General features: G+C 67.8%; 230 protein-coding genes, 4 tRNA genes and 3 pseudogenes (2 of these 237 running past the window's edge). 108 read left to right on the top strand and 129 right to left on the bottom strand.

Features of this window, described 5'->3' with window-relative positions:
• Nucleotides 1-869: the 3' end of an aminopeptidase P family protein gene (locus tag FHR19_RS02830; RefSeq protein WP_184024037.1), read on the top strand. Its footprint begins 928 nt before the window's first position; the window shows 869 of its 1797 coding nt (coding positions 929-1797); its start codon lies beyond the left edge, outside the window; its stop codon occupies nt 867-869.
• Between the two features lie 42 nt (nt 870-911).
• On the opposite strand, the gene pgi is transcribed toward FHR19_RS02830, so the two are convergent.
• The 9 genes from pgi to FHR19_RS02785 all read right to left on the bottom strand — a co-directional run bounded on the left by pgi (nt 912) and on the right by FHR19_RS02785 (nt 13092).
• Complete coding sequence (gene pgi / locus FHR19_RS02825) at nt 912-2396, bottom strand: glucose-6-phosphate isomerase (protein ID WP_184024035.1); 1485 nt, start codon at nt 2394-2396, stop codon at nt 912-914.
• Nucleotides 2397-2454: 58 nt separating this feature from the next.
• Nucleotides 2455-3501, bottom strand: coding sequence for an alanine racemase (alr, locus tag FHR19_RS02820; RefSeq protein ID WP_184024033.1), 1047 nt, complete (start codon nt 3499-3501; stop codon nt 2455-2457).
• 80 nt (nt 3502-3581) lie between these two features.
• On the bottom strand, nt 3582-5192 hold the full coding sequence (locus tag FHR19_RS02815) for an MFS transporter (protein WP_184024030.1): 1611 nt from the start codon (nt 5190-5192) through the stop codon (nt 3582-3584).
• Between the two features lie 215 nt (nt 5193-5407).
• The gene (locus FHR19_RS02810) at nt 5408-8056 is read right to left on the bottom strand and encodes a valine--tRNA ligase (RefSeq protein WP_184024027.1); all 2649 of its coding nucleotides are present in this window, start codon (nt 8054-8056) and stop codon (nt 5408-5410) included.
• A gap of 35 nt (nt 8057-8091) precedes the next feature.
• Nucleotides 8092-9702 (bottom strand): histidine kinase famiy protein, encoded by a 1611-nt coding sequence (locus FHR19_RS02805; protein ID WP_246359264.1) that lies wholly within the window; start codon nt 9700-9702, stop codon nt 8092-8094.
• Nucleotides 9703-9768: 66 nt separating this feature from the next.
• Nucleotides 9769-10266: a DUF2497 domain-containing protein gene (locus FHR19_RS02800; RefSeq protein WP_184024024.1), complete on the bottom strand. Its 498-nt coding sequence runs from the start codon at nt 10264-10266 to the stop codon at nt 9769-9771.
• Nucleotides 10267-10300: 34 nt separating this feature from the next.
• Nucleotides 10301-11884, bottom strand: a complete 1584-nt coding sequence (locus tag FHR19_RS02795; protein WP_425505946.1) for a TolC family outer membrane protein — start codon at nt 11882-11884, stop codon at nt 10301-10303.
• Nucleotides 11885-11957: 73 nt separating this feature from the next.
• Nucleotides 11958-12647: a protein-L-isoaspartate O-methyltransferase family protein gene (locus FHR19_RS02790; protein ID WP_184024021.1), complete on the bottom strand. Its 690-nt coding sequence runs from the start codon at nt 12645-12647 to the stop codon at nt 11958-11960.
• 151 nt (nt 12648-12798) lie between these two features.
• Nucleotides 12799-13092 carry an Hpt domain-containing protein gene (locus tag FHR19_RS02785; RefSeq protein ID WP_184024018.1) on the bottom strand — a complete coding sequence of 98 codons (294 nt, stop codon included), beginning with the start codon at nt 13090-13092 and terminating at the stop codon, nt 12799-12801.
• A gap of 77 nt (nt 13093-13169) precedes the next feature.
• Between FHR19_RS02785 and FHR19_RS02780 the strand changes: the two genes are divergently transcribed.
• Together FHR19_RS02780 and FHR19_RS02775 are read left to right on the top strand one after the other, a co-directional pair.
• On the top strand, nt 13170-15458 hold the full coding sequence (locus tag FHR19_RS02780; protein WP_184024015.1) for a coiled-coil domain-containing protein: 2289 nt from the start codon (nt 13170-13172) through the stop codon (nt 15456-15458).
• Nucleotides 15455-16219 (top strand): 3-keto-alpha-glucoside-1,2-lyase-like domain-containing protein, encoded by a 765-nt coding sequence (locus FHR19_RS02775; protein ID WP_184024012.1) that lies wholly within the window; start codon nt 15455-15457, stop codon nt 16217-16219. Before FHR19_RS02780 ends, FHR19_RS02775 begins: the two co-directional genes overlap by 4 nt.
• A 4-nt stretch (nt 16220-16223) precedes the next feature.
• Here the strand turns inward: FHR19_RS02775 and FHR19_RS02770 are convergent, their stop codons facing one another.
• From FHR19_RS02770 to FHR19_RS02640, 27 genes are all read right to left on the bottom strand, one after another.
• Nucleotides 16224-16487, bottom strand: coding sequence for a DUF1467 family protein (locus FHR19_RS02770; RefSeq protein ID WP_184024009.1), 264 nt, complete (start codon nt 16485-16487; stop codon nt 16224-16226).
• Between the two features lie 7 nt (nt 16488-16494).
• Nucleotides 16495-18132: a ribonuclease J gene (locus tag FHR19_RS02765; protein ID WP_343053135.1), complete on the bottom strand. Its 1638-nt coding sequence runs from the start codon at nt 18130-18132 to the stop codon at nt 16495-16497.
• Between the two features lie 73 nt (nt 18133-18205).
• Nucleotides 18206-18982: a type III pantothenate kinase gene (locus FHR19_RS02760; protein ID WP_184024006.1), complete on the bottom strand. Its 777-nt coding sequence runs from the start codon at nt 18980-18982 to the stop codon at nt 18206-18208.
• A gap of 11 nt (nt 18983-18993) precedes the next feature.
• Nucleotides 18994-19695: a biotin--[acetyl-CoA-carboxylase] ligase gene (locus tag FHR19_RS02755; protein WP_184025775.1), complete on the bottom strand. Its 702-nt coding sequence runs from the start codon at nt 19693-19695 to the stop codon at nt 18994-18996.
• On the bottom strand, nt 19692-21137 hold the full coding sequence (nuoN, locus tag FHR19_RS02750; protein ID WP_184024003.1) for an NADH-quinone oxidoreductase subunit NuoN: 1446 nt from the start codon (nt 21135-21137) through the stop codon (nt 19692-19694). Before nuoN ends, FHR19_RS02755 begins: the two co-directional genes overlap by 4 nt.
• Nucleotides 21137-22741 (bottom strand): NADH-quinone oxidoreductase subunit M, encoded by a 1605-nt coding sequence (locus FHR19_RS02745; RefSeq protein WP_184024000.1) that lies wholly within the window; start codon nt 22739-22741, stop codon nt 21137-21139. Before FHR19_RS02745 ends, nuoN begins: the two co-directional genes overlap by 1 nt.
• A 4-nt stretch (nt 22742-22745) precedes the next feature.
• Nucleotides 22746-24803, bottom strand: a complete 2058-nt coding sequence (gene nuoL, locus FHR19_RS02740; protein WP_184023997.1) for an NADH-quinone oxidoreductase subunit L — start codon at nt 24801-24803, stop codon at nt 22746-22748.
• A 7-nt stretch (nt 24804-24810) separates the two neighbouring features.
• Nucleotides 24811-25116 carry an NADH-quinone oxidoreductase subunit NuoK gene (gene nuoK / locus FHR19_RS02735; RefSeq protein WP_184023994.1) on the bottom strand — a complete coding sequence of 102 codons (306 nt, stop codon included), beginning with the start codon at nt 25114-25116 and terminating at the stop codon, nt 24811-24813.
• Nucleotides 25113-25724, bottom strand: coding sequence for an NADH-quinone oxidoreductase subunit J (locus FHR19_RS02730; RefSeq protein ID WP_184023991.1), 612 nt, complete (start codon nt 25722-25724; stop codon nt 25113-25115). Before FHR19_RS02730 ends, nuoK begins: the two co-directional genes overlap by 4 nt.
• A 90-nt stretch (nt 25725-25814) precedes the next feature.
• On the bottom strand, nt 25815-26300 hold the full coding sequence (nuoI, locus tag FHR19_RS02725; protein ID WP_184023988.1) for an NADH-quinone oxidoreductase subunit NuoI: 486 nt from the start codon (nt 26298-26300) through the stop codon (nt 25815-25817).
• Nucleotides 26297-27358: an NADH-quinone oxidoreductase subunit NuoH gene (gene nuoH / locus FHR19_RS02720; protein ID WP_184023984.1), complete on the bottom strand. Its 1062-nt coding sequence runs from the start codon at nt 27356-27358 to the stop codon at nt 26297-26299. The genes nuoI and nuoH overlap by 4 nt, the downstream gene beginning before the upstream one ends.
• A complete protein-coding gene (gene nuoG / locus FHR19_RS02715; protein ID WP_184023981.1) occupies nt 27355-29361 on the bottom strand; it encodes an NADH-quinone oxidoreductase subunit NuoG in 2007 nt (668 codons plus the stop codon). Before nuoG ends, nuoH begins: the two co-directional genes overlap by 4 nt.
• The gene (locus tag FHR19_RS02710; RefSeq protein WP_184023979.1) at nt 29361-30035 is read right to left on the bottom strand and encodes a hypothetical protein; all 675 of its coding nucleotides are present in this window, start codon (nt 30033-30035) and stop codon (nt 29361-29363) included. Before FHR19_RS02710 ends, nuoG begins: the two co-directional genes overlap by 1 nt.
• Nucleotides 30036-31337 carry an NADH-quinone oxidoreductase subunit NuoF gene (nuoF, locus tag FHR19_RS02705; RefSeq protein ID WP_184023977.1) on the bottom strand — a complete coding sequence of 434 codons (1302 nt, stop codon included), beginning with the start codon at nt 31335-31337 and terminating at the stop codon, nt 30036-30038.
• A 3-nt stretch (nt 31338-31340) separates the two neighbouring features.
• A complete protein-coding gene (locus tag FHR19_RS02700) occupies nt 31341-31499 on the bottom strand; it encodes a hypothetical protein (RefSeq protein ID WP_184023975.1) in 159 nt (52 codons plus the stop codon).
• A complete protein-coding gene (locus FHR19_RS02695) occupies nt 31496-32164 on the bottom strand; it encodes a complex I 24 kDa subunit family protein (RefSeq protein ID WP_184023973.1) in 669 nt (222 codons plus the stop codon). The genes FHR19_RS02700 and FHR19_RS02695 overlap by 4 nt, the downstream gene beginning before the upstream one ends.
• Complete coding sequence (locus FHR19_RS02690; protein ID WP_184023970.1) at nt 32164-33399, bottom strand: NADH-quinone oxidoreductase subunit D; 1236 nt, start codon at nt 33397-33399, stop codon at nt 32164-32166. Before FHR19_RS02690 ends, FHR19_RS02695 begins: the two co-directional genes overlap by 1 nt.
• Nucleotides 33399-34259 carry an NADH-quinone oxidoreductase subunit C gene (locus FHR19_RS02685; RefSeq protein ID WP_184023967.1) on the bottom strand — a complete coding sequence of 287 codons (861 nt, stop codon included), beginning with the start codon at nt 34257-34259 and terminating at the stop codon, nt 33399-33401. The genes FHR19_RS02690 and FHR19_RS02685 overlap by 1 nt, the downstream gene beginning before the upstream one ends.
• Nucleotides 34259-34471 (bottom strand): hypothetical protein, encoded by a 213-nt coding sequence (locus FHR19_RS02680; protein ID WP_184023963.1) that lies wholly within the window; start codon nt 34469-34471, stop codon nt 34259-34261. The genes FHR19_RS02685 and FHR19_RS02680 overlap by 1 nt, the downstream gene beginning before the upstream one ends.
• Nucleotides 34472-34473: 2 nt before the next feature.
• Nucleotides 34474-35052 carry a NuoB/complex I 20 kDa subunit family protein gene (locus FHR19_RS02675; protein WP_425505925.1) on the bottom strand — a complete coding sequence of 193 codons (579 nt, stop codon included), beginning with the start codon at nt 35050-35052 and terminating at the stop codon, nt 34474-34476.
• On the bottom strand, nt 35043-35417 hold the full coding sequence (gene ndhC, locus FHR19_RS02670; protein WP_184023959.1) for an NADH-quinone oxidoreductase subunit A: 375 nt from the start codon (nt 35415-35417) through the stop codon (nt 35043-35045). The genes FHR19_RS02675 and ndhC overlap by 10 nt, the downstream gene beginning before the upstream one ends.
• A 112-nt stretch (nt 35418-35529) precedes the next feature.
• A complete protein-coding gene (locus tag FHR19_RS02665; protein WP_184023956.1) occupies nt 35530-36330 on the bottom strand; it encodes an inositol monophosphatase family protein in 801 nt (266 codons plus the stop codon).
• A gap of 50 nt (nt 36331-36380) precedes the next feature.
• Nucleotides 36381-36944, bottom strand: a complete 564-nt coding sequence (efp, locus tag FHR19_RS02660; RefSeq protein WP_184023953.1) for an elongation factor P — start codon at nt 36942-36944, stop codon at nt 36381-36383.
• Between the two features lie 37 nt (nt 36945-36981).
• Nucleotides 36982-37620 (bottom strand): peptidoglycan DD-metalloendopeptidase family protein, encoded by a 639-nt coding sequence (locus FHR19_RS02655; RefSeq protein ID WP_184023951.1) that lies wholly within the window; start codon nt 37618-37620, stop codon nt 36982-36984.
• A 4-nt stretch (nt 37621-37624) separates the two neighbouring features.
• Entirely contained in the window at nt 37625-38650 is a 1026-nt protein-coding gene (locus FHR19_RS02650; RefSeq protein WP_343053133.1) for a L,D-transpeptidase family protein, read from the bottom strand.
• A gap of 124 nt (nt 38651-38774) precedes the next feature.
• Entirely contained in the window at nt 38775-39461 is a 687-nt protein-coding gene (gene thiE, locus FHR19_RS02645; protein ID WP_184023947.1) for a thiamine phosphate synthase, read from the bottom strand.
• Nucleotides 39462-39513: 52 nt separating this feature from the next.
• Nucleotides 39514-40419 carry a fructose bisphosphate aldolase gene (locus FHR19_RS02640; protein WP_184023945.1) on the bottom strand — a complete coding sequence of 302 codons (906 nt, stop codon included), beginning with the start codon at nt 40417-40419 and terminating at the stop codon, nt 39514-39516.
• Between the two features lie 152 nt (nt 40420-40571).
• Between FHR19_RS02640 and FHR19_RS02635 the strand changes: the two genes are divergently transcribed.
• Nucleotides 40572-41060 (top strand): TlpA family protein disulfide reductase, encoded by a 489-nt coding sequence (locus FHR19_RS02635; RefSeq protein ID WP_425505924.1) that lies wholly within the window; start codon nt 40572-40574, stop codon nt 41058-41060.
• 3 nt (nt 41061-41063) lie between these two features.
• Here FHR19_RS02635 and FHR19_RS02630 read toward each other — a convergent pair whose 3' ends face one another.
• The 3 genes from FHR19_RS02630 to FHR19_RS02620 all read right to left on the bottom strand — a co-directional run bounded on the left by FHR19_RS02630 (nt 41064) and on the right by FHR19_RS02620 (nt 44491).
• The gene (locus FHR19_RS02630) at nt 41064-42728 is read right to left on the bottom strand and encodes an ATP-binding protein (RefSeq protein ID WP_425505923.1); all 1665 of its coding nucleotides are present in this window, start codon (nt 42726-42728) and stop codon (nt 41064-41066) included.
• A 96-nt stretch (nt 42729-42824) separates the two neighbouring features.
• Nucleotides 42825-43541, bottom strand: a complete 717-nt coding sequence (locus FHR19_RS02625) for a TIGR02186 family protein (RefSeq protein WP_184025770.1) — start codon at nt 43539-43541, stop codon at nt 42825-42827.
• Between the two features lie 35 nt (nt 43542-43576).
• Entirely contained in the window at nt 43577-44491 is a 915-nt protein-coding gene (locus tag FHR19_RS02620) for a sulfite exporter TauE/SafE family protein (RefSeq protein WP_184023931.1), read from the bottom strand.
• 143 nt (nt 44492-44634) lie between these two features.
• Between FHR19_RS02620 and FHR19_RS02615 the strand changes: the two genes are divergently transcribed.
• Both FHR19_RS02615 and FHR19_RS17470 read left to right on the top strand, forming a co-directional pair.
• Entirely contained in the window at nt 44635-45297 is a 663-nt protein-coding gene (locus FHR19_RS02615; RefSeq protein ID WP_246359262.1) for a glycosyltransferase, read from the top strand.
• 74 nt (nt 45298-45371) lie between these two features.
• Nucleotides 45372-45815, top strand: coding sequence for a hypothetical protein (locus tag FHR19_RS17470; protein WP_221228343.1), 444 nt, complete (start codon nt 45372-45374; stop codon nt 45813-45815).
• Nucleotides 45816-45897: 82 nt separating this feature from the next.
• Here the strand turns inward: FHR19_RS17470 and FHR19_RS02610 are convergent, their stop codons facing one another.
• Entirely contained in the window at nt 45898-46404 is a 507-nt protein-coding gene (locus tag FHR19_RS02610; RefSeq protein ID WP_184023928.1) for an acyl carrier protein, read from the bottom strand.
• Between the two features lie 94 nt (nt 46405-46498).
• Here FHR19_RS02610 and FHR19_RS02605 point away from each other — a divergent pair, with 94 nt between their 5' ends.
• Entirely contained in the window at nt 46499-46711 is a 213-nt protein-coding gene (locus FHR19_RS02605; protein WP_184023926.1) for a hypothetical protein, read from the top strand.
• A gap of 110 nt (nt 46712-46821) precedes the next feature.
• Nucleotides 46822-47304, top strand: coding sequence for a hypothetical protein (locus FHR19_RS02600; protein ID WP_184023924.1), 483 nt, complete (start codon nt 46822-46824; stop codon nt 47302-47304).
• A gap of 1494 nt (nt 47305-48798) precedes the next feature.
• On the opposite strand, the gene FHR19_RS02590 is transcribed toward FHR19_RS02600, so the two are convergent.
• Together FHR19_RS02590 and FHR19_RS02585 are read right to left on the bottom strand one after the other, a co-directional pair.
• On the bottom strand, nt 48799-50649 hold the full coding sequence (locus tag FHR19_RS02590) for a TadE/TadG family type IV pilus assembly protein (RefSeq protein ID WP_184023901.1): 1851 nt from the start codon (nt 50647-50649) through the stop codon (nt 48799-48801).
• A 1409-nt stretch (nt 50650-52058) separates the two neighbouring features.
• On the bottom strand, nt 52059-52655 hold the full coding sequence (locus FHR19_RS02585) for an SOS response-associated peptidase (protein WP_281375629.1): 597 nt from the start codon (nt 52653-52655) through the stop codon (nt 52059-52061).
• A gap of 199 nt (nt 52656-52854) precedes the next feature.
• Between FHR19_RS02585 and FHR19_RS17590 the strand changes: the two genes are divergently transcribed.
• From FHR19_RS17590 to FHR19_RS02570, 3 genes are all read left to right on the top strand, one after another.
• Entirely contained in the window at nt 52855-53298 is a 444-nt protein-coding gene (locus tag FHR19_RS17590; RefSeq protein ID WP_246359261.1) for a hypothetical protein, read from the top strand.
• Entirely contained in the window at nt 53295-53576 is a 282-nt protein-coding gene (locus FHR19_RS02575; RefSeq protein WP_184023895.1) for a hypothetical protein, read from the top strand. The genes FHR19_RS17590 and FHR19_RS02575 overlap by 4 nt, the downstream gene beginning before the upstream one ends.
• Before the next feature lie 110 nt (nt 53577-53686).
• A complete protein-coding gene (locus FHR19_RS02570) occupies nt 53687-53905 on the top strand; it encodes a hypothetical protein (protein ID WP_184023892.1) in 219 nt (72 codons plus the stop codon).
• A 60-nt stretch (nt 53906-53965) separates the two neighbouring features.
• Here the strand turns inward: FHR19_RS02570 and FHR19_RS02565 are convergent, their stop codons facing one another.
• The 3 genes from FHR19_RS02565 to FHR19_RS02555 form a co-directional block, all read right to left on the bottom strand.
• Entirely contained in the window at nt 53966-54748 is a 783-nt protein-coding gene (locus FHR19_RS02565) for an FkbM family methyltransferase (protein WP_184023889.1), read from the bottom strand.
• 196 nt (nt 54749-54944) lie between these two features.
• Nucleotides 54945-55349, bottom strand: coding sequence for a hypothetical protein (locus tag FHR19_RS02560; protein WP_184023886.1), 405 nt, complete (start codon nt 55347-55349; stop codon nt 54945-54947).
• Nucleotides 55346-56497, bottom strand: coding sequence for an SGNH/GDSL hydrolase family protein (locus tag FHR19_RS02555; RefSeq protein WP_184023884.1), 1152 nt, complete (start codon nt 56495-56497; stop codon nt 55346-55348). The genes FHR19_RS02560 and FHR19_RS02555 overlap by 4 nt, the downstream gene beginning before the upstream one ends.
• Before the next feature lie 203 nt (nt 56498-56700).
• On the opposite strand from FHR19_RS02555, the gene FHR19_RS02550 reads away from it, so the two are divergent.
• From FHR19_RS02550 to FHR19_RS02535, 4 genes are all read left to right on the top strand, one after another.
• A complete protein-coding gene (locus FHR19_RS02550; protein ID WP_184023881.1) occupies nt 56701-56892 on the top strand; it encodes a hypothetical protein in 192 nt (63 codons plus the stop codon).
• Between the two features lie 102 nt (nt 56893-56994).
• On the top strand, nt 56995-58578 hold the full coding sequence (locus FHR19_RS02545) for a recombinase family protein (protein WP_184023878.1): 1584 nt from the start codon (nt 56995-56997) through the stop codon (nt 58576-58578).
• Entirely contained in the window at nt 58526-59341 is an 816-nt protein-coding gene (locus FHR19_RS02540) for a glycosyltransferase family 2 protein (protein ID WP_184023875.1), read from the top strand. The genes FHR19_RS02545 and FHR19_RS02540 overlap by 53 nt, the downstream gene beginning before the upstream one ends.
• Nucleotides 59338-60387, top strand: coding sequence for a hypothetical protein (locus tag FHR19_RS02535; protein ID WP_246359260.1), 1050 nt, complete (start codon nt 59338-59340; stop codon nt 60385-60387). Before FHR19_RS02540 ends, FHR19_RS02535 begins: the two co-directional genes overlap by 4 nt.
• Nucleotides 60388-60598: 211 nt before the next feature.
• Here FHR19_RS02535 and FHR19_RS02530 read toward each other — a convergent pair whose 3' ends face one another.
• Entirely contained in the window at nt 60599-61120 is a 522-nt protein-coding gene (locus FHR19_RS02530) for an RcnB family protein (RefSeq protein ID WP_184023872.1), read from the bottom strand.
• A gap of 135 nt (nt 61121-61255) precedes the next feature.
• Nucleotides 61256-61735 (bottom strand): outer membrane protein assembly factor BamE, encoded by a 480-nt coding sequence (locus tag FHR19_RS02525; protein ID WP_184023870.1) that lies wholly within the window; start codon nt 61733-61735, stop codon nt 61256-61258.
• A gap of 133 nt (nt 61736-61868) precedes the next feature.
• Between FHR19_RS02525 and FHR19_RS02520 the strand changes: the two genes are divergently transcribed.
• Together FHR19_RS02520 and FHR19_RS02515 are read left to right on the top strand one after the other, a co-directional pair.
• Entirely contained in the window at nt 61869-62381 is a 513-nt protein-coding gene (locus tag FHR19_RS02520) for a ubiquinol-cytochrome C chaperone family protein (protein ID WP_184023868.1), read from the top strand.
• Nucleotides 62378-62902, top strand: a complete 525-nt coding sequence (locus FHR19_RS02515; protein ID WP_184023865.1) for a YceD family protein — start codon at nt 62378-62380, stop codon at nt 62900-62902. The genes FHR19_RS02520 and FHR19_RS02515 overlap by 4 nt, the downstream gene beginning before the upstream one ends.
• Before the next feature lie 40 nt (nt 62903-62942).
• Here the strand turns inward: FHR19_RS02515 and FHR19_RS02510 are convergent, their stop codons facing one another.
• The 9 genes from FHR19_RS02510 to FHR19_RS02470 all read right to left on the bottom strand — a co-directional run bounded on the left by FHR19_RS02510 (nt 62943) and on the right by FHR19_RS02470 (nt 72331).
• The gene (locus FHR19_RS02510; RefSeq protein ID WP_184023862.1) at nt 62943-64952 is read right to left on the bottom strand and encodes an acetyl-CoA carboxylase biotin carboxylase subunit; all 2010 of its coding nucleotides are present in this window, start codon (nt 64950-64952) and stop codon (nt 62943-62945) included.
• A 109-nt stretch (nt 64953-65061) separates the two neighbouring features.
• Nucleotides 65062-66150, bottom strand: coding sequence for a biotin synthase BioB (bioB, locus tag FHR19_RS02505; RefSeq protein WP_184025766.1), 1089 nt, complete (start codon nt 66148-66150; stop codon nt 65062-65064).
• Between the two features lie 5 nt (nt 66151-66155).
• Nucleotides 66156-68297, bottom strand: a complete 2142-nt coding sequence (scpA, locus tag FHR19_RS02500) for a methylmalonyl-CoA mutase (RefSeq protein WP_184023859.1) — start codon at nt 68295-68297, stop codon at nt 66156-66158.
• A 13-nt stretch (nt 68298-68310) separates the two neighbouring features.
• Nucleotides 68311-69093: an enoyl-CoA hydratase-related protein gene (locus FHR19_RS02495; protein ID WP_184023857.1), complete on the bottom strand. Its 783-nt coding sequence runs from the start codon at nt 69091-69093 to the stop codon at nt 68311-68313.
• Nucleotides 69093-69512 carry a methylmalonyl-CoA epimerase gene (gene mce / locus FHR19_RS02490; protein WP_184023855.1) on the bottom strand — a complete coding sequence of 140 codons (420 nt, stop codon included), beginning with the start codon at nt 69510-69512 and terminating at the stop codon, nt 69093-69095. Before mce ends, FHR19_RS02495 begins: the two co-directional genes overlap by 1 nt.
• Nucleotides 69509-69721, bottom strand: coding sequence for a hypothetical protein (locus FHR19_RS02485; protein WP_184023853.1), 213 nt, complete (start codon nt 69719-69721; stop codon nt 69509-69511). Before FHR19_RS02485 ends, mce begins: the two co-directional genes overlap by 4 nt.
• Entirely contained in the window at nt 69718-70002 is a 285-nt protein-coding gene (locus FHR19_RS02480) for a hypothetical protein (protein ID WP_184023851.1), read from the bottom strand. Before FHR19_RS02480 ends, FHR19_RS02485 begins: the two co-directional genes overlap by 4 nt.
• Nucleotides 70003-70089: 87 nt before the next feature.
• Nucleotides 70090-70824 (bottom strand): hypothetical protein, encoded by a 735-nt coding sequence (locus FHR19_RS02475; RefSeq protein WP_184023849.1) that lies wholly within the window; start codon nt 70822-70824, stop codon nt 70090-70092.
• A complete protein-coding gene (locus tag FHR19_RS02470; protein ID WP_184023847.1) occupies nt 70805-72331 on the bottom strand; it encodes an acyl-CoA carboxylase subunit beta in 1527 nt (508 codons plus the stop codon). The genes FHR19_RS02475 and FHR19_RS02470 overlap by 20 nt, the downstream gene beginning before the upstream one ends.
• A gap of 99 nt (nt 72332-72430) precedes the next feature.
• On the opposite strand from FHR19_RS02470, the gene FHR19_RS02465 reads away from it, so the two are divergent.
• The 5 genes from FHR19_RS02465 to FHR19_RS02445 all read left to right on the top strand — a co-directional run bounded on the left by FHR19_RS02465 (nt 72431) and on the right by FHR19_RS02445 (nt 78213).
• The gene (locus tag FHR19_RS02465; RefSeq protein ID WP_184023845.1) at nt 72431-73831 is read left to right on the top strand and encodes a helix-turn-helix domain-containing protein; all 1401 of its coding nucleotides are present in this window, start codon (nt 72431-72433) and stop codon (nt 73829-73831) included.
• 169 nt (nt 73832-74000) lie between these two features.
• Nucleotides 74001-74762, top strand: a complete 762-nt coding sequence (locus FHR19_RS02460) for a class II aldolase/adducin family protein (protein ID WP_184023843.1) — start codon at nt 74001-74003, stop codon at nt 74760-74762.
• A gap of 176 nt (nt 74763-74938) precedes the next feature.
• A complete protein-coding gene (locus tag FHR19_RS02455; RefSeq protein WP_184023840.1) occupies nt 74939-76450 on the top strand; it encodes a S10 family peptidase in 1512 nt (503 codons plus the stop codon).
• 58 nt (nt 76451-76508) lie between these two features.
• Nucleotides 76509-77786 (top strand): MFS transporter, encoded by a 1278-nt coding sequence (locus FHR19_RS02450; RefSeq protein ID WP_184023837.1) that lies wholly within the window; start codon nt 76509-76511, stop codon nt 77784-77786.
• A complete protein-coding gene (locus FHR19_RS02445; protein ID WP_184023834.1) occupies nt 77758-78213 on the top strand; it encodes a cupin domain-containing protein in 456 nt (151 codons plus the stop codon). The genes FHR19_RS02450 and FHR19_RS02445 overlap by 29 nt, the downstream gene beginning before the upstream one ends.
• On the opposite strand, the gene FHR19_RS02440 is transcribed toward FHR19_RS02445, so the two are convergent.
• Genes FHR19_RS02440 through FHR19_RS02420 form a run of 5 tightly spaced genes read right to left on the bottom strand, consistent with a single transcriptional unit; the run spans nt 78210 to nt 81153 of the window.
• Nucleotides 78210-78524, bottom strand: coding sequence for a nucleotidyltransferase domain-containing protein (locus tag FHR19_RS02440; protein ID WP_184023831.1), 315 nt, complete (start codon nt 78522-78524; stop codon nt 78210-78212). The genes FHR19_RS02445 and FHR19_RS02440 overlap by 4 nt on opposite strands.
• Nucleotides 78521-78940, bottom strand: a complete 420-nt coding sequence (locus tag FHR19_RS02435) for an HI0074 family nucleotidyltransferase substrate-binding subunit (protein WP_184023828.1) — start codon at nt 78938-78940, stop codon at nt 78521-78523. Before FHR19_RS02435 ends, FHR19_RS02440 begins: the two co-directional genes overlap by 4 nt.
• Nucleotides 78937-79584, bottom strand: coding sequence for a CoA transferase subunit B (locus FHR19_RS02430; RefSeq protein WP_184023825.1), 648 nt, complete (start codon nt 79582-79584; stop codon nt 78937-78939). The genes FHR19_RS02435 and FHR19_RS02430 overlap by 4 nt, the downstream gene beginning before the upstream one ends.
• A 1-nt stretch (nt 79585) precedes the next feature.
• Entirely contained in the window at nt 79586-80449 is an 864-nt protein-coding gene (locus FHR19_RS02425) for an HAD family acid phosphatase (protein WP_184023822.1), read from the bottom strand.
• Nucleotides 80446-81153 (bottom strand): CoA transferase subunit A, encoded by a 708-nt coding sequence (locus FHR19_RS02420; protein WP_184023820.1) that lies wholly within the window; start codon nt 81151-81153, stop codon nt 80446-80448. Before FHR19_RS02420 ends, FHR19_RS02425 begins: the two co-directional genes overlap by 4 nt.
• Nucleotides 81154-81274: 121 nt before the next feature.
• Here FHR19_RS02420 and FHR19_RS02415 point away from each other — a divergent pair, with 121 nt between their 5' ends.
• The 3 genes from FHR19_RS02415 (at nt 81275) to FHR19_RS02405 (ending at nt 84888) form a co-directional block, all read left to right on the top strand.
• The gene (locus FHR19_RS02415; protein WP_246359259.1) at nt 81275-82423 is read left to right on the top strand and encodes an aspartyl/asparaginyl beta-hydroxylase domain-containing protein; all 1149 of its coding nucleotides are present in this window, start codon (nt 81275-81277) and stop codon (nt 82421-82423) included.
• A 54-nt stretch (nt 82424-82477) separates the two neighbouring features.
• Nucleotides 82478-84124 (top strand): thiamine pyrophosphate-dependent enzyme, encoded by a 1647-nt coding sequence (locus FHR19_RS02410; RefSeq protein ID WP_184023817.1) that lies wholly within the window; start codon nt 82478-82480, stop codon nt 84122-84124.
• A gap of 152 nt (nt 84125-84276) precedes the next feature.
• Nucleotides 84277-84888, top strand: a complete 612-nt coding sequence (locus FHR19_RS02405) for a hypothetical protein (RefSeq protein ID WP_184023814.1) — start codon at nt 84277-84279, stop codon at nt 84886-84888.
• 78 nt (nt 84889-84966) lie between these two features.
• Here the strand turns inward: FHR19_RS02405 and FHR19_RS02400 are convergent, their stop codons facing one another.
• Both FHR19_RS02400 and thiS read right to left on the bottom strand, forming a co-directional pair.
• Nucleotides 84967-85137, bottom strand: coding sequence for a CsbD family protein (locus FHR19_RS02400; protein ID WP_184023812.1), 171 nt, complete (start codon nt 85135-85137; stop codon nt 84967-84969).
• 82 nt (nt 85138-85219) lie between these two features.
• The gene (gene thiS, locus FHR19_RS02395) at nt 85220-86224 is read right to left on the bottom strand and encodes a sulfur carrier protein ThiS (protein WP_184023809.1); all 1005 of its coding nucleotides are present in this window, start codon (nt 86222-86224) and stop codon (nt 85220-85222) included.
• Nucleotides 86225-86341: 117 nt separating this feature from the next.
• Between thiS and aroQ the strand changes: the two genes are divergently transcribed.
• The 4 genes from aroQ to FHR19_RS02375 are packed head-to-tail and all read left to right on the top strand — an operon-like array spanning nt 86342 to nt 89195.
• A complete protein-coding gene (gene aroQ, locus FHR19_RS02390; protein WP_184023806.1) occupies nt 86342-86779 on the top strand; it encodes a type II 3-dehydroquinate dehydratase in 438 nt (145 codons plus the stop codon).
• 33 nt (nt 86780-86812) lie between these two features.
• Nucleotides 86813-87310, top strand: coding sequence for an acetyl-CoA carboxylase biotin carboxyl carrier protein (gene accB / locus FHR19_RS02385; RefSeq protein ID WP_184023803.1), 498 nt, complete (start codon nt 86813-86815; stop codon nt 87308-87310).
• Nucleotide 87311: 1 nt separating this feature from the next.
• Complete coding sequence (gene accC / locus FHR19_RS02380; RefSeq protein ID WP_184023800.1) at nt 87312-88661, top strand: acetyl-CoA carboxylase biotin carboxylase subunit; 1350 nt, start codon at nt 87312-87314, stop codon at nt 88659-88661.
• 42 nt (nt 88662-88703) lie between these two features.
• Nucleotides 88704-89195, top strand: coding sequence for a nucleoside deaminase (locus tag FHR19_RS02375; protein WP_184023797.1), 492 nt, complete (start codon nt 88704-88706; stop codon nt 89193-89195).
• On the opposite strand, the gene FHR19_RS02370 is transcribed toward FHR19_RS02375, so the two are convergent.
• Nucleotides 89192-89692: a hypothetical protein gene (locus FHR19_RS02370; protein ID WP_184023794.1), complete on the bottom strand. Its 501-nt coding sequence runs from the start codon at nt 89690-89692 to the stop codon at nt 89192-89194. The genes FHR19_RS02375 and FHR19_RS02370 overlap by 4 nt on opposite strands.
• Before the next feature lie 87 nt (nt 89693-89779).
• Between FHR19_RS02370 and FHR19_RS02365 the strand changes: the two genes are divergently transcribed.
• Together FHR19_RS02365 and FHR19_RS02360 are read left to right on the top strand one after the other, a co-directional pair.
• Nucleotides 89780-89856: transfer RNA gene (locus FHR19_RS02365), tRNA-Arg, on the top strand.
• 147 nt (nt 89857-90003) lie between these two features.
• Complete coding sequence (locus FHR19_RS02360; RefSeq protein ID WP_246359258.1) at nt 90004-92112, top strand: TonB-dependent receptor; 2109 nt, start codon at nt 90004-90006, stop codon at nt 92110-92112.
• Between the two features lie 60 nt (nt 92113-92172).
• On the opposite strand, the gene galE is transcribed toward FHR19_RS02360, so the two are convergent.
• Nucleotides 92173-93168 (bottom strand): UDP-glucose 4-epimerase GalE, encoded by a 996-nt coding sequence (gene galE, locus FHR19_RS02355; protein ID WP_184023791.1) that lies wholly within the window; start codon nt 93166-93168, stop codon nt 92173-92175.
• Between the two features lie 101 nt (nt 93169-93269).
• Between galE and msrA the strand changes: the two genes are divergently transcribed.
• Entirely contained in the window at nt 93270-93818 is a 549-nt protein-coding gene (gene msrA / locus FHR19_RS02350; RefSeq protein ID WP_184023788.1) for a peptide-methionine (S)-S-oxide reductase MsrA, read from the top strand.
• Nucleotides 93819-93889: 71 nt separating this feature from the next.
• Complete coding sequence (locus FHR19_RS02345; protein ID WP_184023784.1) at nt 93890-94159, top strand: hypothetical protein; 270 nt, start codon at nt 93890-93892, stop codon at nt 94157-94159.
• Here FHR19_RS02345 and FHR19_RS02340 read toward each other — a convergent pair.
• Nucleotides 94156-94293: a hypothetical protein gene (locus FHR19_RS02340; protein WP_184023781.1), complete on the bottom strand. Its 138-nt coding sequence runs from the start codon at nt 94291-94293 to the stop codon at nt 94156-94158. The genes FHR19_RS02345 and FHR19_RS02340 overlap by 4 nt on opposite strands.
• A gap of 93 nt (nt 94294-94386) precedes the next feature.
• On the opposite strand from FHR19_RS02340, the gene FHR19_RS02335 reads away from it, so the two are divergent.
• From FHR19_RS02335 to FHR19_RS17465, 4 genes are all read left to right on the top strand, one after another.
• Nucleotides 94387-94461, top strand: a tRNA-Thr gene (locus FHR19_RS02335).
• Nucleotides 94462-95162: 701 nt separating this feature from the next.
• Nucleotides 95163-95996, top strand: coding sequence for a hypothetical protein (locus tag FHR19_RS02330; protein WP_184023778.1), 834 nt, complete (start codon nt 95163-95165; stop codon nt 95994-95996).
• Nucleotides 95918-96103 (top strand): LytTR family DNA-binding domain-containing protein, encoded by a 186-nt coding sequence (locus tag FHR19_RS02325; protein ID WP_184023775.1) that lies wholly within the window; start codon nt 95918-95920, stop codon nt 96101-96103. The genes FHR19_RS02330 and FHR19_RS02325 overlap by 79 nt, the downstream gene beginning before the upstream one ends.
• 308 nt (nt 96104-96411) lie before the next feature.
• Nucleotides 96412-96996, top strand: a complete 585-nt coding sequence (locus tag FHR19_RS17465) for a hypothetical protein (RefSeq protein WP_221228342.1) — start codon at nt 96412-96414, stop codon at nt 96994-96996.
• On the opposite strand, the gene FHR19_RS02315 is transcribed toward FHR19_RS17465, so the two are convergent.
• Genes FHR19_RS02315 through FHR19_RS02305 form a run of 3 tightly spaced genes read right to left on the bottom strand, consistent with a single transcriptional unit; the run spans nt 96926 to nt 101173 of the window.
• A complete protein-coding gene (locus tag FHR19_RS02315; RefSeq protein ID WP_184023773.1) occupies nt 96926-98479 on the bottom strand; it encodes a tryptophan halogenase family protein in 1554 nt (517 codons plus the stop codon). The genes FHR19_RS17465 and FHR19_RS02315 overlap by 71 nt on opposite strands.
• Nucleotides 98476-99684, bottom strand: a complete 1209-nt coding sequence (locus tag FHR19_RS02310) for a tryptophan 7-halogenase (protein ID WP_184023771.1) — start codon at nt 99682-99684, stop codon at nt 98476-98478. Before FHR19_RS02310 ends, FHR19_RS02315 begins: the two co-directional genes overlap by 4 nt.
• 1 nt (nt 99685) lies before the next feature.
• Complete coding sequence (locus FHR19_RS02305; protein ID WP_184023769.1) at nt 99686-101173, bottom strand: tryptophan halogenase family protein; 1488 nt, start codon at nt 101171-101173, stop codon at nt 99686-99688.
• Between the two features lie 163 nt (nt 101174-101336).
• On the opposite strand from FHR19_RS02305, the gene FHR19_RS02300 reads away from it, so the two are divergent.
• From FHR19_RS02300 to epsC, 9 genes and pseudogenes are all read left to right on the top strand, one after another.
• Nucleotides 101337-104723: a TonB-dependent receptor gene (locus tag FHR19_RS02300; protein ID WP_184023767.1), complete on the top strand. Its 3387-nt coding sequence runs from the start codon at nt 101337-101339 to the stop codon at nt 104721-104723.
• A gap of 2 nt (nt 104724-104725) precedes the next feature.
• Nucleotides 104726-105880 (top strand): glycosyl hydrolase, encoded by a 1155-nt coding sequence (locus tag FHR19_RS02295; RefSeq protein WP_221228341.1) that lies wholly within the window; start codon nt 104726-104728, stop codon nt 105878-105880.
• A 36-nt stretch (nt 105881-105916) separates the two neighbouring features.
• Nucleotides 105917-106054: a hypothetical protein gene (locus tag FHR19_RS02290; protein ID WP_184023765.1), complete on the top strand. Its 138-nt coding sequence runs from the start codon at nt 105917-105919 to the stop codon at nt 106052-106054.
• A gap of 148 nt (nt 106055-106202) precedes the next feature.
• A pseudogene (locus FHR19_RS17945) lies at nt 106203-106304 on the top strand (transposase); the annotation flags it as partial.
• Nucleotides 106305-106366: 62 nt separating this feature from the next.
• A pseudogene (locus FHR19_RS18020) lies at nt 106367-106423 on the top strand (hypothetical protein); the annotation flags it as partial.
• A gap of 38 nt (nt 106424-106461) precedes the next feature.
• Nucleotides 106462-106974 (top strand): annotated as a pseudogene (locus tag FHR19_RS02280) (integrase core domain-containing protein); the annotation flags it as partial.
• 90 nt (nt 106975-107064) lie between these two features.
• Nucleotides 107065-107958, top strand: a complete 894-nt coding sequence (locus tag FHR19_RS02275) for a fatty acid desaturase (protein WP_184023761.1) — start codon at nt 107065-107067, stop codon at nt 107956-107958.
• Nucleotides 107955-108722: a PhnD/SsuA/transferrin family substrate-binding protein gene (locus FHR19_RS02270; RefSeq protein WP_246359257.1), complete on the top strand. Its 768-nt coding sequence runs from the start codon at nt 107955-107957 to the stop codon at nt 108720-108722. Before FHR19_RS02275 ends, FHR19_RS02270 begins: the two co-directional genes overlap by 4 nt.
• Nucleotides 108719-109633, top strand: a complete 915-nt coding sequence (gene epsC / locus FHR19_RS02265; RefSeq protein WP_184023758.1) for a serine O-acetyltransferase EpsC — start codon at nt 108719-108721, stop codon at nt 109631-109633. Before FHR19_RS02270 ends, epsC begins: the two co-directional genes overlap by 4 nt.
• Before the next feature lie 112 nt (nt 109634-109745).
• On the opposite strand, the gene FHR19_RS02260 is transcribed toward epsC, so the two are convergent.
• On the bottom strand, nt 109746-111038 hold the full coding sequence (locus FHR19_RS02260; protein WP_184023755.1) for a dicarboxylate/amino acid:cation symporter: 1293 nt from the start codon (nt 111036-111038) through the stop codon (nt 109746-109748).
• 144 nt (nt 111039-111182) lie between these two features.
• On the opposite strand from FHR19_RS02260, the gene FHR19_RS02255 reads away from it, so the two are divergent.
• Genes FHR19_RS02255 through rnc form a run of 4 tightly spaced genes read left to right on the top strand, consistent with a single transcriptional unit; the run spans nt 111183 to nt 114640 of the window.
• Entirely contained in the window at nt 111183-112097 is a 915-nt protein-coding gene (locus FHR19_RS02255) for an ATP-grasp domain-containing protein (protein WP_184023752.1), read from the top strand.
• Nucleotides 112094-113110, top strand: a complete 1017-nt coding sequence (locus tag FHR19_RS02250) for an LLM class flavin-dependent oxidoreductase (RefSeq protein WP_184023749.1) — start codon at nt 112094-112096, stop codon at nt 113108-113110. Before FHR19_RS02255 ends, FHR19_RS02250 begins: the two co-directional genes overlap by 4 nt.
• 56 nt (nt 113111-113166) lie before the next feature.
• On the top strand, nt 113167-113970 hold the full coding sequence (gene lepB / locus FHR19_RS02245; RefSeq protein WP_184023747.1) for a signal peptidase I: 804 nt from the start codon (nt 113167-113169) through the stop codon (nt 113968-113970).
• A 4-nt stretch (nt 113971-113974) separates the two neighbouring features.
• Nucleotides 113975-114640, top strand: a complete 666-nt coding sequence (rnc, locus tag FHR19_RS02240) for a ribonuclease III (protein WP_184023745.1) — start codon at nt 113975-113977, stop codon at nt 114638-114640.
• A gap of 85 nt (nt 114641-114725) precedes the next feature.
• Here the strand turns inward: rnc and FHR19_RS02235 are convergent, their stop codons facing one another.
• The 4 genes from FHR19_RS02235 to tkt are packed head-to-tail and all read right to left on the bottom strand — an operon-like array spanning nt 114726 to nt 119395.
• The gene (locus FHR19_RS02235) at nt 114726-115916 is read right to left on the bottom strand and encodes a phosphoglycerate kinase (protein ID WP_184023743.1); all 1191 of its coding nucleotides are present in this window, start codon (nt 115914-115916) and stop codon (nt 114726-114728) included.
• An 11-nt stretch (nt 115917-115927) separates the two neighbouring features.
• A complete protein-coding gene (locus tag FHR19_RS02230; RefSeq protein WP_343053179.1) occupies nt 115928-116386 on the bottom strand; it encodes an MOSC domain-containing protein in 459 nt (152 codons plus the stop codon).
• Between the two features lie 14 nt (nt 116387-116400).
• Nucleotides 116401-117405 (bottom strand): type I glyceraldehyde-3-phosphate dehydrogenase, encoded by a 1005-nt coding sequence (gene gap / locus FHR19_RS02225; protein ID WP_184023739.1) that lies wholly within the window; start codon nt 117403-117405, stop codon nt 116401-116403.
• Nucleotides 117406-117409: 4 nt separating this feature from the next.
• Nucleotides 117410-119395 (bottom strand): transketolase, encoded by a 1986-nt coding sequence (tkt, locus tag FHR19_RS02220; RefSeq protein WP_184023737.1) that lies wholly within the window; start codon nt 119393-119395, stop codon nt 117410-117412.
• 149 nt (nt 119396-119544) lie between these two features.
• On the opposite strand from tkt, the gene FHR19_RS02215 reads away from it, so the two are divergent.
• The 4 genes from FHR19_RS02215 to FHR19_RS17825 all read left to right on the top strand — a co-directional run bounded on the left by FHR19_RS02215 (nt 119545) and on the right by FHR19_RS17825 (nt 120989).
• Complete coding sequence (locus FHR19_RS02215) at nt 119545-119733, top strand: hypothetical protein (RefSeq protein ID WP_184023736.1); 189 nt, start codon at nt 119545-119547, stop codon at nt 119731-119733.
• On the top strand, nt 119733-120035 hold the full coding sequence (locus FHR19_RS02210) for a cell division protein ZapA (RefSeq protein WP_184023734.1): 303 nt from the start codon (nt 119733-119735) through the stop codon (nt 120033-120035). The genes FHR19_RS02215 and FHR19_RS02210 overlap by 1 nt, the downstream gene beginning before the upstream one ends.
• 223 nt (nt 120036-120258) lie before the next feature.
• Complete coding sequence (locus FHR19_RS02205; protein WP_246359256.1) at nt 120259-120783, top strand: 5-formyltetrahydrofolate cyclo-ligase; 525 nt, start codon at nt 120259-120261, stop codon at nt 120781-120783.
• Nucleotides 120780-120989 (top strand): DUF2842 domain-containing protein, encoded by a 210-nt coding sequence (locus FHR19_RS17825; protein ID WP_184025981.1) that lies wholly within the window; start codon nt 120780-120782, stop codon nt 120987-120989. Before FHR19_RS02205 ends, FHR19_RS17825 begins: the two co-directional genes overlap by 4 nt.
• A gap of 55 nt (nt 120990-121044) precedes the next feature.
• Here the strand turns inward: FHR19_RS17825 and FHR19_RS02195 are convergent.
• Together FHR19_RS02195 and FHR19_RS02190 are read right to left on the bottom strand one after the other, a co-directional pair.
• A tRNA-Asp gene (locus FHR19_RS02195) sits at nt 121045-121121 on the bottom strand.
• A 46-nt stretch (nt 121122-121167) separates the two neighbouring features.
• Nucleotides 121168-122328, bottom strand: a complete 1161-nt coding sequence (locus FHR19_RS02190) for an AI-2E family transporter (RefSeq protein WP_184025745.1) — start codon at nt 122326-122328, stop codon at nt 121168-121170.
• A gap of 113 nt (nt 122329-122441) precedes the next feature.
• On the opposite strand from FHR19_RS02190, the gene FHR19_RS02185 reads away from it, so the two are divergent.
• Nucleotides 122442-123914, top strand: coding sequence for an FGGY family carbohydrate kinase (locus tag FHR19_RS02185; protein ID WP_184023730.1), 1473 nt, complete (start codon nt 122442-122444; stop codon nt 123912-123914).
• 56 nt (nt 123915-123970) lie between these two features.
• Nucleotides 123971-124285, top strand: coding sequence for a PilZ domain-containing protein (locus tag FHR19_RS02180; RefSeq protein ID WP_184023728.1), 315 nt, complete (start codon nt 123971-123973; stop codon nt 124283-124285).
• A 4-nt stretch (nt 124286-124289) separates the two neighbouring features.
• On the opposite strand, the gene FHR19_RS02175 is transcribed toward FHR19_RS02180, so the two are convergent.
• Nucleotides 124290-124688 (bottom strand): (deoxy)nucleoside triphosphate pyrophosphohydrolase, encoded by a 399-nt coding sequence (locus FHR19_RS02175; protein WP_246359255.1) that lies wholly within the window; start codon nt 124686-124688, stop codon nt 124290-124292.
• A gap of 71 nt (nt 124689-124759) precedes the next feature.
• Between FHR19_RS02175 and FHR19_RS02170 the strand changes: the two genes are divergently transcribed.
• The 4 genes from FHR19_RS02170 (at nt 124760) to FHR19_RS02155 (ending at nt 127180) form a co-directional block, all read left to right on the top strand.
• A complete protein-coding gene (locus FHR19_RS02170; RefSeq protein ID WP_425505921.1) occupies nt 124760-124945 on the top strand; it encodes a Flp family type IVb pilin in 186 nt (61 codons plus the stop codon).
• Nucleotides 124946-125109: 164 nt separating this feature from the next.
• Nucleotides 125110-125277 (top strand): Flp family type IVb pilin, encoded by a 168-nt coding sequence (locus FHR19_RS02165; RefSeq protein ID WP_184023722.1) that lies wholly within the window; start codon nt 125110-125112, stop codon nt 125275-125277.
• Between the two features lie 84 nt (nt 125278-125361).
• A complete protein-coding gene (locus FHR19_RS02160) occupies nt 125362-125532 on the top strand; it encodes a Flp family type IVb pilin (protein ID WP_184023720.1) in 171 nt (56 codons plus the stop codon).
• Between the two features lie 154 nt (nt 125533-125686).
• Nucleotides 125687-127180, top strand: coding sequence for a M23 family metallopeptidase (locus tag FHR19_RS02155; protein WP_184023718.1), 1494 nt, complete (start codon nt 125687-125689; stop codon nt 127178-127180).
• Nucleotides 127181-127183: 3 nt separating this feature from the next.
• Here FHR19_RS02155 and FHR19_RS02150 read toward each other — a convergent pair whose 3' ends face one another.
• The 9 genes from FHR19_RS02150 to FHR19_RS02110 form a co-directional block, all read right to left on the bottom strand.
• Nucleotides 127184-128185: a glycosyltransferase family 2 protein gene (locus FHR19_RS02150; RefSeq protein ID WP_184023716.1), complete on the bottom strand. Its 1002-nt coding sequence runs from the start codon at nt 128183-128185 to the stop codon at nt 127184-127186.
• 33 nt (nt 128186-128218) lie between these two features.
• Nucleotides 128219-128839, bottom strand: a complete 621-nt coding sequence (locus FHR19_RS02145) for a MarC family protein (protein ID WP_184023714.1) — start codon at nt 128837-128839, stop codon at nt 128219-128221.
• A complete protein-coding gene (gene folD, locus FHR19_RS02140) occupies nt 128839-129714 on the bottom strand; it encodes a bifunctional methylenetetrahydrofolate dehydrogenase/methenyltetrahydrofolate cyclohydrolase FolD (RefSeq protein WP_184023712.1) in 876 nt (291 codons plus the stop codon). Before folD ends, FHR19_RS02145 begins: the two co-directional genes overlap by 1 nt.
• A 44-nt stretch (nt 129715-129758) precedes the next feature.
• A complete protein-coding gene (locus FHR19_RS02135) occupies nt 129759-130124 on the bottom strand; it encodes a YggT family protein (protein ID WP_425505920.1) in 366 nt (121 codons plus the stop codon).
• A 13-nt stretch (nt 130125-130137) separates the two neighbouring features.
• Nucleotides 130138-130899, bottom strand: a complete 762-nt coding sequence (locus FHR19_RS02130; protein WP_184023710.1) for a molybdopterin-dependent oxidoreductase — start codon at nt 130897-130899, stop codon at nt 130138-130140.
• Entirely contained in the window at nt 130896-131609 is a 714-nt protein-coding gene (locus FHR19_RS02125) for a cytochrome b/b6 domain-containing protein (protein ID WP_184023708.1), read from the bottom strand. Before FHR19_RS02125 ends, FHR19_RS02130 begins: the two co-directional genes overlap by 4 nt.
• Before the next feature lie 58 nt (nt 131610-131667).
• The gene (locus FHR19_RS02120; RefSeq protein WP_184023706.1) at nt 131668-132426 is read right to left on the bottom strand and encodes a sulfite exporter TauE/SafE family protein; all 759 of its coding nucleotides are present in this window, start codon (nt 132424-132426) and stop codon (nt 131668-131670) included.
• Between the two features lie 148 nt (nt 132427-132574).
• Nucleotides 132575-132826 (bottom strand): excalibur calcium-binding domain-containing protein, encoded by a 252-nt coding sequence (locus tag FHR19_RS02115; protein WP_246359254.1) that lies wholly within the window; start codon nt 132824-132826, stop codon nt 132575-132577.
• A gap of 105 nt (nt 132827-132931) precedes the next feature.
• Nucleotides 132932-133411: a hypothetical protein gene (locus FHR19_RS02110; RefSeq protein ID WP_246359253.1), complete on the bottom strand. Its 480-nt coding sequence runs from the start codon at nt 133409-133411 to the stop codon at nt 132932-132934.
• 158 nt (nt 133412-133569) lie between these two features.
• Here FHR19_RS02110 and FHR19_RS02105 point away from each other — a divergent pair, with 158 nt between their 5' ends.
• Entirely contained in the window at nt 133570-133764 is a 195-nt protein-coding gene (locus FHR19_RS02105; protein WP_184023702.1) for a hypothetical protein, read from the top strand.
• A 39-nt stretch (nt 133765-133803) separates the two neighbouring features.
• On the opposite strand, the gene rlmN is transcribed toward FHR19_RS02105, so the two are convergent.
• Nucleotides 133804-135012, bottom strand: coding sequence for a dual-specificity RNA methyltransferase RlmN (gene rlmN / locus FHR19_RS02100; RefSeq protein ID WP_184023700.1), 1209 nt, complete (start codon nt 135010-135012; stop codon nt 133804-133806).
• A gap of 147 nt (nt 135013-135159) precedes the next feature.
• On the opposite strand from rlmN, the gene FHR19_RS02095 reads away from it, so the two are divergent.
• Nucleotides 135160-136410 (top strand): SAM-dependent methyltransferase, encoded by a 1251-nt coding sequence (locus FHR19_RS02095; protein WP_184023699.1) that lies wholly within the window; start codon nt 135160-135162, stop codon nt 136408-136410.
• Here the strand turns inward: FHR19_RS02095 and FHR19_RS02090 are convergent.
• The gene (locus tag FHR19_RS02090; RefSeq protein ID WP_184023698.1) at nt 136395-136802 is read right to left on the bottom strand and encodes a DUF1801 domain-containing protein; all 408 of its coding nucleotides are present in this window, start codon (nt 136800-136802) and stop codon (nt 136395-136397) included. The genes FHR19_RS02095 and FHR19_RS02090 overlap by 16 nt on opposite strands.
• Nucleotides 136803-136879: 77 nt before the next feature.
• Between FHR19_RS02090 and FHR19_RS02085 the strand changes: the two genes are divergently transcribed.
• Both FHR19_RS02085 and FHR19_RS02080 read left to right on the top strand, forming a co-directional pair.
• Nucleotides 136880-137359 (top strand): DUF2721 domain-containing protein, encoded by a 480-nt coding sequence (locus tag FHR19_RS02085; protein WP_184023697.1) that lies wholly within the window; start codon nt 136880-136882, stop codon nt 137357-137359.
• The gene (locus FHR19_RS02080) at nt 137356-137757 is read left to right on the top strand and encodes a DUF4345 family protein (RefSeq protein ID WP_184023696.1); all 402 of its coding nucleotides are present in this window, start codon (nt 137356-137358) and stop codon (nt 137755-137757) included. The genes FHR19_RS02085 and FHR19_RS02080 overlap by 4 nt, the downstream gene beginning before the upstream one ends.
• A gap of 85 nt (nt 137758-137842) precedes the next feature.
• Here FHR19_RS02080 and FHR19_RS02075 read toward each other — a convergent pair whose 3' ends face one another.
• The 4 genes from FHR19_RS02075 to FHR19_RS02060 are packed head-to-tail and all read right to left on the bottom strand — an operon-like array spanning nt 137843 to nt 140950.
• Nucleotides 137843-139351, bottom strand: coding sequence for an amidase (locus FHR19_RS02075; RefSeq protein ID WP_184023695.1), 1509 nt, complete (start codon nt 139349-139351; stop codon nt 137843-137845).
• A gap of 5 nt (nt 139352-139356) precedes the next feature.
• Nucleotides 139357-140409 (bottom strand): ribonucleotide-diphosphate reductase subunit beta, encoded by a 1053-nt coding sequence (locus FHR19_RS02070; RefSeq protein ID WP_184023694.1) that lies wholly within the window; start codon nt 140407-140409, stop codon nt 139357-139359.
• 56 nt (nt 140410-140465) lie between these two features.
• Nucleotides 140466-140663, bottom strand: coding sequence for a hypothetical protein (locus FHR19_RS02065; protein ID WP_184023692.1), 198 nt, complete (start codon nt 140661-140663; stop codon nt 140466-140468).
• Entirely contained in the window at nt 140660-140950 is a 291-nt protein-coding gene (locus tag FHR19_RS02060) for a hypothetical protein (RefSeq protein WP_184023690.1), read from the bottom strand. The genes FHR19_RS02065 and FHR19_RS02060 overlap by 4 nt, the downstream gene beginning before the upstream one ends.
• Before the next feature lie 206 nt (nt 140951-141156).
• On the opposite strand from FHR19_RS02060, the gene FHR19_RS02055 reads away from it, so the two are divergent.
• Nucleotides 141157-141435: a DUF2171 domain-containing protein gene (locus tag FHR19_RS02055; RefSeq protein WP_184023688.1), complete on the top strand. Its 279-nt coding sequence runs from the start codon at nt 141157-141159 to the stop codon at nt 141433-141435.
• Nucleotides 141436-141583: 148 nt separating this feature from the next.
• On the opposite strand, the gene FHR19_RS02050 is transcribed toward FHR19_RS02055, so the two are convergent.
• A complete protein-coding gene (locus tag FHR19_RS02050; RefSeq protein ID WP_184023686.1) occupies nt 141584-143491 on the bottom strand; it encodes a ribonucleoside-diphosphate reductase subunit alpha in 1908 nt (635 codons plus the stop codon).
• A 448-nt stretch (nt 143492-143939) separates the two neighbouring features.
• Between FHR19_RS02050 and FHR19_RS02045 the strand changes: the two genes are divergently transcribed.
• On the top strand, nt 143940-145448 hold the full coding sequence (locus tag FHR19_RS02045) for a M20/M25/M40 family metallo-hydrolase (RefSeq protein ID WP_184023684.1): 1509 nt from the start codon (nt 143940-143942) through the stop codon (nt 145446-145448).
• Nucleotides 145449-145558: 110 nt separating this feature from the next.
• Here the strand turns inward: FHR19_RS02045 and FHR19_RS02040 are convergent, their stop codons facing one another.
• On the bottom strand, nt 145559-148525 hold the full coding sequence (locus FHR19_RS02040) for a M16 family metallopeptidase (protein WP_246359252.1): 2967 nt from the start codon (nt 148523-148525) through the stop codon (nt 145559-145561).
• Nucleotides 148526-148710: 185 nt separating this feature from the next.
• Between FHR19_RS02040 and FHR19_RS02035 the strand changes: the two genes are divergently transcribed.
• From FHR19_RS02035 to FHR19_RS01980, 12 genes are all read left to right on the top strand, one after another.
• The gene (locus tag FHR19_RS02035) at nt 148711-149541 is read left to right on the top strand and encodes an aspartyl/asparaginyl beta-hydroxylase domain-containing protein (RefSeq protein WP_343053129.1); all 831 of its coding nucleotides are present in this window, start codon (nt 148711-148713) and stop codon (nt 149539-149541) included.
• Nucleotides 149542-149572: 31 nt separating this feature from the next.
• Nucleotides 149573-150148, top strand: coding sequence for a NifU family protein (locus FHR19_RS02030; protein ID WP_184025735.1), 576 nt, complete (start codon nt 149573-149575; stop codon nt 150146-150148).
• Between the two features lie 44 nt (nt 150149-150192).
• On the top strand, nt 150193-150783 hold the full coding sequence (locus FHR19_RS02025) for a malonic semialdehyde reductase (RefSeq protein ID WP_184023682.1): 591 nt from the start codon (nt 150193-150195) through the stop codon (nt 150781-150783).
• A gap of 4 nt (nt 150784-150787) precedes the next feature.
• Nucleotides 150788-151405, top strand: a complete 618-nt coding sequence (tsaB, locus tag FHR19_RS02020; protein ID WP_184023681.1) for a tRNA (adenosine(37)-N6)-threonylcarbamoyltransferase complex dimerization subunit type 1 TsaB — start codon at nt 150788-150790, stop codon at nt 151403-151405.
• Complete coding sequence (locus FHR19_RS02015) at nt 151402-151878, top strand: GNAT family N-acetyltransferase (protein WP_246359251.1); 477 nt, start codon at nt 151402-151404, stop codon at nt 151876-151878. The genes tsaB and FHR19_RS02015 overlap by 4 nt, the downstream gene beginning before the upstream one ends.
• A 109-nt stretch (nt 151879-151987) precedes the next feature.
• On the top strand, nt 151988-152401 hold the full coding sequence (locus FHR19_RS02010) for a Ros/MucR family transcriptional regulator (RefSeq protein ID WP_184023680.1): 414 nt from the start codon (nt 151988-151990) through the stop codon (nt 152399-152401).
• Between the two features lie 106 nt (nt 152402-152507).
• The gene (locus tag FHR19_RS02005) at nt 152508-152930 is read left to right on the top strand and encodes a Fur family transcriptional regulator (RefSeq protein ID WP_184023679.1); all 423 of its coding nucleotides are present in this window, start codon (nt 152508-152510) and stop codon (nt 152928-152930) included.
• 7 nt (nt 152931-152937) lie between these two features.
• Complete coding sequence (locus tag FHR19_RS02000; protein WP_184023678.1) at nt 152938-153810, top strand: lysophospholipid acyltransferase family protein; 873 nt, start codon at nt 152938-152940, stop codon at nt 153808-153810.
• 19 nt (nt 153811-153829) lie between these two features.
• Entirely contained in the window at nt 153830-155152 is a 1323-nt protein-coding gene (gene miaB, locus FHR19_RS01995) for a tRNA (N6-isopentenyl adenosine(37)-C2)-methylthiotransferase MiaB (protein WP_184023676.1), read from the top strand.
• Nucleotides 155153-155256: 104 nt separating this feature from the next.
• The gene (locus FHR19_RS01990; RefSeq protein WP_184023675.1) at nt 155257-156252 is read left to right on the top strand and encodes a PhoH family protein; all 996 of its coding nucleotides are present in this window, start codon (nt 155257-155259) and stop codon (nt 156250-156252) included.
• A 58-nt stretch (nt 156253-156310) separates the two neighbouring features.
• Nucleotides 156311-156823 carry an rRNA maturation RNase YbeY gene (gene ybeY, locus FHR19_RS01985; RefSeq protein ID WP_184023674.1) on the top strand — a complete coding sequence of 171 codons (513 nt, stop codon included), beginning with the start codon at nt 156311-156313 and terminating at the stop codon, nt 156821-156823.
• A gap of 9 nt (nt 156824-156832) precedes the next feature.
• A complete protein-coding gene (locus FHR19_RS01980; RefSeq protein WP_184023672.1) occupies nt 156833-157750 on the top strand; it encodes a hemolysin family protein in 918 nt (305 codons plus the stop codon).
• A gap of 3 nt (nt 157751-157753) precedes the next feature.
• Here FHR19_RS01980 and FHR19_RS01975 read toward each other — a convergent pair whose 3' ends face one another.
• Nucleotides 157754-158512, bottom strand: a complete 759-nt coding sequence (locus FHR19_RS01975; protein ID WP_184023671.1) for a hypothetical protein — start codon at nt 158510-158512, stop codon at nt 157754-157756.
• Between the two features lie 96 nt (nt 158513-158608).
• Between FHR19_RS01975 and FHR19_RS01970 the strand changes: the two genes are divergently transcribed.
• The 4 genes from FHR19_RS01970 (at nt 158609) to FHR19_RS01955 (ending at nt 163554) form a co-directional block, all read left to right on the top strand.
• Nucleotides 158609-159934 (top strand): PQQ-dependent sugar dehydrogenase, encoded by a 1326-nt coding sequence (locus FHR19_RS01970; RefSeq protein WP_184023670.1) that lies wholly within the window; start codon nt 158609-158611, stop codon nt 159932-159934.
• A gap of 126 nt (nt 159935-160060) precedes the next feature.
• A complete protein-coding gene (locus tag FHR19_RS01965; RefSeq protein WP_184025731.1) occupies nt 160061-162703 on the top strand; it encodes an ATP-dependent DNA helicase in 2643 nt (880 codons plus the stop codon).
• 11 nt (nt 162704-162714) lie between these two features.
• Nucleotides 162715-163251 carry a SixA phosphatase family protein gene (locus tag FHR19_RS01960; protein ID WP_184023669.1) on the top strand — a complete coding sequence of 179 codons (537 nt, stop codon included), beginning with the start codon at nt 162715-162717 and terminating at the stop codon, nt 163249-163251.
• Nucleotides 163252-163254: 3 nt separating this feature from the next.
• Nucleotides 163255-163554 (top strand): YdeI/OmpD-associated family protein, encoded by a 300-nt coding sequence (locus FHR19_RS01955; protein ID WP_184023668.1) that lies wholly within the window; start codon nt 163255-163257, stop codon nt 163552-163554.
• A gap of 39 nt (nt 163555-163593) precedes the next feature.
• On the opposite strand, the gene FHR19_RS01950 is transcribed toward FHR19_RS01955, so the two are convergent.
• Nucleotides 163594-164292 carry a c-type cytochrome gene (locus tag FHR19_RS01950; RefSeq protein ID WP_184023667.1) on the bottom strand — a complete coding sequence of 233 codons (699 nt, stop codon included), beginning with the start codon at nt 164290-164292 and terminating at the stop codon, nt 163594-163596.
• Between the two features lie 111 nt (nt 164293-164403).
• Between FHR19_RS01950 and FHR19_RS01945 the strand changes: the two genes are divergently transcribed.
• Nucleotides 164404-165294 carry a prephenate dehydratase gene (locus FHR19_RS01945; RefSeq protein ID WP_184023666.1) on the top strand — a complete coding sequence of 297 codons (891 nt, stop codon included), beginning with the start codon at nt 164404-164406 and terminating at the stop codon, nt 165292-165294.
• A gap of 77 nt (nt 165295-165371) precedes the next feature.
• On the opposite strand, the gene nudC is transcribed toward FHR19_RS01945, so the two are convergent.
• Genes nudC through mutY form a run of 3 tightly spaced genes read right to left on the bottom strand, consistent with a single transcriptional unit; the run spans nt 165372 to nt 168618 of the window.
• Nucleotides 165372-166301: an NAD(+) diphosphatase gene (gene nudC, locus FHR19_RS01940; protein ID WP_184023664.1), complete on the bottom strand. Its 930-nt coding sequence runs from the start codon at nt 166299-166301 to the stop codon at nt 165372-165374.
• Nucleotides 166247-167545: a serine hydrolase domain-containing protein gene (locus FHR19_RS01935; protein ID WP_184025730.1), complete on the bottom strand. Its 1299-nt coding sequence runs from the start codon at nt 167543-167545 to the stop codon at nt 166247-166249. Before FHR19_RS01935 ends, nudC begins: the two co-directional genes overlap by 55 nt.
• Nucleotides 167542-168618 carry an A/G-specific adenine glycosylase gene (gene mutY / locus FHR19_RS01930; protein ID WP_184023662.1) on the bottom strand — a complete coding sequence of 359 codons (1077 nt, stop codon included), beginning with the start codon at nt 168616-168618 and terminating at the stop codon, nt 167542-167544. The genes FHR19_RS01935 and mutY overlap by 4 nt, the downstream gene beginning before the upstream one ends.
• Before the next feature lie 27 nt (nt 168619-168645).
• Here mutY and FHR19_RS01925 point away from each other — a divergent pair, with 27 nt between their 5' ends.
• The 5 genes from FHR19_RS01925 to chrA all read left to right on the top strand — a co-directional run bounded on the left by FHR19_RS01925 (nt 168646) and on the right by chrA (nt 175313).
• A complete protein-coding gene (locus tag FHR19_RS01925) occupies nt 168646-169173 on the top strand; it encodes a DUF721 domain-containing protein (protein WP_184023660.1) in 528 nt (175 codons plus the stop codon).
• Nucleotides 169173-169832 (top strand): DsbA family protein, encoded by a 660-nt coding sequence (locus FHR19_RS01920; RefSeq protein ID WP_184023659.1) that lies wholly within the window; start codon nt 169173-169175, stop codon nt 169830-169832. The genes FHR19_RS01925 and FHR19_RS01920 overlap by 1 nt, the downstream gene beginning before the upstream one ends.
• 30 nt (nt 169833-169862) lie before the next feature.
• A complete protein-coding gene (locus FHR19_RS01915; RefSeq protein ID WP_184023658.1) occupies nt 169863-170585 on the top strand; it encodes a thioredoxin domain-containing protein in 723 nt (240 codons plus the stop codon).
• Nucleotides 170586-170607: 22 nt separating this feature from the next.
• Nucleotides 170608-174012: a chromosome segregation protein SMC gene (gene smc, locus FHR19_RS01910; RefSeq protein WP_184023657.1), complete on the top strand. Its 3405-nt coding sequence runs from the start codon at nt 170608-170610 to the stop codon at nt 174010-174012.
• A gap of 125 nt (nt 174013-174137) precedes the next feature.
• Nucleotides 174138-175313 (top strand): chromate efflux transporter, encoded by a 1176-nt coding sequence (chrA, locus tag FHR19_RS01905; RefSeq protein ID WP_184023656.1) that lies wholly within the window; start codon nt 174138-174140, stop codon nt 175311-175313.
• Here chrA and FHR19_RS01900 read toward each other — a convergent pair.
• Both FHR19_RS01900 and FHR19_RS01895 read right to left on the bottom strand, forming a co-directional pair.
• Nucleotides 175310-176185 carry an LOG family protein gene (locus FHR19_RS01900; RefSeq protein ID WP_184023655.1) on the bottom strand — a complete coding sequence of 292 codons (876 nt, stop codon included), beginning with the start codon at nt 176183-176185 and terminating at the stop codon, nt 175310-175312. The two genes, chrA and FHR19_RS01900, sit on opposite strands and share 4 nt — an antisense overlap.
• A gap of 53 nt (nt 176186-176238) precedes the next feature.
• The gene (locus FHR19_RS01895; RefSeq protein WP_184023654.1) at nt 176239-176910 is read right to left on the bottom strand and encodes an extensin family protein; all 672 of its coding nucleotides are present in this window, start codon (nt 176908-176910) and stop codon (nt 176239-176241) included.
• A gap of 261 nt (nt 176911-177171) precedes the next feature.
• Between FHR19_RS01895 and FHR19_RS01890 the strand changes: the two genes are divergently transcribed.
• Together FHR19_RS01890 and FHR19_RS01885 are read left to right on the top strand one after the other, a co-directional pair.
• Nucleotides 177172-177600 carry a cupin domain-containing protein gene (locus FHR19_RS01890; protein ID WP_184023653.1) on the top strand — a complete coding sequence of 143 codons (429 nt, stop codon included), beginning with the start codon at nt 177172-177174 and terminating at the stop codon, nt 177598-177600.
• A complete protein-coding gene (locus tag FHR19_RS01885) occupies nt 177597-178451 on the top strand; it encodes a metallophosphoesterase (protein ID WP_343053125.1) in 855 nt (284 codons plus the stop codon). Before FHR19_RS01890 ends, FHR19_RS01885 begins: the two co-directional genes overlap by 4 nt.
• On the opposite strand, the gene FHR19_RS01880 is transcribed toward FHR19_RS01885, so the two are convergent.
• Genes FHR19_RS01880 through FHR19_RS01860 form a run of 5 tightly spaced genes read right to left on the bottom strand, consistent with a single transcriptional unit; the run spans nt 178402 to nt 184349 of the window.
• Nucleotides 178402-179241: an HpcH/HpaI aldolase/citrate lyase family protein gene (locus FHR19_RS01880; RefSeq protein WP_184023652.1), complete on the bottom strand. Its 840-nt coding sequence runs from the start codon at nt 179239-179241 to the stop codon at nt 178402-178404. The two genes, FHR19_RS01885 and FHR19_RS01880, sit on opposite strands and share 50 nt — an antisense overlap.
• Nucleotides 179238-179690: a MaoC family dehydratase gene (locus tag FHR19_RS01875; protein WP_184023651.1), complete on the bottom strand. Its 453-nt coding sequence runs from the start codon at nt 179688-179690 to the stop codon at nt 179238-179240. Before FHR19_RS01875 ends, FHR19_RS01880 begins: the two co-directional genes overlap by 4 nt.
• Complete coding sequence (locus FHR19_RS01870; RefSeq protein ID WP_184023649.1) at nt 179690-181576, bottom strand: acetyl/propionyl/methylcrotonyl-CoA carboxylase subunit alpha; 1887 nt, start codon at nt 181574-181576, stop codon at nt 179690-179692. Before FHR19_RS01870 ends, FHR19_RS01875 begins: the two co-directional genes overlap by 1 nt.
• A gap of 5 nt (nt 181577-181581) precedes the next feature.
• Nucleotides 181582-183183, bottom strand: a complete 1602-nt coding sequence (locus tag FHR19_RS01865; RefSeq protein WP_184023648.1) for a carboxyl transferase domain-containing protein — start codon at nt 183181-183183, stop codon at nt 181582-181584.
• Nucleotides 183180-184349 (bottom strand): acyl-CoA dehydrogenase family protein, encoded by a 1170-nt coding sequence (locus FHR19_RS01860; RefSeq protein ID WP_184023647.1) that lies wholly within the window; start codon nt 184347-184349, stop codon nt 183180-183182. The genes FHR19_RS01865 and FHR19_RS01860 overlap by 4 nt, the downstream gene beginning before the upstream one ends.
• Nucleotides 184350-184442: 93 nt before the next feature.
• Here FHR19_RS01860 and FHR19_RS01855 point away from each other — a divergent pair, with 93 nt between their 5' ends.
• On the top strand, nt 184443-185306 hold the full coding sequence (locus FHR19_RS01855; RefSeq protein ID WP_184023646.1) for a LysR family transcriptional regulator: 864 nt from the start codon (nt 184443-184445) through the stop codon (nt 185304-185306).
• Nucleotides 185307-185331: 25 nt separating this feature from the next.
• Here FHR19_RS01855 and FHR19_RS01850 read toward each other — a convergent pair whose 3' ends face one another.
• The 6 genes from FHR19_RS01850 to FHR19_RS01825 all read right to left on the bottom strand — a co-directional run bounded on the left by FHR19_RS01850 (nt 185332) and on the right by FHR19_RS01825 (nt 194483).
• On the bottom strand, nt 185332-185850 hold the full coding sequence (locus FHR19_RS01850) for a hypothetical protein (RefSeq protein ID WP_184023645.1): 519 nt from the start codon (nt 185848-185850) through the stop codon (nt 185332-185334).
• Nucleotides 185847-188249 (bottom strand): zinc-dependent metalloprotease, encoded by a 2403-nt coding sequence (locus FHR19_RS01845; protein WP_184023644.1) that lies wholly within the window; start codon nt 188247-188249, stop codon nt 185847-185849. The genes FHR19_RS01850 and FHR19_RS01845 overlap by 4 nt, the downstream gene beginning before the upstream one ends.
• Nucleotides 188250-188553: 304 nt before the next feature.
• Nucleotides 188554-189330, bottom strand: a complete 777-nt coding sequence (locus tag FHR19_RS01840) for a class I SAM-dependent methyltransferase (RefSeq protein WP_184025726.1) — start codon at nt 189328-189330, stop codon at nt 188554-188556.
• Between the two features lie 17 nt (nt 189331-189347).
• On the bottom strand, nt 189348-190475 hold the full coding sequence (prfB, locus tag FHR19_RS01835) for a peptide chain release factor 2 (protein WP_184023643.1): 1128 nt from the start codon (nt 190473-190475) through the stop codon (nt 189348-189350).
• Nucleotides 190476-190594: 119 nt separating this feature from the next.
• Nucleotides 190595-193141 carry a penicillin-binding protein 1A gene (locus FHR19_RS01830; protein ID WP_184023642.1) on the bottom strand — a complete coding sequence of 849 codons (2547 nt, stop codon included), beginning with the start codon at nt 193139-193141 and terminating at the stop codon, nt 190595-190597.
• Nucleotides 193142-193211: 70 nt separating this feature from the next.
• Complete coding sequence (locus tag FHR19_RS01825; RefSeq protein WP_184023641.1) at nt 193212-194483, bottom strand: N-acetylmuramoyl-L-alanine amidase; 1272 nt, start codon at nt 194481-194483, stop codon at nt 193212-193214.
• A 467-nt stretch (nt 194484-194950) separates the two neighbouring features.
• Between FHR19_RS01825 and FHR19_RS01820 the strand changes: the two genes are divergently transcribed.
• Entirely contained in the window at nt 194951-197662 is a 2712-nt protein-coding gene (locus FHR19_RS01820) for an Rne/Rng family ribonuclease (RefSeq protein WP_221228340.1), read from the top strand.
• Between the two features lie 92 nt (nt 197663-197754).
• Here FHR19_RS01820 and FHR19_RS01815 read toward each other — a convergent pair whose 3' ends face one another.
• Genes FHR19_RS01815 through FHR19_RS01800 form a run of 4 tightly spaced genes read right to left on the bottom strand, consistent with a single transcriptional unit; the run spans nt 197755 to nt 200761 of the window.
• On the bottom strand, nt 197755-198150 hold the full coding sequence (locus FHR19_RS01815) for an acyl-CoA thioesterase (protein ID WP_184023640.1): 396 nt from the start codon (nt 198148-198150) through the stop codon (nt 197755-197757).
• Nucleotides 198150-199076, bottom strand: a complete 927-nt coding sequence (locus FHR19_RS01810; protein WP_184023639.1) for an MliC family protein — start codon at nt 199074-199076, stop codon at nt 198150-198152. The genes FHR19_RS01815 and FHR19_RS01810 overlap by 1 nt, the downstream gene beginning before the upstream one ends.
• A gap of 47 nt (nt 199077-199123) precedes the next feature.
• A complete protein-coding gene (locus tag FHR19_RS01805) occupies nt 199124-199474 on the bottom strand; it encodes a DNA primase (protein ID WP_184023637.1) in 351 nt (116 codons plus the stop codon).
• A gap of 54 nt (nt 199475-199528) precedes the next feature.
• Nucleotides 199529-200761, bottom strand: a complete 1233-nt coding sequence (locus FHR19_RS01800; protein WP_184023635.1) for a multidrug effflux MFS transporter — start codon at nt 200759-200761, stop codon at nt 199529-199531.
• A 156-nt stretch (nt 200762-200917) separates the two neighbouring features.
• On the opposite strand from FHR19_RS01800, the gene FHR19_RS01795 reads away from it, so the two are divergent.
• The 6 genes from FHR19_RS01795 (at nt 200918) to FHR19_RS01770 (ending at nt 206956) form a co-directional block, all read left to right on the top strand.
• Nucleotides 200918-201871 (top strand): isopenicillin N synthase family dioxygenase, encoded by a 954-nt coding sequence (locus FHR19_RS01795; RefSeq protein ID WP_184023633.1) that lies wholly within the window; start codon nt 200918-200920, stop codon nt 201869-201871.
• Between the two features lie 142 nt (nt 201872-202013).
• Nucleotides 202014-203303, top strand: a complete 1290-nt coding sequence (locus tag FHR19_RS01790) for a homoserine dehydrogenase (protein ID WP_184023632.1) — start codon at nt 202014-202016, stop codon at nt 203301-203303.
• 93 nt (nt 203304-203396) lie between these two features.
• The gene (locus tag FHR19_RS01785) at nt 203397-204869 is read left to right on the top strand and encodes an MFS transporter (protein ID WP_184023631.1); all 1473 of its coding nucleotides are present in this window, start codon (nt 203397-203399) and stop codon (nt 204867-204869) included.
• Nucleotides 204869-205924 carry a serine hydrolase domain-containing protein gene (locus tag FHR19_RS01780; protein WP_184023630.1) on the top strand — a complete coding sequence of 352 codons (1056 nt, stop codon included), beginning with the start codon at nt 204869-204871 and terminating at the stop codon, nt 205922-205924. The genes FHR19_RS01785 and FHR19_RS01780 overlap by 1 nt, the downstream gene beginning before the upstream one ends.
• A gap of 12 nt (nt 205925-205936) precedes the next feature.
• Nucleotides 205937-206013: transfer RNA gene (locus FHR19_RS01775), tRNA-Arg, on the top strand.
• 409 nt (nt 206014-206422) lie between these two features.
• Nucleotides 206423-206956: a DUF2335 domain-containing protein gene (locus tag FHR19_RS01770; RefSeq protein WP_184023629.1), complete on the top strand. Its 534-nt coding sequence runs from the start codon at nt 206423-206425 to the stop codon at nt 206954-206956.
• A 25-nt stretch (nt 206957-206981) separates the two neighbouring features.
• Here the strand turns inward: FHR19_RS01770 and FHR19_RS01765 are convergent, their stop codons facing one another.
• The gene (locus FHR19_RS01765; protein ID WP_246359248.1) at nt 206982-208382 is read right to left on the bottom strand and encodes a hypothetical protein; all 1401 of its coding nucleotides are present in this window, start codon (nt 208380-208382) and stop codon (nt 206982-206984) included.
• Between the two features lie 82 nt (nt 208383-208464).
• Here FHR19_RS01765 and FHR19_RS01760 point away from each other — a divergent pair, with 82 nt between their 5' ends.
• The gene (locus FHR19_RS01760) at nt 208465-208647 is read left to right on the top strand and encodes a hypothetical protein (protein WP_184023627.1); all 183 of its coding nucleotides are present in this window, start codon (nt 208465-208467) and stop codon (nt 208645-208647) included.
• Nucleotides 208648-208676: 29 nt separating this feature from the next.
• Here FHR19_RS01760 and FHR19_RS01755 read toward each other — a convergent pair whose 3' ends face one another.
• The 7 genes from FHR19_RS01755 to FHR19_RS01725 form a co-directional block, all read right to left on the bottom strand.
• Nucleotides 208677-209267 carry a hypothetical protein gene (locus FHR19_RS01755; RefSeq protein WP_184023625.1) on the bottom strand — a complete coding sequence of 197 codons (591 nt, stop codon included), beginning with the start codon at nt 209265-209267 and terminating at the stop codon, nt 208677-208679.
• Nucleotides 209264-209587: a hypothetical protein gene (locus FHR19_RS01750; protein WP_184023623.1), complete on the bottom strand. Its 324-nt coding sequence runs from the start codon at nt 209585-209587 to the stop codon at nt 209264-209266. The genes FHR19_RS01755 and FHR19_RS01750 overlap by 4 nt, the downstream gene beginning before the upstream one ends.
• Complete coding sequence (locus FHR19_RS01745) at nt 209584-209733, bottom strand: hypothetical protein (RefSeq protein WP_184023621.1); 150 nt, start codon at nt 209731-209733, stop codon at nt 209584-209586. The genes FHR19_RS01750 and FHR19_RS01745 overlap by 4 nt, the downstream gene beginning before the upstream one ends.
• A 171-nt stretch (nt 209734-209904) precedes the next feature.
• Nucleotides 209905-210291, bottom strand: a complete 387-nt coding sequence (locus FHR19_RS01740; RefSeq protein ID WP_184023619.1) for a hypothetical protein — start codon at nt 210289-210291, stop codon at nt 209905-209907.
• Complete coding sequence (locus tag FHR19_RS01735; RefSeq protein ID WP_184023617.1) at nt 210291-210470, bottom strand: hypothetical protein; 180 nt, start codon at nt 210468-210470, stop codon at nt 210291-210293. Before FHR19_RS01735 ends, FHR19_RS01740 begins: the two co-directional genes overlap by 1 nt.
• 87 nt (nt 210471-210557) lie before the next feature.
• Nucleotides 210558-210965, bottom strand: a complete 408-nt coding sequence (locus tag FHR19_RS01730) for an HIRAN domain-containing protein (RefSeq protein WP_184023615.1) — start codon at nt 210963-210965, stop codon at nt 210558-210560.
• Between the two features lie 15 nt (nt 210966-210980).
• Nucleotides 210981-211667, bottom strand: a complete 687-nt coding sequence (locus tag FHR19_RS01725; RefSeq protein ID WP_184023613.1) for a S24 family peptidase — start codon at nt 211665-211667, stop codon at nt 210981-210983.
• 88 nt (nt 211668-211755) lie between these two features.
• On the opposite strand from FHR19_RS01725, the gene FHR19_RS01720 reads away from it, so the two are divergent.
• The 7 genes from FHR19_RS01720 (at nt 211756) to nusG (ending at nt 216202) form a co-directional block, all read left to right on the top strand.
• Nucleotides 211756-211992, top strand: coding sequence for a transcriptional regulator (locus tag FHR19_RS01720; RefSeq protein WP_184023611.1), 237 nt, complete (start codon nt 211756-211758; stop codon nt 211990-211992).
• Between the two features lie 136 nt (nt 211993-212128).
• Nucleotides 212129-212599 (top strand): hypothetical protein, encoded by a 471-nt coding sequence (locus FHR19_RS01715; protein WP_184023609.1) that lies wholly within the window; start codon nt 212129-212131, stop codon nt 212597-212599.
• A gap of 39 nt (nt 212600-212638) precedes the next feature.
• Nucleotides 212639-212983, top strand: coding sequence for a P-loop NTPase family protein (locus FHR19_RS01710; protein WP_184023607.1), 345 nt, complete (start codon nt 212639-212641; stop codon nt 212981-212983).
• Complete coding sequence (locus tag FHR19_RS17940; RefSeq protein ID WP_184023605.1) at nt 212980-213960, top strand: PcfJ domain-containing protein; 981 nt, start codon at nt 212980-212982, stop codon at nt 213958-213960. The genes FHR19_RS01710 and FHR19_RS17940 overlap by 4 nt, the downstream gene beginning before the upstream one ends.
• Nucleotides 213957-214388 carry a VRR-NUC domain-containing protein gene (locus FHR19_RS01700; RefSeq protein ID WP_184023603.1) on the top strand — a complete coding sequence of 144 codons (432 nt, stop codon included), beginning with the start codon at nt 213957-213959 and terminating at the stop codon, nt 214386-214388. Before FHR19_RS17940 ends, FHR19_RS01700 begins: the two co-directional genes overlap by 4 nt.
• 540 nt (nt 214389-214928) lie before the next feature.
• Nucleotides 214929-215564, top strand: coding sequence for a hypothetical protein (locus FHR19_RS01695; RefSeq protein WP_184023601.1), 636 nt, complete (start codon nt 214929-214931; stop codon nt 215562-215564).
• Nucleotides 215565-215611: 47 nt separating this feature from the next.
• Complete coding sequence (nusG, locus tag FHR19_RS01690; protein ID WP_184023599.1) at nt 215612-216202, top strand: transcription termination/antitermination protein NusG; 591 nt, start codon at nt 215612-215614, stop codon at nt 216200-216202.
• 144 nt (nt 216203-216346) lie between these two features.
• Here the strand turns inward: nusG and FHR19_RS01685 are convergent, their stop codons facing one another.
• From FHR19_RS01685 to FHR19_RS01665, 5 genes are all read right to left on the bottom strand, one after another.
• Entirely contained in the window at nt 216347-216631 is a 285-nt protein-coding gene (locus FHR19_RS01685) for a BrnA antitoxin family protein (protein ID WP_184023598.1), read from the bottom strand.
• Nucleotides 216621-216872 carry a BrnT family toxin gene (locus FHR19_RS01680; RefSeq protein WP_184023597.1) on the bottom strand — a complete coding sequence of 84 codons (252 nt, stop codon included), beginning with the start codon at nt 216870-216872 and terminating at the stop codon, nt 216621-216623. The genes FHR19_RS01685 and FHR19_RS01680 overlap by 11 nt, the downstream gene beginning before the upstream one ends.
• A gap of 354 nt (nt 216873-217226) precedes the next feature.
• Nucleotides 217227-218657 (bottom strand): YncE family protein, encoded by a 1431-nt coding sequence (locus FHR19_RS01675; RefSeq protein ID WP_343053123.1) that lies wholly within the window; start codon nt 218655-218657, stop codon nt 217227-217229.
• Nucleotides 218654-219109: a CopM family metallochaperone gene (gene copM, locus FHR19_RS01670; RefSeq protein ID WP_343053122.1), complete on the bottom strand. Its 456-nt coding sequence runs from the start codon at nt 219107-219109 to the stop codon at nt 218654-218656. Before copM ends, FHR19_RS01675 begins: the two co-directional genes overlap by 4 nt.
• Before the next feature lie 9 nt (nt 219110-219118).
• Complete coding sequence (locus FHR19_RS01665; RefSeq protein WP_184023596.1) at nt 219119-219436, bottom strand: putative sulfate exporter family transporter; 318 nt, start codon at nt 219434-219436, stop codon at nt 219119-219121.
• 23 nt (nt 219437-219459) lie between these two features.
• Here FHR19_RS01665 and FHR19_RS17820 point away from each other — a divergent pair, with 23 nt between their 5' ends.
• Both FHR19_RS17820 and FHR19_RS01655 read left to right on the top strand, forming a co-directional pair.
• Nucleotides 219460-219582, top strand: a complete 123-nt coding sequence (locus tag FHR19_RS17820; RefSeq protein WP_281375628.1) for a hypothetical protein — start codon at nt 219460-219462, stop codon at nt 219580-219582.
• On the top strand, nt 219582-219852 hold the start of the coding sequence (locus FHR19_RS01655) for a hypothetical protein (protein ID WP_184023594.1). Its footprint extends 362 nt past the window's final position; the window shows 271 of its 633 coding nt (coding positions 1-271); the start codon lies at nt 219582-219584; its stop codon lies beyond the right edge, outside the window. Before FHR19_RS17820 ends, FHR19_RS01655 begins: the two co-directional genes overlap by 1 nt.

Below are 219852 nucleotides of genomic sequence, written 5' to 3'. Positions count from 1 at the left end.
ACGACGCCGCCCAGCTTCGCGATGCGGGCGCGATGGTGCGCTTCCTCAAATGGATCGAGGCGGCGGCGCCGAAGGGTGGGCAGACCGAACTCACCGCCGCCGCCAGGCTGCGAGAATTTCGTGAAGCGACCGGCGCGCTGCGCGACGTGTCCTTCTCGACCATTTCCGCCACCGGCCCGCACGGCGCGATCCCGCATTATCACGTGACCGAGGAATCGAACCTGCCGATCGAGCCGGGCCAGCTCTTCCTCATCGACTCGGGCGGCCAGTATCTCGACGGCACCACCGACATCACGCGCGTCGTGCCCGTGGGCGAACCGACCGCAGAGATGCGCGACCGGTTCACCCGCGTGCTGAGGGGTCACATCGCCATCGCGACCGCGCTGTTCCCCGAGGGAACGGTGGGCGCACAGCTCGACAGCTTCGCGCGCCGGCCGCTTTGGGAAGCGGGGCTCGATTACGCGCACGGCACCGGCCACGGCGTAGGCGCTTACCTGTCGGTGCATGAGGGGCCCCAGCGGATCGCCGCGCCCAACTACCCCGGTGGCGGCCCTGCCGAACCGCTGAAGGCCGGCATGATCCTCTCGAACGAGCCGGGCTACTACAAGGCGGGCGAGTACGGCATCCGCATCGAGAACCTGATCCTGATCGAACCGCGTGACATCGCGGGGGCCGACCGGCCGATGCTCGGCTTCCGCACGCTCACCTTCGTTCCGATCGAGCGCGATCTGATCGACCCGGCGCTGCTATCGACCGACGAATTAGCGTGGCTGAACGCCTACCACGCCGAGGTGATGGCGAAGGTCGGACCGACCCTCGACGACGAGCATCGTGCGTGGCTCGAAGCGAAGTGCGCGCCGATCGGCTGATCGGAACGGCCACCCCGGCAACGCGCCGGGGTGGCCCGTCATTCAACCCAAAGCCCGCTGGATCAGCGCCTCGGTCGAGGCGTCGAGGTCCTGGTCGCCCGCATCCGCCGCGCGCGCCATTTCCTTGCCGAGCTCGACGCCGAACTGGTCGAACGCGTTGATGCCGAGGATCGCGGCATTCACGAACGTGCGGTGCTCGTAGAACGCGATCAGCGCGCCCAGCGTCCGCGGGTCGAGCGTGTCGAGCAGCAGTGTCGAGGACGGCCGGTCGCCCGGATAGGCGCGCGCCTTGTCCGCATGGTCGCGGCCCTTCATCAGCGCCGCGCCTTGCGCGAACGCATTGAGGAGGAGTTGGCGGTGATGCTGCTCGTCGAGCGTATCCGCCGCCTCGATCACCGCGAGAAACTCGACCGGCACGACATGCGTGCCCTGATGCAGCAGCTGGAAAACCGCATGCTGGCCGTCGGTGCCGACGCCGCCCCAGGTGATCGGCGCGGACGGGCGATCGAGCGGCACGCCCTCGGCCGTCACGCCCTTGCCGTTCGATTCCATCTCCAGCTGCTGGAGATAGTCGGGCAGCAGCCGCAGCCGCTCGTCATAGGCGAACACCGCGCGGGTCGAGAGGCGGCGGACCTGCGTGTAATAGAGATCGGCAAATGCGGCGAGCACCGGCGCGTTCTGAGCGGTCTCGGTGAGGCGGAAGTGGCGGTCCATCTCCGCCGCTCCCTCCAGCAGTTCCTCGAACGCGTCCCAGCCGAGCGCCATCGCCGCCGGGAAACCGATCGACGACCAGAGCGAATAGCGCCCGCCGACGCTCTCGCTGAACGGCAGGATGCGCGTCTCGTCCACGCCCCACTCGACCGCCGCCTGCGGATTGGCGGTCAGCGCGATGACGCGGCCATAGGGGTCCTCGACCCCCGCCTCGGTCAGCCAGCCGATCGCGCTTTCGGCGTTCAGCATCGTCTCGGTCGTGGTGAAGGTCTTGGACGCGACCGCGATGATCGTCGCGTGCGGGTCGAAATGCTCAAGCGCGTTTTCCAGCGCGAGGCCGTCGACGTTGGAGACGATCGCGACATCGTAATGCATCCCCTCCTGCCCCAGCGCGCTCACCAGCAGGTCGGGGCCGAGCGCCGATCCGCCGATGCCGATGTGGAGGACGTGCTGGATCGGGCCGAGTGCTTCGCCCTCGATCGCGTCGATCAGCGCGCGCATTCGCGCGTGCTGCGCCTTGGCGCGGGCAACGCTCTCGGGCGCGCCCTCATAGCGCTCCGCGGTATGCTCGACCGCGCGGCCCTCGGTCACGTTGACGACTTCGCCCGCGAACAGCGCGTCGCGCTTGGCGGGCAGCCCCGCCTCGTCCGCCAGCACGGCGAAGTCGGCGATCAGTTCGGGCGTCAGGTGCGTCTTCGACCAGTCGAAATGGATGCCCGCGACGTCGAGCGTAAGGCCGTCCAGCCGGTCGCCCTTCTCGAACAGCTCGGCAAGCGTGGGACGCGGGGCGGCTTCGATCTTCGACCAGTTCGGCATGGGCATCTCCCTTGGATGCGTCGCCCTCTAGCGCGCCCGGCGCCGCCGCAATACCCCTTCAGTCGCGCCAGACGCGCTCGAACCGCTGGCCGAGGCCGGTAAGCAGCTCGTACTGCGACCGCCCCGCCGCCTTGGCCCATGCGGGCAGGTCGATGACGAAGCGCACCGTGTCGCCCTCCGCGATCCCGCTGGCGGCGCGGGCGTCGAGCGCGATCAGGTCCATCGACACGCGGCCGAGGATCGGGAGCGCCGCCCCCTCCCACATCGCGACCGCCGCCGGGCCGAGCGCGCGCGGGAAACCGTCGGCATAGCCGAGGTTGATGACGATAACGGGCGTATCCTTGCTCGCGGTCCAGGTCGCGTTGTAGCCCACCGTCGCGCCCGCGGGGACGAGGCGGCGTTGCAGCACCTCCGCCTCGATCGCCGCGACCGGTCGGATCTGTATCGCCAGCGCGTCGCACGGCACGCCGCCATACAGCGCGATGCCCGGCCGCGTCAGGTCGAACGCATAGTCGGGTCCGAGTGCGATCCCGGCAGAATTGGCGAGGCTCAGCCGCCGCGCGTCGGTCCTGCCGGCGAGCGCGGCGAGTCCGGCACGCTGGCAGCCGTTCATCGCCGACGCTTCCTCGGCACAGGCGAGATGGCTCATCAGCGTTTCGACGCCGACGCCGTCCAGCAGCGCCGTGTCCTGGGCGGCGAGGCCGAGCCGGTTCATGCCCGTATCGATCATCACGTCGCACGCACCCCCGCCCGCCGCGCGCCACCGCGCCACCTGCTCGACCGTATTCAGCACCGGCCGCGCGGGCAGGTCGCGGGCAGCGGCCATGTCGCGCTCGCGTACGCCGTGCAGGACCGACAGCGACAGGTCATGCTTGGCGACGAGGTCGGCGAGCGCCGCCGCCTCACCCCAGGTTGCGACGTAGAAATCGCGGCAGCCCGCGCGGGCCAGCCGCTCGACGACCCCCGCCGCACCGAAGCCGTACCCATTCGCCTTCACCGCCGCACCGCACGCCGCACCGCCACCAAGCCTGCGCAGCGCCTGCCAGTTATGGACGAGCGCCGCGCCGTCGAGCGTCAGGCGCGAAGGGGCATCGTTCGCGAACACCGCGCCCCGCTAGCGCGTTCGTGTTAAAGGGGGAAGCCGTACACCCGCGAAAGCGGAAGCACCGCGCCGTACCCCGCCACTCAATCCCGCGCCTCGGCCCCCAGCGTTTCCTTCAGGCCCACGCCCACCACGACCAGCGCCATCGCCGTCACTGCAAAGGTGTACCAGAGCCCCGCATAGGGATCGCCCGTCCTCGCCACGATATACTGGCTGATGAACGGCAGGAATCCGCCGAAATAGCCCGTGCCGATGTGATAGGGGATCGACATCGACGAATAGCGGATGCTCGGCGGGAACATCTCCGACAGCACCGCCGCAACTGGGCCGTAGGTCGCGCCCGACAGCGCCGACAAGCCGACGATCGCGATCAGGATGACGATGAGGTTCCGGCCGGTCGGCACCACCTTGTCGAGATTATAGCCCCCCGCCGACAGCGCCGCGTCGAGGCCCGCCGGCGACAGGTCGGCGACCGGCACGCCGCCGATCGACACCGCGACATAGGCCGCCTTCGCCTTGGTATAGGCGACGCCCTTTTTCGACAGGTGGTCGAGAACCTGGCCGCACGCGTCCGTCTGCTTGGCGGCGAACACGTCATAGGCGCATTGCGGCCCCGCGACGATGACGGGGGCGCGCCGCGCCGCCTCGGCCAGCCCCGGGTTGGCGGCGCTGCCGATCATCCAGAACAGCGGGAAGAGGAACAGCAGGCTGGCGATCAGGCCGATGACGATCGGCGGCTTGCGCCCCACCCGGTCGGACAGCCGACCGAACAGGATGAACCAGAAAAGCCCCGCCGCCGCGCCCGCACCGGTGATGATCTGCGCGGTCGTCTCCTCGACGCGCATCGGGCCGGTCAGGAAGGAAAGGACGCTGAACATCGCGGTGTACCAGATGACCGTCAGGCCCGCGGCGATGCCGAACAGCGCGACCAGCAGCCGCCGCTTGTTGCCCGGATGCGTGAAGCTCTGGACGAATGGATTGCCCGCCAGTGTGCCGGCCGCCTTCATCGCCTTGAACACCGGGCTTTCGGAGAGCTTGAACCGCATCCACAGCGACACGGCGAGCAGCAGGATCGAGAAGACGAACGGCAGCCGCCAGCCCCATGCCTGCCACGCCTCCGCGCTCATCGAGGCCTTGAAGCCGAGCACGACGACGAGGCTGAGGATGAAGCCGCCCGCGACGCTCGCCTGGATGAAGCTGGTATAGAAGCCGCGCTTGCCCGGCGGCGAATGCTCCGCGACATAGATCGCCGCGCCGCCATATTCGCCGCCCAGCGCCAGACCCTGCGCAATCCGCAGCAGGATGATGAGCGCAGGCGCCGCCAGCCCGATCGACGCGGCCGATGGGATGAAGCCCACCCCCGCGGTCGCCACGCCCATCAGCGTGATCGTGACGAGGAAGGTGTATTTGCGCCCGAGCTTGTCGCCCAGATAGCCGAACAGCACCGCGCCCAGCGGCCGAAACCCGAACCCCACCGCAAAGCCGGCCCAGGCGAGAAGCGCCTGCATGACCTCGCTGCCCGCCGGGAAGAACGTCCGCCCGATGATGCCCGAGGCGGCGAGCGTGCCGTAGATGAAGAAGTCGTACCACTCGAACACGGTGCCGAGCGACGAGGCGGTGATGACGAGCCGGATGTCGGACGCACTCGGCCCGGCGCTCACCGTTTCGCCGTCCACCTGCTCGATCGAAGCCATCTCGTCCCCTGCCCTGTCGTTTCCCCCGGTTTAGCGGAGCGTGCGCGTCGGGCAAGGCGGGGTTTGGCTTGCCCCGGACCCCACCCCTCCCTGACAAGGGAGGGGTGGGGTGGGTCGGCTAGCTTGGGGCGATCCGCCCGCCAATCACAGGCCGACCCACCCCCAGCCCCTCCCTTCCAGGGAGAGGAGTCGGTCGCGCCCGGAGCGGCGTCCCTCTAGCTCAGCCGCGCGAGCGCCGCCAACAGCCGCTCGGCCTCCGCCGCCTTGTCGGTGTGGTCGGCGCGCGCCTTTTCCACCGCCTCGGGCTTCGCCCGCTCGATGAAGCTCGGGTTCGAGAGCCGGCCCGCCAGCGAATCGCGCTCCTTCGCCGCCGCCGCGATCGCCTTGGCGAGCCGCGCGCGCTCGGCGTCGAGGTCGATCACGTCGCCGATCGGCAGCATGTAGGTCGCGCCGTCGACCACGACCTGAAGGGAGCCGCCGGCCGGCGCCTCCCCATCGGCCAGATCGACGCGCGCCAGCCGGGCGATTGCGGCCGCCTGTCGCCCGAGCTGCGCGATCGTCGCTTCGTCGCTGCCGCCCACGTGCATCGGCAGCTTTGCCCCCGGCGGCACGCCCAGCTCCGTCCGCGCCGCGCGCACTTCGCTCACCAGCCGGATCAGCCAGTCAATCTCCGCCCGCGCGGCCGGGTTCAGCGCGCGCGCGTCGGGCATCGGCCACTTGGCGACGATCAGGTCGTGCTCGCGTTCGCCCAGCGCGTGCCACAGCTCCTCGGTAATGAACGGCATGAAGGGGTGCAGCATCACCAGGATCTGATCGAGCACCCAGCCGGCGACCGCCTTCGTCTCCTCGTCGATCGCGCCCTTGATGAGCTCAAGGTACCAGTCGCAGAAACGGCTCCAGACGAACTGGTAGATCGCGTTGGCTGCCGCGTCGAAACGCAGGTCGGCGAGCGCGAGGTCGAGCGCCTGCACCGTCTCCACCGTCCCGGCGATGATCCACTTGTTGACCGCGTGGGTCGCGGCGGGCGGCTCCAGCCCCGTCGACGCGCCGATGCCGTTCGCCATGGCGAAGCGCGTCGCGTTCCACAGTTTGGTCGCGAAATTGCGGTATCCCTCGACCCGGCGCTCATCCATCTTGATGTCGCGGCCCTGGCTTTCCATCGCCGCCATGAAGAAGCGCAGCGCATCCGCGCCGTAGCGGTCGATCAGGCCGAGCGGATCGACGGTATTGCCTTTCGACTTCGACATCTTCGCGCCGTCCGCCGCGCGGACGAGGCCGTGGAGGTAGAGCTTGCGGAACGGCACCTCGCCGAGGAAATGCATCCCCTGCATCATCATCCGCGCATCCCAGAAGAACAGGATGTCGAACCCGGAAATCAGGATATCGTTGGGATAGCGCCCCGCCGCCCGCGGGTCCGCCTCCGGCCAGCCCAGCGTCGCGAACGGCCACAGCGCGGAAGAGAACCAAGTATCGAGGACGTCGGGGTCCTGCGTCAGCGCAACGCCCTCGCCAGCCTCGACCTGCGCGGCTTCCGCCGTTTCAGCGACGAAGATGCGACCGTCGTCGGCGAACCAAGCCGGAATACGGTGCCCCCACCACAGCTGCCGGCTCACGCACCAAGGTTGGATGTTCTCCATCCAGTTGAAGAACGTCTTCTCCCACGTCTTCGGCACGATCTCGATCGCGCCCGAGCGGACCGCCTCGATCGGCCCCTTCGCCAGGGTCGCTGCGTCCACATACCATTGGTCGGTCAGCCACGGTTCGATCACCACGCCCGATCGGTCGCCGAAAGGCGTCTGGATCGTGCGCGGTTCGGCGTCGTGTTCGGCGCCTTCCTTGTCGATGTGCGGGATGAGGAAACCGTCGGCCTTCAGCCGCTCGACCACCGCCTCGCGCGCATCGAAGCGATCAAGGCCCAGCAGATCCTCGGGCACGCCGCCGCACTGGACGATCCGCGCCTTGGCATCGAGCATATTGAGCATGTCGCGCGCCTCGATCCCGGCGCGGCGGCCGACCTCGAAGTCGTTGAAGTCGTGGCCCGGCGTGATCTTCACCGCGCCGGACCCCAATTCGGGATCGGCGTGCTCGTCGGCGACGATCGGGATCAGCCGCCCGGTGATCGGCAGGCGCACCTTCTTGCCTACCAGCGCGGTGTAGCGCGCATCCTCGGGATGCACCGCCACCGCCATGTCGGCGAGCATCGTCTCGGGGCGCGTCGTCGCGACCTCGATATGGCCCGACCCGTCCTCCAGCGGATAGCGGATGCGCCAGAAGCCGCCCTTCACCTCGCGCGTCTCGACTTCGAGGTCCGAAATCGCGGTGCCGAGGCCCGGGTCCCAGTTCACCAGCCTTTTGTCGCGATAGATCAGGCCTTGGCGATGCAGCTCGACGAACACCTTGAGGACGGCCTTCGAAAAGCCCTCGTCCATCGTGAATCGCTCGTTCGCCCAGTCCATCGAGCAGCCAAGCCGGCGAAGCTGGCGGGTGATCGCGCCGCCGCTCTCGCCCTTCCATTCCCAGACCTTCTCGACGAACGCATCGCGGCCGAGGTCGGTGCGCTTCACCCCGTCCCGGGCGAGGTTGCGCTCCACCACCATCTGCGTCGCGATGCCGGCATGGTCGGTGCCGACGACCCAGCGCGCATCCTTGCCCTGCAACCGGGCGTGGCGGACGAGAATGTCCTGCAAAGTGTTGTCGAGCGCGTGGCCGATGTGGAGCGAACCCGTCACGTTCGGCGGCGGGTTGACGATCGTCCACGGCTCGGCGCCGGGGCGCTCGGGGCGGAACAGGCCGCCCTCCTCCCAATGCGCGTACCAGCGCGTTTCGATGGCGGCGGGGTCGAAGGTCTTGGGCAGCTCGGTCATGGCCCCGCTCTATCCGAGCGCGCGCCGATGACAAGTCAGGCGATGCCGTTCGGCCCGTCGAGCAGCGCCTTGATGCGCGCGGACAGGTCGGCGCGGCGATAGGGCTTTCGCACCAGTTCGAACGCGCGGCTGTCCTCGTCCAGCGCGCGGTCCGAGTAACCCGTCGTCAGTAGGACGGGCAGATTGGGGAACTCGCGCCGGATCGTCTGCGCCAGCGCGACGCCCGTCATGCCGGGCATGACGATATCGGTGAAGACCAGCGCGAACTGCCCGCCGCCGCGCAGCACTTCCAGCGCGCGCGCGGCATTGTCGACATGCTCAACGGTGTAGCCCAGGTCCTCCAGCATCGCGCGGCCGAGCTCGGCAACCTGCGGCTGGTCCTCGACCATCAGGATCGTCTCGCCGCCGCCGACATTGCGGAGCACCGGGCCGGGCTTGGCATCGACCATGCCGCGCGCCCGGGGAAAATAGAGCGTGAAGCGCGCGCCACCGCCCGGCAGATTCTCCGCCGCGACGCCGCCGCCCGACTGGCGCATGAAGCCATAGACCATCGACAGGCCCAGGCCCGTGCCCTTGCCCACGCCCTTGGTCGAAAAGAAGGGGTCGAAGATCTTGTCGAGATTCTCTTCCTCGATCCCGCGCCCGCTGTCGGTCACAGAAAGCGAGACATATTCCCCCGCCTCCAGCCCCGGCGCGAGCGCGCCGTCGGTCACGACATTCTCGGTCGCGATCGTGACATGGCCCGCCCCGTCCATCGCGTCATGCGCGTTGGAAACGAGGTTGAGCAGCGCCATCTCCGCCTGCACCGGATCGATGCGGCTGTTCCAGAGGTCGTCGGAAAGCGTCCGCTTCAGCGTCACCTCGCCGCCCAGGTTGCGCTGGATGATCGGGCTGAAATCGGAAACCAGCGTGTTGAGGTTGAGCAGCCGGTCGCGCAGTTCCTGCTTGCGGGCAAAGGCAAGGAGCTGCTGCGTCAGCGTGGCCCCCCGATTCGCCGCCGCGCCGATCGCCTCGATCGCCCGGCGCGCGGGCCGGTCGTTGGCATCGATCCGCCCGTCGAGCAGGTCGACATAGCCGAGCACGACCTGAAGGAGGTTGTTGAAATCATGCGCGATGCCGCCGGTCAGCTTGCCGACCGCCTCCATCTTCTGCGCCTGATGCAACGCCTCCTCGGCCTCCTTGCGACGCGAGATGTCGAGCTGGCTGCCGAAGAAATAGATGAGCTTGCCGCTGGCATCGAACACCGGCGACACGAACAGCGCGTTCCAGAAGGTCGAGCCGTTCTTGCGATAGTTCAGCACCTCGACCGCGACTTCTTCCTGGCGGGCGATCGCGTCGCGCACCTGGTCGATCACGCTCTGATCGGTCTCCGGACCCTGGAGAAAGCGGCAATTGTGGCCGACGATGTCCGCGGGCGTATAGCCCGTCATCTTCACGAACGCTTTGTTGCAGAAGACGATCGGATTATCCGGCCGGTTCGGATCGGTGACGATCATCGGCATCCGCGTCGTCTCGACCGCGGCGAAGAAGATGTCGTGACGCGCGCCTTCCGGCGGCGACGCATCGGTCAGATGCGGCGCCGGGACGTGGAGCACCCCGGGGATCATCGTATCCCCCGGCACCTTGTCCAGGTCGTCGTCACTCATGTCGGGGCGAACCTTTGGCAACGCGCTTGGTTGCGCGCAACCCCGACAACATACTTTAGGGTGACCTTAGCCCGTCTGCCGACCGACGATCCGCTCGATCTCGCGCGCCACCATCGTCTCGACGATTCGCGGCAGGTTGGCGTCGAGCCATTCGCTGAGCATCGGCTTCAGCATCTCGCGGACCATCCCCTCCAGCGTATCGGTGCCGGGGGTTTCGGGCTTGACGATCAGCCGCGACAGCGCCTCGAGCTGTCCGCGCGTCGCCTGTGCGGCGCGGGCGGACAGGATCGCAGGATCGGGCGCGGCGGCGGCGCGCGGCGGTTCCGCGGGCACCGGGTCGGGCCGCGGCGCCTCGACGCGGGGCGGCTCGGGCGGGGTGACGGGTTCGTTAAGTTCGAGCACCGTCTCCGGCGCCTCGTCCTCTTCGGGTTCGGCGACGGTCGGCGGCGCGGGGCGACCGATGCGGCGGCCACGCGGCGACTGCGGGTCGCCCTCTTCGGCGATGATCCGTTTGATCGACGAGAGGATGTCCTCCATCGACGGTTCGTTGCTCAGATCCCCCATGTCTTCCTCGCCGCCCTCAAACCCCCGGCCCCTGTCAGCGCGGTGGTCTGACGCCACCTGACGGATTGGCGGGGTCGGTGTCAACGGGGCGCTGCAACTGCGGCTCCAGCGCGCGGGTCACGATCGGCGTCTGCGCGGGGGCATCGACGGTCCGCGTGCCCACCGGGCGCGGCGTCGGATCGTCGTCGTAATCGAACCACGCCTTAGCCACGCGCTTGTAATCGGTGAGTGGATCATAGAGCGCGCCGCCGTCGAGGCCGAGGTCCTCCGCCTCCGCCCGGCCCATCGCCGCGAGCAGCGCGAAGCCCGCGACATAGGCATCGCGGCGGGCGGACACGAGATTGACCTGGCTGTTGAGCAGCTCCTGCTCGGCGTTCAGCACCTCGATGATCGTGCGGTTGCCGACGCTGTTCTCGGCCCGCACGCCCTCGAGGCTCAGACGGTTTGCGGCGACCGCGGCCTCCGACGCCTCGATCACCCGCTGCGACGACTGCCAGTTGGCGAAGGCGGTGCGCGCCTGCGCGATGACGCCGCGCTCGGTCGCGGTCACCTGTTCGATCGCCTGCCCCTGACGCGCCTGCGCCTGGCGCACCTGCGCGGCCGGACGCCCGCCCTGATAGATCGGCAGCGTCAGGCTTACGCCCGCCTGCGCGGAGGTGCCCGACTGCGGCACGCTGGTCCCCACCACCGACGAGGGCAGCGAGCCCAGATAGTTGAAATAGCTGCCGCCCGCGAACAGATCGGCCTGCGGCAGCCGCGCGCCGCGCGCCGCACGCACGTCGAGTGCGGCGGCGTCGCGGTTGTGCTCGGCCGCCTCCAACGCAGGGTTGTTGTTGAGTGCGGTGCTGACCGCCGCCTGCGGATCGGCGGGCAGGTTGGGAAGCGGCGGCGGCGGCGCGAGCTGCCCTGGTACCGCGCCCACCACCTGCAGATAGCCCTCGCGGCTGGCGATCAGCTGCGCCTCGGCGATGCGAAGCTGGCCGATCGCGCCCGACAGCCGCGCTTCGGACTGGGCGACGTCGGTGCGGGTCAGGTCACCCACTTCGAACCGATCGCGCGTCGCCTGAAGATTGACCTCGAGGCTGCGGACGTTCTGGCGGTTGAGCTCGACCGTCGCCTCGTCGCGGATCACGTCGTTATAGGCGGCGACGACATCGGTGAAGAGATTGGCTTCGGTCGTGCGCAGGTTCGAGCGCCCCGCCAGCACCCGCGTCTTGGCCGCGGCGACCGAATTGCGGATGCGCCCGCCGGCGAACACGGTCTGCGTCACCTGTCCATCGGCGGTCAGCGCCTGATCGGGCTGGAGGAAGGCGTTCTGCCCCTGGACGAGGAAACGGGTGTAATTTCCGCGTACGCCGACCTGCGGCAGCGCATCGGCACGGGCAAGCGGCACCCCTTCGTTGGTGGCGCGCAGATTGGCGCGCTGACCGGCAAGGACGGGGCTGTCGCTATAGGCACGGAGTAGCGCGTCGCGCAGCGTCGTCGGCGTGGCGGCGGTCGCGGGCGCGCCCTCCGGCGCCGGGTCCGCGGGCGGCGGCGTCACCGTCTGCGCGGCGGCCGGTTCAGCGACCGCCGTCAGGCTGCACGCCATCGTTCCGGCCAGAAAGGCCAGTCGCATCCCCCTCATCATCCCCGTCTTTCGTTATGCTCCCGCCGCCGATCCTATCCGATCGCGCGAAAGCGGTGCAATCCTAAAGGTTTCCGAACTTGAACCCGCGCGGCTTCTCGAACCCGGGCAGGATCGGGCAGGCGCAATCGGCGAAATCGACGAGGCCGAAGCCCGACACGCCGCGAGCGCCGGTCGCCAGCCGCGTGACGCCGCGATCGACAAGCCCGGTGGCAAGGCGCGCACCCGGATGCGCCTGCTGGAACAGGCAGGCGGGCAGTTCCTCGATCGCGCCGTCGACGACGATCAGGTCGTAGGGCGCACCCGCTTCCCAGCCGGCGTTGAGCGGCCCTTCGACCACTTCGACATTATGAATGCCGGCCAGCGCCGCGCGCGCATGGGCGGCAAGCTCGGGCTGTTCCTCCAGCGCGACGACGTGCCGCGCCAGCTTGGCGAGCAGCGCCGCGGCATAGCCGCCGGCCGCACCCACCAGCAGCACCTTGTCGCCCGGCTGCACCCGCGCCTCGGTCAGGAGACGGCCGGTCGCCAGCGGATTGTTGTGGCGGCGGCCATGGCCCAGATCGACCATCGTGTCGGCATAGGCGAAGCGCGCGGCGCTGGCGGGCAGGAACCGCTCGCGCTCGACCTGCGCCATCGCGGCGACCACCCGCGGATCGTTGACCGCGCTCGTGCGCAGCTGGCTGGCCACCATGGCATTGCGCAGCGCCTCGCCGTTCTCCAGCACAGATGCTGTATCGAGGGTGGTCGTCATCATGTCCGCCTTTTCGCACAACCGTATTAGGTGTGCAATACACTAGTTGATCCCGCCGCTTCTATCGCGGCGAAACCCTCGCGCCAAGCTGTTGCACCGAAAGCGCAGGCATCGGCGGCAGTGTCCGATTCCGGGCGGCGGCGGGCGCGATCCGCTAGAGCCGCTCGACCGCACGGCGCAGGCGGCGCAGCATCTGGATGTCGCCCGCCGGGGCCGCCGCCGCCTCGCCCGCCAGCGCCATCAGCCGCACCGCGCCGAAGCTAGCGGCAAGCCCCTTCAGGCGCCACGCGCCCTGCCGCCACGACTCGCCGTCCTCGGCGGTCAGCATCACGTGCAGTGCGCGCTTGGCGCTGTCGAGAAAGGCTTCGCGCAACTCGGCGATCAGCGCGGGTTCGTCACCCACCGCCGCCGCCAGGGTCGCATCGATCGCTCCGGGGTCATAGGCCATCGCAAATGAAGGTAAACGCCGGGGGGTTAATTCATGGTTTCGCTCGCCGACCGACCGCTTTGTGATAGAGAGTGGGCATGAACGGGGGTTCGCGCACCATCGACTTCCACGCCGACCGGGCGGCCCAGCCTGCGGACGAGGACAATATCCTGCCCTTGGAGCGGGAGGCGATGGTGCCCGACGCCTATGACCCGCCCCGGCCCGATCCGACCGCGCGACTCGCGATGATCGCCGCGATCGGGGTGACCGTCGTCTGGCTCGGCTGGTGCCTCTGGTCGCTGTTCGCCGCGCCGCTGCCCGTCGCGCTGATGCCCGCCGCCACGATTCAGCTCGCCGCGGCGATCCTGGCCCCGCCGGCGCTCGTTGCGATCCTCTGGCTGGTCGCGCGCCGCGGCGGCGACGCCCGCGCGCGCCGGTTTGCCGGGCTTCAAGCCGCGATGCGCGCCGAGGCCGACCTGTTCGAGGCGCGGATGGGCCAGCTCTCTGAACGGCTCGCCGCCGACCGCGCGCTGCTCGACCAGCATATGCGCGAACTGATGGAGACGGGCGACAGCGCGACTGCGCGGATGCAGGCGGTATCGAACGCGATGACCACCGAAGTTGCCTCGATCCACGGTGCCGCGCGCGTGCTGGGCGAATCGACCGAGGCGGCGGGCAAGCGGCTGGCGATCCTGATGGCGCAACTGCCCAAGGCGCAGGGAGAGGTCGACGCGCTCGCCCACACCTTCGGCGAGATCGGCATGGAGACGGGAGAGCGCGTGTCGGCGCTCGACGCACAGCTTGCCGCGTTGGCCGAGCGCGGGCGCCACGCCGACGAGGTCGCGGGCGGTGCCGCCCAGCGCCTTGCTGCGCATATCGCCCGGATGGAGGCGACCAGCGAGAGCGCGGGCCAGCGGCTGGAGGACGTAGCGGCCAAGACCTCGCTCGAAGTCGATGCCGTGCTCGACCGCGCCGCCGCCGCGATCGACGAGGCGCGCCGCGGCATCGCCGCGCAGGGCGAGGCGACAACCGCGATGCTCGCCGCCAACCAGGCCGCGCTCGACGGCCATGCCCAGGCCGGGCTCGAACGGCTGCGCGAGCGGATTGCACATGTCGAAGCAAGCATCGGCCGTATCGCCGACGCGCTCGACGCCGAGCATGTCCAGGCGGGCGCGCTGTTCGAGACGCTCGACACCAACGTCGCGCGCGCGACCGCGCAGCTCGACCTGCTGCACGAGACCGGCAACGCCCGCGCGCTGTCGCTGGCGCAGCATGTCGCGACCGTCACCGCCGGGCTCGACGCGATGCGCGATGCGATGACCGGCGGCGATGCGGTCGCACAAGCGACGATGCAGACGGCGGAAAGCCTGCTTACCGCGCTCGATGCGGCGACGCGCGAGATCGACGAAACGCTGCCCGAAGCACTCGGCCGGCTCGACGCACGCGTCAGCGACAGCCGCCGGATCGTCGCCGCGGCCAAGCCCGAACTGCTCGCGCTCGTCACCGCCGCCGAAAGCACGCACGGCGCGATCGAGGCGATCAACGACGTCGTCGCGACGCAGCGCGACACGCTGGTCAAGCTGTCCGCCGCGCTGGTGGAGGCACTGGGTACCGGCAGCGACCGGATCGAGGGCATCCAGGCGACGATCGAACAGACGATCGCCGACACCCGCGACTTCGCCGATGGCGCCGCGCCCAAGCTGGTCGAGGCGCTGGTCCGCATCCGCGAAACCGCCGGGGCCGCCGCCGATCACGCGCGCAAGACGCTGGGCGCGGTCATTCCGGAGACGGCGGCGCAGCTCGAACATGCGGCGGTCGAGCGGTTCGCCCACGCCTTCGACGATGCGGTCGCACGCCAGCTCGGCCTGCTCGCGCAAGCCGCCGACGACGCCGTGCGTGTCGCGGCCCGCGCCGCCGACCGGGTGGGCGAAAAAACGCTCGCTATCGCCGAGGCATCGGCCGTCGTCGAGAGCCGCATCGAGGCGGCAGAGGCGGCGCGCGAGGCGGCCGAGCGCGACAGCTTCGCTCGCCGCGTATCGCTGCTGATCGAGGCGCTCAATTCCGCCGCGATCGACATTACCAAGGCGCTGTCCGCCGATGTCGCCGACACTGCCTGGGCCGCGTATCTGAAGGGCGACCGCGGCGTCTTCACCCGGCGCGCGGTCCGCCTGCTCGACCCCGCGGACCTCCGCGAAATCGCGGCGCTGTACGACGCCGACGACGGCTTCCACGATCAGGTCAATCGCTACATCCACGATTTCGAGGCGATGCTGCGGCTCGTGCTGGCGCAGCGCGACGGATCGCCGATGGGCGTGACGCTGCTTTCGAGCGATTCGGGCAAGCTCTACGTTGCGCTGGCGCAGGCGATCGAGCGGCTGCGGACGTGAGGCAACTCGTCCTGCCGCTGTCGCTCCTGTTGATCGGGGCGGCGCCCGTCGAACCGCGGTGGGAGCGGATCTTCGACGGCCGGAGCCTTGCCGGCTGGACGCCCAAGATCACTGGCCAGGCGGCGGGCGAGGATGCGCTCGGCATGTTCGTCGTGCACGGCGGCGCGATCCGCGTGTCGCACGCCAACTATCGCAAGTTCGCCGGCGAGTTCGGGCACCTGTTCTGGAAGACGCCGCTAAAGGCCTATCGCCTGAGGCTCGACTATCGCTTTTTCGGCCAATCGCTGACCGGTATCGCCGACTGGCAGGCGAGCAATTCGGGCGTGATGATTGATGCGCAGGCGCCCACGACGATGGCGCGCGACCAGCAATTTCCCGTCAGCCTCGAAGTCCAGTTGCTTGGCAGTCCCCGCCCGACGCCCGAGCCGACCGGCAATCTCTGCACGCCCGGCACGACGGTCGTTTTCGCCGGCAAGCGCGACCTTCGCCATTGCATCCTGTCATCGGGCCCGATCCTGCCCAATGGTCACTGGGTCCGCGCCGAGGTCGAGGTTCCGCCGGACGGGCGGATCACTCACCGCATCGATGGCAAGGTCGTGCTGACCTACAGCGCCCCGCAACTCGACGCCGCAGATGCCGATGCGAAGCCGCTGATCGAAGCCGCCGGCGGCGCGCTTGCGCTGCGCGGCGGCTATATCGCGCTGCAAAGCGAGGGCCACCCGGTCGAATTCCGCAACATCGAAGTGCAGCGGCTCGACTGAGCGCCTACCGTCCGGTGAAGTCGAGCATGTCGGCCGTTACCCAGCCGAACAAGTAATTGGCATAGAACAGCCCGAACAACGCGCTCCCGACGATCGTCGTCCACAACACGATCCGTCCGAAGGGAAAGCGCACGGGCGCACTGTCGGCCTGCCCCGGCACCTTCGCCACCCCCGCCTCTTCGCTGGTCCGCGCGAAGAAGGGGAGGACGAAGAACAGCGACAGGAACCAGAACAGGAACCAGATCGCGAGGGCGGACTGCCAGCGCATGCCCGCGTCAGCCGATCATCAGCACGTCGACAACGGGCTTCTTGCCCGTCCAGCGGGTCGCGACGCGGCGGGCGGCCAGGCGGATCGCCTCGCGCCTTTTGTCGAAATCACGCTCGCCCTTCTTCAGAACCTCGACCACCGCATCGGCGACCTCGTCGAGGAACGGCTCGCGCTCTTCCTCGACCGGCACGCCCTGCACGCGAACCTGCGGCTCGCCGAGCAGGCGACCGTCGCGATTGAAGGCGACCGCGACCGACATGTGGCCATAGCTGGCGAGGCGTCGGCGCTCGGCCATCGTCGCGCCATCGGCGGGCAGGATGATGTCGCCGTCGAGCGCGAGCCGGCCGACGGTGGCAAAGCCGATCCGCTTCGGCGCGCCGGGCGCGAGGCGGATCACGTCGCCGTCCTTGTTCGACACCGCGGTGGGAATGCCGTTGGCGAGCGCGAAGCGCGCATGCTCGGCCAGATGCCGCACCTCGCCATGGACGGGCACGAGGATCTCGGGCCGGATCCACTTGTACATCGACTGGAGTTCGGGGCGCCCCGGATGGCCCGATACATGGACGAACGCCTGCCGGTCGGTGACGAGGTCGACACCCTGTTCGGCCAGCTGGTTCATGATCCGGCCGATCGCCACCTCGTTGCCGGGAATCTGCTTGGACGAGAAGATGACGCGATCGCCCTCCTCCAGGCGGATCGGGTGGTTCTTGTCGGCGATGCGGGCGAGCGCGGCTCGCGCCTCCCCCTGCCCGCCGGTTGCGACGATCAGCACCTTGCCGCGCGGCAGCTTCATCGCGGTTTCCCAGTCGACCGTCTCGGGGAAATCCTTGAGATACCCCGTCGCGCGCGCGACCTTAACGATGCGGTCGAGCGACCGGCCCGCCAGGCACAGCTTGCGATCGGTATCGCGTGCGCAATCAGCCAGCGTCTGAAGCCGCGCAGCGTTGGAGGCGAAGGTGGTGACGACGACACGCCGCCCGGCGGACTCGCCGATCGCGCGGTTCAGCCCCTCGCGCACGTCCGCTTCCGACCCCGATGCCTCGGCATTGAAGACGTTGGTCGAATCGCAGACGAGCGCGAGCACGCCCTTGTCGCCGATCGCGGTCAGTTCCGCCGCGGTCGAGGGCGTGCCGATTCCCGAGGTCTCGTCGATCTTCCAGTCGCCGGTGTGGAGGACGTTGCCCTGCGCCGTCTCGATCAGCAGCGCATTGCCCTCCGGGATCGAGTGGGCGAGCGGCACGAACGTCACCTTGAAGGGCTTGAGGTTCACGCTGCCGCCGACCTCGACGATCTTGAGCTTGATCTGATCGGAGACGCCCTCTTCGTCGAGCTTGCCGCGGATCAGGCCGGCGGTGAACGGCGTGGCATAGATCGGCACGCCGAGATCGGCGGCGAGATAGGGGAGCGCGCCGATATGGTCCTCATGCCCGTGCGTCACGACGATACCGACGAGATCGTCGATGCGATCCTCGATGAAGGAGAGATCGGGCAGGATCACGTCGATGCCGGGATAGCCCGGATCGGCAAAGGTCACGCCGCAATCGACCATCAGCCATTTGCCGGCGGTGCCATAGAGATTGACGTTCATGCCGATCTCGCCCGATCCGCCGAGCGCGACGAAAAGCAGTTCGTTCTTGGGTGTCACTTCATTCCTGACGTTGGATTGGCTGCCAGTTCATACCGGGCAGCAAGCGCGCGGCCCATCGGCCGCCTTTTGATTAGATATGGCGATGCTGCCACAGGATCGCCAGCCCCTGAATCGTGAGGTCGGGCTCGACCGCGTCGAACGCGTCGGTGTGCCCGTCGAACAGGATCGCGAGGCCACCGGTGGCGATGATTCGCGCCGGCCGCCCGATCTCGGCGCGAAGGCGCGCGACCAACCCCTCGATCATCGCGACATAGCCCCAGAAGATGCCGATCTGCATCTGGCTGACGGTCGTGCGGCCGACAACGCTCGGATCCTCGGGCGCCTCGATCGCGATGCGTGGCAGCTTGGCGGCGGCGGCGACCAACGCGTCGAGCGACAGGTTGATGCCGGGCGCGATGATCCCGCCCTTGTACGCCCCCGAATAGTCGGCGACGTCGAACGTGGTGGCGGTGCCGAAGTCGATGATGACGAGGTCGCCGTCATATTTCTCGTGCGCGGCAATGACGTTGAGCGCGCGGTCGGCGCCGACATTGCCCGGTTCGTCCACGTCGAGCGCGATGCCCCAGGGAATGTCGCGCCCGGCGACCAGCGCGGGGCTGCCGAAATACTTCTCCGCCAGCACCTCCAGATTGTGGAGCGCCCGGGGCACGACGGTGCCGATCATGACGCCCTCGACATCCTCGCGCGCGAACCCTTCCAACGCCAGCAACTGGTTTAGCCAAACGACGTATTCGTCGGCCGTCCGGCGCGGGTCGGTGGCGATGCGCCAGCGCGCGCGGATCGCGCGGCCCTCGTCGACCAGCGCGAAGACGACATTGGTGTTGCCGGCGTCGATCGCGAGCAGCATGGCGGAACCCTTCAGATCAGGAAGACGTCGCCGGCGTGGATGACACGCCCGCGCCCGTCCGCCAAGCGGAGCCGAAGCGCGCCGTCCTCAGCCAAACCGTCGAACAGCCCCTCGATCGCTTCGCCGTCCGGCGCGTGGAGGCGAAGCGCGGTGCCAACGCCGTGCGCGCGGGCCAGCCATGCGTCACGGATTGCCGTCAGCCCCTCGCCCCGCCAGCGGCCGAGCCAGCGCGCGAACGCGGCAGCGAGCGTCTGGGCAAAGTCGGACGGCGACACCGCACTGGCAAGCGTCGCGGTCGGGCGATCGGGCAGGTCGGGCGCGTTGGCAAGGTTGACGCCGATCCCGACGATCACCGCCTGCTCGACCCGCTCGAGCAGGATGCCCGCGAGCTTCGCACCGGCCAGCAGCAGGTCGTTGGGCCATTTGAGCGAGAGCGCCGCCGGGTCGGCGAGATACGCCCCCGCCGCCTCGTGCAGCGCGACGCCCGCAACCAGCGACAGGCTGGCTGGCGCCGGGTCGCTGGGGCGCAGGCGGACGAGCGTGCTGCCGTAGAAATTGCCGGTCGGCGAGGTCCAGGCGCGACCCTGACGCCCCCGCCCCGCGGTCTGGCGATCGGCGCGCAGCCAGAGGCCCTCTTCCGCGCCGCCCGCCGCCAGCGCGCCGAGGTCGGCGTTGGTCGACCCCGTCTCCGCAACCTCGACGAACCGCGTCAGAACAGAGCCCGTGCCGCCGTCAGGCTCGCGGCGCTGAGCGCGGGGATCAGCAGGTAGCCGGCGGGCGAGATGAACACCGCGCTCGCCGCGATCAGGCCCTTTTCGACGACGCTGTTCGAGGGCGCAAAGGCCGGTGCCGGTTCGCCGAAAAACATCGTGCGGATGATGCTAAGATAATAATAGGCGCCGATCACCGAGCTGGCGATGCCGATCACCGCCAGCGGATAGAGGCCGGCACGCGTTGCCGCCTCGAACACCGCGAACTTGGCATAGAAGCCGAACAGCGGCGGGATACCGGCGAGGCTGAACATGAACATGCCGAGCGCCAGCGCCAACGCTGGGCGCGTGCGCGACATGCCCGACAGGCTGGCGATGCTCTCGACCGGCTGGCCGTCGGTGCCGCGCATCTGCAGCACGACGAGGAAGCTGCCAAGCGTCATCGCGACGTAGATCGTCATGTAGACGAGCACCGCGGCGATGCCGTCCTCGGTCCCGGCGGCAAGGCCGATCAGCGCGAAGCCGATATTGTTGATCGACGAATAGGCGAGCAGCCGCTTGATGTTCGTCTGGTTGATCGCCGCGACCGCGCCGAGGATGATCGAAGCGAGCGAAGCGAAGATGACGATCTGGCGCCAGTCCGCAGTTGCCGGGCCCATCGCCTCGACCGCGATACGAAGGGCGAGCGCGACGGCGGCGACCTTCTGCGCGCTGGCGAAGCTCAGCGTCACCGGGGTCGGCGCGCCTTCATATACGTCGGGCGTCCACATGTGGAACGGCACCGCCGCGATCTTGAAGGCAAGCCCCGCGAACACGAAGACGAGGCCGAAGAGCAGGCCGAGCGACTTCGAGCCCGCATAGGCCGCCGAAATGCCCGAATACAGCGTCGTGCCCGAGAAGCCGTAGACTAGGCTGATGCCGTAAAGGAGGATACCGCTCGCAAGCGCACCGAGGATGAAATACTTCAACCCCGCTTCGGCCGACCGCTGGTCGCGGCGCATGAAGCTGGCGAGCACGTATGCCGCGAGGCTCTGGAGCTCGAGCCCGACATAGAGCGTCAGCAGGTCGGCGGCCGACACCATCATGCCCATGCCGACCGCCGCCAGCAGCATCAGCACCGGATATTCAGGGCGCAGGTCGTCGCCCGAACTTTCGGCGAAGAAGCGCGGGGCGATCAGGATCGCGACGCCGCTGGCGATATAGATCAGGATCTTTGCGAACGTCCCGAACGCGTCGGCGCGCCACAGCCCGTCGAACGCCTCACCCCCGGTCGAGGCGGGACCGGCGAGCGCGATGCCCGCGCCGATCAGCAGCGCGACCGCGGCATAGGAGATCGCCCGCGTCGATGCTTGCCCGCCCCAGGCGGCCGCCAGCATCAGGACGAGGCTGCCGAGCGTCAGGACGAGCTCGGGCAGGATGAAGAGCATCTGCGTACCGTAGGACATCAATGGCCTCCGCCATGCGCGGCGGCGGGTGCGGCCTCACCGCCCTCGCCTGCTTCGCCATGGCCACTCACTTCTTCGACGCGGGCCTCGTACGCGGCGATCGCGGCGGGCTTGCCCGCGGTCGGCTTCGAATCGCTGCCCGGATTGCCGCGATTGACGCGCTCCAGCAGCGTCGCAACGTCGGCGCGCATGGGCGCGAGGAAGCTTTCGGGATAGACGCCCATCCAAAGGACGACCGCCGCGATCGGCGCGAGCAGCGCGATCTCGCGGACGCTGAGGTCGGGCATCACGCGAACGTCGTCCCACTTGATTTCGCCCCACACCACGCGGCGGTAGAGATAGAGCATGTAGGCGGCGCCGAGGATGATGCCCGTGGTGCAGACCAGCGCGATCCAGGTCGACACCTGATAGGTGCCGGCGAGGCTCAAGAATTCGCCCACGAAGCCCGACGTGCCCGGCAGGCCGATCGACGCCATTGTGAAGAGGAGGAACAGGATCGCATAGCGCGGCATATTGTTCGCCAGCCCACCATAGCGCGCGATCTCACGCGTATGCAGCCGGTCGTAGATGACGCCGACGCACAGGAACAGCGCGCCCGAGACGAGGCCATGGCTGAGCATGACGATCATCGCGCCTTCGATTCCCTGCTGGTTGAAGGCGAACAGGCCGATCGTCACGATCGCCATGTGCGCGACCGACGAATAGGCGATCAGCTTCTTCATGTCCGACTGAACGAGCGCGATCAGGCTGGTGTAGACGACCGCCACCGCCGACAGCGCGAAGATCAGCCAGGTAAGCTGGCCCGACGCCTCCGGGAACATCGGCAGGCTGAAGCGCAGGAAGCCGTAGCCGCCGAGCTTCAGCAGCACGCCCGCCAGGATCACCGAGCCGGCGGTCGGCGCCTGCACGTGCGCGTCGGGCAGCCAGGTGTGGACCGGCCACATCGGCATCTTGACCGCGAACGAGGCGAAGAAGCCGAGCCACAGCCAGGTTTGCACATGTGCCGGGAAGTCGTACGCCATCAGGTCGGGGATGTACGTCGTGCCCGCCGTCACACTCATATAGAGCATGGCGATGAACATCAGCACCGAGCCGAGCAGCGTATAGAGGAAGAACTTGTACGACGCGTAGATGCGGTTCGCCCCGCCCCAGATGCCGATGATGAGGTACATCGGAATGAGGCCGGCTTCGAAAAACATGTAGAACAGGAACAGGTCCTGCGCCGCGAACGTGCCGATCATCAGCACTTCGACGAGCAGGAACAGCGCCATATATTCCGGCACGCGCTTCTCGATCGCGTCCCAGCTGGCGCCGATGCAGATCGGCATCAGGAAGACGCTGAGCATGATGAGCATCAGCGCAAAGCCGTCGATGCCGAGCGCCCAGGCGAAGCGGCCGAAGACCGGCGCATATTCGGTGAACTGCCACTGCGGCGCCGACGGGCTCTGGTCGAAATTAGCCCAGAGCAGGCAGCCGAGCACGAAATCGACCAAAGTCGCGGCGAGCGCGATCCAGCGGGCGGTGCGCGCATCGACGAACAGGCAGGCGACCGCCGCGATGGCGGGCACGGCGAGCATCAGCGAGAGAATGGGGAAACCGTCCATGATCTCAGCGCCCCGCAATGGCCCAGGTGACCGCGGCGGTAAGCCCGATCAGCATGACGAAGGCATAGCTGTATACATATCCCGACTGGACGCGCCCGGCGACCCGGCTGCCCATCGCGACCAGCGCCGCCGACCCGTTGGGGCCGAAGCGATCGATCGTCCCCTCGTCCCCGGCCTTCCAGAACAGGCGGCCGAAGGCGAAGGCGGGCTTGACGAAGAGGAGGTCGTAAAGCTCGTCGAAATACCATTTGTGCATGAGGAACCGGTGCAGCACGCGGAACTGCTCGACGAACTTCGCGGGGAAGGTCGGGCGGAGAAGATAGGCGTAGATCGCGGTCAGCAGGCCGAGCGCCATCACGATCGTCGCGGCGTACTTCACCAGCGCCGGCACCTCGTGCATCGCGTGCATCAGATGCTGGTTGTAGAAGATCGCGCCCTTCCAGAAGCCGGCCTCCTCGAGGAAGGCGTGGTGGAAGGCGAAGCCGGCACCCACCGCGCCCAGCGTCAGCACGAGCAGCGGCGCGAGCATGACCAGCGGACTCTCGTGCGGGTGATAGCCCGCGGTGCCGTCGTCATGCGCATGGCCGTGATCGTCATGGCCGTGCGCGGCGTGAGCATGGGCAGACGCATGGCCCGCATCCTCGTCCGCCGGCGCGTCATGGTGATGGTCGCCATGCGCCGCGTGCTGGATATGCTCCGAGCCGGCCCACCGCGGCTTGCCCCAGAAGGTGAGGAACATGAGCCGCCACGAATAGAAGCTCGTCAGCAGCGCGGCGAACGTGCCGACCCAGAACGCGCCCTGCCCGCTACCCGATGCCCAAGCGACTTCGAGAATCGCATCCTTCGAGTGATAGCCCGCAAAGCCGACGCCCGCGAAACCCACGCCCGTAATCGCCAGCGTACCCGCCATCATCGTCCAGAAGGTGATCGGGATGTGACGGCGCAGGCCACCATAGAAGCGCATGTCCTGCTCGTGATGCATCGCATGGATGACCGACCCGGCACCGAGGAACAAGAGCGCCTTGAAGAAGGCGTGGGTGAACAGGTGGAACATCGCCGCGCCGTACGCACCAACGCCCGCGGCGAAGAACATGTAGCCGAGCTGCGAACAGGTCGAATAGGCGATGACACGCTTGATGTCGGTCTGCACCGTGCCGATCGTCGCGGCGAAGATGCAGGTCGCGGCGCCGACGCCGGTGACGACGGTGAGCGCGGTCGGCGACACCTCGAACATGGGCGACAGGCGGCAGACCATGAACACGCCCGCGGTGACCATCGTCGCGGCGTGGATCAGCGCCGACACCGGGGTCGGCCCCTCCATCGCGTCGGGCAGCCAGGTGTGGAGGCCAAGCTGTGCCGACTTGCCCATCGCGCCGACGAACAGAAGGAGGCAGAGCACCGTCATCGTGTCGAGGCGATAGCCGAGGAAGCCGATCGTCGAGCCGGCCATCGTGGGGGCGGCTTCGAGGATCGCCGGGATCGAGATGGTGTTGAAGACGAGATACGTGCCGAAGATGCCGAGCATGAAGCCGAGGTCGCCGACGCGGTTGACGACGAACGCCTTGATCGCCGCCGCCTGTGCCGACGGCTTCTTGTACCAGAAGCCGATCAGCAGATAGCTGGCGAGGCCGACGCCCTCCCATCCGAAGAACATCTGGATCAGGTTGTCGGCGGTCACCAGCATCAGCATCGCGAAGGTGAACAGCGACAGATACGCGAAGAAGCGCGGCTGATCGGGATCCTCCGCCATATAGCCCCAGCTATACAGGTGGACCAGCGCCGAGACGGTGGTGATGACCACCAGCATGATCGCGGTCAGCGTATCGACGCGCAGCGCCCAGGCCGCATCCATGCCGCCCGACTTAATAAAGTCGAGGACGTGAACGACCTCGGCCGCGCGATTGCCCGACAGGAAGCCGAGGAAGATCGGCCAGGAAAGAAGGCACGCGATAAGGAGCGCGCCGGTCGTCACCGACTTGGCGGCGACATTGCCGATCGCGCGATTGCCCAGCCCCGCAACGATCGCGGCGATGAGCGGCAGGAAGACGATTGCCTGGATCACCAGATGGTTACCCCTTCATCCGGTTGGCGTCGTCGACCGCGATATTGCCGCGGCCACGGAAGTAGATGACGAGGATGGCAAGCCCGATCGCCGCCTCACCCGCCGCGACGGTCAGCACGAACATCGCGAACACCTGCCCCACCAGATCGCCGAGGAAGGCGGAAAAGGCGACGAGGTTGATGTTGACCGCCAGCAGGATGAGTTCGATCGCCATCAGGATGACGATCAGGTTCTTGCGATTGAGGAAGATCCCCATGACGCCCAGCGCGAACAGGATCGCGCCGACGGTCAGATAATGATGCAGCCCGATCACAGCTCGACCCCCTGACCCACCGGCTGGTTGACCTTGCGGATCGCGTCCTTCGAGCGGCGCGCGACCTGGCGGGCGATGTTCTGCTTGATGACGCCGGTCCGCTCGCGGTGCGTCAGCACGATCGCGCCGATCATCGCGACAAGGAGGACGAGGCCCGCCCCCTCGAACACCAGCAGATAGCGCGTGTAAAGCAGCCGGCCGATTGCCTCGATGTTCGGCACCGCGGCGTCGATTGGCGCGATGCGCGTCGACAGCTCGATGCCGCCCGCCGACCATGCGCCGACGCCGATCAGGATTTCGGCCGCGAGGCCCACCGCCAGCACCACGCCGATCGGCAGATACTTGACGAAGCCCGCACGCAGCTCGGCGAAGTCGATGTCGAGCATCATGACGACGAAAAGGAACAGGACCGCGACCGCGCCGACATAGACGATGACGAGCAGCATCGCGATGAACTCGGCACCGACCAGCACCATGAGGCCGGCGGCGTTGAAGAACGCCAGAATCAGCCACAGCACCGAATGCACCGGGTTGCGCGCGGTAATCACCATCGCCGCCGACAGGACGACGATGGCCGCGAACAGGTAGAAGGCGACGGCCTGGATCAAGCGAACGCCTCCCGGCTTGCAACCGCGATCGCGCAAGCGCGCAACGCGGCGTGGTAGTGAATCATGGTCGGCCCCTTATGCCCGCGCCGCTTAGCGATACGGGGCGTCGGCGGCAAGGTTCGCGGCGATCGCGCGCTCCCAGCGGTCGCCGTTCGCGAGCAGCTTGTCCTTGTGATAGATCAGCTCTTCGCGCGTTTCGGTCGAGAACTCGAAATTTGGCCCCTCGACCACTGCATCGACGGGGCACGCCTCCTGGCACAGCCCGCAATAGATGCACTTGGTCATGTCGATATCGTAGCGCGTCGTGCGGCGGCTGCCGTCGTCGCGCGGCTCGGCCTCGATCGTGATCGCCTGTGCCGGGCACACCGCCTCGCACAGCTTGCACGCGATGCAGCGCTCCTCGCCATTGGGATAACGGCGCAGCGCATGTTCGCCGCGGAAGCGGGGCGAGATCGGGTTCTTCTCGTAAGGATAGTTGATCGTCGCCTTCGGCTTGAAGAAGTACTTCAGCGTCAGGAGATGGGCCGAGACGAACTCGGCCAGCGCGAACGACTTGAGGGTCTGAGCGATGCTCATGCCGGAACTCCATATCGCGTCAGCATCAGGAAGCCCGACACGAGGAACACGAAGGTGAGGCTCAAGGGCAGGAACACCTTCCAGCCCAGCCGCATCAGCTGGTCGTAGCGATAGCGCGGGACCGTCGCCTTCACCCAGCTGAACAGGAAGAAGAAGAAGAACGCCTTGGCGAACAGCCAGATGATGCCGGGGACCATGTAGAGCGGCGCCCAGTCGAACGGCGGCAGATAGCCACCCCAGAACAGGACGGCATTCAGCATGCACATCAGGATGACGTTGGCATACTCACCCAGCCAGTAGAGCGCGAAGGCCATCGACGAATATTCGGTCTGATAGCCCGCGACGAGCTCCGACTCCGCCTCGGTCAGGTCGAACGGCGCGCGCGCGGTCTCCGCCAGCGCCGAGATGAAGAACACCACCGCCATCGGGAACAGCAGCGGATTGAATCCGAAGCCGTTGATGGGCAGGAACGACAGCCCCCAGACGTTCTTCTGCGCCTCGACGATCGTCGTCAGGTTGAAGCTGCCCGCCCAGAGCACGATCGACACGAGCACGAAGCCAATCGCGACCTCATAGCTCACCATCTGCGCCGCTGCGCGGATCGCCGAGTAGAACGGATACTTCGAGTTCGATGCCCAGCCCGCAAGGATCACGCCGTAAACGCCGAGCGACGAGGCGGCGAGCACGTAGAGCAGCCCGACATTGATGTCGGCGAGCACCACGCCAACATCGAACGGCACCACCGCCCACACGATCAGCGCGACGGTAAAGGTGATGATCGGCGCAAGGAGGAACAGCCCCTTGTTCGCGCCGGTCGGAATGATCGTTTCCTGAAGAAAGACCTTCAGGCCGTCGGCAAACGACTGGAGCAGGCCGAACGGCCCCACCACGTTCGGCCCGCGGCGCAGCGCCATCGCCGCCCAGATCTTGCGATCGGCGTAGATGATCATCGCCACCGCCAGCATGACGGGGAAGGCGATCAGGAGGATGCCGGCGATCGTCGAGACGGCCCAGGCCCCCTCGAACGACAGGCCCAATGATTGGAAGAAGGACGTCATTCCGCCGCCTCCGCGAATGCTTCGCCATGGACCAGTTCGGCCGAGCAGCGCTGCATCGTCGGGCTCGCGCGGCAAATGGCGTTGGTGAGATAGAAGTCGGCGACCGGATAGGTCACCGTCCCCTCGCCCTTGGCATCGATCGCCGGCGGGTTCCAGTCATAACCGGCCAGCCCCTCGCGCCCCAGCGCCGGCACCTCGGCGATCATCGCACGGCGCAGGCCCGCGAAATCGTCGAACGGCAGCGGGCGGCCGATCACGTCGGACAGCGCGCGCAGGATCGTCCAGTCGTCGCGCGCCTCGCCGGGGGCGAACACCGCCCGCTCGCTGAACTGCACGCGCCCCTCGAGATTGACATAGGTGCCGGGCTTCTCGGCATAGGTCGCGGCCGGCAGGATCACGTCGGCGTGATGCGCGCCCTTGTCGCCATGATGGCCGACATAGACCTTGAAGCTGTTCTCGAAGGCCGAGAAATCGACTTCGTCGGCGCCGAGGAAGAAGGTCAGCTTCGGGCTGGCCGCGACGATGTCGGCGATACCGCCCGCCTGCGCATAGCCGAGCATCAGCGCGCCCATCCGTGCCGCGGCGGTGTGGACGACGTTGAAGCCGTTCCAGCCGTCGCGCACCACGTTCAGCGACTTGGCGAGCGCCAGCGCCGCGCCGTGGCCGTTCTTGAGCGCGCCCGGCCCGACCACGATCATCGGCTTGGCAGCGCCGGCGAACACGTCCGCCGCCTCGTCTGGCAGCTTGGCAAGCAGCGACAGGTCATCGCCGAGCCACGTCGCCTTGTAGGTCAGGTCGGTTTCCGGCCCGATGGCGAAGACCTTCGCGCCCTTCTTGATCGCCTTGCGAACGCGCGTGTTGATGAGCGGCGCCTCCCAGCGAAGGTTCGAGCCCACCAGCAGGATCGCGTCGGCCTCCTCGACCCCAGCGATCGTCGTGTTGAACGCGACCGCGCCGAGGTTGGTCACGTCATAGGCCATGCCCGTCTGCCGCCCCTCGAGCAGCGACGAGCCGAAGCCCTCGACCAGCTTCTTCGCGGCGAACATCGTCTCGCAATCGACCATGTCCCCCGCGATCGCGGCGACCGACGAACCGGCGCCCGACGCAATCGCGGCGATCGCGGCGAACGCCTCGTCCCAGGTCGCGGGCGTCAGCTTGCCGTCCTTGCGGATATAGGGCTTGTCGAGGCGCCGGCGGACGAGGCCGTCGACATGGTGGCGCGTCTTGTCGTGCGCCCATTCCTCGTTCACGTCCTCGTTGACGCGGGGCAGGACGCGCAGGACCTGACGCCCGCGGCTGTCGATGCGGATGTTGGTCCCGACCGCATCCATCACGTCGATGCCGAGCGTCTTCTTGAGCTCCCACGGCCGCGCGTTGAACGCATAGGGCTTCGACGTCAGCGCACCCACCGGGCACAGGTCGACGACATTGCCGGAAAGTTCGCTCGACACCGCCTTTTCGAGATAGCTCGTGATCTGCATGTTCTCGCCGCGATAGATCGCGCCGATTTCCTCCACGCCCGCGACCTCTTCGGCGAAGCGGACGCAGCGCGTGCACTGGATGCAGCGGGTCATGACCGTCTTGACGATCGGACCCATATATTTCTCGGTCACCGCGCGCTTGTTCTCGGTATAGCGCGTGGCGCCGCGACCATAGGCCATGGTCTGGTCCTGCAGGTCGCATTCGCCGCCCTGGTCGCAGATCGGGCAGTCGAGCGGGTGGTTGATGAGCAGGAACTCCATCACCCCCTCGCGCGCGGCCTTCACCATCGCCGAGTCCGTGCGCACTTCCTGATTGTCGGCGGCAGGCAGCGCGCACGACGCCTGCGGCTTGGGCGGCCCGGGCTTCACCTCGACCAGGCACATGCGGCAATTGCCGGCGATCGACAGCCGCTCGTGATAGCAGAAACGGGGAATCTCCTTCCCCGCCGCTTCGCACGCCTGGAGCACCGTGGCCCCCTGCGGCACCTCGACCTCGATCCCGTCGACTTTCAGTTTAGGCATCAGCTGTTTCCGGCCGCACGTGCGGCATTGGTATTGAGATAGATGGCCTCGGCGACCGCTGCCTCGACGATCGGCTTGCTGAGCTCGACCTTAGCCCCCTGATCGACGCAGGCTCCCATCGACGGCACCAGCGCGGCCACGTCCTTCGCCTCGGCGTCGGTTTCGGCGTTCTCGCGCACGAAATGGATCGCCGTTTTAGGATCGCGGCGCAGGATGCAGTCTCCAAACCGGACGAGCGCGACGTGGCGCTGCGCAGCCGCGTCGTCGGGCGAGGCGCCCAGCGTCAGGTCGGGCGTCTCGGCCGGCGGCGCCGTGTCGAGGTCGACGCGGCGGCGGACCAGCTCGGCGTATAGCGCACCGCGCAGCAGACGGGCATTGAGCGACAATCGACTGCTGTCATAATCACCCGACGTGCCCATGCACTCGTTCGTCGCCAGCGCGGCCACGGCCTGTTGTCCCGCGCTCGACATCGGCATGGCCAGCGCCCGCTCAACCCCCTTCGGATTTCGCTGCAGCACACAGCGGGCGAAGCTTTCGAGCGTGATCCGCGCCCGCGCGGCCGGGGGCATGCTGCCGGTCGGGATCCGCGCCGTCTTCAGCGACAGGCGCGACGACGCCTGCGCCTGCGGCGCAGCCACGGCGATCAGCATCGACAAGGCGAGCGCGGCTGCCATTTACTCCGCCGCTTCCTGATACGACGCGCCGTGGCCCTGCTTCTCCAAGATCCGCCGCTCCATTTCGGGGCGGAAGTGGCGGATCAGGCCCTGGATCGGCCATGCCGCGGCATCGCCGAGCGCGCAGATCGTGTGGCCCTCGACCTGCTTGGTCACCTGGTAGAGCGTGTCGATCTCGGAAATGTCGGCGTCGCCGGTGCGCATCCGCTCCATCACGCGCCACATCCAACCGGTACCCTCGCGGCACGGCGTGCACTGGCCGCAGCTCTCATGCTTGTAGAAATAGCTGATGCGGCTGATCGCGCGGACGATATCGGTCGACTTGTCCATGACGATGATCGCCGCGGTGCCGAGGCCCGAGCCCACTTCCTTCAGCCCGTCGAAGTCCATTGGCGCGTCCATGATCTGCGCCGCGGGGACGAGCGGGACCGACGAGCCGCCGGGAATCACCGCGAGGAGATTGTCCCACCCGCCGCGGATGCCGCCGCAATGCTTCTCGATCAGCTCGCGGAACGGGATCGACATCGATTCCTCGACCACGCACGGCTTTTCGACGTGGCCCGAAATCTGGAAGAGTTTCGTGCCCTTGTTGTTCTCGCGCCCGAAGCTCGAGAACCATTCCGGCCCGCGGCGAAGGATCGTCGGCGCGACCGCGATCGATTCGACGTTGTTGACCGTGGTCGGGCAGCCATAGAGGCCCGCACCCGCCGGGAACGGGGGCTTCAGCCGCGGCTGGCCCTTCTTGCCCTCCAGGCTCTCGAGCATCGCGGTCTCTTCACCGCAGATGTAAGCGCCCGCACCGCGATGGCAGAAGACGTCGAAGTCGTAGCCCGACCCGCAAGCGTTCTTGCCGATGAAGCCCTTGTCGTACGCCTCGGCGATCGCGGCGAACAGCACCTCGGCCTCGCGGATATATTCGCCGCGGATGTAGATGTAGGCGGCACGCGCGCGCATCGCGAAGCCGGCGACCAGCGCGCCCTCGATCAGCTTGTGCGGATCGTGGCGGATGATCTCGCGGTCCTTGCACGACCCCGGCTCGGATTCGTCGGCGTTGATGACGAGGAAGCTGGGACGCTCGGGCGTCGGATTCTTCGGCATGAAGCTCCACTTCATGCCGGTGGGGAAGCCCGCACCGCCCCGGCCGCGCAGGCCCGATGCCTTGATCCGATCGATGATCGTATCCTGGCCCAGCTCCAGCAGCGCCTTGGTATTGTCCCAATCGCCGCGTTTCATCGCCGCGTCGACGTTCCACGGCTGGAAACCATAGACGTTGGTGAAGATGCGGTCCTTGTCAGCGAGCACGGCTCAGCGTCCCTGTCCAATCAGCTTTTCAGCCAGAAAATAACCCGCCACCGCCAGCGCGAGGCTCAGCCCGACGACGATCAGGCTGAACGCGACCTTCAACAGCGCCACGAGCACGAAGATCGCGGCGACGAAAACGGCGATGGCGACGAGCAGGTTCACGCCCACTCGCCCCGATAGTCGTGGTTGGCGTCGACCATTTCGGTCAGCGTGGTCGGCCCGCCCTGGGGCTCCGACGTGTGGCGACCGTTCTGCGGACCGGGCTTGGGCGTTTCGCCGTTCGCCAGCGCCGACAGGATCGCGACGGTCTTGTCGTAGTCGAGATCCTCGAAATTGTCGTCGTTGATCTGAACCATCGGCGCATTGGCGCAATTGCCCATGCACTCGACCTCGGTCAGCGTGAACAGGCCGTCGGGCGTCGTCTTGCCTTTGACGAGGCCTTGGTTCTTGCACGCCGCCAGCACGTCGTCCGACCCCCGCAGCATACACGGCGTCGTGCCGCACACCTGCACGTGATAGCGGCCGACCGGCGCCATGTTGTACATGGTGTAGAAGGTCGCGACCTCGAGCACGCGGATGTACGGCATGTCGAGATAGCTCGCGACATATTCGATCACCGGCACCGGCAGCCAGCCCTGAGTCTGCGTTTCCGCCCCCACCTGCCGCTGGGCGAGGTCGAGGAGCGGGAGCGTCGCCGACATCTGGCGACCCGCGGGATAGCGACCAACGATTTCCTTGGCCTTGGCCGCATTCGCCTCGTTCCAGGCGAACGCGCCCCAGCGCGCACGGACTTCCGCCTCGTCGAGAATGGGTGCTGCGTCGGCCATCAGCGGTCACACTCCCCGAACACGATGTCCATCGCGCCCAGAATGGCGGTGGTGTCGGCGAGCATGTGCCCGCGGCTCATAAAGTCCATCGCCTGGAGATGGCTGAACGCGGTCGGCCGGATCTTCACGCGATAGGGTTTGTTCGACCCGTCGGAGACCATGTAGATGCCGAACTCGCCCTTGGGGCTCTCGGTCGCGACATAGACTTCGCCCGCGGGGACGTGGAAGCCCTCGGTATAGAGCTTGAAGTGGTGGATGAGCGCTTCCATCGACCGCTTCATTTCCGCGCGCTTGGGCGGCACCACCTTGCGATCCATCGAGGCGATCGGCCCCTCCGGCATCTCGTTGAGGCACTGCTTCATGATGCGCGCCGACTGCCACACTTCCTCGACGCGGACCATAAATCGGTCATAGCAGTCGCCGCGCGTGCCGACGGGCACGTCGAACTCCATCCGGTCATAGACGTCATAGGGCTGCGACTTGCGCAGGTCCCACGGCAGGCCGGCGGCGCGGATCATCGGGCCGGAGAAGCCCCACTTCAGCGCATCCTCGCGCGAAACGATCGCGATATCGACGTTGCGCTGCTTGAAGATGCGGTTCTCGGCCACCAGGCTGATCGCGTCGCCGAACAGTTGCGGCAGGCGAGTGTCGAGCCAGTCGGCGATGTCGGTCAGGAGCTTGAGCGGCACGTCCTGATGCACGCCGCCCGGCCGCAGGTAGTTGTGGTGCATCCGCGCGCCCGACATGCGCTCGAAAAAGCCCATGCAGTCTTCGCGGATCTCGAACATCCACAGGTTCGGCGTCATCGCGCCGACGTCCATGACGTGGCTGCCCAGGTTGAGCATGTGATTGCAGATGCGCGTCAGCTCGGCGAAGAATACGCGCAGATACTGGGCGCGGATCGGCACTTCGAGGTCGAGCAGCTTCTCGACCGCCAGCACGAAGCTGTGCTCCATGCAAAGCGGCGAGCAATAGTCGAGCCGGTCCATGTACGGCAGCGCCTGCGTGTACGTCTTGTACTCGCACAGCTTCTCGGTGCCGCGGTGGAGCAGGCCGACATGCGGATCGATCCGCTCGATCACCTCGCCGTCCATCTCCATGACGAGGCGAAGCACGCCGTGCGCCGCGGGATGCTGCGGGCCGAAATTGATCGTGTAGTTCTGGATCGCGACGTCGCCGGCGCTTTCGGGCGACTGGCCGGGCGCGTCCATCAACTGGGTGGTGGTGTCGGTCATTACTGGTTCTGACCCCCGTCCTTCGAGGGAACGACATCGGGATCGGCGGGCTTCTCGCTCGCCTTGTTCCCCGGATCGGCCTTGCCCGCACCGGTATCGGCGGGGGTCTCGGTCACCTTCGCTTCGGTCGCCTGCGGGCCGGGCGCCTTGGCATCGTCGGCGCGCACGATCCGGTCGGCGTCGAGCGGCGTCGGCGCGCCCTTGGCCTCGGGCTTGGCGGGCGGCGGCGCGGCGGGGGCAGCGGCTGCCGCCTTCTCGTCGCCGGGCAGCACGTATTGCGCGCCCTCCCACGGGCTCATGAACTCGAAATTGCGAAAGTCCTGGGCCAGCTTCACCGGCTCATAGACGACGCGCTTGGCCTCTTCCGAATAACGCAGCTCGACGAAGCCGGTCAGCGGGAAGTCCTTGCGGAACGGATGCCCGCGGAAACCATAGTCGGTCAGGATGCGGCGCAGGTCCGGGTGCCCGTCGAACAGCACGCCGAACATGTCGTAAACCTCGCGCTCCAGCCAGTTGGCGACCGGCCACAGGCCCGTCACGCTGGGCACCGGCGTCTCCTCGCTCGCGGTCACGCGGACGCGCAGGCGATGGTTCCGGGTAACGCTGAGCAGGTGATAGCAGACGTCGAAGCGCTCCTCGCGCTCCGGATAGTCGACGCCGGCGATCTCCATCAGCTGCTGATATTCGAGGCCGGGCGTATCGCGCAGCGCCGTCATCGCGCCGATCAGGCCGTCGCGGGTGACGGTCAGCGTCACCTCACCGACCTTGTCCTGCGATTCGATCAGCGCAGCACCGATCGCCGCGGTCGCAACGTCGATCACGCCGTCGTTCACGGCATAGCGGGGGGCAGGCGCCTTCATCACACAACCTCGGTGCGCAGGCGCAGCAGCGCGGCAGCGAGACCCACGACGCCGGTCGCGCCGACGAAACCGGCCATGATGCCCAGCATCGGCAGATACGCGCCGATCCCGTTGGCGGCGACATCACGCACAAGCGTGACAAGCGGGCCAGAGGCAAAGCCGAACGCGACCAGCAGGGCCACAAGGAGGCGCCGACGCGGCGCTGCTTCCATATTCATCGCTCGATCGTCCCGATGCGGCGGATCTTCCGCTGCAACTGCATCACACCGTAGAGCAGCGCCTCCGCGGTCGGCGGACAGCCGGGGACATAGATGTCCACGGGCACGATCCGGTCGCAGCCGCGCACGACGCTGTAGCTGTAATGATAATAGCCGCCGCCATTGGCACACGAGCCCATCGAAATGACGTATTTGGGCTCCGACATCTGGTCGTAGACGCGGCGAAGCGCCGGGGCCATCTTGTTGCAGAGCGTACCCGCGACGATCATCACGTCCGACTGACGCGGGGACGCGCGCGGCGCGGCGCCGAACCGCTCCATGTCGTAGCGCGGCATGTTGACGTGGATCATCTCGACCGCACAGCAGGCAAGGCCGAACGTCATCCACCACAGCGAGCCGGTGCGCGCCCAAGTGAACAGGTCCTCGGTCGTGGTGACGAGGAATCCCTTGTCGGTCAGCTCACCGTTCAGGTCGCTGAAAAACTGCTGGTCCGGGGGCGTCACTGCCTGCCCGCCGCCGACCAGGCCGACGGCATTCGGGTTGGCGGGATGCGCGGGGTTGAACTCTACTCCCAATCGAGAGCTCCCTTCTTCCAGGCATAGACAAGGCCGAGCGCGAGTTCGGCGATGAAGATCATCATCGAGGACCAGGCCACCCAGCCCAGGTCGAACACGCTCACTGCCCACGGATATAGGAACGCCGCCTCGAGATCGAAGACGATGAACAGGATCGCGACCAGATAAAATCGCACGTCGAACTGGCTGCGCGAATCCTCGAACGCGGGAAAACCGCACTCATATTCGGTCAGCTTCTCCGGCGTCGGCTTGTGCGCGCCGGTAAAGCGCGCCGCGATCATCGGCAGGAACACGAACGCCGACGACAGGATCAGGGCCACGCCCAGAAACATCAGAATCGGCAGATATTGCGACAGGTCGACCAAGGGCCATCTCGCGGTTGCAGCAGGGGTTTGGGCGCGCTTCTAGGCCGATGAACGGAGACCGGCAAGGCGGCGGGCAGTGAGAATGAATCTCAACTGACCCGCCCGCCGTTCGTCAGCGCAGCGCGCCCGCCGCCAGCTTGTGAAGCTTCGAATGAAGGACGTCGTTGGCGGCAAGCACCTGACGCTTCTCGATCGGCTGGTCGGCGCCGCGATAGTCGGTGACGTAGCCGCCGGCCTCCTTGACGATCAGATAGCCCGCCGCCACGTCCCAGATGTTGAGCCCGCTTTCCCAGAAACCATCGAAGCGGCCCGCCGCGACCCAAGCGAGGTCGAGCGCAGCCGAACCCAGCCGACGGATGCCCGCCACTTCCGGCGCGATCGCGCCGAAGATGCGCGTCCATTCGGGGAAGTTGCCGTGCCCCAGGAACGGGATGCCCGTCGCGATGATCGCGTCGTTGAGGTCGCGCCGCGCCGATACGCGCAGGCGCTGGCCGGTCAGCCACGCGCCCCGGCCCTTCTCGGCCCAGAAGCTCTCGTCGGTGAGCGGCTGATAGATGAGGCCGTGCGTGATGCCCGAGCGCGGATCCTCGACGGCGATCGAGATCGCGAAATGCGGGATGCCGTGGAGGAAGTTGGTCGTCCCGTCGAGCGGATCGATGATCCAGCGCGGCTTCTCCGGATCGCCCTCGATCACCCCGCCCTCTTCCATAACGAAGCCCCAGTCGGGGCGCGCCTTCAGAAGCTCGTCATAGAGCGTGCGCTCGGCGCGCTGGTCGGCCATCGACACGAAATCGGCCGGGCCCTTCTTCGACACCTGAAGGTGCTGGACCTCGTTGAAGTCGCGGCGAAGGCGCGGCGCCGCCTTGCGGGCGGCGCGCTCCATGACGGTGATGAGGCCGGATTGGGCAGACATGGGCTTAACTCCTCCCCTCCCCGGCGGAAGCGAGGAGGAGCGATTTGAAATCAGTCCGCGCGGCGGACGTAGGTGCGCTCGTACACGTCGACGACGATGCGCGTGCCGCTCGAAATATGCGGCGGCACCATCACGCGGACGCCGTTGTCGAGGATCGCGGGCTTGTAGCTGGACGAGGCGGTCTGCCCCTTCACCACCGCATCGGCCTCGACGATCGTCGCCTCGACCGTGTCGGGCAGCTGGACGCTGATCGGGCGCTCGTCATGCAGTTCCATAACGACGTCCATGCCGTCCTGCAGGAACTCGGCGGCGTCGCCCAGCACGTCCTTTTCGAGCGTGATCTGCTCGTAATTGTCCTTGTCCATGAAGGTCAGCGTATCACCCTCGGCGAACAGGAACTGGAAGTCCTTGGTGTCAAGGCGCACGCGCTCCACGGTCTCGGCCGAGCGGAAGCGGACATTGGTCTTGCGCCCGTCGATCAGGTTCTTCATCTCGACCTGCATATAGGCGCCGCCCTTGCCGGGCTGGGTGTGCTGGATCTTCACCGCACGCCAGATGCCGCCTTCATACTCGATGATGTTGCCGGGACGGATGTCCACGCCGCTGATCTTCATGACTTCGACCTGTTGGAAAGAGCTGAGTGGCCGCGCCTTAGCGGCGAGCGGCGGGATCGGCAAGGGAGGCGCCGGTCAGCAGCGGCGTCGGGTCGACCGCGCGCCCCTGATACCAGCGTTCGCCCGGTGCCATCGCCGACAGCCCGAAATGGAGGTGCGTGTTGCCCGGCCCGGCATTGCCGGTATCGCCCACCGTCGCGATCGGCTGGCCCGCGCGCACGCGCATTCCCTCAGCGATCCCGGGCGCATAGCCGGCGAGGTGCGCATAGTAATAGCTCCAGCGCCCATCGGGCGAGCGGACGTAGAGCGTGTTGCCACCGCCGCCGTTGCTGAAGAAGACCTTCTCGACCACCCCGTCCGCCGCCGCCAGCACGGGGGTGCCGCCGGGCGCGAGAATGTCGTTGCCGCGGTGCAGACGGGTGCCACCGCCGCGCGGATCGCCCCAGCTCGACGCGATCGCCGATCGCGCGACCCCGGCGACGGGCACGGTCAGCAACCCGCCCCGCCAGCGGATGCGCTCGCCCGATGACGGGGCGGGCGGCGCATTCGGCACCGCTGCGACTCGTCGTGCCACTTCCGGGGCGGGGGCTGGCGGTCCGTCGAAGCGCAGCATCGAGGCGAAGATCGCAGCCCCGACGACGATCAGCGCCAGAATACCCCAGAAGAGCCGCGGCACCGGCCTATTTCCGGAACAGCGCCTTGGTGCCGGGCTTGACCATCAGCGCCAGACGCGCGGCATCCCAGTTGGTCAGGCGGATGCAACCATTGCTTTCGGTCTTGCCGATATTCTGCGGCTCGGGCGTGCCGTGGATGCCGTAGTGCGGCTTGGACAGGTCCATCCAGACGACGCCGACCGGATTGTTCGGCCCCGGCGGCACCACCGCTTCCTTCGCACCCGGTTTCGACCCGGCGATCAGTTCGGGCTGGAACTTCCAGTCGGGGTTGTAGGCAGCGCCCTTGATCGTCCATTCGCCGATCGGCAGCGGAAACTGCGCCGACCCCATCGTCGCGGGGAACTGCGCGATCACGCGGTCCTGTCCGTCCATGACCTTGAGGACGCCCTCGCTCTCGTCGACGACGACATGGTCGGCCTTGGGCTGCTGCGCATCGACGTTGAGATAGGCGACGGTCTGCTTCCACGTCGCATCGTCGATGTCATATGCGCGCGACGACGGCAGCGCGTTCGGCACGACGATCTGCTGCCCCGCCTTCAACGGCGTCTCGCGGCTGTTGAGCGCCACCAGCACCTCGGGCGAGGTGTGGAACATCTCCGCCAGCTTCTCCAGCGGGGAGCGGTAGTAAAGGCCGGGCAACTTCGACTGGTCGGCATAATCCTTGGGCGTCGGGTTGATGAACGGCCCGGCGATCATCTGCGGTGCGAGCGTGATCGTCTTGGTCGGCTCCGCCGCGTCGTACCGCTTCAGCGCGGCGAGCGTCGGCGCATCGAGCCTGCCCGTCGGCCCCAGCCCGCGACTTTCCTGGAAACCCCGGATCGCGCCCTTGAACGCGGCGCTGTTCTTCCCGTCGAGCAACCCCGACGAGAAGCCGAGCTTCGACAGGATCACCTGCGCCTTCAGCGTCGCGAGGTCGATCCTGGGATCGGCGGTTGGCGCGCGTGCCGGCTGTGCCTGCTGCTGCGGTTCCGCCTTCGGCGCCTGTGCGTCGGCTTTGGGAATGCCGGCGAAGCCCAAGGCGGTCGCCGTCACGGTTGCCAACCCGATTGCGCCCAAGAGCGCCCGATCCCGATGTTCCATACGCGACTCGCCTCCTCCAAGGCCGAATCGAACGAGTAGAAATCAGCTTTGTTGCATGAACGGTTTTACAGCCGCGTCAGGCGAGCAGTGTCGCGAACGCCCTGACCGCCGCCGCCTCGTCGTCCTGCCAGACCGCGCCCGAGACCGCGAGGAAATCGGCCCCCGCCTCGACCAGCGGGCGGGCGTTCTCGGACGTGATCCCGCCGATCGCGACGCACGGCACCTCGAACAGCGCAGACCACCAGGAGAGGATCACCGGCTCCGGCCGATGGCTGACGGGCTTGGTGGTGGTGTCGTAGAAGGCGCCGAACGCGACGTAATCGGCCCCCGCCTCGCCCGCTTCCATCGCCAGGTGGCGGCTGTCGTGACAGGTGACGCCGATCTGTGCCGAGGGGCCGAGCGCCGCCCGCGCCTCCGCCACATCGCCGTCGCCCTGCCCCAAATGCACACCGTCGGCGCCAAGGCGCTTGGCGAGGCTGATCGAATCGTTAACGATGAACGCGACCTCATGGGCGGCGCAGATGCGCTGGAGCGGTTCGGCAAGCGCCGCCGCCTTATGCTGGTCGATCCCCTTTACCCGGAACTGGAACGCCGCGACCGGGCCGGCGGCGAGCGCCCGCTCGAGCCGGTCGGGAAAGTCGCCCCCGACCTCCAGCGGCGAGATGAGGTAGAGCTGGCACGGCGGGCGGCGATCGTCGCGCTTGAACTGCGCGGCGAAATCGGGGTCGAGCGGGCCGAGCGGATCGTCGTCGAAATCGGTCATCGTCGCGCCCTACCCGCTCGGCAGCCTCGCTGCCAAGCGGGTAGCCGAGTCGTCACGCCGCCAGCGCGACCTTCTTGGTCGATGCGGCGTGGATGTCGTCGATCGCCTCGCCCAGCGCCGCGTCGAACTCGTCGTCGGTCATCTGGTGGCGCAGGTCGGAGAGGAGCGCGCGGCTGAAGCTGGCGATCATGCCGCGGTTCTTCGCCAGTTCGGCGCATGCCTCGGCACGGGCGAAGCCGCCCGACAGCGCGACGACGCGCAGCACGCGGGGGTGGTCGACCAGTGCGTCGAACAGCCCGGCTTCCTCGGGGATCGACAGTTTCAGCATCACCCGATCGTCGCCGGGCATCGCGTCGAGCGCCTTCAGCAGTTCGGCCTTGAGGATGCGGTCGGCCTGCCCGCGCTCGGCGCTCTTGATGTTCACTTCCGGCTCGATGATCGGCACGAGGCCCGCGGCGAGGACCTGACGCGCCACCTCGAACTGCTGGAGCACCACCGCGGCGATGCCCGCCTCGTTGGCGAAGTTGATGACCGAGCGCTCCTTGGTCCCGAACACGCCGAGGCCGGCGGCACGCGAAAGGAGCGCGTCGAGGCCGTCGATCGGCTTCATCAGTTGCACGCCGTCCGCCTCGGCCTCCAGCCCCTTGTCGATCTTGATGAAGGGGACGACGCCGCGCTCGATCAGCGCCGCCGGGGTGGGCTTGCCCGCCACCTCACCGTCCATCGTCCGCTCGAACAGGATCGCGCCCAGCACCTTGTCGCCATTGAACGAGGGCGCGGTGATGATTCGCGCGCGCATGTCGTGGATGAGCGCGAACATCGCCTCGTCGCCGTCCCAGGCGCCGTCCTCAATGCCGTAGCCCGCCAGCGCCTTGGGCGTGGAGCCGCCCGACTGGTCCAGCGCGGCGATGAACCCGTCGCCCCGTTCGATCCGCGCGGTCATCTCGGCTTTGTCCATCGTCGATCCCCTGAGCTTCTGCATACGTATGCTGCGCCGCATACCGACTGCGCCGCGCAGGGGCAATGCCCGAGCGCCGATCGATATCCGTTTGACCGGAACCGGCTGTCCGGTCAGCCTGTACCGACAGGGAAGAGGGGGACCGGGTGATGATGAAGCGGCTGATCGCGCTGGTCGGTGCGGGCTGGATGCTGGCAAGCGCGGCGATGCCGCCGCCGCCAAAGGTCGGGGATATTGCCCCGCCCTTTCGCATGAAGCTGGTCGACGGCACCGAAGTCAGCTCCGACGAACTTCGCGGCCATGTCGTCGTGCTCAACTATTGGGCGACGTGGTGCGCGCCGTGCCGCGCGGAGCTGCCGCTCCTCGACCGCTATTATTCGCTGCGCAGGGATGCGGGGCTGCGCGCCTATGCGATCACGACCGAGGATTCGGTGCCGCTGTTCAAGCTGAAGGCGCTGTTCGCGGCGATGAAGATGCCTGCGGTCAAGAGCTTCAAGGGAAACTACGGCACGCTCGGCGCGGTACCCACCAACTACATCATCGATCGCGCCGGGCGCATCCGCTACGCCAAAGCCGCGGCGTTCGAGCTCGACGACCTCAATCGCGAACTGATCCCGCTGCTCAAGGAACCCGCAAGCTGATGCTCACGCCCGCTGGCTGCGCCACCGCTTGATCGTGCGCTGGAGCGAGGCGTCCTCGCCGCCGCCCTTCTTCCACAGCTCGCTGAACGACGGGTCGGCAGAGGCCGGCCGCAGCGTTTCCTCGAGATCGTCGAACAGCACGCGGATGGGCGTCGCCACACCCTCACCGCAGATGATGCACTCGCGGTTGCGCAGCGCGGGAATCGCATCGAGGAACCCGCGCGCGCCCTCCGGCATGGCGGCGCGGACATAGGCCTGGTCGCGGTCGTTGTTCAGGCGCATCGCGATGATCGTGCCGCACTGCGACAGCACGCCCTCGGCAAGATCGGACGGACGCTGGGTGATGAGGCCCAGCGATACGCCGTATTTGCGCCCTTCCTTGGCGATGCGGCTCAGGATGCGGCCGACCGACGACCCGTCCGCATTGCGCTCGTTGGGGACGTAGCGGTGCGCTTCCTCGCAGACGAGGAGGATCGGGCGCACCTGCTCCCCGCGCGACCAGATCGCATAGTCGAAGACCATGCGGCTCAGCACCGCGACGACGACGCTGGTGATCTCGCTCGGCACGCCCGACACGTCGATGATCGCGATCGGCTTGCCTTCAGCCGGCAGGCGGAACATCCGGGCGAGGAACGTCGCCATCGTATCGGCGACGAGCATCCCGTTGAACATGAAGGTATAGCGCGGGTCGTTCTTGACCTCTTCGATCTTCGATTTCAGGCGAAGATAGGGCGTGGTGTCGCCCGCCCGGTCCATCTTGCCCATTTCCTGCGTGATCTGGGTCGTCAGGTCGCTGAGGAGATACGGGATCGGCGAGTCGACGGTGAGCTTCACGTCGGTGGCGAGACGATTCTTGCCGCGCGCGGCAAGCAGGCACTTGGCGAGGATGTCGGCGTCCATCTGCCGCTGAGAGCCGGTCCCGGTTATGAACACTTCGCAATGCTCTTCGAAGTTCATCAGCCAATAGGGCATGGCGAGGTTGCCGACGTCGTAAATGGCGCCGCGCGTCGCGAACGCCGCGCCATATTCGCCGTGCGGGTCGATCATGACGATATGGCCCTGCGGCGCGGCTTCGCAGATGCGGTGGAGGATCAGTGCGGCGCTGGTCGACTTGCCGGTGCCGGTCGAGCCCAGCAGCGCGAAATGCTTGCCGAGCATCGCATCGATGTAGAGCGCGGCGCGAATGTCTCTCGTCGGATAGACGTTGCCGATCTTCACATTGGCGCGGTCGTCGGTCTGATAGACCTGACGCATGTCATCGGTCGATACCGGCAGCACCTCTGCCCCCGGCGTCGGATAGCGGGTGACGCCGCGGCGGAAGCGATAGAGCTTGCCCGTCAGCCTCTCCTCCTCGCCCTCGCCCAGAAAATCGATCTGCGCGGTGATGTCGGCGTGACCGTCCTCGGTGAGCTTGAGCGCGCGCACGCTGGCGACGAGCCAGGTGGTGCCGACGCGGATCTTGACGAGGCTGCCGACCTGGCCGGCGGCGGCCAGCGTTTCGTCGGCGTGACTGCGCATCGCGTCGAGCGCGCGGCGGTCGAAGGTCACGCGGCTGCTCGCGCCCGAAATTTCGGTGACGATGCCGATCGGCGGCGCGGTCAGCGCCGATGCGCCGCCACCGGCAGGCAGGGCCTGCTCGAAAGCATGCGTTCGCGTCGCGTCCATCATGGGCAAGGGGCCTTCGCCGTCCATATCACGTGAAAGCGATACCAAAGCGGAGGTAAATATAACGTTGGTGACGTTCGGAGCGCGGCACAGGCTCCTTTAGAACCGCCGGCCGAGCGCCCCCGCACCCCAGCCGAACGCGACGGAGACGAACACCGCGATCAGGCCGTAGACGATCGCATGGTTCTGCGCCGCGGCCGCCACGAACCGCTCGAACCCCGATTTGCGGATCTCGATATCGCGTACCGCCGCCGCCAGCACGCGCCCGTCGCGGATGAGGAAGGTTTCGGCGGTGAAGCGCCCGACCGGCACGCGCGCGGGAATGGCGATGCGCGCGCGATAGAGGACGCCGCCGGTGATCTCGACCGCACCCGGCGCCTCGACGAACAGGCCCGAGCGGCGGCGCATCTCGACCAGCCCGCGAACGAAACGGTCCTGCACCGTCTGCGGCTCGCTGCCGATCGGCGAGAGTTGCAGGCTGTCGAGCCCGAGTTCGTAGATCGCGCGCGTCCGCGCATCGACGATCCTCTCGACCGGGCGGGACGAGGCGATCGCGTAGAAGGACGGCGCCGAGCGATAGCGCATCGAGTCGGCGTTGACCCAGATGCCGGCGACCTTCTGCTTCTCGCGCATCAGCACCGACTGGCTCGGGCCCTTCACCACCACGACGATGTCCGCGGGCCGCTCGGCCGCGCGCGCGTCGGGATAGAGGATCGCCCCGAACAGGAGGAGGTCCGCGCCGGTGAAGCTGTAGGCGATCTCGATCTCGCGCTGCGATGCGTCGGGGACGAGCTTCGGCGCATCCGCCTGCGCCATCAGCAGCGGCGCGAGGAACAGGGCGAGCAGGCGCCTCACCCGATCTCGACCGAATAGAGCTCGCCCGGCCGCCAGCCGAGGCCGAGCGCCATGCGGATCGCGACCGCCAGCACGATGAGCGCGAGCGCGAGCCGCAACTGCTCGGGCTTCAGCCGCGCGGCGAACCGCGTGCCGAGCTGCGCGCCCGCGACCGAGCCGAGCAGGAGGAGCACCGCGAGCACGATATCGACCGCGCGCGTCGTCGTGGCATGGACCATCGTCGCCGCGGCGGTGGTGAACAGGATCTGGAACAGGCTGGTGCCGACGACCACCGCGGTCCCCATACCGAGCAGATAGATCATCGCCGGCACCATGAAGAAGCCGCCGCCCACCCCCAGCAGCATCGTCAGGATGCCCGTCACCAGCCCCAGGATCAGCGGCGCGAGCGGCGAGATGTAGAGGCCCGAGCGATAGAAGCGCCACCGAAAGGGGAGCGCCGCGACCAGCGGATGATGCCGCCGCCGCGCCGCCGCCACCTGCTGTCCCCGCCGCCCGGCCCGCACCGCGCCCAGCGACTCCTTGAGCATCAGCCCGCCGATCGAACCGAGCATGAAGACATAGAGGATCGAGATCACCGTATCGATCAGCCCGCGCGCGCGCAGGAACTCGAACAGCCACGCGCCGATCAGCGAGCCGACGATACCGCCCGCCACCATCACCCCACCCATGTGATAGTCGACGCCCTTTCGCCGCGCGTGCGCGAACACGCCCGACACGCTCGCCCCCGTCACCTGGCTGGCGGCCGACGCGGCGGCAACGGTCGGCGGGATACCGTAGAAGATCAGGAGCGGCGTCGTCAGGAACCCGCCGCCGACGCCGAACATGCCCGACAGCCAGCCGACGCCGAAGCCCAGGGCGACGATCACCAGCGCGTTCACCGACAGGTTCGCGATCGGCAGATAAAGGTCCATCGGCACTCGTCAGAACGCGGGTACGGCCGTGCTAGGCCAGCCCCGCGGCAAAGAAAACCCGCGGCCCCAAGCTTTTCGGAACTTGTAATTAATTAGTATCAGCGGAATGCTCCGTCATCCGAATCGGTTTGGGGGCAGACCGCTTGACGACGAGCGAATGGCTGCTGCCGCTGACCGGCGCTGTCGTGCACGAAACGATGCTGTTCGCCGCGATCGGCTTCGCGATCGGCGGGCTGGACGATTTCCTCGTCGACTTCCTCTTTCTGATCCGTCTGGCGGGCCGGCGTATCGCCCGGATCGAGACGCCGCGGCTTGCCCACCTAGCCCCCGCCGCGCAGCCGCTGGCGATCTTCGTCGCCGCCTGGGACGAAAGCGCGGTCATCGGCGCCATGCTCCGCACGGCGGCGGCGCGGCTAGGCGATCCGGGCTGGCGGCTCTATGTCGGCGCCTATCCCAATGATCGCGCGACGATCGACGCGGTGATCGAGGTCGCCGCGCGCGACGACCGCATCCGCCTCGTCATCGGGGACCGGCCGGGGCCGACGACCAAGGCCGACTGTCTCAACACGATCTGGCGGGCGATGCTGGCGGACGAGGCGGCGGAGGGGCGGGCGTTCCGCGCGGTTGTCCTTCACGATGCGGAGGATGTGGTGCATCGCGGCGAGCTGGCGGTCTATGCCCATCACCTGGAGGCGGGGGCCGCGGTCGTGCAGGTTCCCGTCCTCCCCCTGATCGACCAGCGGTCGCGGCTGGTCGCCGGCCACTATGCCGACGAGTTCGCCGAAGCCCATAGGCTGGCAGCGTAGTTTCGGGATGACGGCTTCCGCCCATTTGCGGACATTGTCCGACTGTTCGAAGCTGCTCCTTAGGAAGGGAGGGAATGGAAAAAGCCAAGCGAATTGTGACAGTAGCGCTGGGGTTTCTCGCGTCCTGCGCGACGACGGACTCCAGAGATGCAGACTCTATACTCTACAAAGCTTTCGGCGACCGGTGGGACTTACGTATTACCGCCAATTCGATCTGGCTTCGCGAACGCGTCGATAGGGGTAGCCTCGATTATTACGGACCAGTGCCGCCTCTCAACGTGGCGGCAGATGGAATGCGCTTAACGGGAGAATTGCTGCGCGAATACGTCGTCGCTGGGCTCGCGGAGGAGGACCGCCTCTCCTACGTAATCGAGATCACGGCACAGCCTTGTCACGATAGGAAAGGTCGGCTGTGGCCAACGAGCGTCAGGGTCAGCTTCGTCTCCGGATATGTTTCGTCCGGATGCGGCGGCTCTACGGCAAGCCTACATAGGTTGAAGCTTGATAACAGCAGGTGAGCTTACGTCTGCTTTCCTGCCCGAAGCGGACGCCGTGGTCGCCTGGAGCGATGCCAGAAAGCGGACGGGCTGCTTACGCCCATTACCGGACATCAGCAGGATCAGATGGCCAGCGACCTGCTTGAACAATTTCCGCGAGCCCGGCGACTGTTAGAGGCCGCAATTCTCGACCAAACCGCCGCGAAAACAACCACCCGCCACCTAGGAGCAGCGCTATCGCTAATCCCCACGCCACAATCGAAGGCCAATGCAACGCGGCTGCCAATGCGCCCGCTGCGCCACCACATACGATGATGGCAGGGATACCGATCAAGACCGCTCGTGGGCTCGAACCTTCAGTGTTGAAGAACACGCGCCATTGACGATTCAATTCTGTGAAGTCTGTGCCGAAACTCTCGTGCAAAGCCTCAAATATTTCCCCAGCGTCATCACCGTCGACGCCAAGATCGTGCAATAGCCGAGCGTCAGGCGTGACCTTGCGCTCGGGCACTCCTTGTCCCTCGATCAGCAGCTTGCGGACCATCGCTGATGGATTGTCACTCACAACACCATTCTTACCGTTGCAGCGGATGTCTGCAATCCTGCCCATAGCGGACGCCTGGGCCGAGCTGCGCTATGCCGCAAAGCGACCATTCCGCTTTCGCCCAATTGCGGGAGTCGCCGGGGACCGGTAGCTTTACGGCATGAACGAAGCTGCCGTGAGCGGGATACTTCTGACGTTGGCCTCAGCTATCGCGTTAGTGATCGGCTTCGCAACGGGCAAGATGCCGTTCAATTACAAGAGCTTGAATACCAACCGGGATGCGGCTCCAGCTATATTTTGGGCGTTCGCAGGCTCGTGGACGCTCTTTGCTATCGCCGGGATCGCCATCACAGTTCGCCACTGGAGCGTTTGACCGCTTTCCTGCCCGAAGCAGACGAAAGGGCCGGTCGGCGCGATGGCCAAAAGCGGCCTTTCCGCTTTCGCCCAATAGCGGACATCGCGTCCGTTTGGCATAACGGAAGCATGAAGGCTTATAAGATTGCCCCGCCCTTCAAGACGTTCGGGATTGCGGACGAGCGGACGTCAGATGCGATAAACCTCGTTGCGGAGATCGTCTTTGAGTGCCTCCGGCGGGGAGGAGACAGCTTTCAGTATTCCGTGGTTTGGGCCAATCCTGGTGAAGAGCCAGGCGGCATCTGCAACGCGGACATCGCGGTTCCCCATGTCTTTCGCCTCGAAACGGAGGATGCTCTTCGCAAGTGGTTGCGAAAGTCAGTTGATCCAAACACGAGCGGCGGTGGAGACGTTCGGTCGATCGCGACCTGCCGGACCGTTACATTTGGGTACGATGGGCAAGCCCTACTTTGTCTGCGTCATGACGATGCACCTCCAGTCTCTTCCGACCTGAAGCTCGCAACGGTCGAAGAACGCCCCGACCTTCTCGGCGAGACGGACTACTTTGATGGCTGGATCAAAGATGATTCGGATGAAGCGAACGGCAGCTAACCTGCCCATAGCGGACGCCCCCGCTGCAACTACGACGAGTGCGTAGCGCACGCTTGTTCTCATGACTCGCTGAAGCCCATAGGCTGGCAGCGTAGTTTCGGAATAACGGCTTCGCCCAAAAGCGGACGTCCAAAAGAGCAGTGGTCGCGCTTTAGCGGACGTGAGGTGCCGTCGCAAAAAGATGAGCTAATTGTGCCGACGCATTCCAATGCGCTGGCCTTTCGCTAACATGCCCTCTCCATGCGCAGGCCTCGTGCCACTCCGAGCGGTACGCTCGGATCGAGCCGAGAATCGTATCCCGCGCGCAAGACGAAGCGGCGGGATTATCATCGAACCCCGGCTCCCAAAGGCAGCACGGGCAGATTCCGAGAGGGATGCCGCCCCTGTCGTCATAGGCGTCCGTCACCACATAATCTGGAAAGCCGCATGCAGGGCATAGCAGCTTGCCCAAATCATCGCGGACGTTGAATCGACGAGGGTCAAACATCGTGCGTGCTTACGACAGGCCCAGTCTATTCTCTACCCTCGCGAGCTCAAAGCGGACAGCCAGCTTTCCTGCCCATAGCGGACGCCCCCGCTGCAATTACGACGAGTGCGTAGCGCACGCTTGTGCTCATGACTCGCTGAAGCCCATAGGCTGGCAGCGTAGTTTCGGAATGACGGCTTCCGCCCAAACTCCTACATTGTCCGGAGCGGGCTCGCAGCCTAACGCTGCGGGCGTATGTTGCCGATGGCTACCTCTCTAAATCTTCTTGAGCGTGATGTTGAGTGCTGGCGCGATGTTGTAGCCGGCGAACTCGCCACCTTGTGCAGCTCGTTGGCTCACCTTCCGGCCAACCTATGATACCGGAGACGAACACGATGAAGGCCTGCTATCCCGCTAGCTTTTCGGTTCAACCCGACGGCATCGCGGTATGGTTCCCCGATTTTCTCGATTGCACAGCTTCGGGGGACACCGCGGCCGAAGCGTTGGCCGAAGCGGAGAAGGCTCTCGCGAAGAAGCTCACGGAGATGGCTGGCTCTGGAGCGCCGGTGCCCAAGCCAAGGGATATCGGCGGCTTTTTGAGCCCGCCGGGCAGGGATGAGTCGTTTCGGTGTTTGGTTTGTTGCGACCGATCAGCCTGATCTGGCCGTAACAACAAGGGAGGTAACTTTGATGTGAGACGTCCCAGCCCAGCCCGCTTGGAGTTGATCGCGATCCTGGCGCTGCTTGTGCTCGCAATCGCATCGACCTTTCTGATGCCGGCGTAGGCGCCAGTCACTCGCTCCGTAGGCGTTCAATATGCCGACGGCCGCTCTTTCCCGTCCGCGCATTCGTACAATGTGTTGTTGACCATACCATGGCAAGGCCCCTGATCATGGGGTCAAGGCGTATTGCCAGTCCGCGCGGCTTAAGCGCGGTTCTTTGCCATTTAGCTAATCCAGCCGATCGCTTGATTCTTTAGCTCATTATAGCCCGCCTGAGTTCTCTTAGGCTTTGGATCTGGGTCCTTGTTATTTGATGAGCCTCAAGGCCGAGATCTGGTCGGCGATCGATTTGAACGTGCGCTGGAGCGCGGCGGGATCGTCGGCCTTAAAATAGCGGCCGGGCGAAGCGCAGTTTTGGAGCCGCGTCTCGGTCGCCGCATTTACGCCGCCGCCGAAGGACACGACCCAAAGCGTGATGTTCTTGTTGCGGATCGCCGCGCACAGCCCCTCCAGCCGGGCATTGATCTGGTCCGACAGCGAGGTGCGCTGGTTGAAGCATTCGCCCGCAGTGCCGACGTCGTTGGTCTGCCGCTTGTCGAAGAAGTGCAGGCCATAGGCATTGTAGTCGCACGGCGCGGATGTCGCGTCGCCGTCGGTCATGAAGATCAGGTGCCGCTCGATCTCGCCGCCCTGCGGCGTGTAGGCATTCTCGCTGGCGAAGATGCCGGTCGGCGACATGAGCCGTGCGCCCCAGACCATACCGATGTCATGATAGGTGTTGCCGCTCGCGACAAAGCTGTCGACATAGTTCTGAAATGCCGCGGCGTCGTTCCACTGCTGGAGCTTGCGCGCCTCGGTAGGGCAGTAATAGCCGTTATAGTCGCTGAAGCGGATATAGTTGGTCGAGGTCTTGTCCACCGTAGCGGCATTCAGCTGGTTCCAGCTCGAAGTCACCTGCCGCTCATAGATCGCGTCGGGAAGCGACGGCTTCCACCGCGTCGTCTCGTCACCCGCGCTGGGGACAAGGTCGATGTCGAGATCATTGGCGCCCGAGGGGATCGGCGTGTAGCTGGTCGCTTGGACCGTCTGGCGTTCCTCGATGCAGCCCGACCAGGGGATTGTCGCCATCGTCCCATCGTTGCCGATCTGAGCCGTGAAGCTGCTGTTGTAGCCGGTTCCGTTTTTCAAACCGCTGACATTCAGAGGTAGAAGCCCGTACTTCCACTGCGCCAGGTTCCGCTTAACCTCGACGTAGCAATAGGCAGTCAAACCCGACTGAGCCGGTGTGGCTCGATAGTTTGCGTCGGTCGTATTGGCTGGACCAACACCCGAACAGTTGTTCTGTGCGTTGCGGTAATAGTTGCCGTAAAACGTCCAGTCGGTCCATTCTTTGCCCAGGAACTGGCGCGTGTCGTAATTGGCTGTGTCTGCCATGTAGCTGGTCGGCAGCAGTTTTCCAACATTGACGTTGTTGGCGTAGGGGACGAAGCCGAAGCGCACCTGCACCTGACTGCCCGTGCCGCCGGACGGCGCGCCGCCGTCGCAATCGGCATTGGTGTCGAGCCGGGCGACGATCTCGTAAAAGCACTTCACCGCGGTCTTAAGGCCGTCGATCTTCGAATTGGCCGCGGGCACGCCGTTGTTGTTGCCTAGCGGGCAACTGGTATCGCCCGCCGCGCAGTTCATCGATCCGGTGATGTCGAGCACGAACATCACGTCGGTGTTGGGCAGCCGCATCTCGCTTTCGCAGGTGACGGTCAGCGTCTCGGTCGTCTTGCCCAGCACGCGCATCAGCGTCATTGGCAGGATCGCTGACGCAGTGCCCGTCACCTTGCCGGCGTTCTCCGAATAGCTCTTGGTGATCGTGTTCGAGCCATAGGCATCAGATGCGATGTTGGCGTCGAAGAACCGCTCGGCCATCGTCCGCGGCATGTAGCTCGACTGTGCCCAGGTGCCGCCGCCCATCGACTTGCGGCCTGCCAGCGCGCCGGCGTCGCAGGCGTGCTGAAGCCGCGTCTTGACGATGTACATGCGGCTGAGATCGAATCCGCCGCCGATCATGCCGCACAGCGGGATCAGCGCGGCTGCGACGATCGCGATCGTGTTGGCGCGCGTATCGCGGGCAAGGCGCGCGAGTGTTTCAACGCGCGCGCTCAACCTTAAACTCCCAAAAACACCCATCGCTCTTTTCCGCACACTCTTCGATGCGGATGACGAAGCCACACAGGTTTAAATGGCAACTTAAGATGGCCATTGTCGCCGGTGACTAAAAGGTATCACTAACTATCTAGAAATTTCCTTTCTCAAGCCGGCATCGTGAGTGATCATTCAGATTAACAGTATTATTTCAGGCAGATGCAGCGCTTCCTGAATCATCAGACTGTCGCCGTTGGACTCCCAATCATGTGCGAACGAGGGACGGCTCTCGACCGTCGGCGGCAGCGCCCTGAGGGGCGGTAGAATCTTGGCGCTAGGAGGTGTGGTCGATCCTGAGCGGCGACACTACGTCCGCTTTCCTGCCCATAGCCGACATAAACGCTGCAACTGCGACGAGTGCGGAGTGCGCTCTTGTGCTCAAGAATCGCCGAAGCCCACAGGCTGGCAGCGTAATTTCTCGACGGACGCTCTCGCGCGATTTTGGCGACATTCGCCACTGCCGGTTGAGCCCATAAGCATGACGCTGTCTGCTCAGATGCGCGAAACGCACTGTTACCCATCGGCGAGCCGCTGTTGCGCTCTAAACGAAGAGACCTGCATTCCGCTAATGATGCAGGCTATACTTGTGCTAGCAACATAGCCGAAATTAAGGGGGACGACTGACATGCCAAAGGCATTGGCTATCGGGGTGCTTTTCGTCGCATCATCAGCGGCAGCGAGCCAAACACCCTCCATCGACTGCACAGCACTCGGCGGCAGTCCAGCCTCCGGAGGGGGCTGCGTCTTTCCTAAGACGGGGACCGTCCCTGGTCGGCTTGGCGGTGGTCCCGACAGCCCCCGGGCACGTCGGCTTGTCCGGCCATCGATCGAAGAAGCCGCTGTTGCGCGCCGCGAGGTTACCGGTCCCGAAACGAACAATTTCGAAAAGGTTTCTGAACGGTATCGAGATCACTACAACGAGGGTAAGCTTGGCGATCCCCCTGGTTTTGGAATTGACACCGAGGGAACCGAGGGACGGATTGAGGTTCCCGACGGGTCGTTGGGGCCGGAGCCCACCGACAAGGAGCGAGAGTCGATGGAAAGGGAGGCTGCTCGCCCCGATCCGGAAAGTGCGCGAGAAGCCGATCGTGCTCTTCCAGAGAAGGAGAGCGCCGGAGACGTGGACCGCGCATCGGACCGAGAGAGGGGCAACGACAGCGGACCGAACAGTTGAACGGAGTTCCGTTCAAGAGGGGATATTTCAGACACGCCGCCGACCATTTTTTTGGGTGAAGCGCACCTTCGGTATGCAGGACCCACTGAAAATCGAAGGGCGCTGTGCATCTGCTCAGCGCCCTTCGTTTAGCCCGAGGCACATGCGGGCCGCGAAGCTTAGGGTGCGACGATGAATCTACCCAGCCAGCCAGTCATTACGACACCGTCATCAACTGAGACGGGAATGGGGTTGCCAGCTTAAGCGCCTCTTCGACCGGCGCGCGCAACCAAGTTGGCTCATCATCCGCGGTGAGGAGCACCGGCATAGCCTTCGGATGTATCGGCGCTACTAGCGGGTTCGGCTCACAGGTCAGAATTGCCATCACCGGGCCAGCATCGCTCGGCCGCCACACGCCGGCGAAGCTGGTGATCGGCTGCGACGGCACATCAAACCAGCGCTCAACCTTCGCACCCGTCTCGCCCTCCCACTCACAGAAGGTCGTGAACGGGACCAGGCAGCGACGCGCCGGGGCTTTCAGCGCGCTGCGCCAGAACGGTGACGCGTAATTGCGCACGTTCGTCACGGCCTTCTCGATCGACTTCCCGGTCTTACCCTTGATCGTCATCGGGAAGCCCCACGCCATCGGCTCGGCGATGCGCGCGTCGTCCTCCTCGCGGATCGTCCAGGCCAAGCGCTTCGGGAACAGCTCGGACGGCGGGAGTGTGAGATCGGGCGGGAAGCCGGCTATCCCGTATCGTGCGGCGAGCGCGGCTTGGTTCGCGGTCATGCGGTAGCGGTTGCATAGCCGCAAGATGCGCCGATCGACGAGGCCTCGGCAAGCCTATCCCCGCAACCGCGCCGCCAACTTCCGCCACTCCGCTTCCGTCCGCGGCGGCCGATCCATCGTCGGCCTCTGATGCGTCACCCGGACGAGATCGGGTCGAGCTCCACACCTTGAGCACCGGATGCGCTGACGAATAAAGGCGACCCGGCCATCCCAGCGTTGCACCATGAACAAGCGGTCCAGCCACTCTCCCGAGATCACCGCGCGGCGCTGGCACCCGGAGCAGCCGACGGCGAGATTGCCGCGCTTCCTGGCGATGTCGCCCAGCGTCTCGAATCGCGTGTTCGCGCTCATCCGCCCCGCCTGCCAATTCCAGAACGAAGAGGGAACATGCTATGTGTGCGGCGTGGCGAGTCGCCCACAGGAGATTTCGATGCAGGATCAACAACCGCGTTACGCGCCGAGACGCGAGCCGTTCGGCCGCTGGCTGCTCGCCCAGCGCAGCCGCGGCGACTGGATCGATTCACTAGCCGATGCCGCCCGGGCCGACCGCGCCTTTCCAAAGGATGGCGACGTCGAAGCCGTGCGCTTGCGCATGGGCCAGCTGGGCGCCGACCCGGACATGCTCGAGGCGCTCGAGGACGCCGAGCTGCACTGGCTGTCGCTATGAGGATCGTCACCTCCGCCGAGGCGCACGCCAACCTCGACGCCGCTGCCCAAGCCCTCGACTGCAGCCACACGATGTGCTCGCGCGCGCTCGGCCGCGGCGATGGCTATATCGGCCGGCACATCCGCGAGGGCGTCCCTGCACTGCTTTCTGATCGGGACGCACTGACGATCGCGGACTTTCTGGGCAGCGATGCGCGCCTGTTCGGTGTGGTCATGCCGCCCAAGCCGAAGCCCGTTTCGCAGCTACCGTGGTGGCGAAAGCCAATGCCAACGCGGTGAGACATAATAAAATTCCGGTTTTCAACTGCGATTTTCTTTGTTTATCTTTCCGTTGATAGCCGGGGGCAAAATTCGGTCTATCTCGTCTAGGCGCCAGTGGGGGAATCGAGATGAACGTTCAGAACAAGCCGGCCGAGCCCGCGTATCACCAGCATGCAATCTTCGACCGATGGGAGGAAGCGCGCCGGGTGTTCGAAGATCCCGCGTCCGATCTCGCCGCGGTCAAGGCTGCGATGCAGAGTGTGGTGCGCGATCTACTCGCAAAGGAGCGAGCTGCCGATCCATGTGAAGCTATGGGCATCAGCTGGAGGCCGCGACCCACCGATTAAGCGGCGTACTACTCCTGCCCATTTGGGAATTTGCGGCTCAAGGCTCGCTTCCAGCCGACCTTACCTCGCATGAATGTCGTACCAGTCACCTAGTGACGATCCGGATTTTGCAAGGTGGTGAAGCTTAAGCCACGTGGCATAGGCTTCGTCGAAAGAATGCCACCGGCCGGGAGTTGATTCGGCAAATGAGCCAGACGAACCGAACTCAAACTTCCAATCACCATCCGAACGCACACCTCTTAGCAGGCCTTCGGCAGCCAAAGAAATCCGTCGTAAACGGTAGGGTAGTTTCCGGTTGAGTGAAATCAGAGCTTGCGTTGGCTGAGACCAGCTGACTTGGCTTATAATCTTATACTCCTTGAAGCCAAGATCTCTTAGTAGCTTAAAGTCTCGATCGCCTTTCTCATACGACATTTCAATAGAAACATATCTTGGCCTTGTTTGTGGATCCATGCCCGCAAGGCAAAGCCAGTCATTTCCCTCGATGTCGACTTTACAGTATAATGGTATTCCGTGCTCTGCGACGATTTGATCGAAGCGAAGCGTCTTTACTTTAACCGAATGATGTTCTGCCCCGTTCCTGGAGGCAATTTTTCGGTCGAAAGAACTCCACTCGGATTTTGTGTCGCAAACCCAGAAGTCGAACTCACCGGCCTCTGCTGCCACCCCAACATTAAGTAGCGTATACTGTCCGGTTGCGATCTCATTGGAGAACATAAGTCGCAGCTGGTCCGCCAATGGCGGACTGGCCTCGATACCGACGACGCGAAACCCCTTATGGAGGTAATATGCGCTATCGGTTCCGACATTCACGCCAACATCGTAGATAAGATCACTCGGCACTGACTAGCCCCCCGCCAGATTGCGAATTAAATCTGACATGGATACATGAAAATTAAAAGGGTGATTTCTTTAGGCGTTCAAGATTGCAAGCAACGACATTGCGCATGTCTATGTACGGCCTATCCCAAGGAGACACTTAGGCGGTCCGACGTGCGCCGCGCCCAACGGCCGTCGAACCAACCAGCGAAGCGCTTCGTCACGGAACTGCCCGCGCGACGAGCGTGACCGTCGCGCCAGCGACGCTGCCCGAATAAAGATTGGTCAGCAGCCCGAGCAACGACGTCCGCCAGCAGTGGATCGTCACCGACGTCTGCGATCGGGCGGTGTAATTGCACGTGATCGGATTGGCCGTGTCCATCGCCTGGACCAGGTGAACGACCGCCGGCGCCTTCGTGAAACCGACGGCCGAATAATCCCAGGTTGCGTTGCCCGATGCGTCGAGCACGACGTCCTTCTGCGCCACCATCGCCTGTTGCGCGAGCTGGGCCTGCATCAACGCCATCTGTGATTGCATCGTCACCGTGTCCGGCGGCGGCACATACAGGCCCTGCGCCTCGGCCGGCGCAGCGAGGGCGAGGGTCAAAGATGCGAGCAGTCTCATTGCACCGTCACTCCCAGCAAAGCGGCGCGCAGCTGCCCGGCGCCGAGGCCATGGAAGGTCGCGCTCGGATGCGTGCCGTCGGTCGTCGGATAGTTGGCCGCGCCGTTGGTCAGCCATCGACCCGGGTTCGCCTGGTCTTCCCAGACGCCCGGCAGGTCGACCAGCGCGTCGATCGCGCCGCTGCTGAGCGCGGTCGCGAAATTGCCGTTGAGGATGTCGCGCTGGCCGCCCGGCGCCCAGCCCGTCGCCACCGACTGGTTGGCCGCCGTCGCCCAGCTGTCGGTCGAGCCGCTGCGCGGCTGAAGGCGGGTGCGGACGATCTTCTGCACGCCGGCGGCGCGATAGATCGACCAGAGTGACTGGAGCGCCGTGTAGGTGCTGCTCGCGGCGGTCGATCCCGGCCCGGTGCCGAAGTCGTTCGTGCCGAGCTCGTCGACAACGACGTTGGCGTAGGCCAGATACGGCGTCCAATAGGTCCGAGCCGTCGCGTCAAGCCAATGGCTGGTCGCGGTGCCGTTCCGGCTGAGGTTCAGGCCCGCGATCGGATTGCCATTGCTCCCGTCGACCTGCGCGCGCTGAAAGAAGCCGAAGCCCGTCGACTGCTGCGGATTGAGCGTATCGCCCTGCCCGTCGACGATGCTGTCGCCCAGCGCGATGACGCTAAGCGCGCCGCCGGTCGCGCACTTGCCGACCAAGACGGTCGGACCGTAGCCAATATTGAGGACGCTCTCGCCGCTTACAAACGTGAACGTGCCGGTGCCATAGATCGTCGGCGTCTGCGTCGTTGGGTCGAAATAGCTGGCATAGCCGCCGGTCATCCGGGACGCGACGTTGGTCAAAAGGTCGGACCCGGCGGGCAGGTTCACGCGGATGCGCGACCAAAGCAACGTGCCTTTCGGAATCGAGACGCCGAAGCCAAGCGCCGACGCCGGGATCGTGTCGGTCGCGCGCTGCTTGTCGCCGGCAACAATCGACGTCGACGACGATCCAGCGAAGGTCGCGGCGGTGTATGTGCTCGTGCCGTCGCGCTCGAACGCGAGCTGGTCGACCGTCATCGGCCCGGCCGGCAGGACGATGCCGTTCTGCATGCTCCAACCGTCGAACAGCGCGCGGAACTCGGTCACGTCGCAGCCGAAGCGCCACGGCACCCGGCCCTTGAACGACCGCTTCGTGCTGCCGATGGTCGCGGATGTGACGAGCGCATTCGGAATTCGCCCAGGCGAACGAACGCGCGCGCATCATCACCGCGATCGCGACGCAATGGGCCGACTTCGTCGCCGCCCGCCCGCTCGCGCCGCAGTCCGACCGCTGGCACGCGACCGGAGGGCGCGAGGGCGCGACCGAGCAGGAGATGCGCGACACGCTGGTGGGCATCCTCAAGATCGCTGCCAGCAAGCGCCCCGAGCTGCTCGGCGCCGTCGAAGCGCTAAATTGGTGGCAGCAGCCCGCCGACCGCTCGGCATGGCCCGTCAGCCGCCTGACGCGTGCGCACGGCGATGCCGATGCCGACCGCTTCTGGGCGGCCGAGCGCGAGGGGGCGTGATGGCGAGCACCACACCCCCCGACGTGATCGCCTTTGTCGAGGCGCTTGCGCGGATGCACGTTAAGCGCGACCTTGCCGCCGCGCGCAGCCCGAGGACCCAGAATGCGGACGGCCATCTACGCTCGGTTCTCGAGCGATCAGCAGAACCCGCGGTCCACCGCTGATCAGATCGCGCTCTGCCGAGCGCGCTGCGAGAAGGAAGGTTGGTCCGTCGTCGCGACGTTCGAGGATGCGGCCACCTCCGGCGCGGCCGGGATCGATCAGCACCAGCGGCCCGGTCTGTCCGCCCTGCTGGATCTGGTCGAGGCCGGGGCCGTCGACCAGGTGCTGGCCGAATCGACCGACCGCCTCTCGCGTCACGTCGCCGACGCCCATATGATCCGCGAGCGGGTCGAATTCGTCGGCGCCCGCGTTTTCACGCTGTTCGACGGCGTCGTCACCCCGATGATCGGCCTGATCAAGGGCTTCACCGACGCGCAGTTCCGCAACGACCTCGCCGCTCGGGTCAAGCGCGGGCAGCGCGGCACGATCCAAGAGGGGCGCAGCGCGGGCAGCATCAGCTACGGCTATCGACGCGCGAACCGCATCGACGAGCGCGGCGAGCTGATCCGCGGCCTGCGAGAGATCGACCCCGACCAGTCGGCCGTCGTGCAACGGATTTTCGAGGAATACGCCGCCGGGCTGAGCCCTCGCTCGATCGCGGGCCGGCTAAACGCCGAGGGCATCCCAGCGCCGCGCGGCGCGCTCTGGCACACGACGGCAATCCTCGGGTCGAAGAAATCCGGTTTCGGCGTCCTTCGCAACCAGCTTTACATCGGTCGCCTGATCTATGGCCGCACTCGCCAGGTCGTCGACCCGCGAACGCGTCAGCGCCGCATGAAGGTCAACACGACAGAGGAACCAACGGTGCAGGATGTGCCCGCCCTGCGCATCATCGATCAATCACTTTGGGAAGAGGTGCAGGCGCTGGTCGAGGGCCGCTCCTGGGGGCGGCCGGAGCGCCAGCGTCGCCCCAAGCACATCCTGTCGGGCATGGGCGTCTGCGGCATCTGTGGCGGGCCTTGGATCAAGGTGAGCGGCGACCACTGGGGCTGCGCGCATTTCCGCATGTCGAAGGCTTGCACCAACAACCGGCTGATCGCGACCCATCTCTACCAGCGGCGCGTGCTGGCCGAGCTTAAGGCAAACATGCTCTCGCCGGATGCGGTTGCCGCCTATGTTCGCACCTACCACCGCGAGCATGCCATCCAGTCCGCCCAGATCGCCGCCGATCGCGCGAAGATCGAACGCAAGCTGGGTGAAGCGACACGAAAGCTGCAGCGCCTGGTCGGCGCCGTCGCTGCCGGCGGCAGTGAGTTCGTCGAGATCCGCGCTCTCCTTGAAGAGGCCCGCGACGATCGCGATCGGCTTGCGAAGGAGCTGGCCAACGTCGACGCCCTGCCCAAGGTCCTCGCCCTGCACCCGCGGATCGAAGATTACTATCGGCAGATGGTCGAGCAGCTCGAGGACGACCTCGCCGACCCCGATGCCCAGCTGGATGCCATCCCGCGCTTGCGCGAGATCATCGACCGAATCGTGCTGACCCCGGGTCCTAAGCTACGGGGCGTTAAGCTAGAAGTCGTACGGCGCCTGGATGAGATCGTCCGCATGGCCACCGCCGAACCCCGCCGCGCGGAACTACGCTAACGCCCAATGGGGTGAGAGCCACGCCAAGCAGATGCTCGTGCGCCAGACGCTGGGCGCGGCAATGCCGCTGGCGGGCGTCGGCTGCGCGATCGATCGCGGCACCCTGGCCCGGATCGCCGCGACGCGCGGCGGTCTGCCGTTCGATCCGGGCTCGCTGACCGAGGATTACGAACTCGGCCTCGCCATCGCGCGCACCGGCGGCCGCGCAGCGTTCGTCCGCGTGCTCGACGGCACCGCGCCGGTTGCCGTCCGCGCCTATTTCCCCGCGACGCTCGAGGCATCGGTGCGCCAAAAGGCACGCTGGATGACGGGAATAGCGCTGGCCGGCTGGGACCGGACCGGCTGGGGACGCCCGCTGGCGATCGGCGACCACTGGATGCGGATGCGCGACCGGCGGGCGATCCTGTCGGTGATGGTGCTCGCCGCCGCCTATGTCTCGCTCGTGGGCTGGGCGGGGCTCGCGGTGGTCGATCTCTGGCGCGGGTCGAACACGGTCTCCATCGATCCGGCGCTCGCCGCGCTGCTCGGCCTCAACGCCTGGCTGCTCGGCTGGCGGATCGTCATGCGCGCGGCGTTCGTCGGTGCCGCCTATGGCCGGGTCGAGGCGCTCTGGTCGGTCCCCCGCATGGTCGTCGCCAATTTCATCGCGCTACTCGCGGCGCGGCGCGCGATCTGGCGCTATGTCGGGCTACTGCGGGGACAGGCGCTCCATTGGGACAAGACCGCGCACCATTTCCCCGACCTGCCGCGCGAGCCGGCATGAGCGCGCCCGCGGGACGCCCGCTCCGCTTCCTCGTCGCCGTGCTCGGCGGGTGGACGGCCCTGCGCGCGGCGATGCTGCTGCCCGAGGCGGCACAGCTCGGCCTGGTCAGCGCGGAGGCTGCGCCCGCGGGCACCGCCATCGCCTCGCTGCCGCCGCGGATGCTGGGCGAGTGGCCGGCCGTCGTGCCGTATCTTCGCCCGGCCCCTTTTGACACCACCCGTGTGGCGGCCCGGCCGGCCGCGCCCGCAGCGGCGATCCCCGGCCAATCGGTGACGCTGGCGCTGATCGCGCGGATCGGCTTTGGCGAGCCGCAGCGGCGCGCGCGGCCGACCCTGTCCGCGCCGTATGTCCCCTTGCCAGCGGCGCCGTCAGGCCGTCTCGCCCCGCCTGCCCGCGCCTTTGCCGCCGCGCCGCGCCTGTCGGGAAGCGGCTGGCTCGCGCTGAGGGACGGTGGCGGCGGGGCCAGCCTCGGCCCCGGCGGGCAACTCGGCGGGTCGCAAGGGGGCATCCGGCTTCGCTATGCGCTGGGCAGCGCGCGGACGCTGGCGCTGTCGGCGCGCCTCTCGTCCCCGACGCGCGGGCCGGGGCGAGAGGCGGCGCTGGGGCTCGAGTGGCGGCCGCGCGGCGCGCCGGTCGCGCTGATCGCCGAACAGCGTCTCGGGCTGGACGGCACGCCGGGTGGTCCGGCGCTGCTGGCGGTCGGCGGCCTTGCGCCGCGCCCGATCGCCGCGGGCTTCAGCCTGGAGGGGTATGCGCAGGCCGGCGGCGTCCTTCGCGGCGGACGGTCGGAGCCGTTCGCCGACGGCGCGCTTCGCCTTGCCGCGCCCGTCGCCAATGCGGGCCGGGACGGCGAGGTGACGCTGGGCCTCGGCGCATGGGGCGGGGCGCAGCGCGATGCGCAGCGGCTCGATATGGGCCCCTCTGCCGCGATCGCCTTGCCGGTCGGCGAGCGGCGCGTTCGCCTGACTCTCGACTGGCGACAGCGGATCGCCGGACGCGCGCGCCCCGGATCAGGCCTTGCCCTGACGATCGGCAGCGACTTCTGAACCATTGGGCGACCGGCGCGTTTCGCCGCCGATCCCAACCCCTTTCGGGATTGGTGCCTGTCGCGCACCGGCCGCGTCGATGCGTATCTCCGACGCGGCCGTACGGGGCTTCCAACTTGCACAAAACGAAACCCGGCCGGCGTTGCCGCCGACCGGGTCCCCCACCTGTTGGCGGGTTGAGGGGCGGGCCGAACACCCGCCCCCGATCCGTTTAGAAGTAGAAGCCGCGGATCACGTCGACCACCACGCCGCGGCGGTAATCGATCAGCACCACGTCGTCATAATGGCGAATCCAGCGCTGGTTCGCGCGGGGCGCGGGCAGCCGATAGCGATACGGATCGCTGATCCAGTAGCGCTGGCCATAATAGGTCGGCGCGATTCGTGCGCCGGCACGCCACTGGTTGTAGCGGAACGGCGCGCGCCAGTTGCCGCGGGCATAGAGCGCGCGGTTGCGGCCGCGCCAGTCGCGCCAGTCGTTGCGGCCCCAGGCCCGGCGATAGTCGCGGCGATCCTCGCGCAGTTCGCGGCGCGCGTCGCGGACGTCGCGGCGCTCCTCGCGGATATCGCGGCGGTCGCCGTAACGCTGCGCCTGACGCAGTTCGCGGCGCTCCTCGCGCAGGTCGCGTCGGCTGTCCTGCACCTCGCGATACGACTGGGCGCTGGCGACGCCCGGCACCGCTAGCGACGGGATCGCAACGGCGGCCATCAGGGCGGTGGTGATGAGCTTTCGCATGTCTAGTTCCTCCATGTTTTGCCCCCGGACCCCACAACCGACGAATCGGCAAAAGGTCCGTGCTGGGAACGGATATGGAGCCCGGCCACTGAACCGGCCGGGAACGCGACTGTCAGCGAAGCGAAAGGTTTAGGGTCAGGGGCCGGTGTTGCTGCCGCCGCCGCCACCCGGCGCGCCCGCGGCGCCGACGGTGCCGATATTGCCGAACAGCTCCTGGAAGAAGCTCTTCTCGCGGCCCAGCGTCGGCGTCTTCTTCGACGTCGGGCTGACCTGCGCGACCTGCTCCAGCCCCATGCGGTCGATGCTGCTCACCGTGCCGTTCGGGTCGAAGCGGACGCGCAGCGTCGTCTGCGCCCGCGCCTTCGGATTGTTGAAGGCATAGTTGCGGCTGTCGCGAGCGACATAATACCACTCGCCCTCGTTGAACTGCGCGGTCAGCGTCGGCTTGCCGAGCGTGCGCAGCACCGATTCGCGATTGTCGACGCCCGGCTGGACCGAGTTCACGAGGTCGGCGTCGATGACATAGCCCTGATGGCTGCGCAGCGGCGCGCACGCGCTCGCCGCGACCGAAAGGGCCAGCAGCATCGCGATCGCACGGGGACCGGTGGACGCCATCGAAATCTCCTGAACTCAAAGCACGGGCAACGGCGCGGACGACATGATTGCATCGGCCGCGCGGTGCCTCAATATGCGGGGTAGCCGCCGCGAACAAGGTGTGTGCGCGGCGCGAGCGATTTCAAGGAACGAGATGGGACTTTTTCAACGCCTGTTCGGCAAGGCCGCCCCGCGGGAGGGCGAGCCGCTCTACGCCGCCATCGTCGAGCGGGCGCGCCAGCCGCACTGGTATGTCGAGGGCGGCGTGCCCGACACGATCGACGGGCGGTTCGACATGGTCGCCGCGGTGCTGGCGATGGTGCTGCTGCGGCTGGAGAGCGATGGCGAACGGTCGGCGGCGCTGTCCGCCTCGCTCGCCGAATGCTTCATCGAGGATATGGACGTCCAGCTTCGCCAGCAGGGCGTCGGCGACATCATGGTCGGCAAGCATATCGGCAAGATGATGGGGATGCTCGGCGGCCGCCTCGGCGCGTATCGCGACGGGCTGGCGGGCGGCGACCTCGACGGCGCGATCGTCCGCAACGTGTGGCGGGGCGAAACCCCGCCCCCCGCGGCGCTGGCGCATGTGCGCGAGGGGCTGGTCGGGTTTCGCAGCGACCTGAACGGCATGGGCGCCGACCGGTTGCGCGAGGGGGTGCTGCCATGACCCCGGAGTTTTCCCGCCCCCTCCGCCTCGACCAGATCGGCGCGGGCGACAACAAGCTGTCGATCGACGCGAACGAGGCCGAGCGGGCGGCGCTCGCGCGGCGGTTCGAGCTCATCTCGCTCGACAGCCTCCATGCCGACTATGCGGTGCGCCGCGATGCCGCGGGCGTGCTCGCGACCGGGCGACTGACGGGCAAGGTGGTGCAGGCATGCGTCGCCACCGCCGCGCCGGTGCCGGCGACAATCGACGAAGCCTTCACGCTGCGCTTCCTGCCCGAACCCGGCGACGAGGCGCCGGAGGAGGTCGAACTGGACGAGGCCGATTGCGACACGATGTTCTACACCGGCAGCGCGATCGACTTGGGCGAGGCGGCGGCGGAGACGCTGGCGCTCGCGCTCGACCCCTTCCCCCGCGCGCCGGGCGCCGAGGAAGCGCTGCGCGAGGCGGGCGTGATCGAGGAGGGCGCGGTGACGCCGCTCTCCGGCCTTGCCGCCGCGCTTCAGGAGAAGCTGAAGAAGTAGCGCGGGACAGACGCGGCGACCCGGATCGCCGCGCCGTCGCTCATTCGAACTCGAGGATCGCCGCGTCGACCGCCAGGCTCTCGCCGGGCTGGTGATTGACCCGGGCGACAGTGCCCGCGCGTTCGGCGCGCAGGATGTTCTCCATCTTCATGGCCTCGACCACCGCCAGCGGCTGCCCCGCCTCGACCCGGTCACCCTCGCCCACTTCCAGCCGGGTGAGCAGACCCGGCATCGGACAGAGCAGGAACTTCGAGGTGTCGGGCGGCAGCTTCTCGATCATGTGCGCCGCCAGCGGGGCGATGTGCGCGGGGAGCACGCGGACATTGTGCGCCGCCCCGCGCGTGGTCAGTCGCCAGCCGCCGCGCGTGGGCGCGACCTGCACCGACAACGCCTCGCCATCGATGACCGCGTGGACGAGGCGCGCGCCGGGGCGGAAGTCGTGCTCGACCGACAGCGTCTGTCCGTCGACGCTCACGCCCGTGCCCAGCTCGACCGCGAAATCCGCCTCGCCGATCCGCGCGGTCCACGCTTGCGGCGCGGTCAGCGCGTCGCCGAGCTGCCCGCCGATCGTCCGCGCACGCGCCGCCGTCGCCTCCGCGATCACGGCCGCCAGCGCCGCCAGCTTGCGCTGAAGCCCCGCATCGGCGGGCGCGCCGGTGAAGCCCTCGGGATATTCCTCCGCGATGAAGCCGGTCGTCAGCGCGCCCGAGCGGAAGCGCGGATGCTGCATCAGCGCCGACAGGAAATCGACATTGTTGCCCACCCCCTCGACCACGAACTGATCGAGCGCCGCGACCTGAAGGTCCGCCGCCTCGTCGCGGGTCGGTGCCCAGGTGACGAGCTTGGCGATCATGGGGTCGTAGAACATGCTGACCTCGCCCCCCTCGGCCACGCCGTCGTCGACGCGGGTGTAGCCGGCGGTGGCCGTCTCGCCATAAGGCGTCCCCTCCGCCGCGGGCGGGGCGTAGCGCACCAGCCGACCGGTGCTCGGCAGGAAGCCGCGATACGGGTCCTCGGCATAGACGCGGTTCTCGATCGCCCAGCCGTCGAGCTTCACCTCGTCCTGCCCGAAGGCGAGGGGCTCACCCGCCGCGACGCGGATCATCTGCTCGACCAGGTCGAGGCCGGTGATCGCCTCCGTCACCGGATGCTCGACCTGAAGCCGGGTGTTCATTTCCAGGAAGTAAAAGCCGTCGCCGGTGGTGTCGGCGCCCGACACGATCAGCTCGACCGTACCGGCGCTATAGTATCCCACCGCGCGAGCCAGCGCGACCGCCTGCTCGCCCATCTTGCGCCGCATCGCGGGGGTGACGAAAGGCGACGGCGCTTCCTCGACCACCTTCTGGTGGCGGCGCTGGATCGAGCATTCGCGCTCGCCCAGATAGACGATGTTGCCGTGCTGGTCGCCCAGCACCTGGATCTCGATATGCCGCGGCTGCTCGATGAACTTCTCGATGAACACGCGGTCGTCGCCGAAGCTCGCCAGCCCCTCGCGCTTGGTCGCCTCGAACCCCTCGCGCACGTCCTGCTCGGAGTAGGCGAGGCGCATCCCCTTGCCGCCGCCGCCGGCCGACGCCTTCATCATCACCGGATAGCCGATGTCCGACGCGATCCGCACCGCCTCGTCGGTGTCGGCGATCTCGCCGAGGAAGCCGGGCACGACGTTGACGCCCGCCGCCTTGGCGAGCTTCTTCGACTCGATCTTGTCCCCCATCGCCGCGATCGCATTGGGCGGCGGGCCGACAAAGGCGATGCCGGCGTCGGCGCACGCGCGCGCGAAACTCTCGCGCTCGGACAGGAAGCCGTAGCCGGGATGGATGCAGTCCGAGCCCGTTTCCTTCGCGGCGAGCAGGATCAGATCGGCCTTGAGATAGCTCTCCGCCGCCGGCGCCGGGCCGAGGCGGACCGCTTCGTCGGCCATGAGCACGTGCGGCGAGCGCGCATCGGCATCCGAATAGACCGCGACGGTCTTCAACCCCATGCGCTTGGCCGTGCGGAACACCCGGCAAGCGATTTCGCCGCGATTGGCGACGAGGATTTTCTTGAACATTAGTTGGGAACCTCGATCGGATCGCCGTGCATAAACATGCCGGTTATAAACATGGCCCCGCAGATCAGAACGAGGTCGATCACACCGATGACGATCGCTTTACCCCAGTTCATCGCGCATGCCCCACGACCTCGTCACCCCGGACTTGATCCGGGGTCCCGCTTTCTTCTGCGGGGGAAAGGCAGCGCGACCCCGGCTCAAGGCCGGGGTGACGGGGTGCTTCCGCCGCCATCGCCGTCAGCCCCAGCTTCGCGAACAGCGCGCCGTCCGCATCATCCCCGGCATTCCCCGTCGTCAACAGCTTGTCGCCGGTGAAGATCGAGTTCGCGCCGGCGAGGAAGCAGAGCGCCTGCGTCGCCTCGCTCATGCTCTCGCGGCCGGCGCTCAGGCGCACCATGCTCGCCGGCATGGTGATGCGCGCGACCGCGACGGTGCGGACGAACTCGATATCGTCGATCTTCGCCATCGGCGTGTCGGCGAGCATGTCGCCCAGCGGCGTGCCCTTCACCGGCACCAGCGCGTTGACCGGTACGCTTTCGGGCGGCGTGGGCAGATTGGCGAGCGCGTGGATGAAGCCCACCCGGTCGCTGCGCGCCTCGCCCAGCCCGACGATCCCGCCGGAGCACACGTTGATTCCCGCCGCGCGCACCGCGTCCAGCGTGTCGAGCCGGTCCTCGAACGTGCGCGTCGTGATGACCTTCGCGTAATGCTCGGGCGAGGTGTCGATATTGTGGTTGTAATAGTCGAGCCCCGCCTCGGCGAGCTGCCCGGCCTGCGCCGGCGTCAGCATGCCAAGCGTCATGCAGGTTTCCATCCCCATCTGGCGCACGCCCTTCACCATCTCCACGATCGCGGGCATGTCGCGGTCCTTGGGATTGCGCCACGCCGCACCCATGCAGAAGCGGGTGGAGCCGTTGTCCTTGGCCTCCGCCGCCGCCTGCATCACCGCGCGCACGTCCATGAGTTTGGTGGCCTTTAGCCCCGTTTCCGCGCCCGCCGCCTGGTTGCAGTATCCGCAATCCTCGGGACAGCCGCCGGTCTTGATCGACAACAGCGTCGACCGCTGGACCTGGTTCGCCGGGTGGTTCGCCCGGTGCACCTCGGCCGCGCGGAACACGAGTTCGGTGAAGGGCAGGTCGTAAAGCTCTGCGATCGCCTCGCGCGACCAACGCTCGGTCTGCGTTTCGATCGGGGTCATGTCGTTCACTCGGCCGTCTCCGTTTCGGGCGCCATGTTGTGACCGAGGAGGCGCAGCACCTCCTCCGCCGCGGTGATGAGGTTGGTGCCGGGGCCGAAGATCGCCTGCACCCCGGCATCGCGCAGGAACTGATAGTCCTGTGCAGGGATCACGCCGCCCGCGATCACGCGAATGTCGGAGCGGCCCGCGTCGCGCAGATGGCCGATCAACTCGGGAATCAGCGTCTTGTGCCCGGCGGCGAGGCTGGAGGCGCCGACCACATCCACGTCCTGCTCGATCGCGAGCTTCGCGGCTTCCTCGGGCGTCTGGAACAGCGGGCCGGGCACCACGTCAAAGCCCAAATCGCCGAACATGCTCGACACGAGGTTGGCCCCGCGGTCGTGGCCGTCCTGCCCCATCTTGGCGACGAACATGCGCGGTTTGCGGCCCATCCGCCGCTCGGTCGCGGCGACGCCGTCGGTCAGGCGCGTCCAACGCGCGTCGCCCTCATATGCGCCGCCATAGATGCCTGCGACCGGCGTCGGCTGCGTGCCGTAGCGGCCGAACACCGCCTCCATCGATGCCGAAATCTCGCCCAGCGTCGCGCGGGCGCGGGCGGCGTCCACGGCGAGCGCCAGCAGGTTGGCGTTGCCCGCCGCGCCTTCGCGCAGCGCGGCCAGCGCCGCCTGGCACGCTGCTTCGTCACGGGTTTCGCGGACGCGGGTGATGCGCGCGATCTGGCTCTGGCGGACCGCCTGGTTGTCGATGTCGAGGATCTCGACCGGATCCTCGTCCTTCAGCCGGTATTTGTTGACGCCGACGATCACGTCCTCGCCGCGATCGACACGCGCGGCGCGGGCGGCAGAGGCTTCCTCGATCATCGCCTTGGGCCAGCCGGCGGCGACCGCCTGTGCCATGCCGCCCTCGCCCTCGACACGCTCGATGATCTCCCACGCGCGATCGACGAGGTCCTTGGTCAACGCTTCGATGTAGTAGCTGCCGCCTAGCGGATCGACGACCTTGGTGATCCCCGTCTCTTCGGCCAGCACGATCTGCGTGTTGCGCGCGATCCGGGCGGAGAAGTCGGTGGGCAGCGCGATCGCCTCGTCGAGCGCATTGGTGTGCAGGCTCTGCGTCCCGCCCAGCACCGCCGCCATCGCCTCGACCGTGGTGCGGATGACGTTGTTGTAGGGGTCCTGCTCCTGCAAGCTGACACCGCTGGTCTGGCAGTGGGTGCGCAGCATCTTGGACCGTTCGTCCTTCGCGCCCAAGTCGGTCATTACCCGGTGCCACAGCGTCCGCGCGGCGCGGAGCTTCGCGACCTCCATGAAGAAGTTCATGCCGATCGCGAAGAAGAAGGACAGCCGCCCGGCGAACTTGTCGATGTCGAGACCTGCGGCGATCCCCGCCTTCGCGTACTCGCGCCCGTCGGCGATGGTGAAGGCCAGCTCCTGCACCTGCGTCGCGCCGGCTTCCTGCATGTGATAGCCGGAGATGCTGATGCTGTTGAACTTGGGCATATGCTCGGAAGTGTAAGCGAAGATGTCCGAGATGATCCGCATGCTTGGCGCAGGCGGGTAGATGTACGTGTTGCGGACCATGAACTCCTTGAGAATGTCGTTCTGGATGGTCCCGTCGAGCTGGGCCTGCGCGACGCCCTGCTCCTCGCCCGCGACAATGAAGAAGGCGAGGATCGGGATCACCGCGCCGTTCATCGTCATGCTGACCGACATCTGATCGAGCGGGATGCCGTCGAACAGGATCTTCATGTCCTCGACGCTGTCGATCGCGACGCCCGCCTTGCCCACGTCGCCGACGACGCGCGGATGGTCGCTGTCGTAGCCGCGGTGCGTGGCGAGGTCGAAGGCGACGCTCAGCCCCTTTTGCCCGGCGGCCAGGTTGCGACGATAGAAGGCGTTCGATTCCTCGGCAGTCGAGAAGCCGGCATATTGCCGGATCGTCCAGGGGCGCCCGGCATACATCGACGCACGCACCCCGCGCGTGAACGGCGCGAAGCCGGGAAGGCCGGGGTCCCAGCCCTCATTGTCCTTGGCGGTGTAGAGCGGCTTGACCGCAATCCCCTCGGGCGTTTGCCAGGTGAGGTCGCGGCCCTTCACCTCCTTGTCGGCGAGTGCCTTCCAGTCGGCGGGGGTGGGCTTGTCGGTCATCGAATAGGTCCGTTCACTGGCCCGTGAAAGCGGGCTTACGCTTGCTGAGGAAGGCCATGCCCCCCTCCATCGAATCGCGGCTGCCGCGCGCTTGCTGCTGGGCCTTCGCCTCGACCAGCATCGCGGTCGCATAGTCGCTTTCCGCCGCGCCGTGCAGCGCGCGGCGCATCAGCCCGAGCGCGACGGTCGGCCCCGCCGCCAGCCGCTCGGCGAGCGCAAAGGCCGCTTCGTCCAGCGCCTCGTCGGCGACGACCTTGTGGATCATGCCCCATTCGAGCGCCTTGTCGGCGAGTACCCGCTCGCCCAGCATCATCATCTCGGCCGCCCGCGCGCGCCCGATCAGGCGCTGGAGCATCCACGATGCGCCGCCATCGGGGACGAGGCCGATATTGACGAACGCCTGCAGGAAATAGGCGGTGTCGCTCGCGACGCAGAAATCGGCGGCGAGCGCGAGGCTGCACCCGATCCCCGCCGCCGGCCCGCGCACCGCGCTGACCACTGGCACGGCAAGGTCGGCCAGCGCGAGCAGTGCCGGGTTGTAGTGATCGTTGAGTGCCGCGAACGTCGCCGCGCCGGGGTCCTCGGCATTGAGCGCCCCACCCGCCACATCGGCACCCGAGCAGAACCCCCGCCCCGCCCCGGCGATCAGCACCGCGCGCGCGCCATTGAGGTCGCCGATCGCCGCGCGTAACTCGTCGAACATCGCCGGCGGTGCGGCATTCAGGCGGTCGGGCCGGTTGAGCGTCAACACCAGCACGTCGCCGCGCCGCTCGGCCAGGATATGCTCGAACGCCATCAATGCGCCTCCTTCGGCGTTTCCATGATCTCGGTCAGCACCCCGCCCATATCGCGTGGGTGGACGAAGAAGATCGGCGTCCCGTGCGCGCCGATGCGAGGCTCGCCGAGCACGCGCGCGCCCTTCCCCTCGAACCATGCCTTCGCCGCATGAATGTCGGGCACCTCGTAACAAAGGTGATGCTGCCCCCCCGCCGGGTTCTTCTCGAGGAACGCGCGGGTGGGCGATGCGTCGCCCAGCGGCTCGATCAGCTCGATCTGCGTGTTGGGCGTGTCGACGAAGCACACGCGTACGCCCTGCGCGGGCAGGTCGAATGGCTCGCCGATCGCGGTCGCGCCCAGCACGTCGCGATAGAGAGCGATGGAGGCTTCGATCGACGGCGTCGCGACGCCGACATGGTTGAGGCGGCCGAGATTCATCCCTCGATCCGCGGAGTTTGCGCGTTGCGCTGGGTCATTTCGATCATCGTCTCGATCCGGATCACACGCTTGTCGAGCGCGAGCACGTCGCCCGTCAGCCGCCCGAGCGCCTCGCTCTGTTTCTCGCCGACCTTTTCGAGTTGGCGAACCTGTTCCTGAAGCAGCAGCAATTGCTTGATGCCCTTCACCGCGTCGCTGAGCGTGCTCATTGTCGCAGCCCCGCCTCGCGAAGCCGGCGATCCGAATCCTCGATCGCAGCCTCGATCGTCGACGCCGTCCGCTCCAGCCGCGCTTTCATGTCGGGAATCGCCTCGACCAGTTCGCCGACGATCGCGGCGAGTTCGGCGGCAGCTTCGGTTTCCTCGGGATCGTCCGCCTCGACCTTGCGGCGGATATACTCGCCGATCGACACGCCGCCCGCGGCGGCACGCGCCGTCAGCGTCGCCTTGAGCGCCGGGGTCGCGAGAAAGGTCACACGCTCGGTATGCATCAGCGCCTCCTTGTCATTGCAAGGACATTATAAGGTTTGGCTGAGTCGATCGCAACGGGCGGCGATCTGAGGCGACCAAGGATCATGTCAGCACGCCGGAAGCTGGGCGGGACCCTGCCGCACGAACTTGCCGCCGCTGCGCGCATAATGTTCGGTGAAGCTGCGCGTGCCGGTAAAGGCGACGTCGAAGCCGTTTGGGGTGACGTTGGTCAGTTTGCCCTCGAACGACTTGACCGCCGGCCCCTCGACCGCACCGTCGTCGCTGTAGACGGTCTTCACATCGGCGACCTCGACCGGCCCGTCGGGGCGCAGTTCGGTCAGCGCGGTGCTGCCACAGGTATAGCCCTGCCCGGTAAAGCCGCCCGACGCCGCGATGACCGGCACGTCGGCCAGGTCGTTGCGTACCGTCCAGTCGCTCATCTGCCCGAAGCTGCCCTGCACCACCGCCGCGGGGAAGCGCTTGGCGACGGTAAAGCCGCTACCGCTGGGCGTCAGGTAGGCGAGGTCGATCCGCCCGGCGGTGACGTGGCCGAAATTCTCGGCCCGCCCCTCGCTCGCCAGTACGACGCCGAACGGCGCGTCGATCAGGCGATGGTCGGAAAAGGTGTAGCGCTGGCCGTCCTTGTCCTCCACCGCGACCTCGCTCGGGAACGCCGCCTTCACCGCCGCCGCCAGCCGCGCCTCGGGCGAGGCGGCGGAGGTGGCCGACGCGACGGGGGTCGGCTTGGGCTCGGGCGCGGCGGCCTTTTCCGGCTCGCCGCCGCAACCGGCGAGGAGCGCGAGGGTCGCGAGCGGCAGTGCCTTAGAGCGGAATGTTGTCATGCTTCTTCCACGGGTTCTCGAGCGCCTTATTGCGCAGCTTGCGCAGGCCTAGCGCGATGCGGCGCCGCGTGGAGTGGGGCATGATGACCTCGTCGATGAACCCCTTGGAGGCTGCGACGAACGGGTTGGCGAAGCGCGCTTCGTATTCGGCGGTCCGCTCGGCAATCTCCTCGGGCGTGCGGCCGCGGAAGATGATCTCGACCGCGCCCTTGGCGCCCATCACCGCGATCTCGGCAGTCGGCCATGCGTAGTTCAAATCGCCGCGCAGATGCTTCGACGCCATCACGTCGTACGCGCCGCCGTATGCCTTGCGCGTGATGACGGTGATCTTGGGCACCGTCGCCTCGGCATAGGCGAACAGGAGCTTGGCGCCGTGCTTAATGATGCCCGAATGCTCCTGCCCCACGCCGGGCAGGAAGCCGGGCACGTCGACGAAGGTGACGATCGGGATCTCGAACGCGTCGCAGAAGCGGACGAACCGCGCGGCTTTCTTCGACGAATTGATGTCGAGCACGCCCGCCAGCACCATCGGCTGGTTGGCGACGATGCCGACCGTCCGCCCCTCGATCCGGCCGAACCCGCACAGGATGTTGGCGGCATGACCCGGCTGCACCTCGAAGAAATCGCCCTCGTCGACGACCTTTCGAATGAGCTCGTGCATGTCGTACGGCATGTTGGCCGAGGGGGGGATCAGCGTGTCGAGGCTGTGTTCGATCCGGTCGAACGGGTCATCGCTCGGGCGCACCGGCGGCGCTTCCCGGTTCGAGGCGGGCAAGAAGTCCACGAAGTCGCGGGCCGCGAGCAGCGCCTCGATATCGTTGTCGAAGGCCACATCGGCGACCCCCGACTTCGTGGTATGCGTCACCGCGCCGCCCAGTTCCTCCTGCGTGACGATCTCGTTCGTGACGGTCTTCACTACATCCGGGCCGGTGACGAACATGTATGACGAATCCTTCACCATGAAGATGAAGTCCGTCATCGAGGGACTATACACGGCACCGCCCGCGCATGGACCCATGATGAGTGACAGCTGTGGCACGACGCCGCTGGCCAGCACGTTGCGCTGGAACACCTCGGCATAGCCGCCGAGGCTGGCGACGCCCTCCTGAATACGCGCGCCGCCGCTGTCGTTGAGGCCGATCACGGGCGCGCCGACCTTCATCGCCATGTCCATGATCTTGCAGATCTTCTGCGCGTGACGCTCGGACAGCGAGCCGCCGAAGACGGTGAAGTCCTGACTGAACACGAAGACGAGCCGGCCGTTGATCGTCCCCGATCCCGTCACCACGCCGTCGCCGGGCACGATCTGGTCGGGCATACCGAAATCGACGCAATTGTGCTCGACATACATGTCGAGCTCCTCGAACGACCCCTCGTCGAGCAGCACGTCGAGCCGTTCGCGTGCGGTCAGCTTGCCCTTGGCATGCTGGGAGTCGATGCGCTTCTGGCCACCGCCTAGGCGGGCGGCGTCGCGGCGGCGTTCGAGTTCGGCGATGGTCGAGGACATGCGCGCTCCCGCTTTCAACTGCACACCTCCTTTGCGGGCGATGCCGCAAAACGCAAATGCGATGTTGCAAACGTGCGCAACCCATGTTTGCAAAGTCGGATGCACCCCGCCCCGCCCCGCCGCCTGTTCGCCGGTCACCAGCTTCGCGCGCTGCGCCGCACCCACGGGCTGTCCCAGGCACAGGCCGCCGCGCGGCTCGGCATCTCGACCAGTTACCTGTCGCAGATCGAGAATGGCGACCGGCCGCTAACCGAACTGGTGCTCGCCGCGCTGGGCAAGGCATTCCCGCAGGACTGGCGCTCGATCGGCGAGGATGCGGCGCTCGCCGCCGCCGCGCTCGCCGCCGCGACCGATGCGGGCATCGACGGAGCGGTGGAGCCCGACCCGGGCCTTGCCCGCGCGCTGCGGCAGCAGCCGCAGCTGGCCCGCCGTCTCGTAGCGCTCCACGCCGCCTATCAGCGTGTCGAGGCGCAGGTCCGCGTCCTCGACGACCGCGTGCAATCGGGCGAGAGCGCGGCGCGCCAGCCATGGGAGGCGGTGCGGGACTGGTTTCACGATGCGGGCAATTATGTCGACGCGCTCGACCGGGGCGCGGAGGCGCTCGCCGCCCGCTTCCCGCGCGGCGCGCCGCCCAACCGTGCGATCGCCGAGCGGCTGCGCGCGCGCCACCGGGTGACGATCGAGCGCGGCGATGCGAACGGGGCGCTGCGCACTTACGATCCCGCGCGCCGCACCCTCCGCCTCGACCGCGCGCTGCCGCCCGAGAGCACCGCGTTCCAGCTTGCGCACCAGCTCGCCCGGCTGGAGCTGGCCGAGACGATTGACGCGACGGTGGCGGGCTCCGGCCTCGACGATCCCGCCGCCCGCGCGCTGCTGTCAGTGGGGCTCGCCAACTATGCCGCGGGCGCGCTGACGATGCCGTACGAAGCGTTTCGCGAGGCAGCGCGGGTGGAGCGCCACGACATCGACCGGCTGCGCGAGGATTTCGGCGTGAGCTTCGAGCAGGCTTGCCACCGGCTCTCGACGCTTCAGCGCCCCGGCGCGTCGGGGGTGCCGGTGTTCTTCTGCCGCGTCGACATGGCGGGGAACATCACCAAGCGGCACTCGGCCACGCCGCTGCAGTTCGCGCGCTTCGGCGGCGCGTGCCCCCTGTGGATCGTGCACGAGGCGGCGGCGATCCCCGACCGCATCCTCGTCCAGCGCGCCGAGACGCCCGATGGCGTCCGCTACGTCATCATGGCCAAGGGGCTGGTGAAGCCGAGCGGCAGCTTCACCCGCGCGCCGCGCCGATACGCGGTGACGCTGGGGTGCGAAGCGGCGCAGGCGCGCGACTTCGTCTATGCCGATGCGCTGGCGACGGGCGGCGGGGCGACGCCGATCGGCAGTTCGTGCCGGATCTGCCCCCGCCTCGACTGCGACCAGCGCGCCTTCCCGCCGGCGGCGTCCACCATCGCGATCGACCCCGACGCGCGGGGGGTGGTGCCGTACGGGTTCAGTTGAGCCGGCTTCGTCACCCCGGGCTTGACCCGGGGTCCCGCTTCTTCCTTCTTCGTCGGCGGCAAAAGAAGAAGCGGGATCCCGGATCAAGTCCGGGATGACGGGGGGGTGTGGTTGCTGTGTGCCCCGCCAACATGGCAGGATGCCGCAAAACAGACCCGAGGAGAGAGCCATGGCGACCGCGATCCGCGAAAGCACGATCATGTCCGATGCGGAGTGGGAGGCGCGCCAGCAGCTTGCCGCCTGTTACCGCGTGTTCGACCATCTCGGCTGGTCGGAAATGATCTACAACCACATCACGCTGAAGGTGCCGGGCGAGGAGGGCGCGTTCCTCATCAACCCGTTCGGCCTGCATTTCAGCGAGGTGAAGGCATCGAACCTCGTCAAGATCGACCTGGACGGCAACAAGCTCGACGCCTCGCCCTATCCGGTCAACCGCGCGGGGTTCGTCCAGCATGCGGTGTTCCACCGCCACCTGCCCGACGCGCACTGCATCATGCACACGCACACGACCGCTGGGATGGCGGTCAGCTCGCTCGAGGGCGGGCTTCGTCCGATCAACTTCTATGCCGCCAATTTCGCCGGTCAGATCGCCTATCACGATTTCGAGGGCGTCACCGTCCGCGACGAGGAGGGCGCGCGGCTGGTCGAGCATCTGGGCGACAAGCGGGTCATGCTCCTCAGGAACCACGGCATCGTCGCGATGGGTCGGACATTGCCCGAGGCGTTCATCCGCCACTGGTCGCTCCAGCGCGCGTGCGAGATCCAGCTGGCGACGATGAGCATGGGCACGCCGATCGAAGTGCCGGCTGAGGTCGTCGCCGTCCACCAGCGCGACATCGGCCAGGCACAGGCGCCGGGCGGGCCGGGTGCCGCCGACTTCGCCGCGATGGTCCGGCTGGTCGATCGCATCGACCGGAGCTGGCGGGAGTAATTGGCCCTTGAGCGGTACCGGCCCGCTCCCCCATCCGGCCACCCACTGAGTATCCTGCTGGGCGGCCGGGTGGGGGAGCGGGCCGGTGCCGCCAACCGGCGTGAGCCGACAAAGACAGTAGCTTGCGGGGCGGCGGGCGGTCGTTACAACCCGGCGGCAAAAGGGGAAAATGCCGCATGTCGCTTCGTACGTTCGCCTGCCTTGCCGCCCTAGCTATCGCCGCGCCGCTCGCCGCGCAGGACAAGCCCGCGGCCAAGGATGATGCCGCCGACGCCGCGATCCCCGCGCCGGTCCGCTCGGTCACGCGGCACAGCGGTAGCTTCGGCGGCACGCGCATCGCCTATCGCGCGATCGCCGGCGACACGTACCTGAAGGACAAGGACGGCAAGCCGCTCGCGTCGATCACTTCGTACAGCTATATCAAGGAGGGGCCGGTCGACCCCAACCGCCCCGTGACGTTCCTGTGGAACGGCGGGCCGGGCTCGGGCTCGCTCTGGCTCCAGATGGGGGCGTTCGGGCCGAAGCGCGTCGTCATCCCGTCGGACGCGCGCGACGATGGGGCGCCGCCCTATCCGATGGTCGACAATGCCGAATCGCTGCTCGATGTCACCGACCTCGTGTTCATCGACCCGGTCGGCACCGGGTTCAGCCGCGCGCTCGGCAAGACCGATCCGAAGGATTACTGGGGCATCACAAAGGACGCCAGGTCGATGGCGGCGTTCATCCGCCTGTGGCTGAACGAGAACGGCCGCTGGAACGCGCCCAAGTTCATCGGCGGCGAAAGCTATGGCACCACCCGTTCGGCAGCAGTCATCAAGGAGCTGGAAGGGTCGTACACCGACGTCGCGATCAACGGCATCATCCTCATCTCCTCGATCCTCGACTTCAGCCAGGCGGCGGATACGCCCGGCAACGAGCTGGGCTATGTCACCAACCTTCCCTCGATGGCGGCAACGGCCTGGTATCACGACAAGGTGCCGAACAAGCCTGCGACCGTGGAGGCGTTCGTCGAGGAGGCACGGCAGTTCGCGATTGGTCCCTATGCCGCCGCGCTGCTCAAGGGCAATTCGCTGTCGGCGCAGGAGCGCCAGCAGATCCTGCCGCAACTCTCCCGCTTCACCGGCGTCAACCAAACCTATCTGGCACAGGCCGACCTGCGCCTGTCGCCCAGCCGCTTCTACAAGGAATTGCTGCGCGATCAGGGCAAGGTCATCGGCCGGCTCGACACGCGCTATACCGGCCGCGACTATGACAATGCCGGCGAGACGCCCGACAACGACCCCAGCTTCTACGCGATCGACGGCGCGTACACCGCGGCGATGAACCAGTGGTCGCGCGAGGGGCTGAAATACTCGCCCGACCTCACCTATTCGTCGATCGGCGGGGTGCGCGACTGGGACTGGAACATCGGCGAGGGGCCGCGCGGCGGCTCGGGCTATCTGAACGTCGCGCCGTGGATCGGGACGGCGATGCGCGAGAACAGCGGGCTGCGTGTGTTCGTCGGCCAGGGCTATTACGACTTCGCCACGCCCTTCTTCGGCGCGGAGTATTCGCTCAACCGGACGGGCATCCCCAATGACGGGCGGATCGTCTGGAAATATTATAACGCCGGCCACATGATGTACGTGCGCGAGGACGACCTCAGGAAATTGTCGAGCGATATCCGCGCCTTCATCCGCGCGCGGTAGGAAAGCGGACCGAGCCGCGCGCCACAAGCGCGCGCAGCGCGTTCAACCGGCGACTTCGATGCAGGAAGGCCGCCGGTTGCCGCACCCGACCCCCAATCGCCGCTCGCTGATCGCATTGGATGCGCTCAATGCCGTGCTCGCCGACGTGCGCGACGGGCTGGGGCCGTATCTCGCCATCTATCTCGTCGCGGTGCGCGGGCCGAGCCATGGCTGGTCGGAGGCGAGCGCGGGCGCGGTGATGACGATCGCCGGGATCGCGGGCCTGATCGCGCAGGCGCCAGCGGGCGGGCTCGTCGACCGCATCCATGCCAAGCGCGCGCTGCTCGTCGCCGCGGCCGTCGCGGTGACGCTGTCGTCGATCTCGCTGCCGCTGGTCGACGGATTCGCGCCCGTCGTCATCGGCCAGTCGGTCGCCGCGGTCGCCGCCGCGGTCTTCGCGCCCGCCATCGCCGCGATCTCGCTGGGCATCGTCGGCCCCAAGCTCTTCACCCGCCGCGTCGGCCGCAACGAGGCGTTCAACCACGCTGGCAACGCGGTGTCGGCGGGGCTGGCGGGCGTGCTCGCCTTCAGCTTCGGGCCTCAGGTGGTGTTCTGGCTGATGGGCCTGTTCGCGGCGCTCAGTATCGGTGCGACGCTGATGATCGACCCCAGGGCGATCGACCACCGCGTCGCGCGCGGCATGGGCGACGGCGAGGACAAGGGTCCGCCGCAGTCGATCTTCGCGACGCTGCGCAACCATCCGACGATCGCCGCCTTTGCCTGCGCCGCCTTCCTCTTCCACCTGGCGAACGCGGCGATGCTGCCGACCGTCGGCCAGCAGCTGGCACGGATCGTCGGGAGCGGCAGCGCCACGTCGCTGGTTGCCGCTTGCATCGTCGGCGCGCAGGTGGTGATGGTCCCGGTCGCGCTGATCGTCGGTGCGCGCACCGATCGCTGGGGGCGCAAGCCGCTGTTTCTCGCGGCGTTCGCGATGCTGACGCTGCGCGGGTTTCTCTATCCGCTGTCTGACGCCCCCGCGTGGCTACTTGGCGTCCAGTTGCTCGACGGGATCGGCGCGGGCATCTTCGGCGCGCTGTTCCCGATCGTCATCGCCGACATGACGCGCGGCACCGGGCGGTTCAATGTGGCGCAGGGGGCGGTGGCGACGGTGCAGGGCCTCGGCGGCGCACTGTCCGCCAGCCTTGCCGGGTCGATCGTCGTGCTCGGCGGCTTCGGTCCCGCCTATTGGACGCTGGCGGGCGTCGGTGCGGCGGGGCTAATCTTCTACGCGCTGTTCATTCCCGAAACCCGCCCGCGAGAGATCGCCGATGGAACGCTTCACCCTCGCCTCGCATGAGGGCGTACCGAACAATCCCGCCTTAGCCGTGCGCTGCTATCGCGGCGCGGCGGACGGTGCGGCAGCGTTCGAGGCGTTGTTCGAGGCGAATGGCTGGCCGCCGCAGTGGCGGGACGGGGTGTTCGACTATCACCACTACCACTCGACCGCGCACGAGGTGTTGGGCTGCTTCGCCGGAAGCGCGACGCTGACGATCGGTGGCCCGGGCGGGCGGACGATCGAGATCGGCGCGGGCGACGCGCTGATGCTGCCCGCCGGCACCGGGCACAAATGCGAGACGGCGAGCGACGATTTCGCCGTCGTCGGCGCCTATCCCGCCGGACAGGACTGGGACGTGGTGACGAAGCCGGCCGACGACGCGATCCGCGCCCACATCGCGGCAGTGCCGGTCCCGGACCGCGATCCGGTGACCGGCGCGCCGTTCTAGCCGATCAGATCGGCCCGATCGAAAAGCGGCACCGCCTCTCGCGCCACGACCGACGCGAGCGGACTGTCCGGCGGCGGCGGCAGCGTCACGTCTGCGTGCACCGACAGGTCGCTCGCCTCTATCGCAGCGGCCACCGCGAGCAGCGCCGCCGCATCGAGATTTCCCAGGATCAGCAGATCGACATCGGAGCCCGGCCGATGGTCGCCCCTCGCCCGCGAGCCGTAGAGCAGCACCTGCTCGATACGATCGGCGAACGGGGCCAGCGCCTCGCGAAGCGCCGCACGCTGCGCGATCGTCAATCCGCCGCTCATCCGGCGCGAGCGCTCATGTCGTCGCGCAGCGCCACCAGCGTCGGCAGATGCCGCTCACCGATCGCCACCAGTCCCGCGTCGCGCATCGTTTCGTCATAAGTATGCGACAGTTGATGGCGCAGCTTGCTCGCGGCCATCCACGCATCGCCATCCTCAACGATCCCCGCGGCAAAGGCGGCGCGGATCACGCTGGCCGACGTGACGGTGTCGGGCGGCGATCCCTCCGCGACGAGGAAGTCGGCCATCAGCTTCCAGCCGAGCTCCCAGGCGATCTCGTACCGCTGGACCAGCCCGGCCTTCTCCAGCTCGGACAACGGCCGCTCGCGTCCCAGCGTCACCGCTTCGCCCAGCAGGTCGACGGCGCGCCGGTAATTGGCGAGCCGCTGGTGCCAGCGAAGAGGCGCCCCGGCGCTCATGCCGGCACCGCGACCTCGTAAGCGGCCGTCGTCTTGGCCGCGACTTCCTCGGCCGTCACGCCGGGCGCCAGTTCGACCAGCCGGAACGGGCTGTCATGGTCGGGGCGCTGGAAGACGCAGAGGTCGGTGACGATCATGTCGACGACGTTCTTGCCGGTGAGGGGCAGCGTGCAGTCGGGGATGAACTTCGGGCTGCCGTCCTTGGCGGTGTGCTCCATCACGACGATGATCTTCTTGACCCCGGCGACGAGGTCCATGGCGCCGCCCATGCCCTTGATCATCTTGCCGGGGATCATCCAGTTGGCGATGTCGCCGCCCTGGCTCACTTCCATCGCACCGAGGACGGTGAGGTCGATATGCCCGCCGCGGATCATCGCGAAACTGTCGGCCGAGCTGAAATAGACCGAGTGCGGCAGCTCGCTGATCGTCTGCTTGCCCGCGTTGATGAGGTCGGGGTCCTCCTCGCCCGCAAACGGGAACGGGCCGATGCCGAGCATGCCGTTTTCCGACTGGAGCGTCACCGTCACGCCCTCGGGAATGTGATTCGCCACCAGCGTCGGGATGCCGATGCCGAGATTGACGTAGAAGCCGTCACGCAGCTCGCGCGCGGCGCGCGCCGCCATGTCGTCGCGTGTCCAGGGCATCTTACTTCTCCTTTGGCGTCCAGCGCTTGTCGGCGGGAAACAGGTCGTCGAAGGTCCCGCCTTCCCAGCCGCCGTACAGCGCGTTGGGAATGAGGAACCAGCCATTGCCCCACAGAGGCGCGATCGCGGCATTCTGGGCCAGCGCACGGCGTGCGGGCGTCGACAGTCCACGATCGTTGAAGGCGTCGGCGAAGTCGCCGAGATTGTCGCCCGCCATCGCGATCACGCAATATTTCGCGTCGATTGCGGCGCGGCGCGGGTCCTTGGCCGAGCCGGGCGCGACGTCACCCTTCAAGAACAAGGTCTCGCCCGGCACCGCATTGTCGATCCCGACCGAGGCGAGCGCCGCCGCGGTGGAGGCCGCGGCCGATCGATCGCGGTTCGAGTTGAAGACGACGGTCACGCCCGCGCGGCGGATCGCGGTGATCGCCTCGACCACCCCGGGCACCGGCTCGACCGCGTTCGCGCCGTCCCGCTCCCACTGCGCCCAGCGCTCGGGATCGAACGGCGGGTCGCCGCGCACCGCGCTGTCGTAATTGGCGCCGGTGTTGAGCAGCACCGTCTCGTCGATGTCGTAGACAACCGCGCGGGGCCGGTTGCCGCAGGCACCGAAGCGCGGCGCGGCGGGCGTCGATCCCGCGGACAGCACGACGCTCGACGCCGGCCCCTTTGCGTGCGCGGCCACGAACGCGGCCATCGCCAGATGCGCCTGGCGTGACAGCACCGCCGCTTCGCCCGAGCCCAGTTGCCAGCGATACTGCCTCCCCGGCTGCGTCGATACCGCCGCAGTCGCGGCCGGCGGCGGGGTCGCCGCGCACGCCGACAGCGCCAGTGCCGATGCGGCGAGCGTCAGGGCGCGGATCACGCGGCCGCCCGCTCGCGCACGGTGCGGAACTCGATCTTCTTGTCGTAGGGAGCGCCGACGATCATCCGCTTCACATAGATACCGGGCAGGTGGATCGCGTCGGGGTCGAGGCTGCCGACCGGCACCACTTCCTCGACCTCGGCGACGCAGATGTTGGCGGCGGTCGCCATCGGCTGGTTGAAGTTGCGCGCGGTCTTGCGGAAGATGAGGTTGCCCATCTCGTCCGCCTTCCACCCCTTGATGATCGACAGGTCGGCACGGATGCCGCGCTCGAGGATATATTCCTCGCCGTTGAAGAGCTTTGTTTCCTTGCCCTCGGCCACCTTCGTGCCGACGCCGGTCTTGGTATAGAAGCCGGGGATCCCCGCGCCGCCCGCGCGGCAGCGTTCGGCGAGCGTCCCCTGCGGACAGAATTCGACCTCGAGCTCGCCGGCCAGATACTGGCGCTCGAACTCCTTGTTCTCACCGACATAGGACGAGATCATCTTCTTCACCTGGCGCGTGCGAAGGAGCTTGCCGAGGCCTTCATTGTCGATGCCGGCATTGTTGCTGGCGATCGTCAGGTCCTTCACGCCCGACTCGCGGATCGCATCGATCAGCCGCTCCGGGATGCCGCACAGGCCGAAGCCGCCCGCACAGATCGTCATCCCGTCGTGCAGCAGGCCTTCGAGCGCGGCGGCGGCATCGGGGTAGAGCTTCTGCATGGGCTGATCCTTCTCCGGGCTCGCCTGTCGGCCGAGCATTTGGCGGCTGACTACAAAGGAGAAACGGCGCGCGCAATCGCCGAAGATTGCGGGCCGCCGCGCGGCATGCCTAACTTCGATCATGGCTATCGACACGCTGCCCGCCGCCCTTAATCTCGCCCGCACGGGCGACTTCGACCGGGCGCGGGCGATGCTGCTGCGGCTGATGGCGGCGGCGCCGGGCGAGGCGGATCCGTGCGTTCTGCTGGCCGGGATCGAGCAGCGGCGGGGCGATGTGGATGGCGAGCGTGCGGCCCTTGCCGAAGCGCTGCGCCGCGCGCCGCGGCACCTGTCCGCGCTGCTGGCGCGCGCCGCGCTTGAACGGCGGACCGGCGACGATCGCGCGGCGGTGCGCTTCTATGCCACCGCGCTCGCGGTCGCCGATCACAGCCCGCCGCCGGCCAGCTTCGACGCGGCGATCGCCGACGCGCGCGCGTTCGTCGCGGGGGCGGGCGAGCGATTCGCCGCCACGCTGGCGGCGGCGATCGACGGCGCGGGGCTCGGCGGCGGGGACCTTCCCCCGCGCGTCGGCGAGGCGATCGAGTTGCTGCTCGGCCGGCGCGAACTCCACCTTCAGCAGCCGTCGATGTTCTATTATCCCGGCCTCGCCCAGCGCGCCTTTTTCGAGCGGGCCGCGTTCGACTGGGTGCCCGCGGTCGAGGCGGCAACCGCCGCGATCCGCGAGGAACTGCTGGCGCTGCTGGCGGGGGATGAGGCGTTCGCCCCCTATGTCCGCTCGATCCCCGACCAGCCGCCGCCCGCCAACCATCTGCTCGACGATCCCGCCTGGGGCGCGGTGCATCTGTTCGAGGGGGGCCAGCCGCACCCAGTTCACGCGGCGCGCTGCCCCGCCACGATCGCGGCGCTTCGCCAAGCGCCGCAGCCGGCGATCGGCACGCGGTCGCCGATGGCGCTGTTCTCCCGCCTCAAACCCGGCACGCATATCCGCCCGCATCACGGCGTCTTCAATACCCGCCTCATCTGCCACCTGCCGCTGATCGTGCCCGATGGCTGCGGGATGCGCGTGGGTGCCGACACGCGCGAATGGCGAGAGGGTGAGCTCCTGATCTTCGACGACAGTTTCGAGCATGAAGCCTGGAATCGCGGCACCGGCGACCGCGTGGTGCTGCTGTTCGAAATCTGGCGCCCGGACATCGGCGCGGATGAGCGCGTGGCACTGACGGCGCTGCTCGGCGCGGTCGAGGCGCACGGCATCGCGGCGGAGGCATAGCGCCGCCCGACGAACGCCGTTACACCCGCGGCAAAAGTATCGGGAGAGACGTTCGTGACCCTTCGCACCGGCGGCCGCATTCTTGTCGACAATCTGGTGGCGCAGGGCTGCGACCGGTTGTTCCAGGTGCCGGGCGAGAGTTTCCTCGCGGTGCTCGACGCACTGGTCGACGTGCCCACGATCGACGTGGTGACGTGCCGGCAGGAAGGCGGCGTCACCTTCATGGCCTCCGCCGACGGCAAGATGACCGGGCGGCCGGGCATCGCCTTCGTCACGCGCGGGCCGGGGGCGACGAACGCCTCGATCGGGGTGCACGTGGCGATGCAGGATTCGCTGCCGATGATCCTGTTCATCGGCGATATCGACCGCGGCACGCGCCACCGCGAGGCGTTCCAGGAAATCGACTTCGAGGCGATGTTCGCGCCGATCGCCAAATGGGCCGCGCGGATCGACGATGCCGCGCGCATTCCCGAATATGTCGCGCGCGCCTATGCCACCGCGATGAACGGCCGCCCCGGTCCCGTCGTGCTGGCGCTGCCCGAGGACATGCTGCTCGACCGGGTTGAGGTCGCCGACCGCCCGCGCGTCGAGAAGCTGCGCCAGGCCCCCGACGCGCAAGCGATGGACCGCCTCGCCGACCTGATCCGCGCGGCCGAGCGGCCGGTCGCGATCGTCGGCGGCGCGGGCTGGTGCGACGGCACCGCCACCGCGTTCGCCAGCGCCGCCACCCGCATCGGCCTGCCCGTCGCCGCCGCGTTTCGGCAGCAGGATTCGGTGTCGAACGACATGCCTGTCTATGCCGGCAATCTCGGCTACGGCCCCTGCCCTTTGCTGCCCAAACGGATCAAGGAAGCCGACCTGCTGATCGTGGTCGGCGCGCGGCTGGGCGAGGCGACGACCGACGGCTACACGCTCATCACGCCCGAGCATCCCGGCCAGACGGTCGTCCACGTCCATCCCGACCCGACCGAACTCAACCGCGTCTATTGCACCGACCTGGCCATCTGCGCCGACATGCGCAGCTTCGCGCGCGCGCTCGATACGCTCGGCGACCTGCCGCATTTCGACAGCGGCGCGGCGGCGCATGCCGAATGGCTCGACTGGTCCGATCCCAAGCCCCGCGACGGCGTGCCGATGGATCTCGGCCCGTGCGTGAAGGTCATGCGAGAGGCGCTGCCCGCCGACACGATGATCTGCAACGGCGCGGGCAATTTCTCGGGCTGGTGGCACCGCTACTGGCGCTATGCGGGGCCGTGCAGCCAGCTTGCCCCCACCGCCGGCGCAATGGGATACGGCACCCCCGCCGCGATCGCCGCGGCGCTGCGCCATCCGAGCCGCACCGTGGCGGCGATCGCGGGCGACGGCGACTTCCTGATGAACGGACAGGAACTGGCGACCGCGGTCCAGCACGGCGCGAACCTGATCGTCCTCGTCGTCGACAATGGCGGCTACGGTACGATCCGCATGCATCAGGAGCGCGAGTTTCCCGGCCGCGTGTCGGCCACACGCCTGTCCAACCCCAACTTCGCCGCGCTCGCCCGCGCTTATGGCGCGACAGCGGAGACGATCGACCGGACCGAGGATTTCGCCGCCGCGCTGGACCGCGCGAAGGCGGGCAGCGGCGTCCGCCTGCTCCACATCCGCACCGATATCGAAGTCATCAATTTCGCGACTACGATCGAGGCGTTGCGGGCGCGTTAAGTTGCGCTAGAAGAACTCGGCGACAGGACACGAAGATGATAGCCTTACCCTTTGCACAGGTTGTCGCGGTAGCACCTGCCGAGGCGCCGACCAATCCTCCGAGCGCTCCGACAGATGATGGGGCCCTGTTATGGCGCGACTTACGCACGGGCATGACCCCCGAGAAAACCGTAGAGGTGCTCGCCAAGATTGAAGGGGTGAGCGGAGCTGTCGTGAAACGCGATAGGAGAAATCGCTTCAAGTCAATCAGTATTACCTATGCTCCAACAGGTGTCTTGATTGGCAACTTCAAGGTTTCAATAAGCCCTGTATTTGAAAACGATCGCTTGGCTGAGGTGAGCCTTTCAGGCTCAGGATGTGCAAAGGCCGAAATTGAGCGCCTGAAGACGGTACGAGATTCGCTCGGTTCTAAATATGCAAAATCTGGTCGAGAGCGGGTTGTTGATGAAGACGGCGTCGAAATTGAGCAACGTGTAGCGTTCTGGAACGACGAGACACGAGTAAGATTGAGTTGGCAAGTCGACGCCCCTAACGATGCCTACGTCGCAAGCTCTGGACGAGGCGTTGATGGCGCTCTTGCAGGCTTAGCTAACCTCATGGCGCAGAGCGCTCGCGACGCGGCAATAAGGAGATGCCCGGAAGACGCGGGAGTCGGCATTCAAACCGTGGTAAATTACTCCTCTCAGGCCGCGTTTTTGGAACAGCACGCTGTCGAAACTCAAAAGCGTGAGGAGAAACGAAAGGCGACTCGCGACGCGCTTTGAAACCACGCTCCCTAAAGCAAAACGGCCGCCCGTCAAAAGACGAGCGGCCGATTAGCTCAAGTCAAGACTTGAGGTCGATCAGACCTTGTCGCCCAGCGCACCCTTGATCGCGCCGCCAGCCTGCTGGGCCTTGCCCTTGGCCTCCTGCGCCTGACCCTCAGCGCGGGTCTCGGGGTTGTCCGACTTCTGCTTCACGTCGCCGATAGCTTCGTTGACCTTGCCCTTGATCTTATCGACCAGCTCGCCCATCGAAATTCTCCTTACACGATACCACGGCACCATTTGCGCCGTTCGTCATGTAAAACCGATCAACCGGCCGCCGGTTCCAAACCTAGATCAAACCAGCCAGCGGGCTTGACGGGTCGGCATAACGGCGCTTCGCCATCCGCCCGGCGCGATAGCCCATTCGCCCCGCCTCCACCGCCGCCTTCATCGCCGCGGCCATCAGGATCGGGTCCTTCGCCTCGGCGATCGCGGTGTTCATGAGCACGCCGTCGCAGCCCAGCTCCATCGCCCGCGCCGCGTCCGACGCTTGTCCGACGCCAGCATCGACCAGCACGGGGACGCCCGCCCCCTCGACGATCAGGCGGATCGTCACCTCGTTCTGGATGCCGAGGCCCGAGCCGATCGGCGCGCCGAGCGGCATGATCGCCACCGCGCCAGCCTCTTCGAGCTGCTTGGCGGCGATTGGGTCGTCGGTACAATAGACCATCGGCTTGAACCCCTCGCGCACCAGCACTTCGGTCGCTTTCAGTGTCTCGCGCATGTTGGGATAGAGCGTCCGCGCCTCGCCCAGCACCTCCAGCTTGACGAGGTCCCAGCCCCCCGCCTCGCGCGCCAGCCGCAGCGTGCGGATCGCGCTGTCGGCGTCGAAGCAGCCGGCGGTGTTGGGAAGATAGGTTACACGCTTGGGGTCGATGAAGTCGGTGAGCATCGGCGCATTGGGGTCGCTCACATTCACGCGCCGGACCGCCACGGTGACGATCTCCGCCCCCGACGCCTCGACCGCGGCGGCGTTCTGCGCGAAGTCCTTGTATTTGCCCGTGCCGACGATCAGCCGCGAGCGGAAAGTGCGGCCGGCGACGGTCCACGTATCCGCGTCGAGGGCCGCAGCATGGTCGCCGCCGCCCACGAAGTGCACGATCTCCAGCTCGTCGCCGTCCTCGACGCGCACGTCCTTAAGCGTCGAGCGCGGCACGACTTCCATGTTTCGTTCGACCGCCACCTTTTCGGGGACAAGGCCGAGCTCGCTCGCGAGGTCAGCCAGCGTCAGGCCGTCCTTCACGCGCTTGTGCTCGCCGTTCACGCGGATCGAGATGGTGCCGTCGCTGTGCATCGCCGTCCTTCGATGTCGTTTGTCGCCTTAACCATCGCTCGACTTCGGACCGATGGTGCGGGTATGGAAGGCGCTCGATCTAGGCGCCGTCCGCCGCGCCCGCAACCGGAAGCGCCGATGGCCGATCTCGTCTATGTCCTCAACGGTCCGAACCTCAACCTGCTCGGCACTCGCGAGCCGGATATCTACGGCGCCGACACGCTCGACGACATTGCGGGCATGCTCGAGGATCGGGCGCGCGAGCTGGGGCTGGAGGTAGAGGTGCGCCAGTCGAACCATGAAGGACACCTCGTCGACTGGCTGCACGAGGCGCAGGCGGAGGGGGCGCGCGCCGTCCTCCTCAATGCTGCCGCCTTCACCCACACCTCTGTCGCTCTGCACGACGCGATCAAGGCGATCCGGACGCCGGTGATCGAGGTCCATTTGTCCAACCCGCACAAGCGCGAGTCCTTTCGCCACAAGAGCTATGTGGGGATGGCCGCGCACGGCACCATCGCGGGCTTCGGCGCGCAGAGCTACGTCCTCGCGCTTGAAGCCGCCGCACGGCTGGCCTAAAGGGCCGCACTTTTATTGGGAAGCAACAGTCGCATGTCAGAAGAGAGCGAAGGCAAACGCCACATGCGCGTCGATATCGAGCTGGTCCGTCAGCTGGCCGGCGTGCTCGACGAGACGCAGTTGACCGAGATCGAGGTCGAGGACGGCGAGCGCCGGGTCCGCGTCGCGCGCGAAGTCACCGTCGCGCCGATGATGCACGCCGCCCCCGCCTATGCCCCGACGATCGCGCACGCGCCGCAGCCGGTTGCTGCCGCGCCCGCCGCCGCGGAAACCGGCGCGTCGGCCCCTGCGATCGCGGCTAATGCGGTCAAGTCGCCGATGGTCGGCACCGCCTATCTCGCGGCCGAACCGGGCGCCAAGCCCTTCGCCGCGGTGGGCCAGACGGTCGCCGCCGGCGACACGCTCCTCATCATCGAGGCCATGAAGGTCATGAACCCGATCGTCGCGCCGGCCGCGGGCACCGTCACACAGGTGTTGATCGAAAACGGCCAGCCCGTCGAGTTCGACCAGCCGCTAATCGTCGTCAGCTAAGATGCCGCAGATCAAGAAGCTGCTGATCGCCAATCGTGGCGAGATCGCGCTGCGCATCCACCGCGCCTGCCATGAAATGGGCATCAAGACGGTGGCGGTGCACTCGACCGCGGATGCCGACGCGATGCACGTGCGGCTGGCGGACGAGGCGATCTGCATCGGCCCGCCGCCCGCCGGCGAGAGCTATCTCAACATCCCCAACATCATTTCGGCCGCCGAAATCTCAGGCGCCGACGCGATCCATCCGGGTTACGGCTTCCTCAGCGAGAACGCCAAGTTCGCCGAGATCGTCGAGCTGCATAACATCCTGTTCGTGGGGCCGAAGCCCGAGCATATCCGCGTGATGGGCGACAAGGTGGAGGCCAAGCGCACTGCCGGCGCGCTCGGCCTGCCGCTCGTCCCCGGCTCCGACGGCGCGGTCAGTGACATCGCCGAGGCCAAGGCGATCGCCGAGCGGATCGGCTATCCGGTCATCATCAAGGCCGCGAGCGGCGGCGGCGGGCGCGGGATGAAGGTCTGCAACGCCCCCGACCAGCTCGAAACGCTGATGCAGCAAGCGGGCAGCGAGGCGAAAGCGGCGTTCGGCGATGCCACCGTCTATATCGAGAAGTATCTCGGCAATCCGCGCCACATCGAGTTCCAGGTGTTCGGCGACGGCGATGGCAATGCCATCCACCTGGGCGAGCGCGACTGCTCGCTCCAGCGCCGCCACCAGAAGGTGCTGGAGGAAGCGCCCTCCCCTGTCCTCGGCGCGGAGGATCGCGCGCGGATGGGCGGCATCGTCGCCAAGGCGATGGCCGACATGGGCTATCGCGGCGCGGGCACGATCGAGTTCCTGTGGGAAAACGGCGAATTCTACTTCATCGAGATGAACACCCGGCTGCAGGTGGAGCATCCGGTGACCGAGATGATCACCGGCGTCGACCTGGTCCGCGAACAGATCCGCGTCGCCGAGGGTCACGGCCTGTCGGTGAAACAGGAGGATATCCGCTTCACCGGCCACGCGATCGAATGCCGCATCAACGCCGAGGATGCGCGCACCTTCGCGCCGTCTCCCGGCAAGGTCACCTATTTCCATGCGCCGGGCGGCATGCACGTGCGCGTCGATAGCGGGCTCTACGCGGGCTACCGCATCCCGCCTTATTATGATTCGATGATCGCCAAGCTGATCGTCTATGGCCGCACGCGCGAGGGGTGCCTGATGCGCCTTCGCCGCGCGCTCGAGGAGTTCGTGGTCGAGGGGGTCAAGACGACGATCCCGCTGCACCAGGCGCTGCTCGACGATCCCGAGTTCCAGTCGGGCGACTATACGATCAAGTGGCTCGAGGAATGGCTCGCGAAGGACGCGTGAGCCGATGATGGATCGTCCGGCGCCGCCAGCTGTTGGCGCCGGATGACCAAGATCACCCCCGCCGACCACCCCTTCCTCGAACGCGCGATCGAGCTCGCCGCCGAAGCCGATGCGGCGGGCGACCATCCGTTCGGTTCGCTGCTCGTCGATCCCGACGGCAACGTGCTTGCGGAGGATCGCAATCGCGCGGTGAGCGTCGATGCCACCCGGCATCCCGAGTTCACGCTCGCGCGTTGGGCCGCGCACAATCTCGACGAGGCGGCGCGCCGGTCGGCGACGCTTTACACCTCGACCGAGCATTGCCCGATGTGCGCCGCCGCGCATGGCTGGGTCGGGCTTGGCCGCATCGTCTATGCGAGTTCCGCGGGGCAGCTCGCCGGCTGGTTGGCCGAAGCGGGGGCCGAGCCGTCACCCGTGCGCGCGATCCCGATCGAGCAGGTGTCGCCCGACACACCCGTCGCCGGTCCGTGGGAGGCCGCGGCCGATCGGCTGCGCCAGCTCCATCAGGACAATTACCGGCGCCGCGAGGCTTAACCGCGCGGCATCGATCCTTCGATCCGGTTGATTCGCTCGACCTCTCGCTGGTTCTGCTCCCGAGCGTCGGCGAGCAGCGTCTCCAGCGAGGGATAGGGTGGCTTGCCCTCGGCCGCGCGGTCGATCGCCAGCTTCTCGATATCGGCGAGCGCGCCTGCGGTGCCGCTGCGCAGCGTGTCGAGTTCGGCGAGCGCCACCTGCGCGGCGATCCACGGCTCGCTGCCCGCCGACGCGCCCTTCGCCCGCGCGGCCAGCCGCTCGGCCTCGCCCGCCTTGTCGGCAAAGGCGGCGCCTGCCTTCGCGAGCGCGCCCTTCGCCTTCGCTACCTGTGCGTCGAGTGCGGCGTCGGGCGTCGCCACCGGCTCGGGCTTGGGCGCCGGATCGGCGAAACCCCGCTTCTCGATCGGCCGCGGCAGCAGCGAGGGATAGCCGTCCTCCCCCCGACTGGCGCAGGCGGCGAGGAGAGCAAGGGCGGACAGGACAAGGAGGGAGCGCATCACCCCTCAACGCGTATCGCCGCATTTTTTTGCACGCAACGGGGTTGCGCGGTCCGCAAACGCCGTTTAGAGGCCCCCTCCTACCGCGCACCCGTAGCTCAGCTGGATAGAGCATCAGACTACGAATCTGAGGGTCGGACGTTCGAATCGTTCCGGGTGCGCCATTTTTCCCACATCGTCGGTATTGCACGGTCAACCCATCGGACTGGCGTTCGTCGCATTGCGCGTAGCATCGTCGAAAAGCCCCTTGTGACTTTATAACATCGCGGTACACAGGCGCGTCTTTCCCCAAGCGTACCGGAATCGTGCCGATGTTGCTTCGTCCCCTGCTGCTCGCCTCCACCATGCTCGTCGCCGCCCCGGCCTTTGCCGAGGACAAGGCGGCGCCCGCCGCCGCTGACACCCCCGCACCCGCAGAGGCACAGCGCGGCGACCATTCGCAGGATCGCACCGACATCATCGTCACCGCGCCCTATGAGCAGACGCAGGGCGACATCCTGTCGGGCACGTCGGTGCTGACCGGCCAGGCGCTGACCCGCGACCTGCGCCCCTCGATCGGCGACACGCTGGCGCGGCTGCCGGGTGTCAGCGCCTCGTCCTTCGGGCCCAGCGCGTCGCGGCCGATCCTGCGCGGCTTTTCGGGCGACCGCGTGCGCGTGCTGATCGACGGCATCGGCTCGGTCGACGCCTCGACCACCTCGGTCGACCACGCGCCGGTCATCAACCCGCTGACCGCCGACCGGATCGAGGTGCTGCGCGGCCCCTCGGCGCTGCTCTTCGGCTCGTCGGCGATCGGCGGCGTCGTCAACGTCATCGACAACCGCATCCCGCGCCGCCTGCCCGAGGAAGCCGTCCACCTCGACGTGATCGGCAATTACGGCACCGCCGCCAAGGAGCGGTCGGTCGCCGGCGAGATTGACGTGCCGATCGCGGGCAAGCTGGTCGCGCATCTCGACGGCAGCTATCTGAAGACCGACGACCTGCGTACCGGCGGCTATCTGCTCAGCCCCGAACTGCGCGCGCTTGCCGCCTCCAGCGCCGATCCCGACGTGCGCGAGAACGCGACCCTACGCGGCCGCATCCCCAACACCGCGTCGGAGACTTGGGAAGTCGCCGGCGGGCTGTCGGTGGTGACCGATCGCGGGCACCTCGGTTTCTCGGTCAGCCATTACGACAGCATTTACGGCGTGCCTGCGCGCATCGGCTATGACGAGACGACCGAGGGCGAGGCCGAGCAGGTGCGTCTGGCGCTCAAGCAGACGCGCTTCGACATTCGCGGCGAGGTCGAGACCGAGGGCTTCCTCGACAAGATCCGCGTCCGCCTCGCCGCCGCCGATTATCGCCATGACGAGATCGAGGATACCGGCGAGGTCGGCACCAGCTTCTTCAACCAGGGCTATGAGGGGCGCCTCGAACTCGTCCAGCGCGCAAAGGGCGGCTGGAAGGGCGCCTCGGGCGTGCAGATGTTCATCCGCGACTTCGACGTGCAGGGCGAAGAGAAGTTCGTGCCGCGCAACACGACCGAGCAGTACGGCGTCTTTACGCTCCAGAGCCTCGACATGGGCCGCTTCCGTGTCGAGGGCGGCGCGCGGTACGAGCAGACCAGCCTGACTGCACAGGCCGACGCCCAGATCGGCACGCCGCGCTACGAGCGCCGCTTCGATGCGATCTCGGGCTCGCTCGGCGCCAGCTATCAGCTGACCGACGGCATCCGCATCGGCCTGAACGGCTCGCACAGCGAGCGCGCACCCGCCGCCGAGGAACTGTTCGCCAATGGCCCGCACGCCGGCACCCAGTCGTACGAGATCGGCGACCCGACCTTCGCCAAGGAAAAGAGCTGGGGACTGGAGGCGACGCTGCGCGGCTCCGCCCCGGGGGTGAGCTTCGCGCTGGCCGGCTATTACAACTGGTTCACCGACTATATCTACCAGTCGCCGACCGGCGAGATCATCGACGACCTGCCGGTGTTCCAGTACGCACAGGCCGATGCCCGCGTCTGGGGTTTCGAGGCGGAGGCCAAGGCCGATCTCGCCACCTTCGGCACGACCAAGCTCAGCGTCGACGGGCTTGCCGACTATGTCCGCACGACGATCACCGGCGTCGGCCCCGCCCCGCGCATCCCGCCGCTGCGCATGCTCGGCGGAATCGAGGCCAATGGCGACAAGGTGAACGGCCGGTTCGAGGTCGAGCACGTGTTCGAGCAGGACCGCGTCACCGATTTCGAGCTGCCGACCAACGGCTACACGATGGTCAACGCCTCGCTTGCTTTCAAGCCGTTCGGCCGCGGCAATGCGACCAGCCTGACGTTGTCGGCGAATAACCTGTTCGATGTCGAGGCGCGCCGCCACGCCAGCTTCCTCAAGGATTTCGCCCCGCTCGCCGGCCGCGACATCCGCGCAACGCTCCGCTTCCAGATCTAAAGGGGGCCGCCGCCCGCCCTTGCCCTCGTTCCCTCGGGCATGGGCGGGCGGCGTGTTTTTCTACCCCCGTTCGGCGAGCTTTCGCTCCCACGCCAGCGCGTCGCGGACGATGCCGTCGAGGTCGTCGTGCTGCGGCCGCCAGGGCAGCGCCGACAGGATCGCGCCGTTGTCCGCGACCAGCGCGTCGGGATCGCCCGCGCGCCGCCCCTCCAGCCGCCGCTCGATCGTCCGGTTGGTGACACGATCGACCGCGTTCAGCACCTCCAGCACCGAATAGCCGCGGCCATAACCGACGTTGAAGGTGCGGCTCTGCGCCGGCTCGGCGATCAGAAGGTCGAGCGCGTCGACATGCGCGGCGGCAAGATCACTGACATGGATATAGTCGCGCACCCCGGTCCCGTCGGGCGTCGCGAAATCGGTGCCGAAGACGGAGACATGGCCCCGCTTGCCGGTCGCCGCCTCCACCGCCACCTTGATGAGGTGGGTGGCCCCCGCCGTCGACTGGCCGCTGCGCCCCTCGGGGTCGGCCCCCGCCACGTTGAAATAGCGCAGCGCCGCGTAATTGAACGTATGCGCCGCGGCAACGTCGGCCAGCATCGCCTCGGTCATCAGCTTGGACATGCCATAGGGGTTGATCGGCGCCTTGGCCGCATCCTCGCGCACCGGCACCTGGTCGGGGATGCCATAGGTCGCGGCGGTCGAGCTGAAGATGAAGTGGCGGACACCGGACGCCACCGCGCTTTCGATCAGGTCGCGCGAGGCGGCGGTGTTGTTCGCATAGTATTTCAGCGGATTCTCGACCGATTCGGGCACAACCACCGATCCGGCAAAATGCATGATGGCGGTGACGCCGTGCTCGGCGATCGCAGCCCGGACCTTGGCGGCATCGCGAATGTCGCCGACGACCAGCGTCGCACGGCTGTCCACCGCCCAGTCGAACCCGGTGACCAGATTGTCGACCACCACCACGCGCCAGCCCGCGTCGAGCAGCGCCAGCACCGCGTGGCTGCCGATATAGCCCGCCCCGCCCGTCACCATCACGCAACCGTCACGCATCTTGCCCGCCCCTTCCCGCTTTCGAAGCGTCCGCCTTACCCGCCCCCTTTGGATCGCGCCACGGCCAACCTATCTTTGGGGTCATTCAGGAGACGAAAGACATGCGTGAGGAAGTGGCGACGCTCGCCGGTGGGTGTTTCTGGTGCACCGAGGCGGTGTTCAACGACGTGATCGGCGTCATTGGCGTCGAGAGCGTCTATATCGGCGGCGAGACCGAGAACCCGACCTACAAGGCTGTGTGCAGCGGCACGACCGGCCATGCCGAGGCGATCCGGGTGACCTTCGACGCCGAACAGGTAAGCTATGGCGACCTGCTCGACATCTTCTTTGCGACGCACGACCCGACGACGCTCAACCGTCAGGGCAACGACGTGGGCACCCAATATCGCTCGGCGATCTTCCCCCACTCGCCCGAGCAGGAGGCCGAGGCGCGCGCCGCGATCGAGCGGAACGCCGGCGAGTGGCCGAACCCGATCGTCACGACGATCGAGCACGCCGACCGCTGGTATCCGGCCGAGGATTATCACCAGGGCTATTGGGACGGCGAGGGTCAGCGCAATCCCTATTGCCTCGCGGTCATCCCGCCCAAGCTCAAGAAGCTGCGCAAGAGCTTTGCCGAGCGGTCGAAGGCGGTCGAAGCCGGCGTCTGACGGAACCGCGGCACGGTCGGCGTGTTGAGCGCCCGCCCGGGCCGTTTCGGTCCCGAATCGGAGATAGACAGATGAAGCGCTTCCTGACCCCCGCCCTCCTCGTCCTCGCCGCCGCGCCGCTGGCCGCCTGCGGCGGCAATGGCGACGATGCGCTCGCCGACCGCGCGAAGCAGCAGGGCGAGGCGCAGGCCGAAGCCGCCGCGATGAACGGCGCGAGCGAGGCCGAGGTCGATCAGATCAAGGAAAATGCCGAGGACCGCGCCGATGCGATCGACGATTCGGACGTCGATGCGCATGAGCTGACCGACGCGCAGAAGAACGCGCTGGTCAACGGCAACTAAGCCTTGTCGGGCGCGGGCGGCGTCGCCGGTTCGGCCGGCAGCGCCGCCTGTTCCCGTGACTGCGCCTTTCGCCGGCGCAGATTGGCGCGTAGCGCTTCCGCCAGCCGCGCCGCTCGATCATCCTCGCGTTCCATTTCGTCTCGATAGATCGAGGACACGCGGGTTGACAATCATCCAGGGCCCACTCATAGGCCCGGCCCTGATCCGCCCCTCGGGACGGACCCGGTGCTGCCGTAGCTCAGTGGTAGAGCGCATCCTTGGTAAGGCTGAGGTCGTGAGTTCAATCCTCACCGGCAGCACCATTTTTCAATAACTTAGATAAAGAAGAGTTCGCCCCGCGGGGGCGGGCCATCACCGGGCCATCACATCGTGAGGCCGGGCGAAGCCGTTATCAGAAAGCTGATCCTTCGGGATGAGCCTGCGCCCCGGTGCAATAGCGACGCGGCGGGCTGGCTCCGAAATCGCACCCATTCTCGCAATGTCACAGCGGCAATCTAACCGATGATGCCAACGCCCGACGTTGCCGCAAGGGCGCGGATCGTTCGTGGGCGGATGATCTCGATCCCGCGACGGGGAACTCAACCTTTCGGGCGCGTCGCATTGCCCGAGTGTCGGGACGCGGCCGTTCACAACCGGGCTCGAGGTCGGTGCTTCCCCGGGGCGATCCATTCCGGAGCGGATCGAACGATGCAATGATCCGGTGGTCGGTGACGCTTTGCGCCTCAACGTGTCCGTCAGGCGCCACCGCCGCGGCACGCGAGACGGTGAACGGCGGCCAAGAGCCGCCGGGAAAACCCCCCCCCACCCCTCCCGGAATCGCGACTCAAGTCCTAAAAATGGGAATGACTTGCATGACGAACGACAATGAAGGCTCTCCAGCGCCCGACGCGGATCGCGTCGGGCTCATCTGGACTCAGCCCTCGGATCGGCGACGACGCCCACCGGCACACTCGCCGCGCACGCCCTGAACAACCTTTACCTGTCGGAGGCACGGCAAGTAGGCTTGGACGTCGCCGCCCGAGCCTGGTTGGCGCTGGACCGGGAAGCCGTGGAAGAGGTCTCTAGGCAGCTCGAGAAGCTCTCGAGAAAAAGTGGGCCCGACTTCGCCCTCCCCGCCCGGGTTGACATGATGGCGGTTTTGGGAACCGTCATCGTCGGAGCCGAGTACCTCGGCTTTGACATCGACCGACCCGGGCTTCACGTCGAGGACGAACTTCCCTCCAACATCTACGGCTCCAACCTGGCGCTGCTGCTGAGCAGCATCGAGAGGATAAGCGCCGATCTACCTTACCACGCGCTTGGAAGACCGGTCATCGTGGAGTGCTTCCGTGGCGATCGGCCGAACGAGCAACTTCAGTTCCCGCCGTTCGACGGCGCCGCGGGCGCAGTCCTCGCGCGCGACATGGATCTGATCGCGGGTGGGGAATACTTCTGCTCCTTCACGCCCGACGACGTCACGAAGCTCGCACACAGCATCGTCGACGACATGCGGCTGTTCTGGAATAACAGCCGCAGGCTCGCGCCGGAGATCGAACAAGTGCTAGCCATCGGCAATCGGACCGTCGGGCACCTGAGGGACGTCAACGTCCACGCCGCCATCGTCGAATACAACGGTGGCAGGTCGTCGAAGGGCTACGCGGTATCCATCGAGTCCGCGGGATGGGAGCATTGCTTTCGCCGAGGCTTGATGGCGCAGCGATACACGCCCACCGCCTATCCACCCGCCGAGCTTGACGCTCGCACCTGCTGCGCGAGACGATGGACAATATCGCCGCCCGGCTACCTGCGTCGCTCTTCCAGCGCATCCATCGCTCGACCATCGTTCGGCGCGACATGATCGACGGTCTTCGCCACGAGGGCGGCGGTGTCTGGGCGGTGGTCCTGCCGAGTGGCACGACGCTTCGTATCGGCCGAAGTTTTCTGGACAAAGTGCGCGCCTCGTGAGCTTGCCGCAAAGAGCTTTCGGTATGAAAGCCCGGTCATGCGGTCCGGTGACTTGAAACTGGCGGAACCGCCTGAAGTTTGATCGGACCAAATGCGGACGCTCAGGCCGGCTATGGCACTGATCGAAAATTGCCGTCGCCGTCCCGCTCACCGATCCGTTGCTGTTCGGGAATCCGTTGGAAATCGGTGCTATCCGTCTCCGGCAAAGCACACGACCAAGAGATGAAACACGGCAGTTCCGGTCAGGCGGCGGGAGCGAAGGCGCTGCTGGCCGAACTCTCGCGCTGGGCGCCCGACCTTGACGGCAATTGCGCCCGGGCTTCCAAACGACGGGCTACAGCGCCCGGATCTGGGAGCTCTATCTGTCGTTCGCATTCCGGGAGATGGGGTTCCGGCTGCGCCACGAGCACCAGTCGCCCGACTATCACCTGGAGCGGGGAGGCATGGAGCTGTTCGTCGAGGCTACGACGGCGAACGCGCCCGACACCCGCGCCGCTACGGTGGGGGACGGCGAACCGCCGCCCGCACGCGGCATACGGGACCTGACCCTCGACCTAAAGGGACAGAACTTCGCGGCGTGTGAGCTCAACGGAAAGGATAAGAGCGGCATCGTCGACGCGATGGAGTTCGCGCTCACCGGAAGCATCTCCCGCCTCTCGGGTGAGGGCACGGGCGGTCTGTCCGTGAAGGCGCGCGGACCGCATGTCGACAGCCGCAACAAGCCCGAGGCGGCATCGGTCGCACTGGACGTCCTGATCCCGTCCCTCGGGAACAAGAGGGCGCGAATACACCGCTCGGTGAAGGCTGCGAGCGCGCCGGGCGTTACCGATCATTGTTTCGGTGCGGGCCAAGGGCGCGAACGACAGGTCCCTCATGAAGCAGGTTTTCAATAAAGGCGGCGTGGGTGGGCATCACCGCAGCAGCCGCGTTGCAGTTGCGTCGGTGCGCCACCATCATCGCCAGGACGCGGTCGTCGTCGAGCGAATCCGCAATCGGATCATGGGTGCGCGGCACGATGCCCTGCCCCAGCATCACCGCCGTCCAGTTCGGCACCGCGAACAACTCGTCGTCGTAGCGAAAGACACGCCCTTTCTCCCGGAAAAGCGCAATCTTGGCCGCCAGCGTATCGGGGATAGGCATCGTACGGACATGGTCCCAGAAGGGTTCGCCGCGCCGTTCGGTCGCGTGATAATGGAGGATGATGAAGTCGCGGATCGCATCGAACTGCGCCGTCATCAGCCGATTGTATTCGGCCCGCTCGACCGCGGTGAAGCGACGATCCGGGAACAGCGCGAACAACAGCTGAATGCCATGCTGGACGAGATGGATGCTCGTTGATTCGAGCGGCTCGAGGAACCCTGCCGCCAGCCCCAAAGCGACGACATTGCCCCGCCACGGCTCCGCCCGACGGCCCGCCGTAAAGCGCAGCATCCGTGGATCGCCAGCCGGTGCGTCGTCGAGATTGGCGAGCAACAGGTCGAGCGCCGTCTCCTCGGTCATGAAGCCGCTCGAAAAGACATGGCCGTTGCCCGTCCGGTGCTGCAGCGGAATGCGCCATTGCCAGCCGGCCGGCCGAGCGGTCGACCGGGTATAGGGGAGCAGCGGATCGACGCGCGCGCATGGCACCGCCCAGGCGCGATCGCAGGGCAGCCAGTGCGACCAGTCGACGAAGGGCACGCCCATCGTCTCGCCCAAAAGGAGGCTGCGAAAGCCCGAACAGTCGATCCAGAGCTCGCCCTCGATCCGGCGGCCATCGTCAAGCTGCACGGCCCGCACGTCGCCGCTTGCCGCATCGCGCTCGACATCCGCGATCCGCCCTTCGACACGCGACACGCCGTCGCGCTCGGCATAGTCGCGCAGGAACGCGGCATAGAGCCCAGCGTCGAAATGATAGGCATAGGCGAGCTGCGAACGCGGATCGCGCGGATCGGCGGTCGGATGCGCGAAGCGACCCGCCCGCGCGGCAGCGATCGACATCGCGTAATCGTCGATCGGCCCGACCCCGGGGCGCCCGGCGAATTTGCGCCAGAGCTGATGGAAGGCGACGCCGTGGATATCGCGGCCATAGGTGCCAAAGGGATGGATGTATCGGTCGCCCGACCGGCCCCAACCGACGAATTCGATGCCGAGCTTGAAGCTTGCCTGTGTCGCCTTCACGAAGTCGCGCTCGTCGATGCCGAGCAGCGCATTGAAGTTGAGGATCGGCGGGATCGTCGCCTCGCCCACGCCCACCGTGCCGATCGCATCGGATTCGATCAGCGTGATGCGTCGCTGCCCGTCGTCGAGATAGCGAGCCGCCGCCGCGGCCATCATCCAGCCCGCGGTGCCGCCGCCAACGATCACGACGTCGCGGATCGCGCCCTCGCCCCCGCTCATGCCGCCAATCCTGCGCGGGCAAGGGGATCGGGCCGTGCCGGTGCGTGGCCGAGGCCGGCCAGCATTGCACGCCATCGTCCATGCGGAATCGGATCGTCCTCGATCGGTGGCAACCGCCCCCGACGCGAGAACAGATCGAGCCGACGCTCCAGCGCCGCCGATACGGGCAGCGCCGATGCCGCCAGCCAGTAGGGACCCTCGCGCTCGATCATCACCAGCGCACGTGCATAGTCGGCCGCGGCGTCATGCTCCGCCTCGCCGCGGCGATTGGCTTCGGCCCGCTCGCTCGCGACGGGTGCCCCTGCGGGCAGAGCGACGCCAAGCCGCAACAGGGCCGAGTGGATCAGCGCAAGCTCGATCTGCGCAATCGGGTCGGGCGTGAACGCCGCCGGCCCAAGCGCCAGGACGTTCGCGGCCCACCCGTCGCGACGATGTTGCGCGACGGGTATGATCGCCCGCGGATCGGCGGCGGCCTCGACCCGGTGGCGGCGGATCGCGGCATCACGCTCGACGCCCGCTGCGAAGCCGGTCATTCCGCCGCCGCTCCACCCGAAGGACGCGGCGCGGAATAGCGTTTCCCCTGCCTTCGGCGGCGCGCCGATGGCGAGGAGGCCCGTGGCGGTCGGCGCGGAACGCCGCGGGGCGGGCGAAAGCGTGCCGACCGTGTCGATGTACCAGTCGGCGCGGAGGGGATGACCGTCGACGATGACGCGGGCGATCCCGCCGTCCTCGGCGCGCTCGGCGGCAAGGGCGGTCACCGGCCGCCGCTCGACGCCCATCCGCGCGGCGTGCGCTTCGAGCAGCCGACCATAGGCCACCGGGTCGATGCGCGTCAGCGGCGCATCCGGGTCCGGGGACGCGCCCGCTAGCGGCCTGCTCCGATCAGCGAGCCAGGCCTCCAGATGTCCTTGCTCGATCGCGTCGGCATCGGACGGCAGCGACCAGGCGACGCGACTAGGCCAATGCTCGAACCGCTCGCCGCGATGGCTACAGGCGCCCGCTGCGGCAAGCGCCTCCGGCGGCAGGGCGATACGCTCGTGAAACGCCTCTGCGATGGGCCAGAGACGCGTGGAGTGGTCGATGGGTGCAGGCTGCGTCGGCACGGCCAGCCACATCAGGTGCCCGCGCGGCAGCATCCGACCCAGCGCCGCTGCTGCAAGCCGGGCGGTCAGTCCATCGCCGATCAGCATGACGCGAGGCAACATCCTAGGCCGCATCCGCTGCGCACACGCCTAGCCCGAGTGTCGCCCCGTGATCCGGCATCGCTGCGACGCGAGCGGTGAGATCCGCGTCGAGCGCAGCCATCGCGCGGCGCAGCCGGTCCGGCTCCGCGGCGGCCGCCCGGGGGTCGATCCCGCGCGGCAGGATGCCCTGCCCCACCAGTACCGCGACCCAGCTCGGCTCGAGAAACAGGCCGCGCGAATATTGTGCGACGCGTCCGGTTTCCCGCCACAACTCGATCCGCTCGGCCAGCGTATCCGGCACCGCGAGCGCGCGCATGTCGCCCCAGAAATCGGAATCGGTGCGCCGCGTCGCGGTATAGTGGAGGATCAGGAAGTCGCGGATGCGGTCATATTCGCTATCGACGCGGGCATTGAACTCGGCGCGGTCGCGCGGATCGATGGCGCCATCGGGGAACAACTCGACAAGCTCGGTGATTGCCATCTGCGCCAGATAGAGACTGGTCGATTCGAGCGGCTCGAGAAAGCCGCTGGCAAGGCCGACCGATACGACATTCCCCACCCAGCTTTCGCGCCGCCGCCCGGCGCGAAACCGCAGCAGCCGCGGCTCGGCCAGCGGCGTGCCATCGAGCGCGCCGGCGATCGCATCGGCGGCAGCGTCATCGCCCAGATGGGCGCTCGAATAGACATAGCCGTTGCCGACCCGGTGCTGAAGGGGAATGCGCCAGCGCCAACCCGCCGCCATCGCGGTCGCGCGGGTATAAGGCTCGATCGGCCCCGCCGGCGTCGCACAGGGCAAGGCGACCGCGCGGTCGCACGGCAGCCAGCGCGACCAGTCCTCCCACGGCGCCGCCATTGCACCCTCGATGAGGCGAGCAGCGAAACCCGAGCAGTCGACGAACAAGTCGCCTTCGATCCGGCGGCCGTCGGACAGGATCAAGGCGGTCACGTCCCCGGTCTGACCAATCCGATCGACGCCGACGACCCGCCCCTCAATCCGGGTGACGCCGTCGGCCTCTGCGCGCGCGCGCAAATATGGCGCGAAACGCGTCGCATCGAACTGATAGGCATAGCCATAGCCGGCATGATCGGCTTCTTCGCGCGGGTCCGGATGCGCGAAACGGGCGGCACGCGCCATCCGGCAAGGCAGGCTGAACCGCTCGAGCGGGGGCGGGGCGCCGGCGCTCAGCCAATAGTGATGAAAGCCGACATCGCCGATCGGCGCGCCGAAACTGCCGAACGGATGAATGTAGGATTCGCCAACTGCCCCGAAGTCGCGGAAATCGATGCCGAGCTTGAAGGTCCCGAGCGTCGCGGCCATGAACGACTCTTCGTCGATACCCAGCCGCTGATTGAAGGCGCGGATGTGCGGCAAGGTCGCCTCGCCCACGCCGACGATGCCGATCTCGGCTGATTCGATCAGCGTGACCTGCGTGATCGGGCGCAGCAGTCGCGCCAGCGCCGCCGCCGTCATCCAGCCGGCCGTGCCGCCCCCCAGAATGATCGTGCGCATCCCCGCCTCTCTCCTTGGCACTACTTGCCGATGCATGTTTATTAAATCAATTTTCTTTTCTCTCTTGTCGGCGTTGTTCTGAATGTTATGACGAACATGCGTGGTGCGGCCACGCGGCGGAAACGGCGATAACGCCGGCCGATCGTGCAAAGAAGGGGATGACATGAAGGGGATGACGATCCGGCGGGCGAGCCTGCTTCGCCTGGCAGCGAGTGTTTCGACGATCGCGACGATCGGCCACGGCGCCGCGCTCGCACAGGAAGTGCAGCAGACCGAACCGGCGCCGCCGCCCGCGAGCCCCGACCTTGCGACCGAGGATGAGGCGGTGGGCGATATCGTCGTCACCGGCATCCGCGCCAGCCTCGCCAACGCGCAAGAAATCAAGCGCCGGTCAGACACGATCGTCGATGCGATCACCGCCGAGGATATCGGGGCGCTGCCAGACCGGTCGATCAACGAGGCGCTGCAGCGCGTTCCCGGCGTGTCGATCGACCGCTTTGCCGCGCCCAACGATTCGCAGCATTTCTCGGTCGAAGGATCGGGCGTCCAGATTCGCGGCCTGACCTATACCCGCGGCGAGTTCAACGGCCGCGACACGTTCGCCGTCAGCGCCGGGCGTGACATCGGCTATAACGATATTCCGGCCGAGCTCGCCGGATCGGTCGAGGTGTTCAAGAACGCCACCGCCGACCTGATCGAAGGCGGCATCGCCGGCACGGTCAGCATCAACACGCGCAAGCCCTTCGACAGCAAGGACCGCATCATCTATCTGTCGGGCGCGATGAGCTGGGGCGACCTGGAGCAGCGTGGCGAGGGGTCGTTCGCGGGGCTGTTCAGCAACCAGTGGACGGTCGGCGACGGGCACCGCCTCGGCCTGCTCGTCGGCGGCAGCTTCTTCCAGCAGCGCAGCCGCGCCGATTCGATCTTCGTTTCCTCGTTCCTGCCACGCTTCAACGCGCCCGACGACGGGGTGGACGGCTATGCGCCGGATGGCGTCAATTACCAGGGCTCGCAGTTCGACGGCGTGACGTGCGACGGCAACAACCCCAATGAGGGGCGCCTGATCAACCAGGGCACCCCGTACCAGATCCGTGTCTGCGACAATTTTCCCACGCCGCCGGGTTTTGACACCGTCTACACGCCGAGCGGCGCGGGCTTCCGCCAGCAGAGCTTCAACACCAAGCGCAACAGCATCACCGCCGCCGCGCAGTTCGAGACCGCCGACAAGCGGCTGCTGCTGACCGCGCAATATCTGCGCGCGCAGTCGATCGAAAGCTGGGTGGACCGGACAGTCGAACCGAACATATATTACAACGATATTGGCAACACCTATCCGGCGGGTTACATCAACCAGGGCGGGTTCCCGTACAATCCGAATGCCAACTACACGTTCGACGACAACGGCATCTTCACCTCCGGCACCATCGTGCGTCGCGGCAATCTCCAGGCGCGCAACACGCCGAACAATCCGTGCGTCATCCCTAACAACGGTTTTCCCTATACTTCGACCTACTGCCCGTATCCGCAGTTCGTGAATCCGGGCGGGATTAACACCGCGTCGACCAATCGCTATTTCTATTCCAAGTCGACCAATCAGGACGCGGCGTTCAACGTGAAGTTCGCCGCAACTGATCGGCTGCGCTTCAATTTCGATGCGCAATACGCCAAGTCGGAGGCCGAGGGCACCGACGATATCGTCGACATCTACACGTTTTCGAACGTATCGATCGACCTGACCGGCGGGCTGCCCAATGTCAGCTTCGTCACGCCGGGCTTCGACACCGCCAGCTATTTCGGCAGCCCGAACAGCTGGTTCTACAACAACGCCTTCAACAATCGCTCGATCAACGACGGTGACGAGTACGCCTTCCGCGGCGACCTCGAGTACGACGTGTCGGACGACAGCTTCCTGCGCAAGGTGCGCGCCGGCGGTCGCTATTCGAAGCGGCAGCAGACGGTGCGGACCAACGATTACAACAACTGGGGTTCGCTGTCGGCGACGTGGGTCGATCAGGGGCCGCGCTTCGTCTCGGTGACCCAGGACGCGATCACGACCAACAACTTCGAGGGTTTCTTCCGCGGCGATGCCAGCGTGCCGAGCGTGCCCGCGATCCGCGAGGACATTCTCAGCAACCACGACGCGCTGACCGAGTTGCTTCGCCGGGCGAAGGATCCTTCGGGCCAGTTCTCCTACACCCCGCTCGAGGATCGAACGCCCGCCACCGGGCTGGATGCGCTGATCGAGGGCTATTTCCAGCCCAACGAGGTGTATGAGAACAGCGAGGAGACGATCGCCGCTTATGCGCGTGCCGATTTCGGCACCGACTTCGACAGCGGCGCACGTTTCTCGGGCAATATCGGTGTGCGCTGGGTCCGCACCACCGACAAGGCGGCAGGCGCGATCAACTATCCTCAGCGCAATCAGGTACTGCCCAACGGCTTCGCCGATTTCGCCAGCTATTGCGCCGAACAGACCGAGGTGGATCCGAACACCGGCCAGGCGCCGCCCACATCGCAGATCCCGGCATTGTGCCGCCCCGGCGTCACCGCCGCACAGCAGAACGCGGCGCTCGCCTTCGCCGACGGCACCTCGGTGCCGCAGGTGGCGACGCAAACGTTCGACAACTGGCTGCCGAGCCTCAACCTGCGGTTCGACGTCAACAACAAGCTGACATTCCGTTTCGCCGCGTCGAAGGCGATCAACCGCCCGAATTTTGGCGACCTTCGCAACTTCGTCTCGCTCGGTTTCAACGGCAACACCGGCGCGTTCGAGGCGCGGGCGAGCAACCCGTTCCTTCAGCCGATCAAGTCGGACCAGCTCGACCTGTCGGCCGAATGGTATTTCGCGCGCGTCGGCTCGCTCACCGCAACGTTGTTCTACAAGAACCTGACCGACGTCATCGTCCAGAACAGCGGCTTCACCCGCGATTTCAGCAATGGCGGGTCGACCTATGCGCTGCAGCTGACGGGTCCTGCAAATGCCGAGGGGTCGAGCAAGATCAAGGGGATCGAGGTCGCCTATCAGCAGACCTACGACTTCCTGCCGGGGCCGCTGGGCGGCCTGGGTTTCCAGGCCGCGTATACCTACATCGACGCTGGCAACGTCATCCTGTCGCCGCCCGATTTCCGCCCCTCGACCGATCCAACGCCGAACGAGGGCGACGGCAACCAGCCGCCTCAGGACATCACGGGGCTCTACGACAACCTTCCGTTGCCGCAGCTGTCTAAGCATAACGTCAATACGTCGATCTTCTTCGACAAGTACGGGATTTACGCCCGCCTTGCCTATAACTGGCGGTCGAAGTTCCTCTTGAGCAATCGCGACTGCTGCTTCCCGTTCCTGCCGGTCTACAGCCTGCCGACGGACTCGGCGGATGCGTCGTTCTTCTATACGGTCAACCAGAATTTCAAGATCGGCCTGACCGTCAACAATCTTTTCGACTACAAGATCAGGACGAGCTTCGTCCTAAACGGTGACGGGCTGGAGGCGCCGCGTTCGTTCTTCAAGAGCGATCGCCAGTTCCAGCTGAGCGCCCGCCTGACCTTCTGACGGTGGACAGGCGGCTGCTGATCGGGCCGATGGTCGTCGCAAGCCTCGCCTTGGCGGGGTGCGCGGCCACCCCGCCGCCCGGATTGCGGGCAGCAACCGCCGATCCGGCGGCGACGCGCGAGACCAAGGCGCTGTTCGCCTCGCTTCGTCGGATCGCGCCGACGGCGACGCTGTTCGGGCATCAGGACACGCTGGCGTACGGATATCGCTGGCGCGGCGAGCGGGACCGGTCGGACGTGAAGGATGTCGCCGGCTGCTTCCCCGCTGTCTATGGCTGGGATCTCAACGATGCGTTCGTGAAGGGTGGAGAGACGATCGACCCCGCACGCGCGGCGACGCTGCGCGGCTACATCCAGCAGGGTTATGTCCGGGGTGGGGTGGTCACGCTGTCCTGGCATCAGGGCAACCCGGCAAATGGCGGCGACGCGTGGAACGTCGCGGCGCCCGCGGTATCGCGCATCCTGCCCGGCGGCGACCTTCATGCGCGCTATTTGGCGCGGCTGGATGCCGCCGCCACCTTCCTCGCCGGCCTGAAGGCCGAGGACGGGACGCCGATCCCGATCGTCTTCCGCCCTTGGCACGAGCATAGCGGCAGCTGGTTCTGGTGGGGCCGCGATCATGCGACGACGGCCGATTTCAAGGCGCTGTGGCGGATGACGGTCACGCATCTTCGCGACAAGCGGGGGCTGCGCAACCTCCTCTACGCCTACTCGACCGACGTGTTCGCCGATGAAGCGGCGTATCTGGAACGCTATCCCGGCGACAACGTGATCGACGTGCTGGGCTTCGACGACTATTCGCTGAAGACGGCCGCCGATGTCGGTCCCGTCGCCGCGCGGCTCCGCACCGTCACCCGGCTTGCGCGCGAGCGGGGCAAGATCGCCGCCGTCACCGAGACGGGGCTGGAGGCGATCCCCGATCCCAGATGGTGGACCGGCGTGCTGGGCCGCGCGCTCGATACGAATGCTGACATGCGCGGCATCGCCTGGGTCCTGGTCTGGCGCAACGCCAACCCGGCGTTCGATCGCAAGGAGCATTTCTACGCCCCCTATCCCGGACAGGCGAGTGCCGCCGATTTCAAGGCGTTCGCCGACCGCCCCGACATCCTGCTCGAGTGCGAGCTGCCCGATCTCTACGCGCGCGCCGCGGCGCGCTGACCGTCGCCCCGCCGGGATCGCCGGCTGATCAGACTGGTGACGGCGACCCTGCCCGAGGCGATGCGGGGTGCGATCGAGTGCTTTCTGGACGGCTGGCGCGCCGCCCACGGGTTCGCGGGGCTCGGCATCGCGTCGTTCGGCCCGGTGCGGCTGGCGCCCGGCGCCGACGACTGAGACCACATCACCTCGACCCAGTACATCTTGCGATGCGCGTCGATGAACGACACCATTTTTCCCAGGGTCTGAAGTCCGCCCTGTTTTCCCATCCACATTGAGTGAGAATTTTCCGGCCCTTTGAAGCTTGCGGGCAAGGAGCTGGAACATGAAGAAGTCGAGGCACACGGAAGAGCAGATCGCGTTTGCACTAAGGCAGGCGGAGATGGGCATGCCGGTAGCCGAGGCCATTCGCCGGATGGGCGTGTCGGCGTGACCTGCTCCCCGAAAATCATGCCATTGGTAAATTAGCTCGTCAGATGGAGACGAGCGATGCAGCGAGGCCGCTTTACCGAGGATCAGATCATTGGCGTGCTGCGCGAGCATGAGGCTGGCGTGAAGACCGCCGAGCTGTGCCGGAAGCACGGGATCAGCGCTTGTCGCTCGACTTCGTGTCGGATGCATTGGCCTGCGGCCGGCGGTTCCGCTTGCTCAACGTCATCGACGACTACAGCCGGGAGTGCCTGGCCTGCATCGTCGACACCTCGCTGTCAGGTCGGCGCGTCGTCCGCGAGCTGAACGTTATCGCCGAACGTCGCGGGCTGCCGTGCATGGTAGTCAGCGACAACGGCACCGAACTCACCAGTCATGCCGTGCTCGCCTGGTGCCAGGACACCGGCGTCGAGTGGCATTACATCGCGCCCGGCAGGCCGCAGCAGAACGGCTTTATGGAATTGTTTAATGGTCGCTTGCGCGACGAGTGCCTGAACGAGTACCTGTTCCTCTCCCTGGCTGTGGCGAGACGGATCATCGAGGCATGGCGGGCGGACTACAACACCGTGCGTCCGCACGGCAGCCTCGGCGGCATGGCACCCGCCGACTTCACCAACCGCTCCCGCCACGGGCATGAGGAAACCGAAGCTAACTTATCAGCGGCCTGAAAATGGGGAGCAGGTCAGGCGAAGCCGTGCTTTCAGGCCCCCGGACAAAATCTGCGGGCTCAATTCATATCGACCGTGTAGGATATAGGCATGATGCCTGTAGCGACGCACGACGCCGGTCGCCGCTCGATCGAGTGGCCTACCCTACTCCTCGCATTCGCCATCTATGGCGGCTGGACCGCGCTGGTCGGGGCGCATGCCGCATTGCCGATTCCGATTCTCGCCGCGGCGGGGGCGTGGCTGATCGCGTGGCACGGCTCGCTTCAGCACGAGACGATCCACGGCCACCCGACTGGATCAAGGCGGATCAACGCGGTGATCGGCGCGGTGCCGCTGTCGCTGTGGCTGCCCTATGCCATCTATCGCGACAGCCATGAGGCGCATCATCGCAGCGACCACATCACCCACCCGCACCACGATCCCGAATCGCGATACGTCGCGGAGGGATCGGGCTGGCGCTGGGCCGCGCGGCTTCAGGCGACGCTGATCGGGCGGCTGGTGTTCGGACCGCCGCTCTGCGTCCTGGCGCTGCTCCGCGACGAGGCGGTGCGCGTGCGACGGGTGCCGGGCGCGGTCCTGCGCGACTGGGTGCCGCATCTGCTCGCAGTCGCGGGGATACTCGCGATGCTGGAGGGTACAGGGTTCGGCACGCTGCGCTACGTGCTGCTCGTCGTCTGGCCGGGCACGTCGCTGTCGCTGCTGCGCTCGTTCGCGGAGCATCGCGCCGACCTGCCCGGTCCCGCCCGCGCCGCGACGGTGGAGCGCGGCGGGCTGCTCGGCCTGCTTTATCTAAACAACCACCTCCATACCGCGCATCACGACCGGCCGGGTCTCGCCTGGTACCGCCTGCCCGACTATCACCGCGCGCATCGCGACCGGCTGACCGCGCAGGCGGGGCGGCCGCACCGAAGCTATGGCGAGATCGTCCGCCGGTTCGCCTTTCGTCCGCACGACCGACTGACGCATCCGGGGCACGGCGCATGAGCGTCGCCTCGCTCGGCATGTACGACCACCCGGCGCAGCGGTGGGCGAACGAGGCCCTGTGGGCCGCGATCGCAAGCCACCTGCGCGCGGCCGGGATCGACGCACCGGATGCGCTGGATCGCCGCCCGGTGGAGGCGGTGTGGCGCGACCCCGACCTCCTCCTTGCACAGGCGTGCGGCCTGCCGCTGGTCGCCGATCCCGAGCTCGACCTGACCGTGGTCGCGGTGCCGAGCTATGCGGTCGCGGGGTGCACGCCCGGCCGGCATCTGAGCCGGATCATCGTCCATGCCGACGATGAAGCAGCGAACCTGGCCGACCTTCGCGGGATGGTGGCGGCGATCAATGCCCCCCTGTCGAACACCGGCGCGAACCTGCTGCGCGCGGCGTTCGGCGGCATTCCGTTTTCCGACGTGAAGATCACCGGCTCGCACCGCGCCAGCCTCGCGGCGGTGGCTGACGGCGCCGCGGATGTGGCGGCGATCGACGCGGTGACGTTCGCGGCGATCGCTCGCTACGAACCCGAGGCCGTGGCCCGCGTCCGCGTCCTTGCCCACACGGTATCGGTCCCCGCCCTCCCCTTCGTCACCGCACGGCACACCCCACCCGCGACCCGCGCGGCGCTGCGCAAGGCGCTGGCCGCTGCCGCGCACGATCCAGCGCTGGCCGAAGCACGCGACGCGCTGTTCCTGGCCGACATCGTCTCCGCCAGCGGCCAGCGTTATGGCGAAGTCGCGCGGATCGCCCGCGAGACCGCGCTCGCATGATCGCCGCGCCCGCGCATATCGTCGAGGCGCTTGCCGCGATCCGCCGGGCCGCGCGCGGCGACGCCTATCTTCACCGATTCCCCGATCGCGCACGCGTCGCCGCGCTGGTGGAGGCAGTGTCGCACGCGCTCTACCCCGTCCGCCTGGGCGGCTGGCGCGGCGATCCAGCGGCGGAAAACGGCTTCGTCGCCGACCGGCTCGGTGACGCACTGACCATCGTCGAGGAACAAGCCGGCGTCGAGCTCGCCTATTGGCAGGACGAGGCCGCGGACGCCTTCGACACCGGCCTGCCGGCCCAGATCGCCGCGCTGTTCGCCGAGGAACTGCCCGATATCCGCCGCCTGCTCGACGCCGACCTCGGCGCCGCGCTGATCGGCGACCCGGCGGCGCGCAGCATCGACGAGGTGCTGATCTGCTACCCCGGCGCCGCCGCGATCCTGCATCACCGGATCGCCAACGCGCTCTATCGCCTCGGCGCGCCGATCGTCGCGCGCGTCGTCTCCGAACTCGCCAATGCGCGCACCGGCATCGACATTCATCCCGGCGCGACGATCGGGGGCAGCTTCTTCATCGACCACGGCACCGGCGTGGTCATCGGTGAGACCGCGATCGTGGGCGAACGGGTGCGCCTCTATCAGCACGTCACGCTCGGCGCGCGCGCGCCGCTCGGTCTGTCGGCGGACGGCCTGCGGCAGCGGCTGGCGCGGCACCCGATCGTCGAGGACGACGTGACGATCTATGCAGGCACGACGATCCTCGGCCGGGTGACGATCGGGCGCGGGTCGGTGATCGGCGGCAATGTCTGGCTGCTGGACGACGTAGCCCCGGGCAGCGTCGTCGCGCAGCCGACCGCGAGCGTGCTGCCGCTGGGCGAGGCCGACGACCTCAACGACCGCCTGCACGGTCGTTGAGGCTTGTCCGGCTTTCGCCGGCCGACGGCACCGGCCCGCTCCCCCACCCGGCCACCCAGCAGGATACTCAGTGGGCGGCCGGGTGGGGGAGCGGGCCGGTGCCGTTCCTGAACTAGGCGGGGACGGGCTCCTGGTCCGGCACGAGAATCCCCGCCCGCTTCGCGACGATCGTCGGCACGACGATCTGCCCCGCGACGTTCACCGCGGTCCGGCCCATGTCGATGATCGGGTCGATCGCGAGCAGCAGCCCCGCCCCTTCCAGCGGCAGGCCCAGCGTCGACAGCGTCAGCGTCAGCATCACCGTCGCCCCCGTCAGCCCCGCCGTCGCCGCCGAGCCGAGGACGGAGACGAGCGCCACCAGCACCAGCTGCGCCGGGCCGAGATGGATGCCGTAGAATTGCGAGACGAACAGCGCCGCGACCGCGGGATAGATCGCCGCGCACCCGTCCATCTTGGTGGTCGCGCCGAGCGGCACCGCAAAGGCGGCATAGGCAGGCGGCACGCCGATCCGCTCCGCCGCCGCCTGGGTCACCGGCAGCGTCGCGATCGAGGAACGGGAGACGAAGCCCAGCTGTATCGCCGGCCATGCCCGCGACAGGAAGCGGCCCGGCGACACGCCATTCACTGCCAGCAGCGCCGGATAGACGACGAACAGCACCAGCCCGAGCCCCAGATAGACCGCCAGCGCGAAGCTGCCGAGCGACCCGAGCGTCCCCCAGCCATAGCGCACGATCGCATCGCCGATCAGCGCGGCGGTGCCGATCGGCGTCAGCCGGATGACCCAGGACAAGAGCCGGCGAAAGATCGCGAGCGCCGAGGCGTTGAACGACAGGAACGCCTCGCCCTTGTCGCCGACCCGCACAGCCGCCGCACCGATCGCAATCGCCGCGACGATGATCTGGAGGACGTTGAAGCCGACGCTCGTCTTGGCCTTGCCCTCGGCGATCACGGTGTCGGCGCCGATCCCGAGGAAATTGACGGGGACGAGGCCCTTCAGGAAATCGAGCCAGCTGCCGCTCGTCGCCGGCACCGCCGCTGCGGCCGCATCGACACCGCTGCGCACACCCGGCTCCAGCGCAACGCCGAGCACCAGCCCGATCGACACCGCGATCAGCGCAGTGATCGCGAACCACAACAGCGTACGCACCACCAGCTTCGCCGCGTCCTCCAGCTCGCGCAGCGCCGCGACCGAAGCGACGATCGCGGTGAAGACCAGCGGCGGGACCAGCGCCTTGAGCAACTGCACGAACAGCCCGCCGACCGTGTGTAGCGCTTCGCCCAGCGCCGCGACGCCCGCCTCGCGCGCGATCAGGCCGAGCGCGACACCCGCGACCATGCCGATCGCGACCTGCACCCCGAACGAAGGCAGGCGCCACCGCGCCGCCGGAAGAACCTGATCCGTCATGCCCCGGATGTAATTACCCCCTCCACCGATGGGAGAACAGATCGTCCTTGCCGCGCTAAAGCCCGGCTTGGCGCGAACACGGGCTTTGGCCGGGCCAAGCGCGATTTGGCTTTGGCGATCAGCGATCTGGGCTAGACCGGGGCGATGACCGATCTGGCCCTGCTCTACGAACACCCCGCCTGGTTCGCGGCGACCTTTGCCGCGCTCGACGCCCGCGGGATCGACTGGCGCGCGATCCACGCCGACGGCCTGTCGTTCGATCCAGCGGGCACCGAACCGCCGGCGCGCGTGATCCTGAACCGCGTCGCGATGTCGAGCTTCCTGCGCGCGCCCGAGCATCCGATCTTCTTCACCGCCGCCGCGCTCGCGCATTGGCAGGCGCATGGCGCGCGGGTGCTGAACGGCGCCGACGCGCTGGCGATCGACGCGTCGAAGGCGCGGCAGCTGTCGCTGATCGCCGGCCTCGGCCTCGCCGTGCCCGCCACCCGCATCGTCCACCGTGCCGCCGATCTGGTGGCGGCCGCGGACGGCCTGTGCTTCCCGATCGTGGTCAAGGCCAATATCGGCGGCTCGGGCGCGGGGATCGTCCGCTACGACGATGCGGGCACGCTCGCCGCCGCGGTCGCGGACGGCACCACCCCCGACAGCATCGACCGCGTGCTGATGGTGCAGGAGTACGTCCCCGCCCGCGGCGGCAGCATTACCCGGATCGAGACGTTGGGCGGACGGTTCCTCTACGCCATCGAGGTCGATGGCGGCGGCAGCTTCGACCTGTGCCCCGCTGATGCCTGCGCCGTTCCCGGCAAGCCCGCGATCACGATGAAGGCGGTCGATCCCGCCCCCGAACTGATCGCCGCGGCCGAAGCGATCGTGCAGGCGGCGAACATCGACGTCGGCGGGGTCGAGGTGATGATCGACGACCGCGACGGCACCCCCCGCTTCTACGACATCAACGCGCTCTCCAACTTTGTCGCCAATCCTCTGGGAGTGCTCGGCTGGGATCCGCACGATCGGCTGATCGACTGGCTGGAGGCGATCATCGCCGAGGTGAAGGCATGAGATACGGTTTCTGGATGCCCGTCTTCGGGGGCTGGCTGCGCAACGTCCCGGACGAGGGGATGGAGGCGAGCTGGGATTACGCGAAGCGGCTGACGCAGGATGCGGAGCGCTGGGGCTATGACCTGACGCTCATCGCCGAGCTCAACCTCAACGACATCAAGGGCACCGACCAGCCCGCGCTCGATGCGTGGTCGACTGCCGCGGCGCTGGCGGCGGTGACCGAGCGGCTGGAACTGATGGTCGCCGTGCGCCCCAATTTCCACCACCCCGCGCTGTTCGCCAAGGCCGCCGCCAACATCGACCGCATCGCGAACGGCCGGCTGTCGCTCAACGTCGTGTCGAGCTGGTGGGCGGACGAGGCGCGGCAATACGGCCTGCAGTTCGACCAGCATGACGACCGCTATGCGCGCACGTCCGAATGGCTCGACGTGGTGCACGGCCTCTGGTCGCAGGACCGCTTCGATTATGCCGGCCGCTTCTATCGCACCGAGGCCGCGATCTGCGCGCCCAAGCCCGTCGCCAAGCCGATCGTCTATGCCGGCGGCGAGAGCGAGGCGGCCAAGACGATGATCGCCACGCAATGCGACGCGTACGTCATGCATGGCGATCCGGTGGACGCGATCGCCCCCAAGATCGCCGACATGCGCGCCCGGCGTAAGGCCATCGGCGGCAGCCCGATGACCTTCGGTATGGCCGCCTATGCGATCGTCCGCGACAGCGAAGCCGAAGCGAAGCGCGAGCTCGAGCGGATCACCACCGTCACCGAACTGCCCGCCGGCTATGCCAATTTCGACCAGTGGCTGTCGGGCACGCAGCTGGAGCGTGAGATGAAGCTCCAGGAATATTCGGTCTCGAACCGCGGCCTGCGCCCCAACCTGGTCGGCACGCCCGAGCAATTGAAGGAGCGGGTCGCGGAATATGAGGCTGCGGGCCTCGACCTCCTGCTACTCCAGATGAGCCCGCAAGCCGAGGAGATGGAGCGGTTCGCGGTCCAGGTGATGGGCACCGCATGATGGCCTGACCCGTCTGACCGCTTGACGCGGGCAATACACCCCGGCACGTCGGACGGATGGCTCTACGACCCGCGCGCGCCGCGGCGCGCCCCCGGCGCCCCGAATGGCAGGAAACGCTGATCTTCCTCGTCAAGCTGGCGGCGATCGTGTTTGTCGTGCGCAGCTTCATCCTGTCGCCGTTCGTCATCCCCTCGGGCTCGATGCTGCCGCGCACGCTGATCGGCGACTATCTGTTCGTGACCAAGTGGAATTACGGCTATTCGCGCCACTCGCTGCCGATGAGCCTGCCGCTCATACCCGGCCGCCTGTTTCCCTCGACGCCCGCGCGCGGCGACGTGGCGGTGTTCAAGGCGCCGCCGACGAATAATGAGGACTGGATCAAGCGCGTCATCGGCCTGCCCGGCGACACCATCCAGATGCGCGGCGGCACGCTGTTCCTGAATGGCAAGGCGGTCCCGAAGCAGCGCGTCGCCGACTTCATGCTGCCGATCACGCCGAACAGCCCGTGCGATCCCTATTTTCAAGACAAGGCCGCGAACGGCACCCCCGTCTGCCGCTATCCGCAGTTCGAGGAGACGCTGCCGAACGGCGTGCGCTATCGCATCCTCGACCAGGGGTTCAGCGTCGGCGACGATACCGGCATCTACCGCGTGCCCGCGGGCCATGTCTTCATGATGGGCGACAATCGCGACGATTCGAAGGACAGCCGCTTCCCGGACGCGATCGGCTATGTCCCGATGGAGAATCTGGAAGGGAAAGCGGTGGTCAACTTCTGGTCCACCGACGGCAACGCGTCGTGGCTGAAGCCTTGGACCTGGCCCGGCGCGACGCGCTGGAGCCGCATCGGCGAGTTGTACTGAGGCCATGTCGCAGCTGGATGAATGGCTCGCCGCGACCTTCGGCCCGGTCGAAGCGCCCGAACGCTTCGCGCGTGCGCTCACGCACGGCAGCCAGGCGGCGGAGAATTACGAGCGGCTCGAATATCTGGGCGACCGGGTGCTCGGCCTCGCGATCGCCGAATGGCTCTATTCGCGCTATCCGGCGGAGCCTGAGGGGAAGCTGTCGCGCCGGCTCAACGCGCTCGTCACCGGGCCGGTCTGTGCCGACGTGGCGCGCTCGATCGGCGTCGCGCAGCACCTGCGCCTCGGCAAGCAGGCGCGCGAGGATGGCGCGGCGAAGAGCGACAATGTGCTCGGCGACGTAATGGAGGCGCTGATCGGCGCGCTGTTCCTCGAGCGCGGGTTCGACCGGACGGCGGCATTCGTGCGAGAGGCATGGGGCAAGCGCATCGACGATCAGGGCGCGGCGCCCCGCCATCCCAAGTCCGCGCTTCAGGAATGGGCGGCCGCCAACCAGCGGCGCTCACCCGAATATTCGATTCTAGACCGATCCGGCCCGCACCACGCGCCGCGGTTCAAGGTGTCGGTAAAGCTCGGCACCTTCGCCAGCGCCGAGGGCGAAGGTGCGTCGAAGCAGGAGGCGGAAACCGCCGCCGCGACCGCGCTGCTGGCGCAGGTGGAGAAGCGGTAAAGCCCCAACCATCATCCCAGCGAAAGCTGGGATCGCTTGGCTAAGCCACAGGCCGATCCCAGCTTTCGCTGGGATGACGGGTGGTTCAGGCGGACAGCGCCGCCACGCCGGGCAGTTCCTTGCCCTCCATCCACTCGAGGAAGGCACCGCCCGCAGTCGACACGAACGTCATGTCGCCCGACACGCCCGCCTGATTGAGCGCCGCGACGGTATCGCCGCCCCCGGCCACCGACACCAGCGAGCCCTCGCGCGTCAGCGCCGCGGCGGTACGGGCGAGCGCCATCGTCGCAGCGTCGAACGGCGGCGTCTCGAACGCGCCGAGCGGGCCGTTCCAGACCAGCGTGCGGCACGTCTTGAGCACGTCGCCCAGCGCCTCGGTAGCGGCGGGGCCGACGTCGAGGATCATCTCGTCGGCGGCGACCTCATGGACGTTGCAGGTGCGCAGCGACGGCGGGTTGGCGGCGAACTCCTTCGACACCACCACGTCGTACGGGAGGTGAATCGTGCAGTTCGCCTTCTCCGCCGCGTCGAAGATCGCCTCCGCCGTGGGGACGAGGTCGTGCTCGGCCAGGCTCTTGCCCACATCGACCCCGCGCGCGGCGAGGAAGGTGTTGGCCATGCCGCCGCCGATGATGAGGTGATCGACGCGGCCGACCAGATGCTTGAGCACGTCGAGCTTGGTAGAGACCTTCGCGCCGCCGACCACTGCAGCGACGGGGTGCTCGGGCGCGCCCAGCGCCTTTTCAAGCGCATCGAGTTCGGCCTCCATCTGTCGCCCGGCAAACGCGGGCAGCTTGTGCGCCAGCCCCTCGGTCGAGGCGTGGGCACGGTGCGCAGCGGAGAAGGCGTCGTTGACGTAAAGGTCGCCAAGCGCGGCGAAACGATCGACCGTCGCGGGATCGTTCTTCTCCTCGCCGCCAAAGAAGCGGGTGTTTTCGAGGAGCGCCACGTCGCCCGGCTGAAGCAGCGCGGCAGCCTCGGCACCGCCCTCCCAGTCGATGTAGCGGACCGAACGGCCCAGCACGTCCGAGAAGGGCTGCGTCAACTGCGCGGTCGAATGCTCGGGGCTCGGCACCTTGGGCCGGCCGAAATGCGCGAGGACGAGGACGATCGCGCCGCGGTCGGACAGCTCGCTCACCGTGGGCACGGCGGCGCGCAGGCGGGTGTCGTCGCTCACCTTGCCATCGGCCATGGGGACATTGAGGTCCTCGCGCACCAGCACGCGCTTGCCCGTGAGGTCGCCGATGTCGTCGAGCGTCTTGAAGCTGCGTGCCATCGCCTGTTTCCTTAGCCTTGAATGATCTCGATCGCGTCGCCGACCGCGATGTCGCCGCCCGCGATCACCTTTGCCAGCGCGCCGCCGCGCCAGTCGGGGGTGAGCGCGGCCTTCAGCCCCTCGGCCACTTCTTCCATGCGGCTGCACGGATCGCATTCCTGCGTGATCTCGAGCACCACGTCGCCGATACGCAGCCGCGTGCCCGGCACCTGCGGCAGGTCGAGGCCCTCAACGAGCAGGTTGGCGCGGCGATGCCACCACGGCAGGCTGTGGCCGAGCGCGGTCATCGCCCGGTCCCAGTCGCCCGCCTCGATCAGCGAGACCTGCCGCCGCCCGCGCCCGCCGGGCTTCACCGCCCCGCGGAAATCGCCCGCAAGACCCGCCTCGACACTGACCGAAACCCGGTCGATCACCTCGATGGGCCCGCGCGAGCGGGCGTGGCGCGCGATGCCGCCGAGGCGTCCCGTCACCACGCCCGTCATCCTCAGATCAGCTTCGCCATCGCGGTGGCGGTGTCGACCATGCGGTTCGAGAAGCCCCATTCATTGTCGTACCAGCTGACGACACGGACGAGCTTGCCGTCGATCACTGCGGTCTCGAGGCTGTCGACGGTCGAGCTGAAGGGGGTGTGGACGATGTCGATCGAGACCAGCGGGTCGGCGCTGAACTCGAGCACGCCCTTCATCGGCCCCTCGGCCGCGGCCTTGAGGATCGAATTGACCTCCTCGACGCTCGTGTCGCGCGCGGGGGTGAAGGTCAGGTCGATCAGCGAACCGTCCGGCACCGGCACGCGGATCGCCGAACCGTCGAGCTTGCCCTTGAGCTCGGGCAGCACTTCGGACACGGCGCGCGCGGCGCCGGTCGTCGTCGGGATCATCGACATGGCGGCGGCACGCGCACGGCGCAGGTCGGGGTGGATCTGGTCGAGGATCTTCTGGTCGTTGGTATAGGCGTGGACCGTGGTCATGAGGCCACGCTCGATCCCGATCGCGTCGTTCAGCACCTTGGCGACGGGCGCCAAGCAGTTGGTCGTGCACGACGCATTCGAGACGATCGTATGCTCGGCCGTCAGCTTGTCGTGGTTGACGCCATAGACGACGGTCAGGTCGACATTCTTGCCCGGGGCCGAGATCAGCACCTTCTTCGCGCCAGCGGCGATGTGCTTCTCGCACGATGCCTTGTCGGTGAAGAAGCCGGTGCATTCGAGCACCAGCTCGATCCCGTTCTCGGCATGCGGCAGGTTGGCGGGATCGCGCTCGGCCGTCACCTTGATCCGCTTGCCGTCGACGATCAGGTCATTGCCCTCGGCCGACACCTCGCCCGGATAGCGGCCATGCACCGAATCGCGGCTGAACAGCCAGGCATTCGACTTGGCGTCGGCCAGGTCGTTGATGGTGACGAGTTCGAGCCCGCTGTCCGGCCGCTCGAGGATCGCGCGCGCCACCAGACGGCCGATGCGCCCGAAACCGTTGATCGCAACCTTGGTCATCGCCTTACTTCTCCTGAGCGTTCAGCCGTTCGCGAACGGCCGCAGTGATCTTGGGCACGGTCAGCCCGAACTTGTCGTAGACGGCCTCGATCGGCGCCGAGGCACCCCAGCCGTCGATGCCGAAGCGAAGCCCGTGGACCATCGTGTAGCGCTCCCAGCCGAGCGTCGTGCCCGCCTCGATAGACACGCGCAGGATCTGGCGCGGGTCGACATCGGGCAGCACGTCGTCTCGATAGTCGGCGGGCTGCGCCTCGAACCGCTCCCATGACGGCATCGACACCACATCGGCACCAATCCCCTCGGCTTCAAGCGCGTCGCGCACGCCGACCGCGATCTCGACCTCCGAACCCGTCGCGATCAGGATGACGCGGCGCGGCGCATCGGCGGCGCGCAGGCGATAAGCGCCGCGACCCGAAAGCATCCCCGCCTCCTGGCGAAGCTGCGGCAGGTTCTGGCGGCTAAGCGCCAGGACCGATGGACCGTCCTGCTTTGCAAGCGCCAGCGCCCAGCATTCCGCCGTCTCGACCGTATCGCAGGGACGATAGACGTCGAGATTGGGGATGAGGCGCAGGCTGGTCAGATGCTCGATCGGCTGATGCGTCGGGCCGTCCTCGCCGAGGCCGATCGAATCGTGCGTCATCACATAGACGACGCGCGCATTCTGAAGCGCCGACAGCCGGATCGCGCCGCGCGCATAGTCGGAGAAGACGAGGAACGTGCCGCCATAGGGAATGACGCCGCCGTGCAGCGCCATGCCGTTCATCGCCGCCGCCATGCCGAACTCGCGGATGCCGTAGGAGACATAGCGGCCGCCGTAATTCTCGGCATCGAGCGGCCCGGTCGACTTGGTCTTGGTGTTGTTCGAGCCGGTGAGGTCGGCCGAACCGCCGACCATCTCGGGGATCGCCGCGGTCAGCGCCTCGAGCGCCATTTCCGACGCCTTGCGCGTCGCGACCTTCTTCGGATCGGCGAGCAGCGTCTGGATATAGTCGCCGGTCGGATCGCTCGCGGGCAGTTCGCCCTTCATCCGGCGCGTGAACTCGACCGCATCGGCGTGGCCGGCAAGGCGCGCGTTCCACGCCTCATGCTCGCCCTGCCCGCGCTTGCCGGCGTCCAGCCAGACCGCGCGAATCTCGTCCGGCACGACGAATGGCGCGTGCGACCAGCCCAGCGCCGCGCGCGCACCCTCGATCTCCTTGGCACCTAGCGGCGAGCCGTGGCTGCCCGAGGTGCCCGCCTTGGTCGGCGCGCCCTTGCCGATCGTCGTGCGGCAGCGGACCAGCGTCGGCAGCTCGCTCGCCGTTGCTTCGTCCAGCGCGCGGGCGATGTCGGCAAAGTCGTGGCCGTCGCACTCGACGACGTGCCAGCCGGTCGCGCGATAGCGGGCGGGAATGTCCTCGCTCGACGACTTCGACACCGCGCCGTCGATGGTGATGCGGTTGTCGTCCCACAGCACCTTGAGCCGCCCGAGCTTCAGGTGGCCGGCGAGCCCGATCGCCTCGTGGTTGATGCCCTCCATCAGGCAGCCGTCGCCGGCAATCACCCAGGTGCGGTGATCGACCAGATCGTCGCCGAACTGCGCGTTCAGGTGCCGCTCGGCCAGCGCGAAGCCGACCGCCATCGCCAGCCCCTGCCCCAGCGGGCCGGTCGTCGCCTCGACCCCTGCCAGCTCGAAATTCTCGGGGTGCCCCGCGCACGGGCTGCCGAGCTGGCGGAACGCCTTGAGATCCTCGATCGTCGGCCGCTCGAACCCGGTGAGATGCAGGAGCGAATAGATCAGCATCGAGCCGTGACCGGCCGACAGGATGAAGCGGTCGCGGTCGGGCCAGTGCGGGTCGGCGGCGTCGAACTTCAGATAGTGCTGCCACAGCACGGTCGCGACGTCGGCCATACCCATCGGCATGCCGGGGTGCCCCGAATTGGCGGCCTCGACCGCATCCATCGACAGCGCGCGGATCGCGTTGGCGCAATCCTGATCCGAAACGGTCATCGGCACTCCCCTCACGCGCGCCTGATCGGTGGGTGCGGCGCACGGCTCGGGCGTGCCTTTGGGGCGCTCGCCCGCCCGCGTCAACCGGCCCGGCGCATGGGGGGCGTATCGCCGCTTGCCCGCCGGTCCCCCGATGCTATTGATTCGTCATGGAGGCCCCCGAACACCATCCCGCCGTGGCGCGGCTCGAGGCCGCGGTCGCGCGGATCGAGAAAGCAGCCGCAAGCCGCGCCTTCGTCGCCGATTCGCTCGCGCGCCGCCACGCGACGCTGCGCGCGCGGATGGAGGAAGCGGTCGCCGCCCTCGACGAACTGATCGCGCGAGAGGGACAGGGCTGATGGCACAGGTGAGTTTCGAGATCGCCGGCCGGCCCTATACCGTCGGCTGCCGCGAGGGGGAGGAGCCCAATCTGCGCTCGCTGGTTCAGCGGCTCGAATCGCTGTCGCCGATGGCGACGCGCGCGTCGGGCGGGCTGAGCCATGAGCGGACGCTTCTCTACATCGCGCTGATGCTCGCCGATCAGGTCGCCGATCTGGAACGGAGCCCGGCGAGCGGCGTGCCCCCGCATCTGATCGACAAGCTGGCCGATCGGCTAGAAGCCGTCGCGGCGGCTCTTGAGGAAGAGCCCGCGAGCGCCTAGATTGCTATTTGGCGGGCACTGCCCGGTACGAGCTTTAGCGAACATCCCTGAGGCGATAATTTCATCCTAGGGAGCTGTCCCTGCCCGGACCCTGGTCCGACGCACATGGTTCCCACCTGACGTTTGGGCGTCAGAGGATCTTCCAGCAAACGGCCATGGCGGTCCCGCCACCTTGAACCCCGCCCCGCCCCCCAGCCCCGACAAAAGGGCCTTGCGCGCCAGATTGCGCGCGGCGCGAGACGCGTTCGTCGCGGGCGGCCCGCCGCCGATCACGCCGCCCGCGGCCTATCTCGCGCGGCTGCGTCCCGGCCTGATCGTCGCCAGCTACCTGCCGCTCGGGTCGGAGGCCGATCCGATGTTGTTGGCCCAGGCAGCGGTTGAGGCGGGTTGCACGCTTGCGCTGCCGCGGACGACTTTGCGTGAGGCGCCGATCGCCTTTCATGCCTTTGCCAAGGGAGCCGCGATCGAGACGGGCCCGTTCGGCCTGCGCCAGCCCCATGCCGACACGCCGATCGTCCGCCCCGACATCCTTCTCGTGCCGCTGGTCGGCTTCGACGGCGCGTGCAATCGGCTGGGACAGGGGGCAGGGCATTACGACCGGGCGCTGACGGGCTTGCCCGACGCATGGCCGATCGGCATCGCGTGGGACGTACAGCGCGTCGCGGTGCTGCCCGTCGATCCCTGGGACCGGCCGCTGGCCGGCATCGTCACCGAAACCGGACTTCTCGAAAGGACCCCGCCCCTGTGAACCCCTCCTGGCGAAAGCCCGTCGGCGCGCTCTTCATCGTCGTACTGATCGTGCTGTGGGCGGTGCTGATCGCCAGCTTCTCGTCCGCGATCGGCGCGCTGCATCCGCTGGCGCAGGCGCTGGTCTATATCGTCACGGGGATCGTGTGGATCATGCCGCTCAAGCCGCTGCTGCGCTGGATGGAGACGGGGCGCTGGCGGGCCTGAAACGCAGCGAAACCCGGCCATTTGCATGACCGGGCTTCGTTATTCTCGCCAAGGGTGGCGCGAGTGACGGGGCTCGAACCCGCGACCTCCGGCGTGACAGGCCGGCGCTCTAACCAACTGAGCTACACCCGCAATGCCCTTGCGAGGACGCGGCCTCTAGACGGCACCCCACCCCCTGTCAACTCGCCTCGTCATCCTTTTTGCGAAATGCCGGATGACGGGGCGCCGGGCGGCTGACGAGGGTGCCGTGCTCGAACAGGAAGCCCGCGATATCGGGCTTTCCGGCGGCGTTCAGGATCGTCTGGAAGATGATGAGCAGCGGCACCGCGAGCAGCGCACCCGTCGTCCCCCACACCCAGCCCCAGAAGCTCAGCGAGACGAGGATCAGGATCGGGCTGATCGTCAGGCGATGGCCGACGACGAACGGCGTGATCGCATTCGCCTCGACAAGGTGCGCGCCCACCATGATGAGCGACGGCAGCAGCGCCCACCAGAGCTGATCGTAGGTCATCAGCCCGCCGAGCGCGAGCAGCGCGGCGGCGATGACTGGCCCGAAATAGGGGATGTAGTTGAGGAGCGTGACGATCCCGCCCCACATCAGCGGCGTCGGCATCCCGATCAGATAGAGCGCACCCGCCACGATCAGCCCCAGCGCCACGTTGATGACGGTGATCGTGCCGAGATAGGCGGAGGTGTCGTCGACCACGTCCTGAATGACGCGCGCGGTCGCCAGCGCGCCGCCGAAGCTGGTCCGGCTGGTGATCGCCGCGCGGCGAAGGCGCGTCCAGCCCGACAGAAAGAAATAGATGACGAGGATCGCGAAGAACATCTCGATCAGCGCCGAGGGGGCGGAGGTGCCGACCAGATCGAGCAGACCCGTAGGCGGCTGGGCCGAAACCGCGGTCGGCGCCTCCCGCGCAGGCACCGCGGCGAAATTCTCGATCGTCCGGTTCACGAACCGCTCGGCATTGGAATAGAAGTCGATGAGCGGCTTCACGTTCGACTGGATCTGCTCGATCCGCTCAGGGAGCAGCCGCACCCATTGCCACGCCGGCACGACGATCGAGGCGAGCGCGGCATTGGCGACGCCCAGGAACACGATGACGCAGATGAACGCCGAGAGCGCTGCCGGGAGCCCGCGCCGCTCCAGCCATTCGAGCGCGGGGACCAGCGCGATGGCGATTACGATCGCCGCGGTCAGCGGCAGGAAGAACTCGGACCCTGCCTTGAGCGCAAAGGGCAACGCGAGGAACAGCCCCACCCCGCCCATCAGCGTGAGCGCGGCGAGCAGGCGGTCGCGCCGCAGCTCCTCGACATGCTCGGGCGAGGGTTCGGGCATCGGCGGCAGCGGCGGGTGCCGCTCTTCGGGGCTGGGAAATTCGCTCACGCCGCCCCCTTAGCGAATCGCGCGCCCCTTGGCGACGGCCCGCGAATCGGCATAGTCCTTTGCCCATGAGCGACTTCATCCTCGTCCTCGACGAGGGCACCACCTCGACCCGCGCGATGCTGTTCGACCGCGAGGGACAGTGCCGGGACACCGAGAGCGCCGCGCTCGACCAGCATTATCCGCGCGCCGGCTGGGTCGAGCATGACGCCGCCCAGATCTGGGACCGCACGCTCGCCTGCGGCCAGGCGGTGGTCGATCGCGCGGGCGGGCCTGAGCAGATCGCTGCGATCGGCATCGCCAACCAGCGCGAAACGGTGGTGTTCTGGTCGAAGCAGACCGGCGAGCCGCTCGGCCCCGCGATCGTGTGGCAGGACCGGCGCAGCGCCGCCTTGTGCCGCACGCTGCGCGAGCGCGGCGAGGAAGCGGGGGTGCAGGCGCGCACCGGCCTTCTGCTCGATCCCTATTTCTCGGGCACCAAGATCGCCTGGGCGCTCGAGCACTGGCCGCAATTGAGGGAGGCCGGCGACGATCTGGCGATCGGCACCGTGGAAAGCTGGCTCGTCTGGAAGCTGACCGGCGGGGCGCACCTGACCGACGCCAGCAACGCCTCACGCACGCTACTCATGGGCCTCGGCACCGGGCGGTGGGACGATGGGCTGATCGACCTGTTCGGCGTGCCGCGCGGCAGCCTGGGCGAGATCGTCGACAATGCCGGCGACTTCGGCGCGGCCGATGCGTTCGGCGGCAGCATTCCGATCTGCGGTCTTGCCGGCGACCAGCAGGCGGCGACGATCGGACAGGCGTGCCTGAAGCGCGGGGAGGTCAAGGCAACCTATGGCACCGGCGCGTTCGTGCTCGCCAATTGCGGCGCATCGCCCCCCGCCTCGCGCCACCGGCTGCTCTCGACCGTGCTCTGGCAACTGGACGGCCGGCGCGCCTATGCGCTCGAAGGGTCGGTGTTCGTTGCCGGCAGCCTGATGCAGTGGCTGCGCGATTCGATCGGGCTGATCGCGCGCGCGGACGAGAGCGAGGCGCTGGCGCGGTCGGTCGAGGACAATGGCGGTGTCTATTGCGTCCCCGCGCTCGCCGGCATCGGCGCGCCGTGGTGGGAGGCGGAGGCGCGCGCGGCGCTGACCGGCATGAGCTTTTCGACGACGCGCGCGCATATCGTGCGCGCCTGCCTTGAATCGATGGCGCATCAGACGCACGACCTTCAGACCGCGTTCGCCGCCGACGGTGCCCCTTGGGCGTGCCTGCGCATCGACGGCGGCATGGTCGCCAACGACTGGATGGCACAGGACCTGGCCGACATGCTGGACCTCGAGGTCGAGCGCCCGGCCTTTGCCGAGACGACCGCGCTCGGCGCGGCGATGCTGGCGGGCGTCGGCTGCGGCTGGTTCGACGGGCTGCAAGCAGCAGCGGCGATGCGCGGCAACGCGGAGCGGTTCCGACCGACGATCGCACCCGACGCACGCGAAAAACGGCTCAAAGGCTGGTCTTTCGCGATCGAGACCGTGGTCGCCGCGGCACAGCGGTAAGCATTCACTCATACTTTCGGGCGTATATCGGCACCAGAAGGGATCGACCGCCGACTATGTCCGCACAGCCGCTCGACGCGCACGAACAACGTGCCAATCTGCGCCTGACGCTGCACGCCGAGGGGCGGCTGTCCGAGCCTTATGCCGGACAGCACGGGATCGAGCTCCTCGACATCTCGTCGACCGGTGCGCGGATCGCCACCTATCGCCGCTTCCATGCCGGGCAGACGCTGTATCTGACCGTCGACCAGCTCCGCTCGATCAAGTGCGAGGTGCGCTGGGCGCGCCCGGGCGAGATCGGCGTCGCATTCGAGCGGCCGCTCCACGTCGCGATCCTCGATCACCTCGCCGCCGCGCACCGCGCGACCTAAACCGTCAGACGAGCGCCTCGAGCAGGCCGATCAGCGGTTTGTCCGCCGGCGGCATCTCCAAGCGGTGCAGCTCGACCGGGCGCACCCATTTGAGCTCGGTCGCGTGCCGCGCCTCGACCACGCCCTTCCACTTGCGACAGGCATAGAGCAGCAGGAGCAGGTGCCGCCCGTCCAGCGGTTCGCTGGCGAACACCGCGGGCGCTAGGCACGCGGCTTCCACGTCGATGCCCAGTTCCTCGCCCAGTTCGCGGATCAGCGCCGCCTCCGGCGTCTCGCCGGGTTCGACCTTGCCGCCCGGAAACTCCCACAGCCCCGCCATCGACGTGCCTGCCGGGCGCCGCTGGACCAGCACGCGCCCGTCGAGGTCGACCAGCGCCGCGGCGACGACGAGCAGCATCGGCATCGGAGGGTCCGATGGCATTTCCTTAACTCCCAGGGACTAGGTTTGCGGCGCGATTGGCCAAGGGGGACATGATGCCGCGATTGCACCGACTGACGCAACGCCTTCTCGCCGACCGGCGGGGCGCGACGGCGGTCGAGTACGGCCTGATCGTCGCACTGGTGGTGATCGCGATCATCACCGCGATCATGGCGGTCGCCAACGTCACCTCGGGCATGTGGAACAACGTCAACACGCGCGTCGACGAAGTGATGCGCTGACGCTTCTCCGCAGCTTTGGCCGCGGGTTCCATGGCAACGAAATAAAATAGATCGGCCCGCCCCGCTTAAACGAATTCTCAACCGCCTCCCCCTATTCCGAAATAGCTGGTTCCGGGGGCTCTCGGACAGCCGGGTGTTTGAAGTTTGGACCGATGGAGACCGGAATGCAGAAGATTCGCAAGATTTTCGCCGACAAGAAGGGCGCGACCGCGATCGAGTACGGCCTGATCGCCGCGCTGATCGCCGTTGCGGCGATCGCCGCGATGCAGGGCCTGGGCAACAACCTGACCAAGACGTTCAACAACGTCGCGTCGAACATGAAGTCGACCTGATCGCTTCCTGATCGATTGATTTCCCAGCGAGGGCGGCGGAGCCGATGGGTTCCGCCGCCCTTTCTTTGTCACCGGGAGTGCAACATGGTGAATCACGTTTTGACACTGCTGCGCGAGACGCGCGCGGCGACGGCTATCGAATACGGACTGATCGCGGCGCTGATCGCGGTTGCGGCGATCGCCGCGATGCAGGGCCTCGGCAACAACCTCAAAAAGACGTTCAACAACGTCGCGTCAAACATGAAATCGACCTGAGGGAACCGTTTTCGAGTCGCTCGTCGCCCGCCCGCGTCGCTTCGGCGCAGCGCGGGCACGGCGGCTTGCGGGTTAATTTGACTTTAGGATCATGCCGCTACACCCCGCTGGCACATGGCCGGCGCGGGCGGCTAGCGGCGGGGGCCGATCGGACTTGTTTCTCAACGACGACCAGCACTGGCTCGACGGATCGGGCACCGGCACGCGCGGTTTCGGCCGCGCGAACGCGCTCGCGCTGCCGCCGCAGACGCGAGCCGAATTGCTGGCCGAGCGGATCCGCGGCCTCGACCTGTTCGTCGATCTGGGCGCCGATATCGGCTCGCCGACCTGGTGGCGCGGGGCCGCCACCTGTCTTGCGCTGTGCGCGGGCACGCTGGCGCTGGCACCCGGTTTCGACCGGCCGCTGCATGCCGTCGGCAACGCCCCCCTCTCCTCCACCGACCGGGACGAGATCGCCTCGCAGTCGATCGCCCCCCTCGCCTTCGGCGCGACCAGCGGCCGGCGGATCGGTGCGACGGGTGCCGTCCGCCCGCTGACCGACACGCCCGAGCGGCCGACGCTCGACCTGTCCGCCACGCTGCCCGGCGGCGATGCGCTCGCCCGGACGCTGCGCCGCAGCGGCGTCGGCGAGGGGGAGGCGGATCGCGCCGCCGCACTCGTCGCCGAGCAGGTGTCGCTATCCGACATCCGCCCCGGCACGCGCATCGACCTGACGCTCGGCCGCCGGCCCAGCCGTGACGTGCCCCGCCCACTCGAGCACCTCGCTTTTCGCGCGCGCTTCGACCTCGCGCTCGAACTGACGCGCGACGGCGGCACCTTTGCGATCAGGCCGATGCCCATCGCGATCGATTCGACGCCGCTGCGCATCCGTGGCCGCGTCGGCACCAGCCTCTATCGTTCCGCCCGCGCCGCGGGTGCGCCGGCCAAGGCGGTCGAGGCGTTCATCCGCCAGATCGCGACCAAGGTGCCGATGTCGCGCCTCGGCGCCAACGACCAGTACGACCTGATCGTCGAGCAGGAGCGCGCCGCCACCGGCGAGGTGCGGCAGGGCAAGCTCCTCTACGCCGCGGTCGGCGAAGGGCCGCAGCGCACGCAACTCGTCCGCTGGGAGGATGGCGGGCGCACCGACTGGTTCGATCCGAAGGGCGTCGGCGAGAAGAAGGGCATGATGGCGATGCCCGTCGCCGCGCGCATCTCGTCGGGTTTCGGCTGGCGGACGCATCCGGTGCTGGGCTTCCGCCGGCTGCACAAGGGTATGGACTTTGCTGCCCCTTATGGCAGCCCGATCCGCGCGGCAACCGATGGCGTTGTCGCCTTTGCCGGGCGGCACGGCGGCTATGGCAATTTCGTCAAGCTCGTCCACAGCGGCGGGCTGGCCACCGGCTACGGCCATATGAGTCGGATCGCGGTGCGCGGCGGCGAGCGGGTGAGCCGCGGCGAAGTGATCGGCTATGTCGGCTCGACCGGCCTGTCGACCGGCCCGCATCTGCATTACGAATTGTGGCGCAACGGCGCGCCGATCAATCCGACCTCGGTCAGCTTCACGACGACCTCGCAGCTGTCGGGCCGCGACCTCGCCAATTTCCGCGCACTGACCGCGCGGCTGATGGCGGTGCCGGTCCGCGGGGGCGGCGCGAGCGCCGAGTAACGATCAAGCGGCGGGCGGCTCGCCCATCGCCCCCTGCCCCGCGCGATAGCCCAATGTCGCGCGGCCCTGCACCGGCCCGGCCACATCGGCGACGAGATAGAGCGGCCGCCGCTTCGCTTCGACGTAGAGCCGGCCCAGATACTCGCCGATCATGCCGAGCACGAGCATCTGCACCGCGCCCAGAAACACGGTGATGAGCATCAGCGACGTCCAGCCCTGCACCGCCGATCCGGTGAAGAACCCGACGGCGATATAGATCAGCAGCAGGAACGACAGGAAGAACAGCGCGATGCCGATATGGCTCGCCCAGCGGAGCGGCGCGGTCGAGAAGCCGGTGACCGCGTCGAACGCGAAGCGCAGCATCTTCGACAGCGGGTATTTGGTCTCGCCCGCATGCCGTTCGTGCCGGTCGTAGAGGAACGGCACCTGCCGGAACCCGACCCACGCGACCATGCCGCGGATGAAGCGCGCCTGTTCTGGCAGGCTCAGCAGCGCGTCGAGCGCGCGGCGGCTCATCAGGCGAAAGTCGCCGGTATCAAGCGGAATCGGCGTGTCGGTGACGCGGTCGAGCACGCGATAGAAGGCGGCGGCCGTCACCTTCTTGAAAAAGGTCTCGCCCTCACGCTTGCGGCGTACGGCATAGACGACGTCCGCCCCCTCGGCCGCCATCACCGCGCGCATTTCCGACAACAGTTCGGGCGGGTCCTGAAGATCGGCGTCGATGATGAGGATCTGCTCGCCCGCGCACAGGTCGAGCCCGGCGGTCAGCGCGAGCTGGTGCCCGTGATTGCGCGACAGGTTGACCGCGACCAGCCGCGGGTCGGCCGCCGACAGACGCTGCATCACGTCCCACGACGCGTCGCGCGACCCGTCGTTGACAAGGACGATCTCGTGATCCGCCCCCACCGCCGCATGCGCCGCGGCGGAAACGCGCGCGTGCAGCGCCTCGAGGCACTCGGCCTCGTTATAGCAGGGGATGACGACGGAGAGCGCGGGACGATGCATGATCCCCGCGCCTTAGCGAAAGCCGCGCCCGGCTTAAAGCACCGTTGCGGCGAGGCCGTCGAGGATGAACTGCGTGGCCAGCGCCGCCAGCAGCACGCCGAGCAGGCGGGTGATGACCGCCTCGATCCGGGTGCCGAGCAGCCGCATCATCGGCCCGGCGGCGATCAGCGCGGCGAGCGTGACGAGCAGGATCGTGAACAGCGCCGCCAGCACGACCAGCGAAGCGGCAAGGCCCTGCGTCCGGCTCATCATCAGCATGACCGACGCGATCGAGCCGGGGCCGGCGATCATCGGCATCGCCATCGGAAAGGCGGCGACATCCTCGACCTCGGGCGTCTCGATGATCTTCTGCGCGCGGTCCTCGCGCCGCTGGGTGCGCTTCTCAAACACCATTTCGAGCGCGATCAGGAACAGCATGATGCCGCCGGCGATCTTGAACGCGTCGAGGCTGACGTGGAGCGAGCGCAGCAGATCCTCGCCGAACAGCGCGAAGCCGATGAGGATGCCGCCCGCGATCAGTACGGCGCGGATCGCCATCGACCGGCGCTGGACGGGCGTCGCGCCCGTCGTCAGTCCGGCATAGATCGGCGCGCAGCCCGGCGGGTCGATGATGACGAAGAAGGTCGCGAGCGCCGAGACGTAGAGTTCGAGCATCAGATCGCGTCGGCCGCCAGCGCGATCCCCTCACGCCGGTGCGCGGCGACGAGCGTGTTGCGCAGGAGGCAGGCGATCGTCATCGGCCCCACCCCGCCCGGCACTGGCGTGATCGCCCCGGCGATCGAGGCGGCGCCCTCGAACTCGACGTCGCCGACGAGGCCGTCTGCGGTGCGGTTGATGCCGACGTCGATCACCGTCGCGCCGGGCTTCAGCCACTCGCCGCGCACGAAGCCGGGGCGGCCGACCGCCGCGACGACGATATCGGCGTGTGCCAGGTGATGCGGCAGATTCTTCGTGCGCGAATGCGCGATCGTGACGGTGCAGTCGGCGGCGGTCAGCAGCGCGGCCATCGGCTTGCCGACGATGTTCGACCGGCCGATCACAACCGCGTTCAGCCCCGACAGATCGCCCAATTGCGACTTTAGCAGCATCAGGCAGCCATAGGGCGTGCAGGGCACGAAGCCGTTGAGGCCCGTCGCCAGCCGGCCGGCATTGACGGGGTGAAAGCCGTCCACGTCCTTGTCCGGGTCGATCCGCGTCAGCACCGCCTGTGCATCGAGACCATCGGGGAGCGGCAGTTGCACGAGAATGCCGTCGACCGCCGGATCGGCATTGAGCCGGTCGACCAGCGCGATCAGATCGTCCTGGTCGGTGTCGACGGGCAGGCGATGCTCGAAACTCTCCATGCCGGCGGCAACAGTCGCTTTGCCCTTCGACCGGACATAGACCGAGGAGGCCGGATCCTCCCCCACCAGCACCACGGCAAGGCCGGGCTTGCGCCCAGCATCGGCGGCGAACGCCGCGGCGAGTTCGGCGACCTGGCCGCGCAGCCGCTCGGCCGCCTTCTTTCCGTCGATCAGTTCGGCTGTCATGCGCGCTCCCTAGCCCCTCGGCCGCGACGCCGCCACCCCGTCGGTCAGAGCGGAACGGCGCCGCCCGATGCGATATTCGCCGCCAGCCCGGCCAGCACGCGGTCGAGGATCAGCACGCCCACAAACACCACCATCGGCGACAGGTCGAGCGCCCCGAAATCGGGCAGGATACGCCGGATCGGCCGATAGAGCGGCTCGGTCAGGGTATTCAGGCCGTTCCAGACCGAGCGCACGAAATCGTTCGAGGTGTTGATGACGTTGAACGCGATCAGCCAGGACAGCACGATCTGGACGATCAGGATCCACCACAGGACGCTCAAGAGAATACGAGCGATGTCGATCAGGGTGAGCAAACAATCCTCCAGCAATGCGGTAAGGCCGGCATATCGGAAGTCGCGTCGCCGCGACAAGTGCGCACGGTGGTCAGATACCGGCGTACCATTCGTAACCGGCGATATCCTCCCACAGCCCGCCCTTGCCGCCGTACAGCGGCTTCAGGTCAGCCACCGCCTCAATCCGCTCAACATATTTGGCCTGCTTGTAGCCCAGTTGCCGCTCGACGCGCAGCCGGGCGGGCGCACCGTGCCCGACGTCGAGCCGGCGGTCGTTAAGCCCGAGCGCCAGGATCGTCTGCGGATGAAACGCGTCGACCAGATCGATCGATTCGTAATAGGGGCGCCCGCCCGCGTATCGATCCGAACAGTGGAAGACGAGGTAGCGTGCGTTGGTGCTTAGCCCGGCGGCGTCGAGCAAAGTGGCGAGCCGCGGCCCCTGCCACTTGCCGATCGCGCTCCACCCCTCGACACAGTCGTGGCGAGTGATCTGCGCGCGCTGCGGCATCGACAGGAGCTGCGCGACGCTGAACGCCTGTGGCCGCGCCACCAGCCCGTCCACGCGCACACGCCAGTCGGCGAAGCCGGCGGCGGCGTGGGCGGCATAGTCGGGCGTGCCGGGATCGCGGGTGCCGTTGGTGCGGAACACCGGCGACATCTGATCGACGCGGAACTCGCGCGCGAGGGCATTGCGGTCGGTCAGCGCGCGCTGCGTCCACTGGTTCCAGTCGGCGCCCTTGAAAATGAGGCCGCGGACATGCTCGTTCTGGCCCGCCGCGTCGCAGCCGGCGAGCAGGCTGCCTGCACCGGCGGCGAGACCGCCGATCAGCGTGCGGCGCGTCAGCAGGCTCATGCCGCGTCCTCCGCGGACGCGCGCCAGCGCCCGGTAATCATCGACCGCACTTCGTTGACTGGCCCGGCGAGGATGACGAGCGCGAGGTGGACGACGATGAACGCCGCCAGCGCCATCGCCGCGATGAAGTGGATCGATCGCGCCGACTGTCGCCCGCCGAACAGGTCGAGCAGCCACGGCGCCGCCGCGTTGATCCCCGGCGACATAGTAAGGCCGGTGGCGATGACTAGCGGGATCGCGAGGAAGATCACCCCGACATAGCTCAGTTTCTGGAGCGTGTTGAACGACCCCGGCGCCTTGGGATCGTGGAAGCGCAGCGCCAGATGCTCGCGCACGTCATGCGCCAGATGCGCGGGCGCGAGTTCCGCGCGGCGCAGGCGAAGGTCGCGCTGGAAATGCCGGTTGATGAGGCTCGCGACCATGAAGAAGAGGAGGCCGAACCCTAGCACCAGCGCGAACGTCAGGTGCCAACGCCGCGCGAGCGCGAGATTGTAGGTCGACGGGATCGTCAGCCAGCCGGGCACGCGCCCGCCCTCGAACACATAGGCCACCTTGAACCAGGGCTGGTCGAAGTTCGCACCGTACTGGCCCCAATAGAGATTGGGATGCGCGTTGAGAATCATCAGCCCCGAGCCGAGCAGGACGAAGATCGTCAGCGCGTTGATCCAGTGCCACAATCGGGTGGCCAACTTGTGCTTGGCGATCCACATATGCGTCGCTCCTTCGCCTCCCCATTCGTGCGAACCGGCGCTTCGGTTACGGGGCAGTTTAACCGTAAGCGCGCACGAAGAACACAATCGTCGTGACGGTGGTGACGATCAGTGTCCAGCCGCGCACCAGGCCGGACGACAGTCGCTTGCCCAGATGCGCGCCCGCCCAGCCGCCGACCAGCGCACCTGCCAGCATCGGCACGCACGCGTCCCAGCGGACCATGCCGAAACTAACGAACACCACCGTCGCCGCGGCATTTGCCATCGCCAGCATCAGCGTGCGCGGCGCCATCAGCCGGTGCGGCGGCTCTCCCGCGAGCAGCCCCCAGGTCGCGGTCAGCATCAGCCCGACGCCGCCGCCGAAATAGCCGCCATAGACGCCGAGCAGCACCTGTGCCGCGACCAGCGCGCGCGGGCCGGGCGAGGCATGCCGCTGGAGCGCCGCCGCCGCGCGGCTCCCAAACGCGATGGCGATCGTCGCGAGCAGGAGCAGCCACGGGATGACGATATCGAACATGCGGGTCGGCGTGACGACGAGCAGCAGGCTGCCGACGATCCCCGACATGAAGGTGATACCGGCGAGCGTGCGCACCCCCACCCCGCCGATCGGCTCCAGACCCTTGCGATAGGTCCAGGCGCTGGCGATCGCCCCCGGCTGCAACGCGACGTTCGAGCTGGCGTTGGCGATCGGGCTCGGCAGGCCGATCGCGATCAGCGCGGGCATCGTCGCGAACGTGCCCCCGCCGGCGAGCGCATTCATCGCACCGCCCAGCATTCCGGCGGCGGCGGCAAGCGCGATCGTGGCGGGGTCGAGCATGGCGCCCCTTTCGCGAGCCGCGCGGCGGCTGTCCAGCATGCTTCGCGAGCAAGTCGGGCGACGATGCAGGCGCGGCCCGCAGCGCGAGGATGAGCCGAACGGCGCCCGCTAGAATGAATGCCCGTTCCGTCGGATAAAGTCCGCGCGATCAGCGATAGGGTTCACAAGCGATGCCGTCATTGTCGCCATCCATGTCGGCACGGTATCCGGGTTCGCCCCTGTAGATCGGCGACGAGCCTGCTTTACGGGCATCGTCGCACCCGCCCCATGCATCCCCGATTTGGGGCTCGCGCTGACGGGCAAAGCCAGTCATGACCGCGATCCTGCCGGCTTGCCGGACCAGCGCGGATCGCCCCTCCGGCACGATCGCCAACGACCCGACACCGACGACCGTGCCCAACAGGATTGCCGCAACGACGACGGGGACCGGGCGAAGACTCTGAACCATGCCGCCAACGATGCAGCGGCGGGGTAAAGGACAGGTTGCGAACCAAAGACTTACGGCTCAGCGCAGCCGCTTGTAGTGGAACATGCGCACGAACGGCGCGCCGTCGCCGTTCACCGATCCCGCGGTCTCGGTCATCGTGCGGCCGTCCGCGGCGACGTGGTAGACGCGGACCGAGCCGAGCGTGCGGTTTTTGGCCAGGCTCATGACCAACGCGTCAGGCGTGGGCGAGAGGAACGCGGCGCTGTCGGCCTCGCTCGTGTCGGCGGTGCCGGGCGCTGCCGATCCGTCAAGGGTGTAATCGACGACCATGTGACGCACGCTGTCGTCGGGCGCGGTCACGTCGACCACCGTCCGCCACTTCGCCCCGCCGATGTCCTCAAAACGATAGGTAACGCGCTTGGGCGCCGGGCCATAGGTCGACGGCATTCGCGACAGGTCGAGTTCCCAGGTCCCGAGGAACGGCGACACGCGCTCAGGCGCCGGCGCAGCGGCGGTGAGCGCGACGAGCGAAAGGGTAAGGAGCGGGCGATTCAGCATGACGACGACCCTTTCGTGGCGCGGGCCAGCCGCCCGCCGTCGCCAATATCAATATATGTAGATTTAAGAGTCAAGTGCGCCTGAGCGGACCGCCGGGCTTGTCATGGGAACGACGCCGACGCCCGTTCGCTTTTGCCCGGACGATGAAGGGATCGACGATGAACGACGCACTGGATCAGGCGCGTGTCCGCCTTCAGGCATTTCGCGGCGATGCCCCGCCCGAACGGGTGCTGGACAGCGAGAGCGGGCTGACCGCGGGCGATATCGACCATGTCCTCGCCGCGTGCCGCGCGCCGACCGATCTGGAGCCGGGCGGCAGCCTCGACCTCGACGACCTGAGCGGGAATGCTTGAGTTGATGTAAAACTCAATCCGTTCCCGGATGACGGGGGGTCAGCCCAGCGCCGCCTGCTTCTCCGCCGCCAGCCGGTCGAGTTCGGCGCGGCTCTTCTTCTCCGCCGCGGTCTTCAATTGCCCGCACGCCGCGTCGATGTCGCGCCCACGGGGCGTGCGGACGGGGGCCGAGATACCCCCCTCGAACACGATGTTCGAGAAGGACCGGATCCGCTCAGGCGTCGAGCATTCGTAATCCGCGCCGGGCCACGGATTGAACGGGATAAGGTTCACCTTCGCCGGCAGCTTGTAGTGCCGCAGCAGCCGGACGAGCTCGCGCGCATCGGCGTCGCTGTCGTTCTTGTCCTTCAGCATCACATATTCGAACGTGATGCGACGCGCGTTGTTGGCGCCGGGATAGTCGGCGCATGCCTGCAGCAGTTCCTCGATCCCGTACTTCTTGTTGAGCGGCACGATCTCGTCGCGCACGTCCTTGGTCACGGCGTGGAGCGAAACGGCCAAGTTCGCGCCGATCTCCTCGCCCGCGCGCGCCATCATCGGCACGACGCCGCTGGTCGACAGCGTGATCCGCCGCTTCGACAGCGCCAGGCCGTCGCCGTCCATCACGATCTTCAGCCCGTCGCGCACCGCATCGAAGTTATAGAGCGGCTCCCCCATCCCCATCATGACGATGTTGGTGAGCAGCCGCCCCTCCGGGCTGGACGGCCATTCGCCGAGCGCATCGCGCGCCAGCATCACCTGCCCCACGATCTCGCCCGCGGTCAGGTTGCGCACCAGCCGCATCGTCCCGGTGTGGCAGAAGCGGCAATTGAGCGTGCAGCCGACCTGGCTGGACACGCACAGCGTTCCCCGATCGGCGTCGGGGATGAAAACCATTTCGTAATCCTGCCCGTCGGGCGAGGAGAGCAGCCACTTGCGCGTGCCGTCCTCCGACACCTGCGCCTCCTTTACGTCGGGCCGGCCGACTACGAAATGCTCGGCCAACCACGGGTGCTGCGCCTTGGCGATGTCGGTCATCAGCGTGAAGTCGGTGACGCCCCGATTGTAGATCCAGTGCCAGAGCTGCTTGGCGCGCAGCTTGGCCTGTTTCGGCTCCATCCCAGCCGCCTCGAGCGCAGCGCGGATCGCCCCCTTGTCGAGCCCCACCAGATCGACGCGCCCGTCGGGCCGCTCGAAAACGGCGCGGGTCACGGGCACGGGGTCGATGTGCCCGGGGATGGGCATGGGGGCGGCCGAAGCTGTCTGCATGGCATGCGATATAGTCGAAAACGGGCGGCGGCGCTAGGGTCGCGACTTCGACACCGTCGGCAGGGTGGCTTGCACGTTCGCAGCCGACCGCCCGACTAAAGTCAGTTCGTCATATTCCTGCCCCGCTTTGTCCGCTACCGGACGCGCATGTCGCTCATCGATCGCTTCCTTCACCGCGCGATCCGTCGCGGGCAGCTTACCGTCACCTTTCCCGGCGGGCGGACCGCCACCTATGGCGCACCCGATGCCGAGCTCGGCAACGTCGCGATCCGCTTCGCGGATGGCCGCGCGCTGCGCCAATTGCTTGCGGACCCAAGCCTTGGCGCGGCGGAGGCGTTCATGGACGGGCGCCTCGTCATCGAGCGCGGCGACATTCGCGACTTTCTCAACCTTGCCACCGCAAACAACCGCTGGGAAGCGGGGCTCGGCACGCTCGACGCCAGCCCGATGAAGCGCGCGATCGACGCCGTCCGCTTCCGCATCGATCGGGTGAACATGGCGCGGCGCGCGAAGCGCAACGTCGCCCATCACTACGACCTGTCCGACCGGCTCTACGACCTCTTCCTCGACGTCGACCGGCAATATAGCTGCGCCTATTTCACCGATCCGGCCAACAGCCTTGAACAGGCACAGGTCGACAAGAAGGCGCACATCGTCGCCAAGCTGGCGATCGAGCCGGGGATGAAGGTGCTCGACATCGGCTGCGGCTGGGGCGGGATGGCGCTCTACATCCACCGCACCACCGGTGCCGACGTGTGCGGCATCACCCTGTCGGAGGAACAGCTCAAGGTCGCGCGCCGCCGCGCCGAGATGGCGGGCGTCGACGGCCATGTCCGGTTCGAGCTCATCGACTATCGCCACCTCAACGGCCAGTTCGACCGCATCGTGTCGGTGGGCATGTTCGAGCATGTCGGCCCGGCGCACTACCGCACCTTCTTCAAGCAGTGTCGCAACCTGCTGACGCCCGAGGGGGTGATGCTCCTCCACACGATCGGCCGCGCGGGCGGGCCGGGCACCACCGACGCGTTCACCGCCAAGTACATCTTTCCCGGCGGCTACATCCCCGCCTTGTCGGAGATCGCGAAGGGGCATGAGGGGCTGCGCATGTTCCTCACCGATGTCGAGGTGCTGCGCCTCCACTACGCCTACACGCTGGAAGCGTGGTACAAGCGCGTGGTCGCCGCAAAGGACGCGATCGTGGCGCTCTATGACGAGCGCTTCTACCGGATGTGGACCTATTACCTCGCCGGCAGCGAGGTAAGCTTCCGCCATGGCGGGCTGGTCAACTATCAGCTCCAGTATGCGCGCGACCGCCACGCGCTACCGCTGACGCGCGACTATATGCTGGCCGGCGAGCGCGCGCTGCTCGAGGTGCCGGAGCCTCAGCCCGTCGCCTGAAGCGCGGCGAAGGCGGCGGCGACGAGACGCTCGAGGACGCCCGCGTCGATCTTGTCCAGCCGCTTGACGTAGACGCAGCCGACGCCCGTGCGATGCGGGCCAAGCTGCGCCAGCAGGTCCGTCTTTCCGGGAAAATCCTGCGCGAGGTAGAGCACCGTCTCGGCCTTTCGCGGGGAAAAGCCGATGCTGCACATCCGTTGGTCCTTGCCGCTGGCGCGATAGGCATACTCACCGCAGCCGACGATGCTCGATCCCCACATCCGCGCTGGCTCGCCCGACACGCGCTCGTAAAGCGCGCGGACAGCCCGCGCATCCTCGCGCCGGACGGGATCGGAGACCGCGTCGATGAAGGCGTCGACATCGGCATCGCTGGCGGTCGTCCTGTTGGTCATGCCCCCTCTCCCACGAGTCGCGCCGCGCGACTTTGCCACTTGCCCGGCCGCGGGCACCACCCCATGAAGGCGGCATCATGGAATTCGGTTTCGTCCTATCGACCGTCGCGGAAACGATTCAGGTAGCGATCGCACCGGTGTTCCTGCTTGCCGGGATCGCCGGGCTGCTCAACGTGCTCACCGGGCGGCTGGCGCGCGTCATCGATCGCGCCCGCGCGCTGGAACAGCTCCACCCGCGCACTACCGGGCCGGAGCACGACCGCCACGTCTGGGAATTGCGCCGCATCGACCGGCGGATCACCGTCATCAACGCCTCGATCTCGCTCGTCACCGCCTCCGCCATCTCGATCTGCGCGGTCGTCGCGCTGCTGTTCGTGGCTGAGCTGTCGCACCTCAAGATCGGCACCGTGGTGGCGAGCGCGTTCATCGGCTCGATGCTGATGCTGATCGCCGGCCTCGTCTTCTTCCTCATCGAGGTGCGCATGTCGCTCAAGGCATCGCACATCCGCGCCGAGCTGCTCGAGCTGGACCGCGAGCGCAAGCGGCGCAGCCAGTGACTGCCGGGCGCGGGGCGCTGCAGGCGGTGGTCGCCGCCGCCACGCTGGTGCCGCTCTCGATCGCCTCGATCAGCCTCGTGCGCGGGCCGGCATGGCTGGGTCAGGCCGCACCGGTCGCCACCGATCTCGACAGCCATTTCCGCTATCTCTCGGGCATCTTCCTCGCGCTCGGCCTGGGCTTTGCGAGCTGCATCCCGGCGATCGAGCGCAAGGGTCCGCGGCTTCGCCTGCTCGGCGGCATGGTGATCGCCGGCGGGCTGGGACGGCTGTGGAGCCTGACGCAGGTGGGCGCGCCCTCGACCGGGCATCTCGTTGGGCTCTGCATCGAGCTAGGCTTGGTGCCGGTGGTGTTGGTCTGGCAGGCGGTCGTCGCAAGAACCACGTCATCCCGGACCTGATCCGGGATCCCGCTTCTTCTCCAGCGCGCGAAGAAAAGAAGAAGAAGCGGGACCCCGGCTCAAGGCCGGGGTGACAAGAAAAGGATTACTCCGGCCGCTCCAGTCGCGGTCCCGCCGCGACGGTCGGCAGGTAGCGCGGCGCCGGCAGCGGCCCGCGTGCCGCTTCGAACCCGGCACCCGCGTCGAACAATCGCTGCTCGCTCCACTTCGACCCGATGAAGGAGAGGCCGACCGGCAGCCCCATCACCTGCCCCATCGGCACGGTGAGGTGCGGGTAGCCCGCCACCGCCGGCAGCCCGCTGGCCGAGGGGCCGCCCGCCTGGTCGCCGTGCACCGGGTCCGACAGCCAGGCGGCGCCGTAGCTCGGCGTCACGATCACCTGCGCCTTGGCCAGCATCGTATCGAGCGCCCTGGTTGCCAGTGCCAGCGACTTGGCGCGCGCGGGTTTGTAGGCGGGGTCGGCCGTCCCCCTGGTCTTCTCCGCCGCCTCGAAAATGTCTTGGCCGAAGAACGGCATCTCGGCGGCGGCGTTCGCCTTGTTGAAGGCGATCACGTCAGCCAGCGTACGCACCTTCACGGCGGGCGGCGTCGTCTTCAGATAGGCGGCGAGGTCGGACTTGAGCTCCATCTTGAGCACATCGAACTCGGCCTCGCCCAGCCCCGGCGTCGCCGGCTGCTTCACGTCGACCAGCACCGCCCCCGCTGCGCGCAGCTTGGCGAGCGCCGCGTCGAACTGGCGGGCGAGCGCACCGGGCAAACCGTCGGGCCGGAGCACCCCGATCCGCATGCCCTTGATCGCCGCCGGGTTCAGCCGCGCGGCATAGTCACCCTTGCGTGCATCCGCCTCACGCGTCGCCGGGTCCGCCGGGTCGCTGCCCGCCATCACCGTCATCAGCGCGGCGGCATCGGCAACGGTCGTCGCCATCGGGCCGGGCGTATCCTGGCTATGGCTGATCGGCACGACATGCGTGCGGCTGACAAGGCCCAGCGTCGGCTTCATGCCGACAAGGCCGTTGATCGCCGAGGGGCAGATGACCGACCCGTCGGTCTCGGTCCCCACACCCGCGCGGGCAAGCCCCGCGGCCAACGCCGCGCCGGTCCCGCTCGACGATCCGCAGGCGGTCCGGTCGAGCGCATGGGGATTGCGGACGAGCCCGCCGACCGCACTCCACCCGCTCATCGAACTGGACGAGCGGATGTTCGCCCATTCGGACAGGTTGGTCTTACCCAGCATGACGATCCCGCCCGCACGCAGCCGCGCGGCGACCGGCGCATCGCGCCGGGTCAGGTTGTCCTTGAGCGCAAGGCTACCCGCGGTCGTCGGCAGCTCGACCGTCTCGATATTGTCCTTGATGAGCACCGGCCAGCCATGAACGGGCGAGCGCACCCGACCCTTGGCCTGCTCGTCGTCGAGCCGCCGCGCCTGTGCCTCGGCATCGGGCGCGACCGCGATCACCGAATTGAGCCGCGGCCCCGCCCGGTCGATCGCCTCGATCCGCTTGAGATAGGTGCGGGTCGCGGCGGCGCTGGTTCCCTCCTGCGCCGTAGCCGGGATGGCCGTGACCAGGAGGAGAAGCGGCACCGCGGCCCGCATCGCCGTCACTCCGCCGCGACGCCGGCATGGGCGAACATGTCGCCCTCGAGCCGCGGGTCTTCGTTCGCCGGGGCGACCGCGACCTTCTTGCGCTTGTCGAAGCTCGACCAGACGTCGTTCCAGTTGCCGCGGGTCGCGCCCTTCGAATATTCGGTCGCGCGCGTCTCGAAGAAATTGGCGTGCTCGACGCCGTTGAGCAGCGGCGTCAGCCACGGGATCGGATGCTCGTCGATCATGTAGATCGGCTTCAGGCCCAGCTGGCTGAGGCGCCAGTCGGCGATGTAGCGGATATACTTCTTGATATCCTTGGCGGTCATGCCGTTGACCGGCCCCATCTCGAACGCCAGGTCGATGAACGCGTCCTCCAGCCGGATCGTCGTCTGGCACACGTCGGCGATGTCGTCCTTCACCGCCTTGGTCAGGCACTGACGCTCCTGGCAGAAGGCGTGGAACATGCGGATGATGCCCTCGCAGTGCAGGCTCTCGTCGCGCACCGACCACGAGACGATCTGGCCCATGCCCTTCATCTTGTTGAATCGCGGGAAGTTCATCAGCATCGCGAACGACGCGAACAGCTGCACCCCCTCGGTAAAGCCGCCGAACATGGCGAGCGTGCGGGCGATATCCTCGTCGGTGTCGACGCCGAAGTTCTGCATATAGTCATGCTTGTCCTTCAGCTCGGCATATTCGAGGAACGCGCCATATTCGCTCTCGGGCATGCCGATCGTGTCGAGCAGGTGGCTGTAGGCGGCGATATGTACCGTCTCCATGTTGCTGAACGCGGTCAGCATCATCTTGATCTCGGTCGGCTTGAACACGCGGCCGTATTTCTCGTGATAGCAGTCCTGCACCTCGACATCGGCCTGGGTGAAGAAGCGGAAGATCTGCGTCAGCAGATTGCGCTCGTGATCCGACAGCTTCTGTGCCCAGTCGCGGCAATCCTCGCCCAGCGGCACTTCCTCGGGCAGCCAGTGGAGCTGCTGCTGACGCTTCCAGAACTCGAACGCCCAGGGGTATTCGAACGGCTTGTACTGCTTGGAGGCCTGGAGAAGGGACATGAGGCGATCCTCTTAGAAGGAAGAAATTGAAAGGGATGATTGCGGGAGCCGGCGTCTCATCCGTCGCCCCCGTGCCAAAGGGCGGTCGCGCTCATCGCCAGCACCGCGCCGCCGGCGAGCGCCATGATGCCGACCATGCGGAAAGCATAGACACGGCCCGGCGACGCCGGCCGGGCGAGCGCGGCGATCAGGCCGATGCCCGTCAGCACCAGCACGGCTGCGACGACATACATGGCGACCAGCGACCAGCTCATCGCCGCTCCCGCCACTTCACGACGGTCACGGTCCGCGTCTTGCGCGCGCCGACGCCGAACACGACGATGCCGAGGAAATAGCCAAAGTCGTACCAGCCGCCATTATTGGGCACGGCATAGACGGCGACGTCGGGCATAAAGAGACTTAGAGCCCAGGACACGGGAAAGATGAACCCGTGCCAAAGCCCGTGGAGGAAGCCTGGCGCACCGGGCGCGACGGCATTGCCCGCCTGACGCGCGCAGGCGGCGAGCGAAAGCAGAAGGGCGACGAGAACCGCGCGATTCATCGCGAAGCCGCTCCCTTCTTCGTCACCCCGGACCTGTTCCGGGGTCCACCTGTCTGCAGGCGCAGCGGCTTGAGGGTCGAGCGGCGGCGCCGGCTGCACGGTGGACCCCGGAACAAGTCCGGGGTGACGGCGGGGGTGACGAAGGACCGCGCATCCAATCCGCGACCCGCTCGTTCCAGCGCCGAACCCCAAGCAGGAGACGGGCAATGGCCGACCTCAACGACATTCGCGAGCATATGGAAGTCATCGGCGCCGACGGCGTCCACGTCGGCACCGTCGACCGCGTCGAGGGCGACCGGATCAAGCTCACCAAGAAGGACTCGGGCGCCGATGTCGAGGGCGCCGGCGAAGGGCATCATGCGGGCCACCACCACTTCATTCCCGCCGGCCTCGTCGCCGAGGTGGAGGGCGACCAGGTCCGCCTTTCCGCCAATGCCGACGTCGCGGTGACGTTCGAGGAGGAAGAGGGCGGCGATCCGGTCTGATCGGTCGTTGCGCTCGAGCGAGGCGCCGGTCCGTGGGAAGCGGGCCGGCGTCTTGCGTTCCGTCACGCCGTCAGACGGAGCGGCTTTGCCGCCCCGCTGCCCGCCGTGACGAGTCAGCGGATTGCTCGCGCAATCCACTGCCGTCCGCTTACTGACAGGCCAGGCACTCGTCATAATCGGTGCTCTCGCCCAGATCGAACTTCGGCTTCTCGATCGTGTTGTCCGCCTCGACCCCGCCCGCGAACCCGGCGCGCTGCACCGACTTCGAGCGGAGATAGTAGAGCGACTTGATGCCCAGTTCCCATGCGCGGAAGTGGAGCATCAAGAGGTCCCACTTCTCCACGTCGGCGGGGATGAACAGGTTCAGCGACTGCGCCTGGTCGATATAGGGCGCGCGGTCGCCGGCGAGTTCGAGGACCCAGCGCTGATCGATCTCGAAGCTCGTCTTGTAGCAGTCCTTTTCCTCCTGGTTGAGGAAGTCGAGATGCTGCACCGACCCACCGCGCTCGAGGATCGTGTTCCAGACCGCGTCCGAGTTCTTCGACTTGGCGATCAGCAGCTTTTCCAGATACGGGTTCTTGACCGCGAAGCTGCCCGACAGCGTCTTGTGCGTGTAGATGTTGGCCGGGATCGGCTCGATGCAAGCCGAGGTGCCGCCGCAGATGATGCTGATCGACGCGGTCGGCGCGATCGCCATCTTGCAGGAAAAGCGCTCCATCACGCCCATGTCGGCCGCATCCGGGCAGGGCCCGCGCTCGACCGCGAGCTGCATCGAGGCTTCGTTCACCTGCGCGGCGATGTGCTTGAAGATGCGCAGGTTCCACGACTTGGCCATGGCGCCTTCGAACGGCAGGCCGCGCGCCTGGAGGAAGCTGTGGAAGCCCATGACGCCGAGGCCGACCGACCGCTCGCGCTCCGCCGAGTAGCGCGCCCGCGCCATCTCGTCCGGCGCGCGCTCGATATAGTCGGTGAGCACGTTGTCGAGGAAGCGCATCACGTCCTCGACGAAACGCTTGTCGTCCTTCCACTCGTCCCACGTCTCGAGATTGAGCGAGGAGAGACAGCAGACCGCGGTGCGATCGTTGCCGAGGTGGTCGCGGCCGGTCGGCAGCGTGATCTCGCTGCAGAGGTTCGAGGTCGAGACCTTGAGGCCCAGGTCGCGGTGATGCTTGGGCATCGTGTTGTTCACGTGATCGCTGAACACGATGTACGGCTCGCCCGTCGCCAGCCTCGTTTCGACCAGCTTCTGGAACAGCGCGCGGGCATCGACGGTGCCGCGGGTTGAGCCGTCCTTGGGCGACTTGAGCGTCCATTCCTCGCCGTTGCGGACAGCTTCCATGAAGGCGTCGGGAATGAGGACGCCGTGATGGAGGTTGAGTGCCTTGCGGTTGAAGTCGCCCGAGGGCTTGCGGATCTCGAGGAACTCCTCGATCTCCGGGTGCGAAATGTCGAGATAGCAGGCCGCAGACCCGCGACGCAGCGAACCCTGGCTGATCGCCAGCGTCAGCGAATCCATCACGCGCACGAACGGGATGATGCCGCTGGTCTTGCCGTTGAGGCCCACCGGCTCGCCGATGCCGCGGACATTGCCCCAATAAGTGCCGATGCCGCCGCCGCGCGAGGCAAGCCAGACATTCTCGTTCCACGTCTCTACGATGCCCTCGAGACTGTCGGGGACCGAATTGAGGTAGCAGGAGATCGGCAGGCCGCGCCCGGTGCCGCCGTTCGACAGAACGGGCGTCGCGGGCATGAACCACAGTTTCGAGATATAGTCGTAGAGCCGCTGGGCATGCGCGCCGTCGTCGGCATAGGCGGAGGCCACGCGCACGAACAGGTCCTGATAGCTTTCGCCGGGCAGGAGATAGCGGTCCTTCAGCGTCTCCTTGCCGAACTCGGTCAGGAGGGCGTCGCGGCCGTGATCGACCTCGACCGCATAGAGCTGGGCGTCGATCGTCTTCGAATCGCGCTTCGCCTTGGGCGCCGCGGCGGCTTCGAGAAGGGGGGCTTCGGCAATGTCGGTGCTGTCGTTCACGCGCTGATCGTCCCTGAAATCCATGACGGCCCCGTTCCTCATACGTTCGACTCGGGCGCCGTGGAGCGATGCTAACACCGCCGCCCGCGACCGAGAACAAAAAGTGACCACGCTGGGTGCTTGCAGCAGCGGCAGGGCCATCGCCGCGATATGGTGTCGCGGCGTCCTGATACCACCTCTTGTGCCAGCCCCCTGACGTGACCGCAACAGATTGTGGCCAATCGCGTCGGCACACAAGTCGGTAAATGACGTTTTGGGGACTCGGTTCGTCGCTTCCGTGAATCACTTTGTCGACGGGAGCGAACCGTTCATCGACCGCGACGCGTGGATGTTCCTCACCTTTGCGATTGGCAAGAGGATCGAAAGGGTGAGTGAAAAGAAACCCGTGGAAGAATCGTTCCGGGGCCGACCGGCTTGCCGATGGGGCCCGGTCGCGCGATGCTGACCCCATATCTGGTGGGGGAGCGGCGACATGACGATCGATCGGCGGGCGATGTTGAAGGCGGGGGCCGCGGGCATTGCGGGCGCGGCAGCGGGGCCGGTGCTGGCCGCCGATCCGACCTCGAAGCTGCGCCCCGCGGTCGAGGCGGGTCACGCCGCCGCAGTCGAGCGACTGCGCCAGTGGATCGCCCTGCCCTCGATCGCGGCGGAGAACCGCGGCTATCCCGAGGGGCCGGACTATATGCGCCGGCTCGCGCTCGACGCGGGCTTCCAGTCGGCGGAGATCGTGCCGTCGTCGGGCAAGCCCGGCGTGTTCGCGACGCTCGATGCCGGCGCGAAGAAGACGCTCGGCATCTACTTCATGTACGACGTGAAGCAGTACGACCCCAAGGAATGGTCGAGCCCGCCGCTGGAAGGGCGGATCGTCGACAAGCCGGGCCTCGGCAAGGCGATGGTCGGCCGCGGCGCGGTCAACCAGAAGGGGCCGGAGACCACCTTCCTCGCCGCGCTGCACGCGTTCAAGGCGGCGGGGGTGAAGCTGCCCGTCAATCTCGTCCTTGTCGCCGAGGGGGAGGAGGAGATCGCCTCCCCCAACTTCCACGAGATCGTCCAGACCCCGCGCGTTGCCGCGGCGCTCAGGAAATCGGTCGGCGTCATCATCCCGACCGGCTGGCAGAACCCGGCGACCGGCGCGGTGACGCTCGCACTCGGTGCCAAGGGGGCGATGGAGTTCGAGCTCACCGTCTCGGGCGAGAAATGGGGCCGCGGGCCGAAGGGCGACATCCATTCGAGCGAGAAGGCGCGGGTCGACAGTCCGCCGTGGCGGCTGGTCGCGGCGCTTTCGACGCTCGTCAGTCCCGACGGCAACACGGTGATGATCGACGGCATCCAGGACAAGGTGGTGCCGCTCACCCCGCGCCAGCGCGAGCTGATCGCGATGACCGCGCGCGCCACCGACGAGACATCGACGAAGAAGCAGCTCGGCGTCACCCGCTGGATCGACGACATGGATTGGGAGGCCTCGCTCGTCCGGCTGGCGCAGGTGCCGACGGTCAACATCCAAGGCCTGGTCGCGGGCTATACCGGCCCCGGCGGCAAGACCGTGCTGCCCGGCCGCGCGACCGCCAAGATCGAGATGCGGCTGGTCCCCGACATGACGATCGAGGACACGCTGGCCAAGCTGCGCGCGCATCTCGACAAGCGGGGGTTCGCGGATGTCGAGATCAACGTCTCGGGCGGCTATGGCCCCACCCAGACCGACGAGAAGAGCGCGCTGATCCGTGCCGAGCTGGCGACGTGCGAGCGGCTGGGTGTGCCGGCGACGCTCGCGCCGCGGCTGGCGGGAAGCTGGCCGGGGGTGATCTTCACCGGGCCGCCGCTCGGCCTGCCCGCGGGTCAATTCGGCTTCGGCCACGGCAGCGGTGCGCACGCGCCCGACGAATATTTCCTGATCGAGAGCACCAACCCCAAGGTGATGGGAATGAAGGATGCGACGATGGGATTTGTCGACTTCCTCTATCAGGTCGCGGCGACGGCGTAGTTCGACCCGTCACCCCGGACGTGTTCCGGGGTCCACTTCACCGCGTACGCACCGGCGGGTTGGCTCGCGGCACGGTGGACCCCGGAACAAGTCCGGGGTGACGATTTAGGTTAGCGGGTCGCTGGCGCCTTTACCGGTGCCGCCGGCGCAGCCGCCGGAGCAGCGGGCGCCCCCGCCGCCGCCTTCGCCCCCGCCAGCACCTTCGCCGACGGCACCACCGTCATCGTCCAGTCGCGATCGGGCCGCAGATATTTCGCCGCCAGCGCCTGAAGCTCCGCCGGGGCCATCCGGCCGAGGTCCTGCGGCAGCGTCGCGATCGACGCGAGCCGCTTGGGATCGCCCGTGCCGCCCGCGGTCTGCTGCATCCAGAAGGTGTTACCGCTCGACATGCGGATCCAGCTTTGCGCGACCGGCACTTGTGCGCGGCGCAGTTCGTCCTCGCCGACCGGCGTCGCGACGAGATCGGCGGCGATCGCGCGTGCGGCCTCGAAGAAGAAGCCGGTCTTGTCGGGCGGCACTTGGCCGATCGCGATTAGACGCCCGCCGCCAGGCATCCCCACCGGCCAGTTGTTGACGACGTTCGGCGTATAACTGACCCCCGCCTGGCTGCGCAGCCGATCGAACAGCCGGTCGCGGAAGACGGCGGCCAGCACCTCGAGCCGGCGGCTCTCGCTGATCGCGTCGCTGCCGCCGCCGGTCGGCCAGGCGATCACCGCCGCGGCCTGGTTGGGCTGCCCCTCGTGCGTGCGCTGGACGGGCGTCGTGTCGTGCTTCGGGAAGTCGGGCGTGGGACCGGTGATCGGCGCGGCGGGCCGCGGCTTCATCGCGCCGAAAGACGCCGCGACCGCCTGTACCGCGGCATCGGTCTTCACGTCGCCATACACCTGCACCTCGATCGGACCCGACGCGAGGATCGGCTCCCAGAAGGCGCGGAACGCCCTGGCATCCAGTTTCTCGACGGCCTCGCGCGGGGGGACACCCCAGCGTGCGTCGCCGTTGTGGAGCAGCTTTTCGAGGTCGCGGCTCAGCACCGCGTCGGGCGACGCCTCCAGCCCGGCATAGCCCGCCAGCATCACCGCACGGGCACGGGCCACCGGATTAGGATCCCAGCCGGGCGAGTTGAGCTTGGCGGCGATCAGCTTGAGCTGGTCGGCCAGGTCGGCGGGCGTGGTCAGCGCGCCGAACATGAACGCGTCGTCGTCGATCGCGAAGTCGAGCGAAATCTGCCGCCCACTGGTCAGCCGGTCGATCTCCTCCTGCCCGAACTTGCCGATGCCCGACGGGATGAGCGCCAGGTCGCCCGCCCAAGCCGGCGTCACCCGGTCCGACGGCAGCCCGCGCAGGCCATTGCCGAACCGCACGCGCACATAGATCTTGTTCGTCTCGGACTCGTTGGGGAAAACCAGCAGCTTGACGCCGTTGGCATAGTCGACCTGCTCGATCGACGGCTCGGTGACCACGACCTTGCGCTCCGCGACCTTGCCCGGCGTGCCGAGCTTCGGAAGCTTGTCGAACCCGATCGAGCCGCCGCGGGTGCGGGCATAGGCGAGCTTCGACACGTCCTCGTCGAGGACGGCGGCAAGTCGCGCCTGAACGTTGGTGTCGGGGGTGCGCGTGTTGACCATCGCGCGGCGATCACCCTCGAACACCTTCTTGCTCGCGGCGAGCACGCGCTGCGGCGTGAAGAACTTCTTGGCGACCGCGCCGCGGAAGATGCCCAGCGACCCTTCGGACGAGGCAGCGGTTTCGTGGATGTCGACTGCCTGGACGATCTCGTCGGCCTGGATTGCGCCGGCCTCGACGCGGCTCGTGTCGACGGCGTTCTGCATCGCCGCGTCGATCTCCGCCACTTCGCGGTCGATCTCGCCTTGCGTCGGCGCGTTGACCATCGCGTCGGCGATGACGCGGCGCACGTCGCGCACCGCGGTCTCCCAATCCTCGCCCACCGGCACGATCGTGACGGCGGTGAGATTGGCGGAGCGCGCCACGTCCTGAAGATCGGCATTGGCGGTGATGAAGCTGCCGCCGCCGCGCGCGCGCGATTCGAGGCGGCGGTTGAGGATGCGGATCGCGATCTGGTCGATCATCCGCTCCTGGTTGAACAGCACCGTGTCGGCGGTGATCGTCCAGGGGCGCAGGATCGCCATCGTCACGACCGGCGGGATCGAGGGTTCGACCGACACCGCGCTCGCGGGCTTGTCCGCCTGCGGCTTGCCGAAATCGGGGGTGGGCGTCGCCGCGCCCTTGGGAGTCCAGCCGCTGAAATGCTTGGCGACCAGCGCCTGAAGCTGCGCAGGATCGACGTCGCCGGCGATGACGATCGTCGTGCGGTCGGGACGATACCAGCGGTCGTGGAACGCCTGCACGCTGCCCGCGGTCGCGGCGTTCAGTGTCTCGACCGTTCCGATCGGCGAGCGGTCGGCCAGCGGCTGGCCCGCGAAGAACAGGCTGCGCGTCGCGTCCGACAGCCGGCTGGAGGGATTGAGCCGCTCGCGCTGCTCGGCGAGCACCACCGGCCGCTCGGCCTGGAGCGCCGCGTCGCTCAGCGTCGGCGCGGCCATCATCCCGGCCAGCACCTTCATGCTCTCGTCCAGCCCGGCGGGCGTCGCGGAGGGAAGGTCGAGCTTGTAGACCGTCTGCGTGAACGTCGTGCTGGCGTTGGTGTCCGAGCCGAAGGTGACGCCGAGCCGCTGCCATAGCCGCTTCGACTCGCCATCGGGCACGTACTGCGACCCGCGAAAGGACAGATGCTCGATCAGGTGCGCAAAGCCGCGCTCGCTGTCCCGCTCCATCAGCGAGCCTGCGTCGATGCGGACGCGGATCGCCACCTGCCCCGGCGGCACGCCATTGCGGCGCACGGCATAGCGCACGCCGTTGGGCAGCGTGCCGAACGTCCATGCCGGGTCGGGGGTGATGTCGCTGCCCTTGTACAGCCACGGCTGGTCCGCGGTCTGGACCGGCCCCGGCTGCATCAGCGGGATCGCGGTCTGGGCCGGGGCCGACTGCGGCGCGGGCGCGGCGGTCTGGGCGGCGAGCGGAAAAGCGGCGGCGGCAAGCAGCAGCGCGCCGAGCGTCATAAGCGAACGGATCGGGGGGATCATGCCGCCAAGGCTAGCGGGCTTTGGCGCGCCCCGCCAGCCCGCCCCTGATTCGCGCGCTTTGATACGGTCGGCCTGCCCCAATCGGGCGGACGCTTGCCATGTTTCGGACGCGAAGCCCGGTTAGCGGCCGAAGGATCGCGCTCTTCAACCGATCGGTATCCGTGCTTACCCAGATCCGCCCCGAACCGCAGACCCGTAGCGCGCCGATGCCCGACCTCGGCCGGGTATCGGGCGCGGCAGTGCCGGGCGCGGCGCTCGCGCCCGAGCGGGGGCGGCCGTTCATCATCCGCTACGGCAAGCATCTGCGCGGGCTGTTCGACCGGCTCATCGCGGGCTCGTCGCTCGTCCCCAACGACCCCGTGCTCGACATGCGTGATTTCGCCTGGACGTGCGAGTTGCGTCGTAATTGGCGAGCGATCCGGGACGAGGCGATATCGGTCGCATTGGAGCGAGGCGCCGCGCCGAGCCTGTCGGACGTGTCGCCCGACCACCGCGCGATCGCCGCGCCCGAGATGTGGCGATCCTTCTTCCTCCACGGTTACGGCTATCCGATCGACGAGAACCTCGCCCGCTGCCCCGCGACCGCGGCGGCGGTGGCGAACATCCCCGGCCTCGTCAGCGCGTTCTTCTCGATCCTCGCGCCGGGCACGCATATCCCCGCGCATCGCGGCGTGACCAAGGGGCTCATCACCTGCCATCTCGGCCTGATCGTGCCCCCGGACGGCGACATCCGCATGCGCGTCGCCGACCGTGTGGTGCGCTGGGCCGAGGGCGAGACGCTGGTGTTCGACGACACCTGGGATCACGAGGTCTGGAACGACAGCGCGGGCACGCGGGTCGTCCTGCTCATCCAGTTCGAGCGCCCGCTCGCCCAGCCGGGCAAGTGGTTCGCCGACCTGTTCATGGGCTTCGTCCGGCGCTCCGCCTTCGTGCAGGAAGCGCGCGACAACATCCACGCCTGGAACCGCGCCGTCTCGTCCCTCGATACTTGATCGAAGGCAGGTGCGCGGCCACATGGCGGCGATGCTGATCGAAACCGAAGCCACGCCCAATCCCGCGACGATGAAGTTCCTGCCCGGCCGCGAGGTGATGGCCGGCGGCACTCGCGACTTCGCCAGTCCCGAGGAGGCCGAAGCCTCGCCGCTCGCCGATGCGCTATTCGGCCTCGGCGACGTGACCGGGGTCTTCTTCGGCCGCGATTTCGTCAGCGTCACCGCCGCGCCCGGCACCGACTGGGCGAGCCTCAAGCCCGACGTGCTCGGCATCCTGCTCGACCATTTTGCCGGCGACATGCCGCTGTTCCGCCCCGGCAGCGCCGCTGGCATCGCCGTGCCCCCCGCCGACCAGGTGTTCGCCGAGGATCCCGAGGATGCCGACATCGTCGCGCAGATCCGCGAGCTCATCGACACGCGCGTCCGCCCCGCGGTCGCCAACGACGGCGGCGACATCGTCTATCGCGGGTTCGAGAAGGGGAAAGTCTATCTCCAGATGCAGGGCGCCTGCTCGGGCTGCCCCTCGTCCACCGCGACGCTGAAGCAGGGGATCGAACAGCTCCTCCGCTATTACGTGCCCGAAGTGACCGAGGTGCGCGCGGTCTGACCGCGCGCGCCTTCCATCATCCGACCAGAACAGGGGAACGCCGCATGGGCCAGCCGCTCGACGACGCCGCACTCGACACGATCTTCCGCACCGCGCGCACCTATAACGGCTATGACGACACCCCCGTGACCGAGGATGACGTCCGCGCGATCTACGACCTTATCAAGATGGGGCCGACGTCGGCGAACCAGCAGCCGGCCCGCTTCGTCTGGGTGCTGGGCGACGAGGCGAAGGAAAAGCTCGCCGCCACCGCCAGCGACACCAATGCCGACAAGATCCGCAAGGCGCCCGCCAGCGTCGTCATCGGCATGGACCTCGATTTTCACGAGCAACTGCCCTGGCTGTTCCCGCACACCGACGCCAAGAGCTGGTTCAAGACCGAGGAAGCCCTGCGCGAAAGCGCGTTTCGCAATTCCTCGCTTCAGGGTGCCTATTTCATCATCGCCGCGCGTGCGCTTGGCTGGGATACGGGGCCGATGTCGGGCTTCGACCCCGATAAGGTGAACGCCGCCTTCTTTGGCGACCAGCCACGCGTGCGCGTCAACTTCATCTCGACCTTCGGCAAGGGCGATCCCTCGACGATCTTCGACCGCAGCCCGCGGCCCGAGTTCGAGACGTTCGGGCGTATCGAATAAGCCCTTGCGCACCCTCGTCATCGAGACTGCCACCGCCGCCTGCTCCGTCGCGCTGATCGAGGCGGGCGGGGTGGTCGACGCACGCCACGAAATCGTCGGTCGCGGTCACGCCGAGCGGCTGCTGCCGATGATCGCCGAACTGGTGGACGGCGGGCGGGCGGACGCGATCCTCGTCGATTGCGGGCCGGGCAGCTTTACCGGCATCCGGGTAGGGCTTGCCGCCGCGCGCGGGCTGGCGCTCGGCTGGGACGCAAGCGTGGCCGGATTTAGCGCGCTGACGCTGGTCGCGGCGCGCGCGCTTGCCGACCGGCCCGATCTGGCAGCGCTTGCGGTCGTGATGGAAGGGGGGCACGGTGAGGTCTTCGTGCAGGCCTTCGACGCGCCCCTCGCCCCGCGCGGCCCCTTCGCGTCGCTGACGCCGGCGGCGGCGCTCGACCTTCTCGACCCCGTGCTTCCCATCGTCGGCGACGGCGTGCGGCATCTTGCCGACAGCGGCCGCATGATCGAGGCACGCCACCCGGCCGCCGCCGACGCCATCCTGCTGGACGCAGCGGAGCGCAACCTGGCGCCGACGCCGATCTACGGTCGCGCGCCCGACGCCAAGCTGCCGGGGCAGCCTTGAGCACCGCGGTCGGCGGCACGCTGCTGCGCGCCGGCGGCCCGGCCGAGGTCCGCCTGGTCGACGCGCTGATGCGAGAGGGGTTCGATCCCCGTTACGGCGAGGCGTGGACGCAGAACCAGTGCCTGGGCATCCTGTCGCTGCCCGGCGTTTGGCTGACGATCGCCGAGCAAGGGGGTGAGCCGGCTGGCTTCGCGCTCGCCCGCATCGCCGCCGACGAGGCCGAACTGCTGCTCATCGCCGTCCGCCCGGCGATGCGCCACCGCGGCGTCGGCGGCGCCCTGCTTCGCGGGATCGTCGCCGACTGCCGCGACCGCAAAGCGAGCATCCTCCATCTCGAGGTCCGCGCAGGAAATGGCGCGATCGCGCTTTACGAACGCGCGGGATTTCGAAAGGTCGGCGTGCGCCGCGACTATTATCGCGGATCGACGGGCGAAGTCTTCGACGCGCACAGCTTCAGTCTCGACCTCGCCTGACCGACAAAAAGGCGGCGCGCCTGCCTTGAAGTCGCCATCCGTTACCCCGATAGGGACCGCGAGGAATTGCGCAGCAGACGCATCCCGCTTGGGTCGAAAAGGACTGGAAATGGATCATCAGAACGCGCTCGACGAAACGCTGGTCACGCTGACCGCGGACATCGTCGCAGCCCATGTCAGCAACAACAGCGTCGCGGTCGGCGACCTAGCCGCGCTCATCCAGAACGTGCATGGCGCGCTCGCGGGTCTTGGCGGCCCGGCGCCCGAGCCCGAGACGAAGCAGGAGCCGGCGGTGTCGGTCCGCGCCTCGATCAAGCCGGACTATCTGGTCTGCCTCGAAGACGGCAAGAAGCTCAAGATGCTCAAGCGCCACCTGATGACGCACTATCAGATGACGCCCGAGCAGTACCGCGCCAAGTGGAACCTGCCCGCCGACTATCCGATGGTCGCGCCCAACTATGCCGAGCAGCGCCGCAGCCTCGCCAAGAAGATCGGCCTCGGCACCAAGCGCCGGAAGCGTTGATGGGATCGGCGGCCCGGACACGCATCCGGGTCGCCGCCCCTTTCTTGCGAGTCGTTCGCTAACCCACGTACTTCCCACGGCGCGCGCGTCCGATTACATCGGCGCCATGCCCCGCAAGATCGACCTCGAAGCCCTTTGCCATGAAAAGGGTCTGCGCATCACCGAACAGCGCCGCGTGATCGCCCGCGTCCTGTCCGAAGCCGAAGACCATCCCGACGTGGAAAAGGTCTATGCCCGCGCCTCCGCCATCGACAGCGGCATCTCGATCGCCACCGTCTATCGCACCGTCCGCCTGTTCGAGGAGGCGGGCATCCTCGACCGCCACGATTTCGGCGACGGCCGCGCGCGCTACGAACCCTCGCCGGAAGCGCATCACGACCATCTGATCGACGTGGAGACGGGCAAGGTGATCGAGTTCGTCGATCCGGAGCTCGAGCTGCTGCAAAAGCAGATCGCCGAGCGGCTGGGCTTCCGCCTGGTCGATCACCGCATGGAACTCTACGGCGTCGCGCTCGACCGCAAGTCGTGATCGACAGATGGTAAGCGACCGGGCCGCCGCCGCGCCTGAACGCCGCATGCGCGCGGCGGCGGGCCAGCCCGCCCCGCTGATCCTCTCGCAGCGGCTGCGGTTGATCGTCCGCGTCGCGATGCTGGTGCTGGCGGCAGTGATCGCGGTGCCGCTCCATTATTTGTGGCGTCTCGTCCGCCTGTCGTCGCCCTGGCCGCGGCTGTTCCTCGGCACCTGTGCACGGATCGCGGGCGCGCGGGTCAAGCGGATCGGCACGCCGCTGAAGCGCGACGTGTTCTACATCGCCAATCATGTGAGCTGGATCGACATCCTCGCCATCGCCGGCACCAGCGGATCGGCCTTTGTCGCCAAGTCGGAGCTCGAAAAGGCGCCCGTCGTCGGCTGGCTCGCGAGCCTCAACCGCACCGTCTACGTCTCGCGCGAATCGCGGATGAAGGTCGCCGAGCAGATCAACGCGCTGCGCGATGCGTTCGCCGACAACTGGTCGGTGACGGTGTTTCCCGAGGGGACGACCACCGACGGCCAGTCGCTTCTCCCCTTCAAGTCGCCGCTGCTCGCGGTGCTCGACCCGCCGCCGCCGGGGGTGCTCGTCCAGCCAGTGCTCATGATCTACGACGCGCGCGGCCGCGATCTCGCATGGATCGGCGACGAGAGCGGCAAGGACAATGCCGTCCGTGTGCTGGCGCGCGCCGGCAGTTTCAGCGTGCGCTGCGTCTTTCTCGATCCCTTCCACCCGCGCGACTATCCGGGGCGCAAGGCGATCGCCGCCGAGGCACGCCGCCGGATCGAGGAAGCCTTCTCGGTCCGCACCGGCCGCCCGCTCGAACCGTTCGTCGGCCACGACTGGTGGGCCGGGCGCCGTGGTGACGAGAGCGCCTGAACGCGCTAAGGGCGCGGCCATGACGCCCCCTCCCAAGACCTTTCACGTCAAGTCGTTCGGCTGCCAGATGAACGTCTATGACGGCGAGCGTATGGGCGAGTTGATGGCGGCCGAGGGCATGACCGCGACCGCCGATGCCGACGCCGCCGACCTCGTCGTGCTCAACACCTGCCACATCCGCGAGCGCGCGACCGAAAAGGTCTATTCGGACATCGGCCGTATTCGCAAGAACGCGCGCGTTCAGGGCCGTGAGCCGATGATCGCCGTCGCCGGCTGCGTCGCGCAGGCCGAGGGGGCGGAGATCGTCGCGCGCGCCAAGGTCGACGTGGTGGTCGGCCCGCAGGCCTATCACAACCTGCCCGGCCTCGTCGCGCGCGCCGCCTCGGGCGCGCCCGTGCTCGACACCGACATGCCCGCGGAATCGAAGTTCGGCGCGCTTCCCCGCCGCCGCCGCGTCGGCCCCTCGGCATTCCTCACCGTGCAGGAAGGGTGCGACAAGTTCTGCACTTATTGCGTGGTCCCCTATACCCGCGGGGCAGAGGTCAGCCGGCGGATGGCGGCGATCGTCGACGAGGCGAAGGCGCTGGTCGATGCCGGCGCGCGCGAGATCACGCTGCTCGGCCAGAACGTCAATGGCTGGCGCGATGCCGACCGGAACGGGCTGGAGGCGCTGATCCATGCGCTCGACCGGATCGAGGGACTGGCGCGCATTCGCTATACCACCAGCCACCCCAACGACATGACCGACGGGCTGATCGAGGCGCATGTATCGGTCGAGAAGCTGATGCCGTTCCTTCACCTGCCGGTACAGGCGGGCAGCGACCGCGTGCTCAAGGCGATGAACCGCAGCCATACGCGCGACGGCTATCTCCGCCTGATCGAGCGGATCCGCGCCGCCCGCCCCGACATCGCGCTGTCGGGCGACTTCATCGTCGGCTTCCCCGGCGAGACGGATGCGGAGTTCGAGGAGACGCTGAGCCTCGTCGACGCGGTCGGCTACGCCCAGGCGTTCAGTTTCAAGTACAGCCCCCGCCCCGGCACGCCCGCCGCGGCGATGGACGGTGCGGTTCCCGCCCAGGTGATGGACGAGCGGCTCCAGCGGCTTCAGGCGGCGCTCAACCGCGATCAGGCCGCGTTCAATGCCGCGTCGCTCGGGCGCACCTGCACGGTCCTGATCGAGCGCAAGGGAAAGCTGCCCGGTCAGATGCTCGGCAAGTCGCCATGGCTCCAGTCCGTCCACCTGATGACCGACGCGGGCGTCGGCGACCTAGTCGAGGTCGAGGTCGTGCGCGCCGATCCCAATTCGCTGGCCGGGGTGGAGCGCGTCCGCGCCGCCGCGTGACCGAAAGGCCACGGTATGGCCTAGACGCGCGGTTGCGTCATTTTCGCGTTGTACGGCGTTCTTGCAGTCTGACAGACTGTGCGCCGTAGCCATGAAAGGATCGCATGAGCCGCAAGCCCGTCCCCGCCCGCGCGGGGGAGAAGTCGCGTATCGAAATCGCCTTCGACCGGCCGGAGATGCTGCCCCAGCTGTTCGGCGAATATGACACCAACCTCGTCGCGCTCGAAAACCGCCTCGGCGTCTATATCACCGCGCGCGGGGACAAGGTGGGGATCGAGGGGACGGCGGAGAGCGTGGCGCTGGCCCGCGACGTGCTGCAGGGCCTGCATGCGCGGCTGCTCCAGGGGCAGGAGATCGACCCCGGGCTTGTGGACGCGGTCATCGCGATGGCGTCGGAGCCGACGCTCGACGGCATCATCCGCCGCGATCCCAGCGCCCCGCCGCCGATCATGATCCGTACGCGCAAGAAGACGATCGTTCCCCGCTCGGCCGCGCAGACGCATTACATGCAGGAGCTGGTCGGCAACGACATCATCTTCGCACTCGGCCCGGCGGGCACCGGCAAGACCTATATCGCCGTCGCACAGGCCGTGGCGCAGCTCATCTCGGGCAGCGTCCAGCGGCTGATCCTGTCGCGCCCCGCGGTCGAGGCCGGCGAAAAACTGGGCTTTCTGCCCGGCGACATGAAGGATAAGGTCGACCCGTACCTCCGCCCGCTCTACGATGCGCTCTACGATTGCCTGCCCGCCGAGCAGGTGGAGCGGCGGATCGCCAGCGGCGAGATCGAGATCGCGCCGATCGCCTTCATGCGCGGCCGAACGCTCGCCGACGCCTTCGTCATCCTCGACGAGGCGCAGAATACGACGCCGATGCAGATGAAGATGTTCCTCACCCGCTTCGGCCAGAACAGCCGGATGGTGGTGTGCGGCGACCCCAACCAGACCGACCTGCCCGGCGGTGTCGGCGCCTCCGGCCTCAACGACGCGGTGCAGCGGCTGGAGGGGATTCAGGGCCTATCGATCGTCCGGTTCACCGCCGCCGATGTGGTGCGCCACCCGATCGTCGGCCGGATCGTCAACGCGTACGAGGGCGGCGAGTGAGTTGCGATTCGCGCGTGCCGCCCCTAGCTGCACGCGCAATGACCGAGGCGAAGACACGATGATCGAGGTGGCCGTTCAGGCCGAGGGAGACTGGGGCGACGATGCCGAGTGGGAGGCGATCGCCGACCGCGCCGCCCGCGCGGCGATCGGCCGCACGCCGCAGGCCGGGTGGCTCGAAAGTCCCGCGTCGATCGAGATCGCCGTTCGCTTGACCGACAACGACGAAGTGCACACGCTCAACCGGCAATATCGGGGCAAGGACAAGGCCACCAATGTCCTGTCCTTCCCGATGATCCAGCCGGACCTCCTCGACACCGTCACGCAGAACAGCGACGATGGCGAGGTGCTTCTCGGAGACATCGTGCTCGCCCGCGGCGTCTGCGTCGCGGAGGCGGCGGAACGCGGCGTGACCCCCTCGGAACATGCCACGCACCTGATTGTTCACGGGTGCCTTCATTTGCTAGGTTATGACCATCAGAATGATGGCGAGGCCGAGGCGATGGAAGCGATCGAGCGCGCCGTCATGGCCGAGCTCGGCCTGCACGACCCCTATCCCATCCAAGAGGACTGACGACCCCCAATGCCCGAGGGCCAAAGTACCAGCGCCGCGAGCGGCGACCTTCACCAGCCGGCCGATGGCGGCATCTGGCGCGGCCTTCGCGCCTTTCTCTTCGGCGACGACAATCACGAGACGCTGCGCACGCGCATCGAGGACGTGATCGCCGAGCATGAGCAGGAGGCGGAACGCCCCGTCGCGGGCGATCTTGCCCCCGTCGAGCGGCAGATGATCCGCAACCTCCTCCATTTTGGCGAGCGCGATGCCGGCGACGTCGGCGTGCCCCGCGCCGACATCACCGCAGTCGAGGAAAAGACCGCCTTCGCCGACCTCGTCCAGTGTTTCGCAAAGGAGGGGCACAGCCGCCTGCTCGTCTATCGCGACAATCTGGATGACGTGATCGGCATGGTCCACATCAAGGACGTGTTCGCGATCCTCGCCTCTGGCGAGCCGCATCCAGCGACGCTGGACGGCCTGATCCGCGAGCCGCTCTACGTGCCGCAGTCGATGGGGGCGATCGACCTTCTTCTCCAGATGCAGACCAGCCGCACGCACCTGGCCGTGGTGCTCGACGAATATTCGGGGACCGAGGGCCTCATCACGATCGAGGATCTGGTCGAAGAAATCGTCGGCGCGATCGAGGACGAGCATGACGATGCGCCGCACGACCTGCTCGTGCCGATCGAGGGCGGCGCGTGGGAAGCCGATGCGCGGGCCGAACTCGAAGACGCCGCCCGCCTCGTCGATCCGCGGCTGGGCGAAGTGGAAGAAGACGTGGAGACGCTGGGCGGTCTCGCCTTCGTCCTTGCCGGCCATGTGCCGCAGGCGGGCGCTTGCCTGAGACACCCGAGCGGCTGGCAGCTCGAAATTGTCGAAGCCGATTCGCGCCGCGTCGCCAAGCTGCGGCTGCATCCCCCGCGCGAGGATGCGCCGGAGGAATAGGGTTCAGCCCGCGTTGAGCTTCGCCGACTGGAGGTGCCAGCGGCGTTGCTCGGCGGTCGATCCGTCGACGTTGTTGACGCGGCGGACGACGTAGCTGCCGGTGAAATGCTGGCGCCGGCCGTCAGCGAGCACCGCATCCACCGTGACCGGCACCGTCGCGTAGAGCGATCCGGCGCCGCCCTCCACTTCTTGCTCGCGCGCCGACACCTTGACGCTCACCGTGTCGGCGAAGCCGCGCGCAAAGTCGGCGTAGGACTTGCCGCTCGCCTGTCCCTCGCCGCCCCATTGCGCATAGGCGACCGAATAGTCCCGCGCGTTGATCGCGTCGTAATAGAGCCGCACCGTATCCGCTGCCTGCTCGGCCTCGCCCGGCGAGCCGCATTCGCGTGGGCGATCGTCGCCGAACAGCGCGCATGAGCGGATGATCTCCGACCGGATCATCGCGCAGCTGTTCGCCGCGTTGCACGGCGGGCGCGTCGCGGGGGAGACGGCGCGGCACTGATCGACCAGCGCCTTCGCCTCCGCCGCGCCGATCTCCGCCGAGCAGGCGCGGGGCTCGCTCAGCATAGGGCTGGCGGGCGCGCTTGCCGGTACGGGCGTCGGCAGCGCGGCGACATCGCCGCCCATGCTCGTCGCCGCGTTTGACGAGGCCGCGGGCACGGTGGTCGTGCCATTGTCGGCCCCGGCCACGGGCTGTTCGGGACTGCCGCTACATGCAGCAAGCATCAGCGACAGAGTGAGCGCGGAAGCGAGCATCTTCATGTCCGCTGAAAGCCGCCGGCACCGCGGTGGTTCCGGGCGCGCCGGCTTCGTACGCCCAACCCTTTCGCTTTCCCGCCGAGCCGCTATCTCAAGGCCATGCGCAAACACATCCTGATCGTCCTCGGCCTGTTGATCGCGTTCGGAGCGGGCGTCTTCTGGTATCTCTCCCGCCCCGATCAGGCGCGGATTCCGATCGAGCAGGTGATGGGCAAGACCCCGCGCATCACCGCGCCGCGCCAGCAATATTTTCCGACGATCGGCATCGCCGATCCGGTGGGCTGGGCGAACGGCGCCAAGCCCGTGCCCGCCGCCGGCCTGGCGGTCGACGCCTTTGCCAGTGGGCTCGACCATCCGCGCTGGATGTATTTGCTGCCCAATGGCGACGTGCTGGTCGCAGAGACCAACGGGCCGAAGCGCGAGGGCGGCGGCATCGTCAAGCGCGTGCAGGCGTGGCTGATCGGCAAGGCGGGCGGCGGCGTCCCCTCCGCCAATCGCATCACCCTGCTGCGCGACGCCGATGGCGATGGCCGGGCGGAGGTGAAGACGCCGCTCATCCAGAACCTCAACTCGCCGTTCGGCATGGCGCTGGTCGGCGACTGGCTCTACGTGGCCAACACCGACGCGCTGGTCCGCTTCCCCTTCAAGGTCGGCCAGACCAGGATCGACGCGAAGCCCGAACTGGTCGTCAAGCTGCCGCCCGCCGGCAATCACTGGAGCCGCAACGTCATCGCCAATCCGAACGGCAGCAGCCTGTTCGTCGCGGTCGGCTCCGATTCCAACATCGGCGAGAACGGCCTCGACCGCGAGAAATACCGCGCCAACATCCTCGAGGTGTTCCCCGAGCAAAAGCTCACCCGAATCTATGCCGCGGGGCTGCGCAATCCCGTCGGCATGGCGATCAACCCCGCCGACAAGACGCTGTGGACCGTCGTCAACGAGCGCGACATGATCGGGTCCGACGTGCCGCCCGATTACCTGACCCGCGTCGAGTTCGGCGGCTTCTATGGCTGGCCGTGGAATTACTGGGGCGGTTACACCGACGAGCGCGTGCAGCCGCAGCGGCTGGACCTGCGCGAATATACCCGCCGTCCCGACTATGCGCTGGGGCCGCACACCGCCTCGCTCGGCCTTGCGTTCAGCGACGCGGTGAAGCTCGGCGGTCGCTATGCCAACGGTGCGTTCATCGGCCAGCACGGCTCGTGGAACCGCGAACCGCCGGCGGGCTACAAGGTGCTGTTCGTGCCGTTCGGCGGCAAGGGCTTCCCCACCGGCGCGCTCCCGACCGAAGTGCTCGGCGGCTTTCTCGACAAGGAAGGCCGCGCACAGGGCCGCCCGGTCGGCGTGATCGGCGACAAGACGGGCGCGCTGCTGGTCGCGGATGATGTCGGCAACGTGATCTGGCGCGTGCGGCCGGCGGGGTGATTTGACGTACCCCGGCGAAGGCCGGGGTACGCCATTGTTGCCAATTCGTTCCCCATCGCCGATAGCCGTCCCGTGCGCGCCTACCCCGCCCTCCACGCCAGCCATGCGGGCATCTGGATCGCCGACATGCTCGGCGCGCGCGCGGTCGGGCGGGGGGAGGCGATCGGGTTCGCCGCCGATACGCCCGCCCTGGTCCTCAACGCGCCGCTGATCGGCCAGCGGCTAGGCCATGCCGAGCTGTCGGGCCTCGACCTGCTCGAACTCTACGCGTTCCTTTTCCCCGCGCGGTTCGTCGTGCCCACCCCCGCCGGCCTCGCCCGGGCGATCGGGCTGGAGCCGCCCGCCGACGACGCGGCGGTCGCGCCGTTCCTGATCGAGGCGACGCAGCGGCTGCTCCAGACCCCGGACGGCGCCTGGCCCGAGCGCGAGGGGGCGTGGCATTCGCTACAGTCGCTCGCCCGCGCGCGCTGGCCCTGGGCGCCGCTGCTCGCCGATCGCATTCCGAAGCCCGCGGTGCCCGAACGCTGGCTGTTCTCGAAGCTGCCCGAATGGGAGGAAGCCGCCCCCCGCCCCGCGCCGCGCACGATCACGCTCGACGAGGAAGTCGTGCTCGGCCGCCTGCACAAGCTGACCGGATCGGGCGCCGAGCAACGCACGGGCCAGCGCCGCTTCGCCATCGCCGCCGCCCACGCCTTTGCCCCGCGCGCCGCGCGCGAGGCGCCGAATATGGTGCTCGCTGAAGCAGGCACCGGCATCGGCAAGACATTGGGCTATCTCGCCCCCGCCTCGCTCTGGGCCGAGAAAGCCGGCGGCGCGGTCTGGGTCTCGACCTTTACCAAGGCGCTGCAACGGCAATTGTCGGCGGAGGGGGCGCGACTGATCCCCGACGCGGCAGAGCGCCGCCGCCGCATCGTCACGCGCAAGGGGCGCGAGAATTACGTCTGCCTGCTCAACCTAGAGGATGCACTTCAGGGCGGGTTCGGCGGGCGCGCCGCGATCCTCGCGCAACTGGTCGCGCGATGGGCCGCCTATACCGCCGATGGCGACATCGTGGGCGGCGACCTGCCCGGCTGGCTACCGACGCTGTTCCGCCGCAACGGATCGACCGCGCTCACGGACCGGCGCGGCGAGTGCGTCTATGCCGGCTGCCCGCATTACCGCAAATGCTTCATCGAGCGGGCGGCGCGCGCGAGTGCCGAGGCCGATCTCGTCATCGCCAACCACGCGCTCGTCATGGTCAACGCCGCGCGCGGGCGCGAGAGCGCGACGCGGCCGACGCGGATCGTCTTCGACGAGGGGCATCACCTGTTCGAGGCAGCCGATTCGATGTTCGGCGTCGCGCTGACGGGTGCCGAGACGATCGAGCTTCGCCGCTGGATCACCGGCCCCGAAAGCGGCGGGCGCGGCCGGCGGCGCGGGCTGTCGGCGCGTCTGTCGGATGTGGCGAGCTATGACGAGGCGGGCGGCCGCGCGATCGCCGACATGGTCGAGGGGGCACGCGCGCTCCCGTCCGAGGGCTGGATCGCCCGCGTCGCGCAGGGCGAACCCTTCGGCGCGATCGAGTCGCTGCTGGGCGCCGTGCGGGGCCTCGTCTACGCCCGCGACGAGGGCGCGGCCGAAGGTGGCTATGGCTTGGAGACCGAACTCGCCGAACCCTCACCCGAACTGGTCGAGGCGGCGGGCGCTGCGGCGGCGGCGCTGGATGCGCTCGTCCGGCCGATGGTGGCGCTCGGGCATCGGCTGGAGGCGGTGCTGGCGGACGGCCCCGACTGGCTCGACGGACCGGCGCGGGCGCGGATCGAGGGGGCGATCGCCTCATTGGGCTGGCGGCGCGACATGGTGGGGGCGTGGAGCGCGCTGGTCCAGCGCATCGGTGGCCCCGCCGATCCCGATCATGTCGACTGGCTGGCGGTCGACCGGGTCGAGGGGCGCGAATACGACATGGGCCTGCACCGGCGCTGGCTCGATCCCACGCGCCCCTTTGCCGAAACGGTGCTGAAGCCCGCGCACGGCGTCGTCGTCGCGTCGGCGACGCTGCGCGCCGGCGGCGACTGGGACGTGGCGGAGGCGCGGTCGGGCGCCCAGCACCTGACCCTCGCCCCCCACCGGTTCGAGGCGGCGAGCCCGTTCGATTATGCCGCCAATGCACGCGTCCTCCTCGTCAACGACGTGAAGCGCGGCGATGTGCCGGCGCTCGCCAATGCCTATGCCCGGCTGATCGTGGCAAGCGGAGGCGGGGTGCTCGGCCTGTTCACCGCGATCCGGCGGCTGCGCGGCGTTCACGCCCGCATCGCCGACCGGCTCGCGCGCGAAGGGCTGCCGCTGCTCGCCCAGCATGTCGATCCGATCGACACGGGGACGCTGGTCGACATCTTTCGCGACGATCCCAAGGCATCGCTGATCGGCACCGATGCGCTGCGCGACGGGGTGGACGTGCCCGGCCGGTCGCTGCGCCTTGTCGTCATGGAGGGGGTACCCTGGCCCAAGCCCTCCGTCCTCCACGCCGCGAGGAAACTGGCGATGGGGGGCAAGGCTTATGACGACCGGATCGTCCGCGCCCGCCTTGCCCAGGCGTTCGGGCGGCTGATCCGCCGTGCCGACGATCGGGGGGCGTTCGTGCTGCTGTCCTCCGCCTGCCCGACGCGGCTGCTCGACGCCTTTCCGCCGGGCACGTGCGTCGATCGTGTCAGCCTAGACGAGGCATGCGAGATCGCGGCGGCACTGGCCTTTGCGCCCGCCATCGGGCAAGAGGGCGCCGTCACGATATAAACGGAGAGCCCATGCCGAGCCTGACGCTGCTGCGCCACGCCAAGTCGAGCTGGGACGATACCGTCACCCGCGATTTCGACCGCCCGCTCAACACCCGCGGCCGCCGCGCCGCCGTCGTCGTCGGCACGTGGATGAAGCGTGAGGGGCTTGCGTTCGACCATATCGTCGCCTCCCCCGCGGTCCGCGTGATCGAGACGCTGGAGGGGGTGATCGAGGGCTATGGCCAGCCGATCGCGCCCGACTGGGACAAGCGCATCTACCTCGCCTCCTCGGCGACATTGCTCGATCTGGTGCGCGAGTTTCCCGTGGATTGCGAGCACGCGCTGATGGTCGGCCACAATCCGGGGCTGGAGGACCTCGTCCTCGGTCTCGTCGCCGAGACGGGCGGATCGCCGCTCAGGGGCGAGGTCGAGGCGAAATATCCGACCGCGGCGGTCGCGGTGCTGCGCTGGGACGGCGGATGGGCCGATGCGCGAGAGGGCGGCGCGACGCTCGACCGCTTCGTGCGCCCGCGCGACCTGGCCGAAGGGCTCGGCCCCGACGACTGAGCCATGACCGATCCGCTGCCCGCCGGGACGGTCCACGCGCTGCCCGCCGACCTGGCGGCGGCGCTGGGGGAGGTTGCCGCGGCGTGGCGCGCGCTGACGCCGCTCACTCGCAACGAGTTCATCTGCTGGATCGAGGATGCGAAGCGCACCGCCACTCGCGCGCAACGCATCGCGCGCACCGTCGGCGAGATCGCCGCGGGCAAGCGCCGACCCTGTTGCTGGCCCGGCTGTATCCACCGCGACGACAAGCCGCCGGGCCGCTGGCAACAGGCGACGCTGAACGAAAAAGGGCGCCGCGGCTGATCCGCGACGCCCTTTCGACACTCGGAAGGCCGAGCGGCCTTACTTCTTGACCTCTGCCGCCTTCTCCGCCGCGGCGGGATCGACCGACGGCGCGCCCGAGGCGGGGACCGCGCGATCTTCTATGTCGGCGGTCGGCGTCCCCTCGGTCACGTTGGCGGCAGCGGCGTTCTCGCTCGGCGTCTCGCCCTCGGCCGCAGGGGCAGCGCCCGCAGCGGGCGCGGCCGGCAGCGGCAGATTCGAGCCCTGCGAGTTCAGATACGCGATCACGTTCGCGCGCTCCTGCGGGTTCGACAGGCCGGCGAAGCTCATCTTGGTGCCCGGTGCGTACTTGCGCGGGCTGGTCAGCCACTTGTTGAGCGATTCGAAGTCCCAGTTGCCCTGGATCGACTTCAGCGCGTCCGAATAGGCGAAGCCGGCCTGGTGGCCGTGCGGCTTGCCGAGGATGGCGTAGAGGTTCGGACCGATCCCGGCCGCGCCGCCTGAATTGATCGTGTGGCAAGAGGCGCACTTCTTGAACACTTCGGCCCCCGCGGCCGGATCGGCGGTTGCGAGCAGCGAGGCGATCGGCACTTCGGCCGCGGCGCCGCCGGCGCCCGCCTCGACCACGCCCTCGACCGGATAGCCGGGCTTTTCGGGCGCTTCGCTGTCGTACACCATCCCGCTGACGATCGTCAGGCCAAGGGCCGCGACGCATCCTGCCAGAACCCAGCCCGCGATCGTGTTCGTACGATTGTCCATTGCGCTGCCGATTGCCCGTTCAAAATGAAAATCGGCCTTCCCTTAGAGGCGGTTTCCAGGCGCGGCAAGCCGCGGTTGCGCTGCGGCGAGGCGAGGGGTAGGCGCGCGGCCATGGAACAGTTCGCCGCCCCCGCCCGCCCGCTGGTCGCGGCGATGACACAGGCCGCCGCCGCCGCGCCCGACCGCGCGGTCGCGTTTCAGGGTGCGCCGGGCGCCAACAGCCATGTTGCGCTGGCACAGGCGTTTCCGGGCGCGCTGCCGCTTCCCTGTTTCGATTTCGCCGACGCGATCGACGCGGTGCGCGACGGGCGCGCCGATTGCGCGATCATCCCGATCGAGAACTCGCTACACGGCCGCGTCGCCGACATCCATTTCCTGCTGCCCGAATCGGGGTTGGTCATCACCGGCGAGCATTTCCTGCCGATCCGCCACGCGCTGCTCGGCACCGGCACCCGCGACGAGGTGGTGGAGGCGATCAGCCATCCGCAGGCGCTTGGCCAATGCCGCCACTGGCTGCGCGCGCATGGCATCCGGCCGGTGAGCTATCCAGATACTGCGGGCGCCGCCGCGCTGGTGGCCGAGCGCCGCGAGCCGGGCACCGCCGCACTAGCCCCCGCCGCCGCCGCGCCGCTCTATGGCCTCAACGTCCTCGCCGACGATATCGCCGATGGGGAGCATAACGTGACGCGCTTCGTCGTCCTCGCCCGCGGCTCGCGCCCGCTGGTGGGAGATGGGCCGTTCATGACGACGCTGATCTTCGCGGTGAAGAACGTGCCCGCTGCCCTCTACAAGGCGCTGGGCGGGTTCGCGACCAACGGCGTCAACATGACCAAGCTGGAAAGCTATCAGCGCGGCGCGAGTTTCGCGGCGACCGAGTTCTACGCCGACATTACCGGGCGGCCAGGCGACGCGAATGTGGACCGCGCGCTGGAGGAGCTGGGCTTCCACTCGGCCTGGGTGCGGGTGCTGGGGAGCTACCCGCAGGCGCTGGATCGGGGGTAAATCCCTCCGTCATCCCGGACTTGATTCGGGATCCCGCTTCTTCTTGTTCGAGCGTCAAAAGGCAGCGAGACCCCGGATCAAGTCCGGGGTGACGAGTGGGTTTGGTCCACCCACCATTTCAGCAGCGTGTGCGCGATCGCATAGGGCGGCGGCGCGATGAACCGGGCACCAGCCTTCCCCGCCAACGCCGCGGCCACGTCTGCGTGGCTCGCCCAGAAGCAATCCTCGAGCTCGCTGGTATCCACGTCCAGCGCATCGTCCTCCGCCGTCGAAACGCACGCGATCATCAGTTGCGACGGGAACGGCCAGGGCTGGCTGGCGACATAGCGCACGTCGTGGACGCGGACGCCCGCTTCCTCGGTCAATTCGCGTGCGACCGCCTCCTCGATCGATTCGCCCGGCTCGACGAAGCCCGCGAGCGCCGAATAGCGCCCCGGCGGCCAGCCTAGCCCGCGCCCGACCAGCACGCGCCCGTCATGTTCGGCGAGCATGATGACGACCGGATCGGTGCGCGGGAAATGTTGCGCGGCGCAACTCGGGCATTCGCGCGCCCAGCCGCCCTTAGCGAAATCGCTTGGAGATCCGCAGCGCGCGCAGAAGCGGTGCCGGCCGTGCCAGTCGCTGATGCTCCGCGCCTCGGCATAGAGCGCCATCTCCTCATGCGGGAGCGCGCCGAGTGCGTTCATGAGGTCGGGGCCACGGCGCGCGCCCTCGGTCCTCCCGTCGGGCAGCGCCGCGAAAAGCGGTACGCCATCCGCCAGCCCCAGAAGAATGAGATCGCGCTCCCCCGGCTCGACCGCACGCCACGCCAGCCGCCCGCCCTCGATCACCGGATCGAGCCCATCCAGCCGCAGCACGCGCGCCGCCGGATCGGCCGCCGCCGCAGCCAAACCCGCGGGATCGGCGCGCAGCCGGTCGGCGCGGTCGATCCCCGCGCCGGTAAAACCCGGCCTCACCGCTTCAGGTCGCCGTACAGCGCCTTGATGATGTCGGTGCGCAGCGGCCATTTCTCCGCGGGGAAGTAATTGACCATGCCGACGCCGCGTACGCGCTTCTTCGGGTCGACGAACGCGATCGTGCCGGCGGCACCACCCCAGCCATAGGTGCCCGCCCCCGGCCCGCCGGGCACGTCCTGCAAGAGCACCGATCCGCCCGCGCCGAAGCCGGTGTTCGGCCCCGCGCTGCCGCCCGTCGCCGCGTCGATCCGCGTATAGCTGACGCCCACGGGCAGCAGGTTCGACATGGCGAGCCGCGCGGTCTCCGGCTTCAGGATGCGCTTGCCGTCCAGCGTCCCGTAATGCTGGAGCATCGCGAGGAAGCGGTCATAATCGCGCGCCGACATGACCAGGCCCGCGCCGCCATAGGGAAAGCTCGGCGGGTCGAGGAACACCGACGTCGCGCCGGGATCGAGCGGCACGAGGTTGTCGCCCACCCACGCATTGTTGTCGGCCAGCCGCCCGGCCTCGCTCGCCGGCACCTGGAAGAAGCTCGACTTCATGCCGAGCGGATCGAAGATGCGCGTCTGGACGAACCGCTCGAACGGCATCTTCGCTGCCGCCTCGATCACCGCGCCCAGCACATCGAGGCCGATGGAGTAGCTCCACTTGGTCCCCGGATCGGCGATCAGCGGCAGCGTCGCGGTGCGCTCGGCGAATTCCTTGAGCGATTTGGGCCGCACTGCCTTCCCCTGCGCCTCGGTCTGCCGGTTGAGCGCGGCGGGGATGATGCCCAGCCGCTCATATTCCTTGAGCAGCGGCCCCTTGGTGATGATGTTGTAGCCGAGGCCCGCGGTGTGGGTCAGGAGGTGCCGCACCGTGATCTCACGCGCCGCGGGGCGGCTGGCGAGGCTGTTGTCGGGATCGGTCAGCACCTTCATCGACTTGTAGGCCGGAAAGAAGTCGCTGATCGGCTGGTCGAGCTTGAGTTTGCCTTCCTCGACCAGGATCATCGCGGCGATGCCGGTGATCGGCTTGGTCATCGAATAGACGCGCCAGAGCGTGTCGGGCGTCGCCGCAGCAGCGTTGGGCGCGAGCCCGATACGCCCCTTGGCGAGCAGCAGCGGCGGCGCGTCGTCATGCCCGACCGCGACGGCGATGCCGGGCGTCCGCTTCTCGGCGACATACAGGTCGACGAGGGCGCGGACGACGGGCAGCTCGGCCTTCGCCGGCGCGGCGGGCGTGGGCTTGCGCGCGGCCTGTGCCGCCAGCGGCATCGGCAGCGCGAGTGCCGCCATCATCGCCGTGCCGATCATCCACCGCATCCGCCATCCTCCCGAAACAATTTCGCTGCCCTGGCAAAGACGGTGGGCAGCCCCGCCGACTCGATGTCGGCGATCGGCCACCACTCGCCCTCACCCGGCGGGGTGTGCCCGTCCCACCGGGCGGCGGCAAGCGCGCAGACGAGCTCGAAATGGGTGAAACCGTGCGTCGCGGTCGCGGGCAGAACCCGCCAGTCGGCCGCGACCGGCGCGCCGGTCAGGGCAGGCGGCGTGTCCTGCCATGGCCCGGTCGGCAGCGCGCGCATCCCGCCCAGCAGGCCCTTCTCCGGTCGGCGGACCAGCCACACGCGGTCCTCGTGCGTCAGCCAGAACATCGTCCCCCGCCGTACCGGCCGCACCTTCTTCGCGGCCTTCACTGGATAGCGCTCCGGCGCGCCCTCCATCCGCGCGGCACAAGGACCGGCGATCGGGCAAAGCAGACACTTCGGGTTGCGCGGCGTGCAGATGCGCGAGCCGAGGTCCATCATCGCCTGCGCGAAGTCGCCCGCTCGCACATCAGGCGTGATCGAATCGGTCGCCGCGCGGATCGCCGGCTTGACCGCTGGCATCGGCGTCTCGATCGCCAACAGGCGCGCGACCACGCGCTCGACGTTGCCGTCCACGACCACCGCCCGCCGCCCGAACGCGATCGCGGCGATAGCGGCGGCGGTATAGGCGCCGATGCCGGGGATGGTCAGCAGCGCCGCTTCGGTGTCGGGCAGCCGCCCGCCATGCTCGGCGACAACGGCGCGCGCGCCCTTCAACAGGTTGCGGGCGCGGGCGTAATAGCCGAGGCCCGCCCACATCGACATGACCTCGGCATCGTCGGCGGCGGCGAGGCTCGCAAAATCAGGCCAGCGCGCGGTCCATCGCTCGAAATAGGGGATGACGGTCGCGACCTGCGTCTGCTGGAGCATGACCTCGGACAGCCAGACGCGGTACGGCCCCGCCGGATCGTTCGCGGGCGCGGGCGATCCGGGCGGCGCGCGCCACGGCAGTACGCGCGCTTCAGCATCATACCAAGCCAATAACGGAGCGGCGATTTGGGGCGACACCTTGTTGGACACGCCCCGCCTATGGCATGGCTTCGCGCGATGACGAAGCCGCGCCAGCCCCGGCCGACCCCTGCCCCGCCGCCGCGCTCGAACCGGGCGCGTGCGGTCAGCGAGCTGCTGCCCGACATCGGCGGGGCGGCGTTCAGGAAGTTCGGCTTCGTCCAGTCCTCGATCGTCAGCCGCTGGGTCGAGATCGTCGGTGAACGCTATGCCCGCGTGTCCAGCCCCGAATCGATCCGCTTCCCGCAGGGGCAGCGCGCAGAGGGCGTGCTCACGCTCACCGTCGTCGGCGCACACGGCCCGATGATGCAGCATATCGCGCCCGAGATCGTCGAGCGCGTGAACCGCTTCTTCGGCTATGCCGCGGTCGCGCGCGTTGTGTTCCGCCAGGGCGAGGTGCGCCGCCCGACACGCCCCGCCCCGCGCCCGGCACCTCGCCCGGTCCCCGCCGACCTCTCCGACAGCCTGCGCGCGATCGCCGACCCCGAATTGAAGGCAGTGCTCGAGGCGCTCGCCTCGGGCCTTGGCGATCCCGTCCCCATTCCCGTTCTCGGCAAGGTTCGTTGATGCGTTTTCTGAAGATCCTGCTGGCGCTCATGCTCGGGCTGGCCGCCGGCGCCGCGATGGCGCAGGCGAAGCGCGACTGGCGCACCGTCGTCACGCCGTCGCCCACCGGCACCTGGGTGATCGGCAATCCGGCGGCCAAGGTGAAGCTGGTCGAATATCTGAGCTACACCTGCCCGCATTGCGGCGACTTCACCCGCGAATCGAAGCCGGTGCTGATGGACCAGTTCGTCCGTTCGGGCTCGGTCAGCCTCGAAGTGCGCCACGCCGTTCGCGACGGCCTCGACCTTGCCGCCGCGATGTACGCGCGCTGTGCCGGACCGCGCAATTTCCCCGCCGTCCACGGTGCGATCTTCGCGAACCAGAAGGCGCTGCTCGAGAAGGGCGTCAGCATCACCCCTCCGCCCGGCGGCGACCGCGATGCGGCGCTGAAGGCGATCGCCGACGGATCGGGCCTCACCGCGCTCGTCCGGCCGCGGCTCGCCAAGGCGCCCGGCGTCTGCCTGACCGATGCGGCGACGCGCGAGCAACTGATCGCCGGCACCCGCGCCGCCTTCGACAAGATCGCCGGCACGCCCGCGTTCGAGCTCAACGGCGAGCTTATCCAGGGCACCGACTGGGCGCGCCTCGAACCGCGGCTGCGTGCCGCCGGCGCGCGCTGAACCCCGCTTCCTCCCGGAGAACCAGACAAGATGCGTTCGATCCTGATCCTCGCCCCGCTCGCCATGCTCGCTGCCTGTGGCGGCGGCTCGGCCGGCAACAGCTCTGCCCCCGCCGCGCCCGTAGAGGGTGCCAAGCCGCCCGCGGGCCAGCAGTGGAGCCAGGTCGTCAGCGAGACGCCCGAGGGCGGCTATCGCATGGGCAATCCCGATGCGCCGGTAAAGCTTCTCGAATACGGCTCGCGCACCTGCCCCGCCTGCGGCGCGTTCGCGCGCGAAGGGTTCGAGCCGCTGACCAAGCTGGTCGAGACGGGCAAGGTCAGCTTCGAGTTCCGCGACTTCCTGATCCACGGCGCGCCCGACGTGGCGAGCGCGGTGCTCGGCCGCTGCGCCGGCACCGGCGCGTTCTTCCCGCTCCTCGAGCAGATGTACGCCAATCAGGCCGCGACGCTCGACAAGCTTCAGGCCGCCCCTCCAGAGCTTCAGGCGCGCCTCCAGAACATGGCCCCCGCGCAACAGGTCGCCGCGATCGCCGAGCAGGCGGGCTATATCGACTTCGTCAAGCAGCGCGGCATCCCGGAGGACAAGGCGCGCCAGTGCCTAGCCGACATGGGCACCATCCAGAAGCTGGTCAGCGTGACCGAAAAGGCGACCGAGGTTCAGGGCACCCCCACCTTCATCGTCAACGGCGAGAAGGTCGAGGGCGTCGTGCGCTGGGCCGATCTGGAGGCCGAGCTGAAGAAGCGGGGCGCCTGATCCAGCAGGCGCGGCCGCTTCGATGCAGATCACGCGGCTGCGCCTGACGGGCTTCAAGAGCTTCGTCGATCCCGCCGACCTTCGGATCGAGCCGGGGCTGACCGGCGTGGTCGGCCCCAATGGCTGCGGCAAGTCCAACCTGCTCGAGGCGCTGCGCTGGGCGATGGGCGAAAGCTCCGCCCGGTCGCTGCGCGGCGCGGGGATGGAGGACGTGATCTTCGCGGGCACCGCCACCCGCCCCCAGCGCGACTTTGCCGAGGTGGCAATCTACGCGGTTGCCGGCGACGACGAGGAGGTCGAGGTCGTCCGCCGGATCGAGCGCGGGGCCGGCTCCGCCTATCGCCTGAACGGCCGCGACGTGCGCGCGCGCGACGTGGCGCTGCTCTTCGCCGATGCGGCGACGGGCGCGCATTCGCCAGCGCTGGTCAGCCAGAACCGGATCAGCGCGGTCATCTCGGCCAAGCCCGTCGAACGCCGCGCGATGCTGGAGGAAGCCGCGGGCATCGCCGGCCTGCACGTCCGCCGCAAGGAGGCGGAGACGCGGCTGCGCGCGACCGAGACCAATCTCCAGCGCCTCGGTGAGCTGATCGCCGACCAGGACACGCGCATCGCCACGCTGCGCCGGCAGGCGCGGCAGGCCGAGCGCTATCGCTCGCTCAGCGATCAGGTGCGAACGGCCGAGGGGCGCCTCATCTTCGCCCGCTGGCGTGACGCCGCCGCCGCCGCCGATGCCGCGCGGGCCGAGGCAAAGGCGGCAGAGACGCGCGTGACCGATGCCACGTCGGCGCATGAGGCGGCCGAGAGCGCGCAGGTCGCGGCGCAGACCTTGCTCGCCGAGGCGCGCGCCGCGGCGCAATCCGCGCGCGATGCCGCGGCCGACGCGCAGCACCGGCTTGAGAATATCGCGCGTGAGCGGCGGGGAATCGAACGCCGCCTCGACGATCTCGCCGCTGCCGCCGCGCGGCTGGAGGGTGACCGCGCGCGCGAGGGCGACCTTGCCCGCGATGCGGCTGATGCGATCGCCCGCCTGACCGCCGAAGCGACGACGCTGGAAGCACGCATCGCCGCGGATGCCGCGCGCCTGCCGACGCTCGACTTCACGCTCGCCGAGGCGGAGCGCGCCGCGCGCGATGCCGAGGTCGCGTTGGCACAGGCGGTCGCCGCACAGGCGCAGGAGGCCGCCGAAGTCCGTGTCGCCGACGCCGCGCTCGCCGCCGCGGGCCAGCGGTTCGACCGCGCCGAGCGCGATGCCGCGCGGCTGGCGGCGGAGGCAGCGGGGCTCGCCGATCCCGCACCGCTCAAGGCACAGGGCGAGGCCGCCGCGCTTGCGAAGCGACAGGCGCACGACCGCGCCGCCGCCGCGCGGCGAACGCTTGCCGAGGCCGAAGCGAACGAGCGCGCGGCGATCGACGGCCGCCAGCGCGCTGACGCCGCGCGTGCCACTGCGCAGGCCGAACTCGCCGCGCTCGATAGCGAGGCGGCGGTGCTGACCCGCGCCACCCGCCCCGGTTCGCGCGCGCGCCTGCTCGATCAGGTGCGTGCCGCCCCCGGCTACGAACGCGCGCTCGCCGCCGCGCTCGGCGATGATCTGGAAGCCGGGGTGAATAGCGCCGAGGACCGCCACTGGGCCGGCGCCGAGCCACAGCCGAGCGATCCCGCCGCACCCGCCGGCACCGCCGCGCTCGCCGCGCATGTCGAGGCGCCACACGCGCTGGCCCGCCGGCTGGCGCAGATCTTTGTCGCCGACACCGACGATGGCCGCGCGCTCGCCGTGGGGCAGCGGCTGGTGACGCTGCAAGGCGTGCTACGCCGCTGGGACGGCTTCGTCGCGAGCGGCAGCGGGGCGGCGGCGGCAGAGCGACTCGAGCGCCTCAACCGCCTTCGCATCATCGAGGCAGCGCGCCCCGCCGCGGTCCGCGCGGTCGAAAGCGCCGAGGCGGAAGCAGCGCGAATCGCCGCCGCGATCGCCGACGCCCGCGGCGCTGCGACCGAAGCGCGCCGGATCATCGAAGCGAGCGACCGCGCCGAGCGCGAGGCGACGCGCGACGAGGATCGCGCCGCCGCCGCGCTCGAACGGCTGTCGGCACAGGCCGCCGACCTCGCCCAGCGCCGCGAACGAACCGCCTGCGACCGGCGCGAGGCCGAAAGCGACGTCGCGCGCGCGAAGATAGTCGTCGCCGCGCTGCCGGACGGATCGGCCACGCGCGCGAAAGTCGGGACCCTCTCGACCGCCGCTGAAACCGCTCGCGCGGCAGTGGCGGAAGCCCGCGCCGACCGCAGCGCGCTAGACCGCAGCCTCGCCCTCGACCGCGAGCGTCGTACCCTTGCGCAAGCCGAGGCGAAAAGCTGGCGCATGCGCGCGGGGGAGGCGGCCAAGCGGATCGCCGAACTCGACAAGCGCGCGGCCGAGGGGGAGGCCGAGCGGCTGAGGCTGGCCGGGCGGCCCGCCGCGCTGCTCGCGCAGCAAAGCGACGCCGACGCCCGCGCGCGCGAAGCCATGGCCGGTGCGACCGCAAGCGCCGCCGCCGAGCGGACCGCCGAAACCGCGCTGCGCGATGCCGAGGCGCAGTCTCGCCGGACTGCCGAAACGCTCGCCGCCGCCCGGGAAACGCGGGCAGGCGCTGCCGCCCGTGCCGAGAACCAGGACCTGCGCCGGATCGAGATGGGCCGCGTTTCCGGCGAACGGTTCGAGTGTCCGCCGCCGCTGCTCCCCGAACGCGCGGGCTTCGACGCGGGCGAAGTCGGCGACCCGCAGGACGAAAGCGCTCGCCACGACCGCTTGGTCGCCGAACGAGAGCGAATCGGCCCCGTCAACCTGATCGCCGAACGCGAACTCGCCGAGTTGGAGGGCGAGCGAACGAAGGGCGCGGCCGAGATCGCCGAACTGGAGGCCGCCGTCCACCGCCTGCGCGGTTCGATCGGGACGCTCAATCGCGAGGGGCGTCAGCGCCTGCTTGCCGCGTTCGAGGCAGTGGACGGCCATTTCCGCCGGCTGTTCACGACGCTGTTCGATGGGGGGCAGGCGCACCTGACGCTGATCGATTCGGACGACCCGCTAGAGGCAGGGCTGGAGATCATGGCGCAGCCGCCGGGCAAGAAGCTGCAATCGCTGACATTGCTGTCCGGCGGCGAACAGGCGCTGACCGCGGTCGCGCTGATCTTCGGCCTGTTCCTCACCAACCCCGCGCCGATCTGCGTGCTGGACGAGGTCGACGCGCCGCTCGACGACGCGAATATCGACCGTTTCTGCGACCTGCTCGACCGGATGACGCGGGAGACCGCGACCCGATACCTCATCGTCACGCACAATGCCGCGACGATGAGCCGGATGCACCGCCTGTTCGGCGTGACGATGGTCGAACGCGGGGTCAGCCGGCTGGTCAGCGTCGACCTCTCCGCCGCCGAAACGCTGATCGCCGCCGAGTAGGCTTGCCAAGCGGCACGACCCGCGTCAGCAATGCGGCCACGGGCCTTTCGCGGACGCCCGTTCAGATGGCCCGCCATCCAAGTCCGCTCCCTGGTCCGTGTCCGCACGGCATCGGAGCGAACCGAATGACGATCGAAGCCCGTCCGCCTGCCCTCACCCTGCCGCAGCTCTTCTGGCGGTTCCTGCGCTTTGGCATGGCCGCGTTCGGCGGGCCGGTCGCACAGATCGCGATGGTGCGAGAGGCGCTGGTCGAGCGCGAACGCTGGATCGACGGCCCGCGCTTCAACCGCCTGCTGGGCGTGATGCAGGTGCTGCCCGGGCCGGAGGCGCACGAATTGTGCGTGCACATGGGGATGCTGGCACGCGGGCGAATTGGCGGGCTGCTCGCCGGGCTCGGCTTCATGCTGCCGGGGTTCGTGCTGATGATGGCGGCCGGCGCGCTCTATGTCCGGCTGGTGGAGGGGCGCGCGGGGCTGGAGGGCGTGCTGCTCGGCGTGCAGGCGGCGGTGCTCGGCGTCATCGTCCGCGCAGTGTGGCGGATCGGCAGCCATATCCTGACCGACCGGATCGCGATCGGCATTGCGGTCGTCTCGCTGGCGGCGACGCTGGCGGGCACGCCGTTCTGGCTCCTCCTCGCCGCCGCCGGGATCGCAAGCGTGGTGACGGCGGGGTGGCCAGTGCTCGCGGTCGTTGCCGCGGCAGCGATTGCGGGACTGTTGCTGCCCGGTAGCGCGATCCACGATACGGCGCCCGTCGCCGCCACGACCGCGACGCTCGGCGCGCTGTTCCTCGCGGGGTTGAAGGGCGGGCTTCTCACCTTCGGCGGCGCCTATACCGCCATCCCCTATGTGCGCGCCGACACGGTGGGGCGCGGGTGGTTGAGCGACGGCGCGTTCCTCGACGGCGTGGCGGTGGCGGGGCTGCTGCCCGCGCCGCTGGTCATCTTCGCGACGTTCGCGGGCTATGTCGCGGGCGGGCCGATGGGGGCGCTGGCGATCACTGCGGGGATGTTCCTGCCCGCCTTCGCCTTTTCGATGATCTTCTTCGAGCGGCTGGAGGCGATCGTTGCCGACCCGCGCCTCCACCGTGCGCTCGATGGCGTGGCGGCCGCGGTGGTCGGGATCATCGCCGCAACCGTCGTCGACCTCGGCATCGGCACCGCTGAGCGCACGCCCGCGCCGCTTGTCACCGCGGCGATCTTCGTTGCCGCGTGCGCGGCGGCGTGGCGGCTCAAGGGCGGCTGGGTGACGCCCGCCATCGTCGCGGCGGGCGCCCTCAGCGGCTGGGCGGCGATCGGTTAAGCGGCCGCCGCTTCCTTCTCGCGCCAGAAGCGCTGGACGATCTCCCAGCCCTCCTCGGCGCTTTCGACCCAGGTGATGAGGTCGAGGTCCTTGGGGCCGATCACCCCCTCCTCGCACAACGCCTCGAAGCTGACGACGCGCTCCCAGAAGTCGCGGCCATAGAACAGGACGGGGATCCGCTCGACCTTGCCCGTTTGCATCAGGGTCAGCAGCTCGAACGCCTCGTCGAACGTGCCGAAGCCGCCGGGGAACACCGCCACCGCCCGCGCGCGCAAGAGGAAGTGCATCTTGCGCAGCGCGAAATAGTGGAACTGCATCGACAGCGACGGGGTGACATAGGCATTGGGCGCCTGTTCGTGCGGCAGGACGATGTTGAGGCCCACCGATTCGGCGCCGACATCGGTCGCGCCGCGGTTGGCCGCCTCCATGATCGACGGCCCGCCGCCCGAGCACACGACGAAGTGCCGTGCCCCGCTCTCGTCGCGCGGAAACACGCTGGCGAGGCGGGCGAGTTCGCGTGCGATGTCGTAATATTTCGCCTTCTCGGCCAGCCGCTCGGCCACCTTGCGGCCGGGACCGTCGCCGGCGAGCTCGAGCAGCGCCGCCGCCTTGTCGGGCTCGGGGATGCGCGCCGAGCCGTACATGACGAAGGTCGAAGCGATCTTCGCCTCGTCGAGCAGGAGCTGCGGCTTCAGCAGCTCGAGCTGGAAGCGGACGGGACGCAGATCCTCGCGCAGCAGGAAGTCGAGGTCCTGGAACGCCAGCTTGTAGGCCGGATCCTCGGTCTGCGGGGTCGTCGTGCCCGTACGGGCGGTGGCGGCATCTTCGTCGGCGCGGCGAAAGACGCGCGACGGCACTCGTGTATCGGTCATTTGCCCGCCCTTAGCCGAGCGCGTGGTCGAGCGAAAGCGTCAGCGCTCCACGATCACCGGCACAGCGGCCGCCCGCCCATGTCGAGGTGGAAATGATTGGCGTGCGCGGCATTATATTCGGGGCCTAGCGCGGTGACGAACCGGCGGCAGGCGGACTGGAAGACGGTGCGCAGGAACCGTCGCTCCTCGTCGCTGCCGCCGTTCCAGTCATCGAGCACGCTCACGCGCCGCCCGTCGGCGAGCACGAACACCGCCACATCGACCGCGTTCGCGCGGCCATGTTCTGACAGCTTGCCGCTGCCCGCGATCGCGCGGCAATTGAACGTGCCGTAGCTTTCGATCCGCGTGAGGTCGCTGCCCAGCATCTGCTTGGCCGCAGGCGCGACGCCGTAGCGCACCCAGTTGGAGAAGTTGCGCGCCAGCGGACAGCGCATCGACTTGAGGCCCGAGACCGGCACGCCGATATCGAGCAACTGCACCGCGCCGACGACGACACAGCCGCCACCGAAATCCTGTGCGGGGAGCGTGCGATACTCGACCCGGTCGGCGTCGAGGTCGGCAAGGCACTGGCGCGTTTCGGCCGGCGGCGGTTCGGGCACGACGGGCTTGGGCGGCGGCCGCCGCTTCGGCGCGCTCGCGGCGGGTCGGCGCGGCTCGGGCCGATCGTCGCCCGACACACAAGCGAGTAGCGCGAGCGGCGCGAGGCCCGCCAGACCGATACGCATGACCGCTTGGTAGGCCAAGCGCACTGAACGGGTCGCTAACAAACGCGATCGGCCGGGCGTACCGATCGGGCGGATGGTCGAGTGAGTTACCCCAGAAGCCGGGGCGGGCAACCTGGTTTACACTCATGCCGCACCCCGGCGAAGGCAGGGGTCCAGAGCCAGCCAGCGCAACGTCGGGATGCTGGACCGCGGCCTCCGCCGGGGTACGATCGGTGTTCCGGCAACCCCTTTGCCCTAATCCGCCGGAAGGATTGGCATGAAATGAACGACCCCGAAGCCCTCATCGCCACCCTGAACCTCGCCCCGCATCCCGAGGGCGGCTGGTATCGCGAAACGTGGCGCGCGGCTGCTGCCCCCGACAGGCGGGCGGCGGCGACCGCGATCCTGTTCCTGCTGAAGGCGGGCGAGCGATCACACTGGCACCGCGTCGATGCGACCGAGCTGTGGCTCTGGCACGCGGGCGCCCCGCTCACGCTGTCGCGCGCGGCGCGCGATGCGGGGCCGGTCGAGGCGCTGCGGCTGGGCCCGGACATCCTCGGCGGCGAGCAGCCGCAATTGCGGATCGAGGCGGCCGAATGGCAGGCCGCGCACGCCGACAGCGGCTGGACGCTGGTCAGCTGCGTCGTCTCCCCCGGCTTCGACTTTGCCGGGTTCGAGCTGGCACCGCCGGGCTGGGCGCCGGACACGTGAAACGTGGCTTGCGGATCGCCGCACTCGTTCTGATCGTCGCGGCGCTCACGATCCTGACGGTGGCCTACCGCACCGCGACGGCCGATCCCGTCATTCGCGAGGCGCATCTTTCGATCCTGCCGCCGGGGGAACGCCCGCTTCACGTGCTGCTGCTGTCGGACATTCACGTCGCGGGGCCGGACATGCCCCCCGAGCGGCTCGCGCATCTCGTCACGATCGCCAACGCGCAGCGCCCCGACCTCGTGCTGATCGCGGGCGATTTCGTCAGCGACAAGCGCACGGCGACGCGGCTTTATGCCTTCGATCCCGCCACCCGCCCGCTCGCCGCGCTGCGACCGCGCCTCGGCGTCGTCGCCGTGCTCGGCAATCACGACCATTGGCGCAGCACGCGGCAGGCGCATGTCGCGCTGGCAAAGGCGGGGGTCCGCCTTCTCGACAATCAGGCCATACGCGTGGGACCGCTCGTGATCGGCGGACTCGACGATGCCTTCACGCGCCGCGCGAACCTTCCCGCCACGATCGCGGCGATGGACCGCGTCGGCGGGCTGCCGATCCTGCTGAGCCACAGCCCGGATCCCTTTCCGGCGGTGCCCGCGTCGGTGCCGCTGATGCTGGCCGGACATACGCATTGCGGCCAGATCCGCCTGCCGATCGTCGGCGCCGTCGCCACCATGTCGGCTTACGGCGATCGCTACGCCTGCGGCATCGTGCGAGAGGGCGACAAGACACTGATCGTCGGCGCCGGCCTCGGCACCAGTCTGTTGCCGCTGCGATTGGGCGCGGTGCCCGATATGTGGCTGGTTACGCTCGCCCCCCGCCGAGCGTCGCCGCGCGGTCCAGCAGCGCTCTAGCCTGTTTCAGGTGCGGCGCGTCGATCATCTTGCCGTCTAGTTGCAGCGCCCCTGCGCCCGGGTTCGCCTCGAACGCCGCGACCACGCGGGCTGCGTAGTCGAGCGCATCTGCGGACGGCGTGAAGGCGGCGTTGATCGCGGCGACCTGTGCCGGGTGGATCGCCATCATGCCGGTGAATCCGTCGCGCGCGCCCGCGGCGGCGTAGCGGGCGAGCCCGGCCTCGTCCTTGATCGACGGGAACACCGTCTCGATCGCGGGCACGCCGGCTGCATGGGCGCCGAACAGCGTCAGCGCGCGGACGACACGATAGGGGGCCGTATAACTGCCGTCATCCTCGCGGCTGGTCGCCGCGCCGATCGCGGCGGGCAGGTCCTCGGCGCCCCAGGTCAGCCCGGCGAGTCGATCCGCGACCGCCCCGTAATCGCCGAGCGCGAACACCGCGCGCGGCGTTTCGGTGGCGATCGGCAGGATCGGCGGCGCATCGCCGGTCAGCGCCAGCAGCGCCTCTACACTCGCCGCACCCTCCGCCTTGGGCAGGACGATGCCGTCCGCCTTCGCCGCCACCTGGGTGTCGGCCTCGACCCATTCGCTGCCGAGCGGATTCACCCGGACGAAGATACGCGCCGGATGCTCGTTCCGGAGGAACGCCGCGATCGCGTCGCGCGCGCGGCCCTTCGCCTCGGGCACCACCGAATCCTCGAGGTCGAGGATCAGCGCGTCCGCGCCCGACGCCAGCGCCTTGGCGAAGCGTTCGGGCCGGTCGCCGGGGACGAACAGCAACGACCTCATGCGCCGCGCGACTTCAAGAGGGCGGAGCGCAGGCAGCGGCAGACAACTTCATCGCGCTGATTCAACATCTCGTGCCGCCAGGTGACGATCCCTTGCCCCGGCCGCGACTTCGACGGCCGCAGGTCGGTCACCTCGCTCGTCGCGCGCAGCGTGTCGCCGATGAACACCGGCGACGGCATGACGAGCTGGTCGTAGCCGAGGTTAGCGACGAGGCTGCCGAGCGTCGTGTCGCCGACGCTCAGCCCCACCATCAGCGCGAAGGTGAAGGTGCCGTTGACGAGGATGCGCCCGAACTCCGACGCCTTCGCCGCCTCCGCATCCAGGTGCAGCGGCTGCGGATTGTGAGTCATGGTCGAGAAGAGGAGGTTGTCAGTCTCGGTCACCGTCCGCCGGATCTCGTGCTCGATACGGTCGCCGACCTGCCATTCGTCGAAATAGCGCCCCGCCATCAGCCCTCCCCCCGCTCGATCCGCGCGAGCAGCGCCTCGACCTGCACCTGCGCGCCGGCGGCGGCGTTGAGTTCGGCGACGGTGCCGTCGAACGGCGCGGTCAGCGTATGCTCCATCTTCATCGCTTCCAGCGTCAGGAGCTTCTGGCCCTTTACCACGGCATCACCGGCCGCAACCTCGACCGACAGCACCCGGCCCGGCATCGGCGACAGGATCGCACCGTCGGCGGCGGCGCCGGTGCCGGCGGCACCGGCCCGGTGGCGCGTGAAGGCGAAGGCGTTACCTTCTTCAACGATCACCAGCGTGTTGTCGATCAGCCGACCCGCGGTCTCAGGCTCGCCCGCCAGCAAATTGACCTCGCGCGCGGCGCCGCCGCTAGCGACCATCAGGCGGCTGCGCGGGGCGGCGTTGAGGCGGATCGGCCCGACCTCGGCCCACGCCCCGCCAGAGGCAGCCATGTCGCTTTCGGCCCAAGCGAGGGTATGCGCCGCCGCGGTCAATGCCGCATCGCTCGGCTCGGTCGCGGGCAGCAGGTTTTCGAGATTGGCGGCGATGAACCCGGTGTCGATCGCGCCGCTCCCGAAGCCCGGATGGCGCAGCGCCCGGACGAGGAACCCGGCATTGGTCGCGACGGGCCAGACGCCGACGCTCTCCATTTCGTCGGCCAGCATCTCAATCGCCGCATCGCGGGTTTCGGCATGGACGATCAGCTTGGCAATCATCGGGTCATAGAAGGGCGTTACCGCGCCGCCCTCGACCACGCCCGTCTCGACGCGCAACGCCCCGTGCGGCAGGTCGAGCACCGACAAGTCGCCGGTCGACGGCAGGAAGCCGCTATTGGGGTTCTCCGCATAGAGCCGTGCCTCAATCGCGTGGCCGTCGATCGACAGTTCGTCCTGCCGCTTGGGCAGCGGCTCGCCGCTTGCCACGCGCAGTTGCCATTCGACCAGATCGACGCCGGTGATCTCCTCGGTGACCGGATGCTCGACCTGAAGCCGCGTGTTCATTTCCATGAACCAGGTGCGGTCGGCCCGCAGGCCGTCGCTTGCGTCGGCGATGAACTCGATCGTCCCCGCGCCAACATAGTCGACCGCCTCAGCCGCGCGGACCGCGGCAGCGCAGATCGCCGCCCGCGTCACTTCGTCCATGCCCGGCGCCGGGGCTTCCTCGATCACCTTTTGGTGGCGGCGCTGAAGCGAGCAGTCGCGTTCGAACAGGTGGACGACGTTGCCATGCGTGTCACCGAACACCTGCACCTCGATATGCCGGGGCGAGAGGATGTATTTCTCGATCAGCACGCGATCGTCGCCGAACGATGCCGCCGCCTCGCGCTTGCACGAGGCGAGCGCGTCGGCGAAGTCGGCGGACGCCTCGACCCGGCGCATCCCCTTGCCGCCGCCGCCTGCCACCGCCTTGATGAGTACGGGATAGCCGATCGCATCGGCCTCCGCCTGCAAGCGCGCGGGCGACTGGTCCTGGCCCAGATAGCCGGGGGTGACGGGCACGCCCGCCTCAGCCATCAGCTTCTTGGCGGCGTCCTTCAGCCCCATCGCGCGGATCGAATGCGGCGTCGCACCGACCCAGATCAGGCCCGCCGCCGCCACCGCCTCGGCGAACTCGGCATTTTCGGACAGGAAGCCGTAGCCGGGGTGGATCGCCTCCGCCCCCGTCGCCTTCGCCGCGGCAATGATCTTCTCGGCCACGAGGTAGCTTTCGCGCGCCGGCGACGGGCCGATGTGCACCGCCTCGTCCGCCTGTCGTACATGCAGCGCGCCGGCATCGGCATCGGAATAGACCGCAACGGTGCGGATGCCCATCGCCTGCGCGGTGCGGATGATGCGGCAGGCGATCTCGCCGCGATTGGCGATCAGGAGAGAGCGGATCATCGGCATCACATCCGGAACACGCCGAACGACGGGCGCTCGGGAATGGGGGCGTTGAGACTGGCGGCGAGCGCGAGGCCGAGGACGTCGCGCGTCTGCACCGGATCGACGATGCCGTCGTCCCACAGGCGCGCGGTGGCGTGCCAGGGATTGCCCTGTGCCTCGTAATCGTCGCGGATCGGCTGCTTGAACGCCTCCGCCTGTTCCGGCGTCCAGTTGGCGGCGTCGCGGTGGACGGTCGCCAGCACGCTGGCTGCCTGCTCCCCGCCCATCACGCTGATGCGGCTGTTGGGCCAGCTGAACAGGAAGCGGGGCGAGTAAGCGCGCCCGCACATGCCGTAATTGCCCGCACCGAAGCTGCCGCCGATCAGGACCGTCAGCTTTGGCACCGTCGCCGTCGCGACCGCGGTGACGAGCTTGGCGCCGTGCTTGGCGATCCCCTCCGCCTCGTACTTCCCGCCGACCATGAAGCCGGAGATGTTCTGTAGGAACAGGAGCGGTACGCGCCGCTGCTGCGCGAGTTCGATGAAGTGCGCGCCCTTGACCGCGCTTTCGCTGAACAGCACGCCGTTGTTCGCGAGGATCGCGACCGGCATCCCCCATAGATGCGCGAAGCCGCAGACGAGGCTCGATCCGTAGAGCGCCTTGAACTCGTGGAACTCGCTGCCGTCGACCAGCCGCGCGATCACCTCGTGCACGTCGTACGGCGCGCGCACGTCCTGCGGCACGATGCCGTAGAGTTCTTCGGCCGCGTATTTTGGCTCGCGGGGTTCGCGCAGCGTCAGGCCGTGCGCAAAGTCGGCCGGCAGCGTCGAGACGATGTCGCGAACGATTGCCAGGGCGTGCTCGTCATTCTCGGCGACATGATCGACCACGCCCGAACGGCGCCCGTGCAGATCGCCGCCGCCCAGATCCTCGGCGCTGATCTCCTCCCCCGTCGCCGCCTTCACCAGCGGCGGGCCGGCAAGGAAGATCGTGCCCTGGTTGCGGACGATGACGCTCTCGTCGCTCATCGCCGGCACATACGCGCCGCCGGCGGTGCAGCTGCCCATCACGCAGGCGATCTGGGCAATGCCCTTGGCGCTCATGTTCGCCTGGTTGAAGAAGATGCGGCCGAAATGGTCGCGGTCGGGAAACACCTCGGCCTGATGCGGCAGGTTGGCGCCGCCCGAGTCCACTAGGTAGATGCACGGCAGCCGGTTGGCCTCCGCGATCTCCTGCGCGCGCAGGTGCTTCTTCACCGTCATCGGGAAATAGGTGCCGCCCTTCACCGTCGCGTCGTTGGCGACGATCATGACGGTGCGTCCCGACACGCGGCCGATCCCGGCAATCACGCCCGCACCGGGCACTTCGCCGTCGTAGAGGTCGAAAGCCGCGAACTGGCCGATTTCGAGGAACGGCGAGCCCGGATCGAGCAGCCGCTCGACCCGCTCGCGGGGCAGCAGCTTGCCGCGCGCGGTGTGCTTCTCGCGCGCCTTCTCGCTACCGCCAAGCGCGGCCTTCGCCACGTCGGCGCGTAGCTTCTCGGCTAGCGCGCGATTGTGCGCGGCATTGGCGCGAAAGGCATCGCTGTCGGGCTGGACCTGCGTCGGCAGGACCGGCGCGCTCACTGCGCCACCCGCTCGGCCGCGCCGATCAGTTCGCGGCCGATCAGCATCCGGCGGATCTCGTTGGTCCCCGCGCCGATGTCGAGCAGCTTGGCATCGCGCAGGAACCGCTCGACCGGCCAGTCCTTCGTATAGCCGGCGCCGCCCAGCGCCTGCACCGCCTCGCCCGCCACCTTGAACGCGTTCTCACTGGCCAGCAGGATCGCGCCCGCCGCATCGAACCGGGTGGTGCGCCCCGCGTCACAGCTCCGCGCCACGGCATAAACATACGCTCGCGCCGAATTGAGCGCGACGTACATGTCGGCGATCTTGGCCTGCATCAGCTGGAAGCTGCCGATCGCTTGCCCAAACTGCTTGCGCTCACGAAGATACGGCACGACCACGTCGAGGCACGCCTGCATGATCCCGAGCTGGATGCCGGCGAGCACCGTGCGCTCATAGTCGAGGCCGCTCATCAGCACGCCGACGCCGCCATTCTCCGGCCCCATCACGTTTTCGGCGGGCACGAAGCAGTCGTCGAACACGAGCTCGGCGGTCGGCGAACCGCGCATCCCCATCTTGTCGATCTTCTGCCCGATCGAGAAGCCGGGCATGTCCTTTTCGATCAGGAACGTCGTGATCCCGCGACTGCCCTCGCCCGTCTTGGCATAGACGACGAGCACGTCGGCATAGGCGGCGTTGGTGATCCAGAACTTGGTGCCGTTGAGCTTCCACCCGCCCTCGACCGGGGTCGCGCGCAGCTTCATCGAGACGACGTCCGAGCCCGCGCTCGCCTCCGACATGGCGAGGCTGCCGACATGCTCGCCGGAGATCAGCTTGGGCAGGTACTTCGCCTTCTGCTCGGCATTAGCCCAGCGCGCGATCTGGTTGACGCACAGGTTCGAATGCGCGCCATAAGAAAGCCCGATCGAGGCCGAGGCCCGCGCCACTTCCTCGCACGCGATGACGTGTTCGAGATAGCCGAGGCCGAGCCCGCCGTCCGCCTCCGCCACCGTAATGCCGTGCAGGCCGAGCTCACCCATCGCCGCCCACAGTTCCTCGCGCGGAAACCAGTCGTCAGCGTCGATGCGCGCGGCGAGCGGCGCGACGCGCTCGCTGGCGAACCGCTGCGTCACGTCGCGGATCATGTCGGCGCTTTCACCCAGCGCGAAGTCGAAATCGGGGGTCATGCCCTCTCCAGTCAGCTATTTTGCGGCTCTTCTACCCCGTCCCGGCTCCCGAGGGAAATTGATGCCGGCGGAATCGGGCGATAGACGGGGTCTATGATCGACCGCTATCTGCTGCGCTATTTCCTGGGGGTGGTCGATCACGGCAACTTCTCCCGCGCCGCCCGCGCCGCCGGCGTGTCGCAGCCGACGCTGTCGTCGGGCATCGCCAAGCTGGAGCGGCTGGTCGGCGCACCGGTGTTCGAGCGGGACAGCCGCCGGGTCGAGCTGACGCTTGCCGGCACGCGCCTGCTCGCCCATGCCCGCCGGATCGAGGCCGAGTTCGCCGAGGTCGAGCGGGCGGGTGCCGACACCGCTCCCGCGCGCCTGATCCGCATCGGCATCGCGCCGTCGATCCCCGCCGCGATGGTCGAACGCGCGGTCGCCGCCGCGCGCGTTGCCGCGCCCGACGAGCGGCTCGAACTGGTCGAGGGGACGCGCCGCGACCTCATCGCCCGCCTCGACCGCCGCCGCCTCGACGCCGTGGTTGCGCCGGCCGAGGGTGACTTCACCGGCGAATTGCTCTTCGAGGAAGGCTATGCCGTCGCCATGGCCTCGACCCACCGGCTCGCCGGCCGCGACCGCGTGACGGCGGAGGAGATCGCCGGCGAGACGATGCTGGTCCGCCGCCACTGCGAAGCGCTCGCCGCCGTCAGCCGCCACTTCACCGACCGCGGGGTGCGGCCGTTCTTCGCGGCGCGCACCACCAACGACGAATGGGCGCTGGCGCATGTCCGCGCGGGCCTCGGCATCACGGTGATGCCGCGCTGCTTCGCCGGGCCGGGGGTGGCGATGGCCGAGCTTGCCGGGTTCGACCGACGGCGGCGGGTGGCGATCATGGTGGATGCAGCGGGGGGAAGAGCGGCGGCGTCGGGAAGCTATGCGGCGATGCGGGAGGCGTTGTGCGTCTCACAAACATAACCTCGCGCCTGTTATGCAGCAGTTCTCACTGACGATTTCGGCCGGACGCCGCTTGAAGGGAGACACCACACGCTTCCGCTTCTGCCTCGCTCAACGCCTTCCAATCCCGCGTCAGACCGGCGACATGCGAGACCACTGGCGCCAGGTGCTCGATCACGTTCAGTCCATCCGCCGTCATCCGCGACGTTTCAATCAGAACGTAGCACCGATCGGTGATAACCTCGATCGATCCGTCGCTTTGTAGGGTGGCCGAATTCAATTCCTTGATCTGCAAACCTTGCGCCAGCGCCACCGTAACCCGATCCGCCGGCAGGCCTATCAGCCATTCGCTGCCAGGAAGACGATATGCAGTCCGATCCACCGGCGGCGCCCTTAGGGTCACAGGAGGGGGCGCCTGAACGTTCGGTAGCATCTGCTGCCCGTCCGAAGCCGCATCGACCGTCGAATAGACGGGCGATGCCGAGAGCGACGACACGCAAATCGCCAAAAGTTCTCCAGCACCCCTCAGAACCGAGCGGCCACTGCCAAGCAGCAACACCCTCATTCGCTCCCGAACCACTCGCTCTCGATCGGCATCCCCGGCGGGATCGTCGGCTTGGCCTGCCGCTTTGCCAACTCCGCCTTCAGCCGCTCCTCGTCGCCGAGCACGCCGGCCAGATGCCGCGACCAGGCATCGCCCTTCCCTGACCGCGCCGCCAGCCGGGACAGGCGATCGCCGAGCGCCGCCGCCACCTCGGGCGAAGTCGCGGGATCGCGCGCGGTCGCGGCCATCGTCATCGCCGCGCGCCACGCGATGCGGCGGGCGACCGGATCGCTGCCCGGCGTCAGCACGCGGGCGTCGAGGCGACCCAGCACCGACTCGATCCCCGGCAGCGACGGCTCGCGGCGATGCTGCTCGACCAGCCGGGCGAGGCGCGCGGGGGCGAGCAGGCTGTCGAGCGGCACCTGCGCCGCGACATCGGCGGCGACCAGCGGGTCGAAGGCGGGGCCGGCGGCGGTGCGCAGCACTTCCTGATTATATTGCGGGTCGCCCGTCACGTTGGTCGCCGACGACAGCGGCAGGACGAGGCCCGCGGGCACCGTCAGCGTCTCTGCCGACAGCGTCCCCACCAGCGCGTCGATCGCGGCCAGCTGCGTCGCCGCCGCCACCGGCGTCGGCACCGGCCCTCCATCCCCCGCCAGCGCATAGCGCGTGTCGATCCCGCCGATCAGCTTGCCCGCGGCATCGACGGCATAGCGGTGGAACAGCCAGACCGGCACGAACTTGCGCCGAAGGTCCGACAGCGGCTCCCCGGCGCGCAGCACCTGCGGCCCGAACCGCGACAGCGCGATGCGCCGCACCTCCAGCTGGTGCGCCAGATGCGCGAGCGGGTCCCCCCCGTCGTCCCACATGCTGCCATAGGGATTGGGCGCATCGGCCGAGCGCCCGTCGGTGTCGGTGGCATAGCGCAGCCCCTGTGCGGCCGCCGCCCGCGCGATCCCGCCCGCATCATCGGTCGCGCCATAGAGCCAGTCGACCGCGAACCGGTCCCACGCGCCGATGCCGGGCGCATAGGCGTCCGACAGGTCGAGCGCGCCGTCCGTCACCTTCACCCGCGGCCCGGGATAGTCCATCACCGACGCGCGATCCTGCGTGCTCGCGGCGAAATTGTGCGCGAAGCCAAGCGCGTGGCCGACCTCGTGCGCGCCCAGCTGCCGGATGCGGTCGAGCGACGCTTTCACCGGGTCCTGCCCCCCGCCGCTGTCGTTGCCGGCGGTCCCCACCAGCCCCTCGAAGATCACCATGTCCTGCCGGACGCGCAGCGCACCGATGACGACATTGCCCTTGATGATTTCGCCCGTGCGCGGATCGGTGATGCCGCCGCCGTACGACCAGCCGCGCGTCAGCCGGTTCGACCAGTTGACCATATTGTAGCGCACGTCCATCGGATCGGCGCCCGGCGGCAGGATCTCCGCGCGGAACGCGTCGATCAGCCCCGCCGCCTCGAACGCGTCGCGCCAGTAATTGACGCCCTCCATCAGCGCGGTGCGGATCGGTTCCGGCGCGGCCGGATCGATATAGAAGACGATCGGTTTCTTCACGCGCGACCGCGGCGCTGTGGGATCGACCTTTTCCAGCCGAAACCGGTTGGCGAGCTGTTGCAGCACCGGCGAGCCGAGCGGGCTGCCATAATCGTAATAGCTCGTCCCGAACGCGCCCGATCGGATGTCGAGCCGACGCGGCGCGAAGCCCGGCGGCGGCAGGCGGACGAAGCTGTGATGCACGACGAAGCTCGCCTGGCGCGGTTCGGGTGCGATCGACGACACTTCGCGCCCCGGCGTGTCGGACGTGTAGGTCTGCACCGCGTCGATCTCGACATTGTCGGGGAACGCCTTGATCGAGCCGAGGTCGACCGCGCTAAGGTCCCCCGCCAGCTTGAACCCCTTGCCCGCGCGGCCCCCGATGGCGAGGTCGGCGCCCGACCCGCTCCCGTTCAGCGTATCGGCGATATTGAGGATATCGCGCGTCAGGAACGGCGACAGGTCGACCGTCAGCGATCCGTCCGCCCCGGTCGAGACGATATCCAGCATCGCCGCGATGCTGAACGCGAAACTCTCCCGCGCGCCGCGCTCGGTGCCCGCATCGCCGGTGGCGCGGAAGCGGGTGTTCTCGAAGGTAACGGCGACCTTCTTGCCGTAACGGCGAAAGGCGACGATCTGCTCCGGCCCCACCTGTCCCCGGTCGAGCGCGATCTCGGCCGAGCCGAGCCCGCTGCGCAGCGCGGCGACATGGATGAAGCGGCCGGCAATGCCCTGCGCATCGGGCGGCGGCAGCGTGACGAGTACGCGCGCATCGGCAGGGTCGGCCTTGATCGCCAGCATCGGCGCGTCGGCACGCGTCTGCGCCTGCGCGCCGCTCGCCACCGCCATCACCGCCGTCGCCGCCCAGAAAGCGTGCCGCATCAACCCATCCCCCTTTGTCGAGACCTGAGCATGGCCGCGGGTCGTGAACGGGGCAACCATCCTGCGTGATTCCGCCTTATCCCGTCATCCCAGCGAAAGCCGGGATCGCTGCCGGCAACAGGAGCGCGCGGCCACAAAGAGACCCCAGCCTTCGCTGGGGTGACGGAGGGGGGCCAGGGAGGGGGCGGCCGTATCCCCCCCTCACAAGGGGAGGGGTCGGGGGTGGGTCGGCCGGTTGTCGGCCGCGTAAGAGCCTCACGGCCCTACCCACCCCAGCCCATCCCTTCCAGGGAGGGGAGAAGGGTCAGTCCGGCATGTCGCCCGTCGCGCGGGGCTGTGGCATCGCGGGGCCATCCGCCCGGTCGATACGGCAGGCGCGGATCGTCTCGGGCTTGGGGCGATCGCCCTCCGCGCGGAAGGCGGCGACATAGCCGCCTGCGCTCGGCATCTCCTCACGCCGGACGAGCTTGTAGCCGACCGCGGCGAACTCGCATTCGAGGAGCGCGGGGGGCGTCCCGTGATTCTCGGTCGCGCGATTGGCATCGACGACGATCACCTCGCCGCCGGGTCGCAGCGACGGGCGCATCCGCCACAGGAACTCGTACGGCTCGGCGATCTCGTGGTACATGTGCACCATCAGGATCCGGTCGAAGCTGTTCTCGGGCAGCCGCGGATCCTCGGGCAGGCCCAGCCGCACGCTGACATTGTCCAGTCGCTCGCGCGCCACGCGCTGGGCCAAGCCGTCGCGAACCTCTGGCACGATGTCCTCGGCCAGCACGCGGCCGTCCTCACCCACCCGCGCCGCGAGGCGAATGGTGTAATACCCCTCGCCCGCGCCAATGTCGGCGACGGTCATGCCGGGCTTGATCCCCGCCTTGTCCATGACGGTCGCGCCTTCCTTGACGCGGTCGCGCGCTTCCTCGGTCGACCAGCGGGCGGAGACGATCGTCGCGACGGGGCGGTCGGCGGCGGGGAAGCGGCCCTCGACTTTTTCCTCGGTCCTGTTCGCCGCGGGGGCCTTCACCGGCGCCTCGCACGCCGTTGCCGCCAGCGCGAGCGCCGGTGCCAGCCATGTCAGCATCGGCGCCCCCCGCTTGCTCAATCGACGTCCTCCACCTCGACCTTTTCACCGGTCACGCGCTGCGACAGCGCGGCGGCCATGAACGGGTCGAGCGCCCCGTCTAGCACGTCCGACGGCGCGGTCGAAGTCACGCCGGTGCGCAGATCCTTGACCAGCTGATAGGGCTGGAGGACGTAGGAGCGGATCTGGTGGCCCCAACCGATCTCGGTCTTGGCCGAGTAGTCGCTCATCGCCGCCGCCTCGCGCTTCTGAAGCTCGGCTTCGTAGAGGCGGGCGCGCAGCATCCCCATCGCGGTCGCACGGTTCTTGTGCTGAGAACGGTCGTTCTGGCTGGCGACGATGATGCCCGAGGGCACGTGGGTGATGCGGACCGCCGAATCGGTGGTGTTGACGTGCTGTCCGCCCGCACCCGACGCGCGATAGGTGTCGATCTTGAGGTCGCTTTCGTTGATCTCGATGTCGATCGAATCGTCGATCACCGGATAGACCCACACCGACGAGAAGCTGGTGTGCCGCCGCGCCGAGCTGTCATAGGGACTGATGCGGACGAGTCGGTGCACGCCGCTCTCGGTCTTGGCATAGCCATAGGCGTTCTCGCCCTTGAGCAGCAGCGTCGCCGACTTGATCCCCGCCTGATCGCCGGCATGATAGTCGACGATCTCGACCTTCATGCCCTTTCGCTCGGCCCATCGCGCGTACATGCGCTGGAGCATCTCGGCCCAGTCCTGGCTCTCGGTGCCGCCGGCACCAGCGTGCACTTCCAGATAGGCGTCGTTTGCGTCGGCTTCGCCCGCCAAGAGCGCCTTGATCTTGTCTTCCTCGGCGCGCGCGGCGAGTGCCCTGAGGCCCGCGACGCCCTCCTCGGCCATCTCGGCATCGCCCTCGGCATCGGCCATGTCGATCAGTTCGGCGGTGTCGCTCAGTTCACGCTCGATCGCCCGCGTCGCGCCGATCGCGGTGTCGAGCCGCTGGCGCTCGCGCATCACTTCCTGCGCGGCGCGCGGATTGTCCCACAAGGTCGGGTCCTCGACGCGCGCATTGAGCTCGTCGAGCCGGCGCAGCGCACGATCCCAATCGAGAAAGCGGCGTAAGAGCGCGAGCGCGTCGTTGATCTGGTCGGCATAGGCCTGCGCTTCGGCGCGCATGGGAAACTCCAATTCTCTGAACGTCATTCCAGCGAAGGCTGGAATCGCTGGCGATCCTGCGCCCGCCAACCGGGCGATCCCGGCCTCTCGCCGAGATGACGAAGGGGGTCGGGACCGCGTTAGTAAATCCCGCCCTCCCTTTGCAAGAAATCGCTGTCGGACGGGCGTTGCTGCTGTTCGCGGCGTGCGGCAGCAGCGGCGGCCTTTGCCTTGGCGGCGGCTTCGGCCTTTGCCTGTGCTTCGGCCTCGCGGTTGCGGCGCTGGCGGGTGGGTTCGCTCTCGGGCTTGAACGCTTCCCAGATGACGGCCGCCTTGGGGTCGTCGGTCGGCCAGGCGCCCGTCACCGGTCGGCCGGAGGCGCGATCGATGCGCACCATCCGCGTGCCCGGCGGCGCGCGGAAGGGCAGCACTTCCATCCCCTCCCACGCCTTCGTCGCAAACGCCTTGAAGATCGGCGCCGCCACCGTGCCGCCCTGCGCATAGCCGCCCAGGCTGCGCGGCTGATCATAGCCAAGATAAAGGCCGGCGATCATCTGCGGCGTGCCGCCGACGAACCACACGTCGGTTGGCCCGGTCGAGGTGCCGGTCTTGCCCATGATCGGCCGGCCGAAGTCGCGCAGGATCGTCGCGGTGCCGCGCTGGATCACGCCCTCGGCCACATGCGTCATCTGATAGGCGCTGACCGCATCGACGACCTGGCGCGCGCGAATCCGCGGGCGCGGCATCGGCTTGCCGTCCCAGTCGGGCATGTTGCACCGCTCGCACGCGCGCCACCGCTCGGGCCAGATCACCTCGCCCTTGCGGTTCTGGACGAAGTCGATGACGCTGGGGGTGAGCTGGCGCCCGTTGTTGGCGAGGATCGAATAGGCGTTGACCATCCGCATCACCGTCGTCTCGCCCGCGCCGAGCGCATAGGAGAGATAGGGCGCATATTTCTGGTCGGTGATGCCGATCCGCTGCATCAGCCCCACCACCTTTTCCATGCCGGTGCGGTTCGCCGCCTGCACCGTCATCAGGTTGCGCGACTGTTCGAGGCCCCAGCGAATGGTATGCGGCCCCGCCCCGCGCGAATTGCCGAAGTTTCGGAAGCATTTCTGCCCCAGCCGCGCACCCTGATAGACGCAGAACGGGCCGTCGACGATGATCGTCGCGGGGGTCATCCCCGCCTCGAACGCGGCGGCATAGACGATCGGCTTGATCGTCGAGCCAGGCTGGCGCATCGCCTGCGTCGCGCGGTTGAAGCTGTCGAGACTCGCGTCGAACCCGCCCTGCAGCGCGAGGAGCCGGCCGGTCCGCGGGTCCTCCACCACCATGCCGCCCGAAATCTTGGGGATACTGCGCAGCACCCACTCCCCGCCCTCGGGCGCGACGGCGATCACGTCGCCGACCTTCAGCGCGGCGAAGGCGGTCCCGCCCTTGCCGCGCACCGGCATCTGCGCCCCCCAGCGCGGCATCGTGCCGGTGGTGCCGTCAGTAAAGCCGATCTCGGCACTGTCCGACCCGCGCGACACGACCACCCCGACCCGCCAGTTGTCGAAGTCGATCGCCATGTTGCTGGCAAGGAGCGGCCCCTGCCAGCCGTCGGCGATGTCGAGCATCTTGATCGGCCCCGACCAGCCGCGCCCCGAATCGAAGCGGAGCAGCCCGCGGCGCAGCGCGTCGGTCGCGTCGGCCTGGATCTTCTGGTCGAGCGAGGTGCGCACCCAGAGGCCGCCGTCATAGACGCTGTACGGCCCCTCCGCCGCCTTCTCGCCGAAGCGGTCGATCAGCTGGCGGCGCACTTCCTCGACATAATAGCCTGCCTTGGACTGGAGTGTCGGCAGCTGGCGATCGGACAGGCCCAGCGGTTCGCCACGCGCAGTCTGATACTGCGCGTTGTTGATGAAGCCGTTGCGCAGCATCTCCGACAACACCCAGTTGCGCCGTTCCAGCGCGCGATCGGCATTCGCTGCGCGGCCATAGCTTTCGGGCGCTTTGGGCAGCGTCGCCAGGAACGCCATTTCCTGAAGCGCGAGCTGGTCCACATCCTTGTTGAAATAGGCGCGCGCCGCCGCCTGCACGCCGAACGCGCGGCGGCCCATCGGAATGCCGTTCAGATAGAGCTCGAGAATCTGCGGCTTGGTCAGCGCATCCTCGATCCGCCAGGCAAGGATCATCTCGCGCACCTTGCGCGAGGGCGAATATTCGTTGCCGATCAGCAGGTTCTTCGCAACCTGCTGGGTGATGGTCGACCCGCCGCGGGCGCGCGCGCCGGTGCCCATCTTGCTGACGTAATCGACGACCGCGCCGGCGAAGCCCGGAAAGTCGACGCCGTGATGCTCGAAGAACGTCTTGTCCTCGGCCGCCAGGAACGCGCGGACGAGGAGCGGCGGAAACTCGGCATAGTCGAGCTCGACCCGCCGCTCGCGCGCATAGGTGTGGATCGGCGTGCCGTCGGCCGAACGGATCGTGGTAGGCAGCGGCGGCTCATAGGCCTTGAGCGCATCGACGCTCGGCAGGTCGCGCGCGAACAGCGCCCAGCCGGCGACCATGCCGATGCCCGCCAGCAGCGCCAGCACGGCGAGCAGCCGGAACCACCAGCGACGGCGCAACCGGGTGAACCACCCGCCCGCACCCTCGCCGCGCTGGAGCCTGAAATTGACCGAGTTCGCGTCCGCTTCCGCCATCAGGCGCGCGGTTTAGACGAGAGTGCGGCGGTTGGAAATGCCGCCGCGGCGAGTGGAGCGATGCCGATTTTCAGCGCGACGCCATCCGCCGCGCGAAATAGACCTCGGCTGCGCGCGCGACGCTTTCGGCCACCTTCTTGCGCCCGTCCTTCGACCCTAGGAACTCGGCATCGCCCGCGTTCGAGATATAGCCTGTCTCGAACAGGATCGACGGCATATCCGGCGCCTTGAGCACGACGAGGCTCGCCATCCGATGGAAATTGTCCTTGGTCGGCATCAGCGGCTTGGCCTCGCGCCCCAGCAGCCGTGCGAAGCTGGCCGAGCGGTTCATCGTCTCACGCTGGGCCAGGTCGATCAGCAGCGAGGAAATGTCGCTCGCCTGATCGCCCAGATCGAGGCCGGCGATGATGTCGGCCTTGTTCTCGCGCGCCGCCAGCCGTGCGGCTTCCTTGTCGGACGCGACTTCGGACAGCGTATAGGCGGTGGCGCCGGTCGCCTCGGGGTTGCCCGCGCTGTCGCAGTGGATCGAGATGAACAGGTCGGCCTTCAGCCGCCGCGCGATGCCATAGCGCTCCTGCAAAATGAGGAACCGGTCGTCCTCGCGCGTCAGCGCGACGCGGACGCGTCCGCTGTCGAGCAGCCGCTCCTTGATCGCCAGCGCGGTCTTGAGCGTCACGTCCTTCTCGCGCAGCCCCGCTTCGTCGTTCAGCGCGCCGGGGTCCTTGCCGCCATGGCCCGCGTCGATCACCACCAGCGGACGGCTGTCGTCGTCGCCATAGATGCGCGGCAGCGCGGGCGCGCGCTTCGCCGCCGGGACGGGCAGGCTGACGCGCGAGCCGACATTGGCGGGCGGCATGCTGGGCCGGCGCGCCATCTCGAAACCGCCGTCGAAGCCGGCGAGCGGCAACCGGCCCTCTGCGGCGGCGCGCGCGAACCGCTGGTCGTCGACACGGCGAAGGACGAGGGTCAGTGTGCCGCTGGCGGCATCGAACCGCCCTTCGCGCACGATTGCCGGACGGTCGAGATCGAAGACGAGCCGCGCGCCCCGCTCGGTCGCGCCCTGGCGCACGCGCGCCACCGGCCCGCCCGGTTCGACCCGCGCACCGGGCGCGACACCCGCGATGTCGAGCGCAATCCGTCGCGGCGCATCGAGGATGAAAGTGGAGGCGCCGGCGACATTGCCGTCCAGCCGCACCACGATCGCCTCGTCGCTGACCCGCACCTCGGCCAGGTCGCCCGCCAGCGCGGGAACGCCGCCCATCCAGGCGGCGAGAAGCGCGAAGATCCACATCACCCGCCCGCTATGGCGCGCCGCCCGCGCGGCGGTCCAGTCAAAACGCATCGCCCTGAAAGCCCCTTTTCGTTGGCTAGAGGGTTAGCGATGACCCCTTGGAGTGAGGTGAAACGGCGCGGTTAACGCGGCGTTCGGCACGATTTTGCCGGCAGGGCGGCAGAATTGCGCCGGTTGATGCGCGGGCGACCCGGTGCTACGTCGCATGTTACCGATACTGGCGCGTCGAGGTTTGATGCAGGGCCATGTCGGGACATCCGCCCGATCCGGCGTGCTTCACGGGGTCGGGCGCTCACAGGTTGACGCTGCAATGAGGCTTGTTTCCGTCCTTCGCCACCCCGCCGCCCCCACGGGCCGGCGCGTGGCACGGACGCTGCCGGGCGAACGCCCCGGCCAGTCTGCGGCAGCAGAGGCACTTCATCCACATCGAACGGTCCCCGACGCGATGCGCGCAGGGGCCAATCCATCGCATCGGCGCCCGGCCGGCCACGCGCCGCCGGCGCCGCGGAGAGTTTTGAATGGCAACACGCATGTTGATCGACGCACGGCACCGGGAGGAAACCCGCGTCGCCGTCGTCCAGGGTAACCGCATCGAGGAATTCGACTTCGAGTCGGCCGAGCGAAAGCAGCTCAAGGGGAATATCTATCTGGCCAAGGTGACGCGCGTCGAGCCGTCGCTCCAGGCCGCGTTCGTCGATTACGGCGGCAACCGCCACGGCTTCCTCGCCTTTTCCGAAATTCATCCCGATTATTATCAGATCCCCAAGGAGGATCGCGACGCCCTGCTCGCCGAAGAGGCCGAGCATGCCGCCGAAGAGGCCGCGCTGCGCGCCGCTGAGGATCATGACGACGACGAGGACGGCGACGTCGAGGTGCTCGAGCGTCCCGGCGACGACGAGGAAGAGGCCGAGCACGACGGCGAGCATGGCGGCGAAGAGGGCGGCCCCGCCCCGCGCCGCAAGAAGGGCAATGGCGACGACCCGGCAGAGGCGCTGCGCCAGCGCCGCATGAACCTGCGCCGCCGCTACAAGATCCAGGATGTGATCCGCCGCCGCCAGGTGCTGCTGGTTCAGGTCGTCAAGGAAGAGCGCGGCAACAAGGGTGCGGCGCTGACCACCTATCTGTCGCTCGCCGGCCGTTACTGCGTCCTCATGCCCAACACCGCGCATGGCGGCGGCATCAGCCGCAAGATTTCGTCGGCGGCCGACCGCAAGCGGCTGAAGGCGATCATGGCCGACATGAAGCTGCCCTCGACCATGGGCTGCATCGTACGCACCGCGGGCCTCCAGCGCACCAAGACAGAGATCAAGCGCGACTTCGACTATCTCGCCCGCCTGTGGGACGGGATCCGCGAGAATACGCTGAAGTCGTCGGCGCCCGCGCTCGTCTATGGCGACAGCGACCTCATCAAGCGGGCGATCCGAGATATCTACAATCGCGAGATCGACGAGGTGATCGTCGAGGGCGAGGAAGGATACCGCCACGCCAAGGACTTCATGAAGCTGCTGATGCCCAGCCATGCGCGGCGGGTGAAGCAATATTCCGACGCGGTCCCGCTCTTCCAGCGCTTCGGCGTCGAGGATCAGCTGGCGGCGATGTACCACCCCGTCGTCCAGCTGAAGTCGGGCGGCTATCTCGTCATCAACCCGACCGAGGCGCTGGTGTCGATCGACATCAACTCGGGCCGTTCGACGCGCGAGCACAATATCGAGCAGACCGCGACCGCCACGAACCTCGAGGCGGCGCACGAGATCGCGCGCCAGCTTCGCCTGCGCGACATGGCCGGCCTAGTCGTCATCGACTTCATCGACATGGACCACTCGTCCAACGTCCGTAAGGTCGAGAAGGCGATGAAGGAGGCGCTGAAGAACGATCGCGCGCGCATCCAGGTCGGCCGCATCAGCGCCTTCGGCCTCATGGAAATGAGCCGCCAGCGCCTGCGCACCGGCGTGCTCGAGGCGTCCACCCGTACCTGTCCGCATTGCGAGGGCACGGGCCTCGTCCGCACCGCATCGTCCGCGGGCCTGTCGGCGCTGCGCCTGATCGAGGAGGAGGCCGCGCGCGGTCGCGGCTCGCAGCTCCTGCTGCGCGCCAGCCAGGAAGCCGCCTTCTACGTCCTCAACAAGAAGCGCGCCGACATTGCCGAGATCGAGGATCGCTACGGCGTGATGGTCGAGGTGGCCGCCGACGGCGAGCTCGAAGGCGCGCGCATGTCGGTCGAGGCGTCCGGCCCGCCGCCGGCCTATGCGCCCAAACTCGACCCGATCGTCGAGGAATTCGACGAGCCCGAGATCGAGGAGTTCGACGAGGAAGAGGAAGAAGAGGAAACCGTCGAGGCGACCGAGACCGAGCGCACCGAACCGCGCCGCGAGCGTGAGCGCTCGGGCGAAGGCGACGAGGGCGGCCGCGGCCGCAAGCGCCGCCGTCGCCGCGGTCGCCGCGGTCGCCAGCGCGAAGACGAGAACGGCAACGCGATCGAGAGCGAAGCCGGTGACAGCGAGGGCGAGAGCAACGCTTCCCTTGATACCGTCGAGGGCGATGCCGAGACGGTGACCGCCGAGGCCCAGGCCCCGGCCGAGGGTGGCGAGCGTCGCCGCCGTCGCCGCCGTCGTCGTGGCGGTCGCCGCGAGGAAGGCGAGTCGCGCGTCGCCGCCGATGCGTCGGACGACAACGCCGACGATGCCGCCGAGCCGGTCGATGGCGAAGCCCCGGTCGAGGCCGAAACCGCCGTCACTGTCGCCGATGCGACCCCGGCCGAGCCGGTCGAGGCAGCGCCGACCAAGCCCAAGCGCACCCGCCGCAAGAAGGCAGATGTAGAGGCCGCGCCGATCGAGGCCGAGGTCGAAGCGGCACCTGTCGCCGACGCGCAGGCCGAGGCGCCGGCAAAGCCCAAGCGCACTCGCCGCAAGAAGGCGGACGTAGAGGCCGCGCCGGTCGAGGCCGAAGTCGTGACGGCACCTGTCGCCGACGCGGAAGCCGAGGCTCCAGCCAAGCCCAAGCGTACCCGCCGCAAGAAGGCCGACACCGCGCCGGTCGATGCTACTGCCGGAGCAGCGATTCCCGCCGACCGCACGCCGGAGCCTGTGTCGGTCGTGGGCGAAGCGGCGCAGCCGATCGAGGCCGAGGCTGAGGCCGCCGCGGCGAATCCCGAGCCGACGGTCGTCTCGACCGAACCCGAAGGCCCGCCGCGTCGCGGCTGGTGGCAGCGCACCTTCGGTGGCACCGAATAAGCAAAAGGCCGGGGGAAACCCCGGCCTTTTTCTTTGCCTGCACATTCATCGTCACCCCGGAATGGATCCGGGGTGACATGGAGACTAAACGGTCACGCCAGAAACGGCGCCGCCATCTCCGCGGGCACGCGCATCAGCCGCCCGCTCGCGCGCTCGATCAGCGCCCAGGTGGTGACGGCCTCGACCCGCACGCGCCCGTCCTCGCCCAGAAACCGCATATGGCGATTGAAGCGAGCCCCGCGCGGCGGCTCCGGGACCCAGGTTTCCGCCGTCACACGGTCGCCCGCGCGGACGTTTCCGCTATAGTCGATCTCGTGCCGGATCACGACCCAGACATAGGCATCAACGTCGCCCGGCGCCGCGACCGCGTACCAATGGGCGCCGGCGACGTCCTGAATCCACTTCACCCAGACCGCGTTGTTGACGTGGCCGAGTTCGTCGATGTCGGCGTCGGTAGCGGTGATCTCGACGCGGTACGGCGTCCCCATCAACGCGCCTCGCAGGACAGCGGCGCGCCACCCGGAATGGTGATCGTCGCCGCATTGCCCTTGCCACGCAGTTCGAGGCCGCCTTCGCCCTTGTACCAGATGCCCGACCCGCTCGGCTGCTGTTGCAGCGTGCCGAGCGCGCGATAGCCGCGGCGCAATGTCACCTCGTCCTTGGCGTTGTCGAACCGCGCGATCAGCCGGACGCCGCCCTCGCAGGCATAGCGTGCGGTGATGATCGGCGTCTCGGCTTCGGGTGCTGGCACGGGGGCCGACCCGGGAAGCGGTGCTGGCGCGCGCGGGAGGATTTCCGCGCTGGCGATGCGCCAGCGTTGCTGGGCGGGGGTCGCCCCCTCGATATCGCCGGTCCGGTGCAGCGTCACGATCCCCCGCCGCTCGACGACCTCGCCGCCCTCCTTCATCCGGGCCGTGACGGTGACGGGCACCTCGACGTAGCGCTGGCCCGCGCCCGCATCGATCCGGCCGGCGGGACCGACCACTGCCTTGAAATCGGCGAAGCGGTCGAAGCGCTTCGCGTAATCGGCGGGCGACAGCCCCGACGCTTCGCCGTTGTCGTCCCACATCGCCCGTGCAGCGGCATAATCACCGCTAGCGATTCTGTCGTAATAGGCGCGAACGATCCGCGCCGCGCCGGCGCGGCCAGCCTCCGGCGTGGGCGTCGCAGTAGGCTGCGCGCGCGGGGCAAGCGGCGGCGCGTCGATGCCGGGCAGCGAGGCGTCGGGCGCCGCGAGGTTCGCCTCCGGCTCGGGCAGCGGCGCGAGCGCGGCATTGTCCGCCTCCGCCGCTTCCTCGTTCATCAGCGTGACGGCGGGGGCATCGGCGGCGCCCGCCGAATTGTTACCCGCTTCCTCGCCGCCGCCGCATCCCGCAAGCAGCGCCAGCACGACCAAGGGCGACGCGTTTCTCATCGCCGCCCAAGGTGCCGAAGCCGAAGCGCGACCGTCAAGTGTGTGCGTCAGGGTTCGAGCGCCGCACGGTCACCGTCGCCCAGATCGTCGTCGCCGTCGCCGTTCTCGAGCGTATCGGCGTCGAAGTCGGCCTGCGCCTCGTCCTCCGCCTGGTCGTCCTCGTCCTGATCGACGTCCTCGTCCTCCTCGCCGACCTCGTCGTCGGAGAAATTGTCGAGCGCATCCTCCTCCTCGGCGGTATCGTCGCCGAGATCGGGGGCAAGGTCGGTCAGGATGTTGCCGTCGCTCGGCCCGTCTCGCGTCGCCTCGAGAATCTCGGCCCGCTGGCTCTCGTCATAGCCGTCTTCCTCGAAGCCGTCGTCGTTCGGGCCCTGTTCGCCCACACGGTGTCCGCCCATCGCACCCTCCTTGATTGAAGCAGGATGGTAACGGGCCGATCCGCCGCGCGTTCCTTAGTGCGGCCGGAACATCCGCCCGCGCTCGGCGACCGCGACGACGAAGAATGCGATGAGGCCCATCAGCAGGAAGCCCGAATAGAGCGGCACCGTCGTCCCGTCGAAAGACTGGCCGATGACCGCACCGATCAGCGCGCCGCCGAGAGTCGACACGAACCCCTGGAAGCTCGACGCGAGGCCGGCGATCCCGCCCATATTCTCCATCGCCATCGCCGAGAAATTGGACGCGGCCAGCCCGAAGCACGCCATCAACAGCGCCTGAAGCACGATGAAGAGCGGCAGCGATTCAAGGCCCAGGAGCCCGACGGCCAGATGCACCGCGGCGATCACGATCAGCCCGGCAAGCGCGCTGTGCGAAATGAGCCGCGTGCCAAACCGCATGACGATGCGCGAGTTCATGAAATTGGCGAGCGCCATCGTGCCGGCGACACAGGCGAAGACGACCGTCAGCCACTCCGCCGCGCCGAACAGGTCGGCCATGATCTGCTGGATCGAGTTGATGAACCCGAAAAGCCCGCCCGACAGGAGCGTCGCGCCAAGCGTATAGCCCACTGCCATCCGGTCGCGGCACACCTTGGCAAAGCCCGCCAGGATATGGCCGGGCCGCAGCGGGCTGCGCTGCTCGGGATCGAGCGTCTCGGGCATCCGCACCCAGAACCAGGCGAGGACAAGGCCGGCGACGGTGGCGATCCCGACGAAGATCCAGCGCCACGGCGCGAACAGCAGCACGATTTGGCCGAACGCGGGCGCGAGCACGGGGGCTGCCATGAACACGACGAAGACGAGGCTCATCACCCGCGCCATCGGCCGCCCGGCAAAACAGTCGCGCACCATCGCCACGGTCACGACCCGCGCGCCCGCGACCGCCATCCCGGCGACGAAGCGGGCGATCAGGAGGAGTGTGAAGCTTCCCGCCGCCGCCGCGAGCAGGTTGGTGACGACCGCGATCAGCAGTGACACGCCGAGGATCGGTCGCCGCCCGAACCGGTCGGAAAGCGGCCCGTGCGCAAGCTGCGCGACCGCGAAGCCGATCAGGAAACTGGTGATGACGAACTGGCGATCGTTGGGATTGGCGACGCCCAGGCTGTCGCCGATCGCCGGAAGCGCCGGTAGCATCGAATCGATGCCGAGCGCGGTCAGCGCCATCAGCGCGGCCGCCAGCGCCACGAACTCGCCGAACGGAATCGGCGCGCGGTCGAGCGACGCGGGGGCGGCAAGCGGTTGATGCATCGGGGCTCCTTAGCGCAGGCCGCGCGGGGGTCACGCGGGAATGTCGGCGCTGCATACGAAAACGCGGATCGGGTGACGGGGCGCGCCGGGTTGCAGCCTGCCCGCCCGTGGCCTTATCTTGGGCAGCATCAAATCCATTCAAGACAGGCACGTTCCATGCTCGATACCCCGCTGGCCGACATCCGGCCCGTTTCGCTCGACGATCAGGTGCGCGACCCCGACGGCTTCGCCCGCGACTTCGGCGAGGCGTTCCAGCGCTACGGCTTCGCGATCGTCCGCGACCATGGCATCGACGACGCGTTGATCGCCCGCGCCTGGGCGATGACCGAGGCGCTGTTCGCGCTGCCCGAGGAAACCAAGCGCGGCTGGTTCGTCCCCGGCGGCGGCGGCGCGCGCGGCTATACGCCGTTCAAGACCGAGATCGCCAAGGGCGCGAGCCACGTGGACCTCAAGGAGTTCTGGCACATCGGCCGCGAGCTGCCCGCCGGACACCGCTTCGCCGCGGTCATGTCGCCCAACATCTGGCCCGACGTGCCCGAGGGGTTTCGTGACACCTTCCTCGATCTGTTCGCTGCGTTCGACCGTGCGGGTTCGCGGCTCCTCTCGGCGATCGCCCGTTACCTCGACCTCGCGCCCGACTGGTTCGAGCATGCGGTCGAGGACGGCAATTCGGTCCTGCGCCTCCTCCACTATCCGCCCGTGACCGAGGATGCGCCTAACGTCCGCGCCGGCGCGCATGAGGATATCAACCTCATCACCCTGCTGCTCGGTGCCGAGGAAGCGGGATTGGAGCTGCTCGACCGCGACGGCCGCTGGCTGCCGGTCAAGCCGCCCGAGGGGGCGATGGTCGTCAACGTGGGCGACATGCTCCAGCGGCTGACCAACCACGTCCTCCCCTCGACCACGCATCGCGTCGTCAATCCGCCGGTCGAGCGGCGCGGCCATTCGCGCTATTCGATGCCCTTCTTCCTCCACCCCGCGCCCGATTTCGTCATCAAGACGCTGCCCGGCTGCATCGCGGCGGATCGCCCCAACCGCTACCCGGAGCCGATCACAGCGCACGATTACCTGCACGAGCGGCTGGTCGAGATCGGGCTCATCAAGAAGTAGTCGTTCTAGGCCCTACTTCAGCTATTCTTCGTCACCCCGGACTTGTTCCGGGGTCCACCGTCCCGCATGAGCCGCACTGGCCGCGTGCGCGGCACGGTGGATGCCGGAACGGGTCCGGCATGACGAATTGAGGCTGAAGTCCATGACCCAACCGCTCCGCGTCGCGATCGCCGGCCTCGGGACCGTGGGCGCGGGCGTCATCCGGCTGATTGACGCGAACGGCGAGCTGATCGCCCGCCGCGCGGGCCGCCCGATCGAGGTCGTCGCCGTCTCCGCCCGCGACCGCGCCAAGGATCGCGGCGTTGACATCTCACGCTTCGCCTGGGTCGACGATCCGGTTGGCCTCGGCCGGCATGAGGGTGCCGACGTGGTGGTCGAGCTGATCGGCGGCTCCGACGGCCCCGCGCTCGCCCTCGCGCGCACCAGCGTGGCTGCGGGCAAGAGCTTCGTCACCGCGAACAAGGCGATGATCGCACATCACGGCCTCGAACTCGCCCGAGCGGCCGAGGATGCCGACGTGGCGCTCAAGTTCGAGGCGGCGGTGGCCGGCGGCGTGCCCGTCATCAAGGGCCTGCGCGAAGGCGCCGCCGCGAACGAGATCGCGCGCGTCTATGGCATCCTCAACGGCACCTGTAATTTCATCCTCAGCCGCATGGAGGCTGAGGGCCGCGACTTCGCCGACGTGCTGGCCGAGGCGCAGGCCAAGGGCTTTGCCGAGGCCGATCCGTCGTTCGACATCGACGGCGTGGATGCCGCGCACAAGCTGTCGATCCTCGCCAGCCTCGCCTTTGGCACCAGCCCCGCGTTCGGCGACGTGGCGGTCACCGGCATCCGCAACCTGATCGCCGCCGATATCGCCGAGGCGGGGGCGCTCGGCTACCGCGTTCGCCTGCTCGGGCTCGCCGAGGCGAATGCCGGCGGGCTGTTCCAGCGCGTCCATCCGCACCTGGTTCCCGTCGACCATCCGCTCGCGCACGTCACCGGCGCGACCAATGCCGTGGTGGCCGAGGGCAATTTCGTCGGCCGCCTCCTGTTCCAGGGCGCGGGCGCAGGCGACGGCCCGACCGCCAGCGCCGTCGTCGCCGACCTGATCGACATCGCCCGCGGCGAGTTCGGCCCGGCCTATGCGATGCCCTCGGCCAGCCTCACCGCGCAGCCGCCCGCCGATCCGGGCGAGCGGCGCGGCCGCGCCTTCCTGCGCTTTGCGGTCGTCGACAAGGTGGGCGTGCTGGCCGAGATCGCCGCGGCGATGCGCGATGCCGGCGTCTCGATCGAGAGCCTGATCCAGCGCGGCGCGACCGCCGGCGGCGGCGTCATCGTCACCATCGTCACGCACGAGGGGCCCGAACGCTGCGTCGCGCAGGCGCTCGACAAGCTCGCCGGCTCGCAGAGCCTGGCGGGCAAGCCGATGTGGATGCACATCCTCGGCTGAACCCACCGCCGAAATCGCGTCCTTTGCTGATCTGTATTATAGACTTATCCTAGGCGCTGGCCGCTTGGAGACGGCGAGCAGGCGCGAGGGGCAATGATCGGGGGCGACACGCGAGTTGCGACGGGGGTGCCGGCCGGCCGGCTGGCGCTGTTTGCCCTGCTCGGCGTGTGCGCGGGCCTTCCCTTCTATCTTTTCTCGACCATCCTCTCGCTGCGGCTGGCGCAGAACGGCGTCGGCCTTGCGGTCATCGGCTTCTTCGCCTGGGTGTCGCTGCTGCCGACGTTCAAGTTCCTGTGGGCGCCGGTCGTCGATCGCGTCGGCGTGCCGGGCTTCGCGCGCTTCTATGGTCGGCGGTGCAGCTGGATCCTGGCGTCCGAGCTCGGCATCGCCGCCTCGATCGCGGCGCTGGCGCTAACGCATCCCGACGCGTCGCTGCCGCTCACCGCTTTCTGCGCGCTCAACCTCGCCTTCTGGACGACGATGCTCGAGGTCGCGGCCGATGGCTGGCGGATCGAGCTTGCGCCCGGTGCCGCCGCGCAGGGCCCGATCGTCGCTGCCAACATCTGGGGCTATCGCAGCGCGATGGTCGCGGCGGGGTCGGGCGTGCTCGTCGTCGCGGCGGCAGCCGGATGGGTCGTCGCCTATCTCGTCCCCGCCGCGATCGCGCTGGCCGCGTTCGTGCCCATCGCGTTGACCCGGCGCGAGGGAGAGGGCAGCCGGTCGTCCGCGCTGATCGCCGGGATCGTCGCGACGACAGCGCTGGTCGCGGGCGTCGCGGTGCTGATCGGCGCGGCCGGTGCGGCACTGCTGGCGATTGCCGACCTGCTCGACATCGGCGCGGGGAGCAACGTCACCCCCTGGCTGCTCGGCATCGCGCTCGCCCCGTTCCTGGCGATGGCGGCGGCGATCCCCGCGATCCGTCGCCGCTCGGGCTCGGCGATCGCAAGCAGCCCGGCGCCCGTCGGCCCGTATCTCGATTTCTTCTGGCGCTATGGCTTTGTCGCGATCCTGCTGCTTGCCTTCGTGTCGCTCTATCGGATGGGCGACGTGCTGGCGCTGACGCTGTCCAAGCCGTTCGTCGCTTCGCTCGGCTATTCGCTGCGCGCGATCGGCCTGGCTGACGGGATCGTCGCGCTCGCCTCCAGCATGGCGGGGGTGGCCACGGGCGGGCTGCTGGCGGCGCGCTGGCCGGCGGGCCGGACGTTGGCGCTCGGCGCGCTGCTGGCGGGGCTGGGCAATTTCGCCTTCGTCTGGCTGGGCGCGCACGCATTGTCGGTCCCTGCGCTGTGGCTCGCGACCGGCGCCGATCAGTTCGGCAACGGCTTCGCCGGGGCAGTGTTCGTCGTCTATCTCTCGCTGATCGTGAACCCGGCCCATGCATCGGCGCAATATGCGTTCCTGTCGGGTTTCGCCTTCCTCCTCCCGCGCCTGCTCGCGGGGGGTGCCGGCGCGTTCGCCGCGACGCACGGCTATGCCGCCTTCTTCGTCATGTCCGGCGCGCTCAGCCTTGCCGCCCTGCTGCTGCTTCCCTTCGTCCTCTCCGCTCATCCCCGCGAGGCCCGCTGATGCCGCTCTCAGACGTTGCCGATGCCGCCTTTGCCCCGGCCGCCCGCGCGGTGACGGCCGGCGCGTTCCCTGGCGCAACGCTCGGCCTCATCACCGCCGAGGGCGAGCGCGCGCTCGTCTCGACCGGCCATGCGCAGCTACAGCCGATGCGCGAGCCGCTGACGCTCGGCCACTGGTGGGACCTCGCCTCCCTAACCAAGGTCATCGCGACCGCCCCCGCGATCCTCAAGCTGGTCGACGAGGGACGGCTCGACCTCGACCGCCCGATCGCCGATGCGATCCCGGACCTGCGCCAATACGACGTGGGACACGCGGCGGAGCGGCGGATCACGTTCCGCGCCGCGCTGTCGCACCAGACGCACCTGCCCGCGGTCGAGCCGATCTATACCTATGGCAGCGATCCGCGGACGCTCCGCGCCTTCGTCCTCCAACGCGAATGGCGCGCGGGGCCGCCGGTCTATTCGGACATCAACTTCATCCTCTTGGGCATCGCGATCGAGCGGCTGACCGGGCGCCCCCTCGACCTGCTCCCCATGCCGCCGGGTCTTGCCTGGCGCCCCGACCCGGGCCTCAGCGTCGCGACCGAGCGGTGCACGTGGCGCGAGCGCGTGCTGAAGGGCGAGGTGCACGACGAGAACGCCTCCGCGCTCGGCGGCGCGGCGGGCCATGCCGGGCTGTTCGGGACGATCGACGGCGTGCTCGATTTCGCGCGCGGGCTGCTGGACGGCACCGGCGCCTCGCCCGCCGCGCTGGCGGCGATGCGCGAGCGCGCGTCGCCCACGCGCACCTGCGGGTGGGAGCGGCGCGTACCCGGCTGGCCGGGCGGCGATGCGTGCAGCGATGGCGCGCTCGGCCATACGGGCTTCACCGGCACCGGCCTATGGCTCGATTTCGACCGGGGGCTTGCCTGGAGCCTGCTCACCAACCGCGTCCACCCCACCCGCCACCGCGAAACGGGTATCGCCGCGCTGCGCCGCGAGACCGGCGATCGGGTGATCGAGGCGTTCGACCGGAAGTCTCCGAAACCACTGGCGCCCCCCGCCTCCCTTTGCTAGGCGACGCCCCAGGCACCCGTAGCTCAGCTGGATAGAGCGCTGCCCTCCGAAGGCAGAGGCCAGGGGTTCGAATCCCTTCGGGTGCGCCAGCACACTTCCTCACTTTTTCGCCTCCGGGCGAAATCCTTGTTCCGGCGTCAGTCCGGTGGGTTTTGATGCTGAGGGCAGAAGACCTCTTCCCGCTCAACCAAATGTTGAATATATGAGCTGTACGCTGACCCGGTGAACCGCGACGACGCCCAATCGTTAATGCACTAGGTCTGATATGAGAGATGAGAGATATGCGGTACACGACTAGGAAGTCGGCCTCAGGACTCATCGCCTCCGGTGCGGCGACGGTCACCCTGAGCCAAGGAATGAAAATTTCCCGTCACGCGGTTCTGTCTGGATCGATCCGGTCCGATTGGAAGAAGGTCGGTAGGGACGTCGAGAAGGCGATCGAGAACGTCAGGCGCGACCTTGAGTGCGCCTGACGCTCACCAAAATGGCAAGCGTGAGGTGCAGATTGCCGAGGCGAACGTAGCCGATGCCGCACTGCAGCAACTTAAGCCATTTTTGCAGCCAGGTAAAACTGACGAAGCCAAGTTGGTTTTGACCCGTGCGGTTAGCAAATCGCATCGTGGTCCCATACCCTCTGCGGAAGAGCTCGAGCATCTAGAGCAGGTTCTAGAGGGCTCAGCGAACCGCTGCTTTGAGATGGCCGAGCGAGAGCAGTCTCATCGGCATTTAATGGAAAGTGAAATAGTTTCCCGCGAGTTTAAATTGCGCGGGCGGGGTCAAATTTTTGCGCTTGTAGCATTAGCACTTTTGTTGACTGTCGTTGGGATAATGGCGTTTTTGGGAGATTCGGTCTCTGCGGCAGCACTAGGCAGCGCCACGATAATAGGCGTGGTAGCAATCTTCATCACTGGAAGAAGCTATGATGCCAAGGAGAGCGCGGCGCTGCAGGAACCGTCGACTAAATCTGAGCCAGACTCACGAAAGCAGTTAGGCAGATCAGATCGAAAACAGGGAAAACCGAACAAGCGCTAGCTGCTCGTACTTTTGCAGTTTTGGATTATGCGTTGGTAGAACTAAACGCGCCCGGACAGATTTCTTCTATCAAATCAATGATATTGTCAGTAACCTCTAGCGCACGCGCCAGATAGCCGGTGCTGAACGGCGCATAGGTGTCCGACGTGCTCGTCTTGCGATGGCCGAGCATAATTTGCCCTTCGATCCAATCGCGCTCGCCCAGCCGCTCGCGCGCCAGATGCGCCATGGAGCGCCGGATCAGTTTAAGACCGCTCTCACCGTCGCCGGGCAGGCCGACCGCCGCCTGCATCGCCTCGAACGCCTTACGCACCGAATCGACGGACACGTAAAAGCCCGCGTTGGCGTCGAGCAGCGCCGCCATGCGCTGGCCGATCGGCACGATGGGGCGGTATTTCTTCGTCTGGGGCCGTCCGCGGGGGTTCAGGTTAAGCGCGCGGGCATTGCTGCTCCACTGATCGCGCGCCCGGTCGGTGTTGACGTCGTGCGCCGCGTCGGGCCGCGCCCAGGTCGCGACGCTGATCTGTAGGAAACGGTGCAGCTGCGCGCGCTCGCCGATTCGGCGCTTGTACGCCTTCTCCGAATCGCCCGCCTTGCGCTCCGGCTGGACGCAGTATCGGAACATCGCTGCGAGCGTCTTCACGTCGGCACGGTAGCTGGGCGTCCGGCTGACCTCCTCAGGCTGCTTGGCGGCGAAGGCGGCCGGGAACAGCGTGTCCTTGCGCGAGTAGGCGAAGTTGATCGCGGCGGCGAGCTGACGGACGCTGGCCTCGACGGTACCGGGTGAGCGCTCGCGCTGCGCGCCGCCGGGCGAGATGATCGGCACCTCGCTCGCCCACTCCCGAAAGCCCTCGATCCAATCCTCGTCGATGTCCTCGCAGGCGGCGTTGTTCCGGTCCGTCTCGGCCAGGTATGCGGTCACATGCGCCAGCCGCGGGCGTATCGACGAGATGCTCGACCGCCCTTCCCGCGCGACAAGATAGTCGGCGATCGTCGTCGTCAGCAGGTGGCGCGCACCGGCGCGCAGCGGCTGGCCGCAGGTCGAGCACACCGCTTGGCCACGCTCGCGCTGAAGATAGAGGGCGTCTAGTTCGGCTTCCGCCTGTTCGATGCTCTCTGTGCCCGTCGAGCGGCTGCGGTTACGTCCTGCGGCCTTGTCGTACCAGATGATCTGGAGATACGGGGTTCGAAGGCTTCCATCTCGCTTGAGGTCCCAGGCGAGGCGGTATTTGCCCCGGCTGTATAGCTCTTGATCCTCTCGGCGCATTTCGCCCGCTCCGCTTCGGCCGCCTTGGCCTGAATGAGTTCGCCGACGCCCATGGCGTTCAGCATGTCGAGCACCTCGGCGCGCAGGCCGATGCCCTTCCCTTTCTCGCTGGCGCGCGACCAGTTGCGCGCGAGCTCGCTTACGCTCGTCATTCTTCACTCCGGCTGGGGTTCGTGCCGCGGGCGCCGCGGTCGGACGATGAATAACCAAAAATCAACCCTTCCCCACCACCCTGGCGGGCATGACGGAACAGGCCTTTGCAGCGCTCGGACTTCTCGGCAGCACCGCGGTAGGCGCGGTTGCGATCGTGGGCCTCGCGCGCCAGCTGATACGGCATGGCTGGACGGTTCACGGCGGACTCGGCCTGATGCTGACGGGCACCGGGACGCTTGCGGTGGTCGCGACGGTCGGCGGCATCGCCTGAGCAGACTCGGCGTAAGGCGATGATGGCAGTCATGCCCCAGCGCTTTCCCGTGCGAAGTGCACGCGGCGGGCATTGAGCGTGTAGCGACGACTCCCCTCGTCGAGGGTCATCGAATCGCCAGCCTTCGACAGCGCATCCAGCGCCGTTAGGTCAGCCTCTTCGTCTGCGGACAGCGGCCCCGCCTCAAGATAGCGCGCCCGTACGTGCTCGCCGTTGCGCGTCGCCCGGAACATCGTCGGCGTGACGAATGTATGGCCCCACTTTTCCGTCCATGCGTCAAGCAACGCTTGAAGCTCCGCATCGGCTTCTTGATGAGGCCCGCTGCGGTCAGGCTCGGTATGGTCGAAGTCGAACAGATCGTCGGCCTCGTAATACTGGTCGTCGATCATGCGCGCGGCGCTGAACTTCAGATCGCCAGGAAGCGCCTCGATGATGTGAAAGCCGTCCTCGTGGCTGGCGTGGCCCTCCTCGATAGCCTGCTCCCGGGTATCGCATGGGCCAACGTCGAACCATTCTTCGTCGCGGCCAGCCCACCACTTCCATGCATTCGCGTCAGTCATCGATTTTCCGCCGCGCTGATTGTTGGCCAGCGCGGCGCCCTCTTGGTGGAACTGGATCATTGGTTCTGGCCCTTCAGGTGGGCCGGATAGACGTGCGCCCAGACGATCGCGCGGCGACCGCTGGCGTTGAGCCGCCGTTCGCCGCTGTCGCGCACCTTGCCCAAGCGCGAGAGCTCGGTGAGCCGCGGCCGGATCGACAGGATGGAGAGGCCCAGCCGGCCAGCGACCTCGTCGGCCGTCAGCCCGCGCGATCGCTCGACCACGGCCAGCGCGCGGGCGCGAAGGAGCGCCGACGTGTTGCCGGCGACGTCCGCCGCGGCGCGGGAAGTGTCGCGCCCCTGCGCGCCGGGCGCGACTGGATAGCGAAACAGGTCGGTCACGCTGCGCGCTCCAGCCGCACCACCGGCGCCCATTCGGCGCAGCTGCGGTGATTGAGGAAGGGATACGACCCGTCGAGCGCGCGGGTCGGCAGCTCGGCGGGGGTGAACGGCCGCGGGCGCGCAGCGGCGAAAGCAGCATCAAGCATGTCGCTCGCTCCGGCGCTCGAGATTGCCCAAGGCGCTGCGCACGCGGCGCAGTTCAATCGATCGCTCCGGCGATGCCGGCTGGGCGAGCAGTGCGTTGCGCCGGACTTCCAAGGCTTCGCGGGTACCGGTGCGCCGCGCAGCGCCGCCGACGTGACCGGTTCGACCGCGCGTCACAGCCGCACCGCTTTCTTGCGAGCCTGCCGGCCGGTCACCCAGCCGTCAGCGAAGACGAGCTTGCCCATGCCGCTTGGCGAGATGATGCGCACGCGACCATCCGCCCGCCGACCAAGGACAGGGCATTCAAACTGGTAGACTGGCGGCAAGCTGCCCGCAGGCCACCACATTTCAGCGTCGCTGGCATTGCGGCGGACGGTCATCCGCTCGACGGCGGCTGGGTCGATGGACAGGCGCGAGAGTTCTGCGCGCTGCTGTGTGGTGAACGGATCGCCGTCGACAATGCCGCCGTACCACGGGTTCGGGTGCGAGGGGATGACGCGGGGCGTAGCGGGCTGTCGCCCGACCACCTTCCCCATCGGCCGCGCGGCGGCTGTCGGCATTACCGACCGAACGCCGCGTAAAACAGGGCCGCCCAGAACAGGCAAAGCATGATCGAGATCGCCAGCCAGACGCGCATCGGTGCGACGTCGTCAGGGTGCGCCGGTTTACAGGTGCGGCAGCGGCAGAACTGATCGTGTGTCGGCCGCTGATGATCGACGTGCGGCTGGGCCTGAAACATCGGAAGCTCCCACTCGGCGAGATGCCGGTAGACGCTTTCTACAAAAGTGCTGTAGTTTAGTCAACAGGAGTTTTGTAGACGACACGATCAGTCGTCCGGCGGGATGTAATCCGGCCAGAAAGGCGGATCCGCGTCCGGCTCCTCCGCGTGCTCGGCTTCAATTTCAGCTTCTCGCGTCGGCGGGAGCGTCGGCTGGCAATCGACGCCCACGCGCGCAATCGCGCCCCACGTCGCCACGTTCTGGAAAATGGCGGTCAGCTCATGGCCGTCGTTCATGTATTTCTTGAGCAGCACGGCGCGCTGGGAGGCGACGTAACCGATCTGAAAGTTGCGCGCGGAGAACACCGCGATCGCGTGCTCGTCGTGCTCATTCTTCGGTTCTGGCACGAGCTCTAGTCGCTCACCCGGATCGCAGAATGCGATTTCCGATCGCCGGTTGCCCCCATTGGCGTTCGGATGATTGGCGCCGACCACGGCAACCGAGAACTGACGCATAGCCACTCCGGCCGGTTACATCTTGCGAGCGATCCAGACCACTTTCCCGATGATCCGCACATCGTTCGGATCAGCCTCTTCGGGCGGGTAATCGGGGTTCGCGGACAGGATCAACAAGACGCGCCTCCCGTCGCGCATGACCGCGCGCAGCCGCTTGATATAGCCCGCCTCAGCATATTCGAGAGCCCACAAGGTATCGCCTAAGTCCAGCCGGGTATCGTTCGTGTCGATCAGCACCAGGTCATGCTTCAACAGCACTGGCTCCATCGAATCACCGAAGCCGGTGGCGATAAAGAGCTTCTCGGTCGGCGCGTGGGTAAGGCCGCGGATGAAATCGAGGTTGAACGGGATCAGCGTGGCGGACGCGTGCTGATCGATCACAGTCCCGGGACCGAGCGCGTACCGAATGTCAAGCTGCCGGATATAGACCAGCTCGCCGCGCGGCTCGGTGTCGCCGTCCCGGTTGGGCTCGCCCTCCTCGAAGGCCATGCGGACATAGCGCATCCATTCCGGGATGCGCTTCGCCTTTTCCGGCTGCTCGAAGTCGGAGATCGATTGCTGGCGCAACTTCATGTCGCTGCCCTCGCGCTGCGCGATCGCGCGCGCGACGTCCGCCAGCTTCGTGGTCGACCAGCCGCGCTTTTTCCGCTCAGCTATCAGCCACTCGCGCTCGCGCTGTACCGCTTGATCTTCGTCCGACATAAGCACGGGAGCTACAAGAACGCTTGTAGGCGTGCGCGTACAAAAGTCCTGTTGCATAGCCTACAGGACTTTGGTAGCGGTGGCAGGTATGAGGACACACCCGTTCCACGCCGCTCTCAAGGACGCGCTGAAAGCGGCCGACGACAACCAGTCGCGGTTCGCTCGGGAGATCGGCACTTCGCAGCAGCTGGTTTCGTACTGGCTGAATAACGGGCGCCCCCTGCCCGCGGAGTACGTCCTCGCCGCTGAGGCGGCTGGCTTCGGCTCGCGCCACGACCTGCGCCCCGACCTGTATCCGCGCGACGCCGAACAGGCTGCCGCATGACCCCCTTCTCCCGACCCGCACGCCCTACCGCGGGCACCTCGCCGGGCGGCGACAACCCCACCCGCTGCCGCCCGGCACTTCATTCGCCCTGCGGCGCGGATGATCGCTTCCCTCTTCATGCAGAAGGCAATGCCCGATGACCGCCCCGCACTTCCACGGCCGCTACCGCACGATCTCCGCGAGTTTGATGCTCGAGACGCTCGGCGCGAGCCTCAGCACGATCAAGGATCAAGACAAAGCGACCGACGCGGATCTAGGCGCAGTGCTCGGCAAGAGCGACGATCGCGCGGCCGCGTATCGCCACGGTGATGCCGACATGGGCGCCGTCTCGCTTCTTCGCGGCATCGCTGCTTGGGACGGTCGCTTCGCCAATGACGCGCTCGCGCTCGTCGGCTTCCGGCTGGTGCCGATAGAGGCGGGCACGGCGAGCGACGCCGCCAGCCTGACCGCGACCTGCGCGCTGCTCGCGAAGAAGGCGAAGGCGCTGGAGGATGGCGTCATCGACGACGACGAACTCGAAGAGATGTGGCCGGAGATCGAGGCGGCATCGCGCGACATCGATCGCCTGCGCGAACGTCGCCGGCTCCGTCTGGTCAGCAACGGTTGAGGATCATGCGCCGGCGGTGACCGGCTGAAGGAGTAGCATATGGACGCCAACCACATTGGCGTCGGGGCGGCGATGGCCGTTCCGGCGGACGTAATCGGCTTGCCTGCTGCGCCCGCGACCAGCCGCACCGCAAATCAGGAGCGGAAAGGCCCGCCGCTATCGGCCGTGCGTATGATGGGCCTGTCGACGGCCGCGGCACTGCTCGGCGGCCAGCAGGCGCTGGCGGATGCGCTGGCTATCGAGCCGCGCAGCCTGCGGCTGAAGCTGTCCGCCGACCGCGGCATCACAGACGACGACCTGCTCTTCGCCGCCGCTGCGCTCGACGTCCGCGCCGAGCGGCTGTGGGACCATGCGGCGAAACTGCGCGCCGAGGCTGGCCAGTGACCTCGCCCCGCAGCATTGATCGTGTGCGGTTCGAGGACGGCAGTCTGGACGACGTCTCGCTTGTCCTGCACCGCGCGCACCCGCTGGCCAGCCAATACATTGCCCAGGCGCCAGTGCTCGCGGCAGCTGCGTGCAGGACGTTGGCGACGCACATTACATACGGCGAGGTCGACCGGTTCGGCAGTCGCGTGGCTGAAGGTCCGCGATTGAAGGATCTGATGGCCGCATACGGCCTCGCCTTACCAATGCGGAAGCTTGTCGCACCGTCGATCCGCACGCGGCACCGCCACGCCTTCGCGGCGTTGGCCCAGCTCGACCCCTCGACGCTGTCGCAATCAATTCCGGACGATAGCCAGGGGGTTTGGCTCGACGGCATCAATCATTGGTCGCTTGATCGTCGCAACAATAGGGCAGGATTGCTCGGCTGGTTCGCGAAAACGTTGGGCGCAGATCTTAGCCGATACGAGCAGGTAGGTTCGTTGATTGACTACCTCGATCGTGGCGGAGGCACCCTCAACGAACGCTGGACTTGGCAACGCGCGATGGCGGCCGTCGAGGAATGGCATCGGACACTTCGCGATGAAGCCGCCCTAGAGCGCACGATGCGGGAGCAGCAGCTCGCGAAGACGTTCGACGATGTCATTTGCAAATCCCTGCTTCCGGACGAAGCGACGGTGGAGGGAATGGTTTTTCGGCCGCTCCGCACGTTGCGGCGCCTCCGCGAGGAGGGGATCGAGATGCGACACTGCGTTGCTGCATACGCCCCGATGGTGAAGCATGGCCAATGCGCGATCGTCGCCGTGAAGCGGCAAGGGGTCGGCATTGCGACGATGGAACTCGACCGCAGCGGGCGCATCGTCCAGCTCAAGGGGCACTGCAATCAGGCGCCTTCGACCGAAACTCGGCGAGCCTGCGACCTTTACGTGCTGCTGTACTGGCGGAATCCAGATGAGCAGGCGGCGGAGCAAGCGGCATGATCGCCACCCTGCGCCGCCTGCTGGCGTTCGAGCCGTTCCGGGGCCGTACGCGCGGCCCCGAGGACGACCTTGCGCTCGTTGTCGGCTCGGCGCTGCGCGGCTGGGTGCTGGAGGGTAAGCTGCACGCCACCTTCACCTGCGTCCCGCACGAGGTCGGCGCCGTATCGCGCAAGTCGCCGGCGTTCCGCACCGCCCAGGCGCGCTACGCCAAGAACATCGCCGCCGGCCTGATCGCCGGCAGCGGCGACTACGTCTTCGTCGGTGAGGACGCGGCCGGCTGGATCGAGCTCAAGTCCTCGACCGGATCGCTGTCGCCCGACCAGCGCGACTTCCGGGAGTGGTGCGGCTTCGTAGGCGCGCGTTACGCCGTCTGCCGTTCCTTGGACGAGGTGCAGGCAATCCTGCGCGGCTGGGGGATGCTGGCGTGAATACCGAGACGCTGCGCATCCTCGTGGCAAAAGGCCTGTCGGCAGCCGACATCCTCGAGATCGCCGAGACGCTTGAGGCCGCTCCCGCGCGCTCGGCTGGTGCTGAGCGACAGGCACGCTACCGCGCCCGCAAGAACCAGAGCCTCGATAACGACGGTGACGTAACGCGTGACGTAAAGCGTGACGTTACAGGGTGTGACGCTGAACCCTCCCCCTCTTCCCCGCCCCTTTCTTCCCCCCCGACCCCCCAACAAACCCCACCCCTACACCCCCACCCGGAGGGGTCTGACGCGCCTACGCGTACGAGGCGGGCCAGCTGGCCCAAGTCCTGCCCACCGCCGCCCGGGGTCAGCGAGGACCAGTGGGCGGGCTTCGTCGCGCACCGCAAAGCGAAGCGCCAGCCGCTTACCGACCGGGCCTACCAGCTGCTCGTCGCCAAGCTGGCGGATCTCGCCGACGATGGCCATCCGCCCGGCGAGATGATCGATCGCGCCGTCGAGCGCGGATGGACGACGGTTTTCCCTCCTGACGAGAAGCGAAATGGATCAGCTCACCACGACCGCCCCAGCGCTTGGGCACCCCGACATGGCCTCGATGGTGTCGAGCCTGCCTCGCTGGACGACTGAGCGTGCAGTCGAGGCTCTCGGCACTGACACACCCGAAGCGCTCACCGCGGCGATCGCGCTGGTCGACCGCGAACTCCGGCCAGTCCCTCGCGATGCCGAAGGCCGCAAAGCATGGGGCTTGGCGATCGACGACCGGCTGCGCCGCCTTGCCGCGAAGATTGCCCCGGGCATGGCGCCAGCCCAAGGCGAAGAATGGCGCTCAGCAATGGTCGAGGCCCTGGCCGATCTGCCCGCCATGGTGGCGCTGACCGCATGCAAGCGGGCGATGCATCGGCCGTTCCAGTTCCTTAACCAGGTGGAAGGCGCGGTGCGCGAGATCGCGGCCAGTGTGATCGAGGAGCGAGAGACGCGTCGTCGCGCCGCTGAGCGCATCCTGCGCGACCTAGAGCGTGCGGCCGCCGCGCCGCCCGCCCTGCCGCCAGCCGATCCCGACCGCCCGGTCACCGCAGACGAGATCCGGGCCATGCCGCCATCTGTGCGCGCGATGGGTGTGAAGATCGGCGCGATCAGCGAGGCTGACGTGGCCGCGGCTCTCGCGGTGGATGAATGACGCGGAGCGGCGTTCCTGATATGTACCAAACGACGGGGCAGAGGATGATGACGAAGGCAGACGGCAACAGTGCAGATCGATGGTGCATCCTGCGCACGGCAGGGGCGCGCACACTTCTGCTCGCCCAGGCGCTTAACGATGCCGGAATGGAGGCATACACACCGACGGTCCTGTCATCGCACCGAGCGCCTCGTCGACGCGCGAAGGTCAAGACGCTTGTCGCTGGCATGCCGACGTTCGTATTCGTCCGGTCGGGACACGTCCCCGATTTGGAGTGGTTGCTCCGGCCGGAGATCACCAGCCCGCTGCCGCCTTTCGCCTTCTTTCGTTACTATGGCCGCCGGGTAGAGGTGCGCGATGCTGAGATTGCCAAGGTTCGGCGACAGGAGACGGCGCAGATCGAGCGCGTGTCCGGCGTTAAGGCCCGCGCCGCGGCGTTCGGCGTCGGAGAAACGATCATGCTGACCGCTGGTTCGTTCGCTGGCCTGCCGGGCATTGTGCGTCAGAGCGACGGCCGGCACACCCTTGTCGTCTTCGGCAATTCGCTGGAGGTGCAGATTGGCACTTCACATCTGCGGGAACAAACGGTAAACGCTTTGTCGTCCAAACAGGACGACTTGGCCCACATGGCCAGGTGAGGTGAGAAGAGCCGGGGCCACGAGCCAACCGCCCTCGCCGATGGCCGCAGAGGAGCGATCCTCGCGAAGTCGCAAGGTTGCCTAGAATCACACCAGCCGCACCGCTTTACCGGTGCACCGTCCATTTCGGCGGCCGACGAACGCTCAGGCGTCCAGCCGCTCGCTAGCTTCGCGCAGGGCATCGTTCATGCGGGTCTGCCAACCCGACCCGGTGGCCCGGTAACGCTCCAACACGGCGGTATCAATACGAAGAGTCACCTGTTGCTTGTCACCCGATCCGGCGGGCCGTCCGCGCTTCGCCTTGGCGGCCGAGAGGGCAGCGGCAAGCTGCGGATGCTCGCTGACAGGACGAGCCTTGGCGAAGTCCGCCTCGGTCCATTCGGGGTTCTCGTCGTCGATGATGACGGGGGGCGTGGACTTACGGGGCATGGCGCTTCACTTCCTTCCGATGCGCACGGCGCAGGTTGATGACACGGACGTTGCTTCCACGCAGGGTGACAGCGGCACAATGCCACACGCCGTCGATCATGCCGTAGATGCGGAAGCGGGGCTCGGCGAAACGATCATCCTCAACGAACACCGCGTCCTCGAGGTCGACAACCCGGTCGAGCGACACGCCATGCTTGGCGATGTTCGCGGCGTTCTTGGCGGGGTCGAACTCGATGTCCATGCATTTTATGTAGCTACGGAAATGACGGCGGTCAACGAATAAACGTAGTTACATAAACGGTTCGTCGCATTGTTAAGTCGACAGTCCGCTTCCGCCCACAATCGGACGTTGAAGCCGGATATACGGGCGCTCGAAAATGGACATTCGTTAAGCGTCATCTTTCCCGTTTCTCCATCACCAAAAGGTCATTTCGGGAAAAAGCAATTGGGAACAGGTTTTGGGAAAACGGGATCTCCCGGACGGCTCGGAGCGTGATCGCCGGGAGACTATCCCGCTATAGGTTCGTTTTTGGGAATCGATAGTTGGAAACGAGCATCGGGGCGTCCCCGATGCTCGTTTAAGAACGGGTATCCGTTACTGTTCGACCTGCCGTTGAACGACGTTGCCCACGGCGTCCGGCTGACCAGACGCGATCACCAGATAGCGACGCGCCCCTGCGGGAGCAGACTGTGTGACGATCTGCCGCAGCGGTCCAACCGCATTCACGATCGCACCGCCTGCGGGATTGGTCATGAACTTGGCCAGCGGTTCTACCGGGCCTTTGCCATCGGGGCTGGTGGACAGGCCCAGCACGAACGGTATCTTCGGCGGCAGGCCCGCGACGGCGGCTTGCAGGATCTGCACCTGCCCCTGATCGAACAGCGTCACCTGGCTTCGTCCGGTGCCGGAGAGCATCAGCTGAACCTTCTCACCCGCCTTGGCGAGTGGTTGGAGATTGGCCATGCCGGTGCCTGACGGCACCGCGCCTGGAACATAGGCGACCCCTTGCGGGCCTTGCCCGATCGGGATGGTCGCGATGACCTTGTTCGTCGCGGTGTCGATCGCGGCAACCGCATCGGCATTCTCCAAGCCGACATAGATGCGGCTGCCGTCGCCCGAGGGCCATAGCCCGTGCGGCAGCGCTCCAACCGGGACCGTCGCGACCTGGGTGAAATCGTCGGTGCGGAACACCTTCACGACATTTTCGGTGCCGACCGTCACATAGGCGAACTGGCCACGCGGCGTCTTCGCGATATTGACGTGATTGGTGATCGCGCCTGTCGCGAAGCTCTTCAGGACCGCGAACGGAGGTTTCGCGTTGAACACCATGACCTTGCCGATGTCCTTCAGCGTCAGCCAGACCTGCTTGCCATCGGGCGTCGCGGCGATGTCGGGGCAGAAGGGACTTTCCTGCTTCACCCGGCCGACGATCTGCTTCGACGTGGTGTCGATCACCACGGTTTCGGGCGAGAAGCTGGAGCAGACATAGCCATACTTCCCGTCCGGCGAGAAGATCGTCATGCCGGGACCGTTCGGGACGGGAATGCGGCCCGTCTCCTTGTAGGTCGTACCATCGAGGACGGCGATATAGTCCTCGCCGCGCACGCTGACCCAGACCTCCCGGCCGTCGGGGCGGAAGAAGGCCTCGTGCGGGCTGCGGCCGACATAGGTCGTGTGGCGAACGCTGTTGGTGGCGGTGTCGATGAAGCTGACCGCATTCGATCCGATCGACACGACGGCGAGCGTCCGCCGGTCGGGCGAGAAGCCCATGCCGTGGACCAGCAGCTGCCCACGATAGAGCGGGCTGAGGTTCATCGGCGTCGGATCGCCCAGCTTGATGACGCCAAGAAGCCGGTTGGTCGACGGATCGATGACCGACACGGTGTTGGAAAACTGGTCCGAGGTGTAGAACCGGTCGCTGGACGAGACGGGCATGTCGGGCTGTGCGTTCGGCACCTGCTGCGCGGTCGCCGCGACGGGGGCCAGCATGGTGCCGGCAAGGGCTGCGAGGATCAGCTGCTTCACCGATGGGTTCCTTCCGAATGGTGGGTCTGGGGAGCGGCGGGAGCGCCGCCCTTTTCGTTCAGGATGGCCTGCATCACGGCAATCTCCTGCCGCTGCTCGACGATGATGCCTTGTGCCATGCGGCGTAGCCGCTCGTCCTTGCCGAAGCGGAGTTCCGCCTCGGCCATGTCGATCGCACCCTGATGATGCGGGATCATCATCGCGGCGAAGTCGCGATCGGGATCGCCGGTCGATGGGACCGCCATCGCCTGATGCATGCGCTGCATCGCACCGGCCATCACGGTGGCGAAGTCGCTGGTCTGGGCCAGCGCCGTGCCGCTGACCAGAGCGGCAGCGGCGAGCGCTGTCTTGAGCGGGATTCTCACGATATCGGCAACTCCATACGGTCGGACACGGGCGATCCGCGCATCCGGCTCAACATAAACCCATGTCATTCGATCCGCTTCGGCCACGATCGGCCGTCACGCGGTGTGCAACAGGGCCAGCAGGGTCATGCTGATCGCGCCCAGGACGAGCAGCGACAGCACCACGGCAGTCGTCACCTTGCCGCCTGCCTTTGCGACGGTGCGAACGTCGACGCCCAACCCCAATGCCGCCATCGACACCACGGTCAGCAAGGTGGCAATGCGGCCGATCGGCGGAATCGCAGCGGTCGGCACCAGCCCAAACGACCGGCAGGCGACCATCACGAGAAAGCCGATGATGAACCACGGGACGAGATGAGCGAGATCGAACGTCTTTGCCCGCGCGGTGCCCGCCACGACCTCTTCCGCAGGCATTCGCGCTCGATTTCGGCACGGTGATGACCATGGGGGCGCATCTCGGCGCCGACCTCGAGCTGCTGGCGGCGGTGCTGCCCGACGTCGAAGACACGATCATCGACAACCTGAACGGCGATGCGCCGGATGACGAGGGGGAGGCATAATGGCGCGTCAAATCGCTATCCGCCTCGGCACAACGGGCAAGGCGCAGGTCGTCGCCGACCTCGACAGCATCGGTACGACCGGCGATGCCGCGTTTAACCGCGTCGCCCGCGCGGCCGTGAAAGCCGGCCGCGACGCCGATCAGGCGATGGAGTTCGCGCAGCGCCAGGCGGCCAAGCTGTCGGCGCTCCTGCCGGGGCTCAACCCCACGAAGCTCGACATGGCCGCGGGTGTACGCGACCAGATCGGCAAGAGCGCCGAGAGTTCGGCCG

This window comes from Sphingomonas yantingensis (assembly GCF_014199325.1).
GTDB classification, from domain to species: domain Bacteria; phylum Pseudomonadota; class Alphaproteobacteria; order Sphingomonadales; family Sphingomonadaceae; genus Sphingomonas; species Sphingomonas yantingensis.
This window is presented reverse-complemented; position numbering and strand designations above follow the sequence as displayed.

What these genes read in the sequence shown, in the direction of transcription:
- pgi (WP_184024035.1), bottom strand. Translation starts at nt 2,396, where the DNA reads ATGCCGAACTGGTCGAAGATCGAAGCCGCCCCGCGTCCCACGCTTGCC.
- FHR19_RS02815 (WP_184024030.1), bottom strand. Translation starts at nt 5,192, where the DNA reads ATGGCTTCGATCGAGCAGGTGGACGGCGAAACGGTGAGCGCCGGGCCG.
- FHR19_RS02810 (WP_184024027.1), bottom strand. Translation starts at nt 8,056, where the DNA reads ATGACCGAGCTGCCCAAGACCTTCGACCCCGCCGCCATCGAAACGCGC.
- FHR19_RS02805 (WP_246359264.1), bottom strand. Translation starts at nt 9,702, where the DNA reads ATGAGTGACGACGACCTGGACAAGGTGCCGGGGGATACGATGATCCCC.
- FHR19_RS02800 (WP_184024024.1), bottom strand. Translation starts at nt 10,266, where the DNA reads ATGGGGGATCTGAGCAACGAACCGTCGATGGAGGACATCCTCTCGTCG.
- FHR19_RS02795 (WP_425505946.1), bottom strand. Translation starts at nt 11,884, where the DNA reads ATGCGACTGGCCTTTCTGGCCGGAACGATGGCGTGCAGCCTGACGGCG.
- FHR19_RS02790 (WP_184024021.1), bottom strand. Translation starts at nt 12,647, where the DNA reads ATGATGACGACCACCCTCGATACAGCATCTGTGCTGGAGAACGGCGAG.
- FHR19_RS02785 (WP_184024018.1), bottom strand. Translation starts at nt 13,092, where the DNA reads ATGGCCTATGACCCCGGAGCGATCGATGCGACCCTGGCGGCGGCGGTG.
- FHR19_RS02780 (WP_184024015.1), top strand. Translation starts at nt 13,170, where the DNA reads ATGAACGGGGGTTCGCGCACCATCGACTTCCACGCCGACCGGGCGGCC.
- FHR19_RS02770 (WP_184024009.1), bottom strand. Translation starts at nt 16,487, where the DNA reads ATGCGCTGGCAGTCCGCCCTCGCGATCTGGTTCCTGTTCTGGTTCCTG.
- FHR19_RS02760 (WP_184024006.1), bottom strand. Translation starts at nt 18,982, where the DNA reads ATGCTGCTCGCGATCGACGCCGGCAACACCAATGTCGTCTTCGCGCTG.
- nuoN (WP_184024003.1), bottom strand. Translation starts at nt 21,137, where the DNA reads ATGTCCTACGGTACGCAGATGCTCTTCATCCTGCCCGAGCTCGTCCTG.
- FHR19_RS02745 (WP_184024000.1), bottom strand. Translation starts at nt 22,741, where the DNA reads ATGGACGGTTTCCCCATTCTCTCGCTGATGCTCGCCGTGCCCGCCATC.
- nuoI (WP_184023988.1), bottom strand. Translation starts at nt 26,300, where the DNA reads ATGAGCATCGCTCAGACCCTCAAGTCGTTCGCGCTGGCCGAGTTCGTC.
- nuoH (WP_184023984.1), bottom strand. Translation starts at nt 27,358, where the DNA reads ATGACGTCCTTCTTCCAATCATTGGGCCTGTCGTTCGAGGGGGCCTGG.
- nuoG (WP_184023981.1), bottom strand. Translation starts at nt 29,361, where the DNA reads ATGCCTAAACTGAAAGTCGACGGGATCGAGGTCGAGGTGCCGCAGGGG.
- FHR19_RS02710 (WP_184023979.1), bottom strand. Translation starts at nt 30,035, where the DNA reads ATGGCAGCCGCGCTCGCCTTGTCGATGCTGATCGCCGTGGCTGCGCCG.
- FHR19_RS02695 (WP_184023973.1), bottom strand. Translation starts at nt 32,164, where the DNA reads ATGGCCGACGCAGCACCCATTCTCGACGAGGCGGAAGTCCGTGCGCGC.
- FHR19_RS02690 (WP_184023970.1), bottom strand. Translation starts at nt 33,399, where the DNA reads ATGACCGACACCACCACCCAGTTGATGGACGCGCCCGGCCAGTCGCCC.
- FHR19_RS02685 (WP_184023967.1), bottom strand. Translation starts at nt 34,259, where the DNA reads ATGAAGGCGCCTGCCCCCCGCTATGCCGTGAACGACGGCGTGATCGAC.
- FHR19_RS02680 (WP_184023963.1), bottom strand. Translation starts at nt 34,471, where the DNA reads ATGGAAGCAGCGCCGCGTCGGCGCCTCCTTGTGGCCCTGCTGGTCGCG.
- FHR19_RS02665 (WP_184023956.1), bottom strand. Translation starts at nt 36,330, where the DNA reads ATGTCTGCCCAATCCGGCCTCATCACCGTCATGGAGCGCGCCGCCCGC.
- efp (WP_184023953.1), bottom strand. Translation starts at nt 36,944, where the DNA reads ATGAAGATCAGCGGCGTGGACATCCGTCCCGGCAACATCATCGAGTAT.
- thiE (WP_184023947.1), bottom strand. Translation starts at nt 39,461, where the DNA reads ATGACCGATTTCGACGACGATCCGCTCGGCCCGCTCGACCCCGATTTC.
- FHR19_RS02640 (WP_184023945.1), bottom strand. Translation starts at nt 40,419, where the DNA reads ATGGACAAAGCCGAGATGACCGCGCGGATCGAACGGGGCGACGGGTTC.
- FHR19_RS02635 (WP_425505924.1), top strand. Translation starts at nt 40,572, where the DNA reads ATGAAGCGGCTGATCGCGCTGGTCGGTGCGGGCTGGATGCTGGCAAGC.
- FHR19_RS02630 (WP_425505923.1), bottom strand. Translation starts at nt 42,728, where the DNA reads ATGATGGACGCGACGCGAACGCATGCTTTCGAGCAGGCCCTGCCTGCC.
- FHR19_RS02625 (WP_184025770.1), bottom strand. Translation starts at nt 43,541, where the DNA reads ATGGCGCAGGCGGATGCGCCGAAGCTCGTCCCCGACGCATCGCAGCGC.
- FHR19_RS02620 (WP_184023931.1), bottom strand. Translation starts at nt 44,491, where the DNA reads ATGGACCTTTATCTGCCGATCGCGAACCTGTCGGTGAACGCGCTGGTG.
- FHR19_RS17470 (WP_221228343.1), top strand. Translation starts at nt 45,372, where the DNA reads ATGGAAAAAGCCAAGCGAATTGTGACAGTAGCGCTGGGGTTTCTCGCG.
- FHR19_RS02610 (WP_184023928.1), bottom strand. Translation starts at nt 46,404, where the DNA reads ATGGGCAGGATTGCAGACATCCGCTGCAACGGTAAGAATGGTGTTGTG.
- FHR19_RS02605 (WP_184023926.1), top strand. Translation starts at nt 46,499, where the DNA reads ATGAACGAAGCTGCCGTGAGCGGGATACTTCTGACGTTGGCCTCAGCT.
- FHR19_RS02600 (WP_184023924.1), top strand. Translation starts at nt 46,822, where the DNA reads ATGAAGGCTTATAAGATTGCCCCGCCCTTCAAGACGTTCGGGATTGCG.
- FHR19_RS17590 (WP_246359261.1), top strand. Translation starts at nt 52,855, where the DNA reads ATGAACAAGCGGTCCAGCCACTCTCCCGAGATCACCGCGCGGCGCTGG.
- FHR19_RS02575 (WP_184023895.1), top strand. Translation starts at nt 53,295, where the DNA reads ATGAGGATCGTCACCTCCGCCGAGGCGCACGCCAACCTCGACGCCGCT.
- FHR19_RS02570 (WP_184023892.1), top strand. Translation starts at nt 53,687, where the DNA reads ATGAACGTTCAGAACAAGCCGGCCGAGCCCGCGTATCACCAGCATGCA.
- FHR19_RS02560 (WP_184023886.1), bottom strand. Translation starts at nt 55,349, where the DNA reads ATGAGACTGCTCGCATCTTTGACCCTCGCCCTCGCTGCGCCGGCCGAG.
- FHR19_RS02550 (WP_184023881.1), top strand. Translation starts at nt 56,701, where the DNA reads ATGCGCGACACGCTGGTGGGCATCCTCAAGATCGCTGCCAGCAAGCGC.
- FHR19_RS02545 (WP_184023878.1), top strand. Translation starts at nt 56,995, where the DNA reads ATGCGGACGGCCATCTACGCTCGGTTCTCGAGCGATCAGCAGAACCCG.
- FHR19_RS02540 (WP_184023875.1), top strand. Translation starts at nt 58,526, where the DNA reads ATGAGATCGTCCGCATGGCCACCGCCGAACCCCGCCGCGCGGAACTAC.
- FHR19_RS02535 (WP_246359260.1), top strand. Translation starts at nt 59,338, where the DNA reads ATGAGCGCGCCCGCGGGACGCCCGCTCCGCTTCCTCGTCGCCGTGCTC.
- FHR19_RS02530 (WP_184023872.1), bottom strand. Translation starts at nt 61,120, where the DNA reads ATGCGAAAGCTCATCACCACCGCCCTGATGGCCGCCGTTGCGATCCCG.
- FHR19_RS02525 (WP_184023870.1), bottom strand. Translation starts at nt 61,735, where the DNA reads ATGGCGTCCACCGGTCCCCGTGCGATCGCGATGCTGCTGGCCCTTTCG.
- FHR19_RS02520 (WP_184023868.1), top strand. Translation starts at nt 61,869, where the DNA reads ATGGGACTTTTTCAACGCCTGTTCGGCAAGGCCGCCCCGCGGGAGGGC.
- FHR19_RS02515 (WP_184023865.1), top strand. Translation starts at nt 62,378, where the DNA reads ATGACCCCGGAGTTTTCCCGCCCCCTCCGCCTCGACCAGATCGGCGCG.
- FHR19_RS02510 (WP_184023862.1), bottom strand. Translation starts at nt 64,952, where the DNA reads ATGTTCAAGAAAATCCTCGTCGCCAATCGCGGCGAAATCGCTTGCCGG.
- bioB (WP_184025766.1), bottom strand. Translation starts at nt 66,150, where the DNA reads ATGACCCCGATCGAAACGCAGACCGAGCGTTGGTCGCGCGAGGCGATC.
- scpA (WP_184023859.1), bottom strand. Translation starts at nt 68,297, where the DNA reads ATGACCGACAAGCCCACCCCCGCCGACTGGAAGGCACTCGCCGACAAG.
- FHR19_RS02495 (WP_184023857.1), bottom strand. Translation starts at nt 69,093, where the DNA reads ATGGCGTTCGAGCATATCCTGGCCGAGCGGCGCGGCGACGTGCTGGTG.
- mce (WP_184023855.1), bottom strand. Translation starts at nt 69,512, where the DNA reads ATGAATCTCGGCCGCCTCAACCATGTCGGCGTCGCGACGCCGTCGATC.
- FHR19_RS02485 (WP_184023853.1), bottom strand. Translation starts at nt 69,721, where the DNA reads ATGAGCACGCTCAGCGACGCGGTGAAGGGCATCAAGCAATTGCTGCTG.
- FHR19_RS02480 (WP_184023851.1), bottom strand. Translation starts at nt 70,002, where the DNA reads ATGCATACCGAGCGTGTGACCTTTCTCGCGACCCCGGCGCTCAAGGCG.
- FHR19_RS02475 (WP_184023849.1), bottom strand. Translation starts at nt 70,824, where the DNA reads ATGACAACATTCCGCTCTAAGGCACTGCCGCTCGCGACCCTCGCGCTC.
- FHR19_RS02470 (WP_184023847.1), bottom strand. Translation starts at nt 72,331, where the DNA reads ATGTCCTCGACCATCGCCGAACTCGAACGCCGCCGCGACGCCGCCCGC.
- FHR19_RS02465 (WP_184023845.1), top strand. Translation starts at nt 72,431, where the DNA reads ATGCACCCCGCCCCGCCCCGCCGCCTGTTCGCCGGTCACCAGCTTCGC.
- FHR19_RS02460 (WP_184023843.1), top strand. Translation starts at nt 74,001, where the DNA reads ATGGCGACCGCGATCCGCGAAAGCACGATCATGTCCGATGCGGAGTGG.
- FHR19_RS02455 (WP_184023840.1), top strand. Translation starts at nt 74,939, where the DNA reads ATGTCGCTTCGTACGTTCGCCTGCCTTGCCGCCCTAGCTATCGCCGCG.
- FHR19_RS02450 (WP_184023837.1), top strand. Translation starts at nt 76,509, where the DNA reads ATGCAGGAAGGCCGCCGGTTGCCGCACCCGACCCCCAATCGCCGCTCG.
- FHR19_RS02445 (WP_184023834.1), top strand. Translation starts at nt 77,758, where the DNA reads ATGGAACGCTTCACCCTCGCCTCGCATGAGGGCGTACCGAACAATCCC.
- FHR19_RS02440 (WP_184023831.1), bottom strand. Translation starts at nt 78,524, where the DNA reads ATGAGCGGCGGATTGACGATCGCGCAGCGTGCGGCGCTTCGCGAGGCG.
- FHR19_RS02435 (WP_184023828.1), bottom strand. Translation starts at nt 78,940, where the DNA reads ATGAGCGCCGGGGCGCCTCTTCGCTGGCACCAGCGGCTCGCCAATTAC.
- FHR19_RS02430 (WP_184023825.1), bottom strand. Translation starts at nt 79,584, where the DNA reads ATGCCCTGGACACGCGACGACATGGCGGCGCGCGCCGCGCGCGAGCTG.
- FHR19_RS02420 (WP_184023820.1), bottom strand. Translation starts at nt 81,153, where the DNA reads ATGCAGAAGCTCTACCCCGATGCCGCCGCCGCGCTCGAAGGCCTGCTG.
- FHR19_RS02415 (WP_246359259.1), top strand. Translation starts at nt 81,275, where the DNA reads ATGGCTATCGACACGCTGCCCGCCGCCCTTAATCTCGCCCGCACGGGC.
- FHR19_RS02405 (WP_184023814.1), top strand. Translation starts at nt 84,277, where the DNA reads ATGACCCCCGAGAAAACCGTAGAGGTGCTCGCCAAGATTGAAGGGGTG.
- FHR19_RS02400 (WP_184023812.1), bottom strand. Translation starts at nt 85,137, where the DNA reads ATGGGCGAGCTGGTCGATAAGATCAAGGGCAAGGTCAACGAAGCTATC.
- thiS (WP_184023809.1), bottom strand. Translation starts at nt 86,224, where the DNA reads ATGCACAGCGACGGCACCATCTCGATCCGCGTGAACGGCGAGCACAAG.
- aroQ (WP_184023806.1), top strand. Translation starts at nt 86,342, where the DNA reads ATGGCCGATCTCGTCTATGTCCTCAACGGTCCGAACCTCAACCTGCTC.
- accB (WP_184023803.1), top strand. Translation starts at nt 86,813, where the DNA reads ATGTCAGAAGAGAGCGAAGGCAAACGCCACATGCGCGTCGATATCGAG.
- accC (WP_184023800.1), top strand. Translation starts at nt 87,312, where the DNA reads ATGCCGCAGATCAAGAAGCTGCTGATCGCCAATCGTGGCGAGATCGCG.
- FHR19_RS02375 (WP_184023797.1), top strand. Translation starts at nt 88,704, where the DNA reads ATGACCAAGATCACCCCCGCCGACCACCCCTTCCTCGAACGCGCGATC.
- FHR19_RS02370 (WP_184023794.1), bottom strand. Translation starts at nt 89,692, where the DNA reads ATGCGCTCCCTCCTTGTCCTGTCCGCCCTTGCTCTCCTCGCCGCCTGC.
- FHR19_RS02360 (WP_246359258.1), top strand. Translation starts at nt 90,004, where the DNA reads ATGTTGCTTCGTCCCCTGCTGCTCGCCTCCACCATGCTCGTCGCCGCC.
- galE (WP_184023791.1), bottom strand. Translation starts at nt 93,168, where the DNA reads ATGCGTGACGGTTGCGTGATGGTGACGGGCGGGGCGGGCTATATCGGC.
- msrA (WP_184023788.1), top strand. Translation starts at nt 93,270, where the DNA reads ATGCGTGAGGAAGTGGCGACGCTCGCCGGTGGGTGTTTCTGGTGCACC.
- FHR19_RS02345 (WP_184023784.1), top strand. Translation starts at nt 93,890, where the DNA reads ATGAAGCGCTTCCTGACCCCCGCCCTCCTCGTCCTCGCCGCCGCGCCG.
- FHR19_RS02340 (WP_184023781.1), bottom strand. Translation starts at nt 94,293, where the DNA reads ATGGAACGCGAGGATGATCGAGCGGCGCGGCTGGCGGAAGCGCTACGC.
- FHR19_RS02325 (WP_184023775.1), top strand. Translation starts at nt 95,918, where the DNA reads ATGGACAATATCGCCGCCCGGCTACCTGCGTCGCTCTTCCAGCGCATC.
- FHR19_RS02315 (WP_184023773.1), bottom strand. Translation starts at nt 98,479, where the DNA reads ATGAGCGGGGGCGAGGGCGCGATCCGCGACGTCGTGATCGTTGGCGGC.
- FHR19_RS02310 (WP_184023771.1), bottom strand. Translation starts at nt 99,684, where the DNA reads ATGTTGCCTCGCGTCATGCTGATCGGCGATGGACTGACCGCCCGGCTT.
- FHR19_RS02305 (WP_184023769.1), bottom strand. Translation starts at nt 101,173, where the DNA reads ATGCGCACGATCATTCTGGGGGGCGGCACGGCCGGCTGGATGACGGCG.
- FHR19_RS02300 (WP_184023767.1), top strand. Translation starts at nt 101,337, where the DNA reads ATGAAGGGGATGACGATCCGGCGGGCGAGCCTGCTTCGCCTGGCAGCG.
- FHR19_RS02275 (WP_184023761.1), top strand. Translation starts at nt 107,065, where the DNA reads ATGATGCCTGTAGCGACGCACGACGCCGGTCGCCGCTCGATCGAGTGG.
- FHR19_RS02270 (WP_246359257.1), top strand. Translation starts at nt 107,955, where the DNA reads ATGAGCGTCGCCTCGCTCGGCATGTACGACCACCCGGCGCAGCGGTGG.
- epsC (WP_184023758.1), top strand. Translation starts at nt 108,719, where the DNA reads ATGATCGCCGCGCCCGCGCATATCGTCGAGGCGCTTGCCGCGATCCGC.
- FHR19_RS02260 (WP_184023755.1), bottom strand. Translation starts at nt 111,038, where the DNA reads ATGACGGATCAGGTTCTTCCGGCGGCGCGGTGGCGCCTGCCTTCGTTC.
- FHR19_RS02255 (WP_184023752.1), top strand. Translation starts at nt 111,183, where the DNA reads ATGACCGATCTGGCCCTGCTCTACGAACACCCCGCCTGGTTCGCGGCG.
- FHR19_RS02250 (WP_184023749.1), top strand. Translation starts at nt 112,094, where the DNA reads ATGAGATACGGTTTCTGGATGCCCGTCTTCGGGGGCTGGCTGCGCAAC.
- lepB (WP_184023747.1), top strand. Translation starts at nt 113,167, where the DNA reads ATGGCTCTACGACCCGCGCGCGCCGCGGCGCGCCCCCGGCGCCCCGAA.
- rnc (WP_184023745.1), top strand. Translation starts at nt 113,975, where the DNA reads ATGTCGCAGCTGGATGAATGGCTCGCCGCGACCTTCGGCCCGGTCGAA.
- FHR19_RS02235 (WP_184023743.1), bottom strand. Translation starts at nt 115,916, where the DNA reads ATGGCACGCAGCTTCAAGACGCTCGACGACATCGGCGACCTCACGGGC.
- gap (WP_184023739.1), bottom strand. Translation starts at nt 117,405, where the DNA reads ATGACCAAGGTTGCGATCAACGGTTTCGGGCGCATCGGCCGTCTGGTG.
- tkt (WP_184023737.1), bottom strand. Translation starts at nt 119,395, where the DNA reads ATGACCGTTTCGGATCAGGATTGCGCCAACGCGATCCGCGCGCTGTCG.
- FHR19_RS02215 (WP_184023736.1), top strand. Translation starts at nt 119,545, where the DNA reads ATGGAGGCCCCCGAACACCATCCCGCCGTGGCGCGGCTCGAGGCCGCG.
- FHR19_RS02210 (WP_184023734.1), top strand. Translation starts at nt 119,733, where the DNA reads ATGGCACAGGTGAGTTTCGAGATCGCCGGCCGGCCCTATACCGTCGGC.
- FHR19_RS02190 (WP_184025745.1), bottom strand. Translation starts at nt 122,328, where the DNA reads ATGCCCGAACCCTCGCCCGAGCATGTCGAGGAGCTGCGGCGCGACCGC.
- FHR19_RS02185 (WP_184023730.1), top strand. Translation starts at nt 122,442, where the DNA reads ATGAGCGACTTCATCCTCGTCCTCGACGAGGGCACCACCTCGACCCGC.
- FHR19_RS02180 (WP_184023728.1), top strand. Translation starts at nt 123,971, where the DNA reads ATGTCCGCACAGCCGCTCGACGCGCACGAACAACGTGCCAATCTGCGC.
- FHR19_RS02175 (WP_246359255.1), bottom strand. Translation starts at nt 124,688, where the DNA reads ATGCCGATGCTGCTCGTCGTCGCCGCGGCGCTGGTCGACCTCGACGGG.
- FHR19_RS02170 (WP_425505921.1), top strand. Translation starts at nt 124,760, where the DNA reads ATGCCGCGATTGCACCGACTGACGCAACGCCTTCTCGCCGACCGGCGG.
- FHR19_RS02165 (WP_184023722.1), top strand. Translation starts at nt 125,110, where the DNA reads ATGCAGAAGATTCGCAAGATTTTCGCCGACAAGAAGGGCGCGACCGCG.
- FHR19_RS02160 (WP_184023720.1), top strand. Translation starts at nt 125,362, where the DNA reads ATGGTGAATCACGTTTTGACACTGCTGCGCGAGACGCGCGCGGCGACG.
- FHR19_RS02150 (WP_184023716.1), bottom strand. Translation starts at nt 128,185, where the DNA reads ATGCATCGTCCCGCGCTCTCCGTCGTCATCCCCTGCTATAACGAGGCC.
- FHR19_RS02145 (WP_184023714.1), bottom strand. Translation starts at nt 128,839, where the DNA reads ATGCTCGAACTCTACGTCTCGGCGCTCGCGACCTTCTTCGTCATCATC.
- folD (WP_184023712.1), bottom strand. Translation starts at nt 129,714, where the DNA reads ATGACAGCCGAACTGATCGACGGAAAGAAGGCGGCCGAGCGGCTGCGC.
- FHR19_RS02130 (WP_184023710.1), bottom strand. Translation starts at nt 130,899, where the DNA reads ATGAGCCTGCTGACGCGCCGCACGCTGATCGGCGGTCTCGCCGCCGGT.
- FHR19_RS02125 (WP_184023708.1), bottom strand. Translation starts at nt 131,609, where the DNA reads ATGTGGATCGCCAAGCACAAGTTGGCCACCCGATTGTGGCACTGGATC.
- FHR19_RS02120 (WP_184023706.1), bottom strand. Translation starts at nt 132,426, where the DNA reads ATGCTCGACCCCGCCACGATCGCGCTTGCCGCCGCCGCCGGAATGCTG.
- FHR19_RS02110 (WP_246359253.1), bottom strand. Translation starts at nt 133,411, where the DNA reads ATGCTGAATCGCCCGCTCCTTACCCTTTCGCTCGTCGCGCTCACCGCC.
- FHR19_RS02105 (WP_184023702.1), top strand. Translation starts at nt 133,570, where the DNA reads ATGAACGACGCACTGGATCAGGCGCGTGTCCGCCTTCAGGCATTTCGC.
- rlmN (WP_184023700.1), bottom strand. Translation starts at nt 135,012, where the DNA reads ATGCAGACAGCTTCGGCCGCCCCCATGCCCATCCCCGGGCACATCGAC.
- FHR19_RS02095 (WP_184023699.1), top strand. Translation starts at nt 135,160, where the DNA reads ATGTCGCTCATCGATCGCTTCCTTCACCGCGCGATCCGTCGCGGGCAG.
- FHR19_RS02090 (WP_184023698.1), bottom strand. Translation starts at nt 136,802, where the DNA reads ATGACCAACAGGACGACCGCCAGCGATGCCGATGTCGACGCCTTCATC.
- FHR19_RS02085 (WP_184023697.1), top strand. Translation starts at nt 136,880, where the DNA reads ATGGAATTCGGTTTCGTCCTATCGACCGTCGCGGAAACGATTCAGGTA.
- FHR19_RS02075 (WP_184023695.1), bottom strand. Translation starts at nt 139,351, where the DNA reads ATGCGGGCCGCGGTGCCGCTTCTCCTCCTGGTCACGGCCATCCCGGCT.
- FHR19_RS02070 (WP_184023694.1), bottom strand. Translation starts at nt 140,409, where the DNA reads ATGTCCCTTCTCCAGGCCTCCAAGCAGTACAAGCCGTTCGAATACCCC.
- FHR19_RS02065 (WP_184023692.1), bottom strand. Translation starts at nt 140,663, where the DNA reads ATGAGCTGGTCGCTGGTCGCCATGTATGTCGTCGCAGCCGTGCTGGTG.
- FHR19_RS02060 (WP_184023690.1), bottom strand. Translation starts at nt 140,950, where the DNA reads ATGAATCGCGCGGTTCTCGTCGCCCTTCTGCTTTCGCTCGCCGCCTGC.
- FHR19_RS02055 (WP_184023688.1), top strand. Translation starts at nt 141,157, where the DNA reads ATGGCCGACCTCAACGACATTCGCGAGCATATGGAAGTCATCGGCGCC.
- FHR19_RS02050 (WP_184023686.1), bottom strand. Translation starts at nt 143,491, where the DNA reads ATGGATTTCAGGGACGATCAGCGCGTGAACGACAGCACCGACATTGCC.
- FHR19_RS02045 (WP_184023684.1), top strand. Translation starts at nt 143,940, where the DNA reads ATGACGATCGATCGGCGGGCGATGTTGAAGGCGGGGGCCGCGGGCATT.
- FHR19_RS02040 (WP_246359252.1), bottom strand. Translation starts at nt 148,525, where the DNA reads ATGACGCTCGGCGCGCTGCTGCTTGCCGCCGCCGCTTTTCCGCTCGCC.
- FHR19_RS02030 (WP_184025735.1), top strand. Translation starts at nt 149,573, where the DNA reads ATGCTGATCGAAACCGAAGCCACGCCCAATCCCGCGACGATGAAGTTC.
- FHR19_RS02025 (WP_184023682.1), top strand. Translation starts at nt 150,193, where the DNA reads ATGGGCCAGCCGCTCGACGACGCCGCACTCGACACGATCTTCCGCACC.
- FHR19_RS02010 (WP_184023680.1), top strand. Translation starts at nt 151,988, where the DNA reads ATGGATCATCAGAACGCGCTCGACGAAACGCTGGTCACGCTGACCGCG.
- FHR19_RS02005 (WP_184023679.1), top strand. Translation starts at nt 152,508, where the DNA reads ATGCCCCGCAAGATCGACCTCGAAGCCCTTTGCCATGAAAAGGGTCTG.
- FHR19_RS02000 (WP_184023678.1), top strand. Translation starts at nt 152,938, where the DNA reads ATGGTAAGCGACCGGGCCGCCGCCGCGCCTGAACGCCGCATGCGCGCG.
- miaB (WP_184023676.1), top strand. Translation starts at nt 153,830, where the DNA reads ATGACGCCCCCTCCCAAGACCTTTCACGTCAAGTCGTTCGGCTGCCAG.
- FHR19_RS01990 (WP_184023675.1), top strand. Translation starts at nt 155,257, where the DNA reads ATGAGCCGCAAGCCCGTCCCCGCCCGCGCGGGGGAGAAGTCGCGTATC.
- ybeY (WP_184023674.1), top strand. Translation starts at nt 156,311, where the DNA reads ATGATCGAGGTGGCCGTTCAGGCCGAGGGAGACTGGGGCGACGATGCC.
- FHR19_RS01980 (WP_184023672.1), top strand. Translation starts at nt 156,833, where the DNA reads ATGCCCGAGGGCCAAAGTACCAGCGCCGCGAGCGGCGACCTTCACCAG.
- FHR19_RS01975 (WP_184023671.1), bottom strand. Translation starts at nt 158,512, where the DNA reads ATGAAGATGCTCGCTTCCGCGCTCACTCTGTCGCTGATGCTTGCTGCA.
- FHR19_RS01970 (WP_184023670.1), top strand. Translation starts at nt 158,609, where the DNA reads ATGCGCAAACACATCCTGATCGTCCTCGGCCTGTTGATCGCGTTCGGA.
- FHR19_RS01965 (WP_184025731.1), top strand. Translation starts at nt 160,061, where the DNA reads ATGCTCGGCGCGCGCGCGGTCGGGCGGGGGGAGGCGATCGGGTTCGCC.
- FHR19_RS01960 (WP_184023669.1), top strand. Translation starts at nt 162,715, where the DNA reads ATGCCGAGCCTGACGCTGCTGCGCCACGCCAAGTCGAGCTGGGACGAT.
- FHR19_RS01955 (WP_184023668.1), top strand. Translation starts at nt 163,255, where the DNA reads ATGACCGATCCGCTGCCCGCCGGGACGGTCCACGCGCTGCCCGCCGAC.
- FHR19_RS01950 (WP_184023667.1), bottom strand. Translation starts at nt 164,292, where the DNA reads ATGGACAATCGTACGAACACGATCGCGGGCTGGGTTCTGGCAGGATGC.
- FHR19_RS01945 (WP_184023666.1), top strand. Translation starts at nt 164,404, where the DNA reads ATGGAACAGTTCGCCGCCCCCGCCCGCCCGCTGGTCGCGGCGATGACA.
- nudC (WP_184023664.1), bottom strand. Translation starts at nt 166,301, where the DNA reads ATGGCCGCTGCGCACCGACATCATCAAGGCGCTGTACGGCGACCTGAA.
- FHR19_RS01935 (WP_184025730.1), bottom strand. Translation starts at nt 167,545, where the DNA reads ATGATCGGCACGGCGATGATGGCGGCACTCGCGCTGCCGATGCCGCTG.
- FHR19_RS01925 (WP_184023660.1), top strand. Translation starts at nt 168,646, where the DNA reads ATGACGAAGCCGCGCCAGCCCCGGCCGACCCCTGCCCCGCCGCCGCGC.
- FHR19_RS01920 (WP_184023659.1), top strand. Translation starts at nt 169,173, where the DNA reads ATGCGTTTTCTGAAGATCCTGCTGGCGCTCATGCTCGGGCTGGCCGCC.
- FHR19_RS01915 (WP_184023658.1), top strand. Translation starts at nt 169,863, where the DNA reads ATGCGTTCGATCCTGATCCTCGCCCCGCTCGCCATGCTCGCTGCCTGT.
- smc (WP_184023657.1), top strand. Translation starts at nt 170,608, where the DNA reads ATGCAGATCACGCGGCTGCGCCTGACGGGCTTCAAGAGCTTCGTCGAT.
- chrA (WP_184023656.1), top strand. Translation starts at nt 174,138, where the DNA reads ATGACGATCGAAGCCCGTCCGCCTGCCCTCACCCTGCCGCAGCTCTTC.
- FHR19_RS01900 (WP_184023655.1), bottom strand. Translation starts at nt 176,185, where the DNA reads ATGACCGATACACGAGTGCCGTCGCGCGTCTTTCGCCGCGCCGACGAA.
- FHR19_RS01895 (WP_184023654.1), bottom strand. Translation starts at nt 176,910, where the DNA reads ATGCGTATCGGTCTGGCGGGCCTCGCGCCGCTCGCGCTACTCGCTTGT.
- FHR19_RS01890 (WP_184023653.1), top strand. Translation starts at nt 177,172, where the DNA reads ATGAACGACCCCGAAGCCCTCATCGCCACCCTGAACCTCGCCCCGCAT.
- FHR19_RS01880 (WP_184023652.1), bottom strand. Translation starts at nt 179,241, where the DNA reads ATGAGGTCGTTGCTGTTCGTCCCCGGCGACCGGCCCGAACGCTTCGCC.
- FHR19_RS01875 (WP_184023651.1), bottom strand. Translation starts at nt 179,690, where the DNA reads ATGGCGGGGCGCTATTTCGACGAATGGCAGGTCGGCGACCGTATCGAG.
- FHR19_RS01870 (WP_184023649.1), bottom strand. Translation starts at nt 181,576, where the DNA reads ATGATCCGCTCTCTCCTGATCGCCAATCGCGGCGAGATCGCCTGCCGC.
- FHR19_RS01860 (WP_184023647.1), bottom strand. Translation starts at nt 184,349, where the DNA reads ATGACCCCCGATTTCGACTTCGCGCTGGGTGAAAGCGCCGACATGATC.
- FHR19_RS01855 (WP_184023646.1), top strand. Translation starts at nt 184,443, where the DNA reads ATGATCGACCGCTATCTGCTGCGCTATTTCCTGGGGGTGGTCGATCAC.
- FHR19_RS01850 (WP_184023645.1), bottom strand. Translation starts at nt 185,850, where the DNA reads ATGAGGGTGTTGCTGCTTGGCAGTGGCCGCTCGGTTCTGAGGGGTGCT.
- FHR19_RS01845 (WP_184023644.1), bottom strand. Translation starts at nt 188,249, where the DNA reads ATGCGGCACGCTTTCTGGGCGGCGACGGCGGTGATGGCGGTGGCGAGC.
- FHR19_RS01840 (WP_184025726.1), bottom strand. Translation starts at nt 189,330, where the DNA reads ATGCTGACATGGCTGGCACCGGCGCTCGCGCTGGCGGCAACGGCGTGC.
- prfB (WP_184023643.1), bottom strand. Translation starts at nt 190,475, where the DNA reads ATGCGCGCCGAAGCGCAGGCCTATGCCGACCAGATCAACGACGCGCTC.
- FHR19_RS01830 (WP_184023642.1), bottom strand. Translation starts at nt 193,141, where the DNA reads ATGGCGGAAGCGGACGCGAACTCGGTCAATTTCAGGCTCCAGCGCGGC.
- FHR19_RS01825 (WP_184023641.1), bottom strand. Translation starts at nt 194,483, where the DNA reads ATGCGTTTTGACTGGACCGCCGCGCGGGCGGCGCGCCATAGCGGGCGG.
- FHR19_RS01820 (WP_221228340.1), top strand. Translation starts at nt 194,951, where the DNA reads ATGGCAACACGCATGTTGATCGACGCACGGCACCGGGAGGAAACCCGC.
- FHR19_RS01815 (WP_184023640.1), bottom strand. Translation starts at nt 198,150, where the DNA reads ATGGGGACGCCGTACCGCGTCGAGATCACCGCTACCGACGCCGACATC.
- FHR19_RS01810 (WP_184023639.1), bottom strand. Translation starts at nt 199,076, where the DNA reads ATGAGAAACGCGTCGCCCTTGGTCGTGCTGGCGCTGCTTGCGGGATGC.
- FHR19_RS01805 (WP_184023637.1), bottom strand. Translation starts at nt 199,474, where the DNA reads ATGGGCGGACACCGTGTGGGCGAACAGGGCCCGAACGACGACGGCTTC.
- FHR19_RS01800 (WP_184023635.1), bottom strand. Translation starts at nt 200,761, where the DNA reads ATGCATCAACCGCTTGCCGCCCCCGCGTCGCTCGACCGCGCGCCGATT.
- FHR19_RS01795 (WP_184023633.1), top strand. Translation starts at nt 200,918, where the DNA reads ATGCTCGATACCCCGCTGGCCGACATCCGGCCCGTTTCGCTCGACGAT.
- FHR19_RS01790 (WP_184023632.1), top strand. Translation starts at nt 202,014, where the DNA reads ATGACCCAACCGCTCCGCGTCGCGATCGCCGGCCTCGGGACCGTGGGC.
- FHR19_RS01785 (WP_184023631.1), top strand. Translation starts at nt 203,397, where the DNA reads ATGATCGGGGGCGACACGCGAGTTGCGACGGGGGTGCCGGCCGGCCGG.
- FHR19_RS01780 (WP_184023630.1), top strand. Translation starts at nt 204,869, where the DNA reads ATGCCGCTCTCAGACGTTGCCGATGCCGCCTTTGCCCCGGCCGCCCGC.
- FHR19_RS01760 (WP_184023627.1), top strand. Translation starts at nt 208,465, where the DNA reads ATGACGGAACAGGCCTTTGCAGCGCTCGGACTTCTCGGCAGCACCGCG.
- FHR19_RS01755 (WP_184023625.1), bottom strand. Translation starts at nt 209,267, where the DNA reads ATGATCCAGTTCCACCAAGAGGGCGCCGCGCTGGCCAACAATCAGCGC.
- FHR19_RS01745 (WP_184023621.1), bottom strand. Translation starts at nt 209,733, where the DNA reads ATGCTTGATGCTGCTTTCGCCGCTGCGCGCCCGCGGCCGTTCACCCCC.
- FHR19_RS01740 (WP_184023619.1), bottom strand. Translation starts at nt 210,291, where the DNA reads ATGCCGACAGCCGCCGCGCGGCCGATGGGGAAGGTGGTCGGGCGACAG.
- FHR19_RS01735 (WP_184023617.1), bottom strand. Translation starts at nt 210,470, where the DNA reads ATGTTTCAGGCCCAGCCGCACGTCGATCATCAGCGGCCGACACACGAT.
- FHR19_RS01730 (WP_184023615.1), bottom strand. Translation starts at nt 210,965, where the DNA reads ATGCGTCAGTTCTCGGTTGCCGTGGTCGGCGCCAATCATCCGAACGCC.
- FHR19_RS01725 (WP_184023613.1), bottom strand. Translation starts at nt 211,667, where the DNA reads ATGTCGGACGAAGATCAAGCGGTACAGCGCGAGCGCGAGTGGCTGATA.
- FHR19_RS01720 (WP_184023611.1), top strand. Translation starts at nt 211,756, where the DNA reads ATGAGGACACACCCGTTCCACGCCGCTCTCAAGGACGCGCTGAAAGCG.
- FHR19_RS01715 (WP_184023609.1), top strand. Translation starts at nt 212,129, where the DNA reads ATGACCGCCCCGCACTTCCACGGCCGCTACCGCACGATCTCCGCGAGT.
- FHR19_RS01710 (WP_184023607.1), top strand. Translation starts at nt 212,639, where the DNA reads ATGGACGCCAACCACATTGGCGTCGGGGCGGCGATGGCCGTTCCGGCG.
- FHR19_RS01700 (WP_184023603.1), top strand. Translation starts at nt 213,957, where the DNA reads ATGATCGCCACCCTGCGCCGCCTGCTGGCGTTCGAGCCGTTCCGGGGC.
- FHR19_RS01695 (WP_184023601.1), top strand. Translation starts at nt 214,929, where the DNA reads ATGGATCAGCTCACCACGACCGCCCCAGCGCTTGGGCACCCCGACATG.
- nusG (WP_184023599.1), top strand. Translation starts at nt 215,612, where the DNA reads ATGACGAAGGCAGACGGCAACAGTGCAGATCGATGGTGCATCCTGCGC.
- FHR19_RS01685 (WP_184023598.1), bottom strand. Translation starts at nt 216,631, where the DNA reads ATGCCCCGTAAGTCCACGCCCCCCGTCATCATCGACGACGAGAACCCC.
- FHR19_RS01680 (WP_184023597.1), bottom strand. Translation starts at nt 216,872, where the DNA reads ATGGACATCGAGTTCGACCCCGCCAAGAACGCCGCGAACATCGCCAAG.
- FHR19_RS01665 (WP_184023596.1), bottom strand. Translation starts at nt 219,436, where the DNA reads ATGCCTGCGGAAGAGGTCGTGGCGGGCACCGCGCGGGCAAAGACGTTC.
- FHR19_RS17820 (WP_281375628.1), top strand. Translation starts at nt 219,460, where the DNA reads ATGACCATGGGGGCGCATCTCGGCGCCGACCTCGAGCTGCTGGCGGCG.